Origin of the sequence: Pedobacter xixiisoli (assembly GCF_900215335.1) — a bacterium.
Taxonomy (GTDB): Bacteria; Bacteroidota; Bacteroidia; order Sphingobacteriales; family Sphingobacteriaceae; genus Pedobacter; species Pedobacter xixiisoli.
Genome location: NZ_OCMT01000001.1, coordinates 346,028 through 576,713 on the forward strand (window position 1 = coordinate 346,028; position 230,686 = coordinate 576,713).

The 230,686-nt window shown below is 37.8% G+C and carries 175 protein-coding genes, 2 tRNA genes, 1 other RNA gene and 1 pseudogene (2 of these 179 cut by a window edge); 107 read left to right on the forward strand and 72 right to left on the reverse strand.

Annotated features, from left to right (window positions below):
* The 18 genes and pseudogenes from CRO54_RS01495 to CRO54_RS01580 all read left to right on the forward strand — a co-directional run.
* Positions 1-851: the 3' portion of an ankyrin repeat domain-containing protein gene (locus CRO54_RS01495; RefSeq protein ID WP_097127882.1), read on the forward strand. It extends 733 nt beyond the left edge of the window; the window shows 851 of its 1,584 coding nt (coding positions 734-1,584); its start codon lies off the left edge, out of view; the stop codon is at positions 849-851.
* A gap of 25 nt (positions 852-876) precedes the next feature.
* Positions 877-1,854 (forward strand): annotated as a pseudogene (locus CRO54_RS21655) (ankyrin repeat domain-containing protein); the annotation flags it as partial.
* Between the two features lie 224 nt (positions 1,855-2,078).
* Entirely contained in the window at positions 2,079-2,564 is a 486-nt protein-coding gene (locus CRO54_RS01505; protein WP_097127887.1) for a hypothetical protein, read from the forward strand.
* Between the two features lie 31 nt (positions 2,565-2,595).
* Complete coding sequence (locus CRO54_RS01510; protein ID WP_097127889.1) at positions 2,596-3,588, forward strand: hypothetical protein; 993 nt, start codon at positions 2,596-2,598, stop codon at positions 3,586-3,588.
* A gap of 40 nt (positions 3,589-3,628) precedes the next feature.
* The gene (locus tag CRO54_RS01515) at positions 3,629-3,913 is read left to right on the forward strand and encodes an immunity 17 family protein (RefSeq protein WP_097127891.1); all 285 of its coding nucleotides are present in this window, start codon (positions 3,629-3,631) and stop codon (positions 3,911-3,913) included.
* Between the two features lie 211 nt (positions 3,914-4,124).
* Positions 4,125-4,610 (forward strand): hypothetical protein, encoded by a 486-nt coding sequence (locus CRO54_RS01520; RefSeq protein WP_097127894.1) that lies wholly within the window; start codon positions 4,125-4,127, stop codon positions 4,608-4,610.
* Between the two features lie 130 nt (positions 4,611-4,740).
* Entirely contained in the window at positions 4,741-5,805 is a 1,065-nt protein-coding gene (locus CRO54_RS01525; RefSeq protein ID WP_097127897.1) for an ankyrin repeat domain-containing protein, read from the forward strand.
* A gap of 416 nt (positions 5,806-6,221) precedes the next feature.
* Entirely contained in the window at positions 6,222-6,725 is a 504-nt protein-coding gene (gene tnpA / locus CRO54_RS01530; RefSeq protein ID WP_240774987.1) for an IS200/IS605 family transposase, read from the forward strand.
* A 99-nt stretch (positions 6,726-6,824) separates the two neighbouring features.
* Complete coding sequence (locus CRO54_RS01535) at positions 6,825-7,082, forward strand: hypothetical protein (RefSeq protein WP_179747327.1); 258 nt, start codon at positions 6,825-6,827, stop codon at positions 7,080-7,082.
* 35 nt (positions 7,083-7,117) lie between these two features.
* Complete coding sequence (locus tag CRO54_RS01540; RefSeq protein ID WP_138765724.1) at positions 7,118-7,720, forward strand: hypothetical protein; 603 nt, start codon at positions 7,118-7,120, stop codon at positions 7,718-7,720.
* A 20-nt stretch (positions 7,721-7,740) separates the two neighbouring features.
* On the forward strand, positions 7,741-7,968 hold the full coding sequence (locus CRO54_RS01545; protein ID WP_097127904.1) for a hypothetical protein: 228 nt from the start codon (positions 7,741-7,743) through the stop codon (positions 7,966-7,968).
* Between the two features lie 219 nt (positions 7,969-8,187).
* Positions 8,188-8,874, forward strand: coding sequence for a hypothetical protein (locus CRO54_RS01550; RefSeq protein WP_138765725.1), 687 nt, complete (start codon positions 8,188-8,190; stop codon positions 8,872-8,874).
* Between the two features lie 39 nt (positions 8,875-8,913).
* Entirely contained in the window at positions 8,914-9,651 is a 738-nt protein-coding gene (locus CRO54_RS01555; protein ID WP_097127909.1) for a DUF1266 domain-containing protein, read from the forward strand.
* Positions 9,652-9,676: 25 nt separating this feature from the next.
* Complete coding sequence (locus CRO54_RS01560) at positions 9,677-10,156, forward strand: hypothetical protein (protein ID WP_097127911.1); 480 nt, start codon at positions 9,677-9,679, stop codon at positions 10,154-10,156.
* 11 nt (positions 10,157-10,167) lie between these two features.
* On the forward strand, positions 10,168-10,533 hold the full coding sequence (locus tag CRO54_RS01565; protein ID WP_097127914.1) for a hypothetical protein: 366 nt from the start codon (positions 10,168-10,170) through the stop codon (positions 10,531-10,533).
* Between the two features lie 133 nt (positions 10,534-10,666).
* Positions 10,667-11,404 carry a DUF1266 domain-containing protein gene (locus CRO54_RS01570; protein ID WP_097127917.1) on the forward strand — a complete coding sequence of 246 codons (738 nt, stop codon included), beginning with the start codon at positions 10,667-10,669 and terminating at the stop codon, positions 11,402-11,404.
* A 362-nt stretch (positions 11,405-11,766) separates the two neighbouring features.
* Positions 11,767-13,530, forward strand: a complete 1,764-nt coding sequence (locus CRO54_RS01575; RefSeq protein WP_171047798.1) for a histidine kinase dimerization/phosphoacceptor domain -containing protein — start codon at positions 11,767-11,769, stop codon at positions 13,528-13,530.
* A 225-nt stretch (positions 13,531-13,755) separates the two neighbouring features.
* On the forward strand, positions 13,756-14,529 hold the full coding sequence (locus CRO54_RS01580; RefSeq protein ID WP_205943932.1) for a GDSL-type esterase/lipase family protein: 774 nt from the start codon (positions 13,756-13,758) through the stop codon (positions 14,527-14,529).
* An 18-nt stretch (positions 14,530-14,547) separates the two neighbouring features.
* On the opposite strand, the gene CRO54_RS01585 is transcribed toward CRO54_RS01580, so the two are convergent.
* On the reverse strand, positions 14,548-15,813 hold the full coding sequence (locus CRO54_RS01585; protein ID WP_097127921.1) for an alpha/beta hydrolase family protein: 1,266 nt from the start codon (positions 15,811-15,813) through the stop codon (positions 14,548-14,550).
* Positions 15,814-15,823: 10 nt separating this feature from the next.
* Entirely contained in the window at positions 15,824-15,964 is a 141-nt protein-coding gene (locus CRO54_RS21085; protein ID WP_171047799.1) for a hypothetical protein, read from the reverse strand.
* Between the two features lie 194 nt (positions 15,965-16,158).
* Here CRO54_RS21085 and CRO54_RS01590 point away from each other — a divergent pair, with 194 nt between their 5' ends.
* The 24 genes from CRO54_RS01590 (at position 16,159) to CRO54_RS01710 (ending at position 66,162) form a co-directional block, all read left to right on the forward strand.
* Positions 16,159-17,724, forward strand: coding sequence for a DUF4832 domain-containing protein (locus CRO54_RS01590; protein WP_097127923.1), 1,566 nt, complete (start codon positions 16,159-16,161; stop codon positions 17,722-17,724).
* Between the two features lie 30 nt (positions 17,725-17,754).
* Positions 17,755-19,548, forward strand: a complete 1,794-nt coding sequence (locus CRO54_RS01595; RefSeq protein WP_097127925.1) for a DUF4886 domain-containing protein — start codon at positions 17,755-17,757, stop codon at positions 19,546-19,548.
* 19 nt (positions 19,549-19,567) lie between these two features.
* Complete coding sequence (locus CRO54_RS01600) at positions 19,568-21,619, forward strand: alpha-galactosidase (protein WP_097127928.1); 2,052 nt, start codon at positions 19,568-19,570, stop codon at positions 21,617-21,619.
* Positions 21,620-21,630: 11 nt separating this feature from the next.
* Positions 21,631-23,619, forward strand: a complete 1,989-nt coding sequence (locus tag CRO54_RS01605; protein WP_097129840.1) for a glycoside hydrolase family 97 protein — start codon at positions 21,631-21,633, stop codon at positions 23,617-23,619.
* Positions 23,620-23,630: 11 nt separating this feature from the next.
* Positions 23,631-25,412: a glycoside hydrolase family 2 protein gene (locus tag CRO54_RS01610; RefSeq protein WP_240774988.1), complete on the forward strand. Its 1,782-nt coding sequence runs from the start codon at positions 23,631-23,633 to the stop codon at positions 25,410-25,412.
* A gap of 192 nt (positions 25,413-25,604) precedes the next feature.
* Positions 25,605-28,331: a sugar-binding domain-containing protein gene (locus tag CRO54_RS01615; RefSeq protein WP_097127937.1), complete on the forward strand. Its 2,727-nt coding sequence runs from the start codon at positions 25,605-25,607 to the stop codon at positions 28,329-28,331.
* A gap of 11 nt (positions 28,332-28,342) precedes the next feature.
* Positions 28,343-29,110: a hypothetical protein gene (locus CRO54_RS01620; RefSeq protein WP_097127940.1), complete on the forward strand. Its 768-nt coding sequence runs from the start codon at positions 28,343-28,345 to the stop codon at positions 29,108-29,110.
* A gap of 5 nt (positions 29,111-29,115) precedes the next feature.
* Positions 29,116-31,311, forward strand: coding sequence for a glycoside hydrolase family 3 N-terminal domain-containing protein (locus CRO54_RS01625; RefSeq protein ID WP_097129842.1), 2,196 nt, complete (start codon positions 29,116-29,118; stop codon positions 31,309-31,311).
* A gap of 186 nt (positions 31,312-31,497) precedes the next feature.
* Positions 31,498-35,565, forward strand: a complete 4,068-nt coding sequence (locus tag CRO54_RS01630) for a hybrid sensor histidine kinase/response regulator transcription factor (protein ID WP_205943934.1) — start codon at positions 31,498-31,500, stop codon at positions 35,563-35,565.
* A gap of 554 nt (positions 35,566-36,119) precedes the next feature.
* Entirely contained in the window at positions 36,120-37,310 is a 1,191-nt protein-coding gene (locus CRO54_RS01635) for a glycoside hydrolase family 88 protein (RefSeq protein WP_097127945.1), read from the forward strand.
* A gap of 59 nt (positions 37,311-37,369) precedes the next feature.
* Positions 37,370-38,584 (forward strand): glycosyl hydrolase family 28 protein, encoded by a 1,215-nt coding sequence (locus CRO54_RS01640; RefSeq protein WP_138765726.1) that lies wholly within the window; start codon positions 37,370-37,372, stop codon positions 38,582-38,584.
* A 556-nt stretch (positions 38,585-39,140) separates the two neighbouring features.
* Positions 39,141-42,149: a SusC/RagA family TonB-linked outer membrane protein gene (locus CRO54_RS01650; protein WP_097127951.1), complete on the forward strand. Its 3,009-nt coding sequence runs from the start codon at positions 39,141-39,143 to the stop codon at positions 42,147-42,149.
* A gap of 101 nt (positions 42,150-42,250) precedes the next feature.
* Complete coding sequence (locus tag CRO54_RS01655) at positions 42,251-43,897, forward strand: RagB/SusD family nutrient uptake outer membrane protein (RefSeq protein ID WP_097127953.1); 1,647 nt, start codon at positions 42,251-42,253, stop codon at positions 43,895-43,897.
* A gap of 68 nt (positions 43,898-43,965) precedes the next feature.
* On the forward strand, positions 43,966-45,159 hold the full coding sequence (locus CRO54_RS01660) for a SusE domain-containing protein (protein ID WP_097127955.1): 1,194 nt from the start codon (positions 43,966-43,968) through the stop codon (positions 45,157-45,159).
* A gap of 94 nt (positions 45,160-45,253) precedes the next feature.
* Positions 45,254-46,819 (forward strand): DUF4832 domain-containing protein, encoded by a 1,566-nt coding sequence (locus CRO54_RS01665; protein ID WP_097127957.1) that lies wholly within the window; start codon positions 45,254-45,256, stop codon positions 46,817-46,819.
* A gap of 471 nt (positions 46,820-47,290) precedes the next feature.
* Positions 47,291-50,125, forward strand: a complete 2,835-nt coding sequence (locus CRO54_RS01670) for a SusC/RagA family TonB-linked outer membrane protein (protein ID WP_097127959.1) — start codon at positions 47,291-47,293, stop codon at positions 50,123-50,125.
* Between the two features lie 10 nt (positions 50,126-50,135).
* On the forward strand, positions 50,136-51,815 hold the full coding sequence (locus CRO54_RS01675; protein WP_097127962.1) for a RagB/SusD family nutrient uptake outer membrane protein: 1,680 nt from the start codon (positions 50,136-50,138) through the stop codon (positions 51,813-51,815).
* 77 nt (positions 51,816-51,892) lie between these two features.
* On the forward strand, positions 51,893-55,024 hold the full coding sequence (locus CRO54_RS01680; protein WP_171047800.1) for a SusC/RagA family TonB-linked outer membrane protein: 3,132 nt from the start codon (positions 51,893-51,895) through the stop codon (positions 55,022-55,024).
* A gap of 8 nt (positions 55,025-55,032) precedes the next feature.
* A complete protein-coding gene (locus tag CRO54_RS01685) occupies positions 55,033-56,778 on the forward strand; it encodes a RagB/SusD family nutrient uptake outer membrane protein (protein ID WP_097127967.1) in 1,746 nt (581 codons plus the stop codon).
* A gap of 139 nt (positions 56,779-56,917) precedes the next feature.
* A complete protein-coding gene (locus CRO54_RS01690; protein ID WP_097127969.1) occupies positions 56,918-57,949 on the forward strand; it encodes a LacI family DNA-binding transcriptional regulator in 1,032 nt (343 codons plus the stop codon).
* Positions 57,950-58,096: 147 nt separating this feature from the next.
* Positions 58,097-60,385, forward strand: coding sequence for an FAD-dependent oxidoreductase (locus CRO54_RS01695; protein ID WP_097127971.1), 2,289 nt, complete (start codon positions 58,097-58,099; stop codon positions 60,383-60,385).
* 2 nt (positions 60,386-60,387) lie between these two features.
* Entirely contained in the window at positions 60,388-62,070 is a 1,683-nt protein-coding gene (locus tag CRO54_RS01700) for a sodium:solute symporter family protein (protein ID WP_171047801.1), read from the forward strand.
* The gene (locus CRO54_RS01705; RefSeq protein ID WP_097127973.1) at positions 62,067-63,482 is read left to right on the forward strand and encodes a sialate O-acetylesterase; all 1,416 of its coding nucleotides are present in this window, start codon (positions 62,067-62,069) and stop codon (positions 63,480-63,482) included. Before CRO54_RS01700 ends, CRO54_RS01705 begins: the two co-directional genes overlap by 4 nt.
* 532 nt (positions 63,483-64,014) lie before the next feature.
* Complete coding sequence (locus tag CRO54_RS01710) at positions 64,015-66,162, forward strand: T9SS type A sorting domain-containing protein (protein WP_097127976.1); 2,148 nt, start codon at positions 64,015-64,017, stop codon at positions 66,160-66,162.
* 313 nt (positions 66,163-66,475) lie between these two features.
* On the opposite strand, the gene CRO54_RS01715 is transcribed toward CRO54_RS01710, so the two are convergent.
* A tRNA-His gene (locus CRO54_RS01715) sits at positions 66,476-66,549 on the reverse strand.
* 323 nt (positions 66,550-66,872) lie between these two features.
* Here CRO54_RS01715 and CRO54_RS01720 point away from each other — a divergent pair.
* The 4 genes from CRO54_RS01720 to CRO54_RS01735 all read left to right on the forward strand — a co-directional run bounded on the left by CRO54_RS01720 (position 66,873) and on the right by CRO54_RS01735 (position 72,331).
* Positions 66,873-68,381 carry an ankyrin repeat domain-containing protein gene (locus tag CRO54_RS01720; protein ID WP_097127978.1) on the forward strand — a complete coding sequence of 503 codons (1,509 nt, stop codon included), beginning with the start codon at positions 66,873-66,875 and terminating at the stop codon, positions 68,379-68,381.
* Between the two features lie 4 nt (positions 68,382-68,385).
* A complete protein-coding gene (locus tag CRO54_RS01725; protein WP_097127980.1) occupies positions 68,386-68,868 on the forward strand; it encodes a DUF2271 domain-containing protein in 483 nt (160 codons plus the stop codon).
* 9 nt (positions 68,869-68,877) lie between these two features.
* On the forward strand, positions 68,878-71,073 hold the full coding sequence (locus CRO54_RS01730; protein WP_097127983.1) for a PepSY domain-containing protein: 2,196 nt from the start codon (positions 68,878-68,880) through the stop codon (positions 71,071-71,073).
* A 277-nt stretch (positions 71,074-71,350) separates the two neighbouring features.
* Positions 71,351-72,331, forward strand: coding sequence for an FAD:protein FMN transferase (locus CRO54_RS01735; RefSeq protein ID WP_205943935.1), 981 nt, complete (start codon positions 71,351-71,353; stop codon positions 72,329-72,331).
* A gap of 278 nt (positions 72,332-72,609) precedes the next feature.
* Here CRO54_RS01735 and CRO54_RS01740 read toward each other — a convergent pair whose 3' ends face one another.
* Positions 72,610-72,816 (reverse strand): hypothetical protein, encoded by a 207-nt coding sequence (locus CRO54_RS01740; RefSeq protein ID WP_097127986.1) that lies wholly within the window; start codon positions 72,814-72,816, stop codon positions 72,610-72,612.
* A 48-nt stretch (positions 72,817-72,864) separates the two neighbouring features.
* Entirely contained in the window at positions 72,865-73,488 is a 624-nt protein-coding gene (locus tag CRO54_RS01745; RefSeq protein ID WP_097127989.1) for a LysE family translocator, read from the reverse strand.
* Between the two features lie 209 nt (positions 73,489-73,697).
* On the opposite strand from CRO54_RS01745, the gene CRO54_RS01750 reads away from it, so the two are divergent.
* The 8 genes from CRO54_RS01750 to CRO54_RS01785 all read left to right on the forward strand — a co-directional run bounded on the left by CRO54_RS01750 (position 73,698) and on the right by CRO54_RS01785 (position 90,930).
* Positions 73,698-75,128, forward strand: coding sequence for an MFS transporter (locus CRO54_RS01750; protein WP_097127992.1), 1,431 nt, complete (start codon positions 73,698-73,700; stop codon positions 75,126-75,128).
* A gap of 158 nt (positions 75,129-75,286) precedes the next feature.
* Positions 75,287-76,576: a sugar MFS transporter gene (locus CRO54_RS01755; RefSeq protein ID WP_338065616.1), complete on the forward strand. Its 1,290-nt coding sequence runs from the start codon at positions 75,287-75,289 to the stop codon at positions 76,574-76,576.
* A gap of 89 nt (positions 76,577-76,665) precedes the next feature.
* On the forward strand, positions 76,666-77,124 hold the full coding sequence (locus CRO54_RS01760; protein WP_097127994.1) for a deoxycytidylate deaminase: 459 nt from the start codon (positions 76,666-76,668) through the stop codon (positions 77,122-77,124).
* Between the two features lie 289 nt (positions 77,125-77,413).
* On the forward strand, positions 77,414-78,940 hold the full coding sequence (gene guaA / locus CRO54_RS01765; RefSeq protein WP_097127997.1) for a glutamine-hydrolyzing GMP synthase: 1,527 nt from the start codon (positions 77,414-77,416) through the stop codon (positions 78,938-78,940).
* A gap of 190 nt (positions 78,941-79,130) precedes the next feature.
* The gene (locus CRO54_RS01770) at positions 79,131-80,240 is read left to right on the forward strand and encodes an ABC transporter substrate-binding protein (RefSeq protein ID WP_240774989.1); all 1,110 of its coding nucleotides are present in this window, start codon (positions 79,131-79,133) and stop codon (positions 80,238-80,240) included.
* Between the two features lie 146 nt (positions 80,241-80,386).
* Positions 80,387-81,550 (forward strand): RsmB/NOP family class I SAM-dependent RNA methyltransferase, encoded by a 1,164-nt coding sequence (locus tag CRO54_RS01775; RefSeq protein ID WP_097128002.1) that lies wholly within the window; start codon positions 80,387-80,389, stop codon positions 81,548-81,550.
* A gap of 113 nt (positions 81,551-81,663) precedes the next feature.
* A complete protein-coding gene (locus CRO54_RS01780) occupies positions 81,664-89,895 on the forward strand; it encodes a PKD domain-containing protein (protein WP_171047802.1) in 8,232 nt (2,743 codons plus the stop codon).
* The gene (locus CRO54_RS01785; protein WP_097128007.1) at positions 89,896-90,930 is read left to right on the forward strand and encodes a PorP/SprF family type IX secretion system membrane protein; all 1,035 of its coding nucleotides are present in this window, start codon (positions 89,896-89,898) and stop codon (positions 90,928-90,930) included.
* A gap of 138 nt (positions 90,931-91,068) precedes the next feature.
* Here CRO54_RS01785 and CRO54_RS01790 read toward each other — a convergent pair whose 3' ends face one another.
* From CRO54_RS01790 to CRO54_RS01800, 3 genes are all read right to left on the reverse strand, one after another.
* Entirely contained in the window at positions 91,069-91,644 is a 576-nt protein-coding gene (locus tag CRO54_RS01790) for a MarC family protein (protein ID WP_097128010.1), read from the reverse strand.
* A 227-nt stretch (positions 91,645-91,871) separates the two neighbouring features.
* Positions 91,872-93,551, reverse strand: coding sequence for an energy-dependent translational throttle protein EttA (gene ettA / locus CRO54_RS01795; protein WP_097128012.1), 1,680 nt, complete (start codon positions 93,549-93,551; stop codon positions 91,872-91,874).
* A gap of 541 nt (positions 93,552-94,092) precedes the next feature.
* Positions 94,093-95,568, reverse strand: coding sequence for an aminotransferase-like domain-containing protein (locus tag CRO54_RS01800; protein WP_097128014.1), 1,476 nt, complete (start codon positions 95,566-95,568; stop codon positions 94,093-94,095).
* Positions 95,569-95,762: 194 nt separating this feature from the next.
* On the opposite strand from CRO54_RS01800, the gene CRO54_RS01805 reads away from it, so the two are divergent.
* Positions 95,763-97,619, forward strand: a complete 1,857-nt coding sequence (locus CRO54_RS01805) for a TonB-dependent receptor plug domain-containing protein (RefSeq protein WP_097128015.1) — start codon at positions 95,763-95,765, stop codon at positions 97,617-97,619.
* Between the two features lie 71 nt (positions 97,620-97,690).
* Here CRO54_RS01805 and CRO54_RS01810 read toward each other — a convergent pair whose 3' ends face one another.
* From CRO54_RS01810 to CRO54_RS01860, 11 genes are all read right to left on the reverse strand, one after another.
* Positions 97,691-98,068 carry a VOC family protein gene (locus CRO54_RS01810; protein WP_097128017.1) on the reverse strand — a complete coding sequence of 126 codons (378 nt, stop codon included), beginning with the start codon at positions 98,066-98,068 and terminating at the stop codon, positions 97,691-97,693.
* Positions 98,069-98,076: 8 nt separating this feature from the next.
* Positions 98,077-98,505, reverse strand: a complete 429-nt coding sequence (locus tag CRO54_RS01815) for a DUF1801 domain-containing protein (protein WP_097128019.1) — start codon at positions 98,503-98,505, stop codon at positions 98,077-98,079.
* A 466-nt stretch (positions 98,506-98,971) separates the two neighbouring features.
* Positions 98,972-99,265 (reverse strand): hypothetical protein, encoded by a 294-nt coding sequence (locus CRO54_RS01820; protein WP_138765727.1) that lies wholly within the window; start codon positions 99,263-99,265, stop codon positions 98,972-98,974.
* A gap of 11 nt (positions 99,266-99,276) precedes the next feature.
* Positions 99,277-99,717, reverse strand: a complete 441-nt coding sequence (locus CRO54_RS01825) for a GNAT family N-acetyltransferase (protein WP_097128024.1) — start codon at positions 99,715-99,717, stop codon at positions 99,277-99,279.
* 6 nt (positions 99,718-99,723) lie between these two features.
* On the reverse strand, positions 99,724-99,921 hold the full coding sequence (locus tag CRO54_RS01830) for a YqaE/Pmp3 family membrane protein (RefSeq protein ID WP_097128026.1): 198 nt from the start codon (positions 99,919-99,921) through the stop codon (positions 99,724-99,726).
* Positions 99,922-99,924: 3 nt separating this feature from the next.
* Positions 99,925-100,410: a PH domain-containing protein gene (locus CRO54_RS01835; protein WP_097128028.1), complete on the reverse strand. Its 486-nt coding sequence runs from the start codon at positions 100,408-100,410 to the stop codon at positions 99,925-99,927.
* Positions 100,411-100,475: 65 nt separating this feature from the next.
* Complete coding sequence (locus tag CRO54_RS01840) at positions 100,476-100,919, reverse strand: GNAT family N-acetyltransferase (protein ID WP_097128031.1); 444 nt, start codon at positions 100,917-100,919, stop codon at positions 100,476-100,478.
* A gap of 72 nt (positions 100,920-100,991) precedes the next feature.
* The gene (locus tag CRO54_RS01845; protein WP_097128034.1) at positions 100,992-101,456 is read right to left on the reverse strand and encodes a hypothetical protein; all 465 of its coding nucleotides are present in this window, start codon (positions 101,454-101,456) and stop codon (positions 100,992-100,994) included.
* A 63-nt stretch (positions 101,457-101,519) separates the two neighbouring features.
* Positions 101,520-101,663 (reverse strand): ClbS/DfsB family four-helix bundle protein, encoded by a 144-nt coding sequence (locus tag CRO54_RS21775; protein ID WP_276329155.1) that lies wholly within the window; start codon positions 101,661-101,663, stop codon positions 101,520-101,522.
* Positions 101,664-101,718: 55 nt separating this feature from the next.
* Positions 101,719-102,456 carry a hypothetical protein gene (locus CRO54_RS01855; protein WP_138765728.1) on the reverse strand — a complete coding sequence of 246 codons (738 nt, stop codon included), beginning with the start codon at positions 102,454-102,456 and terminating at the stop codon, positions 101,719-101,721.
* A gap of 162 nt (positions 102,457-102,618) precedes the next feature.
* On the reverse strand, positions 102,619-103,470 hold the full coding sequence (locus CRO54_RS01860; protein ID WP_205943937.1) for a hypothetical protein: 852 nt from the start codon (positions 103,468-103,470) through the stop codon (positions 102,619-102,621).
* Positions 103,471-103,953: 483 nt separating this feature from the next.
* On the opposite strand from CRO54_RS01860, the gene CRO54_RS01865 reads away from it, so the two are divergent.
* From CRO54_RS01865 to CRO54_RS01875, 3 genes are all read left to right on the forward strand, one after another.
* A complete protein-coding gene (locus tag CRO54_RS01865) occupies positions 103,954-106,614 on the forward strand; it encodes a valine--tRNA ligase (protein ID WP_097128038.1) in 2,661 nt (886 codons plus the stop codon).
* Positions 106,615-107,139: 525 nt separating this feature from the next.
* Complete coding sequence (locus CRO54_RS01870; protein ID WP_097128041.1) at positions 107,140-107,493, forward strand: endonuclease domain-containing protein; 354 nt, start codon at positions 107,140-107,142, stop codon at positions 107,491-107,493.
* A gap of 396 nt (positions 107,494-107,889) precedes the next feature.
* The gene (locus CRO54_RS01875; protein WP_097128043.1) at positions 107,890-108,438 is read left to right on the forward strand and encodes a hypothetical protein; all 549 of its coding nucleotides are present in this window, start codon (positions 107,890-107,892) and stop codon (positions 108,436-108,438) included.
* On the opposite strand, the gene CRO54_RS21675 is transcribed toward CRO54_RS01875, so the two are convergent.
* Positions 108,431-108,802 (reverse strand): DUF2867 domain-containing protein, encoded by a 372-nt coding sequence (locus tag CRO54_RS21675; protein WP_097128045.1) that lies wholly within the window; start codon positions 108,800-108,802, stop codon positions 108,431-108,433. The genes CRO54_RS01875 and CRO54_RS21675 overlap by 8 nt on opposite strands.
* Between CRO54_RS21675 and CRO54_RS01885 the strand changes: the two genes are divergently transcribed.
* Positions 108,714-109,703 (forward strand): succinylglutamate desuccinylase/aspartoacylase family protein, encoded by a 990-nt coding sequence (locus CRO54_RS01885; RefSeq protein WP_240774990.1) that lies wholly within the window; start codon positions 108,714-108,716, stop codon positions 109,701-109,703. The two genes, CRO54_RS21675 and CRO54_RS01885, sit on opposite strands and share 89 nt — an antisense overlap.
* Before the next feature lie 121 nt (positions 109,704-109,824).
* Here the strand turns inward: CRO54_RS01885 and CRO54_RS01890 are convergent, their stop codons facing one another.
* Both CRO54_RS01890 and CRO54_RS01895 read right to left on the reverse strand, forming a co-directional pair.
* Positions 109,825-110,214 (reverse strand): DUF1801 domain-containing protein, encoded by a 390-nt coding sequence (locus tag CRO54_RS01890; protein WP_097128049.1) that lies wholly within the window; start codon positions 110,212-110,214, stop codon positions 109,825-109,827.
* Between the two features lie 2 nt (positions 110,215-110,216).
* On the reverse strand, positions 110,217-110,789 hold the full coding sequence (locus CRO54_RS01895; RefSeq protein ID WP_097128051.1) for a DUF1572 family protein: 573 nt from the start codon (positions 110,787-110,789) through the stop codon (positions 110,217-110,219).
* A gap of 644 nt (positions 110,790-111,433) precedes the next feature.
* On the opposite strand from CRO54_RS01895, the gene CRO54_RS01900 reads away from it, so the two are divergent.
* Complete coding sequence (locus CRO54_RS01900; protein ID WP_097128053.1) at positions 111,434-113,854, forward strand: TonB-dependent receptor; 2,421 nt, start codon at positions 111,434-111,436, stop codon at positions 113,852-113,854.
* Between the two features lie 99 nt (positions 113,855-113,953).
* Here the strand turns inward: CRO54_RS01900 and CRO54_RS01905 are convergent, their stop codons facing one another.
* On the reverse strand, positions 113,954-114,166 hold the full coding sequence (locus CRO54_RS01905; RefSeq protein ID WP_097128054.1) for a DUF3820 family protein: 213 nt from the start codon (positions 114,164-114,166) through the stop codon (positions 113,954-113,956).
* Between the two features lie 519 nt (positions 114,167-114,685).
* On the opposite strand from CRO54_RS01905, the gene CRO54_RS01915 reads away from it, so the two are divergent.
* Positions 114,686-115,150, forward strand: a complete 465-nt coding sequence (locus CRO54_RS01915; protein WP_240774991.1) for a hypothetical protein — start codon at positions 114,686-114,688, stop codon at positions 115,148-115,150.
* On the opposite strand, the gene CRO54_RS01920 is transcribed toward CRO54_RS01915, so the two are convergent.
* On the reverse strand, positions 115,143-116,042 hold the full coding sequence (locus CRO54_RS01920; protein WP_097128058.1) for a WD40 repeat domain-containing protein: 900 nt from the start codon (positions 116,040-116,042) through the stop codon (positions 115,143-115,145). The genes CRO54_RS01915 and CRO54_RS01920 overlap by 8 nt on opposite strands.
* A 327-nt stretch (positions 116,043-116,369) precedes the next feature.
* Between CRO54_RS01920 and CRO54_RS01925 the strand changes: the two genes are divergently transcribed.
* The 8 genes from CRO54_RS01925 (at position 116,370) to CRO54_RS01960 (ending at position 122,402) form a co-directional block, all read left to right on the forward strand.
* Positions 116,370-117,251, forward strand: a complete 882-nt coding sequence (locus CRO54_RS01925) for a MerR family transcriptional regulator (RefSeq protein WP_097128060.1) — start codon at positions 116,370-116,372, stop codon at positions 117,249-117,251.
* Positions 117,252-117,364: 113 nt separating this feature from the next.
* Complete coding sequence (locus CRO54_RS01930; protein WP_240774992.1) at positions 117,365-118,870, forward strand: phytoene desaturase family protein; 1,506 nt, start codon at positions 117,365-117,367, stop codon at positions 118,868-118,870.
* Between the two features lie 5 nt (positions 118,871-118,875).
* Positions 118,876-119,730 (forward strand): phytoene/squalene synthase family protein, encoded by an 855-nt coding sequence (locus CRO54_RS01935; protein ID WP_097128062.1) that lies wholly within the window; start codon positions 118,876-118,878, stop codon positions 119,728-119,730.
* On the forward strand, positions 119,720-120,223 hold the full coding sequence (locus CRO54_RS01940) for a hypothetical protein (RefSeq protein ID WP_097128065.1): 504 nt from the start codon (positions 119,720-119,722) through the stop codon (positions 120,221-120,223). The genes CRO54_RS01935 and CRO54_RS01940 overlap by 11 nt, the downstream gene beginning before the upstream one ends.
* Positions 120,220-120,747 carry an isopentenyl-diphosphate Delta-isomerase gene (gene idi / locus CRO54_RS01945; protein WP_097128067.1) on the forward strand — a complete coding sequence of 176 codons (528 nt, stop codon included), beginning with the start codon at positions 120,220-120,222 and terminating at the stop codon, positions 120,745-120,747. Before CRO54_RS01940 ends, idi begins: the two co-directional genes overlap by 4 nt.
* A gap of 1 nt (position 120,748) precedes the next feature.
* Positions 120,749-121,213, forward strand: a complete 465-nt coding sequence (locus CRO54_RS01950) for an SRPBCC family protein (protein WP_097128070.1) — start codon at positions 120,749-120,751, stop codon at positions 121,211-121,213.
* 2 nt (positions 121,214-121,215) lie between these two features.
* Positions 121,216-121,698, forward strand: coding sequence for a sterol desaturase family protein (locus CRO54_RS01955; protein WP_097128073.1), 483 nt, complete (start codon positions 121,216-121,218; stop codon positions 121,696-121,698).
* Positions 121,695-122,402, forward strand: coding sequence for a lycopene cyclase domain-containing protein (locus tag CRO54_RS01960; RefSeq protein ID WP_097128075.1), 708 nt, complete (start codon positions 121,695-121,697; stop codon positions 122,400-122,402). The genes CRO54_RS01955 and CRO54_RS01960 overlap by 4 nt, the downstream gene beginning before the upstream one ends.
* A 356-nt stretch (positions 122,403-122,758) precedes the next feature.
* Here CRO54_RS01960 and hisIE read toward each other — a convergent pair whose 3' ends face one another.
* From hisIE to hisG, 8 genes are all read right to left on the reverse strand, one after another.
* Positions 122,759-123,391, reverse strand: coding sequence for a bifunctional phosphoribosyl-AMP cyclohydrolase/phosphoribosyl-ATP diphosphatase HisIE (gene hisIE, locus CRO54_RS01965; protein WP_262710514.1), 633 nt, complete (start codon positions 123,389-123,391; stop codon positions 122,759-122,761).
* A 77-nt stretch (positions 123,392-123,468) separates the two neighbouring features.
* Positions 123,469-124,224: an imidazole glycerol phosphate synthase subunit HisF gene (hisF, locus tag CRO54_RS01970; RefSeq protein WP_097129859.1), complete on the reverse strand. Its 756-nt coding sequence runs from the start codon at positions 124,222-124,224 to the stop codon at positions 123,469-123,471.
* 93 nt (positions 124,225-124,317) lie between these two features.
* Positions 124,318-125,067, reverse strand: coding sequence for a 1-(5-phosphoribosyl)-5-[(5-phosphoribosylamino)methylideneamino]imidazole-4-carboxamide isomerase (gene hisA / locus CRO54_RS01975; protein WP_097128078.1), 750 nt, complete (start codon positions 125,065-125,067; stop codon positions 124,318-124,320).
* An 80-nt stretch (positions 125,068-125,147) separates the two neighbouring features.
* Positions 125,148-125,765: an imidazole glycerol phosphate synthase subunit HisH gene (gene hisH / locus CRO54_RS01980; RefSeq protein WP_097129861.1), complete on the reverse strand. Its 618-nt coding sequence runs from the start codon at positions 125,763-125,765 to the stop codon at positions 125,148-125,150.
* 232 nt (positions 125,766-125,997) lie between these two features.
* Positions 125,998-127,131: a bifunctional histidinol-phosphatase/imidazoleglycerol-phosphate dehydratase HisB gene (gene hisB, locus CRO54_RS01985; protein WP_097128081.1), complete on the reverse strand. Its 1,134-nt coding sequence runs from the start codon at positions 127,129-127,131 to the stop codon at positions 125,998-126,000.
* Entirely contained in the window at positions 127,131-128,171 is a 1,041-nt protein-coding gene (gene hisC, locus CRO54_RS01990) for a histidinol-phosphate transaminase (protein WP_097128083.1), read from the reverse strand. Before hisC ends, hisB begins: the two co-directional genes overlap by 1 nt.
* A gap of 47 nt (positions 128,172-128,218) precedes the next feature.
* Positions 128,219-129,511 carry a histidinol dehydrogenase gene (gene hisD, locus CRO54_RS01995; protein WP_097128086.1) on the reverse strand — a complete coding sequence of 431 codons (1,293 nt, stop codon included), beginning with the start codon at positions 129,509-129,511 and terminating at the stop codon, positions 128,219-128,221.
* Positions 129,512-129,708: 197 nt separating this feature from the next.
* Entirely contained in the window at positions 129,709-130,560 is an 852-nt protein-coding gene (gene hisG, locus CRO54_RS02000; RefSeq protein ID WP_097128089.1) for an ATP phosphoribosyltransferase, read from the reverse strand.
* A gap of 245 nt (positions 130,561-130,805) precedes the next feature.
* On the opposite strand from hisG, the gene CRO54_RS02005 reads away from it, so the two are divergent.
* The 9 genes from CRO54_RS02005 (at position 130,806) to CRO54_RS02045 (ending at position 145,307) form a co-directional block, all read left to right on the forward strand.
* Positions 130,806-132,407, forward strand: a complete 1,602-nt coding sequence (locus tag CRO54_RS02005) for a L,D-transpeptidase family protein (protein WP_097128092.1) — start codon at positions 130,806-130,808, stop codon at positions 132,405-132,407.
* A 440-nt stretch (positions 132,408-132,847) separates the two neighbouring features.
* A complete protein-coding gene (locus tag CRO54_RS02010; protein WP_097128094.1) occupies positions 132,848-136,042 on the forward strand; it encodes a SusC/RagA family TonB-linked outer membrane protein in 3,195 nt (1,064 codons plus the stop codon).
* A gap of 17 nt (positions 136,043-136,059) precedes the next feature.
* Entirely contained in the window at positions 136,060-137,523 is a 1,464-nt protein-coding gene (locus CRO54_RS02015) for a RagB/SusD family nutrient uptake outer membrane protein (protein WP_097128096.1), read from the forward strand.
* Between the two features lie 140 nt (positions 137,524-137,663).
* Complete coding sequence (locus tag CRO54_RS02020) at positions 137,664-139,379, forward strand: amidohydrolase (protein ID WP_171047803.1); 1,716 nt, start codon at positions 137,664-137,666, stop codon at positions 139,377-139,379.
* Positions 139,379-141,091, forward strand: a complete 1,713-nt coding sequence (locus CRO54_RS02025) for an amidohydrolase (RefSeq protein WP_097128100.1) — start codon at positions 139,379-139,381, stop codon at positions 141,089-141,091. Before CRO54_RS02020 ends, CRO54_RS02025 begins: the two co-directional genes overlap by 1 nt.
* A 3-nt stretch (positions 141,092-141,094) precedes the next feature.
* A complete protein-coding gene (locus CRO54_RS02030; protein ID WP_097128103.1) occupies positions 141,095-142,258 on the forward strand; it encodes an LLM class flavin-dependent oxidoreductase in 1,164 nt (387 codons plus the stop codon).
* 4 nt (positions 142,259-142,262) lie between these two features.
* A complete protein-coding gene (locus tag CRO54_RS02035) occupies positions 142,263-143,687 on the forward strand; it encodes an APC family permease (RefSeq protein WP_097128106.1) in 1,425 nt (474 codons plus the stop codon).
* A gap of 141 nt (positions 143,688-143,828) precedes the next feature.
* Positions 143,829-144,725: a hypothetical protein gene (locus tag CRO54_RS02040; RefSeq protein ID WP_097128108.1), complete on the forward strand. Its 897-nt coding sequence runs from the start codon at positions 143,829-143,831 to the stop codon at positions 144,723-144,725.
* Between the two features lie 132 nt (positions 144,726-144,857).
* Positions 144,858-145,307, forward strand: coding sequence for a hypothetical protein (locus tag CRO54_RS02045; RefSeq protein WP_097128110.1), 450 nt, complete (start codon positions 144,858-144,860; stop codon positions 145,305-145,307).
* 109 nt (positions 145,308-145,416) lie between these two features.
* Here CRO54_RS02045 and CRO54_RS02050 read toward each other — a convergent pair whose 3' ends face one another.
* Positions 145,417-146,301: a DMT family transporter gene (locus CRO54_RS02050; protein WP_097128113.1), complete on the reverse strand. Its 885-nt coding sequence runs from the start codon at positions 146,299-146,301 to the stop codon at positions 145,417-145,419.
* A 437-nt stretch (positions 146,302-146,738) separates the two neighbouring features.
* Between CRO54_RS02050 and CRO54_RS02055 the strand changes: the two genes are divergently transcribed.
* From CRO54_RS02055 to CRO54_RS02080, 6 genes are all read left to right on the forward strand, one after another.
* Positions 146,739-147,695, forward strand: coding sequence for a bifunctional helix-turn-helix transcriptional regulator/GNAT family N-acetyltransferase (locus CRO54_RS02055; protein ID WP_097128116.1), 957 nt, complete (start codon positions 146,739-146,741; stop codon positions 147,693-147,695).
* A gap of 10 nt (positions 147,696-147,705) precedes the next feature.
* Positions 147,706-148,029 (forward strand): cupin domain-containing protein, encoded by a 324-nt coding sequence (locus tag CRO54_RS02060; RefSeq protein WP_097128119.1) that lies wholly within the window; start codon positions 147,706-147,708, stop codon positions 148,027-148,029.
* An 11-nt stretch (positions 148,030-148,040) separates the two neighbouring features.
* Positions 148,041-148,331, forward strand: a complete 291-nt coding sequence (locus tag CRO54_RS02065) for a hypothetical protein (protein WP_097128121.1) — start codon at positions 148,041-148,043, stop codon at positions 148,329-148,331.
* Between the two features lie 31 nt (positions 148,332-148,362).
* A complete protein-coding gene (locus CRO54_RS21090; protein WP_171047804.1) occupies positions 148,363-148,524 on the forward strand; it encodes a hypothetical protein in 162 nt (53 codons plus the stop codon).
* 187 nt (positions 148,525-148,711) lie between these two features.
* Entirely contained in the window at positions 148,712-150,070 is a 1,359-nt protein-coding gene (locus CRO54_RS02070; protein WP_097128124.1) for a glycoside hydrolase family 28 protein, read from the forward strand.
* A gap of 962 nt (positions 150,071-151,032) precedes the next feature.
* A complete protein-coding gene (locus CRO54_RS02080) occupies positions 151,033-151,512 on the forward strand; it encodes a DUF6438 domain-containing protein (protein WP_097128126.1) in 480 nt (159 codons plus the stop codon).
* A 41-nt stretch (positions 151,513-151,553) separates the two neighbouring features.
* On the opposite strand, the gene ssrA is transcribed toward CRO54_RS02080, so the two are convergent.
* The 9 genes from ssrA to CRO54_RS02125 form a co-directional block, all read right to left on the reverse strand.
* Positions 151,554-151,923: a transfer-messenger RNA gene (gene ssrA / locus CRO54_RS02085) on the reverse strand.
* A gap of 229 nt (positions 151,924-152,152) precedes the next feature.
* Positions 152,153-153,787, reverse strand: a complete 1,635-nt coding sequence (locus tag CRO54_RS02090; RefSeq protein ID WP_097128128.1) for a TldD/PmbA family protein — start codon at positions 153,785-153,787, stop codon at positions 152,153-152,155.
* 74 nt (positions 153,788-153,861) lie between these two features.
* Positions 153,862-155,178 carry a TldD/PmbA family protein gene (locus tag CRO54_RS02095; protein ID WP_097128131.1) on the reverse strand — a complete coding sequence of 439 codons (1,317 nt, stop codon included), beginning with the start codon at positions 155,176-155,178 and terminating at the stop codon, positions 153,862-153,864.
* A gap of 2 nt (positions 155,179-155,180) precedes the next feature.
* Positions 155,181-156,815 (reverse strand): TldD/PmbA family protein, encoded by a 1,635-nt coding sequence (locus CRO54_RS02100; RefSeq protein ID WP_097128133.1) that lies wholly within the window; start codon positions 156,813-156,815, stop codon positions 155,181-155,183.
* Positions 156,816-157,213: 398 nt separating this feature from the next.
* The gene (locus CRO54_RS02105; RefSeq protein WP_097128136.1) at positions 157,214-159,004 is read right to left on the reverse strand and encodes a hypothetical protein; all 1,791 of its coding nucleotides are present in this window, start codon (positions 159,002-159,004) and stop codon (positions 157,214-157,216) included.
* Entirely contained in the window at positions 159,004-161,136 is a 2,133-nt protein-coding gene (locus CRO54_RS02110; RefSeq protein WP_097128138.1) for a DUF4175 family protein, read from the reverse strand. The genes CRO54_RS02105 and CRO54_RS02110 overlap by 1 nt, the downstream gene beginning before the upstream one ends.
* Before the next feature lies 1 nt (position 161,137).
* Complete coding sequence (locus CRO54_RS02115; RefSeq protein ID WP_262710515.1) at positions 161,138-162,520, reverse strand: BatA domain-containing protein; 1,383 nt, start codon at positions 162,518-162,520, stop codon at positions 161,138-161,140.
* Positions 162,521-163,408, reverse strand: coding sequence for a DUF58 domain-containing protein (locus CRO54_RS02120; protein WP_097128144.1), 888 nt, complete (start codon positions 163,406-163,408; stop codon positions 162,521-162,523). It lies immediately after the preceding gene.
* The gene (locus tag CRO54_RS02125; RefSeq protein ID WP_097128146.1) at positions 163,408-164,454 is read right to left on the reverse strand and encodes an AAA family ATPase; all 1,047 of its coding nucleotides are present in this window, start codon (positions 164,452-164,454) and stop codon (positions 163,408-163,410) included. The genes CRO54_RS02120 and CRO54_RS02125 overlap by 1 nt, the downstream gene beginning before the upstream one ends.
* Before the next feature lie 102 nt (positions 164,455-164,556).
* On the opposite strand from CRO54_RS02125, the gene CRO54_RS02130 reads away from it, so the two are divergent.
* Complete coding sequence (locus CRO54_RS02130) at positions 164,557-165,186, forward strand: DUF4159 domain-containing protein (RefSeq protein WP_097128149.1); 630 nt, start codon at positions 164,557-164,559, stop codon at positions 165,184-165,186.
* 68 nt (positions 165,187-165,254) lie between these two features.
* Here CRO54_RS02130 and CRO54_RS02135 read toward each other — a convergent pair whose 3' ends face one another.
* Both CRO54_RS02135 and CRO54_RS02140 read right to left on the reverse strand, forming a co-directional pair.
* On the reverse strand, positions 165,255-166,451 hold the full coding sequence (locus CRO54_RS02135) for a pyridoxal phosphate-dependent aminotransferase (RefSeq protein WP_097128151.1): 1,197 nt from the start codon (positions 166,449-166,451) through the stop codon (positions 165,255-165,257).
* Between the two features lie 69 nt (positions 166,452-166,520).
* The gene (locus CRO54_RS02140) at positions 166,521-166,913 is read right to left on the reverse strand and encodes a DUF1573 domain-containing protein (protein ID WP_097128154.1); all 393 of its coding nucleotides are present in this window, start codon (positions 166,911-166,913) and stop codon (positions 166,521-166,523) included.
* 142 nt (positions 166,914-167,055) lie between these two features.
* On the opposite strand from CRO54_RS02140, the gene CRO54_RS02145 reads away from it, so the two are divergent.
* The gene (locus tag CRO54_RS02145; protein WP_097128157.1) at positions 167,056-169,479 is read left to right on the forward strand and encodes an alpha-ketoacid dehydrogenase subunit alpha/beta; all 2,424 of its coding nucleotides are present in this window, start codon (positions 167,056-167,058) and stop codon (positions 169,477-169,479) included.
* 58 nt (positions 169,480-169,537) lie between these two features.
* On the opposite strand, the gene CRO54_RS02150 is transcribed toward CRO54_RS02145, so the two are convergent.
* The 11 genes from CRO54_RS02150 to CRO54_RS02195 all read right to left on the reverse strand — a co-directional run bounded on the left by CRO54_RS02150 (position 169,538) and on the right by CRO54_RS02195 (position 178,125).
* Positions 169,538-170,146: a DUF1684 domain-containing protein gene (locus CRO54_RS02150; RefSeq protein ID WP_097128160.1), complete on the reverse strand. Its 609-nt coding sequence runs from the start codon at positions 170,144-170,146 to the stop codon at positions 169,538-169,540.
* A gap of 58 nt (positions 170,147-170,204) precedes the next feature.
* A complete protein-coding gene (aroC, locus tag CRO54_RS02155) occupies positions 170,205-171,302 on the reverse strand; it encodes a chorismate synthase (RefSeq protein ID WP_097128162.1) in 1,098 nt (365 codons plus the stop codon).
* Positions 171,303-171,392: 90 nt separating this feature from the next.
* Entirely contained in the window at positions 171,393-172,667 is a 1,275-nt protein-coding gene (gene aroA, locus CRO54_RS02160) for a 3-phosphoshikimate 1-carboxyvinyltransferase (RefSeq protein ID WP_097128175.1), read from the reverse strand.
* 201 nt (positions 172,668-172,868) lie between these two features.
* Positions 172,869-174,011, reverse strand: coding sequence for a chorismate mutase (locus CRO54_RS02165; protein WP_097128177.1), 1,143 nt, complete (start codon positions 174,009-174,011; stop codon positions 172,869-172,871).
* Positions 174,012-174,146: 135 nt separating this feature from the next.
* Positions 174,147-174,980, reverse strand: a complete 834-nt coding sequence (locus CRO54_RS02170) for a prephenate dehydratase (protein ID WP_097128180.1) — start codon at positions 174,978-174,980, stop codon at positions 174,147-174,149.
* 261 nt (positions 174,981-175,241) lie between these two features.
* Positions 175,242-175,382, reverse strand: coding sequence for a type II toxin-antitoxin system RelE/ParE family toxin (locus tag CRO54_RS21680; protein WP_205943954.1), 141 nt, complete (start codon positions 175,380-175,382; stop codon positions 175,242-175,244).
* Positions 175,352-175,546, reverse strand: a complete 195-nt coding sequence (locus CRO54_RS21315) for a type II toxin-antitoxin system RelE/ParE family toxin (RefSeq protein WP_205943940.1) — start codon at positions 175,544-175,546, stop codon at positions 175,352-175,354. Before CRO54_RS21315 ends, CRO54_RS21680 begins: the two co-directional genes overlap by 31 nt.
* Positions 175,546-175,794: a type II toxin-antitoxin system ParD family antitoxin gene (locus CRO54_RS02180; protein ID WP_097128182.1), complete on the reverse strand. Its 249-nt coding sequence runs from the start codon at positions 175,792-175,794 to the stop codon at positions 175,546-175,548. The genes CRO54_RS21315 and CRO54_RS02180 overlap by 1 nt, the downstream gene beginning before the upstream one ends.
* 133 nt (positions 175,795-175,927) lie before the next feature.
* Complete coding sequence (locus CRO54_RS02185; protein WP_097128185.1) at positions 175,928-176,857, reverse strand: sterol desaturase family protein; 930 nt, start codon at positions 176,855-176,857, stop codon at positions 175,928-175,930.
* Positions 176,858-176,860: 3 nt separating this feature from the next.
* Positions 176,861-177,919 (reverse strand): 3-dehydroquinate synthase, encoded by a 1,059-nt coding sequence (gene aroB / locus CRO54_RS02190; protein ID WP_097128187.1) that lies wholly within the window; start codon positions 177,917-177,919, stop codon positions 176,861-176,863.
* Positions 177,919-178,125, reverse strand: a complete 207-nt coding sequence (locus tag CRO54_RS02195; protein WP_097128189.1) for an RNA-binding S4 domain-containing protein — start codon at positions 178,123-178,125, stop codon at positions 177,919-177,921. The genes aroB and CRO54_RS02195 overlap by 1 nt, the downstream gene beginning before the upstream one ends.
* A 93-nt stretch (positions 178,126-178,218) precedes the next feature.
* On the opposite strand from CRO54_RS02195, the gene CRO54_RS02200 reads away from it, so the two are divergent.
* Entirely contained in the window at positions 178,219-179,403 is a 1,185-nt protein-coding gene (locus tag CRO54_RS02200) for a proline dehydrogenase family protein (RefSeq protein ID WP_097128201.1), read from the forward strand.
* Positions 179,404-179,481: 78 nt separating this feature from the next.
* Here CRO54_RS02200 and CRO54_RS02205 read toward each other — a convergent pair whose 3' ends face one another.
* On the reverse strand, positions 179,482-180,972 hold the full coding sequence (locus tag CRO54_RS02205; protein WP_097128204.1) for a calcineurin-like phosphoesterase C-terminal domain-containing protein: 1,491 nt from the start codon (positions 180,970-180,972) through the stop codon (positions 179,482-179,484).
* A gap of 218 nt (positions 180,973-181,190) precedes the next feature.
* On the opposite strand from CRO54_RS02205, the gene CRO54_RS02210 reads away from it, so the two are divergent.
* The 7 genes from CRO54_RS02210 to CRO54_RS02240 all read left to right on the forward strand — a co-directional run bounded on the left by CRO54_RS02210 (position 181,191) and on the right by CRO54_RS02240 (position 192,617).
* Positions 181,191-181,748 (forward strand): RNA polymerase sigma factor, encoded by a 558-nt coding sequence (locus CRO54_RS02210; RefSeq protein WP_097128206.1) that lies wholly within the window; start codon positions 181,191-181,193, stop codon positions 181,746-181,748.
* A gap of 51 nt (positions 181,749-181,799) precedes the next feature.
* On the forward strand, positions 181,800-182,804 hold the full coding sequence (locus CRO54_RS02215; protein WP_097128208.1) for a FecR family protein: 1,005 nt from the start codon (positions 181,800-181,802) through the stop codon (positions 182,802-182,804).
* Between the two features lie 140 nt (positions 182,805-182,944).
* Positions 182,945-186,097, forward strand: coding sequence for a SusC/RagA family TonB-linked outer membrane protein (locus tag CRO54_RS02220; protein ID WP_171047805.1), 3,153 nt, complete (start codon positions 182,945-182,947; stop codon positions 186,095-186,097).
* Between the two features lie 11 nt (positions 186,098-186,108).
* A complete protein-coding gene (locus CRO54_RS02225; protein ID WP_097128214.1) occupies positions 186,109-187,566 on the forward strand; it encodes a RagB/SusD family nutrient uptake outer membrane protein in 1,458 nt (485 codons plus the stop codon).
* A gap of 4 nt (positions 187,567-187,570) precedes the next feature.
* Entirely contained in the window at positions 187,571-188,029 is a 459-nt protein-coding gene (locus tag CRO54_RS02230) for a hypothetical protein (RefSeq protein WP_097128216.1), read from the forward strand.
* A gap of 2 nt (positions 188,030-188,031) precedes the next feature.
* The gene (locus tag CRO54_RS02235) at positions 188,032-190,842 is read left to right on the forward strand and encodes a M16 family metallopeptidase (RefSeq protein WP_097128218.1); all 2,811 of its coding nucleotides are present in this window, start codon (positions 188,032-188,034) and stop codon (positions 190,840-190,842) included.
* A 5-nt stretch (positions 190,843-190,847) separates the two neighbouring features.
* Complete coding sequence (locus CRO54_RS02240) at positions 190,848-192,617, forward strand: hypothetical protein (protein WP_097128220.1); 1,770 nt, start codon at positions 190,848-190,850, stop codon at positions 192,615-192,617.
* Positions 192,618-192,787: 170 nt separating this feature from the next.
* On the opposite strand, the gene CRO54_RS02245 is transcribed toward CRO54_RS02240, so the two are convergent.
* The 6 genes from CRO54_RS02245 to CRO54_RS02265 all read right to left on the reverse strand — a co-directional run bounded on the left by CRO54_RS02245 (position 192,788) and on the right by CRO54_RS02265 (position 198,082).
* Positions 192,788-192,910 (reverse strand): alanyl-tRNA synthetase, encoded by a 123-nt coding sequence (locus CRO54_RS02245; protein WP_097128223.1) that lies wholly within the window; start codon positions 192,908-192,910, stop codon positions 192,788-192,790.
* Between the two features lie 116 nt (positions 192,911-193,026).
* On the reverse strand, positions 193,027-193,419 hold the full coding sequence (locus tag CRO54_RS02250) for a GreA/GreB family elongation factor (protein WP_097128225.1): 393 nt from the start codon (positions 193,417-193,419) through the stop codon (positions 193,027-193,029).
* Between the two features lie 107 nt (positions 193,420-193,526).
* On the reverse strand, positions 193,527-193,676 hold the full coding sequence (locus CRO54_RS21095) for a hypothetical protein (RefSeq protein WP_171047806.1): 150 nt from the start codon (positions 193,674-193,676) through the stop codon (positions 193,527-193,529).
* 715 nt (positions 193,677-194,391) lie between these two features.
* Entirely contained in the window at positions 194,392-196,665 is a 2,274-nt protein-coding gene (katG, locus tag CRO54_RS02255; protein ID WP_097128227.1) for a catalase/peroxidase HPI, read from the reverse strand.
* A 177-nt stretch (positions 196,666-196,842) separates the two neighbouring features.
* The gene (locus tag CRO54_RS02260; protein WP_097128230.1) at positions 196,843-197,160 is read right to left on the reverse strand and encodes an Mpo1-like protein; all 318 of its coding nucleotides are present in this window, start codon (positions 197,158-197,160) and stop codon (positions 196,843-196,845) included.
* A gap of 286 nt (positions 197,161-197,446) precedes the next feature.
* Positions 197,447-198,082 carry an HAD family hydrolase gene (locus CRO54_RS02265; RefSeq protein ID WP_097128232.1) on the reverse strand — a complete coding sequence of 212 codons (636 nt, stop codon included), beginning with the start codon at positions 198,080-198,082 and terminating at the stop codon, positions 197,447-197,449.
* 256 nt (positions 198,083-198,338) lie between these two features.
* Here CRO54_RS02265 and CRO54_RS02270 point away from each other — a divergent pair.
* The 3 genes from CRO54_RS02270 (at position 198,339) to CRO54_RS02280 (ending at position 205,330) form a co-directional block, all read left to right on the forward strand.
* Positions 198,339-198,412, forward strand: a tRNA-Ile gene (locus CRO54_RS02270).
* 394 nt (positions 198,413-198,806) lie between these two features.
* A complete protein-coding gene (locus CRO54_RS02275) occupies positions 198,807-204,662 on the forward strand; it encodes an FG-GAP-like repeat-containing protein (RefSeq protein ID WP_097128234.1) in 5,856 nt (1,951 codons plus the stop codon).
* On the forward strand, positions 204,662-205,330 hold the full coding sequence (locus tag CRO54_RS02280) for a fibronectin type III domain-containing protein (protein ID WP_097128236.1): 669 nt from the start codon (positions 204,662-204,664) through the stop codon (positions 205,328-205,330). Before CRO54_RS02275 ends, CRO54_RS02280 begins: the two co-directional genes overlap by 1 nt.
* Positions 205,331-205,620: 290 nt before the next feature.
* On the opposite strand, the gene CRO54_RS02285 is transcribed toward CRO54_RS02280, so the two are convergent.
* Complete coding sequence (locus CRO54_RS02285) at positions 205,621-205,986, reverse strand: winged helix-turn-helix transcriptional regulator (RefSeq protein WP_097128238.1); 366 nt, start codon at positions 205,984-205,986, stop codon at positions 205,621-205,623.
* Between the two features lie 124 nt (positions 205,987-206,110).
* On the opposite strand from CRO54_RS02285, the gene CRO54_RS02290 reads away from it, so the two are divergent.
* The 3 genes from CRO54_RS02290 (at position 206,111) to CRO54_RS02300 (ending at position 208,248) form a co-directional block, all read left to right on the forward strand.
* Positions 206,111-206,905 (forward strand): SDR family oxidoreductase, encoded by a 795-nt coding sequence (locus CRO54_RS02290; RefSeq protein ID WP_097128240.1) that lies wholly within the window; start codon positions 206,111-206,113, stop codon positions 206,903-206,905.
* 20 nt (positions 206,906-206,925) lie between these two features.
* Positions 206,926-207,240 (forward strand): nuclear transport factor 2 family protein, encoded by a 315-nt coding sequence (locus CRO54_RS02295; RefSeq protein WP_097128241.1) that lies wholly within the window; start codon positions 206,926-206,928, stop codon positions 207,238-207,240.
* A 441-nt stretch (positions 207,241-207,681) separates the two neighbouring features.
* Positions 207,682-208,248, forward strand: coding sequence for a hypothetical protein (locus CRO54_RS02300; protein ID WP_097128243.1), 567 nt, complete (start codon positions 207,682-207,684; stop codon positions 208,246-208,248).
* Positions 208,249-208,271: 23 nt separating this feature from the next.
* On the opposite strand, the gene CRO54_RS02305 is transcribed toward CRO54_RS02300, so the two are convergent.
* The gene (locus CRO54_RS02305) at positions 208,272-209,111 is read right to left on the reverse strand and encodes a helix-turn-helix domain-containing protein (RefSeq protein ID WP_244904279.1); all 840 of its coding nucleotides are present in this window, start codon (positions 209,109-209,111) and stop codon (positions 208,272-208,274) included.
* Between CRO54_RS02305 and CRO54_RS02310 the strand changes: the two genes are divergently transcribed.
* The 3 genes from CRO54_RS02310 (at position 209,103) to CRO54_RS02320 (ending at position 211,316) form a co-directional block, all read left to right on the forward strand.
* Positions 209,103-209,924: an alpha/beta hydrolase gene (locus tag CRO54_RS02310; RefSeq protein WP_240774994.1), complete on the forward strand. Its 822-nt coding sequence runs from the start codon at positions 209,103-209,105 to the stop codon at positions 209,922-209,924. The genes CRO54_RS02305 and CRO54_RS02310 overlap by 9 nt on opposite strands.
* Positions 209,921-210,229, forward strand: a complete 309-nt coding sequence (locus tag CRO54_RS21320; protein ID WP_205943941.1) for a cupin domain-containing protein — start codon at positions 209,921-209,923, stop codon at positions 210,227-210,229. The genes CRO54_RS02310 and CRO54_RS21320 overlap by 4 nt, the downstream gene beginning before the upstream one ends.
* A 415-nt stretch (positions 210,230-210,644) precedes the next feature.
* Positions 210,645-211,316 (forward strand): YceI family protein, encoded by a 672-nt coding sequence (locus tag CRO54_RS02320; RefSeq protein ID WP_097128247.1) that lies wholly within the window; start codon positions 210,645-210,647, stop codon positions 211,314-211,316.
* Between the two features lie 187 nt (positions 211,317-211,503).
* Here CRO54_RS02320 and CRO54_RS02325 read toward each other — a convergent pair whose 3' ends face one another.
* From CRO54_RS02325 to CRO54_RS02335, 3 genes are all read right to left on the reverse strand, one after another.
* The gene (locus CRO54_RS02325) at positions 211,504-213,180 is read right to left on the reverse strand and encodes a sodium:solute symporter family transporter (RefSeq protein WP_097128249.1); all 1,677 of its coding nucleotides are present in this window, start codon (positions 213,178-213,180) and stop codon (positions 211,504-211,506) included.
* 72 nt (positions 213,181-213,252) lie between these two features.
* The gene (locus CRO54_RS02330) at positions 213,253-214,407 is read right to left on the reverse strand and encodes a galactokinase (protein WP_097128252.1); all 1,155 of its coding nucleotides are present in this window, start codon (positions 214,405-214,407) and stop codon (positions 213,253-213,255) included.
* The gene (locus CRO54_RS02335) at positions 214,388-215,464 is read right to left on the reverse strand and encodes a UDP-glucose--hexose-1-phosphate uridylyltransferase (RefSeq protein WP_097128254.1); all 1,077 of its coding nucleotides are present in this window, start codon (positions 215,462-215,464) and stop codon (positions 214,388-214,390) included. Before CRO54_RS02335 ends, CRO54_RS02330 begins: the two co-directional genes overlap by 20 nt.
* Positions 215,465-215,607: 143 nt before the next feature.
* Here CRO54_RS02335 and CRO54_RS02340 point away from each other — a divergent pair, with 143 nt between their 5' ends.
* Both CRO54_RS02340 and CRO54_RS02345 read left to right on the forward strand, forming a co-directional pair.
* A complete protein-coding gene (locus CRO54_RS02340; protein WP_097128256.1) occupies positions 215,608-216,312 on the forward strand; it encodes an NUDIX hydrolase in 705 nt (234 codons plus the stop codon).
* 130 nt (positions 216,313-216,442) lie between these two features.
* Positions 216,443-216,751, forward strand: coding sequence for an acyl-CoA thioester hydrolase/BAAT C-terminal domain-containing protein (locus tag CRO54_RS02345; protein ID WP_097128258.1), 309 nt, complete (start codon positions 216,443-216,445; stop codon positions 216,749-216,751).
* A gap of 168 nt (positions 216,752-216,919) precedes the next feature.
* On the opposite strand, the gene CRO54_RS02350 is transcribed toward CRO54_RS02345, so the two are convergent.
* The gene (locus tag CRO54_RS02350) at positions 216,920-217,822 is read right to left on the reverse strand and encodes a helix-turn-helix domain-containing protein (RefSeq protein WP_097128260.1); all 903 of its coding nucleotides are present in this window, start codon (positions 217,820-217,822) and stop codon (positions 216,920-216,922) included.
* 395 nt (positions 217,823-218,217) lie between these two features.
* Here CRO54_RS02350 and CRO54_RS02355 point away from each other — a divergent pair, with 395 nt between their 5' ends.
* A complete protein-coding gene (locus tag CRO54_RS02355; protein ID WP_097128262.1) occupies positions 218,218-222,267 on the forward strand; it encodes a cellulase family glycosylhydrolase in 4,050 nt (1,349 codons plus the stop codon).
* 488 nt (positions 222,268-222,755) lie between these two features.
* Here CRO54_RS02355 and CRO54_RS02360 read toward each other — a convergent pair whose 3' ends face one another.
* The gene (locus CRO54_RS02360; protein WP_097128265.1) at positions 222,756-224,141 is read right to left on the reverse strand and encodes an SGNH/GDSL hydrolase family protein; all 1,386 of its coding nucleotides are present in this window, start codon (positions 224,139-224,141) and stop codon (positions 222,756-222,758) included.
* Between the two features lie 9 nt (positions 224,142-224,150).
* Positions 224,151-225,176, reverse strand: coding sequence for a glycoside hydrolase family 5 protein (locus tag CRO54_RS02365; protein ID WP_097128267.1), 1,026 nt, complete (start codon positions 225,174-225,176; stop codon positions 224,151-224,153).
* A gap of 214 nt (positions 225,177-225,390) precedes the next feature.
* On the opposite strand from CRO54_RS02365, the gene CRO54_RS02370 reads away from it, so the two are divergent.
* The gene (locus CRO54_RS02370) at positions 225,391-226,479 is read left to right on the forward strand and encodes a glycoside hydrolase family 5 protein (protein WP_097128270.1); all 1,089 of its coding nucleotides are present in this window, start codon (positions 225,391-225,393) and stop codon (positions 226,477-226,479) included.
* Positions 226,480-226,857: 378 nt separating this feature from the next.
* Here CRO54_RS02370 and CRO54_RS02375 read toward each other — a convergent pair whose 3' ends face one another.
* Positions 226,858-229,278: a glycoside hydrolase family 3 N-terminal domain-containing protein gene (locus CRO54_RS02375; RefSeq protein WP_097128272.1), complete on the reverse strand. Its 2,421-nt coding sequence runs from the start codon at positions 229,276-229,278 to the stop codon at positions 226,858-226,860.
* Positions 229,279-229,582: 304 nt separating this feature from the next.
* Positions 229,583-230,686 carry the 3' portion of an alpha-L-fucosidase gene (locus CRO54_RS02380; RefSeq protein ID WP_097129869.1) on the reverse strand. The gene runs 249 nt beyond the window's last position, so only the last 1,104 of its 1,353 coding nucleotides appear in the window; the start codon falls outside the window, past its right edge; its stop codon occupies positions 229,583-229,585.

Here is a 230,686-nt window from a genome sequence, read left to right on the forward strand (position 1 = left end):
CTGCCATTTTAAAAGGTGTTGATTTTTCTGAACAAGAAACTGTGCCACTTTATTTTAATGCTGGCGGAATGGACGTTCATCAGGCTTGTGCCAACAAAGATGTAGAAGCATTAACGGCACTCATAGAACTTGGCGAAAACGTAAATGAAGCTTACGATAAGGAGAATGATAAACACAATGGAATGACACCATTGGCGATTGCAATGATGGAGCATAGTTTCGAAATTACAGACTTATTACTGAAAAATGGGGCAGATGCAACACTTCGTGATAGCAAATCATGGCATCCTTTTAGGTATTTGTATACGCCACACTCTAGCGTAAATACCAATTTTGAAAGATTTAAAGAGAAAACTTTTCAGCAAATTTTGAAAGCTTATCTCGCAGCTGGATTTGATATTAACTCGCTTTTAGATGATGATGAAAATACTTTGCTTACCATTTCTGCAAAGTATGCAGACAGTTTAACGCTGTATAATGGCGATACCATTTCGACTGTATTAGTACAGGAAGCCATTTATTCGGATGCTGATGTAAACCAAACCAATCGTGATGGAATCTCTGCACTGATGTATTTGTGTTTGGCAGATTCGCAGCGAGGGGAGAAAAACCTCATCACCATTTTAGAGCAAGGTGCATCTACAGAATTACGTGATAAAAATGGCAAAACTGTACTAATGTACGCTATCAATAATTCGGATAAATCGGTGGCGAAAACCTATTGCGAGCTATTAGGGGAATTTGGCAACCTATTAATCGATGCGAAAGATAACGATGAAAAATCAGCATTGGATTACGCCGGAGAACGAGATAACGAAACCTTGGTAGCTTGGTTGTTAGAAAAAATGTAAATCAAATCAATCACAAAAAAAACTAAATAAAATGGATGCTATATTTTTAAATGCCTGTAAAAATAACCAGAAAGCAATTGTGCAAACACTGCTTAAAAAAGGTGGAATAAACCTCGATAAACGTGATGCGATGGGCAATACTGCCTTATATTATGCTTGCCAAAAAGGTGCGAGAGATATCGTTAAAATTTTGGTAGAAGGTGGCGCTGATATCAACTTGGCAAATAATCAAAGTACCACACCTTTGCACATGGTGTCGCAAAGCGGAAATAAAGAAATCGTTACTGTTTTGTTGGATAACGGAGCGGACATTAACGCAACCGACAAAGAAGGTAAAACGGCATTAATTTATTCGCTTGCGGAAGGAAGAACTGAATTTACCAAGTTTTTGCTTTCTAAAGGTGCCGATAAAAGTATTAAGGATAATGAAGGTCACAGCGCCTTGGATTACGCTACGAGTAGAGGTTTACGAGATACCGTTGCTTTATTGGTTGGCGAGGCTGAAGATAAAAATAGTACCGGAAATACGCCACTTCATCAGGCAGTTTGGAATAATGAAGCTGAAGTAGTCGGAGAATTATTGAAAGTAAGTGCTATCAACATCAACGCCCTTAACGATAATGGAGATAGTGCTTTGGTGCTGGCTTGTATGCAAAATAACCTAAGGGTTGCACAGCAGCTACTTAATGCAGACGCGGATATGTCGCTAAAACGCCTAGATGGTAATTCGGTTTTGCACTATAGCAGTAGCAGAGGAAATAAAGAAATTGTGAAATTGCTGGTAGAAGAAGGCATGGATATCAACGGCAAAAACAACGAAGGTGAAACACCATTAATTGTAGCTGCGATTTGTGGTTTTAATGAAGTTACCGGTTTGTTAGTTGATAGCGGTGCAGATGTAAATCAAAAAGATAACGATGAACATTCGGCTTTGCATTACGCTTCGGAAAAGGGCTATAATGAAATTGTAGAACAATTAATTATGGCAGGAGCCGATTCTTAAGACCTGATTTCCATAATCACTAACCTATGTTCGATTAATTAATGACTAAAACAAACCTAAAAGTTGATGCTGAAATGAATTCAGCATGACGAACCGTCCATCCTGCGTCACCCTGAATTTATTTCAGGGGCTGGCAGAACTAAAGTTCAAGCTATAAGTTTAAAATTGACTAATAACCGAGCTCGAGTTAATAAGGAACTAAATAATAACAAACCAAACTACCTATGAATATTAAGGATTTCTTTTCGGGCATTATAAAGCCAAATCCGACCCAAAATGAAGAGATAAAAAATAGACTCAAAGAAACTTTTTTGAAAGCGACCAATAAAATCGAGCTTGATGATATCATCATCCTGTATGGTAATTTTGAAGGTGAAGCTAAAGTTCCTTTCGTTAAGTTTCATTGGGCAAACAGCTACATAATTGGCTTTAATAGCATAGGCACTTATTTAAGCCTTGTTCCTTTTAAAAATGATTTTTCTCAGTTTGGAGAACCAATCAACCTACTTCCAAATAATTTGCAGCGATTAGAAAAATCTTTCGTAGCACAAGGGTATGTCTTTGTAGATAAACACGACAATAGCTTTACCATGAACGTTGCCAAATACACTGGTAATCTTACTGCTTTGCTGAGCCAAAATCAAATTGCAGTAGACCAAGAAAAGGAAGTTGAAATGTTCTCGGACTTCTACAATCTGATAAAAAAATAAAAACATTCTACATCTAACCAAAAAGAAAAACATGTTAAAAAAATGCAAGTACAAGATAGACCAAAGTGAAATAAGTGTCTATCCAAAATATCAACTGCTAATCATTCTCGCCATCATCTACGTAGTGCTGTTAATTATTCCGGTAGGCTTAATTTTGGGCATGGGCGGTGCAGATATCGCATTGACAAGTATCCTCAGGTTTGTCGGTATTTCTGCTTTAGTTACTGCATTGATATTCGGTATACCGATGTTAATTTTTGCGAAAAATTACATTTCCTTCAATTTAATTACTTCCGAAGTTTATAGAAAAGGAATATTTGGAAGCAAAAGATTAATGCATTTTAATGAAATTGATAGCATTGTCCATAAAAACATGGCGACGCAGATGGGCTATTTCATCAGCGTAAAAGGTGATAAATTTGGAAAGGGAGTTTTTCTACACTCAGCTGTTCCTCAGTTTGTAATCGAAGTATTACCTGCGCTCCAAAATGCTATTTCTAGTAGTCGCAGAGCTGTTATCGAAAAGCAGTTAGATATCGCTGCTGGTAATTTTGAATATTATACTTTTAAGGCAGGGAAATATCATGTACACACCAATCCTTTTAGGCAGTTTGGACTTGGCCTGGCTGTAGTTTCCTTGTTTTTTTGTGCAACGGTTTACTACTACTTTGCTGGAACTGTTGCTGATAGCGAAGAAGTGAAATACATGGTTATTTCGTTCTGTGTACTGCTATTGCTAGTAGGATTGTGTTCTAAACAGGCGCATTTTGATGTCCAGTCTAAGCAATTGGTTTTTAAGTTTTATGGCATAACATTCGCCAAATATTCACTTTCAGAATTTCATAACTTTTCGATTACCCGAAGCACTACCAACGGAATGTATAATGGTACAGATGTGAAATTGTTATTCAAAGAGAATAATGGTAAAACCCGCCAAAGCTTTGAATTGAGAGATTTTGGGAAAACCAAAGGAATTGAAAGGTTTATCGACGAAACGGAACATATCATTAGCTCCATTGGATAATGGTTGATTTAAACACATTTTTCTTAGCGTAAAACATCATATGGAAGGAAAAAGTCAACATTTGGAAACTACAGACCCTAATGTATTCGGTAAAATACTGGCTGTGGTAATTTTGGGCTTTGGAATTTGCCTCGTTATAGGAGCAATAAAAAATTGGAATTGGCTCTATGCTGAGTATAAACATTATCAAAACAATTGGAGTATGGGACAAATAAGTCGTTATCTAGGACGAAAAACTGCCCGAATTATTGGCTTCATGGGCGGAATATTAATGCTATGCATCGGTATATTTTTATCTTACTATGCCTTAATCATTAAAAATTAATAAATATCTATTAAACAATTAAAATAAAAACTATGGGATTTTTAAAAACAATTTTCAACCTCATTTCTAGTGCAATTGTACCTTCAAAATATTACACAAAATAGAAACCAACAAACCGCTAGTATTGTGAAGTGGCCTATACCATCATATGGCCTCGTATTGGGATTTACTAGTAACAAAATAATCTTTTAATAACATCTAAAAAACAACTATGAAAACAATTAAAACAATCTTATCTCTAGCATTAGTAGTACTTGTGCTTTTAGCAATTTTCTACAACAATGGTAGCGTTAGATTGGCTAAAGAAATAGAAACCAGCTATGATAATGATGGCAAAACCATCGAACTTGAAGGTAGGTTGAATACGCCTTTTTTGACTAGAACAGGGGGCGGTACTACCAACATGGAGTTTGAGGTGTACAATGATTTTATCATCATTTTAAATGGAAATAAGAAACTTACTGTAACCATGAATTACGGCGAAGGCAAGAATTCAATTTTAATTAATGGCGAAGGCAGAAAGTTTGAGAGTAAAGATGTGATCGTATTTGATAAAGGTGGTAACAAACTTACCCTCAGCGATAAGGTAAAGTTAACAGGGCTTTTGAAATACACCAAAAAAGGAGAAAAAAACGAAATTTCTGGCAAGGAAGATTATACTTATAATATCACTAATGTGGTGATAGAGAAAATATAGCTTACAAAATTCGAAGTGATACCGAAATTGAAGTATCAAATTAGCAATGCTATTATGTATTTAATCCAATAAAAATTCTATAAACCATCAAGGTTGTTTAAAGTTTTAACAGAACAATAAAGAAAATATTATGGCAAAGAAAAAGAAAACACTTCCGAAAGATTTTGGGGATATCATCTCGAGTAAGGATTTTGAAGCATTTAAAAAGGTTTTTGAAACCAGCGACATTAATGCAAGAGGTGGCTACGGAAAAGCAACAGCGTTTAGTTTTTATCGCATCCCAAATGAGTTTGTGCATTGGCTGGTAGCAAATGGTGCCGATTTAGAAGCCGTAGATACTTACCAGCGCACTGCTTTACATGAACAGGCTTCGCTTCGTGGTGGTGATATCAGTGCTTTCTTAGAGCTCGGAGCCAATGTAAATGCTGTTGATACTTACGGTGATACCCCGTTGCATTTTGCTGCGGGTAGTGGTTTTAATGATATAGCCGTAAAACTTTTGATAGCACATGGGGCTGATGTGAAAGCGGTGAATGACTACAAGCAAACACCATTAGAAAGTGCATTAAGCCGTGCCAACAACATCGATTTGCCAAATTTGGTAGAAGTTTCGAAGCTGTTGTTGGAAGCAGACAATACGATTACGCAAAAAATGAAAGATGCCGTAACACGCAAAGGTGAAGATTTTGAGTTTCACAGAGATAATTTTAATAAAGATTACCTGCAGGAAACCGATGAAGCACTAAGTAGTTTGTACAAGATTTTTGGTGTTACGCCAGTTAAACGAAGGATTATGCATGATGGTATATCGCCAATTGTGGCAAGCGGTAGCACGTGGCAGGCGCAGTACGAAGAATTGTGGGAGTTGCTAATTCCATCTAATGGCAGTGCTAATAGCGTTCAGGGCGAAGTGGTACGTATTGCTGGAAAAGTGAGGGACGAAATTTATAGAAATGGTGGTGGTAATTGGGATGCAGATTTTAAAAAGATGTTGGATGCCCTTTTAGTGCATTTCTCATCGGGTAGTGCTTTAAGTAACGATGAGCTTGCCAATGCAGAAGAAATTGTAAAATATATCCGTAAGAATGGTCATGGTGACGATGATGATATACATTTTCTATGTGAGCTTGCTACTAAGTGGGTATTAAAAAATCCAAACCCAGTTAAATTGGAGAAGGCAAATTATAGGAGGTAATACTGAGAGAACTTGCTTTATTATTATGATATGAAATATTCATGTCACCCCTTCGGGGTTTTTAAGAAGAAATGCAAAATGGCTATAATCTTGTCAGTCCTTCGGACTTATATATAATAATTTCGAAAATCTAATCCCGACGGGATGCTATGATTATTGCAAAATGGCTATAATCTTGTCAGTCCTTCGGATTTATATATAATAATTTCGAAAATCCAATCCCGACGGGATGCTATGATTATTGCAAAATGGCTACAATCTTGTCAGTCCTTCGGACTTATGTGTAACAATTTCGAAAATCCAATCCCGAAGGGATGCTATGATTATAGCAAAGGCGAAATAGTTATTGAATCTCGAAGGGATGAAATTATTATAGAATAAAACGGATCGTAGTCATTAAATCCCAAAGGGATGATATGATTATAAAAGGAAATAATTGTAAAAAAAATGAAAATATGGCGAGTACATATTCACAAATCTACATTCAATTTGTTTTTGCGGTAAAAGGAAGACAAAATCTTTTGCAAAAACCTTGGCGTGATGAAGTTTTCAAATACATGGCTGGAATTATAACTGGAAAAGGTCAGAAATCAATCATAGTAAATGGTGTTGCAGACCATGTTCATGTATTTGTCGGTTTGAAACCGATAATGAATATTTCAGATTTGATACGCGATGTTAAAAACAATTCTTCAAAATTTATTAATGAGCAAAATTGGATACAAGGGAAATTCTCATGGCAGGAAGGTTATGGTGCATTCTCATATGCACATTCTCAAGTAGAAAATGTGTATCAATATATTGCCAATCAGGAAGAACATCATCGTACAAAAACTTTTAAGGAAGAATATTTGGACTTTCTAGAAAAATTTGAAATAGCACACGATGAAAAATATTTGTTCGATTGGTTGGAGAATTAATAAATAACATACTGATCTCAAAAAAAACGTAATTAACATCTAATAAATAGACCATAAAAAGAACAAGAAATTTTTAAACCTAACTATAAAAACAACATGATGATTTTTGGAACAAGAACTAAACTTTTATCGGCTTTTGGTACACAGCAAACTTGTGCCCATTGCAATACAGGCAAGCTAAATCTAGTGTTTGCAACGCACAAAGGAAACGCCCTTAGTCAGGCAGATATTAACGATGAAGCTGTTTTTGGAAAACTTGATGCCAATTTTACACCAAGCACCTTTAAAATGGCTAAAAGGAACATCAAAAGTATGACCAAAAACAATAAAAACTTGGTGGCAATATTTAGAAAATAATGTAAAACAATAAATAACAAATTAAATCTATCAAAATGAAAAAAGTAAACCTAATAATTAGCGCAATGGCTATAAGTTTCGCTCTAGCTTCATGCAGTTCAGACAATGTTATCATCCAAAATGAAGGCGGTGGTAAGGCTGTAAAAGAAATCATTGCTAAAAACTTCGACCCAGAAAAACAGGTACAAGAATTAGAAATTAAGGCTAAAGAAGAGCTTTATGGCGAGTTGGGTGAAATCAAAATTGTTTATTGGGAAGGCGAAAAACAAATGGAGCATGTGTATAGCGTAGAAAAAGGACTTCAAGAGCCTAAAGAAACCTTTGCTTCTGAGCGTAAAATGACTTTCCAGATGCAAAAAACCAAAACAATGGCAGTTAAGGATTTTGATGTGGAGCCAATCCCTCAAAAAGTAGACGAAGCAATCAAATTAATGCCTGAAGAAGCCGCAACCCACAATTTGTATGAGTATAGTTTTTCATTTGATAAGGATGGAAAAGCTAAACAGAACTTCAAAATTAACGTAACCAAAAAAGGCGAAGGGAAGACCCAAACAGGTAGAATGGTAAGAACAAACTATTACGAGTTTAACTTCAAATTAGATGATGCGGGCAAAGTTGTCATCGTAGAAACTCCGTAAATCTAACCGTCTTCTTCGCCATGCGTATTTTATCTTTAGTAACTTATTATTTAAGTTTCCTGATAGCTTTTTATGCTGTTTTTTCTATGGTATTAAAGCTGTCGCACTATGGTTGGACATTTTTAAGCCACAGTAAAATGGAGATTTTTACAGTTGCATTAGCCATCGTTTTACGGGTAATTTCTAGCAAACTAAAGCCGAAAATACCTCAGCAAGAAGACGGTAGAACTATTACCAAACATTTATAAGGTTTTGTTTTTAATGAGCCATCGTCATGCTGAATTTATTTTAGAGTCCTTCATGTAGAACAGATGCTGACCTGTAGCAATGCGGAAAGCTACGCAGTAAAATAAATTCAGCATGACGATCGAGCCAAGCAATTGCACATTTTTCAGTGTTGAGGCCCATGCGAACACCAAAGATCAAGTAAATAATAAATAAAAACATCAATCTAGAAAAAACAAATTATGTGGATTATAGCCATACCAATAGTGGTTATCGCTCTTTTTATGTTGTACAGTTTTGTAATTGTACCTAAAATGAATGCCAGTTATGAAGCCAAGATGAATAACGCTTCTATCGATTTTGCACAACAAATAGCAGGCAGAGAAACAGAAACCAAAACGCAGTTTGTGCGAGAGAACGAACACGTCAAACCCATCGCATTTCAAATTAATGAGCAAGATATTATTGCGGTAATATCTTGCCAGGAAAAACGAGAAACCAAAGATTTTTTACGCCAGCAAGCGGTAAATATGGCTGGTAAAGCACTGGGTAAGTTAACAGGCGTTGGTATAAAAGAAGTGGATAATACAGAGCATTATTATTTGGCATTAACCAATCATAAACTTCACTACCTGCATTACTCAGAGCGTGGGCAATGTAAAGAACATTTATCTTTTGAAAGAAGTCAGATGAATAACTTGGAAGTTGGCAAAGTAACCTCAGCAGATATGCTTAAAAACAATGCTTATGCTGGAGAAACGGAACGTCTAAGCTTTGAAAGTGTAGATACGCAATATAAGTTTTTCTTTTATGATAAGGTATACGCACATCCATCTGCCAAAAAGCATGGCTTAGATGATATGGCAAAAGTAAACCATCTATTTGCAAAGCCATTTTTAGAGTTCGCAGCACAGTATCGTAGTAACTAATTATAAAACAAATAAATAAAACATCTAAAAATCAAAAACATGAACACAAACATCTATTTTATTATCGGCGGAGTTGCAGTAGTATTCATCATCTATATGATTGTACTGCAAAACGTGATGAAAAAGAAAAAACAACAACAGTTGGATAACTTTAACCGCAATAGTTCTGGAAATCCATTAACTGAGGCGCAAAAGAGGTTACTTACTTTTGGAGCAATCTTGTTTTACAATCGTAACGAAAAGATTTTGGGCATCACACCCGAAAGTCGCTTAGAGATTTATGCACATGGCTTAACGCAACAGTGGGAAATATCAAATGCTGCAGAAGCAAAAAAAACCTTAAATGATTTATTAGCATTGGAAAGAAGTAGCGAATTTCAATCGTTGTTAGATCAACCTTCTGCGGATGTGGTTAAAATCCAAAAGAGCATTGCCAAAGGTTTGGGTATTGAAGTTTCTGTGGTAGAGCAAACCAAATCTGCATACGGCTGGGATATTTGCCGAGCTGTTTCTTTAGCAAAATGGTGCTACTGGTGTGGTTACTTAACCGAAAGTGAAACTTGGGACATAATGGGGAAAGCTGCAGCAATAGCCAATCAAAATGGTAAAAACTGGACAGACTATACCGTTTCATTTTTGCTAGGAAGAACCATACAAGGTTTCGATTTAGATGATTTAATTATTGAAAGTAAGCAGATTTTGCATAGTCAAAGTCCTTCACTCCGTAAAATACAGGATGCGGATGTTTACAGCAGATATGCGTTCGCCCAATCGTAATCAATAGCTATTTAAAAATTTAAGAATGAAAACATATAAAATTACAGTTTTGGCTTTGATATTCATTGCCAATTTAACCAATTGTACTAGTAAAGGTAAGCCTAACAAACAAGGTGAAATTTTGTCTGCAGCAGCTTTAAAAGCGTTGGCAATACACCAATCTATGAATGGGAAATTGGTAACAGTAGATGGATATGCATCTTTCTGTGGAGCTTTTTCTAGCGTAACAGCGGGTAAGAAAAATAAAATGGGCATTTATGCCGATGGATTTTGCGAAGGCGATAAACTAATTGAAGCAGAGATTGATTTTGCGGACAATCAGACCCCTTTAACGGGCGAAGAAGAACGCAATTACGCTGAAGTAGATAAGAGTTTCAAAAATAGTACTATCAAATTTATGACAGACGACTATCAAGAAGTAGCTAATGGTAAGCTGAAATTTAGTGGAACTATTGATTACGATGGAAGCAACTATCATTTAACTAACGTAACTATTCACAAATAAAAAAATAAATTATGCAAAGTAAAGGAGCAAAAATTGGCTTTATCGTATTGTTGATTGTGTTTGGTATTGGTGCCTATTGGTTTTATAATTATGGTCCATTTGCACAAATTAACAACGAAGCAAAGAAAGCTTATCAGAATTATAGTAAAACAGAAGCCACCATTATTAGTCAGGAAAGTAATGGTCGTATAGGTAAAGGTGCAAACATCATCTGGACAATTCAGTTCAAAAATGATAAGGGAGAATTAGTGACCGCAAAAATGGATAAAAATGCGCTGCCTTCTAAAGAAAATGGCGAGAAACTGATCATCTATTATGATGTTGAAAACCTAAATTCGGTTACTAGCGAAGAGCATTATAACGAAGTGATGAATTAATCTTCTTCAAAAAGATAGTGTCCATATAGAATTCAGCGTTCGGATTCTATAAATCGAAATAAAAAAACAACGAAGTAAAACAAAAATTAAAGTTAATGTTTTATACCTAGTGTAAAACATTAACTATTTAATTATGAGTACAAACGTTTATTTTATTATTGGAGCAGTTGCCGTAGTTTTTATCATCTATATGATGGTGCTGAGAAGCATGACAAAAAAAAGAAAGCAGCAACAACTTGATGAATTTAAAAGCACTCACTCTGGAAATCCCTTAACGGAAGAGCAAAAAAGATTACTGACTTTCGGTGCTATCCTTTTTTATTACCGTATGGAAAAGATTTTGGGATTTACTCCAGAAAATGGTTTAGACCAATACATTTCTGGGCTGCAAAATCAATGGGAAATATCAAATGCTGAAGACGCTAAAGAAACATTAAACAATTTGTTAGCGCTCAGAAGAAGCACTGAATTTTATCTCCTTTTACAACAGCCATCTCCAGAATTGGCAAAAATTCAAAAAAATATCGCCAAAGAATTGGGAATTGAACTTTCAGTAGTTGAGCAAACTAAAAATGCTTATGGTTGGGATATCTGCCGTGCTGTCTCGCTAGCTAAATGGTGTTATTGGTGTGGATATTTGACAGAAGCAGAGGCTTGGAGTTATATGGAAAGAGCAGCTGCAATTGCAAATGAGCATGGCACAGACTGGACAGATTATACCGTTTCGTTTTTGTTAGGTAGAACCATTCAGGGCTTTGATTTAGATGATGTAGCTGTTGAAAGTAAACAAGTGCTGCATAGTCAAAATCCAACTTTTGGTAAAACAGAAGACATAGATGTTTATAAAAGATATGCCTTTGCAAAATCCTAGATTATATTCATCCATAGCTCAAAATTGAATTAAAAATGAAGTTTTCTGAGACAGAAAGCTCTGTATCTGTATTTTAGTTTAACTCTTTATAAGCAATGTTTTTTTAAAAAATAGAACTTCAGGGAAAGAAATTGTATATTTTTATCCATTTTTAGATATACTTTCTTGCTTTTGGTTGGTAGTGCTATGATTTTTAATTTAAAAAAACATTTTTAATGCGGTTGCTATTTAGGTATTTGCTTTGTCTTTTGTTTTTTTTTACTTGCTTCGGAAGTGAAATTCGCGGCCAAAAGCCATTCATTTTTGAACCTTCTAAAGCTAAAGTTAACCTAAAGCAACATTTTGTAGTTCTCGAAGACAGTATGCAAAAGTATACTGCAAAAGAATTGTTAAAAAATGATTCCTTATTTCAGCCACTTAATAGATTTACTTATAAAGGAAAGACCAATGCCTTTTGGTTAAAGACTCGCTTTAAAAGCACGCAGCAAATTAGTGTGGTTATTGATTTTCGACATTTAACCTTTGCAGATTTGTATTTGATAGCCGATACGCCTGGTGCCGTATTGATGCACCGCTCGGCGGGGGCACTGCGGGCAATCGAACAGATCACTAAAGGAGATAGTCGATATCATTTCTCATTTAAGGCAGATAAAAATGTCTCTTACATTTTATTGATAAAAAGCGAGCATATCAAGAGCTATTCGCCCATATTTGATTTTTATCTTAGTGAGAGGTATCAATTCTTAGAAAAAAAATTCGAAAGAGAGCTCAACGAGCTTTGGCCACAAGGGGCTTCAGCACTGTTATTTATATATATATTCCTAAGATGGGTTTCTACACGTTACCGACCATTTATATGGCTTATGTTATTTGTAGGTGCGTTTAATTTGTATGGCATTGGCTTAAATAGGTATATGATAGACTGGTTTTTCGCTTCGGCACCATGGATGGGTTTACTTATTGTACAATGTTGTTTGTATTTAGGGCTTTTCGGTTTGTATATGTTGTTGCTTGATTCGTGGAATATCAAAGAAAGGGATGTCAAATTATATCGGTGGGGTAAGACTTTAATTTATGGACTTCCATTGATGGCAGCAATTATCTTTTTAATCAATTATTATTTTACTAATTACCAGTTAACAGCAAAAATATCTACTAATTTTTTATTGGTTCTGTTTGTCTACTCCGTTGTTCTTTTAGTAAAGATTTGGAAAAAACTAGATAAACATGAGCGATTATTGGCTTATGGTCTCATTTGTTTTCTGATGACAAATTTGATGAGTACGGCAGGAATCTACGGCTGGGGTGAAGATTATTACATCGTTCTGCCTAGTATTTCTAAAGCAGTTTCTGTTTGCATTGCATTTTTATTTTTGATGGGGCTAAATGGTAGGCTAAAAAAGTTTGAGGATGATCATACCCACTTCCTTAAAGAATTGACATTGTTGCAACAACATCAAAATGAATTGTTAGAGCAAAACGTAAAAGAACGCACAAAAGAACTGAGCCAGCGTAATGCGCATATTGAGACACTTATCAACGAACTAAACCATAGAGTAAAAAACAACCTGCAAGTATTATATGGCCTTAACAGTCTACGTTTGGCTGCTAAGGATAATATGGATGCCGATGGGATATTAAAAGATAATATTTCGCGAATAAAGGCGATGATGCTTGTGAACGATAATTTGCAGTTAGGAGAAGGTAATCAGCCTCTTGCCTTAAAACCATTTATCGAAAATATCATTAAACATTCTGCACAAGTTTTTGATGCTGAGAATAGAGTAGCTTTTAAAGTCTCGATTAACGATGGATTACAATTGGACAGTAGTAGGGGACTACCTTTAGGACTGATTGTTACTGAATTAATTGTTAACTCTTATAAACACGCTTTTAAAAATTGTGTGCATCCTCAAATAACATTAAAAATAGAGCTTAAAGAAAATGCTTGGCTCATGTATTATAATGACAATGGTAGCGGAATGCCCGAAAATGTGATTTCTTCATTTGGTACCGACCTGATTCGAGACCTTACAAGACAGATGCAAGGTGAATTGGAACTGACTAACGTCAATGGTATTTTCTATACTTTTATTTTTTCGGATAACCGTTTAGGCATCTCTTGATTTAATAGGTGCGAAAGAAAAAATAGGTAAGAACAATTGTTAGAAATTACTCTAAACAAAGAAAAAGCCTCTTTTCGTAGCTATTTTCAAAATCGAGGTGAGGATACGCTATTGTCTTCGGAAACTAAAGACTGTGCGATATAATTCAACTATCATCAATTGGCATAAGCGTTTATAATTCTAGGTTTCTAAATTGTAATTCCACTAAGTTGTGTATCTTGTGATGTGAAAAATATTAACTATCTCCTTATCTACACCTTTTTGATTTTAGGTGCTTTATCAGGGTACGCTCAACAACAAAAAAAAGATCTTAATATCGTTTTTATTGGTAACAGTATTACCTACGGCGGAGGCTTAGCGGATAGAGCAAAAGATGCACCTACCAACGAAACCTGTGCTTGGCTACGCCTTCAAGCTGGGGTTGGAAATGTTGAGTTTTCTAATCAGGGCGTTAGTGGACATACCAGCGTTGACGTTTTACCGAAAACTAATACAGATTTTCCTACGGTATTAAAAGCGGCAAGATCATTTGCAAATACAGATGCATTGTTAATCTTTTCTATCAAATTAGGAACTAACGATAGTGCTGTAAAAGGACCAAAAGGCGCACCAGTATCAAATAAAGATTACTACAATAACCTAAAAGTCATTACTGATAGCTTGTTGTCTGCTTTTCCTAAATCTAAGATTATTTACCAACAACCTATTTGGTACAGTCCTAATACCCATAATCGTTCTACCTACATGCAGGAAGGTTTAGATAGGCTACAGACCTACGGTCCCGAACTGCGTAAATTGGTGAAATATTATAAAAAAGCTAATCCAGGAAGCGTATATCTAGGAGATATAAAAGCATTTCGGTTTTTCAAAAAACATCATGAGCAGTATCTAGCTCCAGAGCAAGGTACTCATGGTACTTTCTATCTACATCCAAATAAAGAAGGCGCACATATTTTGGGCGATTTTTGGGCTAAAGCAATTTACAAAGCTTTATTCTAGGCCTTAAACTGTAAGCTTTCAATTTTTCACAGCATAATTGAAATTGGCAAACCTTATAAAATTTGTCCAGTCGTAAACATTTAGGTCATGCGCACCTTCTCTAAAATGATAACCAATAGCTGAATTGATGATTGGACGATTGATCTGCGGCATATCTTTTGGCAACGTTACTTTTTGACGATAGAGATCGTATATCGGTTTGGCATTTACCGAAGACAGAAAAGAACCGTACGGATCTGCCCAGCGATCTTGTGTGGCATTGGTGGTATAAACTGGTCGAGGTGCAATGAGTCCAATCAACATGTGTTGGTCTACTGGTAAGCTATCAACGTTATTACTGAATTTTTTGTAATTGTTGTTGAACCAATGACCGAATTGTTTATTGATTAAACTTACGGTTTCACCATATTTGCGGCGTGCTAATGAGGCACCAGTACTTCCCGAACAACTGTTAAAAACCATTGCAAAACGTTGGTCTTGCGCACCAGCCCATAAAGCTGTTTTTCCTCCACGAGAATGGCCAACAATCGCTACTTTTTTAGCGTCGATATCCTTATCAGATATAAAATAATCCATTACCCTACTTGCTGCCCAAGCCCAAGATCCGATAGCTTTCATTCCGTTATCCTTTTGTAGTTGTTCTGGAAATAGTTGTGTTAAAATTCCATTTTGATAAGTTTCTTTACGGTCTGGAGCTACGTCTGCATTATGAAAAGCAGCAATTGCATAACCGCTATCTATAATCATTTCAGCAGGCCAGAAAGTGCTTTTACTTATTCTGGTGGGATCGGTATTTCTTTTGCCGCGGTTATTGATCAATAAAAAAACAGGAGCCGGTTTTGTACGTTTGTTGGGGATGAAAAGCACCACGGGAAAACTTACCGAATTGCCTTTATTCCAAGCGGTAATTTCAATTTCTTTAAGGTGTGCTTTTCCATCCATTGCATCAGCTTTTTCGTTTGTGATTTTGAAATTAAGGCTATCAAACTTGCTTGGCATAGTACCGTAAATATTTTCTTCGAACAAGCTTAATATTTCTGGTCGGCGTTTCTTTTCCCAAGTAGAAATATTTTTTACCCTTTCACCTTTGGGGTTTTTTAAAAGATCGGGTAAGTTATATTTCGGTACCGTTGTTTCATCATAGTTAACAATCTCGCCCATAAACTTGTCTGTTTTTTGTGCATAGATATTTTTAGAGCTTATCAAAAGTAGGGTAGCCAAAGTGATGTTTCTAAGATTTGCTTTACACAATGGATTTGTTTTGAAATTGGAGAATCCTTTCATGATATGGTATTTATAGTTGGTTAGCGTAACCTAAAACTACAGATAAGATTGGGCTCTCGACTGCTTCTTCAGCTTTTCTGTACAAAAACAAACCATTTCCGAACAAAACCATACCATCGGCAAATGTCGGTTTGGATACTTTTGTAATCATATCGACTTAACCAAATGAATGTATGAAAATGAATTACGACAAGTCTAAAATCTTGTTACGGTCGTTTCTTGACCTTTTAATCGTCAATTCTAGAAATCTTTCTTTTCAATTAATTCGAATTAACCAAAAGTTAGTTTATCTCAAAAGGGAAAATTAACGGAGAATGAAACCTATAATATAGTTGCGACGAATTAATGAGCGAGAAGTTAAACCTTAATAAAATAATAAAAGCTGTTCTGATTGCCTTGCTTTGTAGCTCTGTGATGATGACCTCTTCTGCAAACAAATTGTTTGATGACGGAAGTGCCACATACATTTCCGTAACGCCGAAATACGATAGCAAAACAGTTTTACGTAATCCGCTAAATGGTTGGGTAATGTATGCAGCTCGCAGTGCTGATGAATCTTATTGGGACACTGAATATTTTGTGCCAGAGTTAGGGAAGAAAGTGAAAGTGATAGATTACGCTGCTGCCTGTTACATCCGTACAAGTTGGGCGTCTTTAAACCCGAAAGATGGAGTTTATGCATGGAATAATCCAAATTCTAGAATAGCAAAGCTGATCAAAGGTGCAGAAAAAAGAGGGTTACCGGTAGCTTTTCGTGTAGTAGTAGATGGCCGAGATCAAGGACAGAATACGCCTGCTTTTGTATTTGATGCTGGTGCAAAATTCTATCTAGAAAATCCTGAAAACCCGAATAGGCAAACACCTTACCCACAAGATCCCATATTTAGAAAATATTATAGCAAATTTATTGAGGCATTTGCCAAGGAATTTAATGATCCTAAACGTACCTCATTTATTGATGCTTATGGTTTAGGCAAATGGGGCGAGGCACATCATGTAGTTTATCAAGATCCGAAAATTGCAAAACCAGAAGATATAGAAAGAACGAAGGAAGAAGTGTTGGATTGGGTAACTGATTTGTATGCAAGAACCTTCACCAAAATTCCTCTGGTCATCAATTACCACCGTTTGGTGGGCCATCCGGAAAGTTGGGCGCCAGCAAATCATAATAGCGAAAGATTATTGGAAAAAGCGATAGCAAAAGGTTATAGTTTGAGGCACGATGCTTTTGGAATGACAGGCTATTACCAAGGCTGGGAGAAGGATTTTGCCAAGAAGTGGAATTTTAAACGCCCTATTATTATGGAGGGCGGCTGGATTACCTCAAAAACACACAGTTATTGGATAGATCCAAGTGGGAAATACAGAAAAGGGCACGCCGAAGATGTGAGAAAAGGTGAGTTTGAGGCTTCGGCAGAGGCTCATGTAAATATGATGGATTTTAGGGTAGGAGATACTGAATCGTGGTTTAAGGAATTCTCTTTAGTGCAGGGTTTTAATGCCAAAGGTGGTTATCGCTTATATCCAGACGAAATCAATCTTCCAAATCAAGTTAAGGCAAATACTACAGCGACCATTACACATCGTTGGAAAAATATGGGTTGGGGCTATTTTCCTAATAATATTCCGCAATGGAACTATAAATACAAAGTGGCTTTTGCCTTACTAGACGGAGAAAATAAAGTGAAGCAAGTTTTTGTAGATTATCAGGCCGAACCTTCTAGTTGGTTAAAAGATAATTTAATGTCTTATGATTTAAATACATCGGTAAATCTTCCGGCAGGGAAATATCATTGGGCGGTAGCTATGGTAGATACCACACAAGAAAATCAGCCAGCGATCAAATTGGCTGTTGAAGAAGAAGTTACGCTAGATGGCTGGGTGAAATTGAATGAGGTGCAAGTGCAATAGCGACCAATATGAACCTAAACCAAATATAATATGAACCAAAACTTGTACTTCAAAATTAAAAACAAACCTATTGCGCTATTGCAAAAAGGCAAGTTGTTGTTTGCTTACCTGCTTATCCTATTAACCATTGGTGTAAACTCTTGCTCAAAACCAAGAGCTGAAGAAACTGCTTCGCCAGTTGTATCAGTTAAAATCGATAAAGAGAAAATCACGCTGTTGGCTGGAGACGAAATCAAAATCAATCCAAATTTTACGCCGCAGGTAGCTACGCCTGCAGCTGAGTATAAATGGCAAGTACTTGATTCTAAGATTGCCGAATTTAAAGTGAATGCCGATTTTTCTGTAAATGTTATAGGAAAGAGTAAAGGTGAAACGGAAGTGGTTCTTTATGGGCCATCTGGTAAAAAAATAGTTGGCTGTTTAATTACTGTTCAAGAAAAAGAAGCTAAATATGAGGATGATGGTATTCTCAAAATCCTTGCTATTGGAAACAGTTTTTCGGAAGATGCATTGGAGTCTTATCTGGCTGGTTTAGCGATTGCTAAGGGACATAAAATCGTGATCGGTAATATGTATATCGGTGGAGCGAGTCTCTCTCTTCATGTACAAAACGCAACTAATAATATAAATGCATATGCTTATCGTAAAATTAATCAACAAGGAATAAAAGCAACTACGGCTAATGTTTCTATTGCAACGGCGCTTGCTGACGACGATTGGGATTATATCAGTTTTCAGCAAGAAAGCCCAAATTCTGGAAAGTTCGACACTTTTAGTCCTTTGGTAGATTTGTATAATTATGTAAAAACTAGGACGAAGAACCCTCAGGTGAAATACATTTTGCACCAAACTTGGGCGTATCAAAAAAACTCAACATATTCTGCTTTTGCTAATTACGATAAAGATCAGGATAAAATGTATGCAGCTATTGTGGATGCTTATACGAAAGCAAAAGCTTTGATTCCAATAGATAGAGTAGTACCAGCAGGAACCGCTATCCAAAATGGTAGGACAAGTATCATTGGAGATAATTTCTGCAGAGATGGTTACCATTTAGATATTAATATTGGGCGATACACTGCGGCTTGTACTTGGTTTGAGGCGCTGTTCAACGAAACCGTAGTTGGAAACACCTATAAACCAACAGCACTGTCAGCTCGTGATACAGAAATTGCACAAAATGCAGCTCATTTTGCTTATATAACGCCAAACCAAGTTACGCCACTGGTGAATTATCAAGGAGGAGGAAATTCTGATTTAACCAAAGCTATCTTGATTAATTTTGGTGGAAATAACGCTACAGAATGGAATACGGTACCTCAATATACTGCTGGAACAACTGTTGCGAGCCTAAAAGATCAAGTAGGTGCGAATACCAATTTTTCCGTTACCATTGTAGAAGGCTTTAACAACAGAAATCAAAGTGGCCCAACCGCAACTACGACTACATTTAATATGCCTAGCAGTGTTTCGTCAGATTCTTACTACGGTAATTCAAAAGCGGTGTGGGAAAGTAAGTCTGTTACGCAAAGTGTAGTGAAACTAACAGGGTTGAACACAGCAAAGAAATACAGTTTCTGCTTCTTCGGTTCCAGAGCCAATTCGGGTAACGAAAATAGAGAGACAAAATATACAGTTAAAGGAACCAACGAAGTAATTGCCTTGTTGGATGCTGCCAATAATACTGCTAATATTGCTTGTGCAGAGCAGGTTATGCCAAATGCTGCTGGAGAAATTACCATCACCATTACTGCTGGTAGTAACAACAATAATTCTTACGGGTTTTACTATATCAATGCTTTGCAGCTTAAACAAGTCAACTAAAATAGAATAACAAGCAATGATGAAACGGACACTTATAGCACTATTATTTCTTTCGGTTTTTACTACCGTGAAGGCAAAAGATAGCTATTACAGTCGATTGGAAAAAGATACCCTAGTGATAGGGAATAAATGGATTGAAAGAAAATTTCTTTGGAATAAGGGTAACCTGATTACCTTCAGCTTAACCGATAAATCGACCAATCAAACTTGGTTGAATAGGTTAAAAACGTCCGATTTTCAGATCACCAAAGATGCCGCTTCAAATGGCGTCTATGCATCAAAGGAAATTAAGGAAACCGCTATCCATCCAAATTATTTGGCTGTAGAAGTGAACGTTTCACTGGGCACTTTAAGCGTTAGAAAGGTTTATCGAGTTTATGAAGATAGTCCAGTAATTGCTTGCGATATCTATTTAAAAGGCAGTGCCGATTTAGCCATCGATCATAAAACGACCAATGCTGGCGATCGGAAAAACATCGAATTTACTGAGGATATGAAATCGCAACAGGTAAATGCCGTTTTAGATCAAATCAAGTTGGATGGTTTTCATTGGCAAACTAAAATTGTAGAGTTTTTTGATGTAACGGATTGGAATAACAACCTCATCCAAGAACGCAATATCATTCCTTATCGTAAAACGAATTACAGAGGAAATTTATTGGTAGCCCACAATAACGAAAACAATAAAGGTTTTTTCTTTTTAAAGGAAGCCCCAACTTCTAGTGTACAATTGGCTTATCAAGGTCATGATTTTACTACCGATTTCGGTCATTTTACCGTTAGCGGTTTGGGATTAACAACAAAAGACATCAAACCTGACGAGAGGACAAAAGCCTACAGCAGCGTAATTGGTGTGTACAGTGGAGGCGAATTACAACAGTTAACAGCATTACGTCACTATCAAAAAAACATGCGCAAATTATTGCCACAACGTGATGAAATGGTGATGATGAATACTTGGGGCGATCGTAGCCAAGACTCTAAAGTAAATGAAAAATTCAGCTTATTGGAAGTAGAGAAAGCCGCAGAATTGGGCGTATCTCATTTTCAGATCGACGATGGTTGGCAAATCGGCAAAAGTCCTAATTCTGCAGTAGCTAAAGGTTCTTTCAAAAACATTTGGGATAATCCAAATTATTGGAAACCTGATCCTGCGAAATATCCAAAAGGTTTACATCCTATTGTAAAACGGGGAAAAGAATTAGGTGTAGAAATCTGTCTTTGGTTTAATCCGAGTGTGCAAAATGACTATGCAGATTGGGAGAAAGACGTGAATGCGCTAGTGAGTCTGTATAAAGAATATGGCATCCGTACTTTCAAAATCGATGGTTTAGCTATTCCAACCAAGCAATCAGAAATTAATCTTAGAAAGCTATTTGATGGAGTTTTGGAGCAAACTAATAACGAAGTGGTCTTCAATTTAGATGCTACCGCGGGTAGGAGAGCAGGTTATTACACCTTCAACGAATATGGAAATGTGTTCTTGGAAAACCGTTACACCGATTGGCAAAATTACTACCCGTACTGGACTTTAAGAAACTTGTGGCAATTGTCTAAGTACGTTCCTGCCGAGAAATTACAGATCGAGTTTCTGAATAAATGGAGAAACGCTGAGAAGTACGGGAAAGATATTTTTGCGCCAAACAACCATTCTTTTGAGTATTTATTTGCGACTACGATGGCTGCGCAGCCTTTGGCTTGGTTTGAAGGTACAGGCTTACCAAGCGAAGCATTGAAGGTTAAAGACTTAATTAAAGCTTACCGAAAAATACAGCACGATTTCCATTTAGGAACTATTCTGCCTATCGGCGATGAGCCTTCTGGCAGGTCTTGGACTGGTTTTCAATCGCTGAATGGTAACCAAGGTTACTTCATTTTTTATAGAGAAAATACTGCCGAAACAACTGGCGCTGTGAAAACTTGGTTGCCGGCAGGTACCAAAGTGAGATGTACGCCAGTATTAGGTAACGGAAAAACCATCAATACCACCATTGCTAAAAACGGAACTATCGAAGTTACGCTTCCAAAAATTAACGACTTCGTGATGTATCGCTACGAAATCAACAAATGAGACCAAAAAATATGAGAACTATCCTTACTACATTTTTATTAGCCCTTACCATAAGCTCTTGGGGACAAAAAAAGTACCAGCTAAAATCCCCCGATGGGAAATTGGTAGCAGCTATTTCTTTGAACGACCAAATTAGCTACGCTATTACTCATCAAAACGACACTATTTTAAAACCTTCTGCGCTGAACATGACCTTAGATAACGGCGTGACTTGGGGCAAAGGCTCGCAATTTAAAAGTGCAAAAACAACAACCCGTCATCAACAAATTAACGCTCTGTTTTATAAAAGAAATCAAATTGACGACCATTACAATGAACTTGTTTTGAGTTTCAAAGATAATTTTAACCTCATTTTTAGAGCTTACAACGAAGGTATTGCTTATCGATTTGTATCTACTAGCGATAAAGCAATTACGGTAAAAAATGAAGAAGCTGTTTTCAATTTCTCAAAGGATTTTAACGCTTACGTGCCTTATGTAAAAGGAAAATTTAAAGATATCGAAAGTCAGTATTTCAATTCTTTTGAGAACGAATACACTTACACACCATTGAGTAAAATCAGTGCCGACAAATTGGCTTTTTCGCCTTTGGTAGTGAGTTTAGAGAATGGTAAAAAGGCTTGTTTAGCAGAGGCTGATTTGGAAAGTTACCCAGGTATGTATCTTACCAATACCAATGGCTCTACTTCGTTGCAATCTAATTTTGCGTCTTACCCAACTGCTACTAAACAAGGCGGTCACAATGAGTTACAACAATTGGTTACTGCCCGCCAACCTTATTTGGCTAAAAGCAAAGCAAAAGCTCAATTTCCTTGGCGTATCGTGATTGTATCTACCAACGATAAACAATTGGCAGATAATGATATGGTCTACAAATTGGCGGCTCCATCGAGAGTGGCAGATGCTTCTTGGGTTAAGCCGGGCAAAGTCGCTTGGGAATGGTGGAACCATTGGGGCATTTCGAACGTAGATTTTGAAGCAGGTATCAATACCAAAACTTACCAAGCTTACATCGATTTTGCAGCTAAAAATGGAATTGAGTATGTGATTTTGGATGAAGGATGGGCGGTAAATAAAAAAGCGGATCTGTTCCAAGTGGTACCTGAGATTGATTTGACGAAGCTGATTGCTCATGCAAAAGCTAAAAATGTAGGTATCATTTTATGGGCTGGTTATTATGCTTTCGAAAGAGATTTGGAGAAAGTATGTAAGCATTATTCGGAAATGGGCGTGAAGGGTTTCAAGATTGATTTCATGGATCGTGATGACCAACAAATGGTAGATTTCCATTACCGTGCGGCAGAAGTAGCTGCCAAGTACAAGTTGATGCTAGATTTCCACGGTACTTACAAACCAACCGGTATCAACAGAACATATCCAAATGTGATCAACTTTGAAGCGGTTCATGGTTTAGAGCAAATGAAATGGACTGGCCCAGAGTTAGATCAAGTGACTTATGATGTTACTTTCCCCTTTATCCGAATGGTGGCTGGTCCGATTGATTATACGCAGGGTGCGATGCGAAACGCGACTAAAAGAACCCACCGTGGCATCAACGATGAACCGATGAGCCAAGGTACACGTTGTCGTCAGTTGGCGCAATATGTCATTTTCGAATCGCCGCTAAATATGCTTTGCGATAGCCCAACCAACTACGAAAAAGAGCAGGAATGTACCGATTTCATTTCGACAGTGCCCACGGTTTGGGATCAAACTATTGCCTTGGAGGGAGAGATTGGCAAACATATCGCTATCGCCCGTAAAAAAGGAGATCATTGGTATGTGGGTGCTATGACCAACTGGAATGCCCGTAAAACCGAACTGGATTTGTCTTTCTTAGGCGAAGGAAGCTATGTTGCAGAGTTGTACAGAGATGGCGCTAATGCCAATCGCATTGCCTCCGATTATAAAAAAGAAACCATTACTATTCCTGCCGACCGCAAATTGAGCCTTTCTATGGCTAAGGGTGGCGGTTTAGCCATGAAAATTTACAAGAAATAACACTGATAATGATGAAGCCGAGAACCTTTTATTTAGCCTTAACCCTGTTTTTTAGTCTGATTTTTTCGAATGCCATTGCGCAGCAAACCATGACCAATGTGTATGGAAGAAATGTGCAATCGTTAAATGGAAAATGGGATGCCATTATTGACTTATACGATCAAGGCAGAAAAAACAAAATTTTCTTGAATAAGAAACCAGAAACCAAGATCGATTTTTATGAGTATTCTTTTGATAATGGACTTCGTTTAAACGTGCCATCAGATTGGAATAGCCAAATGCCTGAGCTTAAATATTACGAAGGTACCATTTGGTATGCTCGTCGGTTTGATATAGCGAAGGCTGCTAACAATCGCACATTTCTATATTTTGGAGCGGTAAGTTACCGTTGCAGAATTTACCTGAACGGAAAAGAAATTGGTCAGCATGAAGGTGGTTTTACACCATTTCAAATCGATGTGACCGATGCAGTAAAAGAGAAGGATAACTTCTTGGCAGTTGAAGTGAATAACACCCGTCAGGTTGATGCTATCCCTGCTATGGCTTTCGATTGGTGGAATTATGGCGGTATTACCCGCGATGTATTTTTGGTAAGTACGCCGAAAGTGTTCATCGAAGATTACTTCATCCAGTTGGATAAAACCAAAGCAACTCAAATTAATGCTAGTGTTAAGCTTTCTGAAAAAGTTAGCCAGTCGGTAACGATCGAAATTCCGGAGTTGCAGTTAAAGCAAACGCTTAAAACAGATGCCAATGGTGAAGTAAAAACCTCATTTGCTTCGAAGAAAATCAAACGTTGGTCGCCAAACTCACCGACTTTGTACAAGGTGAAAGTTAGCAGCGAGAGCGATAAAATAGAAGAGCAAATCGGTTTCCGTAATGTTTGGGTAAAAGGAGAGGATATTTATCTTAACGATAAACCTATTTTCTTAAAATCAATTTCATTTCACGAAGAAATTCCACAGCGTAAAGGACGTGCTTTTTCAGAAGCAGATGCGGTAATGTTGTTATCTGAAGCAAAAGCTTTGGGTTGTAACATGATCCGCTTGGCACATTATCCACAGAACGAATATATCGTAAGATTAGCCGAAAAAATGGGCTTCTTGTTATGGGAAGAAATTCCAATTTGGCAAGGCATCGACTTTAAAAATGAAGCCACCAAAGAAAAAGCAGGCAAAATGATGCGTGAAATGATAATGCGTGATAAAAATCGTGTGGCCTTAACTTTTTGGGGTGTAGCTAACGAAACGCAACCTTCGCCACCTCGTAACGCTTTCATCAAATCTCTAATTGAAATCACAAAATCTATAGACACGACTAGATTGATTACAGCGGCCTTCGATTTAGTTCGGTTTAACAAAGAAAGACAGGTTTTTGTAATGGATGATCCTTTCATCAAAGAGTTGGATGTCGTGGCGATCAACAAATACATGGGCTGGTACCACCCTTGGCCAGTTACGCCTGATAAAGCGATTTGGGATGTGGCCAAAGGTCAACCTTTAATTGTTTCTGAGTTTGGAGGCGAAGCACTTTATGGCAAAACTGGCGATGCAGATGTAGTGAGCTCGTGGAGCGAAGACTATCAAGCGACTTTATACAGAGAGAACCTAGAAATGTTCAAGTATATTCCGAACCTGCGTGGTACTTCGCCTTGGGTGCTTTTCGATTTCCGTTCACCATTCCGTTTTCACCCAACCAACCAAGAAGATTGGAATCGTAAAGGATTGGTTTCTGATCAAGGTTACAGAAAGAAGGCCTGGTATTTAATGAAAGAGTACTACGATAGTAAGTAACGAAGAACAATTCAACAATGGTAAAATTTCCTCCCCCTGCCCACGCAATTGCCTGCGCACCCCCCTCCAAAGGGGGACATGAACAGTTTTCTATTCGATACTGTTTAGGCGTCACGTATGTCCCCCTTTGGAGGGGGTAGGGGGAGGAACATCTAAATAAAAGAAACTTGATCTATAACACAAAACCCACAAATGAACCTATATAAAAACCTAAAACACTTGCTTTTGATGCTGTTTTTGGTGCAGGCTTATGCATTAAAAGCGCAGACCGTATCCTTTGATTTATCTGGTAAATGGAAGTTTCAAACTGATGTGATGGATTTCCGTAGGGGATCTCTTTCTCCACGTTATAACCACGTTTTACAAGAAGAAATTCAGCTTCCAGGTATCACCGATGATAAGCAAATTGGCTATAAAGTTCCTTATCAATACATTGATCGTTTAACGAGAAAATACGAATACATGGGACCAGCTTGGTACCAACGTGATATCGAAATTCCGGCAGCTTGGAAAGGCAAAAAGATTTTCATGTATTTTGAACGTACACATTGGTTAAGTTCTATCTATGTTGATACTAAAGAAGTAAGTAGCATCGATTACATCAGTGTGCCGCACAATCACGATTTGACCAACTTTGTGAAGCCTGGAAAAACACATCGTATCACGGTTTGTGTTGATAACAGGTTTCAGTACAAAACCCACAAATGGAACCACGCCCATACCGAATTTACACAGATCAATTGGAATGGTATTTTGGGCGAAATGAAGTTGATGGCGATAGATCCGGTTTATGTAGAAGATGTTCAGGTATATCCAAATATTGCAAATAACTCCATAAAAGTACGTTTGCAGGTAAATAACGAAACTAAGAAACAGTTCAAAGGCAATGCTCTATTCACCATAAATGGTAAAAATTACAACCTTAAAAATGAGGTAGCTGTAGTCAGTAAAGACTCGGTAACTTTTGTAGAAGCTAACATCCCTTTGGGTAAAAATGTCAAATTATGGGATGAGTTTAACCCAAATGTTTATCAAATCAGTGTGCAGTTGAATACTTCTGATGGTAAAACAAACTATCAGCATGAAAAAGCAACCACGTTTGGATTGAGAGAAGTAAAACAGGGCAAAAACCATGTAATGCTTAACAATCGTCCAATTCACTTGAGAGGAAATGTAGAAAATGCGGTATTCCCGAAAACGGGATATGCACCGGTAGATGATGCTTCGTGGGAGCGCATCATGTTGTTAATGAAAGATTACGGCATGAACCATTTGCGTTTCCATTCTTGGTGTCCACCAAAAGCAGCTTTCCGTATGGCAGATAAACACGGAATTTATTTCGAAGTAGAAATGCCAATGTGGGGTAAGGATGCAGAGCCTGATGAAGATCGTTACAACTTCTTCCGCAGGGAAATGAGGGCTATTTTGAAAGAATATGGTAACCATCCTTCATTTGTGTTGTATTGTAACGGTAATGAAATCACGGGAAATTTCGATTTTATTGAAGAACTAACTTCTGATGCTATCAAGCTAGATCCTCGTCATTTATTTAGTGGTTCTACCGCTCGTACTCGTGTAAAATCAGATCAATATTATGTGTCGCAGCAAACCAACAAGGGACCGGTAAAAGTGTACGAGGGTTTGCCAAATACAGATTGGGATAGAAGTACCGAATCGGATGTGGATGTGCCCGTAATTTCTCACGAATCGGGACAACGCTGTGTATATCCTAATTTCGAAGAAATTAAGAAGTATTCTAATAGCCCAGTAGAAGCTCGCAATTTCGAGGTATTTAGAGATATGCTGCAGAAAAATGGCATGTTAGATCAAGCTAATGATTTCTTTAAAGCTTCTGGAGCCTTGACGGTTTTAGAATACAAAGCGGTCATCGAAGCATTGTTGCGTTCATCTAAATCTGCTGGTTTTCAATTGTTATCTATTAATGATTTCCCTGGACAAGGTTATGCACCTGTAGGTATTTTAGATCCTTTTTGGGATAGCAAAGGTTTGGTTACGCCAGAGAAGTTTAGAGAATTTTGTGCACCTACAGTTGCTTTATTGCGCTACGAAAAAAGCAGCTTTTTCAATACCGAAACCTTTACTGGTAAAGCCGAAGTCTATAATTTTAGCGATGCTGCCATCAAAAATGCAAAATTGAAATGGTGGTTAACCGATGAGAGTGGTAAAGTACTACAGAAAGGAAACCTGAAAAGCCAAAATATCGCTAACGACAATGTATCGCCAGTTGGCGAGTTTTCGATACCGCTAAAAGGAATCAGCATTGCGCAAAAGTTAACGGTGCATTTATCTGTTAACGATCAAATTAAAAATAGCTGGGACATTTGGGTTTATCCAAGTCATCAAAATTTAATGCAGTCTACAGACCAAGTATTGTACACTTCGGTTTATGATGATGCTGCTAAAAAACAATTGGCACAAGGTAAAGCTGTAGTGCTTTACCCAGATCCAACAGATGTAAAAGGACGTAAATCAATGTTCCATAACCACTTTTGGAACCCTATCATGTTTGCTTGGGCACCAATGACGATCGGCAATTTGGTACATAACGAGCAGCCAATGTTTAAAGATTTTACTACGTCATATCATACCGATTGGCAATGGTGGGATATCTTAAACAACGCCAAGGTGATCGAAATGCAAAATACACCAGCACAGCTTCGCCCATTCATTCAGGTGATAGATAGCTATGATAATAACCAGAAATTGGGTATTGGTTTCGAAGCTAAAGTGAATGGCGGAAAATTATTAGTGTTGGCCGTAGATACGAAGACGGATATGGATAAACGTCCGGCAACGCAGCAGTTATTGTACAGTATAGATAATTATGTAAAGAGCGATAAATTCTCGCCACAAGTACAATTAGAAGAGAATTTTATCCAATCGTTTTTAAACAAATAGAGAGGAACGTGATGTTGAGAAAAATTGCATTAGGGGTAACGATGTTGGTCAGTCAGACTGTGATGGCGCAGGAAATTGTATTCAACCAAAAAGCAGCTTTGGAGCAGGTATATAGAAAAGCTGTGGAAGCGGAAAGCCTGTTGCCAATGAACGATTTAAACGTGGATTTCGGTTATGTGCTCTATCAATCAGAAATTACTACTCAATCAGAAAGCGAAGATTTGGAGTTAGAGAATGTTCGCGATTATGCAGCGGTTTATGTAGATGGTAAGTTGCAAGGAAGAGTAAGCGACAACAACAAGAAAATTGCAATTAAAACTAATCCTGGTAAGTACTTACTGCAGATCTACGTAGAAAATATTGGCAGAATTACCTACGGACCAGAAATTACAGATAACTCAAAAGGTTTGTTTGGAGAAGTGACACTAGACGGAAATGAAGTAGAAAACTGGAAAATGATACCATTGAACATTAAAAAGTATCCAGTTAAAGATTTGAAGTTCGAAAACCGTTCTGAAGCTGAGATACCAGGATTTTATAAAGCGAAATTCGACTTGAATACAGTAAAAAACAACTATCTAGATATTTCTGGATGGGGAATGGGCGAAGTGTGGGTGAACCAAAAATATGTAGGTTCTTATTGGGAGGAGGAAAAACAGCGCTCTATCTTAATCACATCAGAAAACTTACTACAGGGAGAAAACGAAATTGTGGTTTTCGAGCTGAAAAACAACCAACAAAAAACAATGAAATTATCGCAAATACCTGTTTTTAAATAGAAATGATGAAGAAAACGATTTTAGTACTGGCACTTACTTCTGTAACTTTATTTTCGAGCTACAAACAAGAAAAGCCATTATACAAAGATGCCAAACAGCCTATCGAGAAACGTATAGACGATTTGTTGGCTCGCATGACTTTGGAAGAAAAGGTAATGCAGTTGAACCAGTATACCTTAGGCAGAAATGATAATGCCAATAACATGGCCGATCCCGTAAATGATATTCCTGCGCAAGTGGGTTCGTTAATCTATTTTGGTAGCAATGCCGATTTACGTAACCGAGTACAGAAAAAAGCGATGGAACAAAGCCGTTTGGGCATTCCCATCATTTTCGGATACGATGTCATCCACGGCTTCCGTACCATTTACCCAATTTCTTTAGCGCAGGCTTGTTCTTGGAACCCAGCATTGGTAGAAAAAGCTTGTGGTGTGGCAGCACAAGAAGCGAGAATGTCGGGCATAGATTGGACGTTCTCACCCATGATTGACGTGGCGAGAGATGGTCGTTGGGGCCGTGTTGCCGAAGGATATGGCGAAGATACTTACACCAACGCTATTTTTACCGTGGCTTCGGTGAAAGGTTACCAAGGAACAGACCTTGCTAGCGATAAAAATGTCGCTGCTTGCTTGAAACACTATATTGGTTATGGTGCATCAGAAGCTGGAAGAGATTATGTGTATTCGGAGATTTCTAACCAAACCCTTTGGGATACTTACATGGCGCCTTATGAAGCTGGCGTAAAAGCTGGTGCAGTAACGTTGATGAGTTCATTCAATGATATCAGTGGAACACCAGGCTCAGCTAATCATTACACATTAACAGAAGTCTTGAAAAAACGTTGGAAACACGATGGTTTTGTGGTTTCAGATTGGGGTTCGATAGAGCAACTTCGTCCGCAAGGTGTGGCTGCCAACAAAAAGGAAGCAGCTTTAAAAGCTTTTACGGCTGGTGTAGAAATGGACATGATGAACAGAAGTTATGATAACCATTTGGGTGATTTAGTGAAAGAAGGTAGAGTAACCGAAGCGTTATTGAATGATGCCGTGAGACGTGTATTGAGAGTGAAATTCAAATTAGGCTTATTTGACCGTCCGTACACACCAACCACTACCGAGAAGCAACGTTTCTACCGCCCAGAGAGTTTGAAGATTGCAGAACAATTGGCAGAAGAAAGCATCGTTTTGCTTAAAAATAAGGATAAAGCATTACCACTAAATAACGTCTCTAAAATTGCAGTGATCGGCCCAATGGCAAAAAGCCAATGGAATTTATTAGGTTCTTGGGCCGCTCAAGGCAAGTCAGACGATATTATTAGCATTAGCGATGCTTTACAAGCAGAATTTAAAGGCAAAGCCGAAGTGTCTTATGCTTTAGGGGCTAATTTCGATGGCCGGGATAAAAAAGATTTTGAAGAAGCAAAAGCATTGGCTTCAAAATCTGATGTGATTGTACTTTGTTTGGGAGAAAAGAAAGATTGGAGTGGTGAAAATGCCTCTCGTTCAACCATCGCTTTGCCGCAAATACAGGAAGAACTGGCTATCGAGTTGAAGAAATTGGGTAAACCTATCATTTTAGTGTTGTCAAGCGGTCGCCCGTTAGAGTTGAATAGGTTAGAGCCAATTAGCGATGCGATTGTGACGATGTGGCAACCAGGAACGCCAGGTGGAAAACCATTGTCAGGGGTGTTATCTGGTCGTGTAAATCCATCGGGTAAATTAGCAATGACTTTTCCTTTCTCGACAGGTCAAATTCCTATTTATTACAACTACAGGCAAAGTGCTCGCCCGCACCAAGGTAAATATCAAGATATTCAAAGCACACCTTTATATGAATTTGCTCATGGCTTAAGCTACACTACATTCGAGTATGGCGAGTTAAAAGTTTCTTCGCCAAAATTAAAACGTGGTGAAAAGCTAATCGTTGAAATTCCTGTGAAAAACGTAGGAGATAGAGAAGGCGTGGAGACCGTACATTGGTTTATTCAAGATCCGGTTTCTACGATTTCTCGCCCTATCAAAGAACTTAAATATTTTGAGAAACAACTGTTGAAAAAAGGAGAAACCAAAACCTACAAATTCGAAGTAGACTTACAACGTGATTTAAGTTTTGTGGATGGTGATGGCAAACGCTTTTTAGAAGCTGGTGATTACAATGTCATCGTTAAAAACAGGAAAATTAAAATAGAAATCGTAGATTAACGCTCTGCAATGTAGATTTTTTAAATTCCACATAAAAGTACTAGTGTTATGTTGAGCTTTTCGAAACATTCTCGTTATAAGAAGTCTTCGACTACTTGTCCCGATACTTCGGGAAGCTCAGACTGACAAAAGGCATAGTTGGAATTTAAAAAACTTAAGAGACTTGATGAACAGCTTTTTTGGTAAATGAAGAAATACGTTCTTGCCGCCTTTCTAACTGCAATACTTTTTCAAAGTGTTTTTGCAATTGATATCTCCAAATATCGATTTCATGTCATGCCCGAAACTTCCTACTATGGAGGTATACAAAGTATTGCAAAAGATAGTTTGGGAAGAATGTGGTACACGGGACCAGATGCACTTTTCATGTACGATGGAAATAGCTTTTATCAATTGAATGATATTGTTTTTGCTATCCAACCCAAAGTAAAGTGGGGCTACGGTTCGGTAGTTAGAGATAAAAAAGGAAATCTATTTCTGAGTACCGGACATGGTTTATTAAAGTTTGATTACCAAAAATTTTCCTTCGATCTTGTTGTTAGTGGAAGAATTCGTTCGCTTTGTTTACACGATGATGGTAAATTATACATGTTGTCGGGAGATACGTTGAAACGTTATGATGATCGAACGAAGAAAACTGATTTGTTTCCACTGCCTAAAAATCAACCTTTAAATAACCTAATTAGCCTAAAAGGAAATGTTTACCTCACTCAAGATGCAGTTTTGCAAAAGGTGGATATGGCCAAAAAGAGGCTAATACCCTTTGCCAATTTTGGAGCGGTTACCAACGCAGTAAATGATGGTTTAGAATATCGCGGCTTGTATTATTTTCTTACGCAGCGGGGCGGAATTCACGTTACCGATGCGGCAGGGAATTTGAAGAAAAAAATCCCTATAGTGGTAGCAGGAAATCAATCTATGTTATCGAAGAAGCTCTATCTAGATCAAACAGGTATCATTTGGGTAGCTAACCAAGCGGGTTTGTTCTTTTATGATCCGGTTAACGAAAAGAGCAATTACCTGCGAATGAACCTTAACGATGCTTTTTCGCTGCCAACCAACTCCATTTGGACCATTTATCCAGATCCTGATCAAGGTGCATGGATAGGGACTTACGGAGGGAAAATCGCCTATTGCTCACTTTACGATTCACGAGTTCGTTATTTTAATCCAAGTCCAGGAGGGCTTAATCACCCTATTGTGAGTAGTTTTCAGGAAGATCATTTAGGCAACATTTGGATTGGTACCGAAGGCGGCGGATTAAATTATTGGAACAGACAAAGTGATGCTTTTAGCCACTATTTAAAGTCGCAGGGTAATTCGCCAAACTCAAATATGATCAAGCGTTTAAAGTTCGATCGAGCAAGTAAACAATTGGCTATCTCTGCATATAGCGGTGGTATCGGTTATTATCACATGGATAGTAGGTCGTTTAGCAGTTCAGATTTCCTATCGCCAGAAAGTAAACAACCTTTAACAGTATATGATTTCGTTCGCGACAATCAAGGTACTTGGTGGATGAGTGATCCAGATCGTTCATTTTTTTACAGAAAGAAACAAGATGGGCCTATTGAATTGGTCAGGGTAACTGGAGCTGATGGCAAAGTAATCGGTTTAGAAGTTGAAGCGGTATTTATTGATCAGCAAAATCAACTTTGTTTAGTTACGCATCAAGGTTTTTTTATTGTAGATCAAAACACATTAAAAGTACTCAAACAGTATTTAATTAACGATCCTTCTTACGCCGCTAATTACCTCTGTAGTTTCGTCCAAGCCTCTAACGGCGATTTATGGTTCGGTACTTTAGGTAGAGGTGTAAATGTGCTAAAAAAAGATGGCGCCTATGTGAATTATGGTGCTGATAAAGGCTTAGCTGCCAAGATGGTTTTTGGTATTTTGGAAGATCATGCTTCTAAAAATATGTGGCTCAGTACAAACGATGGTTTGTATTTCTATGATAGCAAATCGAAGGTGTTTGAAAAAGCAAGATTTTATCAGGAAAATAGCTGCGGGTCATTCTACATCCGTTCTGCTTATAAAACTTCCAAAGGTGAGATGTTATTTGGTGGAACTAATGGTTTTATGATGTTCGATCCCGCTTTTTTGAACAAAAACCCACAGAAACCAAAAGTTTTTTTCACTAACTTCTTGGTGAATAATACACAGGTAACGGCAAATTCAGAAGATTCTCCTTTAACCAAAGATATCGCTAGTCTTTCTAATCAAAAAGATGATCGAATACACCTTTCAAGCAGCCAATCGAATGTAGAAATTAGGTTTTCTGCAAACAGTTACTTGTCGGCAGATAAAAACCAGTTTGCCTACCGAATGAAAGGATTAGGAGACAAATGGCAAACCAGTCATGCAAATCAAAAATCAGTTCAGTTTCTTAATTTGCCTAGTGGCGATTACACTTTCGAAATTAAGGCTTCCAATAACGACGGGCTTTGGGGCGATGAGATTTCCAGATTGTACATCCATGTAGATCCGCCGTTTTTTCTCTCATGGTGGGCTTATTGCTTTTACTTTGCGGTAGCGCTTTCTCTCTTGTTTTTCATTACCAGATATTACACCAATAAAAAAGTTTTTAAAGAAAGATTGGCACTAGAAGCTTTGAAGGAACGAAATATGCAAGAGCTTAACCAAGCTCGCACCGATTTCTTTACCAATATTTCTCACGATTTGAAAACGCCATTAACTTTGGTGATACAACCTTTAAAACAATTAAAGGAAACTTTGGCCGCTAATGATAGTGCGGTTGGTTACATGGGCTTGATTGAAAAAAACGTATCCAGAATACAAAGGATGATTAGCCAATTGTTGCGTTTCCGTGAAATTGAAAGTCAAAAAATTACACTTAATCCTCAAATTGGCGATTTTATCAACTTTGTGAGAGATCTTTTTGGTTTGTTTGAACTTTACGCCAACAAGAAGGAAATTGAAACCAACATTGCTGCACATAAAGATAATTTATACGTCGCTTTTGATTACGATGTAATTGAGAAAATATTGACCAATTTATTCTCCAATGCACTAAAATATACGCCAAACAAAGGTTATGTGGGCGTGCGTATTTACAGTTCTACAGACGAAGAGAAGGAAAGATTAGCAGATAAAACAGATGAGCAGGAAACCGAATACGTTTCTATAGAAGTTTTAAATAGCGGCGATGGATTTTCTGAAGAACAGATTGCTACACTTTTCACTTCATTTAATCGCTTATCATCACACAGACCAACTTTTGAGGAAAGTTCTGGACTTGGTTTGGCCATAGTAAAGGAGCTCGTTGATGTATTAAATGGTAAAATTTGGATGGTGAACAAAGCTGATAAAATCTCTTTTACGATTGTTTTGCCATTTAAAAAACAAGCAGGTTCTGGAGACATGCAATCTACCGTTTATGATTATACTATTTCAGAGATTGATGACATTGTAATGCAAGATACTGTAGAACCGGAAAGTGGAACTACTGCTGTAAGTAGGGCTGATAGTGTTTTATTGATTGAGGATGATCCAGCATTAAGAACTTACGTAGAACAACGCTTGGCTGAAAAATACAATGTGTATACAGCTAGTGATGGGGCAGAGGGGATGATTAAAGCAGAGAAAATCTATCCTCAATTGATTATTACCGATTTGATTATGCCAAACAAGAATGGCTTGGAGGTTTGTCGTAGTTTAAGGCAGAATTTCAAGACCAGTCATATTCCTATTATCATGATTTCTGGTAATGGCGATGATAACCAAAATAAAATTAAGGCATTGGAATATGGTGCAAGCGTATTTATTGATAAACCTTTTGATGTTGACTATTTGTTGCAGCAAACGGAAAACATTCTTAAAAATCAACAGGAGCTGAAGGAGAAATATAGTAAACGCATACAGGTAGATCCTTCGAACGTGACGGTTACTTCTATGGATGAAGAGTTGCTTAGAAAAGCCATGAAGGTAATTGAAGAAAACATTGCCAATGCCAATTATTCGGTAGAAGATTTTGTGTCGGATATGAATGTGGGTAGAACTATCCTGTATCAGAAAATCCACGATATTGTGGGTATGTCTATCAAAGAGTTTATCTTGAATATTCGCTTGAAAAGAAGTGCTTATCTGTTAGAGAAATCAGATTTGACGGTTGCAGAAGTCGCCTACCAAACAGGCTTTAATAATGCGAAGTACTTTAGCGTATGTTTCAAAAAACAGTTCGAATTAAGTCCCTCTGAATTTAAGAAGAAAGTAGCTGTCAGTAAGAAGTAAATACAGACTTACGAAGTTTTTAAAACTTCGTAAGTCTTCGAAAAACCCTTAAAATTTGCTCTTCGGAATTTCAAATTCCGAAGCACTATCGTAGGATCTCCGATCCGAACGAATTAAATCCATCTAAATGGAGTTAAAAATTCCGCGACAGGTAATTCGACATTACAAATTTCGAACAGCAGGATCGGAACGTAGTTGCTGCCTGTCCAGACTGTTCGGGAAACTGAAGCATCTGTAGCACTTCCATTCCTACATCGTCATTCCCGCGTAGGCGGGAATCGTAAAGAGCTAAAAGGTTTAAGATGGAAAAATCGTCTACAGCATTAAGATCCCAGATTAAATCTGGGATGACGTTCTTGGTAATGGAAGTGGTGCATCAGTAGACTTACGAAGTTTTCAAAACTTCGTAAGCCTTTTGAAAAATCTCCCAAATTCCCTGTTAAAGTACAAAACCGAACCATTTCTGTACAAAAGTGAACCCTTGAAAAAACGTTTAATAGTAGTTTTGATGATGCCAAATCTTGATTGGTGCCAAATATTTCAAACCTCAATAAATGAACAAAAAGAAAACACACATTTCATTATTATTTTTGATCGCATTAATTACTGCAGGTCAAGTGAAAGCTCAATCTCTAAAAAGCGTAATCAACAAAGCTTTTGAAAATGCCGAACAACAAAGCTTATTAATGGCTAAAAAATACGAAAACCAGCAAGGTAGATTTCCTAGATCTTTTGAAGGTGGTAAAGATACTTCTTCAGATTCGAGATGGTGGTGTAGTGGTTTTTTTCCGGGTTCGCTTTGGTATTTGTACGAAAACAATAAAAATGAGGAAGTGCTTAAATATGCCAAGCTTTACACGGATAGGGTAGAGCGAGAGAAATACACCACAGATAATCACGATGTAGGTTTTATGTTATATTGTAGCTTTGGAAATGGTTTACGGATTACTGGCGAAGAACGCTACAAGGAAGTGTTGTTAACTGGTGCCAAATCGTTAGCCACCCGTTATGATGCCAACGTAGGTTTAATCCGTTCTTGGGACCATAACACCGCAGTTTGGCAATATCCAGTAATTATCGATAACCTAATGAACTTGGAGTTGATGCTTTGGGCAGCAAATTACTCCAAAGATGAAAGCTTTAAGAAAATAGCAATATCACATGCAGATAAATCATTGGTACATCACTTTCGTCCTGATTACAGTTCTTATCATGTGGTTTCTTACGATAAAAAAACTGGAGTACCGCATAAAAAGCAGACACATCAAGGCGCTGCCGATGATTCTGCATGGAGCCGTGGACAATCGTGGGGATTGTACGGTTACACCTACCTCTACCGCGAAACTAAGGATAAACGTTATTTAGAACAGGCAAAGCACATCGCTAATTTTTTAATCAACCATCCACAAATGCCAAAAGACTTTATCCCATATTGGGATTACAATGCACCACAAATTCCAAATACCACTCGTGATGCGTCTGCAGCCACCGTTATGGCGTCTGCATTGATAGAGTTAAGCGATTTTGTAGATGCCAAATTGAAAAAGAAATATATGCAAGTGGTTGATAAGCAGATTAGAACGTTGGCATCAGACGAATACACTGCTAAATTAGGCGAAAACGGAGACTTTATCCTGAAGCATAGCACAGGTGCTTTCCCCTTCAAATCAGAAATTGACGCACCCTTAACTTACGCAGACTATTATTATCTAGAAGCCTTAACAAGATTAAAAAAAAGGCTCTAAATAAGATTAAAAACAGGTATTCTTGTGTTTCCAATTAATAATCAATACAACTTATAGCAATGGCGATCTTTAAGAAAGCACTATTTACACTCTGCATTTTATTGTGCAGTTTCAACTTTTTGTCAGCAACGGCAATTAAACTCGATGAAACCTACATCAGCCCTAATTCGTATAAAACTGGTACACAATCAGAGCGTATTCAAAAGGCAATTAACGAAGCGAAGAAAACCACAGGAAAAGTGGTAATTCCAAGATACGATGCTGTTACAAAAACAAACGTTTGGCTGATAGATCAGGCTATTTTGCTACCTAGCGATTTTGAGCTGGAACTGAACAATTGCAAAATCAAACTTTCTGATAAATGCAGGGATAACTTTATTCGTTCGGCAAACGCAGGTCTGGGAATCAAGAACATCGCTCCCTTAAAAAACATAAAGGTGGTTGGGGTAGGTAATGTGCTCTTGGAGGGAGCTAATAACCCTCGTTCTACTGGCGATCACAATAAAACTTTGTCTCTTAACCCTAACGGATTTGGTCAATCTTATGGCACTGATGCAGGCAAACCAAACGAAAACCAAAAAGGAGGTTGGCGAAACCATGCGATTATACTGGCTCATGTAGATGTATTTCAAATTAGCGGAATTACGCTAAAAGATTATCACGGTCACGGTTTAGTATTAGAACGCAGTACTAACGGAGTGGTTAAAGACATCACTTTTGATGTAAGGCAAGCCGTTAACGTTGCAGGAACAGAGAAGCAAATCTTAAATCAAGATGGATTGGGAGTGCGTTTTGGAAGTAAAAACATTATCATTTCGAACATAAAGGGAAAAAGCGGAGACGACTTTATCAATATCGGCTTAACTGATACAGGTGTAGAAGCAGGCAAAGAAAATGTGAATGTGGTAAGTGGTTCTGTATACGCAGGCGAAAAAGATAATATCTCCAATATCTACCTTCAAAACTGGCAAGACTTCTATTCTCTTTCACATCGTGCTATTCGTATGATGCCGGTTGGTAAGTTGAGGATTAGCAATGTCTTTATCGAAAATATGATCATCAGCCCTTTATCTAAAAAAGGATTGGAAGCAGAATATGCGGAGAACATTAAAGGTTTATTTGTGAGAAACCTCGTAAGTAACTTTCAAGTAAAAGCTAAGGGAATATTGGATGCTAGTTTCAGAGATGTTTTTTATACAGGAGAAGGAAGTGCTATAGATGTTCAGGCAAGTGAGAGTGTAGTGGTTGATAATGTAAAAAATATCAAAAAATAAAAGGAACGGAAATGCATTTTTTCGGTCAATTGGGCTGGAAAAATCCAAATAATCCTTCGTTTGTACAAAACCAAACCATTTTCGTACAAAAGTGAACCCTCCGTATGGTTGATGGACATAGTTTTGTCTTAACCAATTTATAGTAACCGAACCAAGTATGAAAACTAAGCAATTGATAGCTGTCGCTATTATCATTCAAAAAGGTAATTCAATCCACAGGAATACCACAAAATGCACCGCTCCTTTTTTAATACAAGAACGTAGTCATATCAACGATGTAAAAAGCTGGTTGAAAAAGCTATGGTTTGAGCTGCAAAAAAATTCGATAAATACAGGAAGAAGATGATCTCCGTGTTTACTAAATATCCTATAAATTATTGGTGTTGGGAACTGTAAAGTTGCAACCAGTTCTAAAATATCAATAACCCAAAAATAAATTTAACCTAAACAATCAGTAAGCCTATAGCCAAATTTTTTTAAAATCTAATTGTCTTCATCTTGATGAAAGAGAAAGACGCAAAATGTTAAGTTTTAATCCTAACCAAAATAAATCTAAATGATAAAAGAATTACACATTAAGCTTAAAAGCTGGCTAATGATTGTCGCAATGCTGGTGCTGGCGACAAATTACAGCTATTCACAAACAACCGATCCAGTCAAAGTCAAAATTAAAGGTAAAGTTACTGATGAAAAAGGTGAAGGACTAGTTGGTGTATCGGTACTAGTTAAAGGTACTGGAAAAGGCACCTCTACAGATGCTGATGGAAACTATGCACTAGATGCGTTGCCAACAGCTACGCTGGTTTTTTCCTACATCGGTTTCGATACACAAGAAATCAAAGCTAATCCATCGGGAGTTATCAACGTTAAAATGAGCGGAGATAAAGTATTAGATCAGGTGGTGGTAGTAGGATATGGTACTGCCAAAAAGAAAGATTTAACGGGAGGCTTGGCGGTAGTAGGCAAAGAACAGTTAAATATGGTTTCTACACCAAACTTAATGGATCGTTTGGTGGGGCAGGTAGCTGGTTTTAGTATCACTACTGGTGATGCTAGACCAGGTGCTTCACAAACTTTGTTAATTCGTGGAGAAAATTCTATACAAGCTAGCAACAATCCATTAATTATTTTAGATGGTATTCCATATAGTGGTTCGTTAGCAGATATCGACCCTAATAACGTAGAAAGTTCAAGTATTTTAAAAGATGCTTCTGCAGTAGCTATTTATGGCTCTCGTGGTTCTAATGGTGTAATCCTTATCCAAACCAAAAGAGGTTCGTTAGGTAAAGCTCAGGTTGGCTATCGTGGGCAATTAGGTTTAGCCGAGCCCATGCAACGTATTGATGTGATGGGTCCAAACGAATACATTCGCTTTCAACAAGATATTGGAAGGCTGAGACAAGGCTATACCGGTTATCTATTGGATCCAATTGCGGGAGATATTATTAGTGTGACCGAGAGAGGAAATTACGCAAATAACGTTACGCACAATTGGCAAGATTATATTTTTAGAAGAGCGGTAACAATGGATCATCAGCTAAGTGTTTCTGGAGGTACAGAAAGTACAAAGTATATGGCCTCGCTTGCAGCCTTAGAGCAAGATGGTGTGGTATATAACTCACGTTTGTCTCGTTTAAACATGACAGCCAACTTAGATCAAACTTTTAATAAGTGGCTAACTATTGGTATAGGTGTACAATACACCAGAAGAAGTGATGGCGGTGTTACACCAAATATAGAACATGCCATTAAGCAAAGTCCTTACGGTAGCTATAAAGATGCTAATGGTAATTACGTGCCTGAACCTATGGAATATTCGCTCATCGTTAATCCGATGCGTAATGTAAATGCTATTCAAGATAGGTTCAATAACAACTTTTTTCTTTCTGGTTATACTAATGTATTATTGCCAGTTAAAGGATTGTCTTATAGAGCAAACTTTGGGTATAACTACAGAAATGGTTTTACAGGAACTTACTATGGTCGTGATACTTTTGATGGTAGAGAAACGGCAACGCTAGTTGGTGGTAGTGCTTCAACGAGCAACTCTCAATATAACGATTATAATTTCGAAAACATATTGAAATATGAACGTGAAATTGGCGACCACCGTTTTGATGCTACTGGGTTATTCAGTATTCAACAGGATCAAACCAATACTTTTTCGCAAAGTGGACAGGGTTTTGTAACAGATGATACAGAATACTTTATGATAGCTACTGCAGAGCGTCTTATTGCCAATAGTTCTTCATCGGTAAAAAAAGCAATGCTTTCATATATGGGTAGGTTAAACTACGGATATAAAGGCAAGTATTTGCTTACGTTAACAGGTCGTTCTGATGGGGCTTCGGTTTTCGGCATCAATAATAAATATGCATTTTTTCCAGCTGCCGCCGCTGCTTGGCATGTTGGAGAAGAAAGCTTTTTAAAAGATAATGTGAAATGGGTGGACATGTTAAAGCTACGCCTTTCTTACGGAGCTAACGGAAACCAAGCAATTACGCCTTATAGAACCTTGGATCGTTTATACTCTGATGTTAAATATATTTGGGGGGATACAGGCGTGCCAGTAACCACTGCATATTTAGCAGGTAATGGTATCGGTAATCCTAACTTAAAGTGGGAAACAACTTATTCAACTAACTTAGGTTTAGATTTTCAGTTGTTTAAAAATAGATTGAGCGGCACTGTTGACGCCTATATTTCTAGAACTAAAGATTTGTTAATGGAGCGTATTGTTCCAATTATGAACGGTTATAACAGAATATGGGATAACGTTGGCGAAACCCAAAACAAAGGGATAGAGGTTACTTTAAATACGGTTAATATTAGTAGGAAAGATTTTAACTGGAGCTCTACAGGTGTTTTTTCACTAAACCGAGATAAGATTGTAGAACTAAGGGGTGATGGAATTGATGATATCGGTAACAATTGGTACATCGGTAAACCTTTAAGAGTTTTTTACGACTATAATATGATTGGAATTTGGCAAACTGGCGAAAATTACAGTATGCAACCAGGTGCAGCTGCTGGTGCAGCCAAATTAGAAGATGTAAATGGTGATGGAACAATTACACCTGCTGATAGAAAAATTATTGGTTCTAAAAATCCACGTTACACAGCTTCTTTTGCCAATAGATTAAGTTATAAAAATTTCTATGCTTCGGCTTTGGTAACTGGCGTTTTTGGAGTTTGGCGTGACGATAACGTGGCGAACATGGGAGGTTGGACTTTTGGGATTACCAACTATGTACACGGTGCCAATTATTGGACACCTGAAAACCCTAATGCTACCATAGTTTCTCCAGGTTATTTAAATACACAACAAGGACATGGTTATTATAAAAAAGTGAATTACGTACAAGTTAGAAATATCACTTTCGGTTACAGAGTTCCACAAAATATAGCCAAAAAAGTAGGCGTAAGTGGTATTGACGTAAATGCAAGTGTAAACAACCTGCACACATTTTCGAACATTAGACAGGTGCTAAATTACGATAACACATGGATGGCATCTTTTCCAACAGCACGTTCTTATATGTTCGGTCTAAATGTAAACTTCTAATTTAATACCACACGGAAAGTGAAACCGTCATGATTTTCAAAATAGGTAACACAATTAAAAATCAAGGCCGCTTCATCACCATTGAAAACAAATTTAAATAGATGAAAAATATCATAACAACAAGCATTGCATTGATCGTATTGATCTCATTTAGTGGCTGTAAAAAGTTTTTGGATGAAGAATTGAAAAATGAACTAGCACCAAGCAATACTTATACAAGTACCTACGGGTTTGAAGTAGGTAGCGCAGGTCTTTATGCGCTTACACGTTCAGAATATAATACTTACGGCGAAAGAGGAGCGTTCATTCATAATGGCGCCACACCTTATGAGTCTTTGCAGGCTGCCACAGATATTGCAGACGTGATTAATAGCGATGCATCACTTACTGCATTTGCAAACTTGACGATTACGCCAAGAGAACAATTTGTGGGTACCTATTGGACTTGGGCTTATAATTTAATTTCTTCTGCCAATTTAATGCTGGTTTATTCAGAGAAAAATACCAATTGGGATTCGCCAACAGACAAAGCTCGTTTTCAGGCAGAAGCACGTTTTTTTAGAGCTTATGCTTACCGCACCTTGGTTTATCTTTATGGAGATGTACCTTATGTAGAAACGATTCTGTACGATTTTCAACTTAATTTTACTCGTACTCCAAAAGCTGAAGTAATTGGTCACATGGTGGATGATTTGAAATTCGCTGTGGCAAATTTGCCTGCGAATCCTGATGTACCAAATTTTAAAGAAGGTAAGTTAACTAAATGGGCTGCAAGTCATTTATTAAGTGAGATTTATTTGTTGCAGGGCGATTATCCTGCGGCAGAGCAAGCGGCATTAGCAGTAATCAACAGTGGTCACTACGGTTTAATGAAAACCAGATTTGGAGTAAATAAAGATAAAGCTGGCGACGTTTTTAGTGATTTGTTTGTAGAAAATAATCAAAACAGAAAAAGTGCCAATAGAGAGAGTATTTGGGTTTTACAATTCCAATTTAACACCATAGGTGGCGGTAGTAATTCTGATGATTGGACACGTAGGGCTTGGATTCCAAACTACTCGGGTATCAGCGGTTTTGTATTGGCTGACACTTTGGGTGGTCGTGGTATTGCTCAATTAGTACCTATGAAATGGTGGTTAGGAACAAACGGTACTGGCCTTACTGACAATATCCCAGGTATTTTTACTGCAAATGATATACGTAATTCAAATTATAACATTAAACGTACCTGGTATTACAATAACGCCGCGGATCCTGCACTTTTCGGTAAGAAAGCGCCAATCACGCAAAATACGTGGTTTACTACTAAACAGTTATTCCCTGCAATTACCAAGTTCTTTTATGGTCGTAGCGAAAACTTAAGTTTAACAGGTAGTTACAAAGACAGAATGAAATTCCGTTTGGCAGAAACGTATCTGTTATTAGCAGAAGCTTACTTAGGTCAAACTAATCCTCAAAAAGCTGCGGATGCTGTAAATGAGGTGCGTAGAAGGGCAGGAGCAGGAGATGTTGCCGCTGCCGATATGACTATGGACTTTTTGTTGGATGAACGTATTAGAGAGTTAGTGGGAGAGGAAACCCGTAGGTTTACGTTAGTACGAACCAAAAAGTATGTTGATCGAGTAAAATTGTATAATCCTGCTTTAGCGGGTAAGGTAAATGCAAATCACATGCTATGGCCAATTCCGCAAGCAATTAGAGATGCCAATACAGGTGCGCCATTCCCTCAAAATCCAGGTTACGATTGATATAGAGCAGCACTTTAATAACATCAAATAATAAAAAATACCAATGATTTTGATTCAATAACGACATCATGAAAAGAATAAACTATTTATATAAAACCTTACTGTTCTTAAGCTTTGTGCTCTGTATTACAGCTTGCAAAAAAGGCGTAAATGACATACCGAAAGTTCAAGAGAAAATGGAACTTAAGGCATCGGCACCAGCTATTATTTTAGATGAGAACAATCTATCTGGAAATATCATCACATTTAATTGGGCACCCGCCAGGCCACAGTCTGATGATCACATGGCTACCTATACCACTAGATTAGATGTTGTGGGAAACAATTTTGGTAGCTCAACAGCGATAATGGCCTACGAAGATGATGGAGTTTTTAGCAAAAGCTTTACTTCAGAGCAGCTTCAAAACTGGGCAAATCAGAAATGGGGCATTGCAGTTAATAAGCCTTTTGTACTTGAGTTTAGGGTAGTTTGCGACTGGGAAGGAGGGGCAACTTTTGAAGCTCCAGAGGTACGTACCATTAGAGTTAACGTAACACCAATTAAAACAGTAGTTTTCGATGCAGACAAAGTATTTTTAGGTGGAAGTGCTATTACAGGTATTAATAGGATAGAAATGCCTAAAACCTTAGAAAATCCAAACCAATATGCTTATGTGCTTAATTTGCAGCCAGGTGAATTGCAAATTCCAACAGAATACAGTGGCACTACAAATTATATTGTTTCTACTGATGCAAGTACGACGTTAAATGATGGAACAGCTACTCCAATAAGAATTAGAGAAAATGCTTTCGCGTGGAAAATTGAAACTGCTGGCGAGTATCGTGTAGTTGTAAATATGCAAAAAGCTACAGCAACTATTTATTCTCCGGCTAAAGCACTAAAACCAGCTTCTGTAGAGTGGACACTTAATAGCGTACTCACTACAACAGAAGTAAATGCACTATGGACATATGGCGAACCTACAGCTTGGGCATGGAGAGCAGGTAGCTGGACACAAAGTTTGGCAGATCCACAAATATTCGTCTATTCAGGTGCGGCATTAACAGGTAGAACAAAGTTTGGTGTAGCGGCGCACAATAACACGTACGTGTATACAGGTAATAATACATCCGGAAATACTGCTGTTACTTTAGGAGCATCTTATCCAGTATTTAGTGGCTTTAGTGCAAATGAACGTAATGCATATTTTAGTTTGCCATCAGGAACTAATTTTATGGTGCTTGATATTAGAAATAAGACGTTCGTTGCTACAAAACGTTAAAACAAGATTGAATAATTGGCACTGTCATAAATGGTGGATTAAAATCCAAAAGGAGATGGCAAATTGTAAAATAGAGTTTTGAATTATATTATATATGAAAAAATTAAACTATAAAATAACTGGTCTAAAAATATTGGGCGTGTTATGCGTTCTGCTAACTTTTGCTTGTAAAAAGAACTCCGAAGAAGATACAAAACAAGCACAAGGAACATTGGTAAAACCTAATTATAACAGAAGTTCTACCTTTCGTAATCCACTAAATGGATGGGTAATGTATGGCTCTGGTTCTGGTAATCCTAATTATTGGGATACGGAATATTACGTGTCTGATTTGGGAAAAAGAGTAAAAGCGATAGATTATGCATCAGCTTGTTATATTCGCACCAATTGGGCAACTTTTAATCCTTCAAATGGTGTATATGCGTGGAGAGACCCTAATTCTGCACTTTATAAAATGATTAAGGGTGCACTAGATAGAGGCTTGCCAATATCTTTTAGAGTAGTAGTAGATGGCCGAGACCAAGGTTTAAATACGCCACAATTTGTGTATGATGCAGGGGCTAAATTTTATTTAGAAAATCCATCGTTTCCTTTACGAAAAACTCCATATCCTCAAGATCCAATTTTTAGACAGCATTACGCTAAATTTATTGAAGAGCTAGCTAAAGATTTTAATGATCCAAAGAAAACATCATTTATAGATGCTTATGGATTAGGTAAATGGGGCGAGGCACACAATGTGATTTACTTTGACCCAGCTGCTAATACCCCAACTCAAAGAGTTGAAGAAGCAAAAGAGGAAGTAATGGATTGGATTTCGGACGTTTATACTAAAAATTTCACTAAAATACCTTTAATAATTAATTACCATAGAGTAGTAGGAGACCCCGTAAGTTGGGGAGCCGCAAATCCAAATGCCGATCGATTATTAACTAAACTAATCAATAAAGGATACAGTTTACGTTCGGATGCTTTTGGTATGACCGAATATTATGGTAGTTGGGAAAAATCTTTCGCGAAGGCTTGGAACTTTAAACGTCCAATATTAATGGAAGGTGGCTGGATCACTAGTGGTACACACCGTTATTGGATAGATCCCAGCGGTAAGTACAGAGAGAATTTTCCAGAGGACGTTAGAAAAGGTGAGTTTGACAGTTCTGCAGAAGCGGCAGTAAATATGATGGATTTTCGTGTGGGTGATACCGAAAGTTGGTTTACAAGAGCTTTTACTTTTGTGCAACGTTTTACTTCCGAAGGTGGCTATCGCGTATACCCTGATCAGGTTTATTTACCAGAGAAAATTGGCAGCAGCGAAGAAGCAGTGATTACACACCGTTGGAGAAATATGGGCTGGGGCTACCTTCCAAATAATATCCCGCAATGGAATTATAAATATAAAGTTGCTTTTGCATTGCTAAACGCCGACGGAAGCGTAAATAAAGTTTTCATCGATAAAGCTGCAGAACCATCTACTTGGTTAAAAACTTCGCCAACAAGGTATGAGTTTAAAACTGCCTTAGGCGTACCTGCAGGAACTTACACTTGGGCCGTTGCCATTGTAGACAGTGCAAATGAAAATAAACCTGGAATTAGGTTATCTGTAAACGGAGATATCACCACAGAAGGATGGTTGAAATTGATTAACGTACAGGTGCAGTAAGCCATTTTTTAAGACTAATTAAAGAAAGCTCCCTGTTTGCCAATTGGTAAACAGGGAGCTTTCTCGTTTTTAATCAAAATCGATTGAGCAACATTTCATTTTTTAAATGATTTTTTTGGGAAAACAATGCGTAATGTTTCAATTTTGCAACAATTATGATGCATGATTTTTATTTGAAAATATGCTAATCGACTCATTTTGTGCTGGTTTTTGGTTTCATGGAAACGTTCCCAAATATTGGGAACGTTTCCATGAAAAATAGATGAAGCTTATCTCGGGTAGCAATAAAAACGTAGATATATTTGATAGTAATCGAACACACTTATTATACTAACCAAATTAAAATGAAGACAAAATTTACCCTACACTCGTTGGGCGGCTCCTAAGTTAATTGCCCCACATGGCATAGATTAGAATCAGTTTCCTTGCCTCAAGATTTAACCGCTTTTTTCAAATTAAAATACACCACTCATGTCAGTTTTTATTAGAACGCTGAGGGTATTTACTTGCTGTGTCTTGTTGCTGCTTTATCATGCATCAACGCTTCATGCTCAGCAGGTTGTAGATACTACCAGTAAGAAGCAAGATACTTTGCAGCTTATAGATAAGAAGCTTAAAAAACTTATCTTTTTTAATACGCCAACAAACCTTTCCACGAGTTCTTCCGCATCTATTTCGGGAAGTGAACTTACAAGCACTTTGGTAGCCTCTTATCCCATTGCGTTGGCCGGAAGGCTAACTGGTTTAACTACCAGCCAAAATAACGGACAACCATTTAATGAAGGGTATGCCCTAAGGTTGCGTGGTCAAAGCCCGCTTATTTTTATCGACGGTATTCCTCGTTCGGTTTCAGAAATTGGTATCGAAGAAATAGAATCGATAACGGTTTTAAAAGATGCGGTTTCATTAGCCATGTTGGGAGTTAGGGGCGCAAATGGAGCAATTTCTGTGATCACCAAAAAAGGAATCTCTTCTGGTCAGAAAATTAGTTTTACCAGTCAGTTTGGTATTCAGCAGCCTATCCAGAATTTGGTTTCTAAGCAGTTAGATGCCTTTAACTATGCTAATTTGTATAATGAAGCATTGGTAAATGACGGCCTTTCGGTTGCCAATAATGGTTTTAGTCAAACGGCAATCAATGCGTATCAGACTGGAAGTGATCCTTTACGCTATCCAAACGTAAACTGGACAGATGAAGTGCTTAGAAAATCATCGGCTGTTGCCAGATATAGCTTAAACACCAGCGGTGGTAATGATTTTGTACGTTTCTTCGTGAATTTAGAGCATTTTACTCAAGATGGTCTGCTAAAAACACGAGATGACATCAATACCAAATATTCTACCAACGCTAATTTTGTAGGATACTTTATTCGCTCTAATGTAGATGTTAAATTGACTGATAACTTAAGTGCTGGTCTTTACGTTCAGGGTAGGATACTTACCGATAATAGCCCAGGGAATTCGGGAACGGAAAGTATTTTCAATTCGTTGAGAGCTACACCAAATAGTGCCTATCCTGTGTTTAATGCTAATGGAACTTATGGCGGGTCGCCACAGTTTCAAAATAATATTGTTGCCCAAGGTGTGAGTGCGGGTTATTCATCAACCAATACCAGAACCGTTTTATCTGATTTTTATTTGAAATATAATTTAGACGATTTGACTAAAGGTTTATGGGTTAAAGCAAGAGCATCATTTTTTAGCAACCTGAGCGAAAATTATATCAGAACAAAGGGCTATGCTGTATTTGAACAGATAGGAGGCTTTGGTACAAATACGCCTGTTTATCGTCAGTACAATAATAATACCGACCAAACCAATACCAATAACATCGGTTTCCAGAACAGATCCGATTTTCAGGAATTGTCTTTGGGTTATCAACGTGATTTTGGTGCTCATGGTATCGAAGCGGTGGTACTCGCTAACAGAGACAATCTAATCAGTGGGTCGAATTTGCCTTATACCATTCAAGGTATATCGGGTCATGTTTCCTATAACTACAATAAAAAATATTTGGCTGAGGTTTCTTTTTCACAGAACGGAGCTAACCGTTATCCAAATAACGGTGGTTTCAGATATGGTTTTTTCCCAGCACTTGGTTTGGGATGGAACATACACGAGGAAGATTTCCTTAAAGGAAATAAATTACTTAGCCTCTTGAAACTATATGGTTCTTATGGTAAAGTAGGTAGAGATAATGGTGCTTACTACACCTATCAGCAAGTTTACAACGGTGCACCTGCGGCCATTTTTGGAAGTAGTGCTGGCGTAGTTACTACTATTGGAGAATCTTTCTTGGCTAATCCGGCAGTTACTTGGGAACACGCAAAGATGTTGAATGTGGGTATCGATGCTGCTTTTCTTGACAATAGATTAGGCTTAAATATCGAATACTACAGAAACAATTATGCCGATTTGAGCATAGTTAGAGGATCAAACAATACTTTGTTAGGTATTTCATATCCAGCTGAAAATATCGGCAAACAGAATTATTATGGTTGGGAAACACAATTGAATTGGACTGAACGTAAGAAAGACTGGGGCTATTCTGTGAGGTTAAATGCTAGTTTGCAGAACAGTAAATTAATTTACAATGCAGAAGCTGCCCAAAGACATAGCTGGATGCAAAGAACAGGTCATCCTGTTGGACAAAGTTATGGCTACATTGCCGAAGGTCTATTCCGAAGTCAACAAGAAATTACGGGTGCAGCTACGATAGAAGGTTATACACCTCAGCCTGGCGATATCAGATACAGAGATTTGAATAATGATGGTATCATTAACCAATACGATCAAACGACTATAGGTTCACAAAAACCGAGTTTATTTTTAGGTGCTCGATTTGGATTTAACATTGGTGGTTTAGATGTAAGTGCATTGTTTCAAGGTGTGATTAACCAAGAAGTGTACCTGTCGGGAAATAGCTATTGGGAATTCCAAGGAGGTACCGCACAAGCTTACCAAAACCACTTAAATAGATGGACACCAGCTACTGCTGCTACCGCCGAATATCCACGTTTAACCACCAACTCTGGACCAAGAAATGGTGCGGTTAACAATTTTGTAGCTTCTTCTTTTTGGTTGAGAAATGGAGATTTTCTTAAGCTAAGAAATGTGGAGTTGGGTTATACGCTTCCTACAAATCTTACTCAAAAAATTGGTGTAAAATCTACCCGTTTATTCGCGAATGGATTAAATCTGTGGACTTTAAGTTCAAAAACATTTAACGGTGCCGATCCAGAAAACTTCAATGGCTCATATCCAATTGAGCGTGTGTTTTCTTTAGGCTTAAATATTCAATTATAGCATTACAGATATGAAAAGAGTACTTTATTTTTTAATCATCGTATCTGTGCTGGCTCAATCGTGCAGAAAGTTTGAAAACCAACCTGAAGAAAGGGTTTTAGACGCAGATGTCTTTGATCCAACAGATCAAGAGGGTGTACAATCTACGGCTTATCTATTGGGCATTTATTCTTTCTTGCCTACTGGATTTAACCGTATTGAAGGCGATTTTTTAGATGCTGCAACCGATGATGCAGTGCCGTCTTCAGAACGATCAAATATCATGTTGTTCACCAATGGACAGCTAAACGCAACCAATAATCCCGATAACAACTGGGCAAATAGTTACACCATGATCAGAAGAAGCAATGTTTTCCTTAAAAATATTGGAATCGTTCCTATTCCAGAAGAAAAAAGGAAAAGACAAGTGGCCGAAGCTCGTTTTCTACGTGCTTTTGCTTACTTCGAATTATTGAAACGTTATGGTGGGGTGCCTTTAGTTGGCGATCAGGTATTTGACTTAAACAGTGATTTGAATTTGCCAAGAAATACATTTGCAGCATGTGTAGACTACATTGCGGCAGAATGTGACGCCGCTACGCCAGATTTGCCAAATGGTTCTACTATTGCTGCGGCAGAATTTGGTAGGGTGCCATCTGAAGCTGCAATGGCTTTAAAATGCAGATTGTATTTATATGCAGCTAGCCCATTATTTAATGGCGGTGGATTTGAAACCGATGCAACGCTAAAAGCGATTACAGGTTATCCAACCAATGATCCGGCTAGATGGCAACGTGTAATTACCATTGCTGAAGCTTTAATTGCTAAAGGTTACTATAAATTACCTGCTGGAAGCGGAACTACTGTGTATTCGAATGTATTTACCACTAAGATTAATACAGATATTATTTTGTCTAAGCAATTGCCAAACTCTACGGTAATTGAGAATGCGAATGCGCCAGTGGGTTATGTAGCACCAACTACCAGTAACGGAAGAAATAGCCCCACACAAAACTTCGTAAACGCTTTTACAAACCTAAACGGTACGCCTTACACGGGTACTACAACAGCCGCCTCGCAATACGAAGGTCGTGATCCAAGATTGAAATCGATCTTGTTTTACAATGGCGTGCAATGGTTGGGAAGAGCAGTGCAGACTTACGAGGGTGGTTTGGATAAACCTAATCAAGCTTTTAAAACACAAACCAAAACTTCTTACTATTTGAGAAAGTTCATGGCCGATTTTACTACATCAACTACTTATGCTAACCAGAGCCATAATTTCCCTTATTTCCGCTTTGCAGACGTTTTGTTAAGCTACGCTGAAGCATTAAATGAAGTTGGAAGGGTAGAAGATGCCGTAAGACAGATGAATTTGGTGCGTGCTAGAGCAGGAATTACAGCTGGTACAGGTAGCAGGTATGGAGTTCCTGTTAGCGTAAGTCAGGATGACCTTCGCAACTTGATCAAAAACGAGCGACGTATCGAACTGAGCTTCGAAGAGCACCGCTTCTGGGATTTGCGCAGATGGAAAATGAGTGCTGAACTGGCCTCTACTTTACAAGGATTGACCATTACTCAAAATGATCCTCTTTATGTAGTGAAGAACGTAAACACGATGATATTTCAACCCAAATATTATCACCTGCCAATTCCTTATTCGGAAATCACGAAGAACACTAAGCTAGTTCAAAATGAGGGCTATTATTAAAAAACTCAGGCATTCAATTTAAACATCAATAATCGTACTGGCCATTTATTAATTGGCTGTTCAATAAAAATTACATGATGAAGAAGATAACATATTTATGCTGCATTTGTCTGGTGCTGCTGAGCATTAAGGCTAATGCGCAGAGAAAACAGGTGACAGGTGTGGTAAGCGATCCATCGGGAGTTTTACCTGGTGTAACGGTGCTCGAAAAGAGTAATCCGACTAATGGAACTACTACTAGCCAAGAAGGTAAGTTTACCCTCAACGTAACCAGTAATATCCTTGTGGTAAGGTTAATCGGTTACGCAACTAAAGAAATCAATATTGAAGGGAGAACCAACGTTACCGTATCCTTGCAAGAAGACAATACCAACTTAGAAGATGTGGTGATTGTTGGTTATGGAACACAGAAGAAAAAAACGTTAACGGGTGCGGTAGCCAGCATTGGAGGCGAAGAGATTAGACAAAGTCCATCGCCAAGTTTGCAGAATGCGCTTGCAGGCCGTATTACAGGTTTTTCATCTCAACAAACCACTGGGCAGCCTGGATCAGATGGAGCGAGGTTTTATATTCGTGGGGTAAGTTCTTATGTAGGGGGATCAAGCAATAATCCCTTGATTTTAGTAGATGATATTGAATTCACTTACGATCAGTTTTCTCAATTAAGTGCCAACGAGATAGAATCTTTGAGTATATTGAAAGATGCCGCAACTACATCAATCTACGGCATTAAAGGTGCAAATGGTGTAATTTTAGTTACCACCACTCGTGGTAAAGTAGGCAAGCCGAGAATTAGTGCCCAATTTGAATATGGTTTAAGCCAATTGACCAGACGACCAGAATATTTGGGTTCTTATGAGGCTGCAACGTTAATTAATGAGGCACAGGTGAATACCAATAATCTTAATCCCAATTCTAGCTTTGTACGTACGTTTTCCGATGCAGATTTAGAGCTTTATCGTACTGGTGCTGATCCCTATGGCCACCCAGATAACAATTGGTCAGATATATTACTGAAACAATTTGCTCCACAAGCGAGGGCTAATTTTAATGTAACTGGAGGTACCGAAAAAGCCAAGTATTTCGTTTCTATAGGTTACTTAGATCAGGGTGGGCAAATAAAAGATTTTAGTGAGGACTTAAATAGTAAATACTATTATAAAAGATATAATTACCGCTCTAACATCGATTTAAAAGTGACCAAAACGCTCGACGTAAAATTTGACTTGTTTGGAAATGTAGACGAAACCAATGGTAACAATGCTTCTCCTAACAATACCATCTTTAGCGACATTGGTCGTTTAGCCGAAACTGCACCTTTTAACTATCCAGTTTTCAATCCTAATGGCACTCTAGGCTATAGCGTTTGGCAAAGAACGGCATCGGGAAGAAACAACAACAATATCGTAGGTCGTTTAATGTATAATGGTTACAACCGTAGTTTCAAAAATAACATTAACTTATCTACTTCAGCTACTCAGAAATTAGATTTTATTACTCCTGGGCTTTCGTTAAAAGGAGTGTTGGCCTATCGTAATTTGTATGGTTATGGTCGTTCACTTTCAAGACCTGTAGCAGGAACTGGTTTCATTTCTTATGTTTATGATCCAGCAACAGAGTCTTACAGCTTCGGCCAACGTGACAACATCTTTAGGCTGAGTACGCCTGGTTTAAGTTATAATGCTGGTAGTACAGTTAGTGCACTAACTATGCAGGCCATGTTAAATTATAGCAGAAGCTTCGGTGGGCACAACGTATCTGGTTTGGTATTGTTTAATAACAGTGATAAACGTGCTCAATTTAATACAACGGCAAATCCAGCAAAAGAGAGCCAATACAATTTCAATCCAGAAATATTTAGTGGGATTACTGCGAGGTTTGGTTATGATTATAAACAAAGGTATTTAATAGAGCTTAGTGGCGCTTACAATGGTTCCGATCGTTTTGCGAAAGGCAAGACCAAAGGTTTTTTCCCAGCAGTATCTGTGGGTTGGAACATTGCCGAAGAAAGTTTCATCAAAGATAATGTAAGTTTTATTGATCAGTTCAAATTGAGAGGTTCTTACGGTTTAGTGGGAGCAGATAATACGGACGGCGTATATGCTTACCTTCAGAATTGGGCAACAGGATCGGGAACCGGTTTGTTTGGCTTAGCAACTAACAATCCTTATGGAGTGGTTACCGAGGGAACTATGGCTAATAACGAAGTAACTTGGGAGAAAGATAAGAAGCTAGATATAGGTTTGGATATGGCTTTTTTCAAAAGTAAGTTATCTGCTAAGTTAGATTATTTCAATAATAATAGATACGATATTATTACTACTCGAGGTACAGTTTCTTCTGTATTTGGACAAAATTTGCCATTAGTAAATATCGGTAGAACCAATAACCGAGGTTTCGAGGCAGAAATTAGCTTTAGAGATAATATCAGCAAAGATTGGAACTATTCCATTCAAGGGACTTATTCATTAGCAAAAAACAAAATCACGTTCAGGGATGAAGCCGTTACCTTGTATGATTATCAAAGAGAAACAGGTATGCCGATTGGGTCTCAGTTAAAATACAAATGGACAGGCGAATTTTACACGGCTGATGATATTGCTAATCCTGCAGTTGCTAAACCAACCATTGGTGGAAGGCCAGGAGATTTAAAATACATGGACCTGAATGGCGATGGATTGATCAACGATAGTGATAAATCTTATTTTGGCTATACAAATACACCAAATACTGTAGCAGGTATCACCCTTGGTGCTGGCTATAAAAATTTCAAGCTAACCGTGTTGTTCCAAGCTTCGTTAAACTTTGTATCGAGTGCCCAAGGAGCAGTTATACATCATAATGCAACTAATCAGATGCCAATACACCAACAACATTGGACACCAGAATTGGGCAATAACGCAAAATATCCACAACTATATACTACTGCTTTAAGTCAAAGTCCACGCGATTGGTATTCCGATTTTTGGGCTATACCAGGTGATTACTTGCGTTTAAAAACTGCTGAGTTAAGCTATACTGCTGGTCCGAAATTATTATCTAAACTTAAGGTAAAAGGACTTAGGTTATATACCAACGGCTACAACTTATTGACTTTCACTAAGCTGGATAAGTTGTACAATCTGGATCCAGAAGTATTAGAATCATCAGCAGATTTGCCTTACCCACCAACAAGAATTATAAACATGGGTTTAAACGTTACATTTTAATTTATACCATGAAAAAGATATTAATGATCACATTACTTCCAGTTGTATTGCTTGCTTGCAAAAAATCAGGAGGTTTAGAAGATAAAACTACGGGTTTAACGGAAGAAGCTGTCTTTACAGACAGTGTTTATACTACCAATTTCCTAAATAAAATTTACGTTGATGCAGGCTATACTTTTGGGCCATCAAGATTTGCAGGCGCAGGTGGTTCGGGTAATACAGAGTTGGCCACAGATAACGCCGAAGGAAATAATAACCTTGCGGTTTGGGGAAATGCGTATGCGCAAGGAACCATTGGCCCAAGCAACGTTATCACTCCGGCATATTTTGGCACTGATAAAGATTTTTGGACAACCCCCTATAAAAATATCCGTAGGGTTAATATTTTACTAGAGAAGATTGGTGGCGCACCTTTCCATGAATCTACCAAAAGAAGAATGCGTGCCGAAGCGAGATTTTTAAGAGCATTTTATTATCACCACATGCTGATTGCATTTGGCGGCGTGCCTTTAATTGGCGATAAAGTTTATGGTATAAATGATATTATTAACATCCCTAGAAATAGCTTTGAAGATTGTGTATCGTACATCAATACAGAGTTAGATGCCGCAGGAGCTGATTTGGCCAACGTTGTCTATAAAGATATTGATTTTGGTAGGGTAACTAGAGGTGCTTGTTTGGCCTTAAAATCTAGGGTGTTGTTGTATGCTGCTAGTCCACTTTTTAATGGTGGTGGTATAAGCCAAAGTCCCGTAGTAGCCTATCCAAATGCCAATGCAAGCAGGTGGCAGCAAGCAGCTGATGCGGCAGAAGTGGTTATCGGTTTAAATCAATATAGTTTAAACGTAGATAACGTTACTAGACCTGGAAATGGTTTCTACCAATTGTTCTTGAAACGTGTAAATAGTGAGTATATTTTCCAATACAGCCGACCAGCACAAAAGGAATTTGAAGCTTATTATTTGCCGCCAACACGTACTGGTGCATCTATCATGAAGCCGACGCAAAGTTTAGTGGAGGCATTTCCGATGAGAGATGGTAAAACCATTGGCGAAAGTTCGTCGTATAATCCAAATGATCCTTATGTGAATAGAGACCCTCGTTTCGAGTATTCGATCATCTATAATGGTCTTTCTTACATCAACAACAGTTCGGTAAAAACGGTCATTTATACTTATACCAGTACAGGTTCTACTATCGCAAATAGCACTTCAGATGCTTATACGCCTAGTAACCAGTTTACTGGATATTTTAGCAGGAAAATGTGCGACGAGAATATCTCTAATGGCTTGGCTGCTACAACCGAAAGAGCTTGGCCATTAATCCGCTATGCAGAAATTTTATTGAACTATGCAGAGGCAATTAATGAGGTTGGTCAGCCTGAAAAAGCAGTAGAAAAACTAATAACGCTAAGAAATAGAGCTGGTATTTTGCCAGGTGCAGATGGCAGGTATGGTATTAAAGCTAATATCACGGTAGATGAGCTACGTACGTTGATCCAAAATGAAAGAAGGATTGAATTGGCTTTTGAAGATCATCGTTGGAATGACATTAGAAGATGGAAGATCGCATCGACGGTATTGAAAGGTTTTAATAGCATTGATATCATTACCCGTACTGGAACCAATACTTTTGTGCATACCATTTCAAGGGCTCCGCGTCCGCTAAATTTTAGAAATGCGATGTATCTTTTGCCTATTCCTTTATCGGAAATTCAGAAAATGCCGCTGATGGAACAAAATCCAGAGTATTAGTTTTATTATAATTTGTAATGGGAGCAGGGCAGCGCAATGGCGCTGCCATTTTCTTTTTTAGAATGTGTTTAATTTAAAACCATCATTGCATATTCCACTCAAATTTCTTTATTTGTAATTCAACCAGAGCTCAAACTGTATGAAAAGTAATCAAGTAACCATTGTAGATATTGCCAAAGAATTGAACATGTCAAAATCTACGGTATCTAGGGCGCTTACCGGTCATCCCAATGTGAAACCCGAAACTAGGGCTAAGGTATTGGAACTTGCCGAGAAGCTTGATTACCAAAGAAATATGCTTTCCATCAGTTTAATCACTAACAAAACCAAAACAATTGGTATCGTACTACCCGATTTTTTTACTTCTTTTTTTCCTCAAGTTGTAGTTGGAGCACAGGAAGAAGCAGCCCGACAGGGTTACAGTGTAATCGTATCGCAATGCAACGAAAGCTACGAAACCGAGGTGGCCAATTCAAAGGTAATGTTGGCTAACAGGGTTGATGGAGTAATGGTGTCCTTAACGAAAGAAACCCTAAACTACGATCATTGGAAGGCTTTTGTGAGAAGGAAAATTCCGATAGTATTTTTTAACCGTGTTTGTGAAGAAATGATGGTGCCAAAAGTAGTGGTTAATGATTATGATGGTGCATTTCAGGCAGTAGAACATTTAATTGCTACAGGTAAACGTAGAATTGCACATTTAGCCGGACCAAGTCAGTTGGTGGTAAGTCGTAAACGGATGAATGGGTATCGGGATGCGTTGAAAAAAAACAACATTCCGGTAGATGAAGAACTGATCATTGAATATGATTTGAACTTAACCAAAGTGAAAATGTACGTAAAGCATTTGTTGGGAATGACCAATCCGCCAGATGCGATTTTTGCGGTAAATGACCCCACTGCAATTGAGGCAATTCAAATCATCAAACAAGTTGGTAAGCATATTCCTGATGAAATTGCTGTAGTTGGTTTTAGCGACAATTACGGGTCTAACTTTATCGAGCCAAGTTTAACTACCATGGCGCAGCCTGTTAAAGAAATTGGGAAAACCGCCATGGAATTATTATTGGGTTTAATGGATAAAGATATCTCAGAGTGGAAGCCTTTGATTAAAACGCTTGATACCGAGTTGATTGTTAGAAATTCTACTGTTTACAAAGCACCAGAGTAGTAATCCTAACCCCTCAGTTTTTCAATGGTAATATAGGGAACGTTCCCAAATTTAGGGAGCGTTCCCAATTCTTTTTCGGGATTCCCAAGGGCATATCTCTTGATAATATAAATATCTTCGAGTTGATAACAATTGCCCTAAAACGGAATGAAAAGAGAGCAAGCTTCGGCGAAAAGAGATTTAAGAAAAGATAATTTAACAGCAGATTTAGTTGTTGCAGGTGGCGGTCTTTCTGGCGTATGCGCTGCAATTACTGCTGCCAGACAAGGTATCAAGGTATTATTGGTACAAGATAGGCCCGTTTTGGGCGGTAACTCCTCGAGTGAGGTAAGGTTATGGATTTTAGGTGCTACATCGCACATGGGAAACAACAACCGATGGGCTAGAGAAGGTGGCGTAATCGACGAAATTTTAGTAGAAAACACCTACAGAAATCCAGAAGGTAATCCATTGATTTTGGATATGATTTTGTTGGATAAAGTAACGCAGGAAAAAAATATCCAGTTACTTTTAAATACAGCAGTTTTTGAAGTAGATAAAGATGGAGATCAAATTAAATCTATCAGTGCTTTTTGTAGCCAGAACTCAACGTTATATCAGCTAGAAGCGCCTTTGTTTTGCGATGCTACAGGAGATGGTATAGTAGGTTTTTTAGCTGGTGCAGCTTTTAGAATGGGTGCCGAAAGTAAGGAGGAGTTTGACGAGGGAATGGCGCCAACTGCTGAATATGGAGAGTTACTAGGCCATTCACTTTACTTCTACAGTAAAGATACAGGTAGGCCAGTTAAGTTTACACCGCCAAACTTTGCGTTGAGCGATATCACTGAAATTCCTCGTTTTAAACAATTTAATGCGAATGAATTTGGTTGTAAGCTGTGGTGGGTAGAATATGGGGGTAGATTAGATACCGTTCACGATACAGAAAAAATTAAATGGGAACTTTGGAAAGTGGTTTACGGTATTTGGAACCACATCAAAAACTCTGGAGATTTCCCCGAAGCGGAGAATTTAACATTAGAATGGGTAGGTACTATTCCTGGAAAACGTGAAAGCAGACGTTTTGAAGGTGATTATATTTTAAGTCAGAAAGATTTAATTGAACAGCGTAGTCATGATGATGCAGTTGCTTTTGGCGGTTGGTCGATAGATTTGCACCCAGCGGATGGAGTTTATAGCGAAAGACCAGGATGTAACCAATGGCATGGCAAAGGCATTTTCGAAATCCCATATCGCACACTTTACAGTAAGAACATCAGTAATTTATTTATAGCCGGTCGTATCATCAGTGTTAGTCACGTAGCTTTTGGTGCTACCCGTGTCATGGCAACTTGTGCTTATATCGGTCAATCTATTGGTATGGCTGCGGTACTTTGTAAAAATGAAGGCTTGTTGCCAAAAGAAGTGCTCACCAACGGCCACATCAAGCAATTGCAACAAAAACTATCGTTAAATGGTCAATATATTCCTGGGGTAAATATTGAAGATGAATTGGATTTGATCACGAAAAGTGAAATATCGGTATCTAGTACTTTAAGTTTTAAAGGATTTGATCGTTGCGATCTTTGGAAAAACTTGACTACGGCTTCAGCTCAGCTTTTTCCGATGGTTAAAGGTGAATTGCCGGTTTTCAATATTGCAGTAAATGTGCTTAAACCTACCACTTTAAAAGCATCTTTAAGAATTTCTAAAAAGAATGGAGGTTTTACTCCTGATAAGGTTTTATCAAGTAAGGAAATTGAAATTCAAGCAGGTGAACAAAACATCAGCCTTGATTTTGGAGTAAATTTGCCAGAAGCCAAATATGTTTTCATTGTTTTCGGAGCAAATGAAGACGTACAGCTCGGTTTTACAGAAGAGCGGGTTACTGGAATTTTATCGGTATTTAACTCTATCAATAAAGCAGTCTCTAATTTTGGAAAGCAAACGCCTCCAGCAGAAGCAGGAGTGGATGAGTTTGAGTTTTGGTGTCCGCAACGTAGACCACAAGGACAAAATTTGGTTATTTCATTAGCAACACCACAACCTGTTTTTGAAAAATCTAACCTTGTAAATGGTATAGATAGGCCAGTAAGCCAACCAAATGCTTGGGTGGCAGATCCTAAAGACCTTTCGCCAACCCTGAATTTTGAATGGGAAGAAACAAAGAAAATTAAGCAAATAGATTTATGGTTCGATGCAGATTTTGATCATCCCATGGAATCTGTTCTAATGGGACACCCAGAAACTGTAATGCCTTTCTGTGTAAGAAAGTATGTGGTTAAGGATGAAGCTGGTGAGATTGTCTTTAAGAAAGAAGATAATTATCAAACCCACCAACGTATTATCTTAGCAGAAGAAATTAATACTAAAAAACTCACAATCGAAGTAGAACATCCTTCTGAATTGGTGCCAGCGGCTATATTTGCGGTTCGTTGTTATGCTGAAATTAAGCTTTAATTATGGTGCAATTAGATTTTATAGTAATGGGCATTTTCGCCCTCTTGATATTTGCCATAGGCTTAACTTTCACTAGAGTAGGTAGTAAAAATGGCCAAGCTTTTTTTGAAGCTGGCGGCGCTACACCTTGGTGGATCAACGGACTTTCCTTATTCATCAGCTATTTTTCTGCCGGAACTTTTGTGGTATGGGGTTCTATCGCCTATAAATTTGGCTTGGTCTCTAATACCATACAGTTAACTATGGCCATCAGTGGTTTAATTGTAACCTTGTTTATTGCCGCTAAATGGAAAAAAACTGGTGTAGCCACTGCTGCAGAATATATCGGAAAGCGTTTTGGCGATAAAGAACAGCAGTTTTATACTTACATGACCTTGCTGTTGAGTTTATTTACTACTGCTGCCGTACTTTATCCCGTTGGTAAAATGGTACATGTAGCTACAGATCTTCCTGTAAATACTTGTATTTTAATCATCGGGATGATCATTGTGCTTTATACCGCCGCAGGAGGTTTATGGGCGGTTTTAGTAACCGATGTGGTTCAGTTCGTTATTTTATCAGCTGCGGTATTGATCGTTATTCCTATCTCATTTGCCGAAATTGGAGGTTTGCAAAATCTGGTTCAAAAAGCACCCGAACACTTTTTTCAACCATTTAATGAAGATTATACGCTTGGCTTTATGCTCGCCTTCATCGTGTATCAAACCTTTTATATCGGAGGAAATTGGTCGTACGTACAAAGGTATACTAGCGTAGCCGAACAAAAGGATTCAAAAAAAGTAGCAGGAATTTTTACCATTTTATATTTCATTAGTCCTGTGATATGGATGTTGCCGCCGATGATTTATCGAGTAATCAACCCAAATTTAGAAGGTTTGCAAACAGAAGATGCCTATATGATGCTCATCCAAAAAGTAATGCCAGGAGGGTTAATTGGTTTGGTTTTAGCAGGAATGGTTTCGGCTACTTCTAGTAAAGCAAATACTACCATCAACATGGCTGCTACAGTTTTTGCTCAAGACATTTATAAAAACCTGCTCAATCCATCAGCTTCTGAAAAAAATGTGATATGGATAGCCAGGTTCTTTACGCTACTTTTTGGAGTACTTACCATTGTGGTAGCCATGTGGATTCCTAGTGCTGGTGGAATTGTAGAAGTCGTTTTAAGTACCGCTTCTATTGCTGGAGGGGCGCTTTTTGCACCTATCATCTGGACACTTTTTTCTAAGAGACAAACTGGATTTTCGGTAGTTACAGCTACAGTGGTCTCATTGATCATCAACTTATTTTTAAAAGTTGCGGCTCCTGATCTTATCGATTTGAAATTGACAAGAACCATGGAAACCGTTCTTGGTATGGGCATACCCATGTTAATTTTGCTGGTTTTTGAAATGCTGTATAAATCAAAAGGATTTGTATCTGATAAAGCGATAGAGATGAAAAATGCACAAGCATTAACCAAACAAATAGCGGTTTTTAACGAAGAAGAGCATCAAGCAGCAGAAAAGCAAAACATTTTTGGTATTCGTGTTATCGCAATTTCTATGGCAGTAGTTGGTGCCGGAATTATTTATCTAGGTTTAGTAGCTCCTAGCTTTTCTACTATTATTGCTGTGGTAGGAGCATTGATTTTGTTAGGAGCAATTGCTATTGGTGGGGTTACTTTGAAAAAGAATAAAGCATGAAAAAATATATCCTTTCGTTAGGTTTAGCTTGTTTTGCGTTTTGCCAAATGGTAAGCGCACAAATAGAAATGCCAGCATTTTTCTCTGATCATTTGGTGCTTCAACAACGAAGCAATGCCAAAATATGGGGTAACGCGGTAGGTAAAAAAGAAGTTAAAGTTCAAACTTCTTGGGATAAACAGACTTACACTGCTAAACCAGATGATAAAGGAAATTGGTCGGTTGTGGTTAAAACAGCCAATGCTGGTGGTCCTTATCAGATTGTGATTAGCCAAGCAAATAAGGTTGTATTAAAAGATGTATTGTTGGGTGAAGTTTGGCTCTGTTCTGGGCAATCTAACATGGACATGCCGGTGAAAGGATACGATAATTTGCCCGTAACCAATTCTTTGGATTTGCTGATGGATTCTCCAGATCCGATGTTACGTTTATTTAAAATTGAGAAAAAGTACGCAGCTAACCCTGAAAGAAATGTAAAAGGAAGTTGGCAATTGGCAGATGCCAGTTCTGTAGCTCCTTTTAGTGCCGTAGGCTATCAGTTTGCTAGTCATTTGCGTAAACAACTAGGTGTGCCAGTAGGTATAATCCAAGCTACCTGGGGTGGTTCGCCAATTGAAGCTTGGATGGATAGAACTTTGGTAGGCGATGTGTTAAAGGAACGTGTGTTGACCAATCAAGCGATTTATAAAGGGGTGCATCAAACCCCAGGAAATTTGTATAATGGCATGATTTCACCATTGATTGGCTATGGCATTGCAGGGGTGATTTGGTATCAGGGAGAGCAGAATCGTCATAATTATGGTGACTATTTGGAGCTGCAACATGCTATGGTAAGTTCTTGGAGAGCAAAATGGAACATCGGCGAATGGCCATTTTATTTAGTTCAATTGGCGCCAATGAAATATGCCGCTCGAGAGGCCTATAAAGTACCTCTGTTAATGGAAGCCCAGTTAAAGTTACCAGATACTTTGGCTAATTCTGGGGTTGCCATATTAATCGATGGTGGTGAAGAAAAAAATATTCACCCAGCAAATAAAACATTAGCAAGTAAGCGACTAGCTTATCTGGCATTAGCTAAAACTTACCTTAAAAAAGGGATTCCTGTAGCAAGTCCTACTTTTAAAAATATGGTAACCAAAGGCGATACAGTTTTTGTACGCTTTAATAACACCCCACTTGGATTAACTACTTACGACAAGCCTATCACTCAATTCGAATTAGCTGGTACTGATAAGATTTTTTATCCCGCCAAAGCGATGTTGCAAGGAAACTCGGTAAGAGTAATTAGCGATAAAGTTAAGCAACCAGTTGCAGTGAGATATGCCTTTAAAGATTGGGCAATAGGAGAACTTTATAGTGTAGAAGGCTTGCCTATATCTGCTTTTAGAACAGATAATTGGTCTGTCAAGTAGTCTCAAAATGCTTCGGAATTATGGTTTGAAACGAAGATGTTATTCTTTTAGCCTATAAATTTTGAAAAACGTATTTGATTTGTTGTCTCATCATTAATTATTGATTTAAATAGCTTTTGTACATGGCCTTGTAATCCTGTAAGCCTATATAATTCAACGTTGTACAAAACCAAACCATTTTCGTACAAAAACGAACCCTCTGAATACAGTAAGCACATAGTTTTGGTATAACCATTTAAAGAACTAACGTGTATGAAAACTCTCCTAACGATAGCTGCAATCAGCTATAGCAAATTCTCTGAATTTAAGTTTTCTAAAGAAAATCTAATATTCAAATTCCAAAATATTTCGCTAACAGGAATCCCATCAATATAAGCAGTTGCTACTTAACTGAGTTTCCCATCTTCACCTATGTTGGTAAGGATACTGTATTTACCCATTTCATAGGGAATTATTAACTAGGAGTTCACAAATTCTGGTAGCACAATATCATCTAACATCATTAAAAAATAAATAACCCAATATTAAACGTATGAGAAAATTTTACTTGAAAGCATTAGGCATCTTAGGCCTAAATTTATTTGCACTTAGTGTAAGTGCACAAACAACTTATTATGTTAAAACCGATGGAACAGGTACTGCTGCTACTGCGACGGGGTGGTCTACAGCCTCTAAAGATTTGCAAGATGTAATTAACATAGCACAAGCTGGCGACAAAATTTTTGTGGCAATGGGCACTTACCTGCCAAATAGACCCGCTAATAATTTAACTACAATAGATGCGGCAAATAGAGACAATGCCTTTGTGCTTAAAAATGGGGTGAGTATTTATGGTGGTTTTGTGGGTAATGAAGCCAACGAAACACAACGTACGGCAGGAAATAAAACTACATTAAGCGGTGATTTAAATGGAGATGATGTAGCCGAAACTACTGTAAATACCAACACTTACATGACAGAATTTAAATCTGATAATACCTATCATGTGGTTATCGCCTTGGGTTTAAGTGATGTAGTCTTTGATGGGTTTACGGTAACTAGGGGTGATGCTTCGGATGGTTCGGGTACAACAATAACAGTAGATACAAAAGCTGTTGATAGAAGATATGGTGGAGCATTTTACATTTTAGACTGTGGTGCTGGTTTCAAAATCTCTTCAGTTACCGCAACTATTAATAGGGCAGTTGGCGACGGATCTACAGGGGCCGCCACTGGAGCGGGACTGTACGTTTTCAACAGCAGCCCTACGATTGAAAACTGCGAAATTTCAAAATCTTTCAATACTAATAGCACACCAAAATCTACAGCTTCTAATTATGGTTCTGCTATATCATTACTTTCGAAAAGTAATCCTCAGATCATAAAGACGATCATTTCTGAAAATTTTGCAGCCTACGGAGCGGGTGTATCCATAAATGGAAGTAGCCCCGAATTCACAAATTGTACGTTTTTAAATAATCGTGTTATAAGTGGCCGAGGTGGGGCCATAGACATCCGTGGTGGTTTTCCAATATTTACAAATTGTTTATTCTCAGGAAATAGAGCTACTGGAACTGGCGGAGGAGGCGGAGTTTACAATTATTCGGGAAGACCAACTTTTGTGAATTGTATTTTTTATAAAAATACAACAGCAACAGGAAATGGAGCCGCCTTTGGTTCAAACAGTAATAATAACCATGGTGCTGTTTTTATTAATAATACATTTTACGATAATCAAAATGATTTCGGTACCGCTACAGGCACCTATAGCTCAGGTATATTTGTCTCCGCAGTAGGTAGCAATGCCGATTATCAAGAGAAAGGAACTTTCTTGTATAACAATATATTTTTCAGTAATAAAGCTCCATATAATACTAATAAAAGTACAATTGATATTTATGTAGCCGATGCGGCGCTAATTGGAGCATTTAATAATAACATTATCCAACAAACTACTTATCCAGTAGGCACGGGCAATCAAGCTAATGCAAACCCTCTATTTATAAGTGTAGTGCCGACTCACTTGGCTTTTCTAGCACCTGGAAATAATAGTCCAGCTAAAGATGCAGGTAGTGACAGTGACAACACTAGTTTAATTGATTTTAATGGTAGAGCTCGTAAAAATGGCGCTATTGATATTGGTGCTGTCGAATTTCATACTGTGTTGCCAGTTTCGTTTATCGGTTTTACGGCGAAGACAATTACAAACGGTGTGCAGTTAAATTGGAAAGTTGGCTCAGAAACTAATAACAAACAGTATATCATTAGTCGCAGTGTTGATGGTGAAAATTATAGCTTAGTGACCAAAATAGCAGGTAAGATAAATAGTGCAGAACCGTTGAGTTATAGTTACACAGATCAGACTGTTAACGGAGGTAATTATTATTACAAGTTAGAGCAGGAAGATTTAAATGGTGAGATAAATTATCTAGCCACCCAAGTAGTGAAAATTGACTTAGCGGGTGGCAGTATAAATGTTTATCCAAACCCAACTGCTGGCAAAATAACTGTGGCTCTAACTACAGGTGGCTACAGCAAATACAGTGTAATAAATTTACAAGGTACAGCTGTACTTCAGGGTAGCATTCATAAAGCTGACCAGCAAGTTAGCCTGAATTTAACTGGTCTTGCAAAAGGTACCTATATCATCAAATTAACGGGTATTGCTGGAAATGAATTTTCGAGAGTGATCAAATTCTAAAGTTAAGTCTATGGGTTAGCCAACTAAGAAATAATTAGGGAATAGACTATTCGGAACAATTTTCAAAAGCCTTGCAGAAATGTAGGGCTTTTGCTTTATGAATTAAATAGTCTTCAGCGGATAGTCATTAATGCAATAAAATAGCATGTCCTCGTTTTTATTAAACTGCCACTATTGAAGATATGCGATTTACTAAAGAAGATGGGTCTCGAACTTCAAAACCCAACAGAATTACAGTGTAAGGTATTTGAAAAACAAGGAATTAAAAGAGCATAAAAAAAGCAGCTCTTTTCAGAACTGCTTTTAAACTCGGGGTGGCTGATGGGGCTCGAACCCACGACCCTCGGCACCACAAACCAATACTCTAACCAACTGAGCTACAGCCACCGTGTTTTTTAGTGTCACAAAAGTACAACTTTATCTATTCAAATCAAATATTTTTTGATTTAGCAAGGAAAAAAAATGCAATTCGTTATTTCTCAAATAATTAAATTTCTTTGATTAGAAAATAGTTATCTGAAGAGACTTAAATGGCAATTGATTTATAGATATCCAATCACTAAAAATGATAAAAATACCTATGCCTGCTAATGTGAGTCTATTAAATAGATAAAAAAAAGACGCAAAGCGAAAAAAAGCTATCACTAAATTATGTAGATTTAGTCTAAATAAGTAGTTTTGCGACATATTCATAAACTTATCTAATAGAAATGAAGAAAGTAGCACTTATCGCCTCATTTGTATTTGCAGTAGTCTCAGCAAATGCACAAAATAGAAATTCATTATTGCAATCAGATTTTTGGAAACAAAAACCTAATGTAGAAACTGTAAAAGCCGAAGTTGCAAAAGGAAATAATCCTGCAGAATCGGACCAAAGACATTTCGATCCAACTTCTATGGCAATCAATGCTGATGCTCCATTGGAAACCATCAAGTTTTTATTAGATCAACAAGGAAATCCGGTAACAAAAGGAACGCACCATAGCCGTACTTATTTACATTGGGCTGCCGCTAAAGGTAATGTAGAATTGGTAAATGAACTATTGAAACGCGGTTCTGATGCTGAAAAAGGCGATAGTTATGGTGCGCCCGTGGTGGCTTACGCAGCTTCTACTGGTCAAGCTAACACAGCTTTATATGATACTTTCTTCAAATTAGGTTCAGACCCTAAAAAAAAATATACAAACGGAGCAAACTTATTGTTATTGAGTATTGCTGCTGATAAAGATTTAAAATTGGCTGATTACTTGGTGTCTAAAGGTTTGTCTTTCAAAGACGTTGATGCGGAAGGCGCTACTGCTTTTGATTATGCTGCTAGAAGTGGTAATATAGAATTTTTGAAAGCTGTATTAGCTAAAGGTGCAAAACCAACAGGTTTAGCTTTATACTATGCCTCTCAGGGTGGTCGTATGTCATCAGCTTCGCTAGAATTGTATAAATATTTGGTAGAAGATTTGAAATTAAATCCATCAGCTACTAATAAAGAAGGTAATAATGTTTTGCATAATATTGTTCGTAGACCAAATCAAGAAGAAATCATTAATTATTTCTTGACAAAAGGAGTGGATGTAAATAAAGCTAATGAAGAAGGTAATACCGTTTTTATGAACGCTGCTACTAGCAGAAATTTATCGGTTCTTGAATTGTTAGCCCCAAAAGTTAAAAATATCAACGTCGTAAATAAAAAAGGCGAATCGGCTTTAACGCAAGCTGTAAGTGCTAGTTCTCCAGAAGTTGTTGCTTATTTAATTGGTAAAGGAGCTAACGTGAAAGTAGAAGATGCTGCAGGTAATAACTTAGCTTATTACTTGGTACAGAGCTACAGACCGGCAGGCAGACCAGGCGGTCCAGGTGCACCACAAGCTCAAAAAGATGAGTTCGCTGAGAAATTAGCTTTGTTAACTGCAAAAGGATTGGATATCAATGCACCTCAAAAAGATGGTAGTACTTTATATCACGTTGCTATTGCTAGATTAGATTTAGGTTTGCTAAAAAAACTGAACGATTTGAAGGTAAACGTGAATGCTAAAAATAAAGAAGGTGTAACTGTATTGCACAGAGCTGCCTTGATTTCTAAAGATGATGAAATTTTGAAATATTTAGTAGCTATCGGTGCTGATAAAGCGATTAAAACTGATTTCGATGAAACAGCTTTTGATCTAGCTGCTGATAACAAGTTCTTGTCAGAAAAAAATATCTCTGTTAACTTTTTAAAATAATTGAATGAAGGCTTTTTTAAAGATTTGTGCGTTAGGATTATTATTAACTGTTGCTGCTCAAACACAAGCTCAAACTTCTAAGTATAAGTGTATGCTGCAAATGAATGCATATACGGGCGAAGAGGCTTATATCGTGGTTTCGTTAATCAACCCAAAGGGAGATTATGAGAAAACGTTGTACATGATGGGCGATGACAAAAAGTGGTACAACGGATTTAAAGAATGGTTTAAGTTCTTCAATAAAACTAAAAAAATTGACGGTAAAACTGGTGCATCTATTGGAGGTGGCGACAGAACTATGGTAAACCTAGATATCGACGACGCTGTAATTAACAAAGGTTACAAACTACGTTTCGAAAGTTCGGTAGAAGCACAAAAGTACCACGTGGCCGATGTTGAAATTCCTCTGACTACAGAAGGACTTGCAGGTAAAGCCGATGGTAAAGGCTACATCAAATACGTTAGATTTAGTAAAGTACAATCGTAAATATATAAAATGACCCTATCCATTTGGCGTTATGCCCATTTGGCACTGGCATTAATTTCATCGCTTTTTCTAGTTATGGCATCGGTTACCGGTGCCATACTTGCTATAGATGCGGTGCAAGAAAAAATGCCACCCTATCGTGTTGCTAATTTCGACCAAATTACTTTAGCTCAAACGGTTCCTGTTTTAAAGAAAAATTTCTCTGAAATCAGTGAGATTGACATAGATCATAATGGTTTTGTTCGCTTAAAGGGATTTGATGAGGAGAGCAATGAAATTGATGCTTACATTGATCCCACAACTGCAAAGGTTTTAGGTAAGCCGATAGAGAAAAGTGCTTTCGTTACTTGGAATATTGCACTTCATCGTTCTTTGTTTTTGAAGGAAACTGGCCGTGCAATAATCGGGATTATCTCATTTTTATTGTTCTTAATCGCTATTTCTGGTCTGGCTTTGGTTGTCCAACGTCAGCGTGGCATGAAGCGTTTTTTTAAGAAAGTGATCAGAGAATATTTTGCCCAATACTATCATATTATTACAGGTAGAATTATTTTAATTCCGGTGTTAATTATTGCTTTGACCGGAACTTATCTTTCTATGGCAAGATTTCAGCTCTTTCCAGAACATAAAGCCGAACATAAAGAAATTGTAGCTTCAGAAGAAGAGCCGGTTCAAAAGAAATTGGCTGATTTCGCTCTGTTTAAAAATACTAAACTGGCGGATGTTAAAAAGATAGAATTTCCTTTTGCTGAAGACCCTGAAGAATATTATAACCTTAAGCTAAAAGACCGAGAATTGATTGTAAATCAGTTTGATGGGCAGGTATTGAGTGAGGTCAAATATCCAAGCACTTTATTGTTAGAAAACCTCAGTTTAGATTTACATACTGGTCGTACTAACATTATTTGGGCAATTATTTTGGGGATTGCCTGTTTAAATATTCTGTTCTTCATTTATTCTGGTTTTGCCATTACGCTGAAAAGAAGAGCGACCAAGATTAAGAATAAACACAAAACTCAGGATGCTGAATATATTTTATTGGTAGGTACAGAAAATGGAAGTACGCTTCGTTTCGCCAATGCTATTCACGAGCAATTGAATGCGCAAGGAAAGGTTTCTTATCTTACGCAATTAAATCAGTATGAGACTTATCCAAACGCCAAGTATTTACTAGTTTTTGCTTCTACTTATGGCTTGGGCGACCCACCTACAAACGGCAATAAATTTCTGCAGTTAATCGATAAGCATCCTCAAAAGAATAAAATTAATTTCTCTGTAATTGGTTTTGGCTCGCATGCTTACCCAGATTTCTGTGAGTTTGCCAAACAGGTAGACCAAAAGTTAGCTGCACAAACTTGGGCAGAACGATTAATAGCACTTCACACGGTGGATGATAAGTCTGCAATAGAATTTGTGACTTGGGTAAAAGCTTGGAGCGAAAAGACAACCATAGAATTGGCTACTACACCAGCTTTATATGCTAAAAAACCGAAAGGTTTACAGAAAATGATGGTGTTGGATAGGACGGAAGTAAATGCAGATGAACAAACTTTTATGCTTACCATTCGTACGCCTGCTAGAACTAAATTTACGTCTGGAGATTTGCTGGCTATTTATCCTGCCGATGATAATCGTGAGCGTTTGTACTCTGTAGCTCGTTGCAATGGGAATGTACAATTAGTAGTTAAGCTTCATCAACAAGGTTTGGGTTCTGAGTATTTGAACAAGCTCAAAGTCGGTAATGTTTTCAGAGCTCGAATGGTGACTAATGCTTCGTTTCATCTGCCAAAAAATAAAGCTGTTGCGATGATTGGCAATGGTACTGGTATTGCACCGTTTTTAGGGATGATTTCACAAAGTGCTAAAAACTCAAACAATCGTTTGTACATTGGTTTCCGTCAAGAAACTGACGTGATTAAAAAGCATAAGGCATTTTTGGAGCAGCAAGTCCAGAACCATAAATTGCAGCGTTATCAAATTGCTTTCTCGCGTGAGCAAAATCATTGTTATGTGATGGATTTAATCCGTAACGATGCTGCGGAATTGGCAAATTTATTAAAAGATGGTGGTGTAGTAATGATTTGTGGTTCGTTATTGATGCAGCAAGATGTAGAAAAAACACTGAATGAGATTTGTGTGGAAATAAATGGTAATCCACTTTCGTTTTATAAAGAAAAAGGGCAGTTGTTGACAGATTGTTATTAGTAAATTTGTTTCCCTCTCTGCCCTGTGGGCATCTCTCCCAAAGGGAGAGAATAGCAAAGTTTGTTAGGCATTTCGTTTCTCTCCCTTTTAGGGAGAACCGTAGTGAAACGAAGCTCATTGATGCTAAAATAAATATAATAAAATCAAAAGATGGCGTAGCCAGAGAGGGTTAATAGAAAACATGATGAAACCAAACTCGTATAACGTTTTAAGATTGCTTCTTAAACTCGCAATGACGTTCCAACGCTCGTCATTGCGAGGAACGAAGCAATCTCTCATGCTATTATCATTGTTTTTCTACGCTTTGCAAGCCAATGCCCAAGTACAATGCCAACGTCCCGTTACGTTAATGGGCAGTCGTTTTGATATTACCATCGTAGCTGCAGATTCCGCGAAAGCCGAAAAACATATTGACGAAGTAATTGCCGAAATGAGCCGAATAGAAGAGTTGATTTCAGATTGGAAGGCAAGTTCACAAATTTCGGAGGTGAATCGTAATGCAGGAGTTAAACCCGTAAAAGTAGATAGAGAAGTCTTTGAACTCACCAAACGAGCAATTTATTTCTCTAAAATCACGGAGGGTGCATTCGATATCAGCTATGCTGCCATGGATAAAATTTGGAAATTTGATGGCTCCATGAAGCAAATGCCAACACCCGAAGAAATTCAAAAATCGGTAGCAAAAGTTGGCTATCAAAATATCGAACTAGATAGTGTAAACTCTACTATTTTTCTAAAATTAGCTGGGATGAAAATAGGTTTCGGTTCAACAGGCAAAGGTTATGCTGCGGATAAAGGAAGGGAGTTGATGGAAAGCAAAGGCATCAAAGCGGGTATCGTAAATGCTTCTGGAGATATGACTACTTGGGGAGTAAAACCCAATGGAAAAGCTTGGAATGTCGGCATTACCAACCCTTTTGATGAAGAAAAGTACATCGCTATTATCCCTTTAAAGCGTGAAGCTGTTACTACATCTGGTAATTACGAAAAGTACGTTGAGTTTAATGGAAAGCGTTATGCACACATCATTAACCCAGTTACGGGGTATCCAGCTACAGGACTGATTAGTGTAACTGTGATTGGACCTAGCGCAGAAAAAGCCAATGGTTTCAGTACATCTATCATGGTTTTGGGCAAAGAGAAAGGACTAGAACTAATTCATCTACACCCCGATTACCGTTGTGTAATAGTAACCGATGAGGGGGAAGTAGTTAAGTCTACTAACTTTAAAGCAAAGATGAAAAAGAAGCTTAAGTAAAACTAAAACAACGAATGATATACGATTTTAGGTTATTCGGGCAAGTTAGTTTTGAAATTGGGTTTTGAAACTACTCGAGCCAAAGTAGTATTTCTTCGTTTCACTAAAAATCGGCCTTGGCCTGTTCGGGATGCAAAAGCTGAGCCAACTTTGTGGCTTTAATAGAACAGGGCGCAGCCGCAGCTTTTTTTGCATACTTTTTTCAGCTGAAGGAAAAAAGTTTGTCCGCGAAGCGACAGAAAGAAGATAGAAGTAGGAGTTTAATGTTGGCAATAAAATTAAAGCTTGTACTCATCAATTAACTCGCCAATCTGTTTAGCATAATCAACATCTAATTCTTCGGAAGTCCAATTGGTTTGCCCATCAGAAGAAACTGGATGAATTGCACCTAAAAGCTCACTGCCTTCAAATACATCGTAAGCGCCATCCAGACGTGGTTGTATAGTAAGTGTTTGACCGACTAAGTTAATTTCAAATGGTTCCATAACAATAGTTTTTGTTAAGGAGTAACAACCTAAAGAGAAACTTGTTTTTTACTGGTAAAATTGAAGATAAGTTTTGATGATGAGCCAAATGGCAAAGCCTATAATCACTACACCGGCAATTTTGTTCAGCTTTTTTAAGGTGTTTTCCTTAATCCGATAACGCAGCTTGCTTGCATAATAAGTTTTTAAGCCGTCGATAGCCAGTTGTGTAGCCATAGCGATAAGGAAGCAGAGAATTTTTTCAGGTAAAGTGCCTAATTTTACAGAAATAATTCCACTGACTACTACCCAAAACATCAGGGTAGAAGGAGTGAGGATGCACATCAAAAAGCCTTTGAGTACATATCCTCTTTTGCTCACTTTGATATTATCGCCTTCGCAATAGTTGATTTTTACGTTCGATAGAAGATAGTAGAGACCAACACCTACAATGAAAATTCCACCTACAATACCTACGTATTTATCAAATTCTCTCTGGTATTTAAAGAAGTGCGAACCAAATAGCACAAGGGTAATCAAGATAAGGTCGCTTACGATAACGCCAGAAGCAAGAGAAAATCCTGCTTTAAAGCCTCTTTCAATGCTGGTCTTAATCATGGCGAAAAAAACCGGTCCTGTTAAAAAAGATGAAATCAGTCCCGCCCCAATACCCAAAATGATTGCTTCAAACATGTTTACTTTCGTAATTTCTGCTAATATGCGATTTTCAGCTCTAAAACCTTAATTTTTATTCAGTTTTTACAATTGGAGAAGTTGCTGCTAAAACGTAAAAAGCTATAACCATGGTGAGTAATGTTAAAGTGTAAAAAGTACACTATTGGTTTCGGAAAAATTAACTATGTTTATCGCAAATTTTCAAACCTTAAATTTTATAACCAAATATGGAACAGAATTCAAAGACCAACTGGGCGCAGTTTATACCTCTAGTAACTGTGTTCTTCTTTTGGGGCTTCGTTGCAGCAAGTAACGATATCCTCATCCCAGTTTTTAAAGAAGCTTTTAAATTATCGCAAAGTGAAAGCCAATTAGTATCATTAGCATTTTATATTGCTTATACAGTAGGTTCTTTAATATATTTAGGTATTTCTACATTAATGAAAACCGATTTAATTAATAAAATTGGTTACAAAAATAGCTTGGCATTAGGCTTGGGTATTTCTGCAGTTGGTACTTTATTATTTTATCCAGCGGCAAACTTAGGTTCATTTCCTTTAATGCTTGCCGGTTTGTTTACCGTGGCTTTGGGTTTCTCATTACAACAAACGGTGGCAAATCCTTTAGCTATTGCGTTAGGACCAATTAAAACGGGTTCGCAACGCTTAACCATGGCTGGAGGTATCAATAACTTCGGTACTACCATTGGTCCACTTATTGTAAGCTTTGCCATTTTTGGTACAGCTGCAAATGCAACAACTACACTTGATATCGAAAGTGTTAAAATTCCTTATTTGATACTTGGTGCAGCATTTTTAGCTGTTGCCATCTTATTGAAGTTTTCGGCATTGCCTGATAAACCAGCGTTAGTAGAAGCAGAGGTGGAAGATGTTAATCACAAAGGTTCTGCATTGAAATACCCTCAGTTGGTATTGGGTATGATTGCAATTTTTGTTTACGTAGGGGTTGAGGTTTCTACAGCAAGTAACTTACCAGATTATATGAGCCACAAATTGGGCTTTGCTACTAAAGACATCGCTCCATATATCTCGCTTTATTGGGCAAGTATGATGATTGGTCGTTGGACCGGTGCAGTTGAAGCTTTTACTGATAAGGTAAGCTTGCAAAAGGTTTTGAGATTTATTGCACCATATTTGGCTTTCGGTGTTTTCCTATTGGTAAATGCTATTGCAAAGCACGATTTAGCACCTTTCTATGTATACGGCTTAATCATCCTAGTATTAATTGTTGCCGATGTTTTAAGTAAAGGTAACCCAGCTAGAATGTTAATGATTTTCTCTTTAATCGGTATTTTGGCCTTAATCACTGGTATGTCTACTTCTGGAATGGTGAGCGTTTATGCTTTCACAAGTGTGGGTTTATTCTGTAGTACTTTATGGCCGTGTATCTTTACTTTAGCTGTTAGTGGTTTAGGTAAAAATACCAGTCAAGGTAGTAGCTATTTAATTATGATGATTATGGGTGGTGGAATTATTAGCTGGTTACAAGGTTATGTTTCAGAATATACTGGTATTCAGTATAGCTATGTAGTTGGTGTATTGTGTTTCGCTTATTTAGTTTTCTATGCGTTAAGAGCAAGTTCAATCTTAAAAGCTCAAGGCATCAGTTTTGATAAAAAAGTTTCTGGTGGTCACTAAATTCATTTGACTTCCAATTTTAGAACGGCTTTCCATTATGGAAGGCCGTTTTAGTATCTATTCAAACGTTTGCGGAGACTTAGTTTTTAAATTTTTTTAAAATGTGGTTGCTTTTGTTTAAGTTAGTCGAATAATTTAAACCAAACTAAAACCAAACGATGGATTCTATACAACCACAAAAAAAAGCCACGGCACTCGTGCCAATGGTTATTTGTTGCGCCTTATTTTTTATTCTAGGCTTTGTCACCTGGGCTAATGGTTCTCTTATCCCTTTCGCAAAAAAGGCCTTCGATCTCGAAACAGATCTACAAGCATTCTTAGTTACTTTTGCTTCGTATATCGCATATTTTTTCTTAGCCATTCCAAGTTCTTGGATACTTAAAAAAATAGGTTTTCATAATGGTTTAGTGGTAAGCTTGGTAGTTTTAGGTCTTGGCTCTTTGTTATTTATCCCAGCTGCCGAAAAAAGTAGTTATGTTTTGTTCTTGACAGCAATATTCGTACAAGGATCTGGTATGGCTTTACTTCAAACTGCAGTAAATCCGTATCTAAGTATAATTGGGCCTATAGATAGCGCTGCTCAACGTATTTCTATTGCGGGTTTCTGTAATAAAACAGCGGGCATTGTTGCCCCTATTGTTTTGGGGGCTTTGTTGTTGAAAGGAGCTAATGCGGCAGAGGCAAGGTTGGCTAGTGCTGTAACAGAATTAGAAAAGCAAGCGATACTTAATGAATTATTAGATCAGTTACATACACCTTATTTAGCCTTAGCGATATTGTTAGGCGTGCTTGCCTTATTGCTTAAGTTTGTGAAGCTTCCAGAAGTTAATGTAGATGAAGAAGAAGTTTCTACAGAAGTCAGTAGTAATTCTAGTAAAACGATATTTAGTTACCCACATCTTTTCTTAGGTTCTTTGGCTATTTTCTTTTGTGTCGCTGTAGAAGTAATGGCAGGTGATATTATTGGAACTTACGCTAGGGAATTAGGTACAGTTCCTCAGGTTTTTAGAGATAATGCTACTGCATTTACGTTAGGTTTTATGTTAGTTGGTTATTTAATAGGGATGACAACTATTCCGAAGTTTATCAGTCAGCAAAAAGCATTGATGGTTTGTACCTTGGTGGGTATTTTGTTTACCGTATTATCAGTATTTACTTCTGGTGTAACTTCGTTTTGGTTTGTTGCTTTGCTAGGTTTGGCAAACTCTTTAATGTGGCCAGCTATTTTTCCCTTGGGCATCAAAGGCTTGGGTAAATTTACCAAAACAGGTTCGGCTATTATGATTATGGGTATTGCCGGTGGTGCGATTTGGCCATTGGTTTATGGCTTTATGAAAGATAAATTACATATCGACTTTCAGCATGCCTTCTTGTATGCTATGCTACCAGGTTATTTGTACATTATTTATTTTGCCACAAAAGGGCATAAAGCTGGTGCAAAAAGTTAAATAGAAGCTATAAATTTTTCCAACACAATAAAAATACTAATTTTGAAAGCTCTTCGGTTAATAACCGGAGAGCTTTTCATTTTATAACGATGGCAAAAAAAACCTTTAACGAGATTTATATGAACTTAGCATCAGACCTTGCTAGTCGCTCGCATTGTGTGAGAGCGCATGTAGGGGCAGTGCTAACTAAAGATACCCGTATCATTTCCATCGGATATAATGGGCCACCACCCGAAACACATAACTGTGATGAAGAATGGCCAGAAACAGGTTGTGCTAGAGATAGCAAGGGAAGCTGTTCTTTAGCCTTACATGCCGAAGAAAATGCGATTCTTTACGCGGTTAAAAATGGTTCGAAGATAGAGGGCTCTACACTGTATACTACGCTATCTCCCTGTATTGCTTGTGCGAGGTTAATTTTATCATCAGGTATTAAAGAAGTTTTCTACCGCGATTCTTATGCTGCCTACAAAGGTTTAGGTAGCGATGAAGGTGTAGATTTCTTAAATAGATTTGGGGTGAAGACTACCTTGTTGAGTAGTAACTAGATTTGTTTTTGAATCATCTAAGCCATCTTAGTACATTTTAGTTTTGTGTATCGTTTAGGCTTAGGTTCATTAAAATGTCTTAGGTGGTGGTTATTTGTAATGTTTTGAGTTAAATAGACATGATAGGAGCGAGCATCCCGATGTTATCCTGAGCTTGACGAAGGATATCGGGATAAAGCAAATAGCAGGACTTTCGGGGCCGATAAGCACTGAAATTGCTCTTCATAAAAAAAATCAAATAAGCTTTAAACAATTAACCAAATGTCATCTCAAATTCTTACTTTTGCGGATGCTAGAAAAAATCATTATCCTCGATTTTGGTTCGCAATTTACACAGCTTATTGCACGTCGTGTTCGCGAATTAAATGTATACTGCGAAATTCATCCATTTAACAACATTCCAGAATTAGATGCTACGGTAAAAGGAGTAATCCTTTCGGGAAGTCCATCGTCTGTGCGCCAAGAAAATGCGCCATTTGTAGACTTGAATTTGTTTAAAGCTTACCCATTATTGGCAGTTTGCTATGGAGCGCAGTTTATAGCACAACAAAGCGGAGGTAATGTAGAAGCATCGGCGACGAGAGAATACGGTAGAGCTAATTTAAGCTTTGTTAACAACGAAAATCCTTTGTTTAAGGGTATTTTGGTTGATTCGCAAGTGTGGATGAGCCACGGTGATTCCATTACTCAAGTGCCAGAGAATTTCGAAATTATTGCAAGTACTTCTGAAGTTAGGGTAGCGGGTTATCAGGTAAAAGGAGAAAATACTTATGCCATCCAATTTCACCCAGAGGTAACGCACAGTACAGATGGTAAAACTTTATTATGCAACTTCTTGGTTGGTATTTGCGGTTGTAGCCAAGACTGGACTTCGGACGCTTTTGCCGAAACTACCATTGCAGACTTAAAAGCTCAGTTAGGCGATGATAAGGTGGTTTTAGCGCTTTCTGGTGGTGTGGATAGTAGTGTGGCTGCCGTATTATTGCACAAAGCTATCGGTAAAAATTTGCACTGTATTTTTGTAGATAACGGATTACTACGTAAAAACGAATACGAAAGTGTATTAGAGCAATACAAGGATTTTGGCTTAAACATTAAAGGTGTTGACGCAAAAGATAGATTTTTAGGTGAACTAGCTGGCGTTGAAGATCCAGAGAAAAAACGTAAAATCATTGGTCGTGTGTTTATCGAAGTTTTTGATGATGAAGCACACCAAATTCAAGATGTGAAGTGGTTGGCGCAAGGCACCATTTATCCAGATGTAATCGAATCTGTTTCGGTTAATGGTCCGTCAGCTACTATTAAATCGCATCACAACGTAGGTGGTTTGCCAGATTTCATGAAATTGAAAGTAGTTGAGCCCTTAAAAACGTTATTTAAGGATGAAGTTCGTAGAGTTGGAAACACTTTGGGCTTAGAATCGTTTATTTTAGGTAGGCACCCTTTTCCTGGTCCTGGTTTAGGTATCAGAATTATTGGGGAGGTGACTGCAGAGAAAATTGCGATATTACAGGAAGCAGATCATATTTATATCCAAAACTTGAAAGATGCTGGGTTATATGACCAAATTTGGCAAGCTGGAGCGATATTTTTACCGGTGCGTTCAGTAGGTGTAATGGGTGATGAACGTACTTACGAGAACGTAATCGCTTTGAGAGCCGTAGAATCTTTAGATGGTATGACTGCAGATTGGTGCCATTTGCCTTATCCGGTACTCGCTAAAATATCCAATGAAATTATCAATAAAGTAAGAGGAATTAACCGAGTTGTATATGATATTAGTTCGAAACCGCCAGCAACTATTGAGTGGGAATAAGTTTTTAAGATTTAAATTGGAACCACATAGACACATAGTTGTATTTATTATAGATATGATTGGTGGATTTTTGAAGGTTTTTTCTTTTAAAAACCTATGTACCTATGTGGTTAAAAATTCTTTCCAACTTTTAGCAATAACCTTAATTGCTGGGTTGGCGAGTTGTTCGCCCAAAATAACTAAGCCGGTGGTGAAAACCCCGGCTAAACCTGTAGAACAAAAACCTGCCGTTAAGTTTACGCAAGGCAATATCAGTGTTTTTGTTCCTTTTCAGCTGAACAAGTTTAATCTTAAAACAGTTACCAAAGCTCAAATTGGCAAAGCTGATATGGCTTTAGATTTTTATCAAGGTTTAATGTTGGGCATTGATTCTGCGGCTAACTCGGGTTTAAGTTTTAAGGTGAATGTGTTTGATAGTCGAGATGATAACAGTCAGCTAGCTGCGTTAAGTAAGAGAGAAGCTGTTAAATCGAGTAATTTGATTATCGGGCCAATTTTTCCAGATGGCATCAAATACATGACTACATTTTCGGAAGCTAACAAGATGCCAATAGTTTCACCTTTAGCAGCTTCCAAGCCTAGCGAGTTCAATAATCCCAACTTAATTTCGGTCGTAAACGACATTGAACAGCATGGAATTAAAGTCGCTGGTTATATTGCTAAACAATACAAAGCAGATCAAGCCATTGTGGTGCTAATTAATACCAAGAAATCATCTGATGAGCAATTTGCAGCTCCAATTAGAAAAACCTTTGCTGCTAAGTATCCTGGTTTTTTAGTGCAGGAGTTTTCTTCAACCTACGTATTCGAAACGAAGATGGTAAAGGGTAAGAAATATGCGGTAATTGTTTGTTCTGATGATGCTCCTTTTGTGGCTCCTAGTTTAACTAAGCTGCATAAAATGAAAAATGTGAGTGGATATCCAATTCAAATCTTTGGACATCCAAATTGGGCAAAACAGACCTATAATATTGAGCAACTGCAAAATCTTCAAACGGTGTTAAGTTCGTCGTATTACGTCGACTACAAAAGTAAATCTGTGGTAGAATTTATAAAAGCTTACCGTGCTAAGTACGAATTTGAACCTACCGAATATGCCTTCAAAGGTTTTGATGTCGGTTTTTACTTCGGAAAATTGCTGGCAAAACACGGTGCCAGTTACGCAGATTTTATCATTAAAGAAAACTACAAAGGTTTACATAACGATTTTGATTTTGGTTACGATGCTGAATACGGCTATTATAATCAGCACTTGATGATGTTGCAATATAAGAATATGTCGCTGATGCAGGTGGATTAGATAATGGGAATAAAGAGCAAGGAACAAGGAATAAAGATTGAGGAAACCCTCTCTGCCTTCGGCATCTCTCCCTAAAAGGAGAGAAAAGTACTTGGGAACGGAGCTGAACAACCAAACAACGAAATAACCAAACAACTAACCAACCAATGAAAGTACACCACCATATCAGGGCATTTGAGCAGGTTTTAGCAAGTTACGATGGTAAATTGCCATTGCACAGGCACTTGATTATTTATTTTAAACAACATAAACAAATGGGCTCATCAGATAGGAGATGGGCAAGTAGGTACATTTATAGTTATTTTAGGTTGGGTAAAGCACTTTCATCTTTGCCGGCTATAGAGCGTTTGGCCATTGCTGATTTTCTTTGTAATACCGATTTAAGTTTAATTACCGAGCATACTTTTCCTGCTGCTGCTGAACTTGTTGGCAAACCAATTAAAGAAAAAATTGCTTTCGTAAAGTCGCAGTATCCGAATTTCGAGCTAGAGGATGTTTTTCCTTTCGACAGCGAATTATCAGATGGAATCGATAAACAAGCATTTCTACTTTCCTTATTTGTACAGCCAGATTTGTTTATTCGGGTTAAAGAAACGCATCTTCCAACAATAAAAGCTAGACTGGAAGCAGCTGGAGTTACTGTTAAAGAACTATCAGATACTACTTTAGCTTTACCTAACGGTACCAAATTAGAACAAATCATTGACGACCAAAGGTTATATCAGGTTCAAGATTCTTCATCACAAAAAACTGGCGATTATTTCCTGCCTAATGCCTATGATTATTGGTGGGATTGCTGTGCCGCATCCGGCGGAAAATCTTTATTGATTCACAGTTTAGAGTCTAAGGTGAAATTACTGGCAAGCGATGTAAGAGAAACTAGTTTAGGGAACCTACAAGAGCGTTTCATTTTAGCAGGAATTAAAGATTTTCAGAAAAAGACAATTGACCTCTTGCAAAATAACGACCAGATATTGCATCACTATGAATTTGATGGTATTTTGCTAGATGCGCCTTGCTCTGGTGCAGGTACTTGGGGACGTACGCCAGAAATGTTGTATCTATTTGAGGAACATAAAGTTGCCAACTATGTGAAGTTGCAAAAGGCAATTGCCGAAAATGTAATAAAATACTTAAAATCGGGCAAACCTTTAATCTATATGACTTGTTCTATATTTCGAAAAGAGAATGAGGAAGTGGTGAATTATTTGCTGGATAAATTGCCTTTAAAATTGGAAAAAATGCAATTAATAAAAGGCTATGATAATAAGGCAGATAGCATGTTTGTAGCAAGATTGATAAAAAAATAAATAAACTTACTCCTTTTGGTTGTTTGTTTTTACTATTTTTCTAACCTGTTTTATATATAGAAATGGTAAATTACATTACAATCTACCCTATGTTCAGGTTTCTTTTTATTCTCATGCTATGGGCATTTTCGCCAATAGTGTCTGCTCGTGCCAGCTACACTGCAGGTGAGAGAGCTATTGAGTTGTTGAAAGAAGCAGGTCTTCATTCGGATAATTATGTCCTTGGGGCGAATGTAAATGCCACTCCTCACAAGACTACAACTTATTCTTCTTATCAAGAAAACACTGGCATTTTTAATGCTAATTTTAATATTCCTCAAAAAGCTTATCTAAATAGATTTGGATTTTTCTTTTTTGAAAATTCATCAAAGGACTTTCGGTATTTCGGAATTCCTACCGCTAGTTTTACACACAATTCGACTGGTATTGCATGTGGTACAGAAAACGTAACTTTTACTAATAATTCTGTAGATGGGGTTAGTTATTTTTGGGACTTTGGCGATGGAAGCAACAGTACAGATAGAGACCCAACACATCTTTTTACAGCACCATTAGGGATAGATAAGAGTGAGTTTGTCGTTAGACTAACAGTTACCGCCGCGGATGGTACTACCGCAACAAGCACTCAAAACATTTCCATTAAGCAATTGCCCGATGTTCGGTTAAGAGATAGAAGTGCTGTAAGCCAGTTTAGTAACTGTTTTGGAGGTCCTAGTATTACAAATCCTAACTATACCATCAGTTTGGCTAATATTTCTCCTAACAGTGCGGGTATTGTAAGTTATACTGTAAATTGGGGAGATGGAACTGTAGTTACTGATTTAACTAATGCATCTTTTCCCATTACACACACTTATACAGCTTTAGGTATATTTCCATTTAGCATAATCGCTACTGGAGCTAATGGTTGTACAAATACAAAGACGTATAGTATCATCAACCAAAGTAATCCGGCAGGGAGCTTTGGTACTTCAGGCAGCACAACAGGTCTTTGTGCTCCAGCAACATTACCATTTACCATCAGTAATTGGGAAGGTAATTCGCCAGGCACTGTTTACGAAATCAATTATGGTGACGGTACTACGGAAACTCTACAACATCCTTTAAATACAACAGGAGGACCTTTTGTCGTAAATCATGTATATAGAAGATCTTCTTGCCCTGAACGTTCTTTTACTGCAACATTAACAATAAGAAATGCATGTGATGTAACTCCGTTTACCATCGGAAATATACAGGTTTTTACACCAGCAGTTGCCGATTTTGAAATTCCAGTAAGTAGGATTTGTCTGGGTAATTCTATTACGTTTCTAGATAGAACGATAAGGGAAACCAATCCTGCTTGCTCTAGAGAAACTACTTATTATTGGGAATTTGGTGATGGGCAAACGAGTACAGAGATTAACCCAACACATACTTACACCGCAATAGGTACGTATGAAGTTAAATTGACCACTACGAATTTTTGTGGTACGTCTGTACGAACGAAAACAGTTTGCGTAAACCCAGTGCCTGTAGCAAGTTTTACATTACCGGCCGCAGGTTGTGTGCCATTTGTGTTAAAGCCAACGAATACATCGAATTCGCCCATACCAAATTGTGGTGAAAATACCTATCAATGGAGTGTAACTAGCAAAGCTCAAACAGATTGTGACCAAGCTCCATCATTGCCAACTTATGTGAATGGTACGAGCTCCGCTTCGGAAAACCCAGAGTTTAATTTTACTACTCCAGGTATTTACACCATTCAATTGGTGATTACAAATTCAGACGGTAGCTGCGTTTCGGTGCCCTATACCCAGGATATTACTATAAAAGCTAGGCCCGAAGTCCGATTTAACTCGCCAAATTATCAAGTATGTGAAGGCAGCGGTTTTACGCCAACAATAACAATAAAAAATTGCTACTCTGTAGGGCCAGTTCAGTATGCCTGGACCTTTCCAGGTTCTACAACACCAACCTCAAATTTAGAGAATCCCACAAATATTATTTATCCCACAAAAGGAACTTATACTGTTGGATTGACCGTAACTACAGAATGCGGTTCAGTCTCGACGAGTACAAATATTACAGTAAATGAAGTTCCAATATTAAATCCAATAACTGATATTACCCAATGTAATGGTGTGGCTATACCTACTACTAATTTTAGTACTAGTACTACTGGAGCAGCCACCTACACATGGACAAACAGTAACACCGCCATAGGTTTGGCTGCCTCTGGAGTTGGTAACCTGCCATCGTTTATTGCTAGAAATACTGGAACAACACCGATAACTGCAACGATAACGGTGACGCCGACAGCCACTATTGGAAGTTGCGGGGGAGTACCTAGGACGTTTACGATTACTGTAAACCCAAATGTTGAGCCAGCTAATGCAGGTACTGATTTAAACTTGTGTGATGTGACAAGTGCCCAATTAAATGCAACACCAGCAGCTACTGGTGGTTTTTGGTCTGTAGTTACGGGAATAGGGCTCACTTTTGCAGATGCGAACCAGCCAAACACAACAGTCAACGGATTAGTACCAGGCAATTCTTATGTAATAAAATGGACTGTAAGGGGCTATCCACCTTGTGGAGACTCGGAAAGCAGGTTAAATATCACCGTTTCAAGGCCGACACTAGCTGGTACAACTACGGGCGACAATATTTATTGTGGTACGTCTGGCTCTGGAAATATCATATTATCTGGTCATGTAGGTTCGGTTATCCGCTGGGAACAATCCACGAACGAAACCACTTGGACTGCGGTAACTCCTGCCAATACTACTCCAACCTTAAACTATAATAACATTACCACTACAACTTTTTTTAGAGCAGTGGTTAGAAGTGGCGGTTGCGGTGAATTAGCGTCTAATGCTACTAAAATACAAATTACTCCAAAACCTCCGATACCCGCCACTACATTAAATTATACGTATTGTTTAAATGAGACGGCAACTCAGCTAACTGCTATCGGAACGGATTTAAAATGGTACAGAGCACCATTAAATAGCGCTAATCTACTTACTGAAGCACCAACACCAATTACCTCTACAGCTGGTACTTTTACTTTTTACGTTACACAAACCGTTGATGGCTGTGAAAGTGACCCCGCAACGATTACTGTAAGGGTAAATCCGACCATTGCTAATAATAATATCTCTGCTGATCAAACCATTTGTTTAAATAGTACAGCTGCTTTGTTGAGGAATAGTGGAGCTGCTTTAGCTGGTGGATCTGGTTCGTATACTTACCAATGGCAGATATCTGCAAATGGAACAGATTTTACAGACATCACTTTAGGCGGAAATGGTTTAGATTATCAGCCTGTGGCAGTAACTGCTGATAGTTATTATCGTAGAATTGTAACAAGTGGTACCTGTTCTTCTACATCAAATACCATAAAAATTACAGTACAGGGCGAGTTAACGAGTTTCAATATTTCTGCCAACCAAACTATTTGTTACAGTAGCGTACCGGCAAAATTAATAGGCGAAGTTCCGGTAGGGGGTAGCGGTACCTATAATTATGTATGGCAGCAATCTACAGTTTCGGCTGCTACTGGTTTTACCACCATTTCTGGTGCAACTGATGTAGATTATCAACCAACCGCATTAACTCAAACTACTTATTATAGAAGAACAGTTAACAGTGGTTCTTGTAACGCTACATCTAGTGTGGTGACGGTAAAAGTAACTCCACAAGTTTCGGTACAACAACTGCCTGATGTAGTATCATGTGTTGGAGCAAACCAAAGCGGAATTAATTTTTCTGCTAATTTAAGCAGTGCCAATGTCAGTTATGAATGGACGAATAACGAAACAGGTATAGGGCTGGCAACAAGTGGAACAGGCGCTATTCCAAGTTTTGTTACAACTAACGCGGTTAAACGACCGTTGATTGCAACCATCACTTATAAAGCAATTTATACGGAAGATGGTGTTCGATGTGAATCGCCGAGTAAAAGTTTCAACATTACCATTTTACCAAGCATCGCAATTACGAGTGCGTTAGTTGATCAAACCTTATGTTCTGGAGTTTCTGCTGCTGCAATACCGTTGACATCAGACCAAGAAACATTTGCGGGAGCTAGTGTTAGCTACCGTTGGGCATCTTCTGTAGCCATCGGTTTAACCAACGGTACAGGAAGTCAAATACCTTCATTTACTACTATTAACTCAACTACTTCACCTATAACTAGTACAATTACGGTTACGCCTTTGTATACTTACGGAGGCAGGACTTGCGAAGGTGTTCCAACGACTTATCAAATTACCATAAATCCGGCACCGAGGGTAGATTTTTCAATACCTAACCAGACTATTTGCAGTGGAACAGCTTCTGATGAAGTAGATTTAACAAGTGCTACAAGTAATGTAACCATCTCTTGGACGGCAACGCCTGTAGCCGGAATTACTGGCTTACAAACCAGCGGTAGCAATACTATTCCCATTCAAAATTTAGCTAATACTACCAATGCTCCAATTACTATTACTTACGTGGCTAAGGCAACTACCAATGGCGATGCTGCTTGTGAAGGGATTTTAACAGAGTACAGAATTACCGTAAATCCTGTTCCGGTAGTTACAGCGAGTGCCACAAACAAAACTATTTGTAGCAACGAGAATGTAAATGTAAGCTTAAGTAGTAACGTTACCGGGACTAGTTTTTCTTGGACGGTAACTGCAAATGCTAATGTTACAGGTATAGCAAATGGGTCGGGAATTAGTATCAATCAGGTGCTAGTAAATACCTCTACAGTACCTCAAACAGTAACTTATACCGTTGTGCCGACGTTTACAAATGGCTCAGTAAATTGTAATGGAGTACCAGTAGACATCAATGTAATTGTAAATCCTGCGCCAATAGTTACTTATTCTGCTAGCAATGCAGAAATATGTTCGGGACAAACTACAGCTGCTGTTACATTGAGTAGTGTAACTCCTAACGCGGTAATTACTTGGGAGGCAATTGTTCCTACTGGTATTACTGGAATGAGTACAATTTCTGGCAATGCAAACATACCAGCAGAAACTTTGGTAAATACTACTAATTTGCCTTTAACTGTAGTTTATAGGGCAACTGCAAAAACTAATGATGCCAATGCTTGTGCAGGATTCGTGGCTGAGTATCGAGTTATCGTTAATCCGCAAGCTAGGCTAACAAACACTGTATTAAGCCAACAAATTTGTTCTGGAGCCTTTGCTTCCGAAGTGCTTTTACAAAGTAATGTTGTAGGTACTTCTTTTTCGTGGACTGCCACAAGTAGTTCTGCTAGTGTTACTGGTTTTGCAGCTAGCGGCACAGGTAACATTCCTCGCCAGCAAATTGTAAATTCTAGTACCGAAACTCAAAGGATAACCTATCAGATTACACTCAATGCTTATGGCTGTGAAGGTACTTCGGCAGTTTATGAGATATTAATTAGTCCATCTCCAGTATTTACTAGTAGCGTTGCAAATACAGAAATTTGTAGTGGCGGTACCTTTAATTATACCCCAACTAGTTCTACTTCGGGAGTTACATTTAGATGGACTAGGGCGGCAGTGCCAGGCATCAGCAATAGTGCTGCAACTGGTACTGGTGTAGATGCGGCAGCGACTATTAGTGAGGTGCTTATAAATACTACGGTAAACCCAATTGATGTAACCTACGAGTACGAAATGAGTATCAACGGTTGTTCGTCTGGAATTAGAATACCGATAGTGGTAACGGTTAATCCGCAAGCTACTGCGAATTTTGGATTGTCGCCAGTAAACGGATGCTCGCCGCTCAATTTAGTGATAAAAAATTTAAACTCGAGGGCTTTGCCAGCTACTTATACCGTTGATTTTGGTGATGGTAGCCCGATTGAAGTATATAACGATACCAGAGATATTACTCACATATACGAAAATAATACCTCGACGGTAAGATTGTTTTATGTGACGATTACGACTAGAAATGAGTGCGGAGAATCTATTTCTAGGCCTTACGAAATTAGGGTGCAGCCGCAAACAGTATTTTCTAGATTGGTGTTAGATGCTACACAAAGTTTTGGATGTTCGCCATTTACAGTAGATTTTACTTCAACTAATCAATCTACTGGGGGTAATTTATTTACTTGGGATTTCGGTGATGGTTCACCTATACGCCAAACCCGTACTGTGAACGAAAATATTACACATACTTTTGCCGCACCTGGCGATTATACCGTTACTCTTACTGCAACAAACGGTTGTTCTACCGTATCCAGCACAGAAACGATCACGGTTTATCCTCAAATTAATACAGATTTTAGGATTAGTACACCACAGGAATGTGTTAATAAAGAAGTTTCATTTACCAATCTATCCGATCCGCAATTTACCTCTTTGTGGGATTTTGGCGATGGTACCACCAGCACCGAAATAAATCCGAAACATACTTATACTACTCCAGGCGTAAAAACCGTAACCTTAAGGTCTACTAGGATTTATCCTAATGGAGGTACTTGTTCAACTATAGCGGTAAGGACTATCGAAATTCTAGCAGCTCCAGCAGCAAGTTTTACGACCAATTCAGGTAGCCTTAATTGCGGTCCGTTTACTTTAGAAGTCCGTGCAAATGGAACTAATGCAATAAACGTAGAATGGGATTTTGGCGATCCAACTAGTGCTAACAATACTGCAGTAGGTTTAAGTGCAAGCCACACTTACATCACAGCTGGTGATTATGTGGTGACTTCAAGAACGTACAATTCGCAAGGTTGTAGCAATGTCAGTACCCAAATAATTAGAATTACAGAAAGTCCAATTGCTAACTTCTCTGCATCTACTGATAACATCTGTGGTACAACTGGAAATGTTAATTTCCGAAACGAAACAACTTTTGGAGGTACTGGTACAGTTACCTACAAATGGTTTGTGAACAATGCTCAGGTGGCTACCAGCACCGATCTAAATCATGCTTTTATAGTGCCGACCGGGGCAACACTACCTTACATTTTCACCGTAAAACTAGAAGCATCCAATATCGTTGGTTGTAAAACAACGCAAGAGAAAACAGTACAATTTAACCCACTTCCAAGAGCAGTTTTTAATCTGGCACAAACAAGGGGGTGCGCACCTTTTACCTTACAAATAAATAATCAGTCTACTAACTCAGACCAGTACGAATGGTATTTAGATGGAGCTTTGGTTTCTACACTTCGCAATCCTACAGATATTGTCTTGAGTGATTTTGATAGAACTTATAGCCTTAGGTTATTGGTTAAAAATCAATATGGATGTACGGAAAACGAACAAATTGTACAGGTGTCGACCTATGCTTTTCTAAAAGCAGAATTTGATGTGGCTAACGACTTAAGCTGTAATGGTGTATTAGATCTTCAGATTACAAATAGAAGCGTTGGTGCTACAACCTATACTTGGGATTATGGAGATGGCTCACCTATCTACGTTGGTAGTAACCCTACACATAGCTACGGCAGACAAGGAGTGTTCACATTAAAACTCACAGCAAGTAACGGATTTTGTTCTGATATTTTTACCAAAACTATAACCGTATCTAATCCAGTAAGAGCATCGTTTTCGAGTGATGTTAGAAATGGATGTAACCAGTTAACCGTTAGATTTAGAAATACATCTATCAATGCAACAGAATACTATTGGGATTTTGGAGATGGCTCTTTCTCTAGAGAAGAAAATCCTCAGCACCAATATGCATCTTCAAGTACTTCTTATACTGTAAAATTAATAGCAACTAATCAATATGGCTGCAGAGACGAGGTGTCTGCCACTAATTTCGTTACTGTTTTACCTCCACCGCAAGCTATTATACAGATAGCACCTAGTAGTATCATAAAAGTTCCCGATTATAGTTTTCAATTTAAAGCGGTTACTACTGATGACATTATTCTCTATAGATGGGAGTTTGGAGACGGTACCGGTTCTGATAGAAGTGAAGTGACACATAAATATGATAGGTTTGGTACTTATAACGTGAAGCTACATATTACTAATAGGGCTAATTGTACCACTATAATTGAAGAACAAGTAACAATTTTGGATTTTCCGGGTTACCTATATATTCCTAATGCATTTGAGCCGGAAAACTTAAATAACGACTTGAAGGTGTTTAAGGTAAAAGGTAGTGGTTTGGCAACTTATCACTTTAAGGTTTTCAATAAATGGGGACAAATGATTTGGCAAACAACTAAGTTAGATGACCAAGGTGCACCAATAGAACATTGGGATGGTATGCACAATGGTCAATTGCTGCCTATTGGAGCTTATTTTTGGCAAGCAGAAGCTACATTCATTAATGGGGGAGTTTGGAAAGGCATGAAATACGGCAATAAGTCGGAAAGTAAAAATGGGGTTATTCATTTAATAAGATAGATGTACAAACTAATTTTAAAATACGCTTGTGCAATTTTGATGGTTGGCAGTATCGGGATCACTGCTAAAGCACAAGACTTGATCTATTCTCAGTTTTACAACGCCCCAGTATATTTAAATCCAGCGTTAAATGGAGAGTTTGAAGGAGATATTAGGTTTAATATGATTTACCGTTCTCAGTGGACAAAAGTTCGTGGTGCTTTAGATAGTTATACCTTTTCAGTAGATTATCAGTTGCCGGCATTTGGTGGCGGAATTGGGCTAATCTTAAATAAATCTACAGAAGGCACAGCTTATCTATCTAAACTAAACGTAGCTTCTGTTTTTTCTTACAGCGTTCAATTAAATTCGGAAAGTCGACTTTCTTTTGGGCTACAAGCAGGAATGATTAACAGTAGGGTAGATGAAAGTAGGCTGTTGTTTTCTGATCAACTGGATAACCAAGGGATTATTCCTGGTGCAACATCTTCAGCATCTATCTTGTCAAATAACAATAGGAGTTTTTTTGATGCAGCAGCGGGAATTAATTTAGTAGCTGGCAACTTTATGATTGGCGGCTCTGCTCAACACATCAACAGACCAGATGAATCTTTAACTGGTCAAGTTTCCAAACTACCTATGCGTTATGGTATTCACACAAGTTATCTCATCAGCTTAGATCGTTATGGAGAAGAATTACCTGCCATCATTCCGTCTTTGGTAGTATACAGACAAGATCAATACAATTCAATCAGTGCCGGATTTCAATTTAAAACAAGCTCTATCAACTTGGGACTTTGGTACAGGGGCAATGGTTCCCAAAACGATGCCATTGTTTTTTCTGTGATATTTGACCTATTTAAAAATTCTGGAAGTTCAAATAAGGTTAGATTAGGCGTAAGTCATGATGCAACAACTTCAAAACTCAACTATACTACCACTGGAGGTACAACGGAAGCTGCTGTAGTTTACGAAACCGAAATACCTGGTAGAGCTGAAGCAAGATACATTAGGGAAAGAAATAATAGTTTCAACAGGTGTTATAAGTTCTATTAACTTTTTCCTTTCAATTTCCCACGCAAATAGCTGATAGCTTCTAGAAGAATCGCCAAAGCGCCAAGGTATACCGTAAATTGCTCAAATAAGTTCATCTTCGGTTGTTTTTGTATCTTAGATGAATTTACGTAATTATTGTTACAATCCAGTATTTGTTCTAAATAATTTAATGGCGATGGCTAATAAAATAACGCCGAAGCTTTTTCTAAGTACGTTTAGCCCAGTTTTTCCAAGCATTTTTTCCAGTCTTGACGTATTTTTTAGCACAAAGTAAACGAATACCATGTTTAGGAGAATTCCTATCAGAATGTTTTCTGTACGATACTCAGTTTTTAAGGATAGGAGGGTAGTTAAAGAACCAGCACCAGCAATTAATGGAAATGCCAATGGAACAATAGATACCGTTTCAGGAGCTTCATCCCTGAAAAAGTGGATACCCAAAACCATTTCCATAGCGATAAAGAAAATTACCAATGAACCGGCAATAGCGAATGATTGCACATCTACTCCAATCACATTTAAAACAGCCTTTCCTCCAAAAAGAAAAATAATCATGATGGCAGTTGCTACAATGGTTGCTTTTTCCGATTGGATATGCCCAGCTTTTTTACGTAACGATATGATAATCGGAATGGAACCCAGGATATCAATAATCGCAAATAAAATCATCGAGGTCGATAGAATTTGATTAAAGTCGAATTGCAAAGGTTCCATACGTTAAAATTTGATGTAAAAGTACGGGTTTAAAAGTGAAAGTTGTATAAATGTGATAACAAGTTAAGAAATAGAAAAAGGCAATCGAAATGACTGCCTCTTGTTATATTCTTTTAATTAATTCACCACCTTAAACATCTTAGAAAACTTTAGGCTTAAGTGCTCTCAGGTGTCTCAGGTGGTAAACACAGGAAATCTAAAATCGTAATTCTACAATCGTCAACCCCTTATCCTAATTTTTTGTATCTAATCCTTTTTGGAGCTACATCGCCTAAGCGTTTCTTACGGTTTTCTTCATAATCAGAATAGTTACCTTCAAAGAAATAAACTTGCGAATCGCCTTCGAAAGCTAAAATGTGCGTACAGATACGATCTAAGAACCATCTATCGTGACTAATTACTACCGCACATCCACCAAAGTTTTCTAAAGCTTCTTCTAAAGCACGTAAAGTATTTACGTCGATATCATTGGTAGGCTCATCCAGTAATAAAACGTTAGCGCCTTCTTTCAAAGTAATGGCCAAATGAACACGGTTACGCTCACCACCCGATAATACGCCAACTTTCTTTTGTTGATCGGCACCGTTGAAGTTAAATTTAGAAACATAAGCTCTAGAATTTACTTGCTTGTTGCCTAACAGCATGTTGTCTAAACCGTCGGTAATATTTTCATAAACCGTTTTATCCGGATTAAGGTCGTTGTGCATTTGGTCTACGTAGCCCAATTTCACGGTTTCGCCAACCCTAAAATCGCCAGCATCTGCTTGCTCCTGACCAGTAATTAAACGGAATAAGGTGGTTTTACCAGCACCATTCGGACCAATGATACCAACGATACCCGCAGGAGGCAAAGAGAAACTTAAATCTTCGAATAGCAATTTGCCATCGTAAGCTTTTGAGATGTTGTTAGCTTCAATTACCACGTTCCCCAAACGAGGTCCAGCAGGAATAAACAATTCTAATTTGTCTTCACGTTCTTTGCCGTCTTCGCTAGCTAATTTATCGTAGTTTGATAAACGAGCTTTAGATTTTGCATGACGAGCTTTTGGCGCCATACGAACCCATTCTAACTCACGTTCTAACGCTTTTTGACGCTTACTTTCTGTTTTGTCTTCTTGTGCTAAACGTTTCGCTTTTTGGTCTAACCACGATGAGTAGTTACCTTTCCAAGGAATACCTTCGCCACGATCCAGTTCTAAAATCCATCCAGCAACGTTATCCAAGAAATATCTATCGTGGGTTACAGCAATTACAGTTCCTTCGTAATTTTGCAAGAACTGCTCTAACCAGTCAATACTTTCAGCATCCAAGTGGTTGGTAGGCTCATCCAATAACAATACATCTGGAGACTGTAATAATAAACGGCACATCGCCACACGACGGCGCTCACCACCTGATAACACAGCAATCTTTGTTTCTGGATCTGGGCAACGTAAAGCATCCATCGCACGCTCTAATTTGTTGTCTAGTTCCCAAGCATTCGATGCATCGATTTTATCTTGCAGCTCACCCTGGCGAGCCATCAATTTATCCATTTTGTCGGCATCAGAGTAGTTTTCCTCTAAGCCGAAAGCTTCATTAATAGCTTCGTATTCTTTAAGCACAGCAGTAATTTCGGCAACGCCTTCTTCTACTACTTCACGTACTGTTTTTTCTGGGTCTAATTCTGGTTCTTGTGCTAAATAGCCTACCGAGTAACCTGGTGAGAATACGACTTCGCCCTGTATAGATTTATCTAAACCAGCAATAATTTTTAATAATGATGATTTACCCGAGCCGTTTAAACCAACAACGCCAATTTTGGCACCATAAAAGAAGGATAGGTATATATTTTTTAAAACCTGTTTTTGTGGCGGATAAATCTTGCTTACCCCAGCCATTGAAAAGATTATTTTTTCGTCTGACATGTTAAAATTTTGTTTCTACAAAGATGCCATTTATTTTGTAAAATAAGGTGATTGATGTGCTTAGAATGAATTTTTAGAAAAGCAGATGATTACTGCTATAAATGGCAGTAGGAGAAAACCTATGAAGTTTTACCTAAATACAAAAAGGATTTTTGCTCTTACTCCTGTTAGTTAACAAAAGCATATATATATCTTGGCAAAATTCTCTTTGTGCTGTGGATATTTCTGTTTAATTAGGAGAGTAACGGAAGTGATACATAGAAGTTTATTTTTTTTAAAATGTTTTTAATTATTTAATTATCATTTAGTTATTTGTTGAACTGACCATCATTGAAAAATTGTTGCTTCATAAATAAGCAATTATGTTTGGTGATTTAAATCAAATACTTATATTTGTTGCGAGAGCGTTAATTTAGATGATGGGGATAGGACTTCGGTTTTATCTCCATTTCTTTTTTATAAGGATTTCAAACTATGAGATATGGATTCAATATTTCAATTATCGAAAGGCATTACTCATTAAATCTAGTAAGCCAGAGAACTATTGAACCAATGAGCTGCTTATAATTTCCAAGCTATTTTTCATTTCCTCAATTGTTAAGTGCCCGAAGCCAATACGCATGGCAGTTGTTTTCCTATTTTGGTAAAGGATATTTTGTGGGATAAATAAATCCTTCTTTTGGCAAACCTTAGCGAGTTGTAATAAAGAAACAGGAATATTCCACTCGAGCCAAACTGCTAGACCTCCATTTGGAACATTAAACGCTGCCTGATGTCCAAAATGTTTGGCTAGTAATGCACAGCAATTATTTCTACGTTCTTGGTAAATCTTTAACGATTTCTTGAGATGTCGATGGATATCACCCTCGGCAATCATTTCTCCCAACACTTGTTCCATTACAATGTCGCCTTGGCGGTCTAAAATGCCCATATATTTTTGCATTTCATTGATGAAGTTTTTTGGAGCTACTACAAAGCCCGAACTAAAAGATGGCGTCAACGATTTTCCGAAAGAACCCACATAAATCACCATTCCGTTTACATCTGCACTGGCTAGAGGCATAATGGTGCTTTTTTCATATTGGAAATCATAATCGTAATCATCCTCAATGATGATAAAACCATGCGATTGCGCTAATTGTAAAAGTTGTACCCGCCGTTGCGCACTTAAGCTTACCGTAGTAGGGTAGTGGTGATGTGGTGTGATGTAAACGGCTCTGATCTTAGTGGTCTTTAATTTTTCCGCCAGTTGATCTACATCGATACCCTGCTCATCTATGGGGATGGTTTTGATATTAGCGCCTGCTTTTTGAAAAACCATATTAGCAGTAAATAGCCCTAATTCTGCAACTACCACTACATCATTTGGTTCAACTAGCAGTTGTGCAATAATATAAAGGCTCACCTCCGAACTTCGCGTGATAAGTAAATTGTCTTTTGATATATGTAAGCCACGAGAACTGTTCAGGTAATTACTTAACTGCTCCCTAAAATAGTTTCCAGTATATAAAGGGTTATCTATTTTCTTAAGTGTGTTTTTTCGTTTAAGTGTAGCACTATATAAGCTAGATAATTGCTTGATTTCTGTTAAGCGAATATCTGGTGTGCCATCGTTAAACTGATAGGTACAATTAGATTGTTCAAAGGGATTATCCAAAATGTTTGACTGCTTAAAAGCATAACCAGTTTGCGATGGATAACTTGCCAAAGATACGAGTGCATCGTAAGGTCGTTCATTAATCTTGGTTTGGTTATCCATTACGTAGGCACCTCTGTTGGGATGAATGGCTATCCAACCTTGATGATGCAAATCTTCGTAAGCAGCAATTACTGTTTTGCGATGTAATTTGAGCAGTTCGCTCAAAGTTCTGCTCCCTGGCATTTTAATACCAGCAACCAAGTAGCCTCTCTGTATGGCATTAATGAGCTGTTGTGCCAACTGTAGATAAATCGGAGTCTTTGTATCTCTATCTAGATGAATAAAACTCAAAAAAGGAATTTCAGCCGGACTACTCATTTTTTTAAAACTGGACTATTTTAATGCGCCGGAAAGATACGAGTTTTGCGCCGAAGTCGGGAAGTGGTTAGTAGGGAAGTCAGAAAAGATTAATCAATCACAAAGACACAAAGAAATAGAAAGAAATTCTTGCTGCTTCATTTCCATACAAGTGAAATGACGTTAGCGGGTTCTAAAAATAAAGCAATTTAACAATGAAACAATTTTTATACGCACTAACTCTCTTTCCAGCATTAGCTTTTGCGCAGCAAGACACAATGAAACTCAACGAAATTGTGATTTCTGAAAACAGGCTGCAAACTCCGTTCAGTAAACAAGCGAGAAATATACAGCTGATTACCAAAGAACAAATTGCAGAAATGCCTGTGAAATCTATCAATGAAGTTTTGAGCTTTATTGCTGGAGCTGATGTTCGCCAACGTGGTCCGTTTGGTACGCAGGCAGACATCAGTATTGATGGTGGTAGTTTTGAACAAACCTTGATTCTACTAAATGGAGTAAAGATTTCGGATGTACAAACTGCTCATCATTCTATGAACATTCCGGTGCCCTTATCAGCTATTGAAAGAATAGAAGTGTTGAAAGGACCTGCGGCGAGGGTTTACGGAATTAACGCTTTAACTGGTGCAATTAATATCGTAACTAAAAATAGCAAGCAATCTGCAATAGATGTAAATGTCCAAGCAGGTACTTCTTTTGAAAACAAAGCAGCAGGCGATGGAAGTGGTAAATATGGCGGTGCGGCAGCGCAAATAGCCATTAATATGGTTGGAAAAAATAGCCAGCATTTGTTTGGGTTTGGTATTACAGATTACAATGGGCAGCGTTACAACAGCAGTACCTACGATCATAAGTTTTTCTACCAAGGGAATGTCGATTTAGATGAGAAAAATAAACTGAATTTAATGGGTGGTTACATCGATAATGCTTTCGGTGCAAGTGGCTATTACGCTGCTCCTGGCGACAAAGAAGCTTTCGAAATTGTAGAAACTGCTTTATTCGCGTTGGGGTCATCGCACCAACTGAGCAAGAATTTCAGTTTGCGCCCACGGGTAAGTGCTCGCTACAATTGGGACGATTACCGTTATTTCCGTAACGATTTAAGTAGGGCAAGGTCGCTACATCAAACCAAAGTATGGTCGGCAGAAGTGAATAGTACGTTACACTCTAGCATCGGCGATTTTGGTTTTGGTTTAGAGTCTCGTTCGGAAGATATTGAGAGCAGCAACATTGGCGATAGAGAGCGATACAATCATGGTGTTTACGCTGAATATAAGACGGAAGCGGTAAGAAATCTTTTATTAAATATTGGAACTTACGTTAACTACAACACACAATACGGTTGGCAAGCTTTCCCTGGATTAGATGCGGCTTATTTGTTTGCACCAAAATGGAAACTGGCTTTTAATGTAGGCTCTAGTCAGCGTATTCCATCTTTTACCGATTTGTATTTGAATCAACGTCCTGGAAACATAGGGAATCCTAATTTAACTTCGGAGAATGCTTGGCAGTATGAACTTTCTTTACAGTACAAACTGGAGAATTTTAATGTACAAGGAGGATATTTCTATCGCAACATTTCAGATTTTATTGACTGGGTAAGGAATTCGACCGCGGTGCCTTATCAACCTCAAAACTTTGGTAATAACAAAATACAGGGATTAAATATCAGCGTAGGTCAGTCGTTAAGTTTAAATAGCAAAAGTTCGCTAAATTATCAGTTAAGCTACAACTATCTGCATGCTGGCGAAATGAGTTACGCTAACAATGTCACTTCAAAATATGTGTTAGAGAATTTAAAGCATCAAGCTTTAGGCAGATTGATTTACAAATACACCAACTGGCAGTTTACTGTAGGCGCAAGATGGATAGAACGGGAGTTGAAAAATCCTTACTTAATTACTGATGTGCGTTTGTTGTACGGAAAGCAAAATTGGAATGTTTATGCAGATGTAACCAACTTACTTAATAAGGAATATATTGAAGTTGCTGCGGTGCCCCTTCCGAAAAGATGGTTTGCAATTGGAGCTAATTATCGATTTGCACTTTAGCTAGTCTTACGTTATTGCGAGGCACGAAGCAATCTTTGTTAAATATTGTTTCATGCTTCGCCTCGTAACAACTATTTTTTAAGCTTAAAATGCGGATTGTAAATCAGACCGATAACATTTTCCCAAAGGTCTTTTACCGTCGCAACAATAATGCCACCACCAACTTCTTCAGGTTGTTCATGTGCTGTAGCACCTAAGTCGATCAACCTGTTAAACTCTGTTTCCACTTCATTTACACCCCAATAAGTAGCCACACTATCTGCCTTTTCTATTGTCGGATTCTCTTCAGGCTGTAAACCTAATTCGTAACCAGCAATGTCGAAACCTACATAAAAAGGTTCATCAAAATAAGGTTCAGTTTCAAAAGCTTTAGCATACCATTCTTTGGCAGCGTTTATATCTGCTACTTTGTAAATTGTTGTTCTAAGTCCTAATATTTTGCTGCTCATATCTAATCCTATAATTTTCCATATTTAGCTTGCGTTAAGCTAATAGTTGAAGCTATTAATTCTTTCAGTACTTCTTGGTCTATATCCGCCAGTTTATTTACATATATGCAGGCTTTGCCCATTTTAAACTTACCCAATTTCTTCAGCAAGTGCTCATCCGTTTTGCTGCCCATAGAAACATAAAGAGAGATGGCAGTTTTTCTAGGGGAGAAACCAACCAGAGGCCAATCTCCTTCTTGTGCGCTTTTCTCTGATTTATAATGATACATTCCGAAACCGATAATAGAAGGTCCCCACATTTTTGCTTCGTAACCTGTAAAATCTTGCATTAGCTTCAATAAAGCATGGCCATCTTTACGTTTCTGTTCGTTATTAGCAAACGCATCAATAAAATCGGTTACACTTGCATCCGTTTGCTTTGTTTTTATTTCTGCCATAGGTATAGTTTTTTAATGTTTGGATTTGATTTATCTGTAAATTTATAAAAGTAAATGTGAAGTAGTTCTTTAAATAAAATTATGGATTACATCTTATAAATCATTTCTAAAATCACAATAATTTAGTTAACATTGAAACACATTACCATTAAAAAAAAAAACTATATAGATACCGAATTGTTGAGAAATATTCAGGTTTTCATGAGCGTTGGTTCTTGATTTTCGACTTAGCATTATGACTAAGGATAACTCCAGCACCAGAGATCTTTTGTTGATTGTCCAACTTTATTTAGGAAATCATCTTTAACTTGTATCCCCACATAGAAATCATCTTACATCTTAAACAAACAAAGTTTGTCACTCTGTTCAGCAATAGATAGGTTAAAAGTGCTTTGATAGAAGGCTATAGAACAGCAATATCTTCTACAGCTAAAGTAATAAAATTGATTTTTGGTATCATCACTTACTATTTTGAAACATATCTTGCAGTTTTTCCAGTTTCTAATTGTATGAGCTGTAAAACTTGATCGCCTGACAAAACACGCCTTTCGTAAGATGTGATCCTATACTCTGGAATGTCTAGTTTAAATACCGTATCGTTTTTAATGCTGTAGTCTTCGCTTTTAAAATTTAAGACGTCGGCAAATACAGCTCCTTCTGAGTACTTCCAAAAACCCACCTCTTTAATTTCTTCTTCTTTACTGTTGCAAGCAAATATCAATAAGAATAGCATAGGAATTAATAATTTAAGTCTATTCATGGTGAGTTTTTTTATTGTGTTTCCATCCAATCTGTATAAGTCATCTCAAACTTTATCTCTTTTTTGCCATGCATACCTGTTGGTTTCCAGCCAGCTTTATTGTAGAATACTTCGGCTCTAGTTTTTGGTGCAGTGCCTAGCCAAATTGTCTCTTCAGTTTTGCTGAAATACCAATTCAACATCACCTCATGTAGTTTTTTGCCAATGCCCAGCCTTTCAAAATCGGGATGTACAAATAATGCCCAAACATTATGCTCTTTTAGGTCCACTATAGAAAAACCAACGATGTTATTTTCGATTTCATAAACCCAGCCTTTGCCTTTTTCAGTTAAAAATAACTCACAATCTTCATCTGTCACCAAATTAGGATTGGATAAGGTATTCTCCTTTACTAGATTTCTTACAATTTGTATTTGTTTAATATCCTCAATTGATGCTTCTCTGATGCTCATTTAAAATTATTTAGACCTCATTGCTCTAATTAGTTTTTCGTTGCGTCTATCTGCTCTCGAGTTCTGCAAAGAAATAACTGCCCACACAGCTGCGGGTATCCATCCAATTAGGGTGATTTGTAAAATTAGGCAGATAATGCCTGTAAGTATTCTGCCACGAAGTAGAAATGAAATAAATGGGAAGAAAATGGCAATTAAGGTCATGTATTAAGAGTTGAGATGGTTTACAAATTGTTGGCGCTCGTTTGGAGTTAAGATGATTTTTTTATCGTTTACAGTTCTTAGCAGCACAGCGGTGTCTTTTCTGGTGGCGTACCAAGTCATTCTGCCTATCGATGTATTTGCAAAACCACCATAATAACCAAATAATCCGCCTACACCAAAAGTCCTTAATGCTCCATTCATAGTTTGCTCCTCTACCAGTTCTACACGCTCAATATCCACTCGTTTAATGCGAACATTTGTCAAGGGTCTACGTATCATAATTTCATCGGCAGTAATTATATAACCAGTTGGACTGAAAGCAAAAGCGAGCGTATAGATAAGCAACAAACCTACTGTAGTATAAATTGGCGTGGCATTTTCGGCATCTTTGATGATGGAGTATTGGCCACCAATAATCACAGCAAATAAAATGCTTACGCCAATGGTAACCACTAATGCTGTTTTATCTAATGAAGCTTTATAAATCATGTTGAAGCGTTTAAAGTGAAGCTTAATATAAGAAGAAAATAAATGTCTTAAAAGTGTTCACCACCTTATATTGTTATTAATTTCATCCTCAGTAAAGGATAATCTTTACCAAAATCGTCTTTCTCTGTTCTTTCGTAGGTTACGAAGCCTAATTTTTCGTAGAAGTTTTTAGCACTGATATTCTGTTCGTTCACATCAACTAATGTTGCTCCCCGCTTTGAAGTTGCAAATTGGATAAGTTGTTTTCCTAAGCCTTTTCCAATATAAGTTGGATCTAAAAACAGCATTTCTATTTTAGAATTGTGTAAGCCGATGAAACCAATGATTGTATCTTCATCTGTTAGACAAAACATATCCAAAATGCTAAAATCGTAGTCTTGGAGTAGGTCTCTTATTTCGATATAATCTGTAGGACTTAGAAAATGATGGGTAGCTAGAACAGACTTTTCCCAAACTGAAATGATTTGATTTTTGTATTTTCGCTTATATTTCTTGATTTGGAAATTCATTCGTCATACTGTTGTTTCTTAAGCTTTAGAAGTGAAAATACTGCTACTTTTTACTCAGTAAACAGCTGCTAATTAATACTTTATTTCAATATCTAACTGTCTGCCTTCGGCTAGGGCTTTTTTATCCATAGATGAGCCAACAGCAGCACCGATAGCCATACCAATAGGTAAACCTACTGCCATTAGCCCGATATTACCAATGCTTAAACCAAACGTTACACCAATAGGTAAACCAAATGCTGTAAATCCAAGTAACATCCAAAGGTTGCGATAGTGATTCTTTGGAGCAATTTTATGTGCTTTTTCTACTTGTTTTAAAATCGCTGTTTGCTCTTGTTTGATGAGCTTACGTAAATCATTTCCAACAAAAGATGATGCATTGATTCTCTCTACGCGTTCATTGATGAAAGTGATGGTTTCTGCAGGTAAATTCTTTTTAGATAGCTCGCTTAAAAGCGTGTCGAATTGAGCATAGTAAGTGCTTAATTTGAAATCGTTAGTAAGGTCTGGTCTTTGCTTTAAATCAATGATGCTCATATTGGTGCTCGTCGTTAATGTTTAGCTAAATTAATAAAAAAGCATATGCAAATGCTATTCTTGTTACTTAAGCTGCTTTACTTTTTTCCATTTCCTAATTCTATCCTTTGCATTTGTGAATGGCGAAGAAGTATTGAGCTGTATCATTTTTCCTAACGTCCATTTTTCATACCAAGGGGTTTCGTATAGTTCTCCAATAAAATTCAAAATGTTTCATAGAAGCAATTCAGCTGCTATATTGCCAAGCCTATGTTACCAGTCGTTATTTTTTCAGTCGTTTCCAATCTCTATCAAATAATATTTTTAGCTTGTTTTTGAAGTCGTCTCCAAAAACCTCTTTGGCTTCTGTTCCTTTGTCTAACTCAATTTCAAAAGTTGTAATTTCATCTGAATTGTCAAACTCTAAATTGTTATCACTGTCTTTTCCAACTGTCATAATTACTTTATCGGAACTTTTGATATACCTCCAATTATTTAGGTTGTAATTTGTTGGTGATATTTGTCTGAAATTGTTGCCAAATTTGTCTGAAATAAAAAGATATTGTGGGTCTTGGTCGGTCAGTTTTTTGTCTTTGTTGAAATCGTCTGTACGAACTGTATAAAAAATATGATTTGTTGTCTGTGAAATGTTGTCATTGTCGTCACTTCCAAACTTGTAATCGTAATTACCTACAATCATTTTTCTTTCACTCAATAAGTAGTATTCTTTAGTTTTTGAATTGTAAAAAATAATATTCCAATAGCCATGATTAGGCATTTCTTTGTAAGAAAGACTGCCACCTTCTCGCTCAGTTTCTCCCATAGATAATGGAAACATCAAAACTCCTGAACTGTCAATTTCAGAAAACGAGTTTGTCTGAATATTCAAGTTGTTTTTAGGGTCGTTAACAACCGCAAGACTGTCCGATGCAGAATTCCCTTTTTCTTGTTGTTGATTGTTATTTTGTCCACACGAAATAACGAGTGCCAAAATCAATAAATATATAAAATGTTTTGTCATAGTGATCGTTTTATGATGGCTGATAACGTTTCTGGGCTTTGCAAAGTGGCGGCACTTTAGCACAAAAGTTCAATAGAATTACTGCTGTTGAACCTTGTACAGATGTTTCATAGAAGCACTTCAGCCGCCATATTGCCAAACCGATGTTAGCGGTTTGTTGTTTTATTCAAGTGTTAATTTTCCGTCTTCTGATAAAATTGTTTTGCCGTCTTTTTCAATTTCAAGTATAATGTCTGGGGAACTTTCCTCGCCTATAATATTTCTGTAAACTTTGTATGTATAGTTTCCTTGAACAAAAGTAATAACGTGGTTTCCTCCACTTCCTTCAAACTCTAATTCTCCATCATTCAAAATAATGTCTGGTTTTGAAGTTTCTTTTTCACTTACTTTCCAGGAAGCATATCTGTATTTATCATTAGTAAGCTCATCAATTCTAATTAGATAATTTTTCGTTTTTATTTTGTAAGTCGGACTTTCAAAAGTTTTTAGTGAATTGTGTAAATTTTCCTTTTCCCTGTCTATCAAATCTTTTCTGAGTTTTTTTTCAAAATCACTTTGGTAGTTTACCGCTGTTATTATTCCATCAGAATTAGCCATCCATAAAACACCATTGTCTAACATAATTCCTCTCCAGCCTACTTCTGACCATTGTTCAATTTTTGAATTAGCAATCTTGTCAATAAGAATTTTGTCAAAAACTTCGCTAAATCTCTTATTAAATTCATTTTTGTTTTTAATGCTTGGAATTGGATATTGTCTTTCTAACGGAAAGCTAATAATGTCTGATATTTTGTCAACATTATTCGATTTGAACAACTCAATAACATTGTTGATGCTTTCTATTTTATCGTCAGCAAGTTTTTCATTGTCGTCAGGCTTCTCTTGTTTTAAAAGTTTGTCTTCTGTTTTAGCAGTCGGTTTTTCATTTGATGCTATTGTTGTTTTTGTTTCCGTTTGGTTACATCCGAAAATCAAAAGTCCAAATGTTAAAGCCATCAGTTTAATATGTTTCATTTCTATCGAATGTTCGTTGTTTGTGTGGCGTCATACAATGACCGCTAACTTATTTATAACCTTCATAAAATGGCGCCAATCCAACTAAATATTGTTGGCTTTACGCCACACGTATAAGGCTTTTTTGTGTTTAATCAAATATATCTTTTTAAATTATAAGTCGTCGAAGGGGATTTTAATATTCTTAATACTTATGTGCTTACGTGGGTGTGAATAATATTCAATAGCCAGTGATCAATTTTGATGAAGTATCATTAATCGCTAGTGTCTTATGAAATAATCAACAATCTTCCATAAGGATGGTTTTGACCTTATGAACAATTAAACCTATGACTAATGAACAAATGCCCCAATGAACTGAATAACCAACCAACTTTGCTGCTATGCCAGATTAGCTATTAACCTTTAATCATTAATAATTTATCATTAACCCTTAATCATTAAACAAATTCCTATTTTTGCAGAAATATTGACCCTATATTAATGAGTACAGCTACAAAATACAATCCACAAGAAACTGAAGACAAATGGTACAGCTATTGGTTGGAAAAGCGTTTTTTCCACTCAGAGCCAGACGAGCGTGAGCCTTATACTATCGTAATTCCTCCACCAAACGTAACGGGGGTGCTGCACATGGGCCACATGCTTAACAATACCATTCAGGATGTGTTGATACGTAAAGCTCGTATGCAGGGCAAAAATGCTTGCTGGGTACCGGGTACCGACCATGCTTCTATTGCTACAGAAGCAAAGGTTGTAGCCATGTTAAAGGAGCAGGGCATCAACAAAAAGGACCTTTCTCGTGAAGAGTTCTTGAAATATGCTTGGGAGTGGAAAGAGAAGTACGGCGGTATCATTTTAGAACAGTTAAAGAAACTAGGCGCCAGTTGCGACTGGGAAAGAACTCGTTTTACGATGGAAGAAGACCTTTCTGAAGCCGTAATTGATAGTTTTATTCACCTGTACAAAAAAGGTTTGATTTACCGTGGTTACCGTATGGTAAACTGGGACCCGCAGGGAAAAACCTCTATTTCTGATGAGGAGGTAATCCGTAAAGAAGTAAACTCGAAGTTGTATTATATCAAGTATTTTGTTAGTCAGAAAGACGGAAAGACGGAAAGCAATCTTTCGGACTTGCCGACTAATGACTTCCTGACTATAGCTACTACCCGTCCAGAAACGATTATGGCCGATGCGGCTATTTTTGTAAACCCGAACGACGAGCGTTTTAAACATTTGGTAGGTAAGAAAGTACTGATCCCGTTAATTAACCGCGAAATTGAGGTAATGGCGGATGAGTACGTAGACATGGAGTTTGGAACGGGCTGCTTAAAGGTAACCCCGGCACATGATACCAACGATTACGAGCTAGGTTTGAAATATAACTTAACGCCTTTCCTAGATATTTTAGACGATGATGCTAAACTGAATGAAAAAGCCGAAATTTTAGTTGGCGAAGATCGTTTTGTGGCTCGTAAGAAAATTGCCAAAATGCTCGAAGAGGCTGGTAATTTAGAAAAGGTAGAAGATTATAAATCGCAGGTTGGTTTTTCTGAACGTACCGATGCGGTAATAGAGCCTAAAGTATCGTTACAGTGGTTTGTGAAAATGAAAGAGTTTGCGCAACCTGCTTTAGATGATGTGGTGAATGGCGAAGTAAACTTAATTCCTAATAAATTCGAGAACACCTACAAGCATTGGATGGAGAATGTTCGCGATTGGAATATTTCTCGCCAGTTATGGTGGGGACAACGTATTCCGGCTTGGTATTTACCAGACGAAACGTTTGTAATTGCTAAAACTAGAGAAGGGGCTTTTGAGGAAGCGAAGCTGAAAAATCCTGATTTACAACCTTCAGACTTGAAACAAGACGAAGATGTAATGGATACTTGGTTCTCGTCTTGGTTATGGCCAATCTCTGTGTTCGATGGTTTTAAAAATCCTGATAACAAGGATTTTAACTACTACTATCCAACCAACGATTTAGTGACTGCACCGGAGATTTTATTCTTTTGGGTAGCACGTATGATCATGGCTGGTCGTGAGTTTACGGGCAAAAAACCTTTCACTAACGTATATCTAACAGGTATCGTTCGTGATAAGTTGGGCCGTAAGATGTCTAAATCGTTAGGTAACTCACCAGACCCAATTGGTTTGATTGATAAATACGGAGCCGATGGTGTTCGGGTAGGGATGTTAATGTCGAGCCCAGCTGGTAACGATTTAATGTTTGATGAATCTTACTGCGAACAAGGCAGAAACTTCGCCAGCAAAATCTGGAATGCTTTCCGTTTGGTAAAAGGATGGGAAACTGATGCAAATTTAGCTAACCCTAACCAGCAGGCTATCGCTTGGTTTGAAAGTCGTTTTAGCGAAGCATTGGTAGAAATTGAACATAACTTTAAGCAGTACCGTTTATCTGAAGCTTTAATGGCTACCTATAAATTGGTGTGGGACGATTTCTGTGCTTGGTACCTAGAAATGGTTAAACCAGCGTATCAGCAACCTGTTGATGCGGCTACCAAAGCAGCTACGGTAGCTTTCTTCGAGCAGATTTTGAAGTTATTGCATCCGTTTATGCCTTTCTTAACCGAAGAGCTTTACCACGATGAATTGTTTGGCGAGCGTACGGAGATGGATTGCTGTATAGTAGCCGATTATCCGACAATAGGGGCGATAAACGAAGCTTTATTGAAAGATGCTGAATTAGTGAAAGGTTTGGTTTCGGAAATTAGAAATGTTAGAAATACCCGTCAGATCTCTCCGAAAGAAGCTTTAGAATTGAGTATTAAAGTAAATTCTGAGGTTGATTATACCACTTGGTTAAACATTGTTTACAAACTAGCTAACGTAAGCAAAGCTGATTTTGTAATTGATAAGATTGTAGGGGCAGCTAGCTTTATGGTAGGTAAGGATGAGTTTTTTATCCCGTTAAGCCAAAACGTAGATGCTGATGCAGAGAAAGAACGTTTAACCAAAGAATTACAATACCTAGAAGGTTTCTTAAAATCGGTAGACGCAAAGTTGAGCAACGAACGTTTTGTGCAAAATGCAAAACCAGAAATCATTGAAAATGAGCGCAACAAAAAAGCAGATGCGGAGTCGAAAATTACGATCATTAAGGAAAGCTTAGCAGCGTTGTAGGTCTTAAGTTACGGGTTGCGAGTTATAAGTAATAAGTAACATGTCGCATTTTAGATAACGTGCACTATTTAAATCCTTTCAGTTTACGCTGAAAGGATTTTTTTATTGTCCAGTTGGTATAGAGAGATGCCTATATTAAACTTTGCTGTTCTCTCCCTTCCAGGGAGAGATGGCATAGCCAGAGAGGGTTCTAAGGGTTTCTCATATGTAATTAGGAGAGTATATGTTTTTAATTTGACCCTCTCTGCCCTTTGGGCATCTCTCCCTTTCAGGGAGAGAGTGTAGCAATATGCCTATATTAAACTTTGCTTTTCTCTCCCTTCCAGGGAGAGATGGCGTAGCCAGAGAGGGTTTTATAAATTACATTATACTTCTGTTTTCCCTAAAAGACAGATAGTAGCGACATGTACTATATTAAACTTTGCTATTCTCTCCCTTTCAGGGAGAGATGGCGCAGCCAGAGAGGGTTTGAAAATTATTGTATTAATTTATTTAATAGTAAATTTAGGTATCAACCTAAAACCTATGGATGCCAAATCATTTCGAAAGGAACTGCGTAAAAATCAAACTTCTGCTGAAAACTCATTTTGGAATTTAGTTAGAGCAAATAAATTTTTAAATCTAAAGTTTAGGCGACAACATACCGTAGATAAGTATACTGTTGATTTTCATTGCCCTAGATTAAATTTGATTATAGAATTAGACGGAAGTGTCCATCAAAACTTAGGACAATCTTTGTACGATGAGCAAAGGGATTCCTGCTTAAAAGCCAAAGGTTATCACCTAATTAGATTAGATAATGATGCGGTGCTAAATTATCCAGAAGTAGTGTTAGAATACTTGAAAGAGATTATTGAAGAGGGAAAGTTGTTACGGTAGTTTTGACCCTCTCTGCCCTTTGGGCATCTCTCCCTTTCAGGGAGAGAGTGTAGCGATATGCCTATATTAAATTTTGCTGTTCTCTCCCTTTCAGGGAGAGATGGCGTAGCCAGAGAGGGTTTTATAAATATACTATGCTTTGGTTTTTCCTAAAAGACAGATAGTGGCAACACATACTCTATGCAGCTTGGCTGTTCTCTCCCTGAAAGGGAGAGGTGGCGCAGTCAGAGAGGTCTCAAAATTCACTAGTTTTGCTTCTTTTTTTCTACTGTACTTTCAACTCATAACCCAAAAACCAGCAACCCACTCTCCAAACGTATCAACCCTTTTACAAGCAAAACATCGTTTTTAATACAAAACTTTCTTTCTTTATAATCACAAACAAAAACGCCGAGTATGAGAAGATTTTTCCTGTTTTTTGTGGCTGCAGCAGCAGTATCTTGCAGCAACAACCAAACGAAAGAAGCACCAGTAGCTTCAAATATCTTTATAGAACAAAAAGTATCAGAGTTTGTAGCCCAACATCCAGAATGGACCAGCGGAGACAATACCAACGAAGAAATTACAGATAAGTTTCAACACGAAGTGAAACGATGGAGTAACGAACAAGATTTTCTGAAAGAAATGCCTTTGCAATTAAAGTCAATTAGAGACACCACTTTAAGTGGACAAGATTTCAAGCTAGGTACTTTCGCAGGATATAATGATAACACTCGTCCATCGGGTTCGGTATTAAACTATATCCAAGTAAATGTTGATGGTATATTGCCTCCTGATATTTCACAACAAGTGAAAATAGACGGTAAATATACATTAGAAGCCATGTTGTACAAACAGGGAAGCCGTAAAGATGTAAAGTTAATTAACGTTGCCGATTTTAGAGGTTACGATTTGGGAAGATATGTATTTTCTATCGTAAAGGTAAAGCCAATAGAGACTAAGTAGTAGCTTTTTCTTCTAAATGCTTAATCATACCTTTTAACATGGTATGTACAATAGGCCTATGAAAAGGCTTAACCGGAAAAAAATATAATCGCCCTAACCAACTGTGAAACTTAATTACAGTGCTAATGGTTAGGGTTTTTTCATGGGCGTTATTTTCATTTGCTTTCAGATAAAGCGAAATCCTGAAATCTAAATACTTATTTTCTACTTTTGAGCCAAATATGATGAAGATGAGGAGTTTAAAATTGATGGTGCTGACATTAACGCTTATGACGATGAACCTACTAAATTCAAAAGCACAAACCGTTGATGTCAGTAAGTTAAAACCTGCTAGCCGTACAGATACTTCGTTTGTGGTTGGCATTGGAGATACTCAATCTTATTTGCCAATAACTATCTTTAAAGGAAAGGAAAAAGGACCTGTTTTTACCATAGTTGCTGGCATTCATGGTTACGAATATCCTCCTATTGTCGCCGTGCAAGAGCTAATTAATGAGATAGATGTACAGACTTTGAAAGGAACACTCATCGTATTGCCGATGGCTAATGTCGGTGCTTTCTACGGACGTACACCATTTTTAAATCCGTTAGACGGTAAAAACTTAAATAATGCTTTTCCAGGTAGCGCCAACGGAACAGTAACAGAACAGATTGCCCATTTAATCAGTACGGTAATTATTCCGCAGTCGGATGTGTTCTTAGATATTCATGCTGGAGATGCAAATGAAGATTTATTGCCGTTTGTGTGTTATTACAACAATACATCAACCCCAAAACAAACAGCTTTGGCAAGAACGTTGTCTTTGGCCTCTGGCTTCGAGTATGTAGTTGCTTATCCATATACTTTAACCGAAACTGAACCTGCAAAATATGCTTTTAAACAGGCCACGCAGAAAGGAATTACGGCTTTAAGTTTTGAAGCTGGTAAGTTGGGCAATGTACAAATTGACCAAGTGCGGGCGATTAAAGTAGGGGTTTATAGCCTATTGTCGCATTTGAAGATGCAGCCGTTGAAAAATATAAGTAAGGTCAAAACCATCAGTTTAAATAGCCAAGCTTATATTAAAGTGCCACAAAGTGGATTGTTTTATAGCAAGCTAAAAGCTGGAGATAAGGTTAAAAAAGGGGAGAAGCTAGGTTATATCTCCAATGAGTTTGGTACTAAGCTAGAAGATGTTGTTTCAACCGCTGACGGTATCATTTTGTACAAAGTTGGTACACCACCGGTAAATAAAGGTGAGACTTTGTTTTGTATTGGATATTAATTCACCCACTTTAAGTTGTTTTTGTGCTCTACGTCATTCCCGCTTACGCGGGAATCTTAACGAGTTAGAAGGGGAAATAACTATCGTATTAAGATTAGCGAAGTTACTTCAACTTCGTTATCTACTTTAACCTCTCCAATCTGCCTTTTCGTTTCACTAAGTTTTTGTAATCCCATTGGATATCTTTAGCTTTTGCTAACCAACGTTTTAAATCTTCTACATTTACTTCTTCTACGGAAGTATAACGTGCTTCAGCTGCTTTAAACTTGCCTTCAATTTGTAAGTTTTCTTCTTCGAAAGACTGTCCGCTCCAAAACAGCAAACGTACACTATCTTTTAGCTTACTATAACCAACAATGGGGTTGCCATCTAAAAACCAAACAGGGTGTGCATGCCATAGCTTATTTTCCGCTTCGGGCAAATTAGTATCTATAGTTGCAGCTAATAAATTGCAAATTGCTTTGTCGCTACTTAGCTGTGCATCGTTGTAAGATTGAATTTCTGCTTGCATACTTATGCTTTAGGTTGATTTAGAAACTCATCTGTAAAGTGTATTTCCTGCTGTGGTTGTGCAAACTTACCATCGTTATAAGCTTGTGATTGGCCTTTTGGAATAGAAAGTGAATTCCAACTTCCATTGGTTAGCATTTTGCCTAACATCACAATCTGTCCGATATGGTATGGATAGTGCGCCAATTGCCTGTTGATCGCTGCTATTACCGTATGTCCTTCGTTACGGATGTAAACGATAATGTTTAAATCATTGTCAGTTAGGTTGTTAATTTCGTTAAGTAAACAATCCCAACCCTCATTCCATATTTTAATCAGCTCCTCTTTCTTGGCCGATTGGGGTTCAAATTCTAAGTCTCTGTTTCTCCACGCTTTCTCACCATCAGAAGTGAGGAAATCAGTGAAACGTGAACGCATATTATTAGAAAGGTGGCTGATAATCATGGCAATGCTGTTGCTATCATCATTGTACTGCCAATGAAAAGCCTCCTCGTTAATTTGCAGAAAGGTTTTGTCGGCAAGCATTTTATAATACTGAAATTGCTTTTTAATGCTTTCAAGGTAATCGTTGCTCATTTTGGTTGTTTTGTGATTTAAAGATAGGGATTATTTACAATTCTCTCTTTGTGTCACTTGGCGGATACTTTTAAAACTTTACGGTTAATTTTTACCGCAAAGAAATAAAGAGTAATGCTAAGGTCGCGAAGTTTTAAGAGGTCTCTTTTGTTTTCTAAACCTGATAGCAGCGGATCCCGATTTTTAATCGGGAGGAGCGAATAGCAGGACTTTCGGTAAAAAAGAGTTGCAGGTTTTGCTTTTCAGATAAAATAAACATTAAGGAGTTAAGGAAAATTAAGTTTTTATACATATTCGATCTTAATGCATCTTCATTTCTTAATGTTTAGCAATTTCTTAAACGTTTTACAATCAAATTTTACTTTTCGAAAAAGAATAATACCTTTGCACCATCAATAAGGGGTGCCTTGTTTTGTAAGAAACACAAATAAAGGCTGAGATCATACCCATTTTAAAGGTGAAAGGTATAAGGTGTAAGGTTTTAGGGCAGGCGTGTTGCCAATCTAAAATCGTAAATCTAAAATCGTAAATCCTTTAAATGCACCTGATCCAGGTAATGCTGGCGTAGGGATGGTTTATGAAGTTTAACTAATGTCGGGCGTAACCCCTACAACCGATGGGTTTAACTAAAAAACAACAATAAGTTGAAAAAATTAAGATTTGCAGTTTTGGCTGCATTGCTGTGTCCGTTTTTGGCGTTGGCACAGTTCAAGATTTCTGGAAAAGTATCCGGAACTAATGGAAATGCTTTGTCGGGAGCGAGTGTAAAATTAAAAAATCAGGGTTTTACTGCCGGAAGTAATGCCAATGGTATTTACGAATTAAGTAATTTACCTGCGGGTAGCTATACCGTGGTGGTGAGTTACCTAGGCTACGCCACACAAGAGAAGAAAGTAATAGTTAATGCAAATGCGGTAGCAGATTTCACTTTGCAACAACTGTCTTTCGTAGCTGATGAAGTAGTAGTGAGTGCCACTAGGGTAGCTAAAAATGCTGCTTTCACCTACAAAAATTTAAGCAAGGCAGATTTAGACAAAACCAATCAGGGACAGGATTTGCCTTACTTATTGAATCAAACTCCTTCGGTGGTGGTAACTTCTGATGCTGGTGCTGGTGTAGGTTACACAGGTATCCGTATTAGAGGTAGCGATGCCACACGTATCAATGTTACTTTAAATGGTATTCCATTAAATGATGCTGAAAGTCAAGGTAGTTTCTTTATCAATTTACCAGATTTGGCTTCTTCGGTAGATAATATTCAAATCCAACGCGGTGTGGGTACTTCTACCAATGGTGCAGGTGCTTTCGGGGCAAGTTTGAATATCCAAACTACCACTAGAAAAGATTCTGCTTATGCAGAGTTGAACAATACTTACGGTTCTTTCGAAACTTGGAGAAACACTGTAAGCGCAGGAACTGGTTTAATCAATAATAAGTTTAGTTTCGATGCTCGTTTATCGCGTATTAAATCTGACGGCTATGTAGATAGAGCATCTTCAGATTTGAAATCGTTCTTTGTAACTGGTGCTTATTACGGTAAAAATGATATTTTACGTGTTAACGTTTTCAGTGGTACAGAAAAAACTTACCAAGCTTGGAATGGCATCAGTAGAGAGATGATGGAAACCAATCGTAGATACAATAGCTTTACGTACGATAACCAAACAGATAACTATCAACAAGACCATTACCAATTGTTTTATACCCGTAATATCAGTAAACAATTAGTAGCTAACGCTGCTTTGCATTATACTTATGGCAGAGGTTATTACGAAGAGTTTAAAGAAGCTCAAAAATTATCAAAGTATAAAATTGATCCAGTTGTGGTTAAAGACCCAGCTACAGATAACATAGTTACATTTTATGATACGTCTGATTTGGTTCGTCGTTTATGGTTAGATAATGATTTCTACGGTACCACTTATTCTCTAGCCTACACTCCTGCAAATAACTTGAACTTTACCTTGGGTGGTGCTTATAACCGTTATGAAGGTAAACACTTTGATGAAGTAGTTTGGGCGCAATTTGCAAATTACAATGGTGCCGCTTCTATGCGTCACAGATATGATGATAACGATGCTTTCAAAAGTGATTTCAATATTTTTGGTAGGTTAAGCTATCAATTAGATAAATTGAATATTTATGCAGATTTACAATATCGTAATGTATTTTACTCTTTCTACGGAAGGGTAGATGCTAGTAGTTTTGCACAACAAAATGCTCGCTTAGAGTTTTTCAACCCTAAATTTGGTTTAACTTATAACTTAACGGATCAAAGTAATGTTTACGCATCTGTTGCTGTAGGTAATAAAGAACCTAATAGAAGAGATTTTGTAGATTCAAACACTGGTACTCGTCCTGAACACGAAAATTTAACAGATATTGAATTCGGTTACCGTACACAGCAAGGTGATTTTAATATAGGTGCAAACGGTTTTGCCATGCTTTACAAAAATCAGTTAATTAATACAGGTAAATTAAATGAAGTTGGCGGACAAACCCGTCAGAATGTGCCAGATAGTTACCGTATTGGTTTAGAGTTAGATGCTCGCTGGCAAATTGTAAAGAACTTTTCATGGACAGCAACGGCAACCTTAAGTCAGAGCAAAATTAAAAACTTTACCGAATTCGTTTATGATGATGATGAAAACAGAGCTGGCGAATTTCTAACTTTCGATTACAGTAATACCAATATCGCTTATTCGCCACGTTTTATAGGTTCAAATGAATTTGCATACACTTATAAAAACGCAGGTATCGCCTTGGTAAGCAAGTATGTGGGTGAGCAGAATTTAGATAATACTGGTGGTAAAGATGAAAACGGTAACGTTGTTCGTGTGTTAGATGCTTTCTTTATCAACGATATCCGTTTAACTTATAATGTAAAAGCGTTAGGCATTAAAAACATTGGTTTAAATTTCTTGGTAAACAACATTTTTAATGTACGTTATGCAGCTAACGGCGGCAGTGGTGCTTACTTAACTGACCGTGAATTTGGTAGATACGAGTACTTCTATCCACAGGCTACACGTAACTTCTTGTTAAGTTTGAACTTTAAGTTTTAAATAGTACTTGTCACATTGAGCTTGTCGAAATGTCTTCCAAAAGGCTTCGACAAGCTCAGCCTGACAAGCGTTTTTAAAATCCTACAAGAAATTTCTCTACTATCGCTGCTTTAATGGTTGCAACAAATATTCTAAGCCATTCAGCTTAATCTCGTAGAGTGTTGCCAATAACATCCCTAATTTTCCAGCCGGAAAGCCCTTGCTTTGATACCATACCAAGTAATGTTCAGGTATGTCGCACAAAACCCAACCTTTATATTTACCATAAGGCATTTTCATTACAACAAGTTCTTTCAGTAATTCTGGGTTCATGCGTTAAAGATAACTTTTTTTGAAAAGCAATTACAGTATTTCAATTGAAGTGAGTCCCGTTTTTCGTTTCAATCTTTTTGTTTTCTCATTCCGTCATTTCGAACGTAGAGAGAAATCTGTTCTATAGAAACAGTTAACTTTGAGATTTCTCTCTACGTTCGAAATGACGCCCCAAAAAGTATTTCCACTTCAAGCGGGTTTAGGATGCAAAATTTGTGCAACTATTTAAATTTGCAAAACGTTTAAGTTATTGGCTTTTGCTAATGTTGGATTGCAAAATGCTTCGTTTTTTAGTATCTTCGATTAGATATTTATCGCAATGGAATCGAAAAAACGTAAAATGGCAATGGTGTCGAATAAAGTTAACATGTTAACTCATGACCAAGGATTTGAGGATTTGCAGTATTGGCTAACTAAGTCTCCAATTGAGCGTCTCGCTTGCGTTACTTATCTTGTAAAACAATATCACAGCAAGCCATTAAGGATGGACAAGACAAAGTATGGAAAAATTAAATTTTAATGATACTATCTGAAGACTTTGAAGATTTCTTAGTGCTTTTGAATAAGCATCATGTAGATTATTTGGTTGTTGGTGGTTATGCGATGGCTTTTCATGGTAAACCTAGATACACTGGTGATTTAGATATTTGGATAAATATTTCAGAAAGTAACGCAATTAAAATGCTTGCAGTGATTAATGAGTTTGGGTTTTCTGGTTTAGGTTTTTCGGAACAGGATTTCCTTAAAGAAAATTTAATCAATCAAATCGGTTATCCGCCATTGAGAATAGATGTGATTACTAGTATAGATGGTGTTCTGTTTAACGACGCTTACGAAGAAAAAATGGAAATCGAGATAGGAGAGGATATAAAAATCAATTTCATCGGATTAAACCATCTTATTCAGAATAAAAAGATGAGCGGTAGAAAAATTGATATTGCTGACGTAGCTGATTTAGAAAAAAAGATAAAAAAAACTAAATAATCAACTCCCAAACCATCACCTTCTTATCATCTCCTGTAGAAATCAACTTGCTTCCATCGTGGCTCCAAGCCAGCTTGTTAATCGAATGGCTGTGGCCAATGCCCATTTTCTCAATGCTTGCGATCTTGTAAAGTTTAAAATTCTCGGCGTCCCAAAGTTTAATGCTCTTGTCTTGACTCGCAGTAGCAAAGTAGGGTAGCATAGGATGGAAAACAATATCGTAAATGCCAAACATATGTGCTGGAATACTCTGAACTAGTTCATAACTTGGCAAGTTCCAAACTTTCAATTGTGCATCTCTACTTCCAGAAATCAAATATTTTCCCTTTGGGTGATATGCTAACGAAGTAACGCCCAAAGTATGCTCTGTTAGCGTGCGCTTTAAACTGTAGTCTTCCGAGTTGTAAATATGGATGGTACTGTCTTTGCAGCCAAATGCAATTTCTTTTTCATCTGGAGATACGGCAATGCATCGTACGGTATCAGCAGAAATAGGTAATCTATAAAGCTCTTTAAAACTGTTTAACGACCAAATGGCCACTGTGCCATCTTCACTACTGGTTAGCAATTCGTTTTTATAGGCGATGGTTTGCATGCCGAATATCGGTTTAGAATGAGCATTTACTCTCGCCACAATTTCCTGCTTAATAAAATCAAAAACAGAAAAAGCGCCACTTCTTTCTCCTATAAACAGCTGGTTGTTGTAATTGTGTAAATAGTAAACAGAACTTTGTACAGGTAGTTTTACCATCACAAATGCCATTTTGTTTAACGACCATTCTACTACACCTTTGTCATTTCCAGCGGTAAAGAAAATTCCTTCCTTGTCAGATTTTGCAAGTGCATAAACTGGGTTTTGATGCCCTGTGAAAGTGTGTAGGTGTTTCAGCATATTACAAAAGTAAGGATAATTAACGGTCGCTAAATTTAATAATTGTCATCATTTAGCCGTCTATATGTCTTTGGGAGCTTACACTTATCTCAGTTTTTTGCTTATTTAATTTCGGATTACACATCCGAAGGTGGGTAAGGTCGGGATTGCAAATCCCGACCAGCGCTAGTGTTTCCCTCTTCCAAAGGGGCGGTCGAAGATCGACGTGTTTTAGTTAAAAGACAATCTAAACTTCATTTCCTTACTGACTCTTAAAAATCATCAAGCCTGAAAACAATTTTTGTTTAGATTTGTAGTCTAATAACTTAAACAAAATGTATTGGTACGATGGGTATCGTCGCTAAATATTCCATAAAAGAACTTGAAGTCCTGACCGGAATTCGTGCAGCTACGCTACGGATGTGGGAAAAGCGATACCAAATCATCAAGCCACTGCGCACCCAAACCAATATCCGTTATTATGCCAATGAGCACCTTAAGCTATTGCTAAATGTAAATGTGCTTAACCGAAATGGCATCAAAATCTCCCATATAGCTAAAATGAGCTCAAGAGAGATTGCAGACAAAGTAAAAGACTTGAGTTTTGTGAAAACAGGAGATGATGACCTGTTCGATGGTTTGATGCTAAGTATGATAGATTTGGATGAAAACTTATTCCATCAAGCATTTTATAAAGCTGTTGCGAGATTAGGCTTTGAAGATACCATTAACCGTATCATATTCCCGTTTTTTAGTAGAATAGGAATTTTGTGGCAAATCGATTCCATTAATCCAGCACAAGAACATTTTATTAGCAACATGGTAAGGCAAAAATTGATTGCCGCTATTGATAATGCCACAACTAAAACAAATGCCTCTGCCAAAAAAGTATTGATGTTTCTGCCCGAAAGCGAGCTTCATGAATTGGGTATATTGTTCCTTAATTATATCTTAAAAAACAAAGGTTACCGTACGATTTATTTAGGTCAAGCAGTACCGTTAAGTGATTTGCCCCGTATCCTAGAAATCAGTGATCCAGATATTTTAATCACCAGTGTTTCTAATTCCATTTCGCTTGGCGATATCACTTCCTTCACCAATAAACTATCGGTGGTTCCTGCCAATAAAAAGGTGTTTATAGCCAGTAATGCCATCTACGAGGCGCAGGCTGAGCTTCCATCTCACTTCAAAATATTTGAAAATCTTAAGCAGTTAGCTGCCGAGTTTTAAATTTATTAGTTGTAACTTACTAGCTAATAAATGACCTACATCATTATCAAGCTATTCTTGATTTTTTTTTTCTTGTTTAGTTTTTGTGTTTAAAAGTTAAACAAAATAAATGTATGTTTGTTGTACACCCAAAGATGAATCAAAAAACTTCCCCAAAAACTGTAATTATTGGAGCTGGCTTTGCTGGCTTAAGTGCAGCTATTACTTTGGCAGATAGCGGTCATAGCGTAACTGTAGTCGAAAAAAATACAGAAATAGGCGGAAGAGCAAGGGTGTTTAAAAAAGACGGTTTTACCTTTGATATGGGCCCAAGTTGGTACTGGATGCCAGAAGTAATGGAGAAATTCTTCAACCAATTTGGTAAATCAACTGCAGATTATTTCGAACTCAAACGTCTAGATCCTTCTTATCAGGTAATTTATGGAAAGGATGATTTACTTTCTGTACCTGCCGATTATCAATCATTAAAACAATCTTTTGAAGAAATTGAGGAGGGAAGTTCTGTTCAATTAGATAAATTCTTAGCTGAGGCACAATATAAATACGACGTCGGAATTAATGAATTTGTACATAAACCAGGCTTAAGTATTTTCGAGTTTATGGATTTGAAAGTGCTGAAGGCGGCATCTAAATTAGATTTGTTACAGTCATTCGCAAAACACGTCCGCCGTTATTTTAAATCACCAAAACTACTGCAACTGTTAGAGTTTCCAGTTTTGTTTCTGGGAGCTGTTCCTAAAAATATCCCTGCGTTATATAGTATGATGAACTATGCAGACATCAAGTTAGGAACTTGGTATCCAATGGGCGGTTTTGGTAAGCTTGCGGAGGCCATGTATTTGTTGGCTGTAGAAAAAGGAGTGGAGTTTAAAACTGGCACGGTAGTAAAATCAATTGAAGTATTGGATGGTAAAGCTAAAAAAGTAATTACTGAAAATGGAGAAATCGATGCAGATATAGTGATTGGCGCCGGTGATTATCATCATATAGACCAACATCTATTGCCGAAATCGTTAAGAAATTATTCTGAAAGCTATTGGGATAAGCGGGTGATGGCACCTTCATGCTTATTGTATTATATAGGGGTCAATAAAAAGCTTCCCAAATTACAGCACCATAATCTCTTTTTCGAAACTGATTTTGATACGCATGCTAAAGCTATTTACGAGACACAGCAATGGCCTGAAAACCCATTGTATTATGTGTGTTGCCCATCAAAAACAGATGAATCCGTAGCGCCAGAAGCAATGGAAAATCTTTTTATGTTGATTCCAGTAGCGCCGGGTTTACAGGATACCGAAGAGATTAGAGCTAAATATTTCGATGAATTAGTAGAGAGGTTGGAAGGTTTTTGTGGTGAAAAGTTCAAGGAAAATATCGTTAGCAAAACCACTTACGCCTATTCCGATTTCGTGAAAGATTACAATGCATTTAAAGGTAATGCCTATGGTTTAGCGAACACCTTAGGACAAACTGCAGTTTTAAAACCATCTATCAAAAATAAGAAAGTAAAGAATTTGTACTATACAGGTCAACTCACTGTTCCCGGTCCTGGCGTTCCCCCAGCCATTATCTCCGGACAAGTAGTAGCCAATTATATCGTAAAGCACCAAAACTAATTTTTATGAAAGCACTGTTCGACCAGGTTTCTGCCAAATGCAGCCAAATCACCACCCAAAAGTATAGTACTTCCTTTTCGTTAGGCATTAAATTTCTGTCGCCAACTATTCGTCCAGCTATTTTTGCTATTTACGGCTTTGTAAGACTGGCAGATGAAGTAGTAGATTCTTTTCATGAATATGATAGAAAAGGGCTTTTGGTGCAGTTAAGAGAGGAAACTTATGCAGCTTTAGAAAATAAAATCAGTCTTAACCCAATTATCAATAGCTTTCAGCAAACGGTACATCAATATCAAATAGATGTAGAACTGATTGAGGCTTTTTTAGATAGCATGGAGATGGATTTGGATAAGCAGGTTTACACCAAACAACTGTACGATAAATACATTTTTGGTTCGGCGGAAGTGGTTGGATTGATGTGCTTGAAAGTATTTTGTAATGGTGATGCCAATGAATATAACCATTTGCGTCATTCGGCGATGAAGCTGGGTTCTGCTTTCCAAAAAGTAAATTTTTTAAGGGATATTAAAGCAGACCATTTTGAATTGGGTAGAATGTACTTTCCAAATATGGATTTCAATTGTTTTACGGAAGAAGATAAGGCACTGATAGAGCAAGAAATAAAAGCTGAGTTTGATGAAGCCCTAAATGGGATTGTAAAATTGCCGAGATGCGCTAAAAAGGGCGTATATTTAGCCTATATTTATTATAAATCACTATTCAGGAAAATACAGGAAATTCCTGCTAAGCACATTATGGAAAAAAGGGTACGAGTGCCCGATTTCCAAAAGGCGTTGCTCATGTTAAACACCTTTTTTGTGCCGCAGGCTCCAGAAAGATTATCAACAAATGTGGGCTAAACCAGTTTTACTATTTATTTCAACACTATTTATTATCTCTACTGATACCTCTAAGCAAAACATTAGAACCATGTATGCAAAGTCGGTAGAAAGTAAACAGACGGCTAAAAATCTACTTTCAGTATTAGAAAAACAAGAACAAAATGCCTTTGTGGTAGGTTACGCTGGAGCTACTAAAATGATTATGGCTAAGCATGTTTTCAATCCAATCACAAAACTCCATTATTTTAATGCTGGCAAGAAGATGTTGAATAAAGCTATCGCAAAGGAGAATGGTAATGTAGAGCTAGTATTTTTAAGATATGCAACACAAGTTTCTGCACCTTCCATATTGGGATACAACGATAACATCGATACAGATAAAAAGCAAATCTTAAGAGGTTTGAACAATGATAAAATAGACGAACAATTGGCGAAAACCATCATTTCGTTTATGAAGAAACAAGAATTAACACCTGAGGAAAAACAACAATTAACTGGCTTAGCCAAATGATAGAGGAAGTAATTTTAGTAGATGCGGAAGATACAGAGATTGGCTTGATGGAGAAGATGCAAGCGCATCGAGAAGCAAAACTTCACCGTGCTTTTTCTGTTTTTCTACTGAATGATGAAAATGAAGTGCTGTTGCAGCGCCGTGCTTTTAAAAAATACCATTGCGGTGGTATGTGGACTAACGCTTGTTGTAGTCACCCTAGGGCGGGAGAAACGTTGCAGGCTGCGGTAGATAGACGCTTGGAAGAGGAAATGGGAATTGCTTGCGAGACCAATTGGGTTTACAGTTTTATTTACAAAGCTAATGTGGGTGAAGGTTTGTTTGAGCATGAATTTGACCATGTTTTCTTCGGGAGATTTTCCGGTACGCCGAAACCTGATGAAAATGAAGTGTCTGATTGGGCATATGTTACCTTGGCAGAGCTGAAGAAAGATGTGAAAGTTAACCCAGATAAATATACCCCTTGGTTTAAAATCATTTTAGCAGAAGTTTTAGATAAAAATATATTAGATAAGGTAATTTAGAATGAAGAAATACGAGTTATACCGAGAAACTGAATTGCCAATTACCATGTTAGCCGCTTGGGATTTCTTTAGTAATCCTACTAATCTTTCTAAAATTACTCCCGCAGAAATGGATTTTAAGGTGGTAACTAGCAATTTGCCTCAACATATTCACAATGGTTTAATTATCGAATATGTAGTTAGACCTTTAGCTGGTGTTCCTTTAAAGTGGATAAGCCAAATCAGTTCGGTAAATGCCCCACATTCATTTGTAGACGAGCAGTTGAAAGGCCCTTACGCTTATTGGCATCACGAACATACTTTCGAAGAAAAGGGAGGAAAGGTATTGATGAAGGATAAAGTGACTTACGCTGTACCTTTTGGGGTGTTGGGGCAATTGGCAAATAAGTTAGTCGTTAGAAGTAAGTTGGAGGAAATATTCAATTACAGAACTAAAAAAATACTGGAATTCTTTAAAGCGGATTAACAATGATTTGGATAATTATAGCCTGCGTACTAGGAACTTTCGTCGTCATGGAATCGGTGGCTTGGCTAGCTCACAAATACTTGATGCACGGTTTTTTATGGTACTTACACAAAGACCACCATAAGAAAGATGATGGACAAGTTTTTGAAAAAAACGATTTCTTTTTCGTGCTTTTTGCTACACCGGCTATCATTTTGTTCCTTGTAGGTTCCATATATGGCAATGTAGTTATGATGTCGATAGCGGGAGGAATTACACTTTATGGATTTTGCTATTTTATGGTACATGATATCTTCATCCACCAACGTTTCAAATGGTTTCGTAATACGAATAATATCTACTTAAAAGCGATTAGAAGGGCACATAAAATGCATCATAAACATTTAGGTAAACACCATGGCGAGTGTTTTGGAATGCTTTGGGTGCCGTTCAAATATTTCAGAGAAGCTTATCGCCAACAAAAAATGCAGCAACAAAAATCATGAAGCAATACACTTATTTACTGGTTAACTTTTTTTCGGTAATTGTTCCTTTTATTGCTTCTTTTCATCCAAGGCTGATGTTTTGGAAGAATGTAAGAGCTTTTTTGCCAGCCAATATCATCACTACAGTTTTGTTTTTAGTGTGGGATGTTTGGTTTACCGAAAAAGGCGTATGGGGCTTCAATCCAGATTATGTAGTAGGAATTTTTATTTGGGGATTGCCTATTGAAGAAATTCTGTTTTTTCTCTGCATTCCTTACGCTTGCTTGTTCTCTTATCACTGTTTTGGTGTTTGGAAGGAATTGGGCTTGCGAACTTACCCTACAAAAGTGATTTCAATAGTGTTGGTGCTCTTTGGTGTAGTAATGCTGTTTTTGTTCTATAACAAGATGTACCCAATGATGAACTTCTTGGTTTTTATCTTGCTTACTTCGTATTTAGCTTTCATCAAAAAGCCTAGCTGGTTGGGTCAGTTTTATTTCACTTACCTCATCATGATTATTCCGTTCCTAATCGTTAATGGTGTGTTAACTGGCACAGGATTAGATGCGCCTATAGTTTGGTATAATCCTGAAGAAATTATGGGTATTCGTATTAGAACTATTCCTTTTGAGGATGTTTTCTACGGAATGAGTTTGATCGGCTTGAATATTCTGCTTTACGAAGGTTTTTTAACGAAGCTGAAATATAGTAGGGGAGTTATATAACTCCTGCCGTCATTTCGACGAAGTATGAGGAGAAATCTAGCATTAGTAATCATGTTTATGCTATATTCTTCCCTACGGTCGAATGACGAAGAGCAGAGAAGAGCCTTTTTGTATAGTATTTTCGTCATTGCGAGGCACGAAGCAATCTCTATACGCTTTAAGATTGCTTCGTGCCTCGCAATGATGCGTTGGAGCAGTAGCTCGAATAATTAGCATTCTCTCCCTTTTAGGGAGAGAGGGTTACTATTCCGCTTTTCAAGATTTGTAATTTCGACTCAATTAGCGGCGGATTTTAAATCTGCAGTTTGATAGTTCCGGATTGCAAATCCGGAACAGCCAAGTTCTAGAAAGAAAGTTTACTTATGCCTCTTCTCTAAGTTCTCAGCAATATCTTTCAAACTCAAGCCTTTTTCCTTTAGTAAAAACATTAAGTGAAACACCAAGTCAGAAGCTTCGCCGATTAAGTCTTCTCTAGTTTCTGCTAAAGCTGCAATAACTGTTTCTACACCTTCTTCACCAACTTTTTGAGCAATTTTATTTAAACCCTTTTTACGCATCTTATTGATATAAGAACCTTCCACAGGGTTTTCATACCTATCATTAATGATGTTCTCCAATTCAAAGATAAAGTTCTGGTTGTATTCCGTTTTAAAGCAGCTACGGGCACCTGTATGACAAGTTGGACCAACTGGCTTAGCTTTAATCAAGATGGTATCGTTGTCGCAATCAATAGCGATAGATTGCACGAACAAGAAGTTGCCACTTTCTTCGCCTTTGGTCCATAAGCGGTTTTTAGAGCGAGAGAAAAAGGTTACTTTGCCCTCTTGCTGTGTTTTCTCGAAAGCTTCCGCATTCATATAACCCAGCATCAAAACTTCTAAAGTTTGGTTGTCCTGTACCACTACGGGAACTAGGCCGTCGGTTTTTGTAAAATCTATTTGATTGGTGTTTATATTGCTCATTTGTTTTTTCCTTTGTTCGGTCGTCATTGCGAGCACGAAGCAATCTCTATGCGCTTTAAGATTGCTTCGTGCCTCGCAATGACGAGAACTATATATCTAGCGTTTTATATCCTCACTGGTATATTATTTCTACTCAATTCTTGTTTTAAATCTGGTATTAAAATCTCGCCGTAGTGAAACACAGAAGCAGCTAAAGCAGCATCAACATTCGCTTTTTGGAAAACTTCGGTAAAGTGCTCCATGCTGCCAGCTCCACCGGAAGCAATAATTGGAATGTTGATGTTATCGTTAATCTTCTTCAGTAAACCACAATCGAAGCCAGCTTTTGTTCCGTCATGATCCATAGAAGTGAGTAGGATCTCTCCAGCACCTAATTCTTCAGCTTGCTTAATCCAACTTTCGGTTTGTAGTTCAGTAATTAACCTGCCACCATTGAGATGAACCATGTTCCTGCCATCTACATATTTTGTATCTACAGCAACCACTACAAACTGTACTCCGAAAGCTTTTGCTAATTCTTCAATCAGTTCAGGTCTACGTACCGCCGCCGAATTAATACTGATTTTATCCGCACCAGCGTTTAACAAAGCTTCCGCATCTGCAATTTCGGTAATACCACCACCAATGGTAAATGGAATGTTCAATTGTCTAGCTACCGATTTCACCATTTCAATCATCGTTTTACGACGTTCGTGGGTAGCAGTAATATCTAAGAAGACCAACTCATCAGCACCTTGTTGCGCATATTGAGCAGCTAATTCTACAGGATCGCCTGCATCACGTAAATCAACGAAGTTTACACCTTTTACGGTGCGACCGTCTTTTACGTCAAGGCATGGAATAATTCTTTTACTCAGCATATTGTTTGGTTCCGTCATTGCGAGGCACGAAGCAATCTTAAAGCGTATAGAGATTGCTTCGTGCCTCGCAATGACGAGTATAAGTCTAGGGGGTTATATCGAACTCAACTGTTGTAAATTCCAATCTTTCACCTCTTCAATAGAAATACGATTTTCGTAAATCGCTTTACCCACAACCACGCTTCTTATAGGCAATTCGGCAAGCTCTTTAATGTCATCCATAGAACTTACACCGCCCGATGCAATTAATTTAATCATAGGAGAGTGGTCTAATAGTTTTTTATAAAGGTCTACAGCAGCACCTCCTAACTTGCCATCCTTATTAATATCTGTACATAAGAAACGGAAAAAGCCCAAAGCCAAGCATTTGTCAACGTAATCCATCAATTTAATTGGCGAACTTTCCATCCATCCCGAGTATTTGATTACTTCGTCCAATACATCAATAGCAATTACGATACGGTTGGCATAATCATCTTTTTTAGCAAAAGCTTCGCTCAGTTGAGGTAAGAAATCAGGATTGCTAATCGCTTGCGTACCCACAATTACGCGGTGAATACCAGCATCCAATAAGTTGGTTACTTGCTCAATGGTGCGGATACCGCCACCATATTGCACCTTCATGTCTGTTTTTTTGATGATATCAAAAAGTGCCTTTTGATTACTGAAATCGCCTTTTGCACCATTTAAATCAATGATATGGATAAAGTCTGTACCATTAGAACGGTATTGCTCAATCATGTCTTCGATAGACACATTGTATTCAGTTTTCTGATTGTAATCGCCTTCACGTAAACGAACTACCTTGCCGTCTAAAATATCAATTGCTGGAATGATGTACATTTTTTTAAGTTTAAAAAGGTTATAAGTTGTAGGTTATAAGTTTTTGATCGGCATGGGCTAATTATCACATCAGCTCATCCTCAAATCATCACATTAAAAAAGTTATTTAAAAGTTGCTCTCCGGCTTCTCCAGACTTCTCTGGGTGGAACTGAACGCCAAAGAAATTATCTTTTTGTATTGCTGCCGAGAACTTGTTGCCATAAGTTACAGAGGCGATGTCAAAAATAGGGTTATATTCAATAAAATAAGAATGAACAAAATAAAATTGTGCAAGAGGTTTAACATTGATAAACAGCGAATTGTTTGCGAAATTTACGTTGTTCCATCCCATGTGCGGGATTTTTATGCCTAGCTCTTTATCGAATAGTTTAGTTTTTACCGGAGCAATATTTAGTAAGTCAGCATTTCCCTCTTCAGAATGAGCCGTAAGTAGTTGCATACCAACACAAATACCTAAAACAGGTTTCTTTAAAGCTTTAATGGCTTCTACTAATCCGGTTTGTTTTAGTTTTTCCATCGCCGCACCTGCATGACCAACACCTGGGATGATGATATGGCTATGCTTTTCCAAATCGGCTTCGGTATTTACCATTTCGTACGGAATTTGTTGCCTTTCTAGCGCTGCAGTTAGCGAGAAAATGTTTCCCGCCCCGTAATTTACAATCCCGATGCTGTTGTTTTTTGTGTTGTTATCCATTTTGTTTTTCATTTTATGAAAATGAATGTTGGTGTCTTATAGGTGCTGTAGCCCCGCTATATGCTTTACTTCGGGTAAACACATAGGTTTACCACTACGTGTTCGCTGCTATCGGGTTTAATTAACTTCTGTTCCGTCCTTCGTATTGCCTTTCATAAGTCCGTCATTGCTTTTATTTCTCGTCATTGCGAAGGGGTTATCCAATCGTAACTCTAAAATCTTACTTCGTAAATTAAAGAACTCCTTTTGTACTCGGTAATACCATTTTCTCCGCATCACGTTTAACTGCCATCTTTATCGCTTTTGCAAAAGCTTTAAAAATCGCTTCAATTTTGTGGTGCTCGTTGTCGCCTTCTGCTTTAATGTTCAGATTACACTTAGCAGCATCACTAAACGATTTAAAGAAGTGGAAAAACATTTCCGTAGGTACATCGCCCACACGTTCACGTTTAAACTCTGCATCCCAAACAATCCAAGCACGACCACCAAAATCAATTGCTGCTTGAGCCAAGCAATCGTCCATTGGTAGGCAAAAGCCATAACGCTCAATGCCTAGTTTGTTGCCGATAGCCTTTGCAAAAGCTTCGCCCAAAGCAATTCCGGTATCTTCAATGGTGTGATGCTCGTCAATATGTAAATCACCTTTGGTCAAAATATCCAAATCCATCCCACCGTGACGAGCAATTTGGTCCAGCATATGGTCAAAAAAGTTCAAGCCCGTTTCAATTTTAGCTTTACCTGTGCCGTCTAAATCCAGCTTAATGCTGATGTTAGTTTCGTTGGTATTGCGTTCGTGCCTAACCGTTCTGGCACCACCACGTAAAAAGGTGTAAATGTCTTCCCAATTTTTGGTTTCTAAAGCGATGATGTCGCTTAAGGTTTCGTATTTTTCTAGATTTTCGGTAGATCCTAAAATATCATTGTTGCGGATGTAAATTCCTTTAGCCCCTAAATTTTTTGCCAAAACGATGTCGTTTAATCTGTCGCCAATTACGAAAGAGTTTTTCAAATCGTACTCTTCTCCAAAATATTTGGTGAGCAGGGCAGTGCCAGGTTTACGGGTTGGTGCGTTATCTTTTGCAAATGTTTTGTCAATTATTATCTCATCAAATACTACACCTTCTGCAGCATAAGTGTCTACAATAAAGTTTTGTATCGGCCAAAAATTTTCTTCCGGATGCGAAGTTGTGCCTAAACCATCCTGATTGGTAACCATCACTAATTTGTAGTCTAACTCTGTGGCAATCTTCGAAAGATAGTATAATGCTCGTGGATAAAACTTCAGCTTTGCGAAACTATCTACCTGCTCGTCATCTGGTTCAATGTTCAAGGTTCCATCTCTATCGATGAATAAAATCTTAGTCATTATAGTTGTTCTAGTGCGGTTAAAAGTTGGTTGTTTTCTTCTACGGTTCCAACGGTGATCCGTAGGCAATCATCGCAAAGGACTACTTTAGAACGGTCTCTTACAATAATTCCTTGGTTTACCAATTGGTGGTAAACGCCATGAGCATCATCAATTTGAGCTAAAATGAAATTGGCATCAGAAGGATAAATCTTTCTTACCTTCTCCAATCTGCTCAAAGCATTGCCTAATCTATCTCTTTCGCTAACGGTGAGTTTAATCCATTCGTTTACCTGTTGGATATTTTCTAACGCTGCTAAGGCCAAATCTTGCGTAGCCTGATTGATGTTGTAAGGAGGTTTTACCTTGTTCAGGATATCGATAACGTGAGTTGATGAAAAAGCCATGCCCAAACGTAAGGCGGCCAATCCCCAAGCTTTGGAGAAGGTTTGCAATACCACAAGGTTTCCATACTCTGTTAATTCTTGAATAAAGGTCTTCTGTCTTGCGAAATTAATGTAAGCCTCATCAATTACTACCAAGCCCTTAAAGTTGGCTAAGATCGTCTCTATGTCCGTCCTATTTAGAGAATTTCCAGTAGGGTTGTTTGGCGAGCAGATGAAAATCATCTTGGTGTTTGCATCAATGGTTTCCGAAATCGTTTCTAAATCCAGTTGGAAATCTGGCGTTAGGTTCACTTTGCGTACCTCTACATCGTTGATATTTGCCGATACTTCGTACATGCCGTAAGTAGGTGGAAGAATAATCACATTGTCTTTTCCTGGATTGCAAAATGCTCTGAATAGCAAATCAATTGCCTCATCGCTGCCATTGCCTAGAAAAGTGTTCTCAATAGGCACACCCTTAATTTTGCTAATTGCATCTTTCAAATCTAATTGCAAAGGGTCTGGGTAGCGGTTATAATCTGCGGGTAGCGGCGAGCCAAAACTGTTCTCATTGGCATCTAAATACACACTAGCCTGACCTTTAAATTCGTCCCTAGCAGTAGAGTAGGGGCTAAGGTTTTTTATATTTTCTCGTTGTAAATCTCTTACGTCCATGGTGGTTGTTTCGTTGTTTTGTTTTTTGGTTGTTTTGTCTTTACTGACTACTGACCACTGGTACCTTTTAATCTAATACTCACTGCATTCTTGTGCGCTTGCAGTCCTTCAGCCTCTGCCAATACTTCTACGGTTTGACCAATGTTTTTTAAGCCATTGTTATCTAGATGTTGAAAGGTGATTTTCTTGATGAAAGTGTCAACTGAAACCCCTGAATAGGCTTTTGCAAAAGCACTTGTGGGTAAAGTATGATTAGTGCCCGAAGCATAATCGCCTGCGCTTTCTGGAGTTAAGTTTCCTAAAAACACAGAGCCTGCATTGTTAATTAGCGGAATAAGTGCTTCGTAGTTTTCAGTAGCTAAAATCAAATGCTCTGGAGCGTAAAGATTGCTAAACTCCATGCCTTGCGCTAGGTTTTCTACCAGTACGATATACGAATTATCGATAGCTGCCTTCGCAATATCTCTTCTAGGTAATTCGGCTAACTGTTTCTCCACTTCCGCAATTACTTCTGCTGCAGTTTTATTTGAGGTGACTGCTAAAATCGACTGACTATCAGTTCCGTGTTCTGCTTGTGCAAGTAAGTCTGCAGCTACGTATGACGGAATGGCAGTATCATCTGCGAGCACTAAAACTTCCGATGGGCCAGCTGGCATATCAATAGCTACGCTGTTTTGAACTTGTTTTTTGGCTTCGGTTACGTATCGGTTACCTGGACCAAAAATTTTGTACACTTGAGGGACGGTTTCCGTTCCATAAGCCATAGCCGCTACTGCTTGTGCGCCGCCTACCAAATAAACTTTGTCAATGTTCAGCAAAGTAGCTACATAGGCGATGTAACAATTCACTTTTCCGTCACTTTGCGGAGGCGAGCAAACTACGATTTCTTTGCAGCCTGCAATCTTCGCTGGAATGCCCAACATTAAGAAGGTGCTAGGTAGCACAGCAGTGCCACCAGGGATGTACAGACCAACCCTTTCTATTGCCCTGTTTTCACGCCAGCATACTACGCCGGGCATCGTTTCCACTTTATCTTCTTGCTTTAGTTGAGCAGCATGAAAAGTATGGATGTTTTGGTAAGCTATATCGATAGCACTTTTTACATCTGATGGAATTTGTTTAGCAAGTTCGGCTAGTTCTTCTTGGCCAATAAATAGCGAAGAAAGTGCAATGTTGTCGAACTGTTGTGCGTAACTCAGCAGGGCGTTGTCGCCATTGCTTTTTACATTGTTAATGATTTCTTCGGTACGAGATTTAACTAAGTTGTCGTCAGAACTGCTCCGAGAGCATAGTTCTTTTAGTTTTTCTTTATTTAAATCCCTAAAGTTGTAGATTTTCAATGTTTTAAAATTTTAAATTAACTAATAGTTAATAGTAAAAATTAAATATTTTGAGTGTTTTTTATCTTATCATCATTTTTAAACACATGGAAAAATAGGTCTTAATATTTTAGGGACATATAAATTAAGAAGGACAAACTTCAAAGATTTATTTCCTTTAACAAGATGGTTTTCTATGTGACTATGTGTTTTCAATATTAAGTAATGATTTTCTCAATTGGCATCACTACGATTCCTTGTGCACCTGCCGCTTTTAGGCTATTGATTTTTACCCAAAAATCCTGCTCTTCAATTACCGAATGAACGGCAACCCAATCGTCTTCGAACAACGGAACTACCGTTGGACTTTTTACTCCAGGTAGTAAATCTACTACTGCTTTTAAGTTTTCTTTGGCAACATTAAGCACCACATATTTGGTAGTTCTAGCTCTTAATACGGATTGGATTCTTTGCACCAATTCTACCACTTCAGTATTGAATTCTAAACCTGGGGTAGCAACCAAAACAGCTTCCGAATTCATCACGCTAGTGAAAGGTTTTAAGCCATTATTTTTTAAAGTTCCGCCAGTAGAGACAATATCGAAAATGGCATCGCTTAAACCTAAGCCCGGACCAATTTCTACCGAACCAGAAATGTTTCTGATTTGCGCATTTACTTGGTTTGCTTTTAAATATTTGTCTAAGATGACAGGGTAGGAAGTCGCGATTACTTTGCCGTCTAGTTTGGCAACGCTGTCGATATCGCTATCGTTTTTAACAGCAATCTTTAAGGAGCATTTACCAAATCCTAATTTTTGTAGGTAAGATACGTTTGCGCCGGTTTCCACAATCACGTTTTCACCAACAATACCTAAGTCTGCTATACCATCTTGTACGTACTCAGGGATATCGTCATCTCTAAGAAAAAGAATTTCTAGAGGGAAGTTAGTAACAGTTGAGATAAGGGAGCTTTTGTAGTTTTCGAAAGATAAACCACAATTTTTAAGAATTTCTACTGATTTTTCGTTTAATCTACCCGATTTCTGGATAGCTATTTTAAGTGTTTTCACTTTGTAAAATTAAAGGATAAGAAATATAAATCTATTTTAAAACCGCTCTGAAGTACAGTGCATCACATTACATATCGCCACAATGGCGATGGTGTAGATGTAAATGATGGTTTAAAAATTGCGTCATTATACTTGTTTCTTTTCCTTAAATTTGCAGGACTGTATGGCAAATATATACTAGTTTGGTATACAATCCAAAAATAATGGCATTTAATTTGCATCGAATGCTTGTCTAAATAGAATTAATGATAAATTTTACCCTCCTCAACTTGAAAAAAACGCTACTTTTTATCGTTATATGTGCCTTTTTTAGTTCTTGTAACTGGTTTAAGGAAAAACCAGAGATTGCAGAAGTATTGGCCAAACATTTTGATAATAAGTTGTACAATAAATTTGACACGGCAGCCTATTTGCCTATTTTTAAGGCTAAGTTAGAGGAGCAGCGTAAAGGATTTCTAAATCCAAAGTTGATTTCTGCCTTTTATGAAAAGAATGAATACCTGCCTAAGCTAGTAACCAAATTTTATGTGAATGGTCAATTAGATACGCTTAAGAACTTTTTAGCTCAAAGCAAAGCTGATGGCTTTAATCCAGAGGTTTTTAACTTTAAAGTTTATGAGCAACAGCTCCAAATACTTAATCGTAACAAGTTTAAAACTATAGAAGAGGTATATGAGGCAGTTGCCGATTTAGAACTGAATACGGCTTATGCGTTGAATAAGTATACCAATTTTATGGGCTATGGCAGTATCAATCCACGTAATTTCTTTAACCGCTTCTACATCAAAGTGCTTCGTCCAGATAGTTTAAGGATGGATTCTGTTTTGAATACACAGAATTTAGTAACTGAATTGAAGAAAGTACAGCCAGCTGCTCATTCGTATACCGAATTGAAAAAGGCATTGGCTAGTTATCGCGACAGTGCAGGTAACGAGGAAAGTGTGGCACTAAAAGCTATCAAAATGAATTTGGAGCGTATGCGTTGGCGTTTACCGCAAGAAACTGAAGAGTTGGTAGTGGTTAATATTCCAGATTTTACTTTAACGTGGTTTAAGCAAAAAGATACGCTTGCCCACATGAACGTTTGTGTAGGAGGTAAGCGAGAAGCTGCTTACGCAGAAAAAATGAAAGCTTTCTTAAAATCGGGTAAGCTAGATGACAAACCTAAAAACCACGAAACACCACAATTGTTCAGTGTTTTTAATGCTATACAGGTAAATCCAATTTGGAATATTCCCGTAAGCATTGCAAAAAGTGAGATTTATTGGATGGCTAGAAAAGATCCGTACTATCTTTCGAACAATAACATTAAAGTATATTACAAAGCCAAATTAGTTGCCGACCCAGATACTATCAATTGGAATAAATATCCGAGAGAGAAACTGCCTTTTCAATTTAAGCAAGGCTCTGGAGAGGGAAATGCTTTAGGTAAATTTAAGTTTGTATTTGATAACAGTTCAAGTATTTATTTGCACGATACTAATAATAAATATGGCTTCAAATTGGCAAATAGAGCTATAAGTCATGGTTGCGTACGTATTGAACAGCCTTTAAAGTTCGCTGAACTAATGGTGAAAGATAAGTACCAATATGATAGACTACGCATGGATGTAGATTTGCCACCAATTGACACTACTAAAAATGCCGTCTATAGAAAAAAACTGGCTAAAAAAGCAGACACACTCAACATCTTTCAGTTAAAGCCTACCTGGTATGCGCCTCGAAAAAGTATTGGGGTATTTATTGCCTATTATACCGCATGGGCAGATAAAGGAAAAGTGCAATTCAGACCTGACGTTTACAATTATGACCCTATTTTATGGGATGCGATTAAACGATATATGTAGTTTTTAGGTATCAGTGGTCAGGTATCAGTGGTCAGGTATCAGGAGTTAGCGATGAGGTATTAACAGCCAAGTATACCTGTTCAATGTCGTCGATTTACTTTTTATTCATTACTTCCCGGATGTAGCGTCTTAATGCGATGCGCTATACAGTTTATAAGCGTAAACCATTACGCATTTTCAAGGTATAAAAATAATTGAAATTAAATAGTCTACTAATTTGGTAGTTTAAATTATTAATCTCTATATTAGCTGCCGAAATTTCAATAAACAAGCAAATTAATTTCTGATTTTAAATTTTTGGGAGGTAAACATGTGTTGAAAGATACCATAAAATAAAAAAGGGAAATCCTAAGACTTCCCTTTGGTGATAATTACTGAAACAGGTGTTCAATTGGCGTTGCTACCTGCTTCATTTCTCTAACTAAAACCTTTGTAAAATTATGCAAAAAAATGGAAAAGCCAACCGCTTTTTAAAGGGTAGGGCTTTGCCGAAATATGTTGTCATCTTTTCGGTATTTCTAATTCTCCTCTCATATTCGTCTCTTGCTCAAAATAATCCGCTTATTAATTCTAAACTTACTGGTAAAGTTATTGATGCCCGTACCAAAGAACCACTTGCTGGTGCTGTAGTGCAAATTGAAGGCGTAACTAACCAAACGCAAACAGATGCTGATGGTCAATTCAATTTGGTCACTGGCCAATCGTTTCCTTATAACCTCATTGTTTCTTATCTAGGTTACGAAAAACAAAAAGTAACGGTAAATGGTTCACCTATTACGGTAGAGCTTAAAGAAATAGCCAACGAATTGAGTGGTGTGGTGGTTACCGGCTACAACACTCAAAAAAAGCAAGATTTTACAGGCTCTGCAGCTAGGGTAAGTGCTAAACAAATAGCCAACCGACCAGCACAAAGTTTCGATCAGTTGATCGGTGGACAGGCAGCTGGGGTAAATATCGTGCAGCCGAGTGGCGTACTTAATGCCGCTCCAGTTTTCCGTATTAGAGGTATCAATTCTATTTCATCTGGTATTTATCCTTTAATTGTGATTGATGGAGTACCGTCGTTTACAGGTCAGCAGGGTGGTAATGTGGGAAATAACCCGTTATCAAATCTTAATCCGGGAGATATCGAATCTATTGACGTATTGAAAGATGCATCTGCTACAGCAATTTATGGTTCTAGAGCAGCAAATGGGGTAGTCGTAGTAACCACGAAGAAAGGCAGAAGCGGCAAAACCAAAGTCAACTATGATGCTTGGGTAAATGTAAGCACTCCCGCTAATTTACCAGAACTGCTAGATGCTTCTCAGTATGTAGCTATCAAAAATGAAGCGATGGTAAATGCAGGTAGACAACCGGGCTTCGCTTTGCAAACTCGTTCAGATGGTTCTACGGTAAATACCGATTGGTACGATGTAGCATATCATAATGGTGTTTCTCAAAACCATAACGTAAGCTTTTCTGGCGCTACGGAGGCAACTAATTATTTCATCTCCCTAGCTTATGGCAAGCAAAATGGTATTCTGCGTACCAATGATCAGGATCAAAAGACAGCTCGTATAAACCTAGAACATAAGCTTTTTAACAATATCACTTTAGGAACACATATCGGTTATAACAATACGCTGGGTAGAGGGCCAGCTACAGGCTCGCTACCTGGACAATACATTGGTACCGATGCACTTTCACGTATGACTTATGTTTTGCCGCCAAACGTAGCGGTTTATAACGAGGATGGTTCTTACAACATCCAAGATAAGCAACGTGTAGGGTACGGAGCTAACAATGCTAATGCAGCGAGTGCTGGTTATGTAGGCAATATTAATGCTTACAACTTGCAATTAATTCTCGATTTGGATAAGTACAGCTCGGAAAGTAATTCTTTATTAGGAGATGTATATGCTGAATGGGAAATATTGAAAGGTCTTAAGTTTAAAACTACCTATGGGTTAAATAAGCTTTTCATCGAAAACCTAAGCTTCCAAAATGGAATTCACGGTGATGCAGGGCCAGCAAATGGAGGTGCTACCAATACCAACCGTAGGCTGAACAGAAGCGATTGGGTAAATACTTTGAGTTATAACAGAACCTTTTTAGAAAAACACAACCTGAATGCTCTAGTTGGCTACGAAGAAATTGTAACTACTGTTGATAGTTGGGGTGCACAGCGTTTAGGTCTTTCAGATCCATTTTTTACCAGTTACCAAGGAGGTTTCACCACCATTACACCTAGTGGCAATTCGCAAAGTAGAAATGGCTTTATCTCTTATTTCGCTAATTTGAATTATAGCTTTGCTAGTAAATATTTATTGAGCTACAGTTTCAGAAGGGATGGTTATTCGGGTTTGCCAAAAGATAATCGTTTCGGAAATTTTAACGGAGGCTCTGTGGGTTGGGTAGTGTCTGAAGAAGATTTCTTTAAAAACTCTCCATTGGCATCAGTATTCGATCGCTTTAAAATCAAGGCGAGTTACGGAGAAGTGGGGAACATCAATATCGGAGATTTTCCTTCTTTAGGCTTATTTAGCGCTGCAACTTATAATGGTATCCCAACACTTGGCTTCTCGCAAGCTGGCAATAGTCAGTTACAATGGGAAACGAGTAAAAAGAGCAACGTGGGTGTGGTTTTATCTTTCTTAAAAGAGCGATTGACCTTCGAAGCCGATTATTACAACAATAAAGTAGATGGATTGATTTTAGATGCCAAGCAAGCACCTTCGAAAGGAATTCCTGGGAATATAATCAGCGCTAACGTGGGCTCACTTTACAATAAAGGATTTGAATTGGCACTAACAGCTGCTATCATTCAAAAAGATGATTTTAAATGGAATGCGAATTTTAATATCTCTACGGTAAAAAACAGAGTAACTGCTTTATCTAACGGAGCTGATATTTACTCGCCTAGTAACTTCGGTATCCAGAACATGACTAGAGAAGGGTATTCGATTGGTGCCATTTGGGCAGTCCCTACCAATGGCGTAAACTCAGCAAATGGCAATCGTATCTTTATCAACAGAGATGGTAGAGAGGTACAATATAACCACATTGCTACCAACAAATGGACTTATCTAGACGGTACTGTAGCTCCAGCTATCGATAATTATTTGGATGGAAGGATACAAGGATCATCATTGCCAACTTACTATGGTGGCTTAAACAATAATTTTAGTTATAAGAGATTTGATCTAGATTTTGGGATCATCTTTTCTGGAGGAAATAAACTTTATAATGGTACAAAGGCAAACTTGCTAGATCAACGTTATTTTAACAATGGAACTTTCGTGTTAGATAGATGGACGACTGCTGGACAGGTAACTGATATTCCTAAGCTTTATTTTTCTGATAACGTCTCTACAGGTTTCTCGATTACCAACTCCGCAATGGTAGAAGATGGTTCTTTCTTAAAGTTGAAAAACTTGGCTTTAGGTTACAGAATACCAGCACAAACCTTGTTTAACGGTAAAATTTCGAGCCTAAGGATTTATGCACAAGCAACTAACTTGTTTACCATTACCAAATACACAGGTTCAGACCCAGAGATTTCTATCAATGGAAACTCAATTGCTTCAGGTAAAGACCACAATGCAGTTGTAAATGCCAGAACTTTTGCTTTGGGCTTAAATCTTCAGTTCTAATCCTTTAATCCATTCACATGAAAACCATATATCAATATAAAAAACACTTAGCAGTTGGGTTAATTGGAGGATTTGCTTCTCTTCTTTCGCCTTCTTGCACTAAAGATATTTTAGATACCGAACCACAAACTTCCATTTCAGAACTATCTGCATATAGTACACCCGATAAAATTTTGGCGCAGGTAAACAACTTGTACTACCGAGTGCAACGAGCACATTTCTATGGTGGGCGTTATATTTTGTTTAATGAGCAAAGAGGCGAGGAGTTTAGTCAGAACTCAGGTAACGCGGCTGAAGGAGCTTTAATTTGGCAAAATGGGGCTTTATCTACAGATACTTTTATTGGAAATCTGTGGAGTTTGGCTTATCAGGCTATCAACAATTCAAACATTTTTCTAGATCGAGTGGGCACTTCTACTGTAGTAAGCGGAACTTTGAAAGACCAATATCTGGCGGAAGCTAAATTTATTAGGGCACTTTCTTATTTTGCTTTGGTACAGTTTTACGCTAAACCTTACCTCACCGATCAAGGTGCTAGTGCTGGTTTGCCTTTAAGACTTACTCCAGAAACTTCAGCAGGTAATGATAATTTATCCCGATCTACTGTAGCGGCAATCTATACGCAAATCATCAAAGATTTAGACGAAGCAGAAGCGGGTTTGCCTGCGGGTTACGCTACTAATGCATTGAATACTTCTAGGGCACACAAGGCATCAGCTATTGCTTTAAAAACGAGAGTTTATTTGGCCAAAGGTGATTTTCCTAAAGTAATTACCGAAGCGCAAAAATTGGTGCCAGCTACTGCGCCTTATGTGTATACTGCTGGTACTACTACCCACAGATTGGAAACTAATATTGCAACGGTATTTGGTGGAAGTTACACTGGAAATGAGGCTATTTTCTTCATTCCTTTTAATGCTTTGGATGGTCCAGATCAGCAAAGTGCACTAGCACACAATTACATCGGTGCAGTGATTTTATCTTTAAGTAATTCGGGTATCTATTCAAATACTGCTTTATCAGGCGCTACTTCTACAGATGCTAGAAAAGGCTTGATTACCGTTAAAAATAGTCTGAATGTGCTGAATAAGTTCCCTAAGTCTGCCACCCCTTTTACAGACTATATTCCAGTATTGCGTTACGCAGAAGTATTGCTAAACTATGCAGAAGCAGCCGCGGAGAATAACGATTTAACTACGGCTAGAGCATTATTGGATGCGGTGAGAAAACGTTCTGATGCAAGTTATACGTTTACTCCTGCGGCCATCACTTTAAAAGCAGATTTAATCAACACTATTTTAACCGAACGTAGAATAGAGTTATTGGGTGAAGGCTTTAGAACATTTGATTTGCAACGCCGCTTGCAACCGTTGCCAGCTAAAACAGAAGGTATTGTAAATGTTGCGCAAGTACCGACTACAGCGAGCAATTATATCTGGCCAATTCCGGCAGATGAACAAGGTACTAACGGAGGAATTTAAAAATGTTTACAGAAGAATAGATTAACCATTTCGTCATTTCGACGAGGAACGAGGAGAAATCTAGCATCACGTATTCATTATGCTAGATTTCTCTCTACGTTCGAAATGACGGCAAGGAAAACAAAATTAAATTATAAATGATGAAAAAGAACATAGCTTTTACCCTCGCATCCTTTGCCTTTGTCGCTCTCATTTCTTTTAATGCATTTAAGAAACCCGTTGATTTAGCAGACCAAATCTATATCAATGGCAACATCTTAACTGTTGATGCCAACAACTCTGTTGCCGAAGCCGTAGCTATTAAAGGCGGGAAGATTTTGGCGGTGGGTAACAGCGCAACCATCAGCCAATTAAAAGGTGCGCAAACCCAAGTCATCGATTTAAAAGGTAAAACGCTTATTCCAGGTTTTATTGATGGACATAGCCACTTCATGAGTTTAGGACGTGGTAAAACAGCAGATATTTCTCCGCCACCAGTGGGTACGGTAAAAACAATTGCTGATATCGTGACGGTACTTAAAGCTTTTCAAAAAGCAAAGGGGATCAAAGCTGGCGAGTGGATCAATGCCAGAGGGTACGATGCAGACCAGCTGAAAGAAGGAAGACACCCCACTAAGGAAGATTTAGATGCCGCTTTTCCTGATAATCCAGTTTCATTGGGGCACACTTCTGGTCACATGTCGGTAGTGAATTCTTATGCGCTTAAAATCTCTGGGGTAAATGGCAATACCAAAGATCCAGAAGGCGGACAGATTGTAAAAGGCAAAGACGGACAGCCTACAGGTTTACTTCTAGAAAGAGCTCGTTCGGTACTGAAAACCAGTGGAGATAGAGTAAAACCAACCATAGAAGAACAATTAGGTTTATTAGATGAGCAGCAGCAATTGTATGCAAGTGAGGGAGTTACTACTGCTCAGGATGGTGCAAGTAGCTTGCCTTCTATCGAGCTTTTAAAGGAAGCCGCTAAAAGAAAACGCCTTTACATTGATATTGAGGCTTTACCATCGTTTGCCATTTTATCACGTTTAGTTAAAGACGGTAAATATGCTTTTAATCAGTTTGATAACCATTTGAAGTTAAAAGGTACAAAGATCTTTACCGATGGTTCACCACAGGGAAAGACGGCTTTTTTCACTAAACCGTATCAAGTAGATGTACCAGGTTGCCATGATAATTGTACCGGTATTCCAACCATCACACAAGAGAAATTAGACGAAGCGGTACATTATTGCTTTGCCAATAATATCCAACCTTTTACTCATTGCAATGGCGATGCAGCGATTGATATGTATATCAAGGCGATCAAAAAAGCCAATACCCAATTTGCAGCTAAAAGCAACGCTTTACGTCCAGTAGTGATCCACTCGCAGTTTGTAAGGCCAGACCAATTGGATGATTACAAAACCTTGGGTCTGATTCCTTCCTTTTTTACCAACCACGCTTTCTTTTGGGGAGATGTACACGTACGTAACCTAGGCAAAGACAGGGCTTGGTTTTTAAGTCCATTAAAGTCTGCACAAACCAAACAAATCACCTTTACCAATCATACTGATTTCGGAGTAACGCCAATCAGTCAGCTTTTTTTATGGTGGACTTCCGTGGCTCGTGAGTCTCGTTCAGGTCAAGTGATTGGTCCGGCAGAGCGTTTAACCGTTTTAGAAGGTTTAAGAGCTATCACCATCAACGGTGCCTATCAATATGGAGAGGAGAAGGAAAAAGGTTCCATTGAAGTGGGTAAGAAAGCAGATTTGGTTATCCTTTCAGAAAACCCATTGAACTTTGAAGTAGCAAAAATCAAAGACATCAAGGTATTACAAACCATTAAAGAAGGTAAAACTATCTATCAAAGAAAATAATGAAGATCAAATATAACGTTGCAGCCATTGTTGCTGTCCATTTATTAGCAATTACAGCTAAAGCACAAACTGGCACAGCCGATAAAATATGGCACAATGCTAAAGTATTGACAGTAAATGCAAGTAATGAAGTTGCCCAAGCGGTAGCAATCAAGGATGGAAAAATATTATCCGTAGGCAGTAATGCCGAAATCCTAAAACTGAAAGGCAAGCAGACTGATGTAGTCGATTTAAAAGGTAAAACTTTAAGTCCAGGTTTTGTAGACGGACATAGTCATTTTTTAGGCTTAGGGCAAAATGACTTGGCCAATGTAGCAGCGCCGCCCATGGGTAAAGTGAGTAGCATTAAACAGTTGGTAGATGAAATTGTAAGGTTTGCTGCCGACCGTAAAATCAAAAAAGGTGACTGGGTAACTGCTTATGGCTACGACCAAGACCAGCTAACCGATAAAAGACATCCCACTAAAGAAGATTTAGACGGTGTTTTTCCAGAAAACCCAGTGGTAGTGGCACATATTTCTGGACACATGTTAGTAGCTAATTCTGCTGCCTTAAAGTTAGCAGGCATTGATGCGGCAACCAAAGATCCAGACGGTGGCGTTATTATCAGAAAGACAGGAAGTACAGAGCCAGCAGGTTTGCTGCAAGAACATGCGCAAGGGCTAGTACTATTGCAATTAGGTAAAATCAAGCCCACTTTACAACAACAGTTGGATAGAGTAAATGCACAACAAAAACTATATGCGAGCCATGGTTTAACTACTGCACAAGATGGTTTTACTGATAAAGCAACGCTTGATTTATTAAAGGAAGCTGCCAAACGCAAACAATTGTATTTGGATGTGGTAAGTTTAGCTTCTTATCGAATCTTGGATGAAGTACTGGCAGACACGCTGAATTATCAGTTCAAACGTTACTACGATCGCCTAAAAATAGATGGCATTAAATTATCGGCAGATGGATCGCCACAAGGCAAAACAGCTTTCTTTACTAAGCCTTATTTGACTTTAGTGCCAGGCTGTTCAGATCATTGTACTGGTGTACCAACTATTAGTACTCATATTTTCGACGAGGTGGTACTGAAAACTTTTAAAAACAATATTCATTTGTACACTCATTGCAATGGCGATGGTGCTATCGATTTATACATTGCTGCGGTAAAAAATGCCAATCAGCAATTAGGTAAAAGCAGTGTGGGGCGCAGAACGGTAGTCATCCATTCGCAGTTTGTACGCCAAGATCAGTTGGATGAGTACAAGAAATTGGATTTATTGCCATCCTTCTTTACCAACCATGCTTTCTTTTGGGGCGATATACATCAAACAAACTTAGGTAAAGAAAGAGCATTTGGTTTAAGTCCATTGCGTTCAGCGATAAACAAAGGCATTGTATTTACTAATCATACCGATTATCCGGTAACACCAATTGATCAGTTATTCTTGTTGTGGAGTGCTGTTAACCGACTTTCTCGCAGTGGCGAAACCATCGGCGAAGCGGAAAAAATCAGCCCTGCTGAAGCTTTAAGAGCGATAACGATCAATGGTGCTTATCAGTACGGAGAAGAAAAATTTAAGGGGTCTATCGAAAAAGGAAAATTAGCGGATTTGGTTGTGCTATCCGACAATCCCTTAACGGTCGATCCCCTTAAAATTAAAGACATTATCGTATTAGAAACATTTAAAGAAGGCAAGCGCATTTATAAGAAAGAATAAAACATGTTAAATCAAATCACAACCGTACCCATCAAAACCACTCAACGCGTAGCAGAAATATCTTGGTTTAACGACATTATTGGCGGCGATACCGAATATTTAGGCGTATTGGATGGCCAACGAAGAAGCAGTTTCGAGCATTGTAAAGATATCACGCTAACGGCAGATCGTTTGGGTTACAGCAAAATATTACTGCCAACGGCTTACACTGTCGGACAAGAGGTGCTCACTTTCGCTTCGGGAGTAGCACCTTTTACCAAAAATATCAACTTAATTACTGCCATTAGAACTGGCGAATACCATCCACCGATGTTGGCAAGATCGTTAGCAGGCTTGGACCACATGCTACAAGGAAGGCTCACCATCAATATCATCAATTCTGATTTGCCAGGCACAAGGGAGGATCCAGAATTAAGGTACTTGCGTTGCGCAGAAAACATAGAGATTTTGAAGCAAGCTTGGACACAAGAAGAAATTGACTTCAAAGGTGAACTGTATCAATTTAAAATGGCTGCCGACCCTGTAAAGCCTTACCAACAAAACGGAGGTCCGCTGTTGTATTTCGGTGGAACTTCTGAAGGGGCGAGAGAAATTTGCGCAAAGTACTGCGATACTTTCTTAATGTGGCCAGAAACGGAAGAAGCCATGTATGAAACCATGAAAGACATGAGCCAACGTGCCGCAAAATATGGTAGAAAGATAGACTTTGGTTTACGGGTTCATGTAATTGTGAGAGAAACCGAGGATGCAGCTAAAGCACAAGCGAAAAAACTATTGAGCCATTTTAACGAACAGCGAGCCGCCGAAATTAGAGCAAGGGGAGAAGATTCACGTTCTTTAGGTGTAATTAGGCAAGATGAAATGCGTAAGCATGCCGATGCAGAAGGTTTTATAGAACCTCATTTATGGACTACCATTGGTAAAGTTTTCTCTGGCTGTGGTGGTGGTTTGGTAGGTGATCCAGATCAAATCATCAATAAGCTTAACCGATACATGGACATGGGCATCCGTGCTTTTATCTTTTCGGGTTTTCCGCTGATAGAAGAATCGGAAGTTTTTGCTAAGCATATCCTTAGTCAAGTACCTAATGCTTCCTTATCAGAGTTACACGGACGAATTCCCAAAAAACCACCCATTACACCATTAACTACAGCATCTTTAAAATAACCTAATGGAATTACAACAAGAAGAAAACGGTAAGCAGTTTAAACGAGAGCTGAACCTTTTAGATGCTACACTTTTGGTAGTGGGCAGTATGGTAGGCTCAGGTATTTTTATTGTAAGTGCCGATATTGCCCGTCATACAGGTTCTGCTGGTTGGCTAATTTTGGTTTGGATTATTGGAGGTTTTATGACGTTGACTGCGGCTTTAAGTTATGGTGAATTGAGTGGGATGTATCCAAAAGCTGGCGGACAGTACGTTTACTTGAAAGAGTCATACAATCCACTAACTGCTTTTTTGTATGGTTGGAGTTTGTTTGCGGTCATCCAAACTGGAACTATTGCTGCAGTTGGTGTATCATTCTATAAATTCTTGGCTTATTTTATCCCTAGCGTTAGCGAAGATTTAGTGTTGTTTAGTATCGGGAGTTTTAAAGTCTCCCCAGCCCAGGTGTTGGCCATTGGGCTTATTTTTATCCTCACTTATATCAATACCAAAGGTGTAAAAGGAGGTAAATGGATTCAGCTAATTTTCACCTTGACCAAAATAGCCAGTATTGCGGGACTAATCATTTTCGGTTTTGTGTTCTTTAAATCTGATGTGGTGAGTATCAACTGGAGTGACGCATTTTCATTCAAGAAAATTTTACCTGACGGCTCTTTTTTAAGTTACGAAAACTTGCCAGCTTTTGGCGGCGCTTTGGCTTCGGCTTTGGTAGGTGCCATTATGAGTTACGAAGCGTGGAATAACGTGACTTTTGTAGCGGGAGAAATTAATAACCCTAAAAAGAACATTGGCTTAAGCTTACTTTTAGGTACTTTGCTCGTGACGTTAATTTATGTGCTGCTCAACCTCATGTTTACCATGGTTTTGCCTTTAACCGAAATTGCAACTACAGAAAAAGATAGGGTAGGCATTGCGGCTTCACAAGCTATTTTTGGCGCCAACGGCACAATTATCATCGCTTTACTAATTATGGTGGCTACTTTTGGTTGCAATAATGGATTGATTTTGGCAGGTGCAAGGGTATACTACAGCATGGCCAAAGATGGCTTATTCTTCAAGAAAACAGCAAAGCTGAACAAGCATGCCGTACCAGAGTTTGCTTTGTGGATTCAATTTGTGATGGCTTCCATTCTTTGTTTAAGTGGGAAATACGGCGATTTATTAGATATGATTACGTTCATCGCGGTATTATTTTACGTACTTACCATCTTTGGTATTTACATTTTAAGAGTTAAAAAGCCAGACGTAGAAAGACCTTACAAGGCTATCGGTTATCCAGTATTACCTGCAATTTACATTGTGTTGGGGTTAAGTTTCTGTATTTTGTTGATCATTTATAAACCTTATTTCACTTGGCCTGGCCTAATTATTACTTTGATAGGCATACCATTATATTATTGGAATAAAAGGACTACAGTAGCGGAATAGAACTTAGATAATACTGATAGTTTAAAACTAAAACTTGCAAAGTCCAAAACCTCCAGTTATCTTGGGTAAATAAAATTTATCGCTGAACTCGGTATATGGTTGTACCGAGTTCAGATTTTGTTTTCTTAAGGTATTACCATTATGAAACGTCAAATTCTAGTTGCCCTACTTTTACTGCTAAGTGTAAGCAGCTATTCACAGTCGGCAAATGATCAGCTTTTGTTAAGACTTCAAGCTATCTCAAGTAATGGAACCGATTTTTATAATATAGATGGGATAGAAATAAGCAACTTCGCCGTCTCCACAACGTTCTCTAAGAAAACAATTGCGAAGAAATTTAAGCTTTACCATATTAAAGAGGCTGAACTGCTGCACTCCGATTCTACTATTCAGCAACCGAATTATTATGTGGAAAAAAACGTAGAAATTGCACCGAACATTATTCAGCATGCTACCTACTATTTTGTAGAGACGTCAAACGGAGTGAACGGTATTGCTTTCTCTGCTATCAACAAAAGAGACAAGGCTTTAGAAAAGGAACTGCTACCTTTAATTCTCAACAATCAGATTCCTCGGTCTCAGTATGAAAAATTAACGGTAGATAGCATCGATTTTGCTGGTCGTAAAATGAAGTTAGGACGAAGTTGCAGATGGATGGGCGTAGCAAATATGCAATGTCCATCAGATGGGCAGATGAATTGGAGTATCCATGCTACGCTTGAAGATGCTAAGCTGACTACAGAAAATCAGTTTCAGGTTATACAATCTAAGAAACAAGGGAAGGTAATAGCTGAAGAACAAGTTGATGTACTCTTCGAGGGCACTGAGGTAAAAGCAAAAAGAGTAGTTTATGATTTTAAGGGCGTAACGTCGTTGTTGGTGGGCATGAGTGGTGGTAAAACATTGACCATTTATTTTGTAGCTGCGCCAGTACGACAAAATTTCGTGAGTTGCGTGATGAGCTTTTGGAACAACGACGAGATTAATCCAAGCGGCTTGCCAATATTATTGGAACAAGTAATGGAATTGAAGAAATAGTAGATATCTCAACGATCCAAACTTTATTGATAGCTAGACTGTTTTTTAGCTATGAACCCATCATCAAAACTTAGGATAGTCCTTTTCATAACCTTAAACGTTTTGTTATTTTCCTGCCAAAATAAAAAGGCAATGGAATTTAAGCATGCGCTGGATGTGCAGGAACGCAAGGTTACTCACATGCTGATAGGTAAAAATGCTTCAGAATCTCGTAAGCTGGAATATTTAATTGACGATGACTTTGATAAAGCGCTTTTAGTGGTGGATGAACAAGCTAAGGAATTTGATAAAGTGCTAGATACCGTGAAAGGGCTAAATACAGATGGATTAGCTATGGGAATTGAATTGAAGAAATCGAAAGTTGATTATTATGAAAGCTTAAGGAATCTCCATTTGTACGCCAAAAAGGAAATCACACAGCAGAAGCTTATTCGGCAAACTAAGGATAATGAACGAGATAGTGCGCAGAATGATTTCCTTAAACTATTAAAAACAAAACAAACACTCTATGATAAAGTCTTTCAAGCAGATGAAAAGCTTTATCAAACCCTAGCAGAGTTTGATAAAGCCAATGGATTGTAGCACTCTAATCTTTCAGAATAGTTGTAATGCCCCTATTTTTATCGTCATTCCCGCGTAGGCGGGATTTGTATTCTTTGATAACCAAAGCATTATTAAGATGCAATCATAATTAACCATTAATAATTATAGCCTTCTTCCTCGTTGCCATCACCGTTTGCAAAATCACAGATAGCATCACCAAGCCCAATCCGTAAAAGAAAGAACTATTGACTTCCCTTCCTTCGTTAAAAAACAAGAAAGCGAGAATAATGGCGTAGATGGGTTCTAGGTTAAAGGTAAGGTTGAGCGTGAAAGCCGCTATCTTTTTCAGTATTTCGGCAACCATCACATACAAACCAACGGTACAAAATAATGCTAACACAAATAAGTAACCAGCATCGCTCCAGTTAGGCAATAATGTATTTACCGGAAAGTAATATAAGTACAAAGGTAGCAGCGCTCCCAAACCAATGGTGCCACCCAGCATTTGATAGTAATTGATTTGAATGCTATGATAGGTCTGCACCAAGCGCTCGTTGTAAATGGTATAAAGTGCCGCAAAGGCAGATGAAATTACACCTAATGCAATACCCAGTTGGTAAGAAGCATCAAAGTGGAAAATCAAACTAATGCCGGTTAAGGTAAGTAAGCTCAGTAAAAGTTGCGAAGGATTGAACCGTTTTTTGTTGATAATCGGTTCGAATATTGCCGTGAAGAAACTTGTAAGGCAGTAGCAAACCACCCCAATAGAAATATTTGCATACTTGATGCTGCCGTAAAAGAAAACCCAGTGAATGGTAATCAGCATGCCAATTTTGGCGATATCAAACTTCTCTTTTAAATTATTTAAAGGTTTTATTTTCGATGCTTTTAAAATGATGAAGAGAATTATGGTAGAGAACAATACTCGGTACCAAGTTAAAAGTCCTTCGTTTAAAGTGATAAGTTTACCAAAAACACCTGTAAAGCCAGCTAATACTACTGCAATATGCAGCATGATATATGATTTTTTCATAAAAATTGTACTTCCCAAAATTGGGATAATTAGAGATTAATAATTCTTTGATATAGACTAGTCTTGATAGGAGAATTTATCTCAAATCTTAAAGCTAATCCCGTAATTTTTTAAGGATTATTAAGGCGCTGGAGGCGAAATACAATTTCTTACGTTCATGCTAATTTTTGTATACGAACAAATATAGTATAAATGCTAATATCTACTACTAAAATGGTAGATGATTTAAAAGACAAATTCAAGCTGTTAATTAGATTGATTTAAATATTAACCTAGATTCATTGACTATATTTCTTGAGATAAAATTAGTATATATTTTATCTTGCTGATCTTTATTGGTTTATGATATGTTTTTTAGATATTTTGGAAGTTTGATTTGCAAATAAGATAATAGTAGCTACATTTGCATAACTAGTTATGTAATTAATTATATAGATATGAATTTTTTTGATAAAACAGGAAAGATGGCTTTAGGAAGTAGAATGCGTCTGCTTACTTCTAAAATGACGGATGATGCTGCCAAGATATATGAACTATATAATGTTGAATTTTCGCCAAAATGGTTTCCGGTATTTTTCGTACTGGGAGAAGATGGAGAAAAGACCATTACAGAGATTGCGGAGGAGATAGGTCACTCACAACCATCAGTAACTAAAATTATTAAAGAAATGGTTGCCGCGGGTGTAGTTGCTGCTAATGCAGGTGCAGCCGATAAGCGAACTAATGTGGTTGGTTTAAGCGAGAAAGGAAAGCAATTATCTGAAAAACTAAAAGTGCAGTTGCTAGATGTAGAAGCTGCTGTAGAAACGCTGATTGCAGAAGCAAGACATAATTTATGGGAAGCTGTAGCGGAATGGGAATTCTTGCTCGACCAAAAAACATTGCTGCGCAGGGTAACGGAAGAGAAGAAAAACAGGGAAAGTAAAGCAGTACAGATTGTGCCTTACGAACGTAAATATCAATCTGTTTTCAAATCATTGAATGAAGAATGGATATCGACCTATTTCACTATGGAAGAGGCAGATTACAAGGCTTTAGATAATCCAGAAACTTATATTATAGAAAAGGGTGGCCAAATATTGGTAGCGCTTTACAACGACGAACCTTTGGGTGTTTGTGCTTTGATAAAAATGGACGACCCCGATTATGATTTCGAAATGGCTAAAATGGCTGTATCTCCAAAGGCACAAGGTAAAAATATAGGTTGGCTTTTAGGATGTGCGGTAGCAGAAGCAGCAAGGCAATTAGGAGCTAAGAAACTGTATTTGGAAAGCAATACGCTCCTCAAACCAGCAATTAATTTATATCATAAACTAGGTTTTAAAAAGGTGGTTGGTAGGTCTACACCATATGAGCGTTGTAATATTCAAATGGAATTAAATCTTAATCAATAATTTAAAGAGAATGAAAAGTATAGTAACTAAAGAAAATGCTGTTAAGAGACAGTTTTTAGGGGTAGATTTTGTAGTACTCTCCATTGGAGAGAAATCCATGGTAACTAAAATGCTGTATAAAACAACAGATTTTGTACCTTTTCACCAGCATCCAAATGAGCAAAGTGGGTATGTAATTTCTGGGGAATACATCTTGAAATATGGTCACGAGGAATTTAAGTTAACCGAAGGAGATACGTATTCAATTCCGGCCAATATCGAGCATTCTATAGAGATTGTTGTAGCTGGTGAAGTGGTTGATGTATTTACGCCTATTAGACAAGATTATATATAATAGTAAAATTGATGTTTGAAACAAATGCTTGGAATCGTATTCCTTTAGAAGACTATGATTTGCATATGGGGCATCAAAATGTAGCTCAATCGCAGTTATTGAATAATTTGACTAAAAAATATCTCCAAAAGTATCAACCTAAAAGCACTTTGTTTTTGGGCATAAGTAGTGGGAATGGCTTAGAGCATATTGATACCGACATTACGGAAATGGTATGCGGCGTAGATATCAATAGTTCTTATCTGACGACAACCCGAGAAAGATTTGGAGATAAAATCAAGCAATTGCTACTTGTAAATTAATAATGGCAGTCAATCTGTTAGGCAAACAGGAGTGGAAACGATTAAGTATGTGAAAGATATATTTAGTTTGGTTGATAAAAACAACCTAGAAAATGCAGCCCTAAAATTTGGTTTCAAATTAGCTAATGCTGAAGAAAATATACTTCCAAATGGAAAGGAATTGCATACTTATGAATTTGAAAAGAACACCTAATATTCTGCAATATTTATATTTTAAATATTATTTATAAGCTGCAGTTAGGGCGAAGATTTTCTCGACCTAATCTTTGGCATCGTTTGCACTAAAATTCATTGGTTTTACCATTTTGTACCTAAGTTTTATACTATCTTTAAAGCTGTCTATTGCCGTTTTATGGTGACGGATTGATTTATAAAATTACATGAAGCTTCACAACATATTCCTGTTTATATCTATTTGCATTTTCGGCTGTAAAGCACCTGATGATAAAGAACTTTCTAGAGAAGAAAAGCGTGATGCCATATTAAAACAAATCAATGCACCCGCAATTTCTACTACTGTTTTGCAGTTAACTGATTTTGGTGCCAAAGGCGATTCTATAAGCAACAACAAACCTGCTTTTGATAAAGCCATGCAAGCCAGCAAAGCTAAAGGCGGAGCAAAGATTGTAGTGCCAGCTGGCATTTACTTGGTTAACGGACCGATCCATTTTGTAGATAACACCACTTTGGAATTGCAAAAGGGAGCAAAGCTGATATTCGGTACTAATGCGAAAGATTATTTGCCAGTAGTGCCAACCAGTTGGGAAGGAACTTTTATCCACAATTACAGTCCGCTGATTTACGCCTACCAAGTTAAAAACGTAGCCATTATTGGCGACGGTACAATAGACGGAAATGGTAAAGACGGCTTTAGTAAATGGTACGATTTGCAGAAGCCAAGCCAGCAATTGAGCAGGAAGATGAACCACGACGGTACACCGTTAAAAGAGCGTATTTTCGGCGAAGGGCATTACTTGCGTCCGCACCTTATTCAGTTTTACGATTGCAAGAACATTTTAATAGAAGGTGTAACCATCGCCAACTCTCCATTTTGGTCGGTACACTTTCTAAAGTCGGAGAATATTACCGCTAGGAAAGTGAAATTCAATGCCTTCAATAAAAATAATGATGGTTTTGACCCCGAGTATTCTAAAAATATCTTGATAGAAGATGTTGAATTTAACAATGCGGACGACAATGTCGCCATCAAGGCGGGGCGTGACCACGAAGGCAGAAAGACGGCTATTTCTTCAGAGAATATCATTATCCGTAACTGTCGTTTTAAAGGCTTACATGGTGTGGTTATTGGTAGCGAAATGTCGGCGGGCGTACAAAACGTATTTGTAGAAAATTGCACTTACGGTGGCTACTGTAAAAGAGGTATTTACTTAAAATCTAATCCAGATAGGGGAGGATTCATCAAGGATATCTATGTGAATAATGTGGAGTTTGGTGCGGTAGAAGATGGCGTTTTTATCACTTCCTTTTATCATGGCGAGGGCAAAGGTTTCGCTACAGCAATCGAAAATATCTTTATCGAGAACTTAAAGTTTAAAAGTGCAAGTCATGCGGGCTTAGTCATTCAGGGTTATCCCGATAAAAAAGTAAAGAACGTATATTTTACCAACATGAAAATAGATTTTTGTGCCACTGCAGTGAGTTTAACGAATACAGAAAACATCGTGTTTAATGATGTAGTGATAGGGCAGGAAGTTAAAATTCCATCAGCAGTGAAGTAATCATTCAATATTCTTAACCTTCAAATTAACTGCTGTTTGCAGTATTTATTTTTAACTGAATTGCTTTTGAAACTCCAGTGTCAGTTTATATGTTATTACTAAAATCCGTTAACATTTCGAGGCTTTGTAGTAATCGAAGAAACATCCCAATTTTGGAATAGTGCCTTAATTTATTGGCAAACTCTTTTCCGAATAGTCGTCCCTTATTTCTACTATTTTGTTAATTCTTTTTCTGAATAACAAAAACTCTAAAGTTGTACAGAGTAGATAAATTATTGAAAAAATTAAAAAATTTCTGAACACAGTAACACTGCCGGTGTATAGAAGGCTTTCCGTTAAGGTATTGATAATTATAAAAATGACACAAAATAACGGTATCCCTAAAAATGTGAGTAATGAAAGGTAAAAGTTATTTCTGATTTTATCTATCAGGTTTAGAAAAAGTGTAAGCGAACAAAAAACTATTGCAATAAGATATATAAATGAATACGTTACGTTTAATAGGACATCTAGAATTTGTAAAACTTGTTCCAAAAAATTTCCATCCTCGTGATTTGTATCAGCAATAACTATTCTGTAAATAATGAATAAGGCAACACCTATGAAGATATTCATCAGCCAATACCTAAATATAATTCTTTTCATATTTTTAACTTCCTCCGTTGCCACTTGTGTTTGTAGTTTAAGCTTATGTATAAATAGTTTGGAACTTCGCGATAATGGGATTCAAGGTATAACCTTTTTTTGGTATAAAAGTTTAATTTAAGAATTTCGAAGTTTCGGATAATTAACGAACAACATTTTCAAGTCAGAATTGTCGCCGGCAAATAATATATATCTGGGCTTGTATACTTTCGATTAACTTATTTCTATGTTGATATTACCATTTGATTAATGGATAAGGAGTTTTTACCACAACGGCATGTTTTTTGGTTAATCTTTGATGATCAAATCTTAAAATAATGAAACAAATATCCGCAATAGTTGTGCTTTTTGCATTCTTTGCTTCTTGCAAGAGCTACAAAGAAGCTGGTAACGGCAAGCAGAAATATGAAATAGAAAGCTTAATAGTTAGTAAATCTCCATGTTTTGGCACTTGCCCGATGTATAAACTAGAGGTCACTAAAGACGGAAGTGCCTATTTAGATGCACGTAATTTTTTAAAGAATAATTTAAAAGGCAAATACACTGCTAAGTTGAGCAAGGAAAACATGGGCAGTTTACTTAAGGAACTCAACCAACTTGATTTTCCGAAGCTAAATGATAAATATGGAAATAATCAGATAACTGACTTGCCTGCCACCGATTTGGAAATTCGTTATAACGGAGCCAATACCAAGAAAATACACGACTATGGCAATAGGGGAACAGCGGAGTTAACCAAGTTTTATCAATATGTTGACAGCTTGATATATGCCCAACAATGGCAGAAGGTAAACTAAGAAATTAAATGTGAAAGGCTCCGAGTAAATCGGAGCCTTTTCTGTGGAGCTGAAGGGAGTCGAACCCTTGTCCAGTTGTGTGATAAATTATGCTTTCTACGTGCTTATTTTCCAATTGGTTTTCGAGATGCATCGGGCTGGAAACCGACCTTGATAACATCCTTAGATACTTTGTTTCGCGATTGCATCGTACCTCTACAAAAGCTAGCATGGTTATATCGATGCCTCTGATGCTAACCTAACTATGCAGCAGTTAGCGAGACAAAAGCTTTCTTAATTCTAAATTAAGCAGCTAAGGCGTAGTTATTTTCGCCAATTATTGTTTTGAACGTTCTCTTTAAAGTGCTCTCCGTACAACGCACTGCATGCTTACATACTCAGCGCCACCCTGTCAAATCCAGGAACAGCCCCATTTTAGTTGTCAGTTATTAGTGGTCAGGTATCTGTAAATTGATGTTGACCATAACTAAGCTGCAAAAGTACAAAAAAAATGCCAATAATAGTAGTTAGATGCAAGGAATTAGGTATTAGTCTGATTTTATTATTAAAGATAAATGGCTAATGAATACTGATAATTCCTTAAATAAGGAATGAATTCTCTAGCAAACTAATACCTAACTACTAATACCTAGCCCCTGCATTAAATCTTTCTACCTGTATTAATCACACTTACACCATTGAAACGTGTAGTAGGACTGCCATGTGATACTGCACTAGCTTGGCTCGGTTGCCCTTTGCCATCAGAGAAAGTACCGCCCAGTCTGTAATCATTTTGATCACAACGTTGTACACATGAGTTCCAAAATTCTTGCGTATTGGCTTGGTAAGCCGCATCTTTGAGCATCCCAACAATCTTACCTTCTTTAATTTCGTAAGCGAGTTGTGCACTAAACTGAAAATTATATCGCTGTTGGTCGATAGAATAAGAGTTTCTGCCGAACATATAAATGCCTCTCTCTACATTTTTAACCATGTCAGCAGCAGAAAGTGGTGTGGTTCCAGGTGTTAAAGAAACATTTGGCATACGTTGAAATTGGATGCTATCCCAACTATCGGCATAGCAACAGCCTTGAGATTCCTTTTCGCCAATAATATGTGCTTGGTCTCTTATGGTTTGGTAGTTCACTAAAATACCATCTTTAATGATATCCCATTTGCCACATTTTACACCTTCATCATCGTAACCTACAGCACCTAAAGAACCTGTTTCCAGTTTGTCGGCAACAATGTTTACTTCTTTACTGCCAAAGTTGAATTTCTTGCTTTCCCACTTGTCCAAAGTTAAAAAGCTGGTTCCTGCAAAATTAGCCTCATAACCTAATACACGGTCTAACTCTGTCGGGTGTCCAACAGATTCGTGAATCGTTAAAAATAAGTGTGATGGATCTAACACCAAATCATATTTTCCTGGAGCAATTGGCTTCGCTTTTAGTTTTTCATCTACATGGACGGCTGCTTCACGTACATCTTCCAGCATATCGTAACGCTTTTTGTACATCGTAACCGGACCACCTTTAATCTTTTCGCTATCTAAAGGTTTTAGGTATTCAAATCCCATTCCCATTGGGGAACTTAAGGCATTTCTTGTTTCAAATTTACCTGCTGCGGCATCAATCTTGGTAAGCGTAAATGTCGGCCATATCCTGTGGATATCTTGGTCGATGTAAGAACCATCTGTAGAGGCGAAATACTTCTGCTCGTTTACCATGAATAAATTAGAGTTGATGTATTTGGCGCCGCCTTTAAGGGCTTCGTTGTTTACGTTAAGCAATAAATCTACTTTTTCGGCAATAGGAACAGTAAAAGCATTGGTTTCGATAGGGGTTTTCCAATTAACCTCGCCATAACCTTTTTGTGGCGCAAGTTGAACAGGTTCGGTCATGATTTTTGCATTCCCTTTTGCAATGGCTACTGCTAATTTGGTTGCTTTAGCAATACTGTCGTTATCCAAGTTGTTGGTTGCCGCAAACCCCCAAGCTCCATTGGCAATTACCCTAATTCCCATTCCGTAAGACTCGCCGTTGGCAATGTTGTCTACTCGTTTTTCTCGAGTGGCAATTACCTGATTAAGATAGCGACCAATTCTCACATCTGCATAACTAGCTCCATTAGCTTTTGCGGTGTTCAGTACCACATCTGCCATTTTCTTTTTCAAAGCCACTTCTACTGGTGTTAATGCCTCTTCTACTGAAATGAGTTTCCCAAAGGCAAGGCTTGGTAGCATTGCTGCGCCAGCACCAAGACCAGACAAGTATAAAAAGTCTCTTCTTTTCAATTTAAATGGATTGATGTCACGTTGAACTTGTCGAAGGATAACGTTTCGACAAGCTCAACGTGACAGATTAAATATTAAATCGCATCAGATAATGATGAGAACGTGAAGTCACGAATTTTCATCGGTGGAATTAAGCCACTTCCTGTACGTACAGGTTTACCTAAGGCTTCTACATTGTTTAACATGATCACCGGACTTTCGTTAAACCTGAAGTTTTTGATAGGGAATTTAATCTCACCATTTTCGATATAGAAAGTACCGTCACGAGTAAGTCCAGTAAGTAGTAAAGTTTGAGGATCAACCATACGGATGTACCAAAAACGGGTTACTAGAATTCCTTTTTCAGTGCTTTTAATCAAATCTTCTAAAGATTGGTTGCCACCCTCCATCACAATGCTTCTGCTAAAAGGTAGGGGCTGTGTATTTTTCTGTGATGCCCAATATCTTGAGTAAGAAAGATTTTTCACTACACCATTCTGCACCCATTGTGTTTTGGTAACTGGCAATCCGTCGCCACTCCAAGTAGAACCTGGTACTTCTGGATTTAGCGGGTCAGAATAGATATTGACGTTTTCAGAGAAAAGCTGTTCGCCTAAACGGGTTCCTCCACCTTTCTTGCTCATGAAACTACGACCTTCGTCGGCACTACGAGCATCAAAACCTCTGAACATATTGCCCAGCATATCACTAGCTGCCAAAGGTTCTAAAATTACGGTGTACTTGCCTGGTTCAATAGCTTTAGCACCAGCCGAGCCATTTGCTTTTGAAGCGGCGATTTTACTTAGCGCTAAGGTGTCCATTTTATCAAGATTGTTGAAATCTTGCTCTACGTAGCCAGAACCTGTTCCTTGCTGGTTACGCATGGTTACCGAGAAAGAAACGTTGGTGCTTTTGTTGTAGGCAAATAAGCCTTTAGAGTTCATGATAGAACTGAAACGGTTAGCATTGACTAAGAAACCAGCTGCTTCCAATTTTGCTCCTTTAGATACACTTAAGCTTTTAGCTACCATTTCTGCCCTGGTATCAGGATTCATGGCGGCAGTTTTGGCATTATAGGTCAAGGATTCTGAAAAAGTTTGCGGACCCAAAGGTGGCATGTACTCAGGATTTTCAGGCGCCAGCTTAGCTAATTCTTCAGCTCTTTCTACTACTTTTTTTAGAGAAGCATCATCAAATTCATTGATGGTAGCAGTTCCTGTCTTTTTACCAAAAGTAGAACTTACGCCCAAACTCATTACATCAATTTGTCCGGCTGTAGAAACAGCATTACGGGCATATCGAATATTTCCTTCATCAGAACCATTTAAACTTACTTCGCACGCATCTGCTTTAGAATAGCTAAGTACCTTTTTTAGAATTGCCTGCGCTTCTTCTTTACTTAATATGGCCATAATTATATTTTTCTTGCTGTATTAATAACATTAACTCCATTAAATCGGGTAGTAGCACTGCCGTGAGATACGGCGCTACTTTGTGATGGCTGTCCTTTTCCATCATTAAATGAACCTCCTAAACGATAATCGCTTTCATCGCAGATATCTGTACAAGAATTCCAGAACTCTTGTGTATTAGCTTGGTAAGCCACATCGTTTAACATACCCACAATTTTTCCTTGTTTGATTTCGTAAAAAATTTGTCCGCCGAATTGGAAATTGTAACGCTGTTGGTCGATAGAAAAACTACCATCTCCCACAATGTAAATTCCCTTTTCTACATTTTTAATCATGTCATCTACGCTCAACTTGGTCTTTCCTGCTTGTAACGATACGTTAGGCATGCGTTGAAATTGGACATCATCCCAACCTTGTGCATAGCAGCAACCTTGAGATTCCTTTTCACCAATAATATGGGCTTGGTCTCTGATGGTTTGATAGTTTACTAAAACGCCATCTTTGATTAAATCCCACTTCTTGCATTTCACCCCTTCATCATCATAACCTACGGCACCTAATGAGCCAACTTGTGTTTTATCGGCCACTAAGTTTACTTTATCACTACCGAACTTGAAGTTTTTAGATTGCCATTTATCTAGTGTAAGGAAACTTGTTCCTGCATAATTGGCTTCATAACCTAATACGCGGTCTAGTTCTGTGGGGTGTCCAACCGATTCGTGTATGGTTAACCATAAGTGCGATGGGTCTAATACCAAGTCGTATTTTCCAGGCTCTACAGATTTAGCAGTGATTTTTTCTGACGCCACTTTTGCAGCTTCTTTCACATCTTCCAGCATATCGTAACGGCCTTTGTAGCGAGTTACGATGCCCGAAACTTTATCTTCTGGACGAGCATGCATATACTCGTAGCCTTTACCCATAGGAGAACTCAAAGCATTTCTGGTTTTGAATTGGCCAGAAGTTCTATCTATTCTCGTTACATTGAAAGTAGGGTAGATGCGGTGTACATCTTGATCGATATATGAACCGTCTGTGGAAGCGAAGTACTTTTGTTCATTTACAGCGAAAATCGCCGAATTCACGAAGCTAGCCCCATTTTGCATGGCGATATCATTCACGTTGAGTAGTAAATCTACCTTTTCTTTTACGGGAACTTCAAACGAGTTGATTTCGATAGGCGTTTTCCACGAAACTTCGCCGTATCCTTTCTGAGGAGCCAATTGTACAGGTTCTCCTTGGATTTTGGAATTAGCTTTAGCTACAGCAACAGCTTGTTCTGCAGCTTTTGCGATACCATCTTTGGTAACTTGGTTGGTAGCTGCAAAGCCCCAACATCCGTTTACAATTACTCGGATACCTACACCATAAGATTCGGTATTGGCTACGCCTTGTACTCTTTTCTCTCTAGTGGCAACAAATTGGTTCAAGTAACGCCCAATACGGACATCAGCATAAGTTGCACCTTTAGATTTGGCAGCGTTTAGGGCTGCATCGGCCAGTTCTTTTTTAATTTTGGGGTCTACACGGTCAAGTGCTTGCAGCGGGTCTATCGGATTGCCATAAGCCGATAAATCTGGCAAAAGTAAAGCACTCATTCCCATTCCGGACAGGTAAAGGAAGTCTTTTCTTTTCAAAGCGGTTTGGTTTAAGTTAGTTAATAAGACAAATTAGTTAAAGGTTTAGATAAAACCCGCAAAATTATATAACATTTTAGTTTCAATCTGAAATTTATAGGCGGGTGATGATATAAGGCCTTAAAAAAGGCTGATTTGATTGACTTGGCATAAATTTTACAAGATTTAAGATTAGAAGTGTTCGGAATATCAAGTTTTCTATAAACGTTGGTGGGGATGCCAACGTCAGCAAATCCCTGGTTGGCGTTCCCGCCAACTGATATATTTAGAAATTCTAAGACACCAGCTTATAAAAAAGAAGAAGCTTAGAAGAAGCCTTTGTGGTCTTCGTGTCTTTGTGTTTAAATCAATCCTAAACATCTGTCGCATCCTCCGAATTTCACGATTACCAATAAAATTTAGCTCTTCGCATAGTGCCGTTTTTCGAACCATAGGAAGCTTGCCGATAAAATTAAGATGGGGAAAAACCACCATTTGGAAACCTCTTTTCGGTAAGTAATTTCGTTTGTAGAAGCTTTAATAGCTTCAATGTTCGTTTTTCTGCTGTAAGCTAGATTATTTTGAATGGTTTGCGAAAGTTTGATGCTTTTCCAAGCTTGCTTTTCAAATACATAAAAATCTTTAGCCGTTTTATTGATTTGAATGCTTTGCCATCCTGATGTTAATGACCAAACTTGTACTTCCCAATGATTTGGATATAGTAGGTTTTGATTCACTGTTAAACGTTCGGCTTGGTATTTAACCGCTGGGGCATTTGTACCCTCTGTAGTTATGTTTAAGCTTAGTTTTTCATTAATTGTTGGAAAGGAGTCACTTGCATTTAAGCTGATAGCGGTATGTTTTTTTCGGGCAACGGCATTAATAAGTGCAGTCCAATAATTCGCGTAATCTTCTTGGTGTCCGTTCAACAACCATTGATGACTGTTTTGTAAAGTGGTGTAAACAATCCTCCCCAAACCATAAAGTTCTTGTAAGGCAACGGTTTGGTTTTGGTTGTTGATTAAAGCCTGCTGTCCTTTTTGAGGATTTAAGTGCCATTTCAAACTCGTACTTAAATCTGATAAGCGTTCTTGTTTGTCCACTATGTTTAAGTGGAGTACTTTATCATCTTTCAGATTTTCAACTTGATTGATTCTTTTCTGTAAGGCTCCATTAGGATTGGGTTCATCTACCCAGATCATTAGCCCCAAGCCTTTTCCTACCGCTTGCATTAATGTTTGTCTTGTGCTAGATGATATATTTTCAAACTCGTTCTGGTCTATCATCAGCACATCTTCCTTTTGTAATTGGTTAGCAGAAATATTCGCTAAACTCAAACTATCTCTGTTCAAGAAATCAGTACTGAATTTATCTTTACTTATCCGACTTCTAAATGCCACTGGATATCGCTGCTCATAAAGCCAATTCTTTAAAAATTTATATTCGAAGCTCGGAAATGAAGTGAGCATAACTGCTTTAACAGACGTTTTGGCAAATGATTGTATGGGTAAAAATTCTTTGGTAAGAGTGTCTTTTCCGGTTAGTCCGATGAGTTGTAGCAAAGCTTTTCCGTTCTGTCTAATTTGGTGCTTTAAACTAAACTCGTGATGAGCATTTGCTGCAATACTTACAGAATCTAATGTAGTGCCGAAGCCTTCTAGTTTCAATAATATTGCCTTTGAAGTGTTGTTCTGATAAAACCCTTGCACTGTTAACACTTCTTCTTGTTTCAACGAGCCATTCCAGTTGCAGGCAATTAAACCACTTAGTGTAGCAGCAGGATGGAAGTTCAAAGGAATACCTTTTAGCTTTTTAAGTTCTTCGTTTGGTAGTCCGTAGCCATAGACTTGAAGTGAGTTAATTGCCGGATTTTCGGCTAAATGATAGGCTAAATCGGGAATGTAATTAGCTTTTCCTTTTAGGTTTTGATGTAAGGAAGGGTCGGTATAGTATTTCTTGCCTTGAATTTTGGATAGGCTATCCAAGTTTGCACCAGCGGTAATAACTGTTAAGGCATTTTTATTTTGTACTTCTTTATGTTGATGAAATGTCGGAATAGCCATCAAAACTAAACTGCTTATCAATAAAATAGTGCTTACTATTCTCGCTGCTAACCAATGCTTGTTTTTTCTTTTAACTTCGAAATAGATACAGCTACAAAGCAGTATTAAAGATGCGATAATTATCCAAACGTTAAATCCCATTTCCATCAATTCCCATTTTTTAAATTGTTGAAATAATTAGCTGATAGCTGCTTGCTCGACCCTGCATTTTTAGCTTGAGGTTGTGCTGCAGCTTTACCAATAATGCGATAGATAGCATTTGACACTGTTTCTATATCTCTTTTTTGTGGTTTTGCTTGGCTGTTTAGTCTTCGAAGGCTATTGAGTGCTGCTAAAAAGCTAGCAGGTTTACTGGCGGCAGCGGCAATGATTTGCTTTTCTCCAGTTTGTAATAAGGCTTTTTCGTTAGTGTTGAACGATTTTCCATTCTGATGTAAATCCAATAAGGCTAAAAGTACTTTCAATTCTTCTCTGTTACGGTCTGTAAGCTCAAATTGCGACTTTGTACTTGGGTTCGTAATTTTTTCGAGCTCGCCAGTCAAGCGTTTTTCGAATTTTAATGCTGTGGTTTTGATGGTGGTTTTAGCAACATAAGCCCTAGATTTCTGCTGCAAGTCTTTTAACAAACGTAACGCTTTGTACTCAAAAGGGAGTGCTTCCTGAGGTTTGTAAGTGCGGAGGTTTAATTCTGCCTTCCACATTTCGTTCAATACCGCTTTTAGTTGTGCTTTAATCTCTGGTTCAAAGAAAGTAGCATCTTCTGCAATGTCATGTTTGTGAGCATATTTATCCATCAAAGCCTTTACATCGCCAAACTTTTCCTCTTCCTTTTTATGGCTGCCGTGGTCATGACCATCATCAGCGTGGTGTTCATCGTCGCCACCAATTTGTGTTTCGTTTTCTTCTCCCAAAAACTGACCGTAGCGCAACCTTAACAGCTTTTGGTCTACACCTAAATTATTACTGCGCTTTTTAAATTCATCTTGCGTTAGACTGGCTTTTTCAGCAAGTAATTTCTCCGTATCTAAAATAATCTGCCGCTGACTTCTAAAGTATTCAGGCACTAAGTTTACACCAGAAGTCATTCCGGCCATGCTCATTAGCTCTGCGGTATCTACTATGGAAACACTATATACATCCGAACGACTTTCTTGCCCTTTGTTATCCTTCGCCTGAATGAAGAAATAGAGTTCGTCTCCAGGTTTCATACCTAAGCTTTTAAGGTTGATGTGTTTTTTGAGGTTCAAGCTTCTTTGGTTGCGGATGTTAGTTTCAAAACTTAATTTATTTTCGGTAAAACTCACGCTTTCTCCTTTTCCACTGGCCATCGTTGCAGAGATAAAGGCCGCTGCAATTCCGTAATCGTCAGTTAAAATTGCACTTAAATCTATTTTTGCAGCTTGCCCAATATCTATGGTTGTTTGTGGTTTTGGCTGTATAATTTTAATATTTACAGGATGGTCTGGTATCAATTCTATTTGGTATAAATCTGATTTCGTGCCCTCAATTTCTAATTGATAAAAGCCAGATTTGTCTATTTTTCTAGAGAAATTCCATTGCGTAGCGCTTTTATCTGTTGGCTTTAATTTTATACGTTCTTTATCATTGAAAATCACTTCAAAAGATTGAAGACTTTTGTTGGTGCTGATGGTCCATTTTACGGTGCCTCCAATTTCCACTTTTAGCGCAAACTGTTTTTGGCTTCTAGCAGGTTTTGCAGTGTAAGTGGGAGCTTGTATCGTAATGGAATAATCCGCAATTTGAGGAGCGATATTTTCTGGTATAGCAATAGTGGGATTTTGATGATGCTCAACAGAAATAGTTTCTTTGTCAATCTTTTTGAGTTTTCCTAAAGCAAACGTGCTTAGCAATCCCAAAGCTAAGCAAACAAAACCTAAGGTGACTTTTTTTGTAGCTCCCTTTGTTGTTTCTTTTTGGGGTAGTAAGGAAAGAGTTTTGTTGGCTTGTAGCTGCGCTAACTGCGATAATTCTGCTGGATTTCTTAAAAGTAGACTGGCACTGTCTTCAAGTATTGGAAAATGGGTATCTAAATATCTAGCCACCCAAGCATCGTCAATTTTCCAAACTGGACGAATAGTGAGAAATACCAATGCAGCTAAGAAAAATGCCAATAAAGCGATTCCGTAATTAGGTTGGAAGAAATGAGTAGATATGCTGTTAATCAATAGCGAAAAGCCTAAGGATACGGCAAATCCTTGGATAAGGTAAATTGCTATCCATTTATACTTCAACTGCTTAATATAACGCTGTCCCTGCATCTTAATCCACTTTTAATTTTTTGGTTCTGAAATTAAGTAAGCGCTCTACCGCAAGAACAATAAAAGCCAAAACCCAAATCATTTGATCCAATGGTTTGTCGGCGGCGTACCTTGTTTTGTTTTGTTTCGTATCTTCAAACACAGCGATAGGTTGCTTGCTGTCAATTTGTTGTATCTGTTGAAATGCGAATGCTGTCGGTTTTTGATGGTAAAGGATTGGCATTAACGCTTGAGGAAAATTATCTCTCCAAACCAAGTCTGTCCATTGAGGATTAAACTGCGTATATAGCGTATAGTTATGACGTTCGTTTTGTTGCTCTGCGGTTAAAACTGGCTGGCCATAACCATCTTTCCATATCGTTTCAGCTTTGGTGTCTACTTTGATGACATTACGTATTTTTAACACAGGATATTCTTCGGATTCATTTCCATTTATGATAAGCGTACTGGTGTTTTTAATGGAGTTGCTGTTTGCATACTTTAACAATACCCCATCGGTTTTTAAACTGTTGCTGGTTTCCTTAGGAACTGAAGTAGCACTCAACCAAAATATAGCATCCAATTCTTTGCTTTCTACGCTGTTATAGAATTTAATAGGTTGGTTGAGGTAGCTTCCGATGGCAGATAGCGCAGCTTTTACATATTTGGCATCTTCTGTATTTGCAGGAAAAACCATTACGTTGAGTGGTGTATTGTCTTGAGTATTCGCTAAACTATAAGTAATGGCATTTCCTTGAATTGCAGCTTGATAAGTTTTGCCTAAAAGCTGTGTATGCTTTACATTAGAAGTATCTGCCAGCGGTAGTGACTGCCAATGAATAGCTAAATGCAATGTTGGGAGTACATCATCCAGTTGTGCAGTATATTTGGGTGCAAAAACCCAAATTGGAAAGCGATTGGGCAAACTGTGGTTAGCTTGCTTCAATAGCGAGGTATAATTTAACGGCGATACTATAGCGTCATTAACGAGATTTGTATTAACCGTATCTTTCCAATCCAAACGTTTAAAACCCTTCCCGAAATGCCTCAACTGATAGCCTTTTTTCAGTAAAGAATCTATCTTTTTTTGATGGCTGAGGTAAATCGGTTTCAAGTTTCGTTCATCTAACAAAATCCATCCCGCTTTATTTTGCGTTAATGTTTTTCCTTTTAGATAAGGCTTGGCAATTAATATTGCTAATAGGATGAAAAACAAACAGCGTAATACAAATAACAGCCATTGGCTTATTTTTAAGTTTCTAGAGCTAGCAGCCGCACTTTCGCCCAATAAGGATATGCTTCCAATTTTTAGCGTTTTACCTTGTTTTACACGCCAAAGATGGATGAGGATTGGCAACACTAAACTTGCCAATGCCATAAAGCTGATGGGATAGAGGAACTGCACCTAATTATTTACTTTATGACGTTGTTTTAAAAAATCTCGTAATGCTTGGTCAATAGGCTGGTTGGTGGTGAGCGTTCGGTAGTAAATTTTCCTGTCCAGCATTTGAGTTTTGATATTTGCTAAATGAGTATCCATTTTTTGCTGATAACTAGTTCTAACGGCACCTTGGTCAATTTGAATGGTTTGCTTGGTCTCCAAATCTTCAAAAGTGGTGTAACCTTTGAAATCAAGTTTAAGTTCATTCTCCGCTAACAATTGAAAAACGATGATTTCATGTTTCAATGCCAATAAAGTATCTAGTAGTTGGATTAACTCTTGGTCGGCTTGGTAAAAATCAGTGATGAAAACCAGTAATTCTTTTTTTTGGCCGCCACTAAAAATCTCCTTATAGCCAATTGGATTGGTAAAAGAACCATTAGCTTCAATGCTTTCTAACTGATGAAACAATCTGGATAAATGTTGGAAATCTTGACGAGTGTTCATCACAAACAACTCAGCTTCTTTAAAAACGTACAGCCCTACTGCATCGCCTTGCAAATTGGCTAAATACGCCAAAGATGCGGCTACATATTTCGCATAATTGATTTTGGTCAAGTTTCCATCGCTGTGGTTCATCGAAGCACTTGCATCTATCAATAAACGTAGCGAAATGTTTGTTTCTACTTCCGATTCTCTGATGTAATATCGATCTGACCGAGCAAACATTTTCCAATCTAACGAACGTAAATCGTCGCCAGGTTGGTAACTTCTGTACTGACTAAACTCCATACCAGCCCCTTTCACATTGCTTTTATTGATGCCGTTCATAAAACCATTAACAGTGGTTTTGGCCGCCAACGAAAGTTGCTTGATCGAAAGTAGTATTTTGGGGTCTAGCAGTTTACTCATTACAGACTGTTTTTAGGTCTAGAAATGGTTTTTAAAAGTTCTGTAGTAGCATCATCAGCAGTCACATTTTCAGCTTCAGCTTTAAAGTTCATCAATATCCTATGTCTTAACACTGGATAGGCCATGGTTTGCAAATCTTCGAGCGTTACAGCGTATCTGCCTTTAAACAAAGCTCTGGCTTTAGCAGTCAAAATTATTGCTTGTCCGGCTCTTGGTCCCGCTCCCCAACGTACCCATTCTTTAATATATGGTACGCTAGATGTGTCTGGTCTAGTGGCTCTAATCAGTTCGCTAGTATAGGTTACTAAGTCTTCACTTACGCTAACCTGCAAAGTTAATTTTTGTAGTTCTTGAATTTCTTTAGCTCCGATAATGGCATTTACCTTAGGTTTGGTAGCACCAGTGGTACTGCTTAAAATACGTGTTTCTTCAGCTGCGCTAGGATAGCCAATTTTGATGTATAATAAGAAACGGTCTAACTGTGCCTCTGGAAGAGGGTAGGTGCCAGCCTGTTCAATAGGATTTTGGGTTGCCAAAATAAAAAATGGGCGGTCTAGCGGATAGGTTTGTCCAGCATAGGTGACTTCAAACTCTTGCATGGCTTCTAGCAAAGCTGCTTGGGTTTTCGGTGGTGTCCTGTTGATTTCGTCGGCTAAGATGATGTTGCCAAACAAAGGACCTTTGTTAAACTTGAAGAAACGTTTACCCGTAGTATGGTCTTCTTCTAAAATTTCAGTTCCAATAATGTCAGATGGCATTAAATCAGGAGTAAATTGTATCCTTCTGAACGAAAGGTCCAGCGCTTGAGACATGGTACGAACCATCAATGTTTTTGCAAGTCCAGGTACGCCTTCTATCAAGCAATGCCCGCCAGCCATTAAAGCAATCAGCATTTCTTCGATAACGCTGTCTTGTCCAACAATTACTTTCTGAATTTCACTTTTTAAAGACGAGATTTTCTGTATTAAGCTATTTAGGTTGTTTTCTGTATTTTCCAAACGACGAAATCTTTTTAGGTTAGTAATTGATGCTTCAATATAGCGCATATCTAATTGAAAAATAAAGTGCTTTTAAAGAATATCAAAAAAATTACAACATTAGGCCTTGTTAAAACAGGATTTTAAATGAAATGAGTGTAATTTAGATGGATGCGAGCGGCTAAATTTACTTTTGCGAGAATAAAATATACTTCTGGAGATTGGGATACGGACCAACGTATGCCCGCAAATGTGCTGAACTCGCTATTGGAGTACACGACCATTCCATTAGAACCTGAAGAGAAAATCATTGAATTAAGTAGCCCAGATATTTTTAAATATCCTTTTTGCTATTTAAGTGGACATAAATTGGTTCAATTTAATCAACAGGAAGCTGCTAATTTTAAAGCTTTCGTGAAAAATGGAGGTTTTGTATTTGTTGATGACTGCAATCACGACATAGATGGTTTATTCGCCCGTTCTTTTGAAACGCAGATGGCCAGTTTGTTTGGCGCTGGGGCATTAAAGAAAATCCCTAATAATCATCCTTTATATAATGCTTTCTTCAAGTTTGAAAAAGGACCACCTACTACTTCTTTTGAACTAAATGGTTGGGGAGATGATTTGGTGCACGACTATCTCAAAGCAATTATCATTAACGGAAGAATAGGCGTATTGTACAGTAACAAAGATTATGGTTGCGAATGGGATTATGATTTTCGGAACAAACGTTTCTTAGCAGAGGACAATACTAAATTTGCTGTTAATATTGTCCTTTATGCAATGGGGGTGAATGCTTAGGCATTAGTGATAAGGAGTTAGGTATTAGTTTTTGATTTTACTAATACCTAACCACTAATTCCTAGACACTAGATTTTCCCAGGATATTGTTTTAACGCTAATGCTAAACAATCCATAGCCGCATTTAAATCATCAACATTAAGTACGTAAGCCATACGCACCTCGTTTTTACCAGAACCTGCCGACGAATAGAAACCTGTCGCAGGGGCCATCATTACTGTAGCGTTATTATGCTCAAAGCTTTCTAAAATCCACTGACAGAATTTGTCTGCATCATCAATAGGGAACTTAGCTACTACATAAAAAGCACCACCTGGGTTAGGACAGAAAACCCCATCGATGTTGTTTAATCTGTTTACCAAAGTATCTCTACGTAAGGTATATTCTTTATTTACTGTTTCGAAATAGCTATCTGGAGTATCCACAGCAGCTGCACCAGCAATTTGTTCTACCATACCTGGGCTTAAACGAGCTTGTGCAAACTTTAATCCTGAAGCAATTACCTCTTTGTTCTTAGTAATTAAACAGCCTAAACGAGCGCCACAAGCACTATAGCGTTTAGAAACAGTATCCATAATCACTACGTTTTCGTCTAATCCCTCTAAGTGCATTGGCGAGATAAACTCACGACCATCGTAGCAAAACTCACGATAAGCTTCATCAGAGAAAAGGAATAAATCGTATTTCACGCAAAGTGCTTTCAATGCTTCCAGCTCTTCCCTAGAATATAAATAACCCGTTGGGTTGTTCGGATTACAGATGATAATCGCTTTGGTTTTCTCTGTAATTAACTTTTCAAATTCTGCAATTGGAGGCAGGGCAAAACCATTTTCAATGTAAGATAAAATAGGTTTAACCACCACATTGCTCATACAAGCAAAACCGTTATAATTGGCGTAGAAAGGTTCTGGGATAATAATCTCATCACCTTCGTTTACACAAGTTTGCATCGCGATAGTGATAGCTTCAGAACCGCCAACGGTGACCAAGATGTTTTCTGGAGTAATGTTATACCCAAGCTTGTTGTAGTACTCGGTTAGTTTTGTTCTGTAGGCCAAAGTTCCTTCAGATGGGGTATATGCCCAAACATTAAAATCAATGTTTTTGATGGCGTTTAACATTCCTTCTGGAGTTTCAATATCTGGCTGACCGATATTTAAATGATATACTTTTTTGCCTTCAGTTTTAGCTTTATCGGCAAATGGAGTAAGTTTTCTAATGGGTGAAGCGGGCATTTGGAGCCCCTTTTCTGATATCTTTGGCATGGGGCAAAAATAAGAAAACCCCGTTGTAATAACGAGGTTCTCCAAAAAATATTAATAAGTAACTACTACCTATTTGGTCGCATTTGCTACAGTTTCTCCTTTAAGGTAAAGCACCTTTGTGGTAGTTCTAGCATTTGAACTTACTGTTACTGCCATGTTAAAAGGAAGTGGTGAACCCGATTTCTTTACTGTAACTTTTATGAAACCTTTTTCCCCTTTTTTAACAGGAGTTTGTGTGTATTCTCCTACAGTACAACCGCAAGTTGGCTCTACCTTAGAAATGATCAATGGCGAGTCTCCTTCGTTGGTGAAATTGAAAGTGTAGCTCACTGCTTGGTCCAATTTAATTTTTCCAAAGTCGTGAGTTTCAGTCTCAAATTTAAATTCAGCAGGCTTTGCTTGTGCGTTAGCCGCAAGCCCCAATCCAACTACAGTTACTAGTAATAAAAATAACTTTTTCATGTGCGTTGTTATTAGTTTAGTGTATAAACAAATTTAGTGTTTTATAAGTTAAAACAAAAAGTATTCCAAATATTATTTGCCTGCTTTCGTAAGTCAAAGTTAGAAAGAATTGTATCTTTGCGACTTAACCAACTTGTAGCTTATGAGATCAGCCGAGAAAGTTGTTACCAACGAGATTGATGCTTCAGAACTAAGTTTTGATGACTTTAAAGCCATAGTAATAGACGATTACAGAATTGCTGTAGAGAGCCGACAGGCGAGTTTATTAGGCCGTAAAGAGGTGCTTACGGGCAAAGCCAAATTCGGAATATTTGGAGATGGGAAAGAAGTACCACAGTTAGCCATGGCCAAGGTTTTTAAAAAGGGCGATTGGCGTGCTGGATACTATAGAGACCAAACTTTTGCTTTTGCCACAGGCATATCTACCATTAAGGAATTTTTTGCACAATTATATGCTAATCCAGATGTGAATGCAGAACCTGCATCGGCTGGAAGACAGATGAATAGCCATTTTTCTACAAGGTCATTAAATGATGATGGTACTTGGAGAAATTTGACAGAAGTAAAGAATAGTTCAGCAGATATTTCTACCACAGGTGGACAGATGGCTCGTTTGGTAGGCTTGGCTTATGCTTCTAAATTATACAAGCAGAATAAAGAGCTGGATTACCTGAAAAACTTTTCTGTTAACGGTAATGAGGTTGCTTTTGGAACCATCGGCAATGCCTCTACTTCTGAAGGTGTATTTTTCGAAGCTTTTAATGCCGCTGGAGTATTGCAGGTACCTATGGCTATCTCCGTTTGGGATGATGCTTATGGAATATCAGTGCCCGCTAGATATCAAACTACGAAGGAAAATATTTCTGAAATCCTTAAAGGTTTTCAACGTGAAGAAGGGACCAATGGCTACGAAATTTTCAAGGTGAGAGGTTGGGATTATCCCGCTTTATGCGAAACCTATCTAAAAGCTATTGAAGTTTGTAGAAACGAACATGTGCCTGTCTTAATACATGTTACGGAAGTTACGCAGCCTCAGGGGCATTCTACTTCCGGTTCTCACGAGCGTTACAAAGGCAAAGATCGTCTAGCTTGGGAGAAAGAACACGATTGTATCGTAAAGATGCGTGATTGGATGATTGAATCGGCAATTGCAACTAAAGAACAATTAGATGGCGTAGAAGAGGCAGCTAAAAAATATGTACGAGAGGTACAGAGAGAAGCTTGGAACGAGTTTTTAGATACCATTAAGCAAGAGCAGGCAGATGTAGTCCGTATGATTAATAATATGGCGAATGGCAACCCTTCTCTAAGTAAAATTGCGGCTCAATTGGCTTCAACTCACGATGCGCTTCGTAAAGAAGTAGTTTCTGCAGCTAGAAAAGCGATTAGGCAAAGCGTGAAATCTCCTTCTGAAGATAGAGAAGTACTGATTAAATGGTACGAAGCTAAAACCGACTTTTACGCCGAACTATATAATTCTAAGTTATTTACAGACGGGATAGAAAGTCCATTTAATACACCTCAAATTGCAGCAGAATATAACGAGCAAGCTAAAATGTTGGATGGTCGTGAAATTTTGAACGCTTGTTTTGATGCTAATTTTGCTAGAGATGCCAGATTGGTTGCTTTTGGCGAAGATTTGGGAGCAATAGGGGATGTGAACCAAGGTTTTGCTGGTTTGCAGGCAAAATATGGTGAAATAAGAATAAGCGATACTGGTATTAGAGAATCTACTATTGTTGGTCAGGGTATTGGTTTGGCAATGAGGGGTTTGCGTCCAATTGCAGAGATCCAATATTTAGATTACCTGTTGTATGCCATCACAGTTTTAAGCGATGATTTAGCAACTTTGTCTTACCGTACAAAAGCAGGTCAAAAAGCCCCATTAATTATCAGAAGTCGCGGACACAGATTAGAAGGTATTTGGCACTCAGGCTCTCCAATGGGGATGATTTTAGGTTCCTTACGTGGAATGCACATTTGTGTACCTCGTAACATGACCCAAGCGGCCGGCATGTACAATACGCTCTTCAGGTCAGATGAGCCAGCTTTGGTTATCGAATGCTTAAACGGCTATCGTTTAAAAGAGAAATTACCTAATAACGTAGGCGAATTCACAGTGCCTTTGGGCAAAGCCGAAATCATTAAACATGGTACTGATATCACTGTAGTGAGCTATGGTTCTACTTTGAGATTGGTGGAAGAAGCAGCCGAGGAGCTAGAAGCTTTCGGTATTTCAATAGAGGTGATTGATGTTCAAACATTGTTGCCATTTGATTTAGACCAGGCGTGTGCGAAATCGCTAGAGAAAACAAATAAATTGTTGGTAGTAGATGAAGATGTGCCAGGTGGTGCAAGTGCTTATATCTTACAGCAAATACTAGAGGTACAGAAAGGATATTACTTATTGGACAGTAAACCACAAACCTTAGCTGCAAAAGCGCATCGCCCTCCGTATGGTTCAGATGGTGATTATTTTGCTAAGCCATCTGTAGATGATATCATTGAGGCTGCTTACGCCATGATGAATGAGGCAAATCCAGATAGATACCCGAAATTATATTAATAGATCTCCACCAAAACAAAGAAGGGAGCAACAATTGTTGCTCCCTTCTTTGTTTATTCTAGTTATGTCGTTTCTTCTTTTCGCCCGTGTATTTTTTCTCGCCTGCTTTAATAGTTAAAGCAAGGTCGTTTTCCTCAGGTGGAATAGGACAGCGGTAGCCATCGCTATAAGCACAATATGGATTGTAAGCTTTGTTGAAATCTAACTCTATTTTGCCATCTACAATTGCTGTGGTTTTCAAATCGATATAACGACCACCGCCGTAAATTTCTTTGTTGTTGGTTTGGTCTGTAAAAGGTAAGAATAGGTAATCTTTATAAGACGCATTGGCAGCCAAAGCAATGTTTCTATATAATGTTAATTGAACAGGTTTGCCATTCAACTCAAAATTTAGCTTCGCATAGCGGATATAATCTGCTGTAGTACCGGCGTAAGTGGGCATTTTGAAAGCTTTCTCTCCTTCTAATAAAGTAACTTTTGCATCTACTTTGTAATTGCTGTCAGCATCGTAAAATTGAAGATATTTTAAGTCTACTTCCTTTAAAGGCGAATGTTCATTGCTTACAAAATCTGCTTTGTAGTGCTCACGATGGGTAGCAATTTTTTCGCTGAAAGTTTGGGCTTGGGCCCCAAATCCTAAGAAAAGTAATAAAAATAGTATGCGCATAGTAGGGTATTGTTGGGGCGAAATATTTTTCGCGGGTACGACATAAAGCTATCTTTAATTAGATTTGGCTCGTTCTATTTCTTAACAAATGGTCTGCTAAAACTAACGCAGCCATTGCTTCTACAATCACCACTGCTCTCGGAACCACACAAGGATCATGACGACCTTTGCCCTTAATTTCCGAAGCTTCGCCAGCTGCGTTGATGGTTTGTTGGTTGTGCATGATCGTAGCCACAGGTTTAAAGCCAACTTTAAAGTTAATGTCCATTCCATTAGAAATGCCACCTAAAATACCGCCAGCATGATTGGTAATCGTTTTAAACTGGTTTTCCTCTTGAGATTTTGGTAAAGGAACATCGTTATGTTCAGAACCTCTCAATTCAGTGCCATCAAAGCCAGAACCATATTCAAAACCGTGAACGGCATTAATACTTAACATTGCTTTGCCTAAATCAGCATGAAGTTTATCAAACACAGGTTCTCCCAAACCAGCTGGACATCCTTTAATCAAGCAAGAAACTTTACCGCCAACGGTATCGCCATCCTTGCGCACACTGTCGATAAATTCTATCATTTCATTGGCAGTAGCAGGATCTGCACAACGAACAATATTTGCTTCTCTTAGTTCTAGTAATTCGGTAATGTTATCGCTTCCTAAAATAGGTGCGTTGATCTTGCCAACAGCGGTCACATGAGCAAAAATATCGATGCCATGATGTTTCAAGAACAGTTTTGCCACTGCACCTGCCGCTACTCTAGCTGCGGTTTCTCTAGCCGAAGAACGACCTCCACCACGGTGGTCTCGGATACCATATTTAGCATCATAAACATAATCTGCGTGGCTCGGACGATAAACATCCACATTGTGCCCATAATCCTTACTACGTTGGTCTTCGTTAGGAATTAACATGGCAATCGGTGTGCCTGTACTTTTTCCTTCAAAAGTTCCTGAGAGGATTTGCACGGTATCACTTTCCTTACGTTGTGTGGTAATTTTAGATTGACCAGGTTTTCTTTTGTCTAGTTCCGATTGAATGAAATCTAAATCTATTGTTAATCCTGCCGGACAGCCATCTAAAATAACACCAATGGCTACGCCATGAGATTCACCAAAAGTTGTAATGCGAAATAATTGCCCGAATGAGTTGCCTGCCATATTAAGTTATAAGTTGTAGGTTTTAAGTTATACGTTGAAAGTTCTTGTGTCTACTCATAGTTAATTTCTCTCCCTTTTGGGGAGAGATGCCTACAAGGCAGAGAGGGGCTCCACTTCAAACCCCACTTTCTTCAAGTCTTCCCAAAAATAAGGATAAGATTTTTCAACTACGTTATAGTCTTCAATTTCTAATTCCTCAATTAATAGTGCCAAAGGAGCAAAAGCCATGGCCATACGGTGGTCTTCGTAAGTAGCAAAACTTACCTTCTTTGGAAAGTTTAATCCAGCGCAATCTAAGGTGTAAATTAGGTTGTCTTCGTTTAACTTCACGCCAATTTTGGCCAACTCGTTTTGCAATGCAGCTACACGGTCGGTCTCTTTTATTTTTAAGGTTTCTAAACCTGTAAAGGCCATATTTAATCCCAAAGCTGCAGCAACAACCACGATGGTTTGTGCCAAGTCTGGGCAAGTTTTTAAGTCTAAAACTTTATCGGTGTCTTTAATCGCTTGGTTTTTTTCGAAAGCTATTCCGTTTTCGGTTTTAGTGGTACTCAAGCCGAAAATCTGCATAATGGATTTGATTTGGCTATCGCCTTGCAAGCTTTTATCTCGCAGGTGCGGAAGACTAATTTTGGCTTCTTTTGCCAAAGCTACAATGCTGTACCAATAAGAAGCAGCGCTCCAATCTGGTTCTACAATTAAGGTAGAGGGCTTAAATGCTTGATGTTGGATGGTAATTAGATTTTCGTTCCACTCATGCGCAATGCCACATTCAGCTAGCATCGCCAAAGTCATTTCTACATAAGGTTTAGAAGTTAATTCGCCAACAATTTCTAAGGTCAGCCCTTGTTTAAGGGTAGGAGCTAACATTAATAAGGCCGAAATATACTGGCTGCTGATGTCGCCTTTGATTTTGATGTGTGAACTTGTTTGTTCCAAAGGACCGTTGATAGTTAAAGGAGGAAATCCTTCTTGTTCGGCATAGCTGATATCCGCACCAATTTGTTTTAACGCATCAGCTAAAATTCCGATAGGGCGTTGTTTCATGCGCTCGGTGCCCGTTAAGAGGAAATTTCCATTTTTTGCGGAAAGATAGGCAGATAAAAATCGCATTGCAGTGCCAGCAGGGCCTACATCTACGGTTTTTTCGATAGTGCTATCATTTTCATAGGTATCTAGATCAGATAGAATAGCGTTTAAGGTAACGGTGTCGGCAGCGTTTGATAAATTTTCTACTTTTACCAAATTCTTGCTCAACGATTTGATAATCAGAGCTCTGTTGCATTCGCTTTTTGAGCCTGTTAGTTGTATTTCCGCTTGTATATTTTGTGTTCCTTTAAAAGAAACAATAGCATTTTTATGCATGGTTTGGTTGTATTAGGTCGATATAGGTTAAAGCTGTCTCGGTCTTTCCGTCATCTCGACTGAAGCGTAGCGAAATGGAGAGATCTTTTTACAATGTCGATTACAAAGTTCAAAGATTTCTCGGCTACGTTGCACTTCGCTCGAAATGACGGGCGACCGAGACAATGCTTATTATCCTAAAAAATAAGTAATTGCTAAAAACTAAGCCTTTACTTCAGTATGTTGTTCAGCAGCGATACCTTCTTGAGTAACTTTGCCAGCGTTTAAAATTTCAGTTTGCTTACGGATAGATTCACCGTGTACCAATTCTAAGAATTTCTCAGTAAAATGCTCATCTAATTTCAAAGCTTTAGCAAATGCAGTTCCTTTTTTAAGGATTTCATCCCAACGGTTAACTTGTAATACAGTTACTTGGTTGTCACGTTTGTATTCACCAATTTTCTCTACGATAGACATGCGCTCACCTAATTTTTGCAATAACAAATCATCGATTTTATCAATTGATTTACGTAAATCAGCTAATTTATCTACAAAAGCTTCGTTAGTTGATTCTGGTTCACGTACTGTTAAACGATCCATTAATTCGCTTACTGCAGCTGGAGTTAACTGTTGTTTAGCATCTGTCCAAGCTACTGATGGGTCTAAGTGCGACTCGATCATTAAGCCTTGCATATCTAAATCTAACGCTTTTTGAGAAATGTAAGGGATTAACTCACGGTTACCGCAAATGTGACTCGGATCGTTGATGATTGGCAAATCTGGGCAAAGTGTTTTCAATTGAATAGCAAGTTCCCACATTGGTTCGTTACGGAAAGATGATTTTTCGAATGAAGAGAAACCACGGTGAATAGCACCAATTTTAGTGATACCAGCTTTGTTGATGCGCTCAATAGCTCCAATCCACAATTGTAAATCAGGGTTTACTGGGTTTTTGATCAATACTGGAATATCGTGTCCTTGCAAAGCATCAGCAATTTCTTGCACCGTAAAAGGGTTTACTGTAGAACGAGCACCAATCCAAAGGATATCTACGCCAGCAGCCAAAGCTTCTTCAACGTGTTTAGCATTCGCCACCTCTACCGCTGTAGGTAAACCAGTTTCTGCTTTAGCACGTTTTAACCATTCTAAGCCAATGCTGCCAATACCTTCAAACTCTCCTGGACGAGTACGTGGTTTCCAGATACCAGCTCTTAACACACTCACTTTACCAGTTGCAGCTAATAAATGCGCTGTAGTTAATAATTGATCTTCAGTTTCTGCACTACAAGGTCCAGAGATTAATAAAGGTTGGTTGTTTGCCGTTAGCCAGTTTTCTAAAGGCTCGATGTTTAAATTTAGTTTCATTTTTTAGGATATTTATTTTGTAATGTTTAATCGGTTATTTGTTTTAATCGGTTAATCGTCAGTTAAACAGTTTTACAGTTTCAACGATTAACCGGTTTGTTTTACTGATACCTAGCTCCTGATACCTGACCACTGCTATACTTTATCATTCTTAATGTACTCGCCCATGATATTGAAATTCACCGTGAACTTTAGTACTTTTCTAATGGCGGTATCATAGTTTTCTATACTTTTCCATTCGATATCTACATAAAAGTAGTATTCGTTTCTGCGTCCAAGGACCGGCATAGATTGTATTTTTGTTAAGTTTACGTTCAGTTCTGCAAAAATTTGAAGTACTTGAGCCAAAGCCCCAACGTGGTGGCCAACTTGAAAGCAGATAGATGCTTTGTTGATTCCTTTTTCTACTTCTGCTTTATCTTTTCTCAATATTAAGAAACGAGTGAAATTCTTTTTGTTAGATTCAATTCTTCTTTCGATGATGTCTAGGCCGTACGTTTCTGCAGCTAAAGCATTGGCAATGGCTACGGTATCTTTTAGTTGACCATCTTTGATTTTCTTAGCACAAGCAGCGGTATCATTACCTTCAACCACCTGAATTTGAGGGAATTCTTCGAAGAAATCCACGCATTGTCTGATAGCGATAGGGTGGGAAGTAGCTACTTTAATATCTTCGAATTTTACTCCAGGTAAAGCTAACAAGTGCAACTGTATAGGTAGGTAAACCTCGCCCACTACTGCAAAATTATACTCACGAATTAGTGTGTAGTTAGGTAATAAGCTACCAGCAATAGAATTTTCAATGGCCATTACCACATAATCAGCTTTGTTTTCATCTAAAACGTCGCAAGTCTGTTTAAAAGAGTTGCATTCAACAGTTTCGATGTCTCTACCGAAAAACTTAAAAGCTGCTTCTTCGTGGAATGATGCTTTGATACCTTGTATGGCTACCCTCGTTTTTGTCTTCATAATTGTGCTAAACAAAAAAAGGTCCTGACTTTTTAGCCAGGACCTTTTTTACATTTTAAATATCTTATATATTTTTCTGCATATTAGTCCTGGCTCTCACTGTAGTAGTAAAAGTAACCAAACCAATATGTAGTGTTAAAATTCATTTTTTGTCTTCTGGTGTCAAATGTACACCAACAAATTTAATTTGTCAATACCTAAATGAAAATAAATTTGTTAGAATTTAATTTTGTTGTTTTTGAACCGAATAACGAAACGGTATTATGGATTATCATACAGCCTTTCATCGATGTCCATTTGCTGATGTAAAATTCTGATAATTTCAACAACATTATCTTTATTATTGATTTTATAGAAAATGAAATGTGACTCTACGGAACTTTTAAAATATCCTTTTCTAATATGATCGTAGTCTTTTCCAAGTTCTGGATTTTCCGAAACATATCTATTTCGTTCATTAGTAAAGCGAAATACTTATCTGCTTGTTTTATAGACCAAGTTTCGAAAGTATAAAGCCAAATATCTTCAAGATCACTAGCTGCCTGTTCGCTAATTCTGTATCTCATTATTTATCGGCATATTTCTGATGAAGGTTTTTTAAGAACGCCTGCCTATTAAAGTCTTTTGCAAAACCAGATTTTTCTCCTTTTTTTAATTCCTTGATTAATTCATCCTTCTTAGTTTCTTCATACTCAAATAACCTTAACGCGGCTCTAACAACCTCACTTGCAGAAGAAAATTTTCCTGTTTTAACTTGCTGATTTATAAAATTGTCAAAATAATCGCCCAATAATATTGAAGTATTCTTTGCCATAGCTTTTATATTTTCTTAAATATACCAATAATTGGTATTAGTGAAAAGATTTTTTTTGAAATGGTAGTCGTTTACTAAACTCTTAATATTAATGTTGGATGTCCCCACACGACATCTTCCTATTATTTAGTTATTAGCTAAAACTCTTGATACTATTTCCAATCGTGTGACTTTCCTTCTCGGTTTCCAGTAATTCTTGCTGCATAGCTTTTGCAACTTGAGTGCTGCCATCGTGGCTCCAGCCTGGTGGATTAAAAATGTATTTTAGTTTAGCTGAAAAAGTGGGTGCTTTTTTTACATCCTTACTTAAAGCTAAAAACTCATGGAAAATGATGTTAAAGGCACCAGTATTTTCAGGTGGCGTAGTTAAGCCATATTTTATTTCGTCTTCTGGTAATTCTTCTTGAAAAGTACCGAACATTCTATCCCAAAGAATAAGCACCATGCCCATATTTTTATCTAAATAGCGAATGTTACAGGCGTGGTGAACCCTGTGGTGAGAAGGTGTAACGAAAATATATTCGAAAATTGGGTGAAGTTTGCCCACGGTTCTGGTGTGTACCAAGTTGCCATATATCTGTGTAACGAGATAGGCGAACAGGATATCCATAGCGTGGAAGCCCATAAAAGCCAAGGGCAGATAGAAAAATACACGATAGAGCGGTTCGAAAACCGTAGAACGAAATCCAGTGGTTAAATTAAAATGTTCGGACGAATGATGGGTGACGTGCATAGCCCAAAATAGGCGTACGTAGTGCCCCACGGTGTGTAAAAACCAATAAAGGAAATCTTGGGTAAGTACCAAAACAATCCAATACATCCATACATTGTGTATCTCAAAAAGCCTGAATTCATAGAAATAATCCAACAAATAGAAAGTGGCAAACTTCATTGTTAAGTTTACCAAAATGGCACAAATCATTAAATAGATGTTGGTCCAGGTATCTTTTTTGGTGTATAGTTTTTTATCGTGTGAGTAGCTGAAATACATTTCAACTATTGTCAGTACGATCACAAAACTAAAAAGTGTGCCTACAGAAATATCACTTCCGGTAAACGTCATTATTTATAAGCTATTGTAATAAATTAAACTGTTAAAAATATCTTCTTTAGTTACTTTGCAATTGAAAACACATTTGCCAATTTGGTCTAGTAAGGAGAACATGATAAAACCATCTTCATTTTTCTTGTCGCTTTGCATTAATACCAACAAATCTTCGAAACTTGCTGGTTTAATATGGTACTTTGGATATAGCGAAAGCATGTAACTTGATATTTCTGTTAATTCCTCCTGAGAAAGATTACAGTATTTTGCCGATAAATGTGCTTCGCAAATCATACCGATAGCAATTGCTTCGCCGTGAGTTAAAGGCTTTTTATCATTAACTAAAGCATAACCTTCCACAGCATGGCCAATGGTGTGTCCGTAGTTTAAAATCTTGCGTAAACCTCTTTCAAAAGGGTCTGTTAATACCACTTCGTTCTTAATCTTCACAGAGTGATAGATGGCTTCTGGAGCGATGTTGGTATAATCGCTATCTTTTAGTTGCTGGTAGTATGTTGCATCGGCAATTAGACCGTGTTTAATCATTTCGGCAAAGCCCGATAGTAATTCACGTTGTGGAAGTGTTTTTAGGAAAGTAGTCTCGATAAAAACTGCCTGAGGTAAACTAAAAGTACCCACCATGTTCTTCACATTGTCGATATCGATACCTGTTTTACCACCTACGGAAGCATCAACTTGTGAAAGTAGGGTAGTAGGGATATTGATGAAATCGATGCCGCGTTTGTAGGTAGACGCTACGAAACCACCCATATCGGTAATTACGCCGCCGCCAAGGTTAATCATCAAACATTTACGGTCGGCTTCAAAATCTAACAAGGTTTTCCAAATGCCGATACAAAAATCGATGTTCTTGTTTTCTTCTCCGGGATCGGTTTCTATGATGTCGAAATTATCCAGATCGGGCAGGAACTCTTGAAAAACAGGCATGCAAACTTCTGCTGTTGTAGCATCTGCAAAAACAAAAACTTTACTGTATTTTTTTGCAGCAAGAATATCATTTAATGGCGCTAATCCACTTTCAAAATGGATAAAATGGTCGTTGTTTAGTAAAGCTTCCATTAAATTACTTCTATAGTTTGACTTAGAAATTCAACCTTATCGCCCAAACGTACTTTTAATCGCTTGCGGTCTTCGGTGATGCCGTTTACTTTCACAAGCCCTTCTTCAACTATAGATTGTGCTTCTCCGCCACTTTGTACCAAAGCCGTAGCTTTTAACAAGGCGATTAATGGGATAAATTCCCCTTCGAGTTTAAATTGTATCATGACGGTGCAAATTTACGATTATTTGAAAGTCTTTCGCTTTAACCTGCTTAGTTATTTATATTTTTGCAGCGTTCTGACTAAATACTTATAAAAATGGATGCTTTTCCAAAGCAAAAAATAGACTTTAATAATACTGAGGTTGCATTTGGGCATAAATCTAATGCCGAACTAAAACAAGCATATTGGCTTTTTAAAATGATTGGAAGCAACTTTCTGACCAAAGTAGGTCCGCCAGTAGCTAATTTTATGCTAAATATAGGTTTGCCGATACAAGGTGCAATCAAAGCAACCATCTTTAAACAATTTTGTGGTGGCGAAACCATTGCAGAATGTGAACATACCATAGAGCAGCTGCATCAAGGTAAAGTAGGAACTATCTTGGATTATTCTGTAGAAGGTGAGGACGAAGAGCACGTTTTTGATTTTACCTGCGAGGAAATCATTAGAACTATTGAACGTGCAGATGGCGATCCAAGAATTCCAATCACCGTGTTTAAGGTAACGGGTATTGGTAGATTTGCCTTGCTGGAAAAGTTAGATGCCAAACAAGAGCTGACTCCAACAGAAGCAGCAGAGTTTGAACGAGTAAAACAGCGCTGCGAAAAAATTTGCAGTACTGCGTTCGAAAGAGGCGTACCGGTAATGATAGATGCTGAAGAGACTTGGATCCAAGATACTATTGATCTATTGTCAATTGAAATGATGATGAAGTTCAATAAAGAACAATTGATCGTTTTCAATACGTACCAAATTTACCGTCATGATAAGTTAACTGGATTAGAAGCAGATTATTTGATTGCCAAAGAAGCTGGTTTTATTTTGGGAGCTAAATTGGTGCGTGGCGCCTATATGGAGAAGGAACGTAAACGTGCCGAAGAAAAGGGTTATCTATCGCCAATACAACCTGATAAAGCTGCTACTGATAGAGATTACAATGATGCCTTACGTTTCTGCGTAAATCACATCGATAGCATTGGTTTTGTTTGTGGTACGCACAATGAAGAAAGCAGTTGCTTATTAACAGAGTTGATTGATGAAAAGGGGATAGTGCACAACCATCCTCATGTTTATTTTGCACAGTTATTAGGTATGAGCGATAATTTGAGCTTCAACCTGTCGAAGGCCGGTTATAATGTGGCCAAATATGTTCCCTATGGTCCTATCAAAGCTGTAATGCCTTATTTATTTAGAAGAGCGCAAGAAAACACCTCTGTAGCTGGGCAAACTGGTAGAGAGCTTTCTTTAATTAGTAGAGAAAAGGCTAGGAGAGGGATTTAATTTAGATAAAAGGAACAAGGAATAAAGATAAAGGATTTTAAATCCAGTCTTTATCCTTTGCTCTTTGTTCCTTACTCCCTATTGCTCGTACAATAAAAACTTTTCCTCTACATTTAATCCAAATCGATCTTGCGCTTTAACTAATACCACGGTCTTTTTTGGAGATGCTGATGTGGTTGGTCTTGTTAATTCCCAAATGTGCGAAGAATATCGTTTGCGAAGAGGATTGGCTGTATTGCCTTGAGTAGGGTATACTTTAGATTGGTTAAGTTCTACAATTTTTAGCACTGTTGGGTCGATCTCCCTTTTATGGTTCATTTTCACCCACTTTCCATCATCGATTTTGATAGAAACAGTCGTACTATCTCCTCCTCCAAAAACATTGATAACCATTCGGTTGCTATCTGTGGTGAGTGTCATTTGTTTAGTGGCATCTAAGCCAACTCCTTTGTAGCGAAAGTTATATTTGTCATCATCAAAATTTATCACAAAATAGCCTCTCGGTGTACCACATTGCATTAAGGCGCTCGGTACGCCATCTGTATTTTTCTCACCTCGCCACCAATTTCCACAAGTTGCGCCAACTCCTAGTTCTTGAATATTTGGATAATTAAAGAAATGCCTGCTAACGGTATGTGTATGTCCAGATAGGATTAATACCTTAGCATAATCTTTAAGTAAATCTAAAATCTCTTGTTTGTTTTTTGTGGCAACCATTGGAATATGCTGACTAATCACAATCGTTTTTTCTTTTGAGACATAAGACAAATCATTTTTCAAAAACTGTAATTGTTTAGCTGTTAACCTTCCTTCATAACTCTTCTTATCTGTTGCGAAAATGTTATTTAACACGATAAAATGCGCTTTTCCGTAATTAAAGGAGTAATTATCACTTCCATTCACACGGTTGAAAGCATCATTCATAAACAATGGGTTGTCCACGTTTCGATCGTGATTGCCTACCAATGTCCAAGAAGATGAAGGGAGCTGATTCATCATGTCATGCATCATTGGCAATAACTCAACTTTATCATTAACTATATCGCCAAGCATTAAGTTGAAACGAATATCGTTTCGGTGATTTAGTTCAGAAAAAATACTTTTCGCCGCATAATTTAATTCTTCTGTATTATCTACTTGGATATCTCCAATAGCTCCAAAACTAAAGGAATTAGCTGCTTCGCTTTTGAACACCGGTACATACCATGAAATGGTGTCCTTTATAACTGCTTGATTTGGATCTAAATAAAGATAATTTGCATTAACTACTTTCGATTTGGATTTACTCCAAGTATATTCCGATGGTAGGATTGGAAAAATTGATTCACCAATATTTGCTTCAATGGTATATAAGCCATTTTTATCTGTTTTAACGATATCTTTTCCGTTTGAAATTAAGATGTTCTTTAAACCTTTTTCTTTAGCCTCATGAATGCCATTACGATTGGCATCGTAAAAAACTTGTCCCTTTACGATGATTCCTTTATCAATTGCATATCCAATTTGAGGTATCTGAATAAGTAAAAATAAAGAAGCGAGTAGGCTAATTGTGGAGATTCTATCTTTCATAACATCTAATAAAATTGGGGGCGAAGATAATAGTTTGAATTTCTACTGAGTTATAGTTTTTAAGAATATTTTGTAATTAAGGTTTAGAAATTATGCTTTAGTGTAGTGATAAAATGAAAATATTGAATTAAAAAAGATAAATTTTTATGATTAATTTAACAAAATGCAAGATTTTTATGATTTAGAAAATAGGTATCTTTGCGTAAAATGAAAAGCAATTGAACCTAAGTGATTCATACGATAAAGATTTTTTATCTAACCTTAAGAATGACAAACAGCAATTCTCCAGATTATATGATAAATATTGGGAGAGTTTGTTTGCTGTTGCTTTTCATAGATGTAGGGACCAGTCTATGGCAGAAGATTGTGTGCAGGATGTATTTCTGAGTTTGCTTAATCATAAAAATGCTAAATCTATCGAAAATCTTAGTGCTTATTTAACTAAGGCCGTGAAGTATTCGATTTTACGTGCCATCTACAAGCACAATCGTACACAATATTTAGAAGAATATCCTGATGATATCGAAATGATGGAGCTTTCCATTGAAGATGCTATGGAGGAAAAAATGCTGAAGGAACATCTTTTTAGTAAGGTAGAAGAGTTGCCAAAGCAGTGTAGAATCATATTTAAATCTTCCCGTCAGGATTATTTATCGAATGACGAGATTGCGGAGAAGATGAATATCTCTAAAAGGACTGTAGAAAACCAACTTTCTAAGGCTTTGAAAGTATTAAGAAAGTACTTGCCTATTATTTTTTATTTTTTTTACTCTTAAAGCGTGCGTATTTCTCGAGTTGCTGTACTATAAGTTAGTAACGCTAGAAATATGAAATTAACAGAACCAATAAAACAAGCTATACATAGGCTTTTTACTGCTCGGTCAAAGCGAGAAGATTTTAAAATAATTAATAATTGGTATCAATCAAATGAGGAGGAAACGCTTCTTGTTGAAGATTCTATGGAAGTTGTTAAAAACAACATCCGAAGAAAAATTGATAGTAAAACCCCAAAGAACAACCTGCGCTTATATTCAAAACGCATTATGTCTGCGGCAGCTGTAGTTGCAATCGTAGGAGTTGGCATTTCTTATTTTAAAACAGGAAAAAGCGATCATATAATTTATGATGGTCCTAAATTAAGTGTACTAGCGCCAACTATTAACAGCTTAAATTCGTCTTTAAAAATTGACGGAAAAGTTAAGTATGCTGACAATAAGTTAATTGCTGCTCGTTCGGCTAATGCAGAAATATTCAGTATCACCCTAGAAGATGGGAGTAAAGTTTGGATCAATGCCGCCTCTTCTCTCGAAAAATTGAATTTTAGTGCAACTGAAAGAAGAGTAAAGCTTATTGGTGAGGCTTTTTTCGAAGTGGCAAAAGATAGTACGAGACCATTTTTTGTCGAAACTGCTCAACAAACGATAAGAGTTCTGGGGACGAAATTCAACTTAAAATCTTATCCTAATCAAAAGGAAACATTGACGTTGGTGGAAGGAAAAGTTTCTACCAGAAGTCAAAAAGATAAAGAAGCTATATTGATTGCAGGGGAGTCAATTATCCTTGATAAGGGTGAGATAGTACCAGAAGCGTTTAAGGAAAATAATCTGCTATGGAAAGAGCAAGTTTTTGCTTTTGAAGATGAGACACTTGCTGAAATATTAGATAAAGTTTCAAAATGGTATAACGTTACCACCTCAAATGTTCCTACCTCAAATAAACATATTTCGGGAAAAATAGGTGCCAATGCAAGTATTTACGAAGTATTGAATATGCTTAGCCTGGTATCTAACGAACAAATCGTTTTAGAGAAAAACGTAGTCGTAGTAAAATAATTAATAACAATAAATAAACCATGAACAAACTGCTATCCAAACTATCAACATTCTTTCTTGTGTTGGTGTGTTTTTATTTCCCCAGTTGGGCGAATGCGAACAGCCTTCAAAAGATAGATTTAAACGCTCAAAACAAATCTTTGAAGACGATTATCGAATCGTTGGAAAAGCAATCTAACTATTACTTTATCTATGACAATGAGCTACTGAATAGTAATAAAAATTTGAGTGTTAATTTTGATAATTTGACATTTGAAGAAACCGTTAAGCTTTTATCTTCCAAAATCAATGTGAATTACAAGATTGTGGATAAAACAGTAACGCTATACTCCAAAAATAGTAGTGTACCACAACAGGAAGTAACCATTACTGGCTTTGTAAAATTGAAAAATAAGGATAATAACATTCCGTTTCCCGTGAATGGTGTATCTGTACTTGTTAAAGGAACAAATAGGGGAACCACCACTGATTTCAAAGGCCAGTTTTCCCTAAAAATTAGTGGGCCTGTTACTTTGGTGATTTCCTATCTAGGATATGAAAAAAAGGAAATGGCTGTAAATGCAGCAACTAAAATAGATCTTGTTTTACAAGAACTAGAAGGAACGTTAAACGAAGTGGTGGTTTCAGCTTATGGCATTAAGGAGTCAAAAGAAAATCAAATCGGTAGTGCTTATACAGTTACGGCAAAAGATCTTGAAAAACGTCCAGCGCTACGTATAGATGCCTTATTAGAGGGATTGGTACCAGGACTGGAATTTAATATACAAGATCAAAATAATGGTTCTGCAAGACCAAGATTTAGTACCCGTGTACGAGGTGAGTCTTCTGCTCCTTATGGCGTAATGTCTAATGAGCCTCTATGGATATTAGATGGTATTCCCGTGAATACAGGTGGTACAACCAATTCTATTGCTGGACCAGAAACAAGTATTAGTCCCTTGACTTATATCAATCCTGAAGATATTGAATCTATAACGGTGTTAAAAGATGCAAGTGCAACTGCTATTTACGGTTCTAGTGGTTCTAACGGTGTAATTCTTGTTCGAACAAAGAAAGGAAATGGAACGCCAATTGTTAAATATACCTATCGAACTACTATAGATCAAATTGCATCTTATAATACGTTTAATGTACTTAATGGCGATCAATACAGAAGAGTTGTAAATGAAATGGGCCTAGGTGATAAAATCGCAGGTTACGGTGATGTATCCACAAATTGGCTAGACACTTATTATGAGCAAGGTAAAGTCAACACCCATAATTTGTCTCTATCTGGATCGAACGAAAGTACCAATTATTATATTTCTGGGAGTTTCTACGATCAGCAACTGACAAGCCTTACTAACGAAACTAAACGCTATAGTTTGCGTTCTCAAATCAATACAGATGTAAGTAAAAGGTTATCGTTCAATTTCGTTTTTGGCGGATCTTTCAATGTTAACGATATGTGGTCTGTTGGAAGTAATTATTACACAGAATTACCAGTAGTGTCTCCCTATAATCCTGATGGCAGTTATGCATTGTACGATTATTTAGAGAATCGCCTGTTTCCTTCTTTAGCAGAGGCTTACCAAAATGAAAATGGCCAATCTACTTTACAAGCTTTTTCGCAAATACAAGCTACTTTTCGAATTCTTCCAGGTTTAGATTTTACTACTCGTTCGGGTGTCGATTTTTCTTCCATCAATGAACTGAGATACTCGTCGTTACAAAATTTAACGGGTAAACAATTTAACGGCTATTTATATAAAAACCAAGCAAGGATGTATAATTGGACCTCAAATGCTACTTTGAATTATACTAAGCAGCTGTATGATGGAACATTAAGTGCTTTATTGGGTTTTGAAGCAAACAATAGTAATAGTTCATTTATTCGTGCAAGTGCTTTTAATTTTCCGAATGATTATGTTCGAGAGTTATCAATGGCTATTGCAGAAAATACTAGAAGTTCTGGAAATACCAATGAGACCGCGTCTCTATCCAATTTTGGACGACTATCCTACCTATGGAAAGATAAATATAACGTAAGCGTAAGTTTTAGAAGAGATGGTGACTCTGATTTTGGAGAAGATGTAAAATGGGCGACTTTTTACGCTTTAGGTGCCGCTTGGACCGTTTCAAATGAAGAATTTTGGAAAAATAATGTTCCAAAAGACATTAACTTTTTGAAATTTAAACTATCCTATGGTACAGCTGGAAATGGAAGATTTAACGGAAACTATGCGAAAGGTCTTTATACTTTCAGTGAAGGAAATGGATACGGCGGCGTAGTAGGTGCTATCATGTCTCGCGGCAGAAATACTGGTTTGAAATGGGAAACCACTTATAAGTTCAATACAGGTATAGATTTCGGTTTGTTTAATCGCATCAACGTAGGTTTAGAATATTATAGAGATATTACTCACGACTTGATTAGTGATGCAACGGTGTCTTTAACAACAGGGCAAAGATCTATTTACCGAAATAGTGGAAAATTGCAGAATTCAGGTTTTGAGGCTACAATAAGTTCGACCAACATTGAAAGGGGCGGCTTTACATGGTCAACTAATTTTAACCTAGCTTTAAATAGAAATAAAGTCTTATCCTTGCCTACCGATATCGGTCAATCAAATTTGACTTCGATTATGCAGGTCGGTGGAGACTCAAGAGCATTATACTTAGTTCGTTGGGCTGGCGTTGACCCGAGTACTGGTGACCCCATGTGGTATGATGCGAATGGCAATATTACCAAAGTGTACGACCTTAATAATAGGGTGGTTATGGGGCGTGTAACTCCAAATTTTTACGGTGGTATCACCAACTCTTTCAATTATAAAGGATTTAATCTATCGTTTTTACTGCTCTACTCTCAAGGTGGATCATCACTGTCTGAATTGTTAAATACTGCGGGGCATGACGGTTTGAATATTTTAAGTACCAACCTATCGACTGACTTGTTAGATCACTGGAGATATCCTGGAGATTTATCTGTTAACCCAAGATTAACTCAGGTATCAACAAGCTCTAATAGAAATTCTACCAGATATTTGATAGATAGATCTAATATTCAATTAAAAAATATCAGCTTAGAATATAGGTTGCCTGATGATTTTGTGAAAAAAGGTTTTTTAAAACGTGCTGCAGTTTACATCATGGCTGACAATGTTGCGATGTGGACACCTTACAGAACCAGTAAAAGAAATAATCTTGGAAATGGTCAATATGAGACGATTAAGTTAAATACCTACGCAAATTCATTTAGAGGGGCACCAGGTCAAGCTTCATATTCTGCCGGCGTAAATCTTACTTTTTAATAATTATAGAAATGAACAAAATATTATATAAAAAATTGATACGCACCGTACTTATTTTTAATTTATTAATCATAAGTAGTTGTAAGTCTTTTTTAGATATCGAACCCGTAGGCTCGCTTACCGGAGAAAAGTTATTTGTAAATGTAGAAGGGTATACCTCTGCCATGGTTGGAAGTTATAACCTTTTTGCTAAATACCATCTTTCTCAGTATGGTTTGTATGGAGAACTGCGTGGAGATAACGTATTGCTTAATCAAACTTTAGGTGGTGGAGTTCTAGCAGAGTACAATTACGAAAGCGATCCTACTCTAGATCTGGGTGCCGTAAGGATAATCTGGCAAAATATTTACGAAACATTAAATAATGTAAATAATGTCATCGAATCTAGAGCTAGTCTTTTGGAGGCTTTCCCAACTTCTAAACCGAATATTGACAGAGTTTACGGCGAAGCACTAGTACTTAGGGCAATGTGTTTTTTCGATTTAGCCAATGTTTATGGTCAAACATATGCATATACACCTGATGCTAGTCATCTTGGCGTTCCTATTTTTACGCAAACGCCAGCAGCTGGAGTAGCTTCGAAAAGGGCTAGTATGAAAGACACCTACGCTAGGATAATTGCCGATCTTAAAGAAGCACAAACATTACTCGCAACTAGAACTGTTTCAAAAACTAAAATCTACGCTTCAGCGGATGCAGCTACTGCATTACTGTCAAGAGTATATTTGTATATGCAAGATTGGGATGGTGTAATTGGTCTACTGGAAAATCAAGAGCTGAAAAATAAATATCCCTTAGCTCTGTCTGCAGATTATTTGAATATGTTCATGGGCGTTGCGCAAAGAACTGACCCAACGCTTATTAGTTCGGAAGTGATTTGGCAACTTAATTTGAATGCAGCTGCATCAACCTATTTAACAGATATTCTGTCTAATGCTGAAACTTTCTATGTTTATCCGCATGCTACATACAGGACATTGTTTGAAAACACTGACATTAGGTCTAAGCAATTCGTAGCAAATCCGCGTAACCCAAGCGTGTTTTATACCATAAAGTACGGTAAAGCAGATGAAGTAGTTCGTGCTAACTGGCCTGTAAATTTCAAAATGTTCAGATCAGCAGAAATTTATCTGAACCTTGCTGAGGCTTATTATCATAAGCAACAATACGAACTGGCTGCAGACCAAGTTAAGGTTGTACGTGCAAGAGCTTATAATGTTGCACCATCAGCTATCACTTTGTCTAGTGCAGATCCGGTTGCACTTTTACAGCAAATTAAATTGGAAAGACGTAAAGAGCTAGGTTTTGAAAACCAGCGTATTTTCGATATCATGCGTTATAAAGAAAACTTGAACAGGGTTGAATGCAATTCAAATACTTGTACACTGACTTATCCTAATAATAAATTTGTGCTTCCAATCCCAGCTATGGAGATTCAGGCAAATCCAACAATTATTCAAAATCCTTAATAATATGAAGTTTATTAAATCATGGTGCTTACTATTTGTTGTATTATTAACTGCAGCATGTAATAAAGATGCATCTACTCCTTATGACAACCCTTTCTTTTACATCAATGTATCAAATAACAGTACAGTAAGAGTAGCTAGCGATAGAAATGAAACTGTAGAATATAAAGTGTTCTTTAGTGGGAAACGCCAATTTGAAACCATTACACTTGACTATGAATTTGTAGTTGGTGCAGGCCTAAAAGAAGGCGTAGATTTCGAATTTGTGAGCCCTAAACGTCAATTAGAATTTCTACCAGGAATTGTAGAGATGCCTATTGCCATCCGTTGGATCTCTCATCCTATTGATGCTGCCAAAGACAATACTTTAGCGATTAAATTGGTGAGGAATAGCAAAAACTACACTATCGGCTTGCCTGGTCCAGATGGGTTACAAACCAAACTTACGATCGTTAAATTTTAGTAATGAAGCAACTACAAAAATATCTGTTTGTTGTATTACTCATTATTCTGAGTATTCCTGTTTCGGGGCAACGTTTGGTGCAAGATCCGAAGCTGACCAAGGGCGTACTTAAGAATGGTTTCAGCTATTATATTTATCCAAGCGATGTAGGCGATCATCAAAGTTCTATCCAACTTTTTGTGAAAGCTGGTTCGCTTCAAGAGAAAGATTCTCAACGCGGATTGGCGCACTTTGTAGAGCACATGGCTTTTAATGGAAGTAAGAACTATCCCAAAAATGAGGTCATCACCTATCTTGAATCTTTAGGGGTGAAATTTGGAGCCGATCTCAACGCATACACGAGTTACGATCAAACAGTTTATAAAATAACAGTTAATACCTCTAATCTAAAGCAGTTAGAAAAGACAATTGATATTGTTGCAGATTGGGCCTTTGAACTTTCATTTGATAGTTTGGAGATTGAAAAGGAGCGAGGCGTGGTAATCGAAGAATGGAGAACCAAACAAGGAGCTTCAGCTAGGTTATCTGAGCAGTACTTGCCTTTGATATTTCATCAATCGCGTTATGCAGAGCGCCAACCAATTGGAACGCTGGATATACTTAGACATTTCAAACATTCGGAAATAAAGGGTTTTTATAATGAATGGTACCGACCAAATTTATTGGCGATAGCAGTTATATCTAATCAAAATGTAGGCGCTATTGAAAAGTATATCAAAGAACAATTTGGTAAAGCTAAAAATTTGAAAAACAGTGCTGAAAGGGTAGTTTATAATTTGCCTAAACACAATGACACCTTGTACAGTATTGCTACTGATAAGGAAGAAAATGATATCGATTATTCTTACATCACTAAGTTAACGGCACTTTCGCAAATCAATTCAGTAGATAAATTTAAAGAACTGCTTGTCAGAAGTTTTTTCAACGGCCTGTCAAAAAAGAGATTTGAGAGATTGACTCAGCGCAATAGTATTTTCAAGTCTGGATCAATGTCGGATATTGATTTGATGCCGAATATTGAAGTTGCAGTAGGTGGTGCTGCGCTATTTGAAAGTGATATTGCATCTGGAATTAAGAACTATATCACTGAGCAACAGAGAATTTTGAAGTATGGTTTTACCTCAGAGGAGCTATCGGATTATCGCAAAGAATTTTTAGCCCAATTGAACAGGGCAGCTCAAAATACTAAGACGAGTGCGATATCAGTAATCGAATCGGTAAAAGAAGATTTCTTTAACGGTAATACGGTAATTAGTCGTGAACAAAGACTTGCTTTGCAGCAACAATTGCAAAGTGGTATTGACTCATTGACCATCATGTCTTTTATCGGAAAAATAAATCAACCTGGTAATACCGTAGTGATGTTAACAGGACCTGATCGAGTAAAACATATTTTACCAAATCAAAGCCAGCTTCAGTTATGGCAGGATAGTATCTCCAGACTTCCTTTGGAGCGTTGGTCTGATCATGAAATTGTACCTACAAAGCTTTTGACATCTTCTCCAATTCCTTCTAAAGTATTGAAGAAAGAATATATTGCCGAGATAGATTTACATAAATGGCAACTGGCCAACCATACTACGGTTTACTTGAAACAGAGTAAAGGTCGCAAAGATCATATTCAATTAACTGGATTTAGACAGGGAGGTTATAGTGTTTTAGATTCAACCGATGTGGTGAATGCTTCTTTTGCCCAAAGTATTGTTGCAGCAAGTGGTGCAGGTAATTTCTCAAGAAGAGCATTATCAAAGTATTTGACGGGTAATAGCGCAACAGCAATGATGGTGCTTTCTAAATACAGAGAAGGTTTAGCGGCTAGCGCTAGTTTGAAAGACATCAAGACGATGTTCGAACTGCTATATCTAAAGTGGACTGAGCCTCGTGTAGATCGTGATGTTTTTGAGTTGCAAAAAAGAAAGGCTTTAGAAAGTGTCAAAAACAAAGAGAACTCTATTACCAGTCAGTACAACAGGTTAATCACTCAAAAACTATCTGGTGAAGAAAATGAAGAGATTGACGAAAATAGAATTTCAAATGATCTGGTGTTGAATAAGATTTTACCAACTTATCATAAAAGATTCAATTCGGCAAAAGGATTTGAATTTGTAATTATTGGTGATTTCGAGCTAGACGCTGTTGAACAATATGTAACCACTTATTTGGGAGGGCTGCCTTCTAGTGATCTTGTAGAAGACAACAAAGCTAAACCTTTACCTGTTGGCGAGAATGCATCCATTTTGATGAAAGCGGGAGAGACCGATAGAGCGACCGTTAATATTATTTTTCAAAATAGTAACGTCGTAAACGATTATCCAGAGATCATTACTTATGAAATTTTGCAAGAGGTGCTTAAGGTAAAATTGAGGGAAAATCTTAGAGAAAAGAACTCTGGTGTTTATGGTGTTGCTGTGAATGTGAGTGCAACTTCTATCCCATCAACACTGTTACGTGCTAGAATTGGATTTAGCTGTTCTCCAGAAAAAAGGGAATTTTTGATCGAGCAGGCAAATAAAGAGATCGATTTAATAGCAAAGAACCCAGCATATATCGAAAAAGAACTCGACAACATCAAAAAGCAGTTAATGGTAACTTATGATAAGCAAAAGGACAAAGAGACGTTTTGGAGTGCCGAGCTTAGAAATCATATTTATTACCACTTCAAAGACTGGTCTTTATTTACCAAGTATCCAGAAATGGTAAGCAAAATACAAAGTAAAGATATCAGTCAAGCAATTAAAAAATTACTACTTCAGGGAACAAAAGTTACCGCGGTGCTTACTCCCGAAGACAAACTAGACAATACAAAAAAATAGAAATTATGAAGCAAGCAATTTATTTATTTTTTCTTTCTACGATCTGCCTTTTCTCGGCTTGTAAAAAGTATGAGGTAGGTTATGAAGGAAAGGCTATGTTCAGTAGCTATACACTAGAGTCTTCTTCTAATCCCGATCTTGCCAAACAAGTAAAAGGAGTTATAGAAGGCGATAATGTTTATATCCGTGTTCCTAATTCAGTTAATATTAACCAAGCTATACCATCATTTACGGTGGATGATCAGTCTATTGTATATATCGGTAATAAGGTGCAGCAAAGTGGATTTACGCCTGTTGATTTAAGTAAGACGGTACAATATCGAATTGCCACTCCTAAAGATATGTCGGTGGTTAATGTGCATGCCTTGCTTAATGCAGCTATCGTATCATTTGGTTTTTATGCAGAAGATAATGATGGCGTACTATTCAAGAATTATACGGGAACCTTTAATGGTCTTAAAATTCAGGTGAATTTGCCTACAGATGCTGACGTGTCAAAACTTGTTGCACGTTTTGTAACCACTAGTGGTGCAGTTGTTAAGGTAGGAGGAGTTACCCAAACTAGCCGCCAATCGAGTAATGATTTTACTACATCGGTTACTTACCAAGTTACTGATGCAGAAACTACTGTTCCAGAAGATTTCGTGGTTTCTATTGGCCGTTTAACAGCGCCAGAATGGATCGATATCGTTTCAGCTAACCTTTCTGCCTACAATGTGGCTGAAGTTAATTTGGCTATAAATCCTACTACAAATTACCCTGTGATTATATTTGCTAGATCAGCAGTAAATAACGACCTCACTACTAGAAAGGCAATAGTATCATCTTACAATGGTACAACATGGAATTTTGTAGGTGATCCGGAAGGAATTTCTACGGGTCGTGTAGAAACGGTTGGCATAGACATAGACCAAACTGGTGTAATATATGCTGCATACAAAGACCACAATATACTAACTGGAACAGACCTTACACAATACGCTTCTGTACAAAAATATAGCGATGGAAATTGGTCGTACCTATTTAGACCACAAGCAAGTGCACAAAGAACAAGCTACCTTCACATCGCAACTACGCAATCTGGTACGCCAATCATTGGTTACGCAGCAGCTAGGGCCGAGGGAGGAGCGGCCAATAGGTCTCCGCAATCAGCTTTCTTCGTTAATAATAGTTGGTTGACGAAACCTATCGATGCCTCGCCTGCAACCTTGTATACTCGTATCAGAAAAACTAGAGATAATAAAGTCTACTATGCAGTAATGGATGGAATTTCTACAACCAGAAAACCTACATTGTATAGGCTAAATGAGACTACCTTAAATTGGGAAGTAGTTGGTACTCCATTAATATCTCCTGATGCCTCGGTGGTAGGTGCTGCGGTAATGGATATAGAGACCTCTGAAAATGGTGCGGAAGTGTATTTGGTATTTCAATCTCAAGCCAACACCAATAAGTTTTCTTATGTGATGAGGTATAACGGCACTTCATGGCGACAAATTGGAGATGCAATCAGTCATACGGCTAACAGTAGCGGACAAAGAGACAATATTGCTTTAGCAATGCATCCAAATGGAACGCTTTACTTTGCACACGGTGATGCTAATGGATTAAAGGTTCAAACATTTAATACCAATACTCAAAACTGGAATCCAGCAACCACAGTTCAATCGGCTGCACCTGATAAAATTACACTACGTATCTCGGAAGAAGGTATTCCATACCTTTCTACAGTAACTGACGGGAAAATAAAAGTGTTTAAATATGATATTCCTTAATTAATATGATTTTTGAATAAATATTTCATTATTGTATTCAGACAAAAGCCCTAAGCACATCCGCTTAGAGCTTTTGTTTTTATTAACGATGAGTTTTAGTTGTAGGTTTTAAGTGGTAAGCTATAAGCCTGTTCGGCAAAACTTATAACGTACTACTTATTACTTACCACTTACTTGACAATAAAATAACCGACAGCCAGCCAAACCAAGCCTTTTACCAAAAAGAACATAAAGCCCCAAAAACCGACTCTTTTAATCCATTTTTTGAATTTCTCTGCTCGTTCTGTTTTCATAACTTAAAGTTTAGCTATTTAAAATTATAATTACACCTTGGCGAGGACGCCAACTCAGGGGATTCATTTGTGAGCGTTTCCACCAACAAATTTTTACTTTATATACTTTCTAAATCTTAGTGTTCATTTTCCGCCAATTTTCTCACCGCAATGATTTTGAACTCCTTGATTCCGTCAGGCATTTCCCAGTTAATTAAGTCCCCAGTTTGGTAACCCCATAACGCAATGCTGATAGGGGCAAAGATAGATACTTTTTGTTGTTTTATGTTAGCGTCTTTTGGTAAAACTAATTTAAACACAAAAGTTTGGCCGTTGTCTGTGGCTTCTATCTTGGCTTCTGTGTATAGAGAAACCACATCTGTAGGAAGCTCATCATCTTCGAAAATTTGAGCATTTTTAACTTCTTCTTTTAAACGAGATTTATTGTAATCGCTCATGATCGCCTTTTCCAAGTGCTCGTTTAAAAATTTGTAATCGCTTTTAGACAATAAAATTGATTTAGTCTCCATTATTAATAAAATAAAGTGAATTGATAGCCCCGAAAACAAGGCGTTAATTAAAATCAGGAATGGTTATCCCCCGAAATCATTTAAAAAAGAAATGTAGATATCGGGGTTTATTTAATGAAATCCTTGCTTTGATTAAGCGCTATAGGATTTAAAGAAATGCCAAAAATTGGCGTGTGGTAAGCTACAAAAGACATCAATCTATCCTGCCTCTTTTTCAAGAAGCCCACAGATAATTGATATGTTGATGTTTTATGCATTTAAGCAAAGATGCTTTTGTTGGAGGAGAAAAGCAAAAAGAAAAGGTTTTGTTACAATTGTAGGACTATTAAAAAAGACAGGTTTTCTGTTTTTAATAGAAAACCTGTCTAAATTCCTCCCCCTTTAATCCCCTCCGAAAATCGGAGTAAACTCTCCAAAGGGGACACATGGTGCTTAAGCATTTTGCATATCCCCCTCTCCGAGGGGGCAGGGGGAGGAAAATAACATTCGCCAATATTTGTGTCCACACGATAGCGTCTTTGAGGTGGGTAGGCCTAGGTAGTTTTTCACAGTTTGTTTTATATTTTAAAAGGTGTGAAAGATTGCTTCGCAATTTGTTGCGCCAAAGTACCCAAAGCGCTTGTCAATCTCCTAAGGTGCCTTTCCACAAATCCAACACATCAAAAACAGTATCGCTGCCTGTCAGAAATAGACAGGCTTAGGCTCGTTGGTGCGAATTTTTCGTTACTGCTTCTTTTTTTGATTTGGCTGGCACTGAAGATTGACGTCGTATTTGGCGAAATAGCGGTTTTATGAAAGGAACTTAGCGAGACTCCACTGGAGACAGTTTCTTATTAAGGCTATTAAGCGAAGACATTGGCTTCAATTCCCCTCTTTTAGAGGGGTGCCCAACGGGCGGGGTGTTTTTTACGTTCAAGCAAAAAGGCTACGATAAACGCAGCCTTCAAGTTAAAATATGATAAAAATGAAATATTACACCAAATCAAATCGGTCTAAGTTCATTACTTTGGTCCACGCAGCTACGAAATCATTAGCAAACTTTTCTTTGGCATCTGCACTGGCATAAACTTCAGCAATGGCTCTTAACTCTGCATTAGAGCCAAAAACTAAATCGGCACGAGTAGCAGTCCATTTGGTTGTGCCAGTGTTACGATCTTGACCTTCATACAACTCCTTATCTTGACCAGTAGCTTTCCAAGCAGTTCCCATGTCTAATAAATTGATGAAGAAATCATTTGTTAACTGCTCAGGTTTTGAAGTCAAGACACCGTGAGCGGAGCCATCATGGTTGGCATTTAAAGCACGTAAGCCACCTATTAAAACAGTTAATTCTGGTGCAGTTAAGGTCAATAATTGTGCTTTATCTATCAATAACTCTTCTGTAGAGGCCTCAGTACGCCCTTTTTTGTAGTTGCGGAAACCATCAGCAATTGGCTCCATATAAGCGAAAGAATCAACCTCTGTTTGTTCTTGCGTAGCATCTGTACGGCCGGCAGTAAATGGAACTTTGGTATTTAAACCTGCGTCTTTCGCCGCTTTTTCTATCGCTGCCACACCCGCCAGTACAATTAAATCGGCTATTGAAACCTTTTTACCATTGCTTTGGCTATCATTAAATTGTTTTTGGACAGCTTCTAAGCTTCGTAAAACTTTATCTAATTGAACGGGGTTGTTCGCTTGCCAATAACGTTGAGGCGAAAGTCGGATACGAGCACCATTAGCACCGCCACGTTTATCGCCGCCACGGAAAGTAGACGCCGAAGCCCAAGCTGTTGATACTAATTGCCCGATAGATAAGCCTGTTGCGAGTATATTTTCTTTTAACGAAGTAATGTCATTCTCATCAATTAAGGGATGGTTTACCGCAGGAACTGGGTCTTGCCAAATCAATTCTTCCGCTGGTACTTCCGGACCAAGATAACGAGCTTTTGGTCCCATATCACGATGGGTTAACTTGAACCAAGCACGAGCAAAGGCATCTGCAAAAGCATCAGGGTTTTCTAAGAAACGTCTTGATATTTTTTCGTAAGCTGGGTCGAACCTTAAAGAAAGGTCGGTGGTTAGCATGGTTGGCTTATGTTTTTTCGAAGGATCAAAAGCATCGGGAATAATCTCTTGGTCGGTTTTAGCTACCCATTGGTGCGCACCGCCTGGACTTTTAGTTAATTCCCATTCAAAAGCGAACAGATTTTCGAAAAAGTTATTGCTCCATTGGGTTGGGGTGGTCGTCCAAGTCACTTCTAAGCCGCTGGTAATGGCGTCTGCACCTTTTCCACTGTTAAAGCTATTGTTCCAGCCAAAACCTTGCGATTCTAGTCCAGCAGCTTCTGGCTCTTTGCCTACATGATCTGAAGAAGCAGCACCGTGGGTTTTACCAAATGTGTGTCCACCGGCAATTAAAGCTACAGTTTCTTCATCATCCATTGCCATGCGTGCAAACGTATCACGGATGTCTTTTGCTGCTGCGATAGGATCGGGGTTGCCATCTGGTCCTTCCGGATTTACATATATTAGCCCCATGTGCGCAGCAGCCAATGGTTTTTCTAAATCTCTGGAGTGTTTTCCGCCGTCAGCATCTTCATCAGAAGATACCACACCATGTGCTGCTACACCTTCCGAGCCTTTGGAATAACGTTCATCATTACCTAACCAAGTAGTTTCCGAGCCCCAATATACATCCTCGCTTGCTTCCCAAACATCTTCACGACCACCAGCAAAACCAAAAGTTTTAAAACCCATCGATTCTAAGGCTACGTTTCCAGTTAAGATCATTAAATCTGCCCAAGATATTTTGTTGCCATATTTTTGTTTGATGGGCCAAAGGAGACGACGAGCCTTATCTAAACTCACGTTATCTGGCCAGCTATTTAATGGGGCAAAACGCTGTTGTCCCTGTCCGGCACCACCACGGCCATCGCCTACACGGTAAGTACCTGCACTATGCCATGCCATACGAATGAATAAACCACCATAATGCCCAAAATCTGCAGGCCACCAATCTTGCGAATCGGTCATTAACGCATGTAAATCTTTCTTCAATCCTTCGTAATCTAGGCTGTTAAAAGCTGCTGCGTAATCAAAATTATCGCCCATTGGGTTAGATAAAGAAGAGTGCTGGCGTAAGATGTTTAATTTGAGTTGTTTTGGCCACCAATCGCGATTTCGGGTACCGCTGCCGCCTGCATTACTTTTCATGCTACCATTATGAAATGGGCATTTGCTGATGTCTTGAGAGTTGTTTTCCATGCTTAATTAATTTTGTTAATGATGTATGGTATTTTTTCAATTGCCTTAAACTTGACCATTGAAAAGACATTTCGCTGTTTGTTTTGTTTGCTATGTCTATACCTTTTGGTGAATTAAAGGTACGGGACTTGGCTGAGGATATCAAAGTGCTTTTCTCTATAGGTAGATAGGCAAAAGCTATTTCACTTTAAAAGATTGCTTGCCATTAAGTAAATCCCAAAATAGCATAAAGTCGCTGGCTAAGCTGTAGCCTGGATATTTAAAAGTAGCTGGTTTGTTTTTTTCAAAAAAGAAGTGCCCAACCCATGCAAAGCCATAACCAAGAAAGGGTACTGCTAAGATAAAGCGTAGGTCGTGGAAAAGTAATCCGCCAATTAAAGAGACAACAACTAATGCCGTGCCTATAAAATGGAGGACACGGCTAGTGGTATTTTGATGCTCACTAAGGTAATAAGGATAAAACTCTTGGAGAGATTTGTATTTTTTGGCAGTCATTCTTCTTAATTGTTTTATTATAAATTGTGTCAGTTCAGTTTGAAGACGTATTTGTAGTTCTATTAATTTGCATTAAATACTTTTTTAGCTCGCCGCCGCTGGGCTCTTACTTTTTGACCGCAAAAAGTAACAAAAACTCCCGGTTGCTTATTTTTCTTTCAAAGAAAGTAGCTTGGCTTGTTAGGTGCAATCCGAAAAATAAGAGACCGGAAATTAGCTGAACGGAAGATTGAAGTGCTATCGCTAGCGAACACCTTATTCTTATCCCAAAATCACCCTAAAATAACTATAATAATTTATGTTGTTGTAAAAAAGCATGTAAATTCTCTGGATGAACGTCCATCAACAGCGTGTGTAAACCTGCTTTCTTAGCACCTTCAATATGTTGTGGGCTGTCATCAATAAAAACAGTTTCTTCTGGATTTAGATTGTTCTCTTTCAATACCATTTCAAAAATAGCAGGATTTGGCTTGCGCATAGTAGTGTCTTGAGAAAAATATGCCCTTTCGAAGAAGTCATCGTAGTTATTGAAACCGAAATCTTTTTGTAGATAGGCTATGATCCAATCGTAGTGGATTTTGTTGTTGTTACTTAATAGAAAGGTACGATATTTCTTTTTTACTTCTAACAATACATCATGGTTATTTCCAGAAACACCAATCAATAGGCTGTTCCAAGCATCATCTATTTGTTGGTCGGTAAGGTCTAATTTATTGGCTACTTTTCTAATTCCTTCTCTAAATTGAGCAGGAGAGATGCTGCCGGTTTCAAAATCGTCAAATAATTGATTGTGTCCTTTATGTGCGAAAAAATCGTTTACATTGGGAATACCTAATTGTGAAAGTGCATTTTGTGTTCTTAAAAAGTCGATAGCAAAGATTACATTTCCGTAATCGAAGATGATATTTTTGATGTTGTTCATTAGACTAAGCTATTTTACTGCAAATATGGGTCTTAACGAGCATAAAACCTAATTCAGGTGATGTGGTGTAATGGTATTTTCTCATTTTTTAGTAGCAATAATTATAGATGAAGCGTAGAATAATCATGAAGAATTCGAAGCTAAACTGTTGGGAAATAGTTTGATGCTGGTGATGTTGATTTTTAATTGAAAAAGTTTTTCCGAATTTCATTGCAATTCCTTAACATTGCACTCGCAAATCTCAATAGAGATTTCGGGGCCTATAGCTCAGTTGGTTAGAGTAGAAGACTCATAATCTTTTGGTCGCTGGTTCGAGCCCAGCTGGGCCCACTAACGTCCTTCACGGTATCGTGAAGGACGTTTTTTATTTTTATTTCTTTTGTAAATTGTCCGCTTTAGGATTTTTACTGAGCTTAAAGTGGTTGATTTTCAAATGTTTGTGTTTTTGTATCGGTTCGATTTTCACCGTGTATCTTTTTTATTGTATTCACCTTTTATTGGTGCGCTATTTTGCTTTTAAAATTTTAAAGGGATATTTTTACGATCAACTTCGCTATTGTCCGACATATAGAATTTCTGGTGAGAAAAGTTCGTTTTAGCGGAACGAATTAGATGTATTGTTCGGTATTCCATACAAGAATTATTTGTGAATAAATAAACCACAAAGTTCAATATATCAGTGCGTTTTATTAATTTTGATGTATTTAAATTACCAAAATGCTCTATGCATAAAATCGTTTACACGCTTTTATTATTGCTCGCTACGCAATATTCATCACTTTACGGACAAGCTCCTGTGATTAATTCAGTATCACCTTCTAAAGCCGAAATCGAAACTGAGGTTATAATACAAGGTTCTGGTTTTAGTGCCGATGTTAATCAAAATTCGGTGTTTTTTGGTACAGTTAAATCTAGTCTTGTTTCGGCTACGGCTAATAAAATTGTGGTGAAGGTTCCTAGAGGTGCAAATCTCGATTTTATATCTGTGCTTAACCGCACTACTTCACTTTACGGTAATTCTAAAACACCTTTTGTTGTAACTTTCCCGTCTTCTAATAATTTCAGTTTTGCTGACATGTCTCCAAAAATCAACGTAACGGGGCCTTACGGTTATGTTTCAGCATTTGGAGATTTAAATGGAGATGGTTTTCCAGATATGGTTGTGGTGAGTATTGTTAATAATACCATTACCGTAATTAAAAACAAAGTTAAAGTTGGTTTTACTGACCCAAGTTCTTTTGGAGATGAAATTATACTGTCTACAGGGAAAAAGCCAGCAAAAGTAAAGTTGATAGATATTAATGGTGATGGTAAAAAAGATATTGTTGTAGTAAATACAGACGATAACAACATATCGGTGTTTCAGAATAAAATGGTTGACGGTAGTTGGGACGCCACTTCTTTTTCTTCGAGAATAGATTTTGCTGTAGGAACTGCGCCAGTAGACTTGGCTACGGGTGATTTTAATGGCGATGGAAAGTTTGATTTGGCCATACTAAACCAATTTTCTAAAAACGTTTCAATTTTAGAAAATTTACGAGGTAGTGGAGAAATTGGAGCGCAGTTTTTTGCTGCAAAACAAGATTTTACAGTTACTAATAGTGCCGTTTCTATTACCGCTGCAGACCTTAATAATGATGGCCAATTAGATGTTATTACAGCAGATAAATGGGATAGTAGTGTTACGGTTTTAGAGAATAAAACTTCCAAAGGTAGTACTGGATTTAGCTTTGGGCAAGCACAGCGTTTTCAGGTGGGTTTTGAACCTAATTCTGTTTTAACTGCCGATATAGATGGTGATGGAAAGTTGGATTTACTTACTGCGAATTTAACTGGAAATTCTGTGTCGGTTTTGGTTAATAATAGTTCAGGTTCTGCGCTACAGTTTAAAGCAAAAGCAGATTTTTCAGTAGGAAGTGGTGCAAGAAATATGGCGTTGGGAGATATTGATGGAGACGGAATGATTGATGTTGTAGTTGCTAACTTCACCGCTTATCAAGTTACAATCTTACGTAATTTAAGTGCCGTAGGGCAAGCTTCTTTTGCTAATCCAGAAAAGATGCAACTCGACACTTATCCAGGTGCTGTAGATTTGGTAGACATAGATCTTGATGGACGGGTAGATTTATTTACTGCCGTAATTGGAGGTAATTTTGTTTTAAGAAATGATCCAGTGCTACCGCCTGTTATTACATCTATTTCTAAGCTAAAAGGTGAAGTTGGAGACGAAGTGATTATTGAGGGTAAAAATTTCAGCGCTAAACTAAGCGATAATGTTGTTTATTTTGGTGGGGTACAGGCAAAAGTAATTGTCGCCTCCCGCGAAAAATTATCAGTTACTATACCTAAGGCCGTTTCGTTTGGTCAATTGAGCGTACTTAATAAAGAAACGAGAAAAATAGGCATAAGCACCTCGTTCTTTTCGCCCGTGTTTCAAAGTAAGCAATCTATTAAATCTACCGATTTTACAAATGAGATTAATGCCAACCTAGCACAATCCTGTACACAAGTTTTATCAGGAGATTTAGACAATGATGGACTTCCAGATATCATTTATAATAGTGTAGCTACCAATTCAATTCATTTTTCTCGAAATAATGCTAATTTGGGAAAATACTATAGCCTTTTTGATAATTCAGAGAGTTTGGAAACCGGCAAAGAACCTTATTATTTTCAATTAGGAGATATGGATAATGACGGCCTGCTGGATATTGTAGTATGTAATACCAAAGACGGCACTCTTGCTATTTTTCGTAATACCTCAACACCTGGCCAAATTACTTTTGCGCCAAAGGTTACCATTAAGCTACAGAGCGAAACACCTAATATACGAGGTTTGGTAATTGCCGATTTTAATGCGGATGGTAAATTAGATATTGTAGTAAATGGCATTTTTGCCTACGTATTTATTAATACTTCTAGTGGTGGCAATTTACAAATAGCATACAAAGGAACCTTGTCATCTTTTGGTCCAGGCTACACTATCTCTGTTGATAAAGCGGTTGCAATTGATTTGGACCAAGACGGAAAACCCGAATTGGTAGCTTCAGGAAATGGTAAGCTGGTTTATTTTCGTAACACTTCTACTAAAAGTGACATCTCATTTGCTGCGCCTGTAGATATTAGTCCTAGGCCATCGTGGGGGCTTATCAGCGATATGCAAGTTGGTGATATGAATGGAGATGGGAAAATGGATATTGTGATTGCGTTTGTTAAAGATGTTTACGTGCTTTTAAATAATTATGAGGCAGGTTCAGGTCTTTTTACAATCAGTAATTTAGTTTTGCAGAAACCATTAACAAATGATCGTGGCAGGTTAGACAGATTGAGTTTAAGCGATATGGACGGAGATGGTAAACTTGATATTGTTGCCGCTAGTTATTACGAGAAAACTATTTCCATTTTTAGAAATGTGTCTGAAGGTGATCAGCTCGCTTTTAAATTTAGAGTGGATCTTAACACAAGGTATGAGCCAGAGGGTCTTTGTATTGTTGATATTGATATGGATAACAAGCCAGATATCTTTTTAGCCGAACGTGTACTTTTTGCTTATCTCAACAAACCACAGAGTGAAATACAGACTACACCACCAGTTATTACCAGTGTGCCTTTACATTCAAAAGTTGGAGAAAAGATCACTATTTTAGGAAGTGGTTTCCACACCGATAGTAAACTTAACAAGGTAATGTTTGGTTCTGTGCCAGGTAAAATAGAACAAGCATCGGCTAACAGCTTAACGGTTACTGTGCCAAAAGGTGCAGTGTATGGCAAAATATCTGTACTTAATACAGAAACTAGGTTAACGGGCTATTCAAAAACCTATTTCAGTACTACCTTCGATACTAAAAATCATTTTTCGGAGAAAGATTTTACTTCTGCCATAAAAATAGTGAGAGATTATACTGTAAACCATGGTGATTTTCTTAAGCTTGATGCAGAAGATATGGATGGCGACGGTATGACAGATCTAGTACTTTCCTTTGCCTTAGGTAACATTATCTATCGTAATGTTGGCAATCAAACCAAACTGTCCACCAATAGCTTCGCACCAAAGTATGTGCATCCTACGGGAAATAGAACTGCCATGCCTATTCTTCAAGATATTAATGGCAATGGTGTGCCAGAGGTAATAAGGGGCAATAGCGTAATTCTTATTGATAACCGATCTGAGCCTGGAAAGTTAGAAACGGTGAATACTAGTTTCTTTTCTGAAAAAGGAAATTTATTAGCCAGTAGCGATATCGACTTGGATGGGAGACCTGATATTATTACTTCACATTTCGATAGTTGGACAGGTCCAAATGTTCTTTCGCTGAAGAAAAATATTGCTTTAGATTTTAATTCACGATTTCTGCATTTTATAGAGTTTAATACTAGACTAGAAGTTTCAAATAGGTCCTTATTGTCGGATGATTTAGATGGCGACGGAAAACCAGAGGTGCTAAGTATAGGTAATATAGGAATGGGCAAAGAAATTGCTATCGATATATTTCTAAATAATGCCACCATTGGTTATATGGACGATAAGATGCTTTTACAGCACCTGATTCTTTCGGCAGAAGGCGCTGTAATAAAATCCAAGTTGGTAGATGTTAATGGAGACGGTAAACTAGACATTGCAGTTCTATCGTCATACAATAGATTGGTGTTCTTTTTAAACATTACTACCGAATTGGGAAAAATAAAGTTTGCTCCACCTGTCTATCTAAATTTAGATAAGGCAGATATTTGTCACGATTTTGATTTTGCAGATATAGATGGAGATGGTAAGGTGGATATAGTGGTTGCTTCTTCAAATAGTTATTTACAGCTTCTTAAAAATTTTGTTACAAGAGATTTGATAAACGAGAAGAGTTTTGTAATAGTGGCAAGAATACCAATTGGAGAGGGACAAAAGAGTGTGAAATTGGCCGATTTTGATGCTGATGGCAGGTTTGATATTGTAGCTCATAGTGCCGACCATTTGTATTTGATACCGAGTTTGATCAACGATTATCCGTATCTTAAATTATCTAAAGATTTGGCCCACTATAACGCTGCGCAAAATCAAATGAAGTTAGATCAGGAGATTGTTGTTTCTTATTCTGGAAAAATAACTAAGGCTGAAATTGGTATTAGAAAGAATTTTAAGTCTAGAGAAGATGTGTTAGGATTATTAACGGGTGCTAACTTTGGAAATATAGCTGCTAATTTTGACCAAACCAAGGGTGTGTTGCTACTTACTGGAAACTCCAGCACAGTAACGCAATGGAACGAAGCACTTCGTAGTGTGTATTATAAAAATGAAGCACAGCAACCAGATACTTCGAAGAGAGAAATTAGTTTCCAATTATTTCATGATGGCATTGAGGGAAATTTAGAAAATTTACTGCTGCAGCCCCTAGCATTACCGATTATCGATAGTTTTACGCCAGATGCAGGCATTGCTAATACAGAAATAACGATTATTGGTAAATACTTTATAGGAGCAACTGCTGTAAGTTTCGGCGGTATTCCTGCAAAATCGTTTAAAGTGCTTTCTACTGGTAAAATCATAGCAACATTAGACGTTGTTGCTAACACTGGTGAGATTAAAGTTGTTACGGCTTTGGGCGAAGCGCTTAAAGATGGTTTTGAATTTATCCCTAAACCAATTATTACTCCTTCTGGACCAGTTATAATGTTTACTGGTGATCAAGTGTTGCTTTCGTCAAATTCTAACTCAACATTTGCTCACACCTGGGTAGCAGAGAATGGACCAACGCTAAATAGCAAGTCAAATACGCATTTAGCTACAACAGGAGGTAGTTATTTCGTTATTGTAAATAGAAAAGGATATTACCTTAGCTCTGAAAAAGTACAGGTTAACCAATATCAGCAACTTCCACCAAATCATTTTAAGATTACGACTACCGGTATAAGTTGTAAAGGAATGAATAATGGAAGTATTCAGATCAAAGTTGCTAATCATTCTTATCTAAATTTTCAAGTGAAAGTTTCTCAAGGAAGTGATACTACTTTTCATCGCATCAATGATTTGCTTCCGCTTAATGTTAATGATTTGGCTGCCGGGAAATATCATATCTGTATAAAAGTTGATGGGCATTCAACGTTTGAACGTTGTAGCGATGTTGTAATTTCTGAACCTAGTCTTATTAAGTTGGTTACTGCAGTTAACCCTACAAGAGATGAAGTGAAATTAATGCTTACAGGTAGCACAACCTATCATGTATCGATTAATGGTGTTCAAAAAACCACGAGCGACAGTACACTTGTATTGCCATTACAAAAAGGTGAAAACCTGATCAAAGTGAGTTCTGATTTAACTTGCCAAGGTGTGATAGAACATAAATTGTACGTAGGCGATTTATTAACCTTATATCCAAATCCTGTGAGAGATAAGCTCAAAGTAGTTTGGAATGGTGCGTCGCCAAATCAAAATTCTATAGTCGAAATTTTTGATATCAATGGCAGGCGGAAATATAAAACTACCTATTCAGAAAAATTGGAAATAGGCGTTGCTAGTTGGCAAGTTGGGACATATATATTAAAGTTTACCTCAGGGAAAAAGACGGAAACAGTTAATTTTATCAAAAACTAATGAAAAAGCTATTTTACATTCTGATATTATCGGTTTTCGTGTTTTCTTGTAAGAAAGATAGTGGTGATGATGAAAAGATAGCGCTTGTTAGCCCAGCGAAAGGTGAACTTTGTACTTCGGGCCGTATTGTGAGTTCAACAAGTAGTACGGTTATGTTTAAGTGGGCACCCATTTCTGGAGGTAGAGACTATCAAATTACTTTTAAAAACTTAGCACTTGGTACAACAGAAAGTAAATTTATCGATGGATCTGGTGTTTATGAACATGCATTATTAAGAAATACGCCGTACTCATGGCAGGTAACTGCTGTAGCATCTAATGGAAAAACCATAGCTAGTGAAACTTGGAATTTTCATAATGCTACTCAGGGCGACATTTCTTTCGCTCCTTATGCTGCGGAGCTTATCTCACCCAAAAAAAATGCAATATTGGCTCAAGGTACAACTAAAGTAACGTTAATTTGGAAAGGGAGCGATGAAGAAAATGACATTGAGGAATACGAAGTTTATTTCGGAAAAACCATAACCCCGTCTTTTTATCAGAATACTAAAGAGACTGTAATAGACATTCCAATAGAGGCGGGGTCTACTTACTACTGGAAGATTTTAACGAAAGATAAAAAGGGAAATATTTCTTATTCTGATCTTGGGATATTCAAGACTAATTAGATGATAACCATGGGTATAACTACTTACTTATGGTTCAATTTTTACCCCGTATCCTCTGCTTGATTCTTTCTTAAATCGATTAAAAGCCTCAAATCATCCATAAAACGGTTCAAGTTTTTCCTTGCATCACACAAAGCTCCCCATTTTCATGAGGAGCTTTGTGCGATGCTTAAATAGCCTTCTAATAGTACTCTGATACTTCTAGTACAGGCCGCAGGCATTTGCAAGCGAGGGGTTCGGAAAAAATAAACTGAGACTTGATCATTGATGGATATTCCTAGAACAATAAATCAACCTTCAATATTCAAACGCTTTAAAATAACTGAACGTAAATGCGCTTCATTTGTATCGCCCCAATTTCCCAATGCAGCGATTACGGGAATTACCGTTTGGCCGAACTCCGTTAAACTGTATTCTACTTTTGGCGGTACTACAGGATAGATTTTCTTGGTGATCAAGTCGTGGTCTTCGAGTTCTTTTAACTGAATATTAAGCACTCGTCTTGTGGCATCTGGAATTTTTCGTTGTAGTTCACTTGGACGCTGATGTCCTTGGTGGATAAACCATAACAAACGGATCTTCCATTTTCCGTAGAGCACTTCGCCAATCAAATCTAAACCACAATTGAGGTTTGGTGTAATTTTTCTTTCATACATCAAACAAATGTAAACCTATGTTCCAAATTGTGCAATAGGGGAAAAATTTATCCCTATCCGAATCGTAACTCCGTACTTGTGAGAACTATACATAAGTCTGAATTTTGTCCTAAACAATTAAACAATGAAACAGGATTTTAATTTCAATAATGAGTTATCAGGCAAAATTGCTTTGGTAACTGGTGGCACAAAAGGAGCCGGAAGTGCAATTGCAGAAAGGCTTTTACAAGCTGGGGCAACAGTAATTATTACTGCACGAAATGCACCTGAAAAGGAAAATAACAACTTACATTTTATTCCTTCCGATTTAAGCCAAGCAAAAGATGCACAAAAAGTAGTGAACGAAATACTATCCACTTATGGAAAACTAGATATTTTGATCAATAATTTGGGTTCCTCAGTTACGCCTGCCGGAGGTTTTGCAGCTTTAAGCGATGAAGATTGGGTGTTGACCTTACAAGCTAATCTACTTGCTCCTGTGCGACTTGACAGAGGGTTTTTACCGCAAATGATTGAACGAAAAACTGGTGTGATCATTCACATTGCTTCTATTCAAGGTAAACTACCACTTTATGATTCTACCTTACCTTATGCCGCTGCGAAAGCAGGATTGATTAATTACAGTAAAAGTTTATCTAACGAAGTGGCACCAAAAGGTGTGCGTGTACTTACGGTTTCGCCTGGATGGATCAACACCACAGCATCAAAAGCTTGGCTGAGTGAAATTGCAAGAAATGCGAACAGTACTGTAGAAGAAGCGCAACAAGGTGTAATGGATGCCTTGGGTGGAATTCCTTTTGGCAGACCTGCTGAACCAGAAGAAGTAGCAGAATTAGTTGGCTTTTTGGTTTCGCCAAGAGCTAATTATTTAACAGGGACAAATTTTGTAATAGACGGGGGCACTGTGCCCACAATTTAATCATCTAAAAAAATAAAAATATGAACTTACCCAAAGTAATCGTAGAATTAGTAAAAACACAAAACAACTTTGATAGCGCTGCTTACGCAAAATGTTTTACAGCAACAGCAGTAGTTTTTGACGAGGGCAAAACACATCATGGCAGAAAAGAAATAGAAACTTGGATTGAAAAGGCCAACAAGGAATATCAGGCAATAATGAAGCCTCTTGAATATTCGGAAACAGCACAAACGCTGAGAACTGAAGTTTCAGGAACGTTTCCAGGAAGCCCGATTATAATGACTTATCATTATGAATTTGAGGATGGATTAATTCAATCGTTAAAAATTGTGTAAGGCTAGTTTAGTAGCTGCTCCCCTCTGGTTTAAGTGTTCGCTCTTTCAGCGGTCACTTAAACCATAAATGCAAACGAAGACTACCGATAAATCGGTACAAGTTATGTTTGGAAATAATTATACAACAAAGTCATAAAAACAAAACCACTAAACATCGGTCATTCTTTAAAATAATTTAATACACAAAGATATTTCGGTTTGGAGACCTAGGGTTTTAAGAGAGATTTAAGTGACACTGCGGAACACTTAAACCAGAGGGGTGGCTTTTAAACACGGTAGTTTTATCGGACTTTGCTTCCTAAAAGTCATTTTGAATACTCGATATATTATTTCTATTACCTTAAAATAATTGCTAACTATTTTAGAAAACTAAAGATATTAGTATATTTGTTTTTGTGATTGGCAAACACAATCATATTGTTTTAATTAAGCTGACCGACCATGAGAGTAAATATCAAAACCGAAAATAGGGCAATGGAAAGGCTGGAGCCAATCCTTAAGGAAACTTTTGCTGGACTAAATTATTTGAACGTGAGTGAGGATAGCGAATATTTTTATATGGAATTTGCCTCAGCCACCAAGGATATGGCAAAGGTGATGCGTGAATTGGATGGTTTGGTTAAGCCTTATATCCACAAATATGGTGATGAAAATACAGCTTATGTTTTCCATATCTACAAAGGAAAAGAGTTGGTCAATATTATTCGATATCATGAAAAACACTATGGCTATCGGGTAGCGGTTAAAACGGATGGAGAAGTACAACAACTATTTGTAGTGGACCTCTTGGGTATTGGTGATTATTCGGTTTTCAATCAGCACTTTGAACAATTAGGTTTGATGTACAGACCAGTGCGTACACCTGCTATTGGACAGTATCGTATGGATCTTCCTACTTCATTTTCGGATGCTGGTTATTGGGCTACTTCGAGTAAAGTTTTGAAGCCTTATCTGGAAAAGATTGTAAAGGGCATTGCTGCACAATTAAACAGGGATACTGGTGCTTAATATGTTAAAAATAATAGTCATGGTCAATTAAAAGCGTGTCTAAACTCTAGCGGTGTCTTTTGGGTTTTAGCCTTGAACAATTTGCTAAAGGACTGTGAATGCTCAAAACCCAAGATGTAAGCGATCTCGCTAATGCTCAGATTTGTACTAGACAGTTTCTCTTTTGCACTTTCGATCAATTTATAGTGTATGTACTGTGTAGCGTTCTGTCCAATGAGTACCCTGAGCAAGTCGCTGAGATAACCTGCAGAGATGTTGAGCTGATCGGAAACGTATTGTACGGAGGGTAGACCTTGTTCGAGACCTTTCTGCTGATTAAAATATTCATCAAGTATAGCTTCTGTTTGTTGTAATAGGTCGGTATGTGGTACTTTTCTAGTAAGGAATTGTCTTTTGTAGAAGCGGTTGGCATAGTTCAATAAAAGGTCAAGCTGGGCAATCACCACGTCCTGACTGAATTCATCGATGCGGTTGTCCAATTCTTCTTTGATGATTTGAAATACCGATAAGATGGTCTTTCTTTCTTTGTCTGAAAGATGCAGCGCCTCATTTACGGCATAAGAGAAATAAGCATATTGTTTGATTTTTTTTGCTAATGGCGTGCCTAGCAGATAATCTGGATGGACCAATAGAACAAACCATTCGGCGCTACCGCTATATTCTGTACTTCCTACCAACTGGTTGGGGGCAAGGAACATCATACTACCTTCATCGAAATCATAATAATGCTGTCCATAGCGTACTCTGCCTTTGTTGTCTATGATAAAGGTAATTTTATAAAAACTTAAGACATCATAGGCGGGAAACTGTATGGCGTCGAAGCAACTGTCTTTACGCATGTGCGTTAAACCATTGTGGCTCATCCAAATGGCGGTATAAAAGAACAAACTGCTGGCCTGTACGCCCAACATTTAGCGGAAAAAGGATACATCGCCATTGCAGCTGATGCCGCTTATCAAGGAGCTAGTGGTGGTGAGCCTCTTCGTACCGACAAACCAGCATTTAGAACAGAAGATATTAGAGGAATGGCAGATTTTATCAGTCATTATCCAGGGGTAGATGCCAACCGTTTGGGCGCATTAGGTATTTGCGGTGGTGGCGGTTATACGTTAAAAGCAGCACAATCAGACAAGCGTTTAAAAGCTGTGGCTACCTTAAGTATGTTCAATTCTGGCGAAGTGAGAAGAAATGGTTTTCAAAATTCTCAATTAAATACCGTGCAGGAACGCTTACAGAAAGCAACTGAAGCTCGAGAACAGGAAGCGGCGGGTGGTGAAATCATTTATGCAGGTGTGTCTAGTATCACCGATGAGGAGATTGCGAAAACCAAACCTGATTTGTATCGTGAAGGATATGAATATTATTACCGTTCGCATGCGCATCCCAATTCTACATTTTTGTACACGATGAGTAGCTTGCTTGATTTGATGACTTGGGATGCTACTGCTGGTATCGACTTAATAAATCAGCCTCTTTTGATGATAGCGGGCAGCAAAGCTGATACAAAGTACATGACTGATGAAGTCTTTGGAAAAGCTGTTAATACAGTCGAAAAAGAACTTTTTGTCATTGATGGAGCTACGCACATACAAACCTATTGGAAACCAGAATATGTTTCTAAAGGTGTCAATAAATTAGTCGAATTTTATCAAAAAACCTTAATAAATAGAAAATGAAGTTTAAACTGAATTTTGTGATTCCATTAGTTTTGCTTACGATGACGGCATTTGGACAGGATAAAATTACTGAAGGTACAGCTTCTGCTATTTTTCCTTTAGGCTCAAAAGTGAAGAATGGAAATTTTACTGGTGAGGTTTGGCTGCAGATGTTGGTTCCTAATGATACGGTGTACAATAGCAATATTGGTTCGGTAACTTTTGCACCAGGTGCCAGAATCAATTGGCATTACCACCCCGGCGGACAACTGCTACTGGTTACAGATGGAAAAGGCTTATATCAAGAAGAGGGGAAACCCTATTGAAACCATTAAGAAGGGAGACGTTATAAAATGCCCACCCGAGATTAAGCACTGGCATGACGCTACACCTCATCATCAGATGATACATATTGCCATTGGTACAAATACACAGAAAGGTAGTGTAATCTGGTTAGCACCGGTAACAGAACGAGAGTATAGACAATAAAATCAAAGTCTGCTAAAAGTAATTAGATACTTATTGATTTATGATGCAAGATTTGCTTAGTATTAATTTCAACAAAAAAGCATTTAACTTGTTATAAATAGCTGTAAATTGTATTTGCCAAATTTAAATTAATAAGTGCATTGATTTGAAATTATTAACATACATCAAGAACTTTAAATAGGAGGTACGCTAACTTTGTGACCTTAATTTATAGTTGAATTAAGCTAAATTTTAATCATAAAAAACAAAAAAATGAGAAAATTACTTTTTGCGCTTCCTGCGCTTTTTTTACTGGCTTCTTGTGGAGGTTCTTCTAATAATAATGCAGAAACAACTACCGAGCAGGCTGCTGCCGAACAAAAAGGTGAAAGTTTCGCCATTGACACCCTTACTACTTCGGTAGATTGGAAAGGCGCTCACAAAGGAGGTTTAGCACCACGTTGGGGTAAAATTGGTGTAAATTTAGGAACTGTTTCTGTAGCAAAAGATTCTTTAACAGGTGGTGAGTTTTTGATCAATATGAACTCTCTAACTGTAGATCCGGCATCTGTAACAGAAGAAGGTAAAAAAGCTACAGATCTCGAAGGACACTTGAAAGGTGCAGATTTCTTTGACGTAGCTAAAGCGCCAACTGCAAAGTTTGTAATTACCAAAGTTGAACCATATGCAGCAACAAAAGAAGCTAGTTTAACTGCTGATCCTAATTATTTGATTAGTGGAAATTTGACGCTTAAAGATAGTACGTTAAACGTAACGTTTCCAGCTAAAGTTCAGGTAACTCCAACTTCGGTTACTGCAACTGCTAAATTTGTAATTGATAGAAGTGCTTGGGGAATCAATTATAAAACAGAGGGAAGTCCTGAAAACTGGATGATTTCAAAAGACGTAGAGATTGGACTTACCATTAATGCTAAGAAAAACTAATGTGAAAGCATTTGTAAATTAAAAACAGCCTAGCAAGAAAATTACTAGGCTGTTTTTTTATAGTATTGATATGTTTTTAAATAGTTCGTTATCAGGTTTTCAACTGAAGTTTAGATGAAACTTGTTCATTTGAAATCTTTCAGTTGTTTTATATGTAAAGAGCTAAATAAGCTTTTAAAGATCATACCTACCAGTAAATGCTGTAAAGTGCAGTTAGAAGTCCTATAATGATAATTGCACCCACAGCAAAACTGCGTGAGGTTTTAAACATATTGACGTCAATCTCAAGTCCTTTAGACTCTGCTGCACTAACTTTTTGTACTTTACTGATGATGTACATGCCAATGATACAGAAAAGAAATACAAATCCCATTCTATCAATAAAAGGTATTTCGTAAACACCTTCCCCGTTTTTAACAGCAAATCCTGTTGAAGCTAACCATGAAAGGTCTGCAAAATTTGGTAATACTTTTAAGATTAGCGACATGATAAAACCACCAATAGTTGCGAATAGGGCAGCAGTTGAAGTGGTTTTCTTCCAGAAGAAACCTAGAATGAACATGGCAAATATTCCTGGAGATACAAAACCAGTATACTCTTGTATGTATTGGAAGCCACCTTTTTTATCGATACCTAAATGCGGTGCAATGATTACTGCAAGCAACATGGCAACTACAATAGTGATCTTACCAGTTGTAATCAAATTTTTTTCTGTCGCTTTGGTGTTAAATACTTTTTTGTAAACATCTAAAGTAAATATGGTAGCGATACTATTTGCTTTTCCAGCTAAAGATGCTACCACAGCAGCGGTTAATGCAGCGAAAGAAAGTCCTTTTAATCCGGCAGGTAGTAAATTTAATAGGACTGGGTAAGCACGATCAGGATTTACTGAACCTCCATGTACCATTTCACTTTGAAAATGACCTTCTTTATAAAGGACATAAGCCGCGATACCTGGCAATACTACAATAACGGGCATCAATAATTTTAAGAATGCTGCGAATAATAAACCGCCTCTAGCCGTATTCAAATCGGCTCCTAATGCTCTTTGAGTAATGTATTGATTACATCCCCAGTAATTTAAGTTTACAATCCACATACCGCCAATCAGCACCGAAAGCCCAGGTAAATCCATGTAATTCTCATTTTCTGGTTTTAGAATCATTTGGAAATGCTCTGAAGCTTTAGTGGTCATTAAACTATAGCCTTCAAATATTCCTTTAGTACCATAATGTTCAGAAACCAGATTAAGCGCTAAATAGGTCGTGGCTAATCCTCCAAGTATTAAAAAGAACACTTGTATTACATCGGTATAGCCTATTACTTTCATTCCACCAAGGGTGATGATGATTGCAAAAATTGCAATGGCATACATACAGGCCTCGATACTGAAACCAGAAATGCTACTCACCGCCAATGCACCGAGATAAAGGATAGAAGTAAGGTTTACAACCACATAAAGTAGCAACCAAAATACCGCCATGATCATCGCTACAGTGCCATTGTACCGCTGATGTAGAAATTGAGGCATGGTGGCAATTTTGTTCTTCAGATAAACTGGAATAAAGAAAACTGCTACGATAATAAGGGTAAGTGCTGCCATCCATTCGTAGGTAGCAATGGCCAATCCCATTTTAAAGCCAGATCCGCTCATGCCTATAAACTGCTCGGCAGATATGTTTGAAGCAATTAATGATGCTCCAATAGCCCACCATGTTAAAGAGCCTTCGGCAAGGAAGTAATCTTTTGAATCTGATGTAGCTGATTTTTTCTTCTTATAAATATAGAGACCGTATGCGGCAACAATAATAAAATATACCGCAAATACGATATAGTCCTTTGCTTCTAATAAATTGGTTTTCATCGAATATTTTTTTAGTTCATTGGTTCAATTTGATAATTGGTATTTATTTCAATCTTCATTGATCTTATCGGGCTAGAGGTTGATCACTTCGGAGCCATTACCGGTTTGCACTACGTATGCACTAAGCGATAATCCGAACTGCTCATTATATAACTTGCTCACTTTCTCAATCAGTTCCTCAATAGCTTCATCTTTTACAATGTTGATGGTACAACCGCCAAATCCGCCGCCCATCATTCTGGCACCTAAAACTTCATCTACCTCTTTAACCTGATCTACCAGAAAATCTAACTCTTTGCAACTCACTTCGTAGGCTTTGCTTAAACCTTCATGTGTTTCTAGCATTAATCTGCCTAGTTCTTTTAAATCGCCATCTTTTAATGCTGCGGCCGCTTTTTTTACACGTTCTATCTCGGCTACTATAAAGCTACATTTGGTATACACTTCATTATTTTGAGGCTGCACATGCGTCAATAGCATATCTTCGCTTACATCCCTTAAAAATTCTACTGAAGGATGATGTGCTTTGACCCATGCTACGCCTTGCTCACATTGTGCTCTTCTATCATTGTAGGCAGAGTCGCTCAACGAATGCTTTACATTAGTGTTGAGTAACACCAGTTTGTATCCATCCAATTTTAATGGGATATATTCGTGCTTTAAAGATCTGCAATCTAACATCATCGCATAATCTGCTTTGCCAAATACAGAGGCAAATTGATCCATAATGCCGCAGTTTACACCTGCAAATTCATGTTCTGCTTTTTGAGCAATTAGGGCTAAATCCATTTTGGCAACCGAAAGCTCGTTAAGTTGCGCCAACGCATAGGCTGTAGCACATTCAATAGCCGCAGAAGAGGATAAGCCAGCGCCCAAAGGTACATCGCCGTAGATATAAAGGTTGAAACCAGAAAGGGTTAAATCTCGTTTCAAAAAGCCATCAACAACACCTAGGATATAATTTGCCCAAGCTGTTTCGGATTTTTTAACGCTACTGAAATGACCAGTATATTTTTCTTGATAGCTTTCTGAGAAAAGATGTATTTCGCTGTCATCTCTTTTAGAAATAGCTACATAAACTGCCTTGTTAATTGCAGCGGGCATTACTAATCCACCATTGTAATCGGTATGTTCGCCAATGATATTGATACGCCCCGGTGATTTAATTAAGATGGGTTCGGTATCGAAAATTTCTTTGAAAGCCTGTTTAAGCTGTAACGGTTCCATGTTGCTGTGCTTTACTTTTATAGTGTTCGGTTGATAGTTCTTTTAATCGGTCTGCCGCATATTCTGGTGTGATATCACGTTGTGCATTGGCCAACATTTCGTAACCTACCATGAATTTTTTTACAGTTGCAGAGCGAAGCAATGGCGGATAAAAATGCATATGCCAGTGCCATTCCGGATGTTCGCCATCATTTACTGGTGCTTGGTGCATTCCGGCAGAATATGGGAACGATGTTTCAAATAAGTTATCGTATTTGGTTGTAAGAACTTTGATGGCTTCGGCCAAGAGTTGTTTTTCCTTTTCGTTGAATGCAGCAATGTTTTTAACATGTTTTTTGCTGATGATCATTGTTTCGTAAGGCCAAACTGCCCAAAATGGTACAAGTACAGCAAATGCCTCATTCTCAAATATGATACGTTCGTTTTTCTCTAATTCAAGGTTTAGGTAATCGCTTAAAAGACTGCTTTTGTTGATTGCATAATGCTTTCTTTGGCGCTCAGTTTCTTTAATAATCTCAACAGGCAATTCACTCTGTGCCCAAATTTGCCCGTGTGGGTGCGGGTTACTACAGCCCATAATCTCCCCCTTGTTTTCGAAAATTTGGATGTATTTTATCCACGGGTTTTCCGCCAAGCTTTTGTATTCAGCTTGCCAAAGGTCTACCACTTTGGTGATATCAGCTATGCTAAGTTCTGGTAATGTAAGGTGGTGCTGCGGACTAAAACTGATTACTTTGCAGATACCGCGTTCGCTTTGGGCTACCAATAAATTATCTTCATTGTAACTGTTTTTTGGAGTTTCTTCCAATAACGCAGAAAAGTCGTTTTTGAAGATAAAGCTTTCTTTATAATCTGGATTTGTTTCGCCATCTGCTCTGCTATTGGTAGGGCATAGGTAGCATTTAGGGTCGTAAGAAGGTCGGTTATCCTGTGGTAGGTCTTCTACTTTGCCTTGCCAAGGGCGTTTAGTCCTATGCGGTGAAACTAATACCCACTCTCCTGTGAGTATATTCAATCTTCTGTGCGGATTTAGCTCTAAAGCGTTCGATTCGTCCATGTTTAATTATATCTGGTAATAATAATATAGGGCTAAGCTACATATAAATTATTAATTGTCATGTAGACAATTAATAATTTAATTAAGAATGTTACTTTTGAGAAGTTTTAACGCCTAACTTTTATCATAATCCAGGAAAAAAAATGATTGAATATTCTAGTCAGCCGCATTATTTGGTAGCTGTAGATTGTATTGTGTTTGGGTTTGATGGCGAAACGTTAAAGTTATTGCTCGTAAAGCGGAGCTTGGAGCCGGAAATTAATAAATGGAGTTTAATTGGTGGATTTGTTGGCGCTGAAGAAAGTACTGATGATGCAGCAATTAAGGTTCTGAAAAAAAATACTGGACTAGATGGAATTTATCTAGAACAATTTAAGGTTTATGGTAAACCCGATAGAGATCCGATAGAAAGAACACTTTCTGTTGCTTATTTTGCATTGATTGACATTAAGAAGTATAGCCAACAGCTTAACGCTGATTACCATGCCGAGTGGTTTCCTATCAATGAAAGGCCAGAGTTGATTTTTGATCATAACACGATGGTAGCTGATGCAAGAAAAAGATTGCGTTATAAAGCTGCCCTACATCCAATTTTGTTTGAATTGCTACCTAAGAAATTCACCCTTCCGCAATTGCAAACGCTCTTTGAGGCAGTTAATGATATGAAGATAGATACCGGTAATTTTAATCGAAAAATGAACTCAACTGGTTTGTTGGTTAAGCTGGATGAGAAGGATAAGTCTAGTTCAAAAAAAGGTGCTTATTATTTCAAACTTAACCACAAGAAGTATCGATCAGACTTTCATTTGGTGTTTAATCTACTTCCTAATCTAAGTTTAGATTTATAGTTTTTTCTTTTGATTTGATAATTCAATTATCAGTTTTTTAAATCGCCACAAATTTTTCTATAGAGTGTTTAATGCGTCTACGAGTTCTTTTTTTAACCTACTTCTGGCTTTAATTCTTTTTTTTCTGTAATTGTTTCTACTAAAGGAATACAGCTTCAAATCAATCAAAATAGGTTTGATTGGCCATAGCGAAGGAGGTGAGGGAATCGCAATTGCGGCGGCTAAGTCTAGCGATGTGAAATTCATCGTCAGCCTTGCTGGTTTGGCTACCAATGGTTTTGCTTCGCTAATTAAGCAGAACGAAGACTTGGTGAATAACTCTGCGATGAAACCAACAGATAAAAAACGTTCTAACAGTATCAATAAGTTGATGTTTGAAACTGCATTTAAGTATGCGGATTCTGCAAATGTGAGGGAGAAATTGGAAGAAACTTTTTAAACATGGAAAAAGTAGACGATTCGTTGTTTAAACTTTCTGGTGTGCAATGAGATCATTTCCGGATGTTGCCCAATTTTTTGCTGTACACGTCGTCAATTGAAATGGGCTAAAATTAATGCTGTTAGTCGTGAGAGCTGCAATGATCAAGCTTGGAACATATTTATTGGCTTAACTGATGATGAGATTTTTCATGTAATAAGATGGATTTACCTTCATCTGTCTTTTAAATATTTTCGAGAAATGATGGCGGTCGTAAAAACCGCAGGTGTATGCTATTTCATCGATGGTTTTACTGCTATGGTGCATTAGGTTGCAGGCCACTTCAATTTTTGTTTTGGCGATATACTGCTGTACGGAAAACCCTGTACAAGTTTTGAATAATCTCGAAAATGAATTTACAGCCATGTTTGCTGTATTCGCCAAATCAGCATTGGATATGCCTTGATTAAAGTTTCTTTCGATAGTTTTCATCGCAATGAATATTCTTGGATCTACCGTGTCAACCTTCCAGATGTTTTCTCTAATATTTAGCAGGCAGCTATTAATGAGTTGTTTTATTCTGAGGCATTCTAGCAGGTTGAAATGAGTATCATCGATACAAGATATTTGAATATCCTCGATCAACGCTTGTAAGGTTGAATTGCAAGAAATAGTGTAAATACCTGTTTGCACAAAATCAAGCGGAAAGCCTAATGAGAAATGGATGAATAGATGGTCTACACGATGGTAATCAGTTAGCGTGTGGATGTCATCTCTTCTCTCGAATTTCCTACCTACTATACTTTCTTGTTGATGGTTTCTACCAAAATTTCCGATGGTCGTGGAAAATGCAGTATGAGGCGGGATAATCACTATAGTCTGTTTATTTAACGATGTATATCGCCCATTAAAATGAATTTTTGCATCGCCAATATTGTTGTGGTAAATTCTCCAAAAAGGAACGGAAAGGTCTGAACATTGCCACTCTTGAAGTATCCAATAGCGACAACAAAGCAATTTGATATTGATGTTACTGAACTCCTGCTTAATCTCTGAAGGATCATTTTTCAAGCTATCACTTACTTTGTTCATATATGTTTGTTTTGTACATGTAATTGCTTGATGCGTAATCACTCATTTTTAGAATAATTAGGATTTTAGTACTAATCAATTATAAACCTAAAAATCAGCTGATTTGATTTTCTCCAACTGTTTTTTAGTCATCGTACTAGGCTTTATCTATATGGCTTGAAATAAAGCCTAAGGTTATTTTTCTAGCACCTCAACATATTTTCGCCATCATAACAATTTGGCGTAATGGAATTGCTGTGTTTAATCAAATCTATAAAGTAGAGGTTTGTTTTGTACATGTTTTTATAGCTGATGATGATATTTTTTTAACCTTAAAATTCTTTTCCAGCATCAACTTTATCGAATAAATTTCAACTCCATTTTAACCTATCCCTAACCATTTAATTAAATTTTGTATGAAAAAACTATTGACTTTTTTATGTATCCTCGGCTGCTTCTGGCTAGAAGTCAGCGCTCAAACCGTAACCCAAACTTGGGATTTTGACAACCCCGTAATGGGTGGTAAAGCTGATGGATGGAGTATTGTGGCGTATGGCAGCCCAAATACGCTGAATGGTGTACTGAGACTTACCGCTACAAGAAACGCGGGATTCTGTAATATCAATTTGGTTGCCACTGGCGGTGTAAGCATTGTGGATCCTGCGGTTTCCAAAAGGTTTGTAATTAGAGTTAAAAATGGCACTAAAGATCGTATCGCCAATTTTATATGGACAACACCCAGTGGAGATAAAAAGATGGAAATTTTGATGTCTACAGAAGACACTGATTTTAAAGAATACGTATTGGATTTAACTCATGATTTACGTTGGGAAGGTAATATCTCTAGACTGCTCATTCAGTTGCCCATCCCAATTAACGTACATTCCGATCAACTTCCGATAGAAATTGATTACATCCGTTTTACCGAAGCACTAACTACTGCCCAATTGCCATCGTTGGTACCTAAAAATCCAGCGCCCTTTGGAACTAACTTAAGTGGTGGCGAATTTTCTTTTAGCGGTACTGCATCAGATTGGCGTTATCCACGTACACAGGAATTAGATTACTTGGCTAGTAAAGGTTTTAAATTGATCCGTCTTCCATTTTTGTGGGAACGTGTACAGCCTACTTTGAACGGACCGCTAAGTGAGGAGTCTTTATCGCACTTAAAAAACATTGTTTGGGCCGCCCGAACCAGAGGGATGTGGGTGCTTCTAGATCTTCATAACTATAACAGGAGAAGGACTAAAAATCCAGATAACACCATTAAAGATGATATAATCGGTTCGGCCGAAGCTCCAATTTCAACTATCCAAGATTTTTGGAAAAAGATGGCCGCAGAGTTCAAGGATTTCGATAATATTTATGCGCATGGTATCATGAATGAGCCTTATAGCATTCCGAGAGATATGCCTTGGGTAAATACAGCACAAGCTATTATTGATGCGATAAGAACTGAAGATACCCAAAACACCATTATGGTAGGTGGCGACAGCTACAGTTCTGCAAGTTCATGGCCTACAGTAAGTGATAACTTGCGTAAGCTTAAGGATCCTTCAAATAATTTAATGTTCGAAGCACACAGTTATTTTGATAAAAACTCTGCTGGAGAATATTCTACGTATGTATTGGATGGGGCAACAGCTCAAACAGGCGTAAATAGAGTAACTCCATTTGTAGAATGGCTTAAAAAATATAATCTGCGTGGTTTTATGGGCGAGTACGGCATTCCTAACAATCCGAATGCGGATTCGGATAAAGCAGATGCTGCCGATAATAGTTTATGGAATACATTACTAGATAACACACTCCAATATTTGTCCAGCAATGGTGTAAACGGAACTTATTGGTCATACGGTACTTCTTGGGGTACTTATAAATTAAATGTTTATCCAAATTCTAATGGCACTGAACGTCCCCAAATGCAAGTGTTAGCCAATTATCTTTTTGCAGCTTCACCTTCAAGTTTGTCGGGTATTAACAGTCCGTTGGTGGTGAGCTACAAAATTGGAAAACCTGTAGTTTATAAGCCTACAGCCACCAATAATCCAACAGGTTTTATCGTTACACAGTTGCCTGTGGCATTAAGTTATAACAGTAGCACGCAGGAGATTACAGGTACAATGCCTAGCGGAACTCACACTATTAAAATTAGAGCAACTAATGCCAGCGGTCAGGGAGAAGAAAGGGATGTGGTACTGAGAGGGGTGGAACTCAAAATACCAGGAACGTTACAGGCAGAGGAATACGACGGCGGGGGCGAAGGAATCGCTTATCACGACAAAAGTATTGGTAATTCGGGTAATTTTCTTCACCGAGATGAAGACGTGGATTTTAGAAGATCTGGAACTTCTCCAAACTTCATTTATTCGGTAACGCATACCATGCCAGGAGAATGGTTAAAATACACTACTAACGTACAGCAAGAAGCAGCGTATAGAGTTAAATTTCGATATGTAACTACCACTGCCGGAACTAAGGTTAATTTTAAGGTTGGTAATGCTTTGGTTGCCGAGAATGTGGAGCTCCCAGTAACAACAGATTTAAATGCTTGGGCAGATAAATTCTTTGAGATTCCAAGTTTAACCGTTGGGGAACATCAATTTACTTTAGAGGTAGTAAGCGGAACTTTTGACATAGATAGAATGGAATTTGCGGTGGCGCAACCAGCCATTACACCAACTAATTTAGCTGCTACGGCTTCTGGAAGTGCCAAGGTTACCGTAAGCTGGAATGCTTCATCTAACGCTACCTCATACAAATTGGAGCGCTCCGAATCTTCTTCGGGAACATTTACAACAGTTGCAGAAAATCTTACCGTAACTACGTTCTTAGATGAAACAGTAGCACCCGCTACTACCTATTACTATCGCATTAAGGGAGTTAATGTTTTAGGAGATGGTGTGGCTTCTGCGAATGTAACGGCTACCACGGCAGCATATACCATTCCTGCAAAAGTAGCAGGAGTAGCGGTGTTAGCTAAAAACGGTTCGGTAGAATTAAGTTGGACAGAACAGATTGATGTAACTGGCTATTTGATTAAACGAGCTACTACGGCAGGAGGTCCTTACACTACGCTTACTACTGTTGCGAACAGTCCGTACACAGATGCAGCCATAGTAAACAATACCACATATTATTACGTAGTTGCTGCCGAAAACACATTGGGAGTGGGAGAAAATAGTGAGGAGAAAATTGCTACACCAAGTAATGTAGAATATGCGTATTGGTCTTTTGATCAGATCAACGAGACTACTGGAGTGATAGATTCTTGGGGCAATTACGACGGAACTTTCGATCCAAATGCTTCGTTTGGTTCTAATGCAAATACTTCGCACATTACTTTCCTAGAGCCAGCAAATTCGTATTTGAACAACTCAGTTCGTTTTAGGGGGAAAGCAGCATCTTATATTAAAGTACCTAACGGTTTAATGTCTGATTTGAATGATTTCACCGTTAGCGTTTGGTACAGGCATATTGCAAATGTAGGTGGAGCTAGGATCTTTGATTTTGGCGTTGGAGACAATTATGGAACTAATGAGCCCAATGCGAATAGAAAAATGATGTATTTAACTACCAGAGCTGGAACTAATAACCGTATTACTTATGGGATTCAAAACGGAGGAACACTACAATCTGTAGAAAGTAATGTAACTTTAGCTACTGGGGCAACGTGGCATAACATTGTGCTTACCCAATCGGGCAATATGGTAACGCTTTACCTAAACGGACAACAAGTCGGACAAAGAACAGATATTACTATTAAGCCATCAGACTTAGGACTTACCACGGCTAATTATTTAGGGAAATCGCGTTTTGCTACTCCTGCTGTACTAGATGGTGTATTGGACGAGTTCAAAATCTTTAACAGAGCTTTAACACATGCTGAAATTGTTTTGATGGGTTCTACGGTGATGCCGGTTGCATTCTTAAATTTTGATGCAGAAAAGCAGAAAAATGGTAGTGTAGAATTGGACTGGAGTACACGTTCTGAAAGTAATAATGCTCACTTCGAGGTTTTGCGCTCTAAAGATGGTAAATTCTTTGATAATATTGCTCATGTGAAGGGAGCCGGAAATTCTGCTGAGCTGAAAAAATATCGTCATACAGACCATACGCCACAATTGGGGATTAATTATTACAAATTAAAGCAAGTGGATTTGAATGGAGCAGAGAGTTATCATCCGAAGGTGTTAGCAATTACTCCAAGTTTAGATGGCAATGGCGATTTGAAAATTTATGCCAATGCTGGGAAACTAAGCCTACGAGTAAACACCACGCAATTGGCTAGTTTTGATCTTTATCTTTCGGATCTATCTGGAAGGATAGTTGCCAAGTTTGCAAATAATGTTGTGCCTGGTAACAATACCTTCGAGTTTGCTTTAGGTCGACAGCTACAAGGAGCTTATGTAGCGACTTATGTAACTAAAGGCGAGAAGAAAAGTGTGAAACTGATTATCAACTAAAAATGTTTTGTTGATTGTTTGAAGGCTCCGAGGTAAACTCGGAGCTTTTTTTTAGCTTTTTGATATTGTAATTTAGGAAAGATTTGAATTATAGCTGTTAATCAGTGGTGTAAAATCTTACGATACGAAATTCGATATTAGAAATGTTTAACAGTTAAAGATGCTTTTAGTTGCCATTTATTGTCATAAGAGAGATAATTCGTTCTTGCCATCATTTCGAGTTTAGCCGAGAATTGAAAATCAGCGAAGCTAAATCCTTGAATAAATAACAACATCTTGTCGAAATATTTCACTTCGTAGAGCTTCGGTTCTCAACTCGCTTCGCTACTGTCGAAATGACTAATGATGATATGAATTTGAAGCTGCAAGTATCAAGTAACAAAAAAAGAGGAACTCGTTGAGTAACCTCTTTTGGCATTATGTACTAAATCTAGAAACTACTTGGATAAAATAAGCTGAATATCACAGCAAATTTTCAGCATAGGTGCTTACTTTTTTAAAATTTGATAGGAGTGGGCCGTTGGCTTGTTGATTTCATAAATCTCCTTAGCTAAAACATCTGCCTTTTTCTCCCATTCTTCTTGTTTGGGCTTATCTTTCAAATAGCTTTCAAATTGAGGTTGTAAGCTTTTATATTTTTTCTCGTTGGTGGTTTGTAATGAAGTAAGTACACTGTCAATTACTTTTTGTGAAGTAGCTAAATCGGCACTCCACGAATGTTTTGGGAAATAGCTGTACACTACAAACTTTAAATCTCTCAATTTGCGTTGTACGTTTCTGTAAGCGATGGTTTTTTCTGCTACCTTTTGTGCTTGTAGGTATTGAGGAGTGGTTTTTATGGTAGCCAAGTTAATACCTTTTTGTAAGTCTTCACTGCTAAAGTTGTCAATCAGTATGCCATCAATATTTAGCGCATAATTTCCAGCTGCCAAAGGCGATACCTTTAAGAGTTGCACATTCAATTCCTCGTTGAAATTAACCCAATTTAGAGCAGGCTCTGCTGCGGTAGGTATTGGAAAGGGCAGGCTGTTTTCTATTGCTGTAAAAGAAATACTCTCATTTTTCCATACAATATCGCTTACTTTGGCATTTGCAGCACTCTTCAATTTTCCTTTTTGCAGTTCTATAGCAGAGACGTAGTTTGGTGCTGCCGTAGATTTTAGAAACTGATATGCCATCACAAAATGGCCAGGAGAATTGGGATGAACGCGATCATTACCAACAATGGTTTTCTTTGGGTCAACACTTTGTATCTTTTTATTGATATCGCTCATGATGGTAAAATAATCAATCACTTGCAGCTTGTGTTTTTTGGCAAGCTCATCAATAATTTCGGTACATTTTTGCAACGCATCATTTACTCCCGGTTGGTTAGGTGTAGGTAAATCGCCCGTTTGATCGTAAATACTTGGCTTTTGTAAGACTACTTTTGCACCAGTCAGCATCAACCGCTGAATTACTTTCTCATAATTCTTCTTATAGTCATTTAATGCCCATTGCTTTTGTTTCTGCACTTCTGGATCCGATTGCCTATCTACATTATAAAGCAATCTGTTCACATCGTTCATGCCCGCCATCACCACATACCAATCTGACTTTTTCTGTAGAATATCGATATCCATTCTTTTTAAGAACGAGTAAGTATTATCGCCACGAATACCAAGATTGTTGAAAGTAATTTTCTCGTTTGGAAATCGCGTAGCGTAGTACAACGCAATAAAATGATGAAAATCGCCGGCGTGGGTAATGCTGTTGCCTACAAAGCTTACCGTTTGTCCGTTCTTAAAAAAAGGTATCGGTGCTTTTTGCGCCAAAGCAACACTTCCTATTAAAGATATGGCTAGAGCGACAACGAAGTTTTTCATTATTTTCATCAAATAAGCCTATTTAACTTTTTTAGAAACTACATCAGCGTGGGTGAATTTGCTCAAAGAAGGCATTTGAGGCCTATCTACGCCAGCTCTAGGTTCTACCGATAAGATGTATTTGCCCCAACGCGGACCAGCAGCCCAATAAGTACCATTAACGCCATTTTCTTTTAAATAGGTTAGTGTTTTCTCTAAGATAGGTAACCATCTATCATCATTATCTGGAATACCATACTCGCCTACAAAACCTCTTTTATTATTCTCCTTCAACCAAGATACAAAAGGTTTAACTCTATCTACACCTACATTGATATGTGCTTTTTCTTCCTCATAACTTCGCTTGTAACTGCCAGATGCATCTTCATCAAAGTAAACGTGTGCTTCGAAAATTAAGTTGTTACTGGGGTCTTTCAGGTCTTTTAAGTGACCGCTCAATTCTTGCCAACGAGAGGCAGAACTCCAGAAATCACCGCCTACCAAAATTGGAGTTTTTGTATCTATCTTTCTTACGCTGTTGATGATGACTTGCGCAATATCAAACCAAGCCATTTTAGATGGCATATTGTAAGGTTCGTTCATTAAACCATAAGCCCAAATATTTTTGTAAGATTTGAATTCGGTAGCAATTTTTTGCCAAGCATCAGCCACTTGTGCTGCAGTAATTACGCCATTATTAATGATGTGCGTAGAGTCTCCAACATGTCTTCTGGCATAGTTGTGCATGTCTAAAATCACCAATAAATTGCGTTTCGCTGCTTCATCAACAAAGGTCTTCATCGATTTTAACTCTTTTGCATCTAAAGCACCATTTAATTCTGGCTGTAAACGTTCCCATTTAAAAGGCAAACGAAAAAGGGTTAAACCTTTCGATTTGAAATAATCTAACTCTGCAGTTGTTGGATAACCGTAGTGGTCTGTACCAATTTTGCCGAATTCTGCACCGGCCAAATTTACCCCGAAAGGTGCGCCAGCTTTTTGCGCCTTAACCGATATACTTAATATACAAATGAGAATGATGATAGACGAAAGAAACTTACGCATGATTGATTATATTTTGGTTAATTACAAATATATCCTAACCCTCAAAAGTGGCTCAATATTCTTTTATCCAAAGCTAATATAATATTAACGGATGCTAGCTTATTTTTTGCTTTAGCGTCTCAAAAACCTATTTTGCATGATCGTAGCGAGAAAATGAAGCTAATTAAGTATCAGTGTTTCGTTAGAAAATTACAACCAAATAAAATCATAAAACATGAAAAAGATTTCCGTTCTACCTGTAGTGCTTTTGTTGTTCTCCATTTGTATATCGGAGAACTCATTCGGCCAGATGCCTACCTTGAGTAACAAAAATAAATCTGATTGGTGGCATCCCATTGGAATTAAACCTTATCAAGCAACTAAAGCTAAACATGTTGGGTTCATCAGTGTAAAAGGGAAGTCCTTTGTAGATGAAAATGGGAAGGAAATTGTGTTTAAAGGGCTTTCCATTTCTGACCCCGATAAGTTGAAAAAGGATGGCAAATGGAGTAAAAAGCATTTCGAAGTGATTAAAAGTTGGGGCGCAAATATTGTTCGTATTCCGGTACATCCAATTTCTGTGCAGCAGCGAGGAATTGAAGACTACCTGAAACTTTTAGATGAAGCGGTGAGTTGGAGCGAGGACTTAGGTCTATACCTCATTATAGATTGGCATTCTATCGGGAATTTAAGGACTGAACTTTTAGCAAGTGATGCCTATAATACTACCAAAAAGGAAACTTTCAGTTTTTGGCAGACCATTGCTGCACATTATAAAGATGTGCCGACGGTAGCTTTTTATGAACTTTTTAATGAACCAACAATTTACGATGGTAAGTATGGTACCTGTACTTGGGGCGAGTGGAAATTGATGATGGAAGAACTGATTGATGTGGTTTATGCTTATAACAAAAAAGCAATTCCGTTGGTGGCGGGTTTTAATTGGGCCTACGATTTAACACCAGTGAAAGATCATCCCATTGCGAGGGAAGGTATTGGTTATGTAGTGCATCCGTATCCGGGTAAAAGAAAAATACCGAGAGAACCAAAATGGGATGTAGACTTTGGTTTTGTTGCGGATAAATATCCTTTAATAGCTACAGAACTGGGTTTTATGAATGAAGGTGAAGATGAAAATCTGTTAGATGATAAAGTTTACGGACCATCTATTGTGAACTACTTTCATCAAAAGAAAATTTCTTGGGTGGTTTGGGTTTTCGACCCAGTTTGGGTGCCGCAAATGATTAAGAATTGGGATTATGAACCTACAGCGCAAGGGGCATTTTTTAAAGATGTTTTTCAAGGGAAGTTTAAGTATAAGTAACGTGAGTTCGGGTTAAGCATTATCGTAAACTTCTTTCAATTAACATTTGAACCTATTTTTTAGCTCGCCGCCGCTGGGCTCTTACTTTTTCTCAGAATTTCTCTATGTTTTTAGTTGCCTTCAAGCTTGCTCCGCAGGTTGACCGCAAAAAGTAACAAAAACTCTCGGTTGCCTATTTTTCTTTCAAAGAAACTGCTTTGGCTTATCTCTGCGTACCGAAAAATAGGAGACCGAAAATTAGCTGAACGGAGATTTGAGGTGGCTATCGCCAGCAAAAAGCTCAACTTTCTTATCCCGAACTCACGTTAAGTAGAAAAAAAAACGTCATTGCTAAGATAGAATCAATGACGTTTTAGAATTTCTAGATATGGTTCGAACCTAATTAATCGTAATCTCTTTAATAAGCTTAATATCCTGCGAAGAAGCACCAACTCTAATTTCGAACTGGCCAGGTTCTACTGTCCAATTCATGTTTTTATCTAGTATCGCTAAATCATCTGGATTGAGCTTGAAACTTACTTTTTTGGTTTCACCTGCATTTAGGCTTACTCTTTCAAATCCTCTCAATATGCTGTCGTAAGTAGTTACCGAGCTTACCAAATCTTTAACGTAGAGTTGTACTATTTCATCACCTTTTACTTTGCCTGTGTTGGTAATTTCTACGCTAACTTCAATTTCTCCCTGACTGTTTTGATTTTGAGGTGTTACCGTTAGGTCTTTATATTGGAAAGAAGTATAGCTTAATCCGTAACCAAAAGGATAAAGTGCACCTACTACCGCAGTATTGCCGTAGCCGTTAGGTCCATCGCCAGGTTGCCCGTTGTGCGAACCTTTTTTGAATGGGAAATTCAGTTCCAATTGTCCCATCGATTTTGGATAGGTAACCGTCAGTTTTCCTCCCGGATTATAATCTCCAAATAAGGTTTCTGCAATTGCTTTTCCGCCTTGCGCACCTGGAAAGCCCGCTAGTAATATTGCTGGAAGGTATCTGTTTTCCCAATTGATGGTTAACGGACGGCCACTAACTAGTGCCATTACTACTGGTTTGCCAGTCGCATGTAGGGCTTGAAGTAACTTTAACTGTCTGCCGGGTAAATTCAGTCCGGTACGCGATAGACTTTCGCCAACACGTTTTTCATCCTCACCAACAACCGCAATAACAATATCGTTAAGCTTTGCCTGCGCAACCGCAACATCAATTTCTTTTTGCTCAGCTTCTGTTAACGGGCTTTCAATGATCTCACTTTCAGGCCAGTTTTTATCTACAATATCGGTTCCTTTAGCATAGCTGATATTAGCTTGCTGCCCCACATGACTTTTGATCGCATCTAAAATGGAAGTCAGTTTGTTGTTAGACGGCCCATAGCGACTTTGTTGATAATTGGTTGCTGTGGCCAATGGTCCGGTAACCAAAATATTTTTAAAGTTTTTGATTTGAATAGGTAGTGTTTGTTTATCGTTCTTCAACAATACCAAAGCTTCTCTGTTCAGTTGTAATGCCAATTCTTCATCTGTTGCGGTATGCACAGTCGCATCTACTTCCTTCGCATTTTTATAAGGGTTGTCAAATAGCCCAAGCATAAACTTTACCCTCAAAACATCGCCAACACGTTCATCTAAGGTTTTTATCGATACGCTACCTTCTTTTACCAGTTCTCTTAAAGGCAGGATGTAATCTTCTGGCGGCGTAAACTGCGTACGTACATTTAAACCAGCCTCTATAGCTAATCTAACAGCTTCCTTTGGTGAGGATGCTACTTTGTGTTTAGTGTATAGAAATTCTACAGCTTCGCTATCAGATACTACATAACCTTTAAAACCATATTGTTTGCGCAATAATTCCGTAAGAAAATAAGGACTTCCAGTAACAGGCAGGCCATCCCAATCGTTATAGCTACTCATCACGCCTAAAATATTTGTTTCCTGAATTACTCTCTTGAATGGGTATAAATGAATCTCGTGTAATTCTCTTGGGCTAATATGTGGATCGGTACGGGCATGCCCATCTCTACCACCTTTTGGTACGCTGTAAGCTGCAAAGTGTTTCAATGTTGCTGCAATGCCATTGTCTTGAATACCTAAAGTCATTTGTTTGCCTAACTCGGCTACTAAAAATGGATCTTCTCCGTAAGTCTCCACTACACGTCCCCATCTTGGGTCGCGGGCTAAATCTAAAATTGGAGCATAAATGTTGGTGTAGCCTAAAGCTTTGCCTTCACGGCCGACCATTAAACCTGCTTTTCTTACTAAATCTTTATTCCAAGTGCTACCGATATTGATTGGAGCCGGTAGGGGCGTAGCTCTATCGTGATTTAAGCCGTGTATACCTTCGTTAGAAAAGTCTACAGGTATGCCTAATCTGGTTTCTTCAATAAACCATTTTTGAACTTGGTTAAGTGCTAAAGTGTGTTTACTGTATGGAAATGAATGTTGAGTTTCTGCTTTTGGGTGGAATGGTAGGCTATTGAGATGTTCGTCTATGTTGGCAATACCGTCTTTCCAAATTGCTTTTTTCCACGATGCAGTAGGAAGTTCATCTTTTAAAACCCTACCAAAACCGTATAATGTAGCAGTTTGGTTGGTTTTTTCTTCCAAAGTCATTAATGAAAGCAAATTTTCTACTCGCTTGTCAATCGGCTGTGCCGAATCTTCATAAATATCTTTTTTACCGTTTTTGTTAAGATCAATCCACCCTTTGTTGTAGATGTTTTTATTTTGAGCTTGCACATTAATGCTTAGCAATATTGAAGTAGTTAAGGCAAAAGAACCTAACACTCGAAACTTAATAGGGAAAGTCATCAGCAATTATTTTAAAGTCGTAACATCACAATGTGAGATTTTTTGTAATTCGCATTGGGTTTAAATTTAAGAAAAGCGTGGTTACTTTCTCATTATTTTTTTCATTAAAATAGCTGTTTATTTCTATTGTTATCGTAAACGTAATAATAAATATTGTCTTCTGATTAAAAAAAATTACCATGATGAGGTTTATACTTATCATAACCTTCCTAAAAATTAGGTAATAAAAAACCACTCCTTCTTATGAAAACGGAGTGGTTTTTTAGATGAATTTTATGCTTGTGGATTGGTAAATAAAGAAAAGCTACTCTCGTGTAGATGCTTTATAAAATCCAGCTTCAGCCAATTGAACCGGTCGCTCGGCTTTTAAAATATTTAACCTCAGCTTTGATGTTTTTACCAATTTGGTCTTCAACAATCTCTTGTAGCCAATGGTGGTAAATTCTACCAGTATTTTCCAGCTTTTTCCATCCCAATATTCGATGTTACCTTGTGCGCAGTTTTGGCCATTGGCGATGTTTTCTTGTAAAGAAATTCTGTCAAAACTGGTTGCTTTCTTCAGATTTAGGTAATGCGTTTTGCCTTGCGAGATGGTGTTGAAGCTACTCAGATTCTGGTCGGTTAAGGTATTTGGGATATGTCCTTTCGCTAGATTGTTCTTGAAGGTTTCATCCAATATCGAACGGAATTCGTACAAATTTTTAATGTCTGTATCCGCAAATTCTCCTTTTTTGTTAGGGGGGATGTTTAATAATAACAAACTGTTTCTGCCTACAGAAGTATAATAAAGGTCTACCAAATTTTGAGGAGTACGTACTTTACTATCTTCTTCTTCATGATAAAACCATCCCGGTCTAATAGATACATCAGTTTCTGCAGTTAGCCAAACCTTTCCTTTAGGATCGCCAATATTTAAGTATTTTGCATCCATTTTTCCTGGAGCATTTTCTGGTTTTACATTAATAGTGCTCCACATGGTTTCACCAGCAATACCTTTTTCGTTACCCACCCAACGTACATCTGGACCAACATCAGAAAACATTACTGCCTGAGGTTGCAGCTTACGGACCAAACTCCAATAGCTATCAAAATCGTAGTTCATGTCTTTTGCATTCTCGCCTTTGGCACCATCAAACCAAACTTCGGCAACTTCTCCATAATTGGTTAATAGTTCTGTCAATTGGTTTTTATAATAAGTATTGTAATCGGCTGTGCCATAAGACGGATGATTTCTATCCCAAGGAGAAAGGTAAAAACCAAACTTGATGCCTTGTGCTTTGCAGGCTTCGGCTATTTCTTTCACCATATCGCCTTTGCCATCTTTCCAAGGACTGTTTTTAACCGAATGTTCGGTGTAAGCTGTTGGCCATAAACAGAAACCATCGTGGTGTTTCGCAGTGATAATCGC

Coding starts and splice junctions, on each gene's coding strand:
- CRO54_RS01505 (WP_097127887.1), top strand. CDS start 2,079: ATGAATATTAAGGATTTCTTTTCGGGCATTATAAAGCCAAATCCGACC.
- CRO54_RS01510 (WP_097127889.1), top strand. CDS start 2,596: ATGTTAAAAAAATGCAAGTACAAGATAGACCAAAGTGAAATAAGTGTC.
- CRO54_RS01515 (WP_097127891.1), top strand. CDS start 3,629: ATGGAAGGAAAAAGTCAACATTTGGAAACTACAGACCCTAATGTATTC.
- CRO54_RS01520 (WP_097127894.1), top strand. CDS start 4,125: ATGAAAACAATTAAAACAATCTTATCTCTAGCATTAGTAGTACTTGTG.
- CRO54_RS01525 (WP_097127897.1), top strand. CDS start 4,741: ATGGCAAAGAAAAAGAAAACACTTCCGAAAGATTTTGGGGATATCATC.
- tnpA (WP_240774987.1), top strand. CDS start 6,222: ATGATTATAAAAGGAAATAATTGTAAAAAAAATGAAAATATGGCGAGT.
- CRO54_RS01535 (WP_179747327.1), top strand. CDS start 6,825: ATGATTTTTGGAACAAGAACTAAACTTTTATCGGCTTTTGGTACACAG.
- CRO54_RS01540 (WP_138765724.1), top strand. CDS start 7,118: ATGAAAAAAGTAAACCTAATAATTAGCGCAATGGCTATAAGTTTCGCT.
- CRO54_RS01545 (WP_097127904.1), top strand. CDS start 7,741: ATGCGTATTTTATCTTTAGTAACTTATTATTTAAGTTTCCTGATAGCT.
- CRO54_RS01550 (WP_138765725.1), top strand. CDS start 8,188: ATGTGGATTATAGCCATACCAATAGTGGTTATCGCTCTTTTTATGTTG.
- CRO54_RS01555 (WP_097127909.1), top strand. CDS start 8,914: ATGAACACAAACATCTATTTTATTATCGGCGGAGTTGCAGTAGTATTC.
- CRO54_RS01560 (WP_097127911.1), top strand. CDS start 9,677: ATGAAAACATATAAAATTACAGTTTTGGCTTTGATATTCATTGCCAAT.
- CRO54_RS01565 (WP_097127914.1), top strand. CDS start 10,168: ATGCAAAGTAAAGGAGCAAAAATTGGCTTTATCGTATTGTTGATTGTG.
- CRO54_RS01570 (WP_097127917.1), top strand. CDS start 10,667: ATGAGTACAAACGTTTATTTTATTATTGGAGCAGTTGCCGTAGTTTTT.
- CRO54_RS01575 (WP_171047798.1), top strand. CDS start 11,767: ATGCAAAAGTATACTGCAAAAGAATTGTTAAAAAATGATTCCTTATTT.
- CRO54_RS01585 (WP_097127921.1), bottom strand. CDS start 15,813: ATGAAAGGATTCTCCAATTTCAAAACAAATCCATTGTGTAAAGCAAAT.
- CRO54_RS21085 (WP_171047799.1), bottom strand. CDS start 15,964: ATGATTACAAAAGTATCCAAACCGACATTTGCCGATGGTATGGTTTTG.
- CRO54_RS01590 (WP_097127923.1), top strand. CDS start 16,159: ATGAGCGAGAAGTTAAACCTTAATAAAATAATAAAAGCTGTTCTGATT.
- CRO54_RS01595 (WP_097127925.1), top strand. CDS start 17,755: ATGAACCAAAACTTGTACTTCAAAATTAAAAACAAACCTATTGCGCTA.
- CRO54_RS01600 (WP_097127928.1), top strand. CDS start 19,568: ATGAAACGGACACTTATAGCACTATTATTTCTTTCGGTTTTTACTACC.
- CRO54_RS01605 (WP_097129840.1), top strand. CDS start 21,631: ATGAGAACTATCCTTACTACATTTTTATTAGCCCTTACCATAAGCTCT.
- CRO54_RS01610 (WP_240774988.1), top strand. CDS start 23,631: ATGAAGCCGAGAACCTTTTATTTAGCCTTAACCCTGTTTTTTAGTCTG.
- CRO54_RS01615 (WP_097127937.1), top strand. CDS start 25,605: ATGAACCTATATAAAAACCTAAAACACTTGCTTTTGATGCTGTTTTTG.
- CRO54_RS01620 (WP_097127940.1), top strand. CDS start 28,343: ATGTTGAGAAAAATTGCATTAGGGGTAACGATGTTGGTCAGTCAGACT.
- CRO54_RS01625 (WP_097129842.1), top strand. CDS start 29,116: ATGAAGAAAACGATTTTAGTACTGGCACTTACTTCTGTAACTTTATTT.
- CRO54_RS01630 (WP_205943934.1), top strand. CDS start 31,498: ATGAAGAAATACGTTCTTGCCGCCTTTCTAACTGCAATACTTTTTCAA.
- CRO54_RS01635 (WP_097127945.1), top strand. CDS start 36,120: ATGAACAAAAAGAAAACACACATTTCATTATTATTTTTGATCGCATTA.
- CRO54_RS01640 (WP_138765726.1), top strand. CDS start 37,370: ATGGCGATCTTTAAGAAAGCACTATTTACACTCTGCATTTTATTGTGC.
- CRO54_RS01650 (WP_097127951.1), top strand. CDS start 39,141: ATGATAAAAGAATTACACATTAAGCTTAAAAGCTGGCTAATGATTGTC.
- CRO54_RS01655 (WP_097127953.1), top strand. CDS start 42,251: ATGAAAAATATCATAACAACAAGCATTGCATTGATCGTATTGATCTCA.
- CRO54_RS01660 (WP_097127955.1), top strand. CDS start 43,966: ATGAAAAGAATAAACTATTTATATAAAACCTTACTGTTCTTAAGCTTT.
- CRO54_RS01665 (WP_097127957.1), top strand. CDS start 45,254: ATGAAAAAATTAAACTATAAAATAACTGGTCTAAAAATATTGGGCGTG.
- CRO54_RS01670 (WP_097127959.1), top strand. CDS start 47,291: ATGTCAGTTTTTATTAGAACGCTGAGGGTATTTACTTGCTGTGTCTTG.
- CRO54_RS01675 (WP_097127962.1), top strand. CDS start 50,136: ATGAAAAGAGTACTTTATTTTTTAATCATCGTATCTGTGCTGGCTCAA.
- CRO54_RS01680 (WP_171047800.1), top strand. CDS start 51,893: ATGAAGAAGATAACATATTTATGCTGCATTTGTCTGGTGCTGCTGAGC.
- CRO54_RS01685 (WP_097127967.1), top strand. CDS start 55,033: ATGAAAAAGATATTAATGATCACATTACTTCCAGTTGTATTGCTTGCT.
- CRO54_RS01690 (WP_097127969.1), top strand. CDS start 56,918: ATGAAAAGTAATCAAGTAACCATTGTAGATATTGCCAAAGAATTGAAC.
- CRO54_RS01695 (WP_097127971.1), top strand. CDS start 58,097: ATGAAAAGAGAGCAAGCTTCGGCGAAAAGAGATTTAAGAAAAGATAAT.
- CRO54_RS01700 (WP_171047801.1), top strand. CDS start 60,388: ATGGTGCAATTAGATTTTATAGTAATGGGCATTTTCGCCCTCTTGATA.
- CRO54_RS01705 (WP_097127973.1), top strand. CDS start 62,067: ATGAAAAAATATATCCTTTCGTTAGGTTTAGCTTGTTTTGCGTTTTGC.
- CRO54_RS01710 (WP_097127976.1), top strand. CDS start 64,015: ATGAGAAAATTTTACTTGAAAGCATTAGGCATCTTAGGCCTAAATTTA.
- CRO54_RS01720 (WP_097127978.1), top strand. CDS start 66,873: ATGAAGAAAGTAGCACTTATCGCCTCATTTGTATTTGCAGTAGTCTCA.
- CRO54_RS01725 (WP_097127980.1), top strand. CDS start 68,386: ATGAAGGCTTTTTTAAAGATTTGTGCGTTAGGATTATTATTAACTGTT.
- CRO54_RS01730 (WP_097127983.1), top strand. CDS start 68,878: ATGACCCTATCCATTTGGCGTTATGCCCATTTGGCACTGGCATTAATT.
- CRO54_RS01735 (WP_205943935.1), top strand. CDS start 71,351: ATGCTATTATCATTGTTTTTCTACGCTTTGCAAGCCAATGCCCAAGTA.
- CRO54_RS01740 (WP_097127986.1), bottom strand. CDS start 72,816: ATGGAACCATTTGAAATTAACTTAGTCGGTCAAACACTTACTATACAA.
- CRO54_RS01745 (WP_097127989.1), bottom strand. CDS start 73,488: ATGTTTGAAGCAATCATTTTGGGTATTGGGGCGGGACTGATTTCATCT.
- CRO54_RS01750 (WP_097127992.1), top strand. CDS start 73,698: ATGGAACAGAATTCAAAGACCAACTGGGCGCAGTTTATACCTCTAGTA.
- CRO54_RS01755 (WP_338065616.1), top strand. CDS start 75,287: ATGGATTCTATACAACCACAAAAAAAAGCCACGGCACTCGTGCCAATG.
- CRO54_RS01760 (WP_097127994.1), top strand. CDS start 76,666: ATGGCAAAAAAAACCTTTAACGAGATTTATATGAACTTAGCATCAGAC.
- guaA (WP_097127997.1), top strand. CDS start 77,414: ATGCTAGAAAAAATCATTATCCTCGATTTTGGTTCGCAATTTACACAG.
- CRO54_RS01775 (WP_097128002.1), top strand. CDS start 80,387: ATGAAAGTACACCACCATATCAGGGCATTTGAGCAGGTTTTAGCAAGT.
- CRO54_RS01780 (WP_171047802.1), top strand. CDS start 81,664: ATGCTATGGGCATTTTCGCCAATAGTGTCTGCTCGTGCCAGCTACACT.
- CRO54_RS01785 (WP_097128007.1), top strand. CDS start 89,896: ATGTACAAACTAATTTTAAAATACGCTTGTGCAATTTTGATGGTTGGC.
- CRO54_RS01790 (WP_097128010.1), bottom strand. CDS start 91,644: ATGGAACCTTTGCAATTCGACTTTAATCAAATTCTATCGACCTCGATG.
- ettA (WP_097128012.1), bottom strand. CDS start 93,551: ATGTCAGACGAAAAAATAATCTTTTCAATGGCTGGGGTAAGCAAGATT.
- CRO54_RS01800 (WP_097128014.1), bottom strand. CDS start 95,568: ATGAGTAGTCCGGCTGAAATTCCTTTTTTGAGTTTTATTCATCTAGAT.
- CRO54_RS01805 (WP_097128015.1), top strand. CDS start 95,763: ATGAAACAATTTTTATACGCACTAACTCTCTTTCCAGCATTAGCTTTT.
- CRO54_RS01810 (WP_097128017.1), bottom strand. CDS start 98,068: ATGAGCAGCAAAATATTAGGACTTAGAACAACAATTTACAAAGTAGCA.
- CRO54_RS01815 (WP_097128019.1), bottom strand. CDS start 98,505: ATGGCAGAAATAAAAACAAAGCAAACGGATGCAAGTGTAACCGATTTT.
- CRO54_RS01820 (WP_138765727.1), bottom strand. CDS start 99,265: ATGAATAGACTTAAATTATTAATTCCTATGCTATTCTTATTGATATTT.
- CRO54_RS01825 (WP_097128024.1), bottom strand. CDS start 99,717: ATGAGCATCAGAGAAGCATCAATTGAGGATATTAAACAAATACAAATT.
- CRO54_RS01830 (WP_097128026.1), bottom strand. CDS start 99,921: ATGACCTTAATTGCCATTTTCTTCCCATTTATTTCATTTCTACTTCGT.
- CRO54_RS01835 (WP_097128028.1), bottom strand. CDS start 100,410: ATGATTTATAAAGCTTCATTAGATAAAACAGCATTAGTGGTTACCATT.
- CRO54_RS01840 (WP_097128031.1), bottom strand. CDS start 100,919: ATGAATTTCCAAATCAAGAAATATAAGCGAAAATACAAAAATCAAATC.
- CRO54_RS01845 (WP_097128034.1), bottom strand. CDS start 101,456: ATGAGCATCATTGATTTAAAGCAAAGACCAGACCTTACTAACGATTTC.
- CRO54_RS01855 (WP_138765728.1), bottom strand. CDS start 102,456: ATGACAAAACATTTTATATATTTATTGATTTTGGCACTCGTTATTTCG.
- CRO54_RS01860 (WP_205943937.1), bottom strand. CDS start 103,470: ATGAAACATATTAAACTGATGGCTTTAACATTTGGACTTTTGATTTTC.
- CRO54_RS01865 (WP_097128038.1), top strand. CDS start 103,954: ATGAGTACAGCTACAAAATACAATCCACAAGAAACTGAAGACAAATGG.
- CRO54_RS01870 (WP_097128041.1), top strand. CDS start 107,140: ATGGATGCCAAATCATTTCGAAAGGAACTGCGTAAAAATCAAACTTCT.
- CRO54_RS01875 (WP_097128043.1), top strand. CDS start 107,890: ATGAGAAGATTTTTCCTGTTTTTTGTGGCTGCAGCAGCAGTATCTTGC.
- CRO54_RS01885 (WP_240774990.1), top strand. CDS start 108,714: ATGAACCTACTAAATTCAAAAGCACAAACCGTTGATGTCAGTAAGTTA.
- CRO54_RS21675 (WP_097128045.1), bottom strand. CDS start 108,802: ATGCCAACCACAAACGAAGTATCTGTACGGCTAGCAGGTTTTAACTTA.
- CRO54_RS01890 (WP_097128049.1), bottom strand. CDS start 110,214: ATGCAAGCAGAAATTCAATCTTACAACGATGCACAGCTAAGTAGCGAC.
- CRO54_RS01895 (WP_097128051.1), bottom strand. CDS start 110,789: ATGAGCAACGATTACCTTGAAAGCATTAAAAAGCAATTTCAGTATTAT.
- CRO54_RS01905 (WP_097128054.1), bottom strand. CDS start 114,166: ATGAACCCAGAATTACTGAAAGAACTTGTTGTAATGAAAATGCCTTAT.
- CRO54_RS01915 (WP_240774991.1), top strand. CDS start 114,686: ATGATACTATCTGAAGACTTTGAAGATTTCTTAGTGCTTTTGAATAAG.
- CRO54_RS01920 (WP_097128058.1), bottom strand. CDS start 116,042: ATGCTGAAACACCTACACACTTTCACAGGGCATCAAAACCCAGTTTAT.
- CRO54_RS01925 (WP_097128060.1), top strand. CDS start 116,370: ATGGGTATCGTCGCTAAATATTCCATAAAAGAACTTGAAGTCCTGACC.
- CRO54_RS01930 (WP_240774992.1), top strand. CDS start 117,365: ATGTTTGTTGTACACCCAAAGATGAATCAAAAAACTTCCCCAAAAACT.
- CRO54_RS01935 (WP_097128062.1), top strand. CDS start 118,876: ATGAAAGCACTGTTCGACCAGGTTTCTGCCAAATGCAGCCAAATCACC.
- CRO54_RS01940 (WP_097128065.1), top strand. CDS start 119,720: ATGTGGGCTAAACCAGTTTTACTATTTATTTCAACACTATTTATTATC.
- idi (WP_097128067.1), top strand. CDS start 120,220: ATGATAGAGGAAGTAATTTTAGTAGATGCGGAAGATACAGAGATTGGC.
- CRO54_RS01950 (WP_097128070.1), top strand. CDS start 120,749: ATGAAGAAATACGAGTTATACCGAGAAACTGAATTGCCAATTACCATG.
- CRO54_RS01955 (WP_097128073.1), top strand. CDS start 121,216: ATGATTTGGATAATTATAGCCTGCGTACTAGGAACTTTCGTCGTCATG.
- CRO54_RS01960 (WP_097128075.1), top strand. CDS start 121,695: ATGAAGCAATACACTTATTTACTGGTTAACTTTTTTTCGGTAATTGTT.
- hisIE (WP_262710514.1), bottom strand. CDS start 123,391: ATGACGACCGAACAAAGGAAAAAACAAATGAGCAATATAAACACCAAT.
- hisF (WP_097129859.1), bottom strand. CDS start 124,224: ATGCTGAGTAAAAGAATTATTCCATGCCTTGACGTAAAAGACGGTCGC.
- hisA (WP_097128078.1), bottom strand. CDS start 125,067: ATGTACATCATTCCAGCAATTGATATTTTAGACGGCAAGGTAGTTCGT.
- hisH (WP_097129861.1), bottom strand. CDS start 125,765: ATGGATAACAACACAAAAAACAACAGCATCGGGATTGTAAATTACGGG.
- hisB (WP_097128081.1), bottom strand. CDS start 127,131: ATGACTAAGATTTTATTCATCGATAGAGATGGAACCTTGAACATTGAA.
- hisC (WP_097128083.1), bottom strand. CDS start 128,171: ATGGACGTAAGAGATTTACAACGAGAAAATATAAAAAACCTTAGCCCC.
- CRO54_RS02005 (WP_097128092.1), top strand. CDS start 130,806: ATGATAAATTTTACCCTCCTCAACTTGAAAAAAACGCTACTTTTTATC.
- CRO54_RS02010 (WP_097128094.1), top strand. CDS start 132,848: ATGCAAAAAAATGGAAAAGCCAACCGCTTTTTAAAGGGTAGGGCTTTG.
- CRO54_RS02015 (WP_097128096.1), top strand. CDS start 136,060: ATGAAAACCATATATCAATATAAAAAACACTTAGCAGTTGGGTTAATT.
- CRO54_RS02020 (WP_171047803.1), top strand. CDS start 137,664: ATGAAAAAGAACATAGCTTTTACCCTCGCATCCTTTGCCTTTGTCGCT.
- CRO54_RS02025 (WP_097128100.1), top strand. CDS start 139,379: ATGAAGATCAAATATAACGTTGCAGCCATTGTTGCTGTCCATTTATTA.
- CRO54_RS02030 (WP_097128103.1), top strand. CDS start 141,095: ATGTTAAATCAAATCACAACCGTACCCATCAAAACCACTCAACGCGTA.
- CRO54_RS02035 (WP_097128106.1), top strand. CDS start 142,263: ATGGAATTACAACAAGAAGAAAACGGTAAGCAGTTTAAACGAGAGCTG.
- CRO54_RS02040 (WP_097128108.1), top strand. CDS start 143,829: ATGAAACGTCAAATTCTAGTTGCCCTACTTTTACTGCTAAGTGTAAGC.
- CRO54_RS02045 (WP_097128110.1), top strand. CDS start 144,858: ATGGAATTTAAGCATGCGCTGGATGTGCAGGAACGCAAGGTTACTCAC.
- CRO54_RS02050 (WP_097128113.1), bottom strand. CDS start 146,301: ATGAAAAAATCATATATCATGCTGCATATTGCAGTAGTATTAGCTGGC.
- CRO54_RS02055 (WP_097128116.1), top strand. CDS start 146,739: ATGAATTTTTTTGATAAAACAGGAAAGATGGCTTTAGGAAGTAGAATG.
- CRO54_RS02060 (WP_097128119.1), top strand. CDS start 147,706: ATGAAAAGTATAGTAACTAAAGAAAATGCTGTTAAGAGACAGTTTTTA.
- CRO54_RS02065 (WP_097128121.1), top strand. CDS start 148,041: ATGTTTGAAACAAATGCTTGGAATCGTATTCCTTTAGAAGACTATGAT.
- CRO54_RS02070 (WP_097128124.1), top strand. CDS start 148,712: ATGAAGCTTCACAACATATTCCTGTTTATATCTATTTGCATTTTCGGC.
- CRO54_RS02080 (WP_097128126.1), top strand. CDS start 151,033: ATGAAACAAATATCCGCAATAGTTGTGCTTTTTGCATTCTTTGCTTCT.
- CRO54_RS02095 (WP_097128131.1), bottom strand. CDS start 155,178: ATGGCCATATTAAGTAAAGAAGAAGCGCAGGCAATTCTAAAAAAGGTA.
- CRO54_RS02105 (WP_097128136.1), bottom strand. CDS start 159,004: ATGGAAATGGGATTTAACGTTTGGATAATTATCGCATCTTTAATACTG.
- CRO54_RS02110 (WP_097128138.1), bottom strand. CDS start 161,136: ATGCAGGGACAGCGTTATATTAAGCAGTTGAAGTATAAATGGATAGCA.
- CRO54_RS02120 (WP_097128144.1), bottom strand. CDS start 163,408: ATGAGTAAACTGCTAGACCCCAAAATACTACTTTCGATCAAGCAACTT.
- CRO54_RS02125 (WP_097128146.1), bottom strand. CDS start 164,454: ATGCGCTATATTGAAGCATCAATTACTAACCTAAAAAGATTTCGTCGT.
- CRO54_RS02130 (WP_097128149.1), top strand. CDS start 164,557: ATGCGAGCGGCTAAATTTACTTTTGCGAGAATAAAATATACTTCTGGA.
- CRO54_RS02135 (WP_097128151.1), bottom strand. CDS start 166,451: ATGCCAAAGATATCAGAAAAGGGGCTCCAAATGCCCGCTTCACCCATT.
- CRO54_RS02140 (WP_097128154.1), bottom strand. CDS start 166,913: ATGAAAAAGTTATTTTTATTACTAGTAACTGTAGTTGGATTGGGGCTT.
- CRO54_RS02145 (WP_097128157.1), top strand. CDS start 167,056: ATGAGATCAGCCGAGAAAGTTGTTACCAACGAGATTGATGCTTCAGAA.
- CRO54_RS02150 (WP_097128160.1), bottom strand. CDS start 170,146: ATGCGCATACTATTTTTATTACTTTTCTTAGGATTTGGGGCCCAAGCC.
- aroC (WP_097128162.1), bottom strand. CDS start 171,302: ATGGCAGGCAACTCATTCGGGCAATTATTTCGCATTACAACTTTTGGT.
- aroA (WP_097128175.1), bottom strand. CDS start 172,667: ATGCATAAAAATGCTATTGTTTCTTTTAAAGGAACACAAAATATACAA.
- CRO54_RS02165 (WP_097128177.1), bottom strand. CDS start 174,011: ATGAAACTAAATTTAAACATCGAGCCTTTAGAAAACTGGCTAACGGCA.
- CRO54_RS02170 (WP_097128180.1), bottom strand. CDS start 174,980: ATGAAGACAAAAACGAGGGTAGCCATACAAGGTATCAAAGCATCATTC.
- CRO54_RS21315 (WP_205943940.1), bottom strand. CDS start 175,546: ATGAGATACAGAATTAGCGAACAGGCAGCTAGTGATCTTGAAGATATT.
- CRO54_RS02180 (WP_097128182.1), bottom strand. CDS start 175,794: ATGGCAAAGAATACTTCAATATTATTGGGCGATTATTTTGACAATTTT.
- CRO54_RS02185 (WP_097128185.1), bottom strand. CDS start 176,857: ATGACGTTTACCGGAAGTGATATTTCTGTAGGCACACTTTTTAGTTTT.
- aroB (WP_097128187.1), bottom strand. CDS start 177,919: ATGGAAGCTTTACTAAACAACGACCATTTTATCCATTTTGAAAGTGGA.
- CRO54_RS02195 (WP_097128189.1), bottom strand. CDS start 178,125: ATGATACAATTTAAACTCGAAGGGGAATTTATCCCATTAATCGCCTTG.
- CRO54_RS02200 (WP_097128201.1), top strand. CDS start 178,219: ATGGATGCTTTTCCAAAGCAAAAAATAGACTTTAATAATACTGAGGTT.
- CRO54_RS02205 (WP_097128204.1), bottom strand. CDS start 180,972: ATGAAAGATAGAATCTCCACAATTAGCCTACTCGCTTCTTTATTTTTA.
- CRO54_RS02215 (WP_097128208.1), top strand. CDS start 181,800: ATGAAATTAACAGAACCAATAAAACAAGCTATACATAGGCTTTTTACT.
- CRO54_RS02225 (WP_097128214.1), top strand. CDS start 186,109: ATGAACAAAATATTATATAAAAAATTGATACGCACCGTACTTATTTTT.
- CRO54_RS02230 (WP_097128216.1), top strand. CDS start 187,571: ATGAAGTTTATTAAATCATGGTGCTTACTATTTGTTGTATTATTAACT.
- CRO54_RS02235 (WP_097128218.1), top strand. CDS start 188,032: ATGAAGCAACTACAAAAATATCTGTTTGTTGTATTACTCATTATTCTG.
- CRO54_RS02240 (WP_097128220.1), top strand. CDS start 190,848: ATGAAGCAAGCAATTTATTTATTTTTTCTTTCTACGATCTGCCTTTTC.
- CRO54_RS02245 (WP_097128223.1), bottom strand. CDS start 192,910: ATGAAAACAGAACGAGCAGAGAAATTCAAAAAATGGATTAAAAGAGTC.
- CRO54_RS02250 (WP_097128225.1), bottom strand. CDS start 193,419: ATGGAGACTAAATCAATTTTATTGTCTAAAAGCGATTACAAATTTTTA.
- CRO54_RS21095 (WP_171047806.1), bottom strand. CDS start 193,676: ATGCATAAAACATCAACATATCAATTATCTGTGGGCTTCTTGAAAAAG.
- katG (WP_097128227.1), bottom strand. CDS start 196,665: ATGGAAAACAACTCTCAAGACATCAGCAAATGCCCATTTCATAATGGT.
- CRO54_RS02260 (WP_097128230.1), bottom strand. CDS start 197,160: ATGACTGCCAAAAAATACAAATCTCTCCAAGAGTTTTATCCTTATTAC.
- CRO54_RS02265 (WP_097128232.1), bottom strand. CDS start 198,082: ATGAACAACATCAAAAATATCATCTTCGATTACGGAAATGTAATCTTT.
- CRO54_RS02275 (WP_097128234.1), top strand. CDS start 198,807: ATGCATAAAATCGTTTACACGCTTTTATTATTGCTCGCTACGCAATAT.
- CRO54_RS02280 (WP_097128236.1), top strand. CDS start 204,662: ATGAAAAAGCTATTTTACATTCTGATATTATCGGTTTTCGTGTTTTCT.
- CRO54_RS02285 (WP_097128238.1), bottom strand. CDS start 205,986: ATGTATGAAAGAAAAATTACACCAAACCTCAATTGTGGTTTAGATTTG.
- CRO54_RS02290 (WP_097128240.1), top strand. CDS start 206,111: ATGAAACAGGATTTTAATTTCAATAATGAGTTATCAGGCAAAATTGCT.
- CRO54_RS02295 (WP_097128241.1), top strand. CDS start 206,926: ATGAACTTACCCAAAGTAATCGTAGAATTAGTAAAAACACAAAACAAC.
- CRO54_RS02300 (WP_097128243.1), top strand. CDS start 207,682: ATGAGAGTAAATATCAAAACCGAAAATAGGGCAATGGAAAGGCTGGAG.
- CRO54_RS02305 (WP_244904279.1), bottom strand. CDS start 209,111: ATGAGCCACAATGGTTTAACGCACATGCGTAAAGACAGTTGCTTCGAC.
- CRO54_RS21320 (WP_205943941.1), top strand. CDS start 209,921: ATGAAGTTTAAACTGAATTTTGTGATTCCATTAGTTTTGCTTACGATG.
- CRO54_RS02320 (WP_097128247.1), top strand. CDS start 210,645: ATGAGAAAATTACTTTTTGCGCTTCCTGCGCTTTTTTTACTGGCTTCT.
- CRO54_RS02325 (WP_097128249.1), bottom strand. CDS start 213,180: ATGAAAACCAATTTATTAGAAGCAAAGGACTATATCGTATTTGCGGTA.
- CRO54_RS02330 (WP_097128252.1), bottom strand. CDS start 214,407: ATGGAACCGTTACAGCTTAAACAGGCTTTCAAAGAAATTTTCGATACC.
- CRO54_RS02335 (WP_097128254.1), bottom strand. CDS start 215,464: ATGGACGAATCGAACGCTTTAGAGCTAAATCCGCACAGAAGATTGAAT.
- CRO54_RS02340 (WP_097128256.1), top strand. CDS start 215,608: ATGATTGAATATTCTAGTCAGCCGCATTATTTGGTAGCTGTAGATTGT.
- CRO54_RS02350 (WP_097128260.1), bottom strand. CDS start 217,822: ATGAACAAAGTAAGTGATAGCTTGAAAAATGATCCTTCAGAGATTAAG.
- CRO54_RS02355 (WP_097128262.1), top strand. CDS start 218,218: ATGAAAAAACTATTGACTTTTTTATGTATCCTCGGCTGCTTCTGGCTA.
- CRO54_RS02360 (WP_097128265.1), bottom strand. CDS start 224,141: ATGAAAATAATGAAAAACTTCGTTGTCGCTCTAGCCATATCTTTAATA.
- CRO54_RS02365 (WP_097128267.1), bottom strand. CDS start 225,176: ATGCGTAAGTTTCTTTCGTCTATCATCATTCTCATTTGTATATTAAGT.
- CRO54_RS02370 (WP_097128270.1), top strand. CDS start 225,391: ATGAAAAAGATTTCCGTTCTACCTGTAGTGCTTTTGTTGTTCTCCATT.
- CRO54_RS02375 (WP_097128272.1), bottom strand. CDS start 229,278: ATGACTTTCCCTATTAAGTTTCGAGTGTTAGGTTCTTTTGCCTTAACT.